Below are 224769 nucleotides of genomic sequence, written 5' to 3'. Positions count from 1 at the left end.
TGGCTTGCCACCTTCGTAAAGCTGGACGATCTGTTTCTTGAATTCAGGGGTGAAGCTACGACGATTTCGTTTGGTCATGGTTTGGCACTCCTCGACGTTCGATTTTCATAAAGTGTAACGGACCTTAACGAAACTGTCCAATCAAGTGTAGCCTATCTAAAGAGCGGTTGGTAAGATATGTGATAAACGAAACCCAAAAAGATGAGTTAACGCAAATTGAGTTAACTGATGCAGCAAAGAATTTAAACATGCCATACGAAAAGACCCAGTCGATTGCCGAATCTGTCATAGATAAAAACGTCTTGAACACAATGGTATACTTTGGAGAAATTGACACAGTATATTTATTGAAAAAGTATCATGTATATATTCTTAATAACGCTCCTTCAAAATAGTTTATAGGAGAGCAAATATTTGCTCTCCTATAAACTATTAAATATATCTAACTCATCTTTGGTAATGAAAGGGGAAAGAGATATTCGAATGGTTGAACGAATATGCTCTAAACTGTAGCCCATTGCTTCTAATACATGGCTAGGTTTACTTGTACTACACGCAGAGCCAGTCGAAATAGCTATGTGAGGTGCTAAGTTTTTTACAAGTAGCTCATTATTAACCCCCGTAAAAGTCACGCTTAAGATCCCTGGTATTTTTTTTGAACCATCATGATTAAAAGTAATTTTATCACCGAATTTGGTGGTCATGACTTTTTCTAAATACTTTTCATTTTCCTTCAATTGAGTAGAGTGCTGCTCTAAATTTGTTTTAGCTAGCTCGGCTGCTTTTCCTAGTCCAACAATATTATGAACCGGATGTGTACCACTTCTATATCCTTCTTCTTGCCCACCGCCATGCAGCAGGGGAGTAAGCGGGATGGGTAAACCTAATTCATCACGTTTGATAATAGCTGCCCCGATACCTTTTGGTCCATGAAACTTGTGAGCTGAAATGGAGGCAAATTGAAGTCCAGGTATTGTCGAAATATCTACTGGTAATTTACCTATTACTTGAGTAGCATCTGTATGAAAGAACACTTTGTAGTTCGCACAAACTTCTCCTATCTCTTCAATAGGATTTAAAGATCCTGTTTCATTATTTCCCCATATAATAGAAACTAAAAGAGGTGGTTTTTCTTTTATTACACCTTGCAGTTCCTCTATAGAAATCCTGCCATATTTATCTACATCCAAATAAGTTACCTCAAACCCTTGTTGTTCGAGATATTTACATGTTTCTAATACGGCCGAATGTTCTGCCTTTGAAGTGATGATGTGGTTTCCTTTGTTTTGATAGTAGTCGGCAATTCCTTTAATGATCATGTTATTGCTTTCCGTTGAACCACTTGTAAATACTACTTCACGCTCTTCGCATCCAACTAGTGCACCTACCTGCTCTCTTGCCGAGTTAATAGCAGATTTTGCATTCTCGGCCTGATCATAATACTTGCTAGAAGGATTACCAAACTCTTCAAATAAATAGGGTATCATTGTATCTCGAACTTCCGGTAATACTTGTGTAGTAGCACTATTATCTAGGTATAGAGGCATAGCTATAACTCCTTTATATTTTCAGTAAGTTATGGTAAAATCCATCGGAATTTCCTGCATGTCGATATTCGTTTTCTAACAGTTTTACTCCCCGTTCAAGGTGAGCATTAAATAAGGTAGGGAAGAATTCTTCGTCCTGAACTTCTCGTTTCATATATTGTGTTACTAGAGCTTTATATACGTAATCAAACTCTCCTGTTAAAGTATTCCGATTAAATTCAAGTCCAGAAGTATCAGCTAATTCAATAGAGGGTTCCTCTGTGATTTTTAATGATAATGAGACTGCTAACCTAGAAAGGATGTTAGGCGTGAGCTTTGTTGATGATTGTAAGTTTTTTAAGATCTCAGCTGTCTCTGCAGATGTTCTTAACCGAAAGTTCATTTTGATTCCTCATTTCCGACAGTAAAGAAATAATCTGGTTGAATTGAAACACTTTGTTTCTCGTTGTTGAAGTCCAATGTATAAACATGTGATAAATGTGGCTTAATTAAGTCATAGTGAAATTCATCAATTTCTGTGTCAGTAGACAGAAGTAAAGTTTGCTCACCACTTGCTGGTATAAGCTTACTAAGAACGGTCGATTTATGTGTTTTATCTAAACGCCCTAATAGTGTATCGAAAATGAATGGTACTCTACGACCAGAGGCTTTAAACATTGCCCAAATCAAAGACAATAATAAAATTTCCTTTTCTCCTGCAGACAATTTGTCCATGTTTAATTCATTTTGATCTTTGTCGTATAAACTAATATCGAAAGATTCTGCTTCTATAGATATAGCTGATATATAACGTTGTTTCCTCATTAATTGTTTTAACATACTCAAAGCTTCTGATTGAACTTCATGTAATTTCTTTTGTTGTTGCATGTTTCTAAAGTCTTTACTTGTATCAATTAAGTTTTTAATTAAACCTAATGCATTTCTTTGTTTGTGTGCTTTATATCTTTCTTTTTCTTTCGTTTCTAACTTTTGTTCGACTGAAGTAATATTTTCATTTGTCTCTTTTAACTTAGCATGGAGGTTTTCTTTTTCGTTCTCACTGTTTTCAATCTTAACTTTGAGCTGTTCTATGTTTTGGATCATTTGTGTAAACTCATTTGTTTGATCATGAGTGTTAATTCTTTTCCTGATTTTTTTGGCATCTTCAAGTAGTGATTGGTTCTTCTCTAAGAGCCCTGCATAATGATCAGGAGTATTTTCTTTCACTAGAGCATTCATTTGAGTGACTTTGTTTTTTTGATCGTTAGAAGCACTGTGAAATGATTCATCATATTCAGGTTGCATGTGAGTTAACAATGATTGCTTTAAAGTTTGCTGTGCATTTTCTTTTTCATCTAAGTCAAGGTCATTCAGTATAGAATGTAAAGTGTTTTCATTTAGGTTACTAGAAAATTCTTTGAACACTTGTTGTGAATTCTCACTATCCAGTTGTTTTACTGTTTGGTCAAGAAGATCTTTATTTAATTGAAAAGGTAAAATAGTTCCGATATAATTTTTGACTTCATTTGAAAGTTCTTTACGGGTGTTCTCAATATGGTTTAATTGATTAATTAAATCATCACGTTCTTCTTTATATAAGCCTCCGTGAGTTTCAAAATCTTTTTGAAGAGAGGCTAACTGTTCTTTTAATTCAATATTGTTTTCTTCTTGCTCTTGATGAACTTGTTCTAACTCTTCTTTGTTAGCTTTAGCCTGTTGGAGTTCTTCTTCTATACTTAAAATTTCATTATCTAAAGATGAACCTTCTTCTTGAGCTTTACGAGAAGAAAACTTTTCAAGGTCTGTTTCCAAGTTCTCGAATAATGTTAAGTTGAATACTACTTTAGACAATCTTTGCAAATACGACGAAAGCAAGTTGTCGTTTATTATTCTAGATATCTCTTCCCCATCAAAGAGGCATAGATCGAATAATTGAGGAGGCATGCTTTCTTTAAGTTTTGCCAGGTAAATCTCTTTTTCAGACTCATTCAAAATAGAGTCATTCTTGAATATTTGTAACTCTTCTTTTAAGTTATTGTTTTTAAAATGCCAAGCTCGTACAAATTTATAATCAATTTTTTCAAAGTTTTCGACTTCACTGAATTCTAGAATTAATTGAAAGTTATTAGCGTTTTCTCTAAGTGCCTGAGTATTTAGATAGTTATATATTTCTTGAGTATATTTAGAGCTTTCAGTTTTCAATCCATAAGTATAAGGACCAAATAGAGCAATTTTAATAGCGTTGAGGAGAGTGGTTTTCCCTGTGCCATTCTCTCCTCCGATTAGAATTACGTTTTGTTTAGGGCCTTTCACGCTTAAGTCGATTGTATTTTTTTCTTTATAAGCTCCGAAGTTTTCTAAAGTAATAGATTTTATAAGCATGAGAAAGGTCCTTTCTTATAGATGTAAATAATCTTGTGTTAAGGCTTTTTCAATTTCATCGTAAATACCACGTTTCACTTTATAACCTGAATAATCTTTTTCTATGCTTACTAGCTTTTTAACAAGTTTAAAGTCAATATCATTTTGTTCGCAAAGAATCTCTAAATCAGTAATTTGGTCTCCGTCAAAAAGTGGTTGGTCATTGTAATCCCAATCTAAATCAGCACCCATCACTTCATTATAAAGAGTAGGTAAAGAGTCTTCCCAATCACCTTTTTCAAGCCAATATTTTCTTATTACACGAAGTTCTTCTTCCTGGATCAAATCAAAGTTAGGGTCAGTTGGATGGTTAAGATCTCTTTGAGTTTCAAGTAGATATCTTAGAATTTCTTGTCTGGTTTCCATTGTGAATGGTCCAAGCCCTAGTTGGGCATATTTACCATCATTCTTTATAATTAAAATATTATCGTCGCCAGGAGCGCTTAGGTCAACATTGTTCTTTTTAAGGTAAGTGCTGAGATTATTCTCTTCCACAATATTGAAGTTTTCCTCTGATATTGGTAACACACTTTTAGCTCTACTTCCCTTTTTAGGTATGACAGCATGGAGGGTGCCATTAAACTCTTCCGTTTGGACCTCAAGGAAGTAAATTTGTCCATTCATTCTATATTTCATTCTTCGTGTACGGTCGTCACGAATTTCTGCTAGCCAGTTCCTAAATTCAAGCAGAGGTCTCATCCATTCTTCTCCATTTTCAATAAAGCCATTTAGTGCCTTATCTTCGTTAACGACGGTGCATGTCCAACATCCAAAGCGACTATTCCCGCAGGAACCGGCAGATTCCTTAACAGTTTTATCAACCACAAGAGGGCATTCGCCACTACTCGAGTCTTGGTAAAGCTTATATAGTTCAGTATTGTCATCTCCCCATGGTGAGTTATGGTTTAATAAATACTCCCATACATCATCTAAAGAGAATTTTTTAATAGGTGCAAATACATAAGCATTAGGAAGAGTAGAGTGTTTCATCATTCTTTTTCCTTCAACTGAATGAGACTTAATTACGTTTGCACGAGTAGCACTTTCATCTTCCCGCACACCTAATAGCATGATGACTTCTCCAAATTTAGATACTTTATCTTTTACAAATTTGTTCGCAGGATCAATTTTCATTCGATCAGTACACCAACGCATTTGTTGGTTTGGAGAAGGGTAGCCTTTTCCTATAATGTTTCCCCAAAAAGATTCACTTGGCTCTGGTTTCACTTTGTGTGTTTCAATAGGTAATCCGATCTCAAGCGCTTCTGTTTGAATTCTATGCAAGGTGGTATTAATTGACTGGATAATTAATGGAGTCTCTACTAAAGTGTCTGATGATATGATATACACTTTTTTGTGAAGATCTTTAGTATCTAATTCTTTCAAAGAATCGAACACTAATTGACATACTACGGTGGAATCTTTACCTCCGCTATAGCCAACTACCCAAGGGCGATCATCTTCTAAATATGCATCTTTAATCTCGTGTTTAGCCTCTTCTAATAGAGTTTTTTCATCATTAAGCATGTTACTAATAATATTAGTTTCCATTAGTTATTCCCCACTTTCATTTTTTGTTCTGTTTTTTGATCATAGTTTGTTAATGGAAGGCCAATTTTTTGTTTTATTTTGTTAGCAGTAAGTCGAATGGTTAGGTTGCTTTTTTGAATGCGACCATTCGAAGTAAAAGCCCTGTTTTCCCAATCTTTACTGTTTGTTCTTGACCAGTCTATATTCGCTAATTTTTTAATATAAGATTTCCATTGATTAAAATCATGGTCTACTGCAGCTTTTCCAATAATACCTGCAGCCTCTAGAAATACACCGTGTCCTACAATATAGTTTGCTCTAAGTTCACGAGGAGTTATTTCTTTATTTAGGATCATTTTCCACTCAGGAATGCTTTCACATAAAACAGGCCAAAACTCCCTTACAATTTCTTCCTCCGTGTGGTCAATGGTCTCCCCTTTTGATTTATCCAAGAGCCTTAAATTTGTATTAAACACATGATTTAAAGCCATTAGTTTTGGTGAATTCTTAGATAGGTTAACCCGTTCCGAGTCTGTGTATCGTGTTAATAAATCATTATCTGCTACAATTTCCTTAGTGAGAATTGATAATTGATCTCTATGATCATAAAGGATACCTATGGAGGTTGTGGTGTTTACTGCGTGTCTATTCAGATCTGAAAAAATTTGCTGTGAATTTTGAAGGCCTTCATCTTTAAAAAATACTACTGAGATTGTTTCGTCTCCTAATTCAGGAGATATTTTTAAAGCTTCCTCAATAGCAGCTCTTCTATGCTGTCCATCATTTATTAAGAAACGAGAGTCAAGTGATATTTGCAGACGTCCTAGATCATTCCAAGTTTGCTCTTCGCTAAAGGGAAGAAATTCTAGTTCTCCATCGATAGAAGCAGTTAAAGAAGAAAACACATAGTCATCGGAGTTATCCAATATATAATTTGTAATTTCAGGTATTCTGTTTTTATTTAAAATTCTTTGTGCTCTGTATTGAGCAGGAATCTCTTCTTCATTGAATAAAAAGATTTTGGGAATGAGCCGTAAAGGGCACATTATTACAAAGTACTCTTTGCCTGCTTGCATTCCTCTTAGAGCAGGGAAATTGTAACTGAATGCAGAGTCCATGTAAATACATCTCCTTAAGTTACGTACGTAATTGATGTTAGTTTTATTGTAAGACACATATGTTCGGTAGTAAAGTATTTAATATAATGTAATAAGAACTAATTTTATAATACAAGTTTTTAAAGCTGAAGAGGTGAATTACATGCGCAGTGAAAAAGAAATGATGCACCTTATATTAGGAACTGCTAAAAAAGACGAAAGAATCCGTGCCGTCTATATGAATGGTTCCAGAACGAACACGACAGTTACCACGGACATCTTTCAGGATTATGATATTGTCTATGTTGTCACAGACACCACGCCTTTTATTCAGGACAAGACCTGGATCAACAGATTTGGAGAGCTTCTCATTCATCAGGAACCGGACAAGAATGATTTCTGCCCTGAAAACTTGGGAGCACCCCAGACCTACGGCTATCTGATGCTTTTCAAAGATGGGAACCGGATCGATCTGCACGTTGAGACGAAGGAACATATGAAAGAGAACTACCTCAAAGATAAGTTAACCGTACCGCTCCTCGACAAAGATGACTGCCTCCCGGATATACCACCTCCAACAGATGAAGACTATCACGTGAAAGAACCGACGGAAGCAGAATATCTCGCGTCCTGTAACGAGTTCTGGTGGTGCCAGCAGAATGTCGCCAAGGCCCTTTGGCGCGACGAGTTGCCTTATGCGAAGTATATGATGGAGTGTGTGATCCGGAAACAGCTGGATAAAATGACGGAATGGTGGATAGGGATCGATACGGATTTCAGCGTTTCGACGGGGAAGACGGGAAATTATTTTAAGCGTTTGTTGCCGGTATCCTACTGGGAACAATACAAAGCCACTTATACGGACGGAGAGCACGAGAATGTATGGCATTCGCTTTTTGTCATGGGAGAGTTGTTCCGTACGTTGGCGAGAGTAGTGGGGGGACACTTTTCTTATACTTATCCAGAGCACGAGGACCGGAACATGACCGCTTATCTGAAGCAAGTGGAGTCACTGCCCGGGAATGCAGAAAGGATATTTGACGATGAATGTAGTTGAATGGCTGTATCTATATCTCGCAGGTATTGGACTCGTCAGTTTGGCGCCAGGTATTTTTGTCGTGAAGAAAACAGGCCAGGCCGCAGGAGGATTCGCTGTAACGTTATGGGTCAGTCTAATGCTGCTTATTTTTCTGTTCCGGTGGTTTCACTCAGCTGCTTCGGATATATTTATGGGGACCATTCCCTGGATTTTCAATCAAGTCTTCGTAATTGGACTTTACCTATTATATATCCTCATAATATGGTTTCTCCTAAAGAAATTTTCGGTAAGGAAGTGAATTTATGAAGAGAATACTTATCGCGTTGTGTGGGATGATTTTACTCGCAGGGTGTTCCTTCCCTGATTATAAAGGCTACGTGATGGAGAAAGAAGACAGGAGGATCCTTGTCGTTTCCCCCGAAGCGGAAGGGTGGAACGGTAATGATGATCAGAAGCATTATGATGCACTTTGGGCGTCCGGGGTACCGGAGGATATTGAAATCGGGGAGCAGGTAGAGGTCTGGGCAGATACTGTGGCAGAATCCTATCCTGGCCAGGCGAATCCGGAGAAAATCAACGTCTTGCCTGCTGATGAACCGGAAGCGGCTGATTTGACGGAAGCGGAAGCGATAAGAAAGGCCTTGGAGGAGAAGGACCACGAAAGAGGGATGAAGGTTATCAAATCTTCCGAATTCAAAGAAGAGGATGATGAATGGATAATCGAAATCGTATACACCAATAGTGGAACGCCTCCACTTGAAGTGAGGGTCGCGGACCGGGAGTGATTCAAGTTAGATAGGGAGATACACCAGCCTATAAAGCAGTTGAAACCGTTGCGAGAGAGTCCTTCTGAAATTTGTATAAGTGACGGGAATCTGATGAAACAGGTTCCCTTTTTTTGCAAAAATTGAAACTCGCAGTCGTGCTATACGTATGAGTGGTAAATGGTCGATGAAGCATTAGTTTCATTAAGAGGGGAAGGTCCGGTGTAAAAGATGAAAACAGCCTATCTGATCAATACGGTTATAAGCGGAGCCCTGGCGTTACTGATCGCCACCTTCTTTGCACAGGGGACGATTGCAGAGAACTATTCGGACAAGACGTGGGTTGCCCCTGAATTTTTGTGGGTGTTGCCTATATGGGGGATAGGATTTCTGATTGGACTATTTGTATATAGAAGCAGAGCACCGGGAATATTTTTGTTCTTCTCGATTCTTGTTACTTGGGCTTCCATTCCTATAGGGATAAGCATAGGGTTTGAACTGGCCGGGTGACTGATTATCATATTCTGATCCATACGACTATCACTGCACCCGGTAAGGAGCTTTTTTATGAGAAAACAATTGAAAGGATGGAGAGACCCTGCGCTGTTACTGACCTCCATGGGAATAGCGAGTATCGGAGACTTCATCTATCTGGTGGCCATCAATCTCATCGTATATCAAATGACCGGGTCAGCTACTGCTGTGGCAGGTCTGTGGATGGTGGGTCCACTGACGAACATCATCACGAAGTTTTGGACAGGAAGTTTTATCGAGTATCGCAGTAAGAAGAAAGTGATGACGATCACATACATAATCAGAGCGGTCTTTATCTGTTTGATTCCGTTCGCCCCGAATATGGTCCTCATCTATGGAGTGCTGGTCCTCTTGAGTATGGCAAAAGCATTTTTCCAGCCGGCCTCGACGACCTACGTCGCACTCCTTGTTCCTCAGGAGAAAAGGAAACGTTTCAATTCGATCCAGTCTTTTGCGACGTCTGGAGCGTTCATTATTGGACCAGCCATAGGTGGGGGATTGATTTTGTTGATGAATGTTGAAATGACCTTGTGGCTGAACGCAGTGTTCTTTCTGTTGTCTGCTCTATTGTTATTTTTCCTCCCTGAACAGAAGAAGGTTGATAAAGAAGCCATCCCCCGGTTGACCCTCTCGCAGGTGGTCGAGGATTTCACAGTTGTTCAGAAATTCATGGTTCAGAATAAATACGTCTCGTTCATTTATCTGGGCTTCCTTCTGGTGATGATTTTCACTTTCGCGATGGATACCCAGGAAGTCGTCTTCACCCAACAGGTCATCGGTCTTTCGGAGATGGAGTATAGTTTGCTGATCAGTATCACTGGCATAGGTTCTGTAATCGGAGCCGTACTGCTTTCGGTGTTTACGAATTTCTTTTCGCTTCGAGCTATGTCTGATCATGACGACGGTCGGATATATCATATACGCGTTTTCCTGGTCCTTCCTCACCATCGTGGTCGGCTTCGTCCTCCTGGGTTTCTTCCAAGTCTTTTTGAATGCGGGTATAGCGACGTTTTATCAGAACAATGTGCCTGTGGACGTGATGGGCAGAGTGACGAGTGTCTTTCGGTTGATCCAAAGCGTGGCCCAAGTAGGCTTCATTCTGGTGATAGGGATTGCCGCTGATGTCGTATCTTTACGTCTGACGATTATTGCGTTAGCGCTGGTGATGCTCGCTTCAGCCCTCGTCTTTTCAAGTGTGGTGTGGAAACCGAGTAAAGCATACTTATTCCGGGAAGAAGAGCCAAAAGAAAAATATAACGCCTGAGTCGTTTCACTATCCCGGTGCAGGGTGGGAAGATGAAAGGAGGGGAAGTATGTTTTCTGAAAGACAAAAAGGAGAAATAGCCAGAGTGAGTTGTCAGCTGGAAAGTCTGCATTACAGTTACGGACCAGGCACTCTGATTGCGAGAAAAAACGTATTGGAATTCCAGCCCAGTTCAACATCCATCGCAGCGACGAACGATTCGTTTTCCTTTGAAAAGATGACACCGATCCAAGCAGACGAACCGAAAGGGTTGAGAAGAATATTGAGGATGGTTTTCTTCACCGGTTTCAGAGGGGCGTTCATGTACGAAGGGGAGCGGTACTCCATCGTTCAAGTCACAGATGAGAAAAAGGATTTTGAGCGTTTTGTGGAAACGGTGAATAGGCATATAAAAGAAACAGAGTGAAACTCAGGCAATCAAGAAACTTTTCAAATATTAAAATTCGAGGCGTCTCCTTATTTTAGGGAAGCCCAAACTTGTTGAATAGCTAAAGCTAACTATGAGCTTCCGTCATTTTTTCCGGCTTCGTCGCTTTATACCATTGCAGACACAAAAGAAAGATAATAACCGCATCGATCACATCGCCCCCGTAATACATGATCATCGAACCCGTCTCCGCTTCGGACTTTGGCACGCCAGAAGGCGGAGAGGCGTATAGATATTTCGACAGGATGCCGTGGCCTGCGAGAGCGAATACGAACACGACCGCCCGGTACAGATAGCTGTAACGATGAGCGACGGGCTCCATGTAGATCATGGCCATCGTGAACAGATAGCCGGCGAGGAACACATGCAGATGAATGAGTACGTGGATCCAGAGCTGTTCATGCATCATGTGAAATAGATCCGTCGTGTACAGCACCCAAAGACCGCCTATGTTGAGAACCGAGGCGGTAATAGGGTGACTGAGAACTCGTACATATGAACTTCTCAAAAACAGGGTCAGCTTCCTCGCAAGCGAAACAGGCAACGTCCGCAATAAAAGGGTCACCGGTCTGGCGAGGACGAGGAGGAGCGGAGCCAGCATGCCGAGAAGCAGATGGCCCACCATGTGAGCGCGGAAATCTACAAGCGCCTGCTCTGCCAGAGGGCCGATGACTGCACTTCCGGCACATACCACACCAAGAGAGAAAAGGATAGAGCGGTGCACCGGCCATTTCTGCAAGTGACGGGAACGGCTCGACATGATAGCCGCACTTATGTACAAAACGATAAGCAGCAGAAAAGGGAGAATCAGGATAACATCAAGAAAAAGTCCGCCGCCATTATTCATGGGACGGATCCTCTTTTTTTTGTCTACGTTTTAGAAGGTATACTCCTCCTACAATCATGATCACGGCCGATATATTCCACACTAAGTCATAGGGAAGAACGTTTTCCACGTAACGGATCTGGTGCAGACCCATCAATTTATGCTGGATGATACCGTCATATAGCTGGAAAGCACCTGCTCCGACCAGCACGCCTCCCCACCAGCGGGACCAGTCCGTACCGTCCCTCCGTTGTATATCAGCCAAAAGAAACAACCCGCCGATCGTGGCGAACCAGCTGAAGGCATGGAAAAAACCATCTGAAATCAGACCGACATCGGTAGTCGATTGATCGTAGAAGTGATGCCAACGTAAGAGCTGGTGGAAAATCGTTTCGTCCAAAAACGCAGCGAGCCCGATACCGAACAGGAGTCCGGCCCAGACGTTTCGTTTAGAAAAAAGAGGGTTCGAACCCATAGATTTCTCCTCCCGTACTTGAAAATTCTTCCTAACAAGTACCCCTGTAGCCTGGCTTTTAAACGTACAGGGGAGGGTGAGGGATGAAATCATAGTCGGTCATGGTATAAAATATAAGCAGACAAAAAAGCATGAGCGGGGTGCGAAGCATGAATAAACGGGATGTAGATGATTACTTGCAGGAAGGTATATATGGAGCGAAGGAAACGAAACCTGGGGAACGGAGGCGCTTCCTGGGTACACTGCGGGAACGTGTGGTTCTTGTGCTGGATAAGGGCCAGGTGATGCAGAAGCAGGGGATGGATGAGTTGGCGGAGCAGATGGAAGAACACCCGGATGCAAAGCTTTTGTTGAACGGGGAGATCAGATATAAGTTCCGGAAGCCTTATTCCCGGCTGGCCGATCAGCACGGGATTCATACGACGTCCGTCTCTAATCAGGAAAATGATACGGATGTAGGAGTGATACTGACTGTCGATTATCCGATCGAAAAGGAAACGATTGAAGTCAAGACCGACATTCCTTCAAAAGAAACGAAAGACTCACCCAGGGGAAAAGGAGTGAAAGGGTTTCTGAAGTGGATCTTCAAACCGTTGAACTGATCTCCTGCTGCTTCTTCAGTTTTGAAAAAAAGTACCAAAGCATATGCTTTGGTACTTGATAAGCTTGATTCATTAAATGTGTTGAACCAGGCGGCTATGTGTTTTACCACAATTTGTACATTCCGTCCATAACTTTTCCACAATCTTTTCGGAAAACTCTTTCGGGACTATTTCCACGACTTTTTGTTCGTCATGAAAACATTGCACACAGTGGTTTTTAATGATAGAACCGATTTTGTATTGTTTCAAAGTCTTGCCTCCTCTCCTATGTGAAGGAGACAACAGTAGGAAAATATATAATAATATATCCGTGTATAAGTTTCAACCCTTAGGAAAGATGTTTTTGAAAGTCATATTTTCCGGGTAGATTTTCTGCATAACCACCTGATAAGGGGGAAGATCATGAGGGACAGAATTTCCCACAAAGAAATGGACCGGATTCTGAAAAAATTGGAAGACGATTATGTACAGGCGCTGAAAAACAACGACTCCGCTACGGTCGAGGATTTCATTGAACAGTTTCTGTATGATTCGTGGGAGTATAATGAAAAGAACTATCGAGAATATCAAGCTCGTCTTCAGCAGGTACGTAGAAGGCGATATCAACGTTCGTACCTTCGGCGGTGCTTTCAATGAGATGGTCGATCATCTCCAAAGGAAGCTTGAGAATCTCGATCAGAATGGGGATTATCCTGGGATCCATTCCGGAGAGGGGGCGTCCCTGCTCGTCGCTTTTGTGGACGGTCTTATCGTTCAGTATTATACAGGGGCCCACGATATCGAAGCACTGAATGATAAGACGCCGTTTCTGAAAAGCGTACTGTTGAACTCGTTACAATGAAAGATTGATGGAGAGAAGCTTCGGCTAACGGAAGAATACGGCGTATACTATAAGAGCTGTAATTATCACGAGAAACAGTAGCCCGGCACTTTTCCAACCTAACCCGGTCAATTTATCATATTGGTTCTGCTTCTCTCTCCTTCGTCTTTGTGTGTCCATTTGTTCTTCAACGGTTTCATTTTCTTTACTCATGTTAGACCTCCTTTAGATATTTCTACGGGATGGGTCGGCATGGAGTTTCAGTTTTGGCCAATTTTTTCAGGTACCGCGATTATGAATAAACGGACACTTCCCTTCAATCGGAGTGATATCATCGCCGATGAAAGATTGCTTCCACTCATTGTGATCGGGATCGCCGAAGTGGCTGATATCCGGGTGTTTCGGCAGCTGATCCCATTGTTCCACGCGTGCTCTCACTTTTTCGCGGGACATGATGCCGCCTTTCTCCGTTCCTTCGAGTCCCTGAAAAATCTTACGTGGTTGGAAGCCGAGAATCATGCTGTTGCCGAGATTCCTCGTTTTCCGCTGTTTGTAGGCAGGTGCGTTTCCGAACGTAAAGATCGGCTCGCCGGCGAAATGGAAGTCCCACAGGTGATGCTCCGGGTCTCTTGGAGCTCCTGAGGGCCACGGTTTACGGTCGTTTTCGTGCAGGTACTGGAGGACTTCCCAAAAATGTTCTCTATAGTAATCGAGTGACATTTCCTCTGTTTCCGGTTCGACGAAAATGAAGAGACCGTGGCGCAGCGGGTCTGGCTGCTTGAACAAATCGAGGAAGCGTTCAACGGTATCCGGGAAGTGGCTCCAGTCATCGTGTTCAAGGAATGTGTAGCGCAGCTCCCCTTTATGCTGGGCACGCATGCCGAAGAAGCAGGGGAAAGTGGGGTCTGTGACGATAGAGCTGAACGTCTCGTATTCATTCCGGAACCAGCGGGGCAGGGCGTCAGTTTCTTTATTGGATTCGATGAACTCTTTTGTCAGCAGATGGGAAGCTTTGCTGTCGATCATGAGCGGGAACACTCCTTTGAAATAAGTTGGAATTTAGTTACGAATACCCTTATTCATATTTTGTGAAACAGTATGTACTTTTCCGGAAAAAGAGGGACTTGCGTTCCATGAGTGAGAATGATATAGTAAATAAACGAACTAAATCGTAACGATTACGGTTTAGTTTTTGCTTGATTTAAAAGAGACAGCCGGACAGGTGTGTTTCTTTTAAATCGTAATCATTACTATTCAAGGAGGTTCCAATATAAATGGCTAAGAAATCCAAGATAGTCAAAGAGAAGAAACGCCAGGAGATGGTCGCTAAATACGCAGACTTAAGACAAGAACTGAAAGATAAGGGTGACTACGAAGCACTGCGTGAACTTCCGCGCGATTCCTCTCCTACACGTTTGACAGGACGGTGTGAAGTGACGGGAAGACCACGCGGGTATATGAGGAAATTCGACATGTCCCGTATCGCTTTCAGGGAATACGCTCATAAAGGTCAGATTCCCGGTGTGAAAAAAGCCAGCTGGTGATTTTGTGTCAGTTTTGAAGTGAAGGATGTCATAGCTCTGGAGACAGGCCGGTTATAAAACCGGTTATAATTAAACCCACAAACCGTAATGATTACTATTTAACGCGTAGTCATTGCGGTTTGCAAGTACATATGCAAGGAGAGGGGAAAAGATCATGAATAAAGTTTGGAGTATTATTGTTTTAGTGGTGCTGATGCTGGTATTAGCAGCTTGTGCAGGAGAGGGTTCCGATAACAATCAGGAACAGAAAGAGTCAAAAGACGAGTTGAAGATTTTCACGACCGTATATCCGCTTCAATTTTTCGCTGAGCGTATTGCCGGAGACCGTGCGTCGGTTGAATCGATACTTCCTCCGGGGGCAGACTCCCATACGTACGAACCGACTTCCAGGGAGATGGTGGAGATCGCTGAAGGGGACGCCTTCATTTACAATGGGGTCGGACTGGAGACATACGCAGAGCAGATTTCAGAGTCTCTTGAGTCGGGAGACGTACGCATCATGGAAGCGGCGGAAGGGATAGAGTTGCAGGAACATATCCATAGTCATGAAGAACATAACCATGGTTCAGACGAGAGCGGTCATGAAGATGTAGAGGGTCATGGAAAAGAAGACGAGGAGGATGCCCACGCAGGTCATAACCATGGAGACCAGGATCCACACGTGTGGCTCGATCCTTTGAAATCCATAGAACTTGCCGGGAATATCAAAGACATGCTTGTAGAATTGAAGCCAGGACAGGAAGAAGTGTTTCAGGAAAATTATGAAGAGTTGAAAGAAGAGCTTCAGCATCTCGACGAGGATTTCCACAAAGAACTGGAACAGTTGCCGGGAGATAAGATTGTTGTGTCGCATGCAGCTTACGGCTATTGGGAGAAGGCGTATGGATTGGAACAAATTGCGATTTCCGGTCTTAGTCCTGTGAACGAGCCCTCTCAGAAAGAATTGGAGTCCATTGTTGAAACAGCTGAAAAACATGGTTTGAACCACGTATTCTTCGAGCAGAACGTGACTCCGAAGGTAGCGGAAACAGTTAGAAAAGAAATCGGAGCTGAGACTTCACGTATCCACAACTTGTCTGTACTTACCGAAGAGGATATCGATAAGGAAGAAACGTATTTCACATTGATGAATCGTAATCTGGAGCGGTTGAAAGAAGCTTTATCCAAGTCTTCTTCAGAATCAAGTGAATCTTCCGGGACAGAAGAACATGGTCATAGTCATGAGCATAGTGAGGATGAAGAATAGAAAAGTATCTGCGATTAGACATATTCCGCATTTGTGCACCGTTCAGATATGAAACCCTTACGTAAGCAACATATTCAAGGCTGACAGAACCGAGGAGAAGTGGTGTCCATATTTTTGTGCACCGCTTTTTTCTTAGGCTCCGTTCTCGTTCATGGCTGGTTTATATCTCTACGGTTGGAAGCTTACCGCGGGTATCTCCCCTTTCACTCTGAAATCAACAACCGGATTAAACAGAGCATTTTATAAAAAATCAATGTTGAAATTAATTCCAGAAAAGGATAGGTTGTAAATAAAGACAAGGGATCATCGGAAGGAGGGGCAGGTGGTATGAGTGCGTTATGGCTGAACATTGGCAGCCTTCTGCTTGGAGTGTTTGCCTGGAGCTTACCTATCATTAATCTTTTGAAGGAAAGAAAGTCGGATGAAAATCAGTTGCTGGTTGCTGTGACAAGTTTAAGTGCATGTGCGATTTCTCTTTGTCTTCAGATGTATTACACTTATCATAAATTGATCATCGAGGATTGGGCTGCTCTGATGGATACGATGGCGACGGTAATCTATGCAGCTTCGGTTCTCGTTGCCGTTACAGTGTTTTTGAACGTCGTAATGGTCGTCAAATTCCGAAATAGATACTATGAATAGTGGAGGCTTGTTATGAACAACGAATTACATAGAACGAAGAAAGCCTGGGTTCTCAGTTTGTTACTTCTCTCCTTGTTTTCTGGCTGTATGAAGTCAGAAAGTAATTCTGAAGAGAACTACTATTTTTCCTTAACAGGAGAAAGTGAGACATGGGAAGTCGATGGCTATGAAATGGTGGTTCAGCAGGATGAGTTCAAAGTAGGCGATGGAAAGATAACAACCAAAAAGGGAGACGGGATCACCGCGGATTTTTTTGGTATGGAAGTACATGCTGTACATAATGGCAACGATACAATCATCCATAGGAAATCTTCAACGGGGGAAGATCAGAATATTTCACAAACTGAAACGGGCAGTCTCGAAGGGGGAAGGGCCGATTTTTCCAGTGAAAAAGATTATGCTGAGCAGCTAGAAGATGTGTACATGCTGGTTACATGGTCGAAAGATGGTGAAGAAAGAGAAGAAACAATCGACTTATATGATGGCTAGTGTTTCTTTTGGAAAGGCTACCCTGAAAATAAACAATTAGCATGAACGTCTTTGTTTAAGCGGGTCGTTGATTTTAGGAACGAAGGGTGGAGACGCCTGCGGGAGAAGCATGAACTCAAAAATCACCGGAAGCGAACGTAGGGAGATTCCGGAAGTTTACGTCATGCCCACGGCCGGTTTTCAAGGGGAAGGAAAAAAACGATAGTAGAAAGGACAACTCTTTGGTAGGAGCTGTCCTTTCTTTTGTAAACTTTGAATATCCAGGAATTTATAAGTCCTGAAATCCTTCTGCAAATTTCTCCACCGTGTAAGCCATGCGATTCCCCGGAAGCACACTTTCCAGGGAAATCGTCACGAAACAATCGTTTTTCACGGCCTCGAGCTCGGAGAGGATAGGATGATTTTTGAGATCCCGGATTTTGTTATCGACAGATGGAGCATCGTAATCGTGAATCACAATCACGTCAGGATCGCGTTCCAAAATCTCTTCATAACCGACGGTCATCCACTGTTTGTCCGTAATGTCGTCGAAAATGTTCCTGCCGCCAGCCTTTTCAATCAGGCGGGTTTCGAAGTTCGGTCCTCCTGCAGTGAATACACCTTCGCCGCCGCTGTCATAGACGAGAACATCCACAGGTTCGTTGTCCGCGACACGTTTCTCCACATCCGCTATCCGTTCCTGCTGTTCAGTGATGAAGGCCTTTGCCTTTTCTTCCACATCGAAAATTTTCCCGAGGCCTCTGATCTCTGTATATGTCTCTTCCAGGGTGGAGGCTTTGTTCATATAAGTCTGCATGACATATTGTTCAAGCTCGGTTACATCGAGCCCACTTTCCCCGAATTCCCAGCCGATGCCGTAAATGAAGTCTGCTCCACTTGCGATGACGGCTTCTCTCGTGGCAGGGCCGTATGTGAGTTCCGGCACCTTATTATAAGCTTCTTCATATTGAGGTAGGGGACCGCGGCTGTGGTTGTCGAGACTGTTGCCGATGATGCGATCACCGAGACCTAGGGCGATCAGGAGCTCCGTCGTATTCGGTCCGAACGTTAGGACAGATTGCGGAGGCTCTGGAACGGTGACCTTTCTGTCATAGTTGTCGACAGACACAGCCTCCTCGTCCGTCGGTGCGGCTTGATCGGCTTCAACGTTGCCGCAACCGGCAAGAACCAGTGTGATAAGTATTAGCATCCATACTTTATATTCAAGCTTCATACATGGTCGCTCCTTTGACAGGGGTATAGCCAGGGACATAAGTGATGGAAACTTTTCCTGTCTCCGGGTGACGACGAACGTCCGCTTCGATGTCGTAGACCTCGCGCAGATTCTTCGCTGTCAACACCTCTCCCGGAGAGTCGGATACGTAAATGCGGCCATTTTTCATAAGGTAGATCCTGTCGCAGTAGAGGGCGGCGAGATTCAGATCATGGATCGCTGCAAGTACGGTTGTGCCCAAGTCTTTGAACGTATCGAGGAACTTCATCTGATGATGGACATCGAGATGATTCGTCGGCTCATCCAGAATAAGCAAGTCCGTCTGCTGGGCAAGAACGCGGGCGAGGAGGACACGCTGTTTTTCACCGCCGGAGAGGTGAAGGAAGCTTTTGTCTGCCATCCCGAGCATATTCACGTGGCGTAGAGCGTTCTCCACAATGATTTCGTCCTCTTTTGTATCACGCGACCACGGTTTTTTATGTGGGCTCCGGCCCATGGCGACGATGTCTTTCACTTCGAAATCGAAGGGTAGGGAGTTATCCTGAGCGACGACACCGATTTTTCGGGCGAGGTCTTTGTTTTTCAACGTACTGATCAGCTCCCCGTCCAGGCGGATGGATCCCGATACGGGTGTGAGGGTGCGATAAATATTTTTCAAAAGTGTGGACTTGCCACTCCCGTTCGGACCGAGGACGCCAACGGGGACTTCTTCCGGTGCGATGATCATCCGTGCAGCGACATCGGCCCAAACGACGAAGATGCCTCCGAGAAAAGCGCTGACCGGGAGAACACGTCGATGGTTCGCTCCGACGAGTAATCTCGTGATGTGAGGGGTCATCAGACCGACGAACCCGATAGCTCCGCTTACGGCTATCGTGACACCGGCAAGCAGGGAAGCGACGAGGACGAGCATCGTCTGCAGCAGTGGTACGTTGAAGCCGAGTGTCGCCGGTGTTTCATCCCCCGTGAGCAGTGCGTTCAGAGCGCGGTGATTAGTCAGCAGGATACTCATTCCGGCAATGATGGCGATCGTAGGCAGCGTGAGATATTCCCACCTGGCACCTGCGAGGCTTCCTGCCATCCAGAACGAAGTATTATGAAAGCCGAGGGCGTTCGGCGCACTGAGAGTGATGAAGCGTGTGATCGCCTCCATCGTCAGTCCGATCGCCACTCCTGAGAGCAGAAGCTGATTGATGTTGATACGCCCATCGACCCGGGACAGGAAAAAGACGAGGGTAATGACAAAAAGTGCTCCGAAAAATGCGCTGATCGACAGGGAATACGTCCCGAGAAAAGAAAAAGTGCCGAACAGCATGCCGAGTGTGGCAAACGCGGAAGCTCCCGAGGAAACTCCGAGGATAAAAGGGTCCGCCAAGTGGTTTCGGACGAGTGCCTGCAGTGCGACTCCGGTTACAGACAGGGAGGCGCCGACGATGAACCCGAGCAGGACACGAGGGAGTCTCAGTCCGAGGACGATATTTTCTTCGAGTTCCGTACCTGTGTACTCGAACCCGGGCAGCCGACTGAGAAGGACGTCGATCACCGTAACGGGGGAGAGGGAAGTCGATAATTAGTTTTCCTGATAAACAAATTAGGTGAGAGGTTAGGATTGTTTCATAATTCGTAGCTTACCCTTAAAATAAACAATTTTGATGTGTGATGCTGCAAATAAATAGTATGAACGTCTCTGTTACTTGTGGTTGATGCTCATTCTTATCGATCAGTGACTCTTCCGTCCTCCATACGCACGACCTGATCAGCGAAAGCGAGCATCTCTTCTTCGTGGGTGACGAGAAGAGTCGACATTCCTAGTGAAGTTGTCATGTCCTGCAGAAGGGTCATGACCTCCATAGACTTTTTTGAATCGAGACTGGCTGTAGGTTCATCAGCGAACAGTACAGCGGGCCGGTGGATGACCGCACGGGCGATAGCGGCCCGCTGTTTTTCTCCTCCTGATAGAGAAGAAGGGTAGGAGTTCTGGCGATGAGAAAGACCGACTCTACGAAGAATCGAATCGATGTCTTTTTTGCACCCCTGTTTTCCGGACACTTCAACCATCATCTCGAGCTGCTCCTCCACGGTGAGAAAAGGAACAAGATGCGAAGACTGGAAGATGAAGCCGAACTCTTCAGCGCGCACCTTCCGTAAATTCTTTTCTCGTAAACTGGCCAGATTCTCTCCCTGGAAGAGGATTCTCCCGGAAGAAGGTGTTTGAAGACAGGCTGCAATAGTGAGTAGTGTACTCTTCCCGGACCCGGAGGTGCCAGTGAGGGCGGTTACTCTTCCTTTCTCGAGACTGAGGTTCACCCCTTTTAGTACTTCCTCTTCGATATCCCCGCTTTGGAACGTTTTCCTTATGTCTTTTAATTGGAATGTAATCATATTATCCCTCTCCTTGCTGAATTGCTTCCAGCGGTTTTATTTGTCTGATATGCAGGCCGGAAAGTGTGGAGCCGAGGAAACCGACGGCGAAAAAGAGTCCGGCTAGCCAGAGCGTCGTTTCTAATGGAAGGTCGTAGGGCATTGTTTCTGGTAAGAGAAAACTTGCTACCTGACTGATGATCACGGAAAGTAGAACCGATAAAAAGGTGATCATCAGCATCTGAGTCCACATCATGATGAACAAATCACGGGTGTGGAAACCGATTGCTTTCAGGATTCCGAACATGCCGGTTTTCTGCACGTTCATCATGTAGAAAAAGATGGCGAACAACATGCCACTAATCAGAACGAGGAACCACAGGATCATCGACAAAGTCATCTGTTCTGCCTGGTAGCTGGGGATCGAAGCCAGGAACTCTTTTTTCGAAAAGGCGTCGAGTCCTTTGATATCGACGTTCTTACTTGTGTACAAGACCTGCTTCTGATCCATCCGGAACATAGTCCTGAAATCTTCCGCATTGGTGAAGGCAACAGGCGCATGGCTAAACCTTTCATTGTCTACGAAACCTGATACTACAAGGCTCCTCCCGCTCTGCGGATGTTCGAGGTCCTCCCCTGCTGTGACACCTTCCTGTTTCAGCGACTGATCCACAAAAACATGACCTTCCTGTACGTCCGGAAAATGGGAAGGTGCAGTGGTAGTGAAGAATGCGAGGGAGTGTTTCTGTGTACCTGTTTCAAGTGCCCCCATTTGCACGGAAAAAGCGAAACTTTCGTCCTCTGTGTTCTCCTGAATAGTTTCTTCTTCGATGAGAGATTGTGTGTAAGAGCCTTCTGCTTCCTCGCTCATGTGAAAAGTTCCATCCGGCAAATTCCTGATCGAAGCCATGTTGTCTTCTGAGAGGCCATTGGATAGCCCGGACAGAAGAAAAACAAGCAGACTGATAAGAAATACGACGGCACCGATAATCAGGAATCTTGTCTTATTCTTTTTCATTTCTTTGAGAGCCATATTCATAGGGATTCTTCCTTTCTGTAAATTAGGATAAAAATAACCTTTTGTTCGCTTCACTGATAAAGATACATCAGTAAGGTGAACAAAAGGTTAACGGATTATTACAAATGAGGGAGGAAAACAACGAAAGTCGTTCCCTCTCCGGGTGAGCTGTGAATGGAAACTTCTCCTTGGTGAAGATCAACGACTTCTTTTACAATCGCCAGACCGAGACCAGTACCTTCAGTTGTTCTTGACCTGGCCGGGTCGGCACGATAGAAACGTTCGAATACCCTCGATGTTTCTTCTGTTGACATTCCGATCCCTTCGTCCTTTACAGTAACGGTTACACCTTTTTCTGCGTTTTCCAATGAAACGGAGATAGTGCCGCCTGGGGTGCTGTATTTGATGGCGTTACTGAGCAGATTCTCCCATACTGTGTAAAGTAAATCTTCGCTCCCAGCATACCCCCCTTCTTCCAAGGAGTAAGTGAGAGCTAGACCGGATTCGTTGATTCGCCAATGATAGCGATGGAGTAAGTAAGTCAGCTGGTCTCTCAAATCAAACGTCTCCCGTGGCAGGTGACCATCTTTATTTTCGATGGAGGAAAGAAGGAGGAGTTGCCGGGAGAGGATGGAAAGGTGTTCCGCTTCTTCCTGGATAATGCGGATATGTTCCTTTTTTTCTTCTTCTTCCAGCTGGTTTTTTTCTAGAGAATAGCTGTAGCCACGGATGTTCGCAAGCGGCGTTTGGATATCGTGGCTGACGTTGGTGACGAATGTCCTCCTCAGCCGGTCGACTTCACTGAGGCGGCCGATCATCGAGTTAAAGTTCCGGGCTAGTTGTCCGATTTCATCTTTCCTCTGAATATCCGGTCGCACGTGAAAACTTCCTTCCTGTATTTCCATCGTCGCTCGGGAAAGTTTACGGATCGGAAGGATAAGCATACCAGACCACGCAAGCATCGCTAATAGGCTGACCGTGATTATGATACCTACCATTTGTCCGAGAAGAATATGAATTTCATTGAACAGAAGTTTGATGTCAGGGCGGAGGAACAATGCATATTGCTCTCCATCAAGCGTGAGCGGCACCCCAACTGAGTTTTTCAGTTCATTAGCGAAAAAACCAGTAACAAAAATTTCACCAGGAAAATTCTCCATGCCGTGGTAAGTATCGCCATTTCTGACTTGTTCCACAGTGTTTTTCGGAAGGGTGTTTTCGTCGAAAGATTCTCCGAAAAATCGTGAACTTCCTGGACCCGCAAGGTATAGCTGGTAACCCGTATCGGCAGTATGGGAGAGATAGATATTCGGTTCTTCTGTCGTTTCCGCATAGGAGGCAATGGACCGGGCGATTTCCGTATTTTTTTGGTCCGTTTCAAGCTTCAGATTGTTTTGATAGTAAATATTGGAAATCAGAAAACCGATGAGGGAACTAAGGGTCATAATGGTAAGCGTGATTATGAGAAACTTAGTATACAGTGATTTCATATCTCTTTCACTTCCAGTCTGTAACCGACACCACGCACTGTTTGGATGGAAACAGCACTAGTAAGGGGGGAGAGGCGTTCTCTCAATCGCTTGATATGTACGTTCAGTGTACGTTCGTCTCCTTCGAAATCAATGCCCCACACGTGTTCGATGAGGTGGTCCCGGCTCAAAACCCTATTTGGCCGAGAAGCTAGAAGTGCGAGAATTTCGAATTCCTTGAGAGGTAACATCAGGTGGGTATCGCCGATTTGTACATTATAGTTGCTGAGTTCTATTTTCATATCACCTGCAATCAGCGTTTGCATGCTTGGTCGATCATAGCGTCTTAGAACCGCTTCTGTACGGAACAAAAGCTCTTTCGGTTCGAAAGGTTTCACGATATAGTCATCCGTACCAGCTCGGTACCCAAGTTCCTTGTCATGGAGTTCTCCTTTCGCTGTCAACAGAATAACAGGGAGCCCGTAATTCAGACGGATAGTCCTTGTAAGAGAGTAGCCATCCATCCCCGGCATCATGACGTCGATGATGGCGAGATCTATGACTGTCTCTCCAAGTATATTCTGTGCTTCTTCTGCATTTGCAGCCATGAATGTACGATAGCCAGACTGCTGAAGAGTATGTGATACAATCTTTCTTATATAAGAATCATCATCTGTAATCAATATCGAAGTCATCCTTATCATCCTTTCACTTTCTAGAATAACTCAAAAAAGTGAACAAAAGGTTAACGGATTCAATATCAATTGAAATAATTTTAAGTTGATTGACAGAATTAGGGTATTGAAGGATAGTGGAAGAGAGTAGTATTCTACTCGTAAAATCGAATACGTCCGGTGGTCGCCTGTAGAAGGCGTGAATAGGGAAGTCCGGTGAAAATCCGGCGCGGTCCCGCCACTGTGTAGGGGAGCTCTATACCGATCCACTGTCCTCGCGACGGGAAGGGGTAGAGAGCGTGGAACCTGAGCCAGGAGACCTGCCACCGGAGCGAACACGAATTCCTACGGGAGAATAGGAGGAAGAATTACATGGAAGCATTACCAGTGAAGACTTCAAAAATGACGCAGACGAGGCTCGTTTTTCCACCCGATACGAACCACATGGGTACGATCTTCGGCGGGAAAGTACTTGCTTATATTGATGAAATTGCTGCCCTTACGGCTATGAAGCATGCCAATGCCGTGGTAGTGACAGCGTCGATCGACTCAGTGAACTTTCTTTCTGCTGCGAAAGTGGGAGAAGCGCTGACGTTAGAAGCCTGCGTAACAAAGACCGGGCGGACATCGATGGAAGTGTACGTGAAGGTATATGCCGAAGATTTTCTGCAGGGAGAACAGAAAGTGACGACGGAATCTTTCCTGACGATGGTAGCCGTCGGAGAAGACGGTAAACCGGTATCTGTCCCGGAAGTAATTCCGGAAACTAAAGAAGAGAAGGAGCTTTATCGAACCGCCGCCGATCGGAAAAAGGAACGGGAAAGGAAAGCTCGCATAAGTATATAGAGCAATGAAGCCAGGTCCCCGAGAAGGGCCTGGCTTCATTTTCATTAATCCAGATTTTTTTTGCAGAAGTACCAGTCGACACATTCGTAGGAGTCGTCATTTTCACGGGCTCTTGCGTCTTCGACCGTTTTCGGAGGAGAAGCTACGATTTTATCTCCTTTTCTCCAATCTGCAGGGGTCGAGACACCGTGTTCATCCGTAGTTCTCAATGCTTCGACGAGACGGAGGATTTCATCCATGTTCCTGCCTGTAGTAAGTGGGTAATAGATGACAGAACGGATAGTACCTTTATCATCAATGACGAAAACGGCACGGGACGTTTCTGTACCATTACTTTCCGGCGTGATCATTCCGAATTTCGTAGCCACTTGTTTGTCGAGGTCGGCGATGACCGGGAATTCGATTTTTGTGTCGAAATTCTCTTCGATGTTACGAATCCAGGCGATGTGAGAAGTGACACTGTCCACACTCAGTCCGAGTAATTCTGTGTTCATCGCACGTAAATGATCGTAGATTCCCTGGAATGCCACGAATTCAGTTGTGCATACCGGAGTGAAGTCAGCCGGATGGGAAAACAGAACGAACCATTTCCCCTTGTAATCATCGAGCGACAGTTCTCCGTGAGTCGTTTGAGCGGTGAAATCAGGAGCTTTTTCACCTATACGTGGTAAGCCGTAGCGTTGTTCCTCTTCAGCGTAAGTATTCTCTTCCATCATTAATCCCTCCAAGTGAAGTATTCCGCTCTTTCCGGAACGGTTTCCATAGGACTCATACCCTGTACCGTTCTCTTCAAACTATCTTAGCACCCTTTGGAGAGGATGAAGGGCTTGATGATAAGGGATGGAGAAATTTTGAAATGTTTGTGACATTAGATGAAACCTTATTTATTCCTTAAAGTTTATTTTTGGAAGAAGTTACCCGGGAGAAGTTGTGTTTACAGGGCGAAAAAATCAGGAAATTTACCGCCTTTATGATAAAATAGGAGTAAGAAGTTTTGGTAGCAGAAAGGACGTTAGTTGTGAAAGATCAGCGTATTTTGGAACTAATCCGAGAAAATCCATTCATCACCCAGCAAGAGCTTTCAGAAAAACTGGGACTCTCCCGTTCCGCAGTGGCGGGTTATATTTCCACCCTGACGAAACGGGGGGAAATCGTAGGGAGAGCGTATGTATTAAAGGAAGAATCGAAAATCACCTGTATCGGCGGGGCGAACATTGACCGGAAAACCCGCACTCTCTCCCCTGTACAGTACGGGACCTCGAATCCAGCTTCTTCCGTGCAGGGATGTGGAGGAGTAGCGAGGAACGTTGCGGAGAACCTTGGTAGACTCTCGAGTGACGTCTCTCTGATCACCCTGACCGGGGACGAGCAGGACGGGGCATGGCTGTTAAAGGAAACGAAGGAACATGGGGTGGACGTTACCCAATCGATTACGGTAAATAATGAGAAAACGGGTACGTACACGTCGATTCTCGATGAGTCGGGAGAACTTGTTCTTGCAGTCGCTGATATGAATATCTATGAGCATTTCTCCCCGGAACTGTTGGAGGCACGCTGGTCGCATATCGCATCCTCTGAAGTCATCTTCGCCGATACGAATCTTCCGGAAGTGACACTTTCCTATTTGATTGAAAGAGTGGAAAAAGAAGAGCGTTCCTTGTGGGTGCATACCGTTTCTACGCCGAAAACGAAGCGGCTACCACAAAACCTGAGCGGCATCGAAGTACTTTTCGTAACACGCGAAGAAGCGGCGGAACTGACGGAGACGGAGATTCATAGCATGGAGGAATGCAGAAAAGCTGCGGAATTGCTAAGCGGACGGGGAGTATCGAACGTCATCATCCATCTTGAGACCGAGGGAGTGTTTGTCAGACAAAATTCCGGCGAAGAAGCCTTTGTGGAGCCTTCGGTGGAAACATGGGTAGATGGTACAGGAGTGAAAGAAGCGTTCATCGGAGGCATGCTTTTCGGACGCACTCATGAGAAATCTTTTCATGATTCTGTTCGAGTCGGGATGGCGGCATCCAATCAGACGTGGCAGACGGAAGAGACAGTAGCTGACCTGACTACCGAACAGCTGAATGAAAACATACGAAACTGAGGAGGTTTTTTATGGAAACATTTGCAGAATACTTGGATTCCCTGACAGAACCGGAACAGAGGGACAGAGTCGAAGAGGTGCTCACGTGGGTGGAGAACGAGTTTCCTCAACTGAAGGAAAGGGTCGGCTGGAACCAGCCCATGTTCCTCGACCATGGCACTTATATCATAGGCTTCAGCGTGGCAAAAAATCACATGGCTGTCTCTCCGGAGAAGGAGGGAATAGAGCACTTTTCGGAAGCGATCAAAGCTGCTGGATATGATCATACGAGGATGCTCATGCGAATCCCTTGGACGAAGCCTGTGGACTATGAGCTATTGCGAGAGATGATTTCTTTTAATATCGAAGACAAGAAGGATTATACAACGTTCTGGAGATGAAAAAAGGTACCTAGAACAGAACGTATAGCAGAGGTGCAAAAACGAATATTCGAAGAAAAACACGGAGACTCCTATGGGAACAGCACGAGCTGAAGATCCAATGGATCAAGCCATTGGCTTGATCCATTCAGCTGAGGCCGGGCCCATGGAAAACGACGTGTTTTTTCTTACGCATGGTTTCATAAAAGATTTTAAACGTAAAAACAGTTTTTGTCCCAAACTCCATTAAATCATGGTGTCATCGTTTCTCCGTCTTCCGGAACGATCACATTCGAGATACCTTTACCGGAAAGCGAAGAACGTAATTCTTCTCTCGACAAGGTCCAGTGGTTCACTGCTTCCATATGGACGACGATGATCTCCGATTCCGGAGATTTCTTTTGCAGAAGATGGATATCCTCTTTGTTCATGACGAGCGCCCCTTCGTCGAACTGATTATCCCCGCCATTAGCGACGATGACATCGGGCTCATGTTTGCGGATTTCTTCCTCCACCGCTTCGTACCACACCGTATCTCCGGATACATATATATCTTGTCCTCAATCAGAATCCCGGACAGAGTAAGTGAGTGTGGAGTGACGTCTTTTTCTCCGGTAGAGTGAGGAATGTGCCCTTCCTGCGGATGGGAAGCGAAGCAAATGGAAACAAAAGAATAGCATTGCCGCGTTTAGGATGTTCTATACAAACTATATAAACTTTACAGAAAAATACGACGGATTTTGTCGGTTGAGAAGAGCGAAGAAAGTGAGTATCTTAGAATACGTTGTTGCATTTATCAAACACCGTTGAAAATAAGAGATAGAAGCTGTGTCAGCAGGGATACATACAAATTTTTATTGAAGGAGTGAATGTACATGTTGAATTTCACTAAGAGAAAACTCGGGCTCGTGTCCGTGTTGTCGCTTTCGCTCGTCGCTGCAGGTTGTGGCAGTGGAGACGACTCGTCATCCGGAAACAGCGAAGGGGAAAGCGAAACGAGCGTAAGTGAAGAAGTGGAGCATACGATTGTGGGGATCGAACCGGGAGCCGGAGCTACTGTTGCGACGGAAGAAACGGTGGAGACATACGATTCGTTGAACGGCTGGGAGCACGAACAGTCTTCCACAGCAGCTATGCTCACGTCCCTCGGGGATGCTATTGAAGAAGAAGAGCCGATCGTCGTTGTAGGCTGGTCTCCTCATTATATGTTCGCCAAATGGGATCTGAAGTATCTTGAAGACCCGGAAGGCTCCTACGGTGGTTCCGAACAGATTACCACACTGGCACGCACTGGATTCGAAGAGGAGAACACGGGAGCCTATCAGATCCTGGAAAGAATCGGATGGGATATTTCCACTCTCGAGGACCTGATGCTTCAGGCACAGGATGCTTCGGTCGAAGAAGTGGCTCAGAGCTGGATCGACGACAACCAGGATAAAGTGGATGAGTGGCTCGCCGATGCTCCTGAAGGCGACGGAGCTACGGTAGATCTTGTATTGACTCCATGGGATTCCGAGCGTCTGACTGGTAATATGGCGAAGCTCGCCCTCGAACAGCATGGGTATGAGGTGAACCTGACTCCAGTCGATCCTGCGATCGTTTTTGAATCGGTAGCGACAGGAGACTCGGATGCGACACTTGCTGCGTGGTTGCCAAAAACGCACGGAAGTTTCTATGAAGAGCATAAAGAAAATCTCGTCAAAGTGAATGAAGCGATCGACGGGGCGAAAATCGGCCTTGCTGTTCCTGAGTACATGGATATCGAATCCATTGAGGACCTTGAGGCAGCTGAATAATTGATAATACGCGCGGAGCCTGAATAGGGCTTCGCGTTTTTTCTCGGATGATTTTGTGAGGGGCTCACCAGAAAAAAAGAGTGCTGAACACCTCATAAATTGATGGATAGTGGTGTTCAGAAGGTGTGAATACCCGCGAGCACCTCAAAACTGAGTTTTTTAAGGTGCTCAGTGGTCTGATCTTTCTGCGAACACGGCATAAAGTCGATCAAAATGAAAAAGTACATAGTGATAGTTCGCAGAGGAGCTCTGTATTTGATGTGATTAACGGAGAATTAGGCATATATGGTATTCTGTAATCAGACAGAAACGTACGAATCCAGACAGGAGGCGCAAAATTGGCTAAAGGAAAGAAGAATCAGAAAAAACCTCACAACAGACAGAAAGCTGAAAAAGGCAGACCGCCACAGCAACAGCCGAAGACGACGGAAGTGACGTGCACCGGACTCACTGATGATGGCAAAGGCATCGCTACGTGGAAAGGGAAGCGGCTTGAAGTCCCTCATCTTCTTCCGGGAGAAAAAGCGGAAGTCGCCGTTCCTAAACGCGGGCCTGCTAAAGTCGTGAAGATTCTCGAAGCGAATGAAAACCGTCAGAAAGCTCCGTGCCCGTACTTTTATGAGTGTGGAGGTTGTCAGATCCAGCATATGACTCAAACTGCCCAGTATGATTTCAAACAGGGTGTGGTCGACCGGCTCATGAAACCGTTCGGCAAACCGGAGCCGATTATGACGATGGAGGAGCCGTTCGGGTACCGCAACAAAAACACGATGACGTTCGGGGAAGGGAAGAAACGGCAGGTCATCGGCGGACTGTATGCGGCCAACTCGCATGATCTCATCGAGGTCGATCGTTGTCTCATTCATGACCCGAAAGCAGACGCCATCATAGGGACGATCAAAAAGATGCTCAGCTCTTTTAAACTCCAGGCTTACAACGAAGATACCGGTCGCGGTTTCCTCCGTCATGTACTTATCAAAGTCGGTAAAACGAGCGGACAAGTCATGGTGGTTCTCGTCACCGGGACACCTGAATTCAAAGGGAAAAACAACTTTCTGAAGGCGCTACGTCGGGACCATCCTGAGATTACGACCATCATCCAGAACATCAATACCCGCAGAGACAGCATGGTGCTCGGCAATCAGGAAAAGGTGCTGTTCGGGAAAGGGTTCATCACGGATACGCTCGGCGGGCTTGAATTCGAAATCTCCTCCAGGTCGTTTTATCAGATCAACCCGGTGCAGACGGAGAAACTGTACGGAAAAGCTGTAGAACTCGCTGGTTTATCCGGAAAAGAAACGGTGATCGACGCGTATTGCGGCATCGGAACGATCGGACTGATCGCAAGCAAACAGGCGGGTAACGTCATCGGAGTAGAGATGAACAAAGGAGCGGTGAAAGACGCGATCCGAAACTCTAAGCATAACCATGTGAAAAACGCGCGTTTCCATCAGGACGACGCGGGCGAATTCATGACGAAAATGGCGGCAGCAGGGGAAAAGGCCGATGTCGTCATCCTCGATCCGCCGCGCAGTGGGAGTGATGAAGCTTTCCTTTCTAGTGTCGCGAAACTCGCGCCTAGTCGTGTCGTCTACGTCTCCTGCAATCCGGAAACACAGGCTCGGGACCTTCATTATCTGACGAAACAGGGCTATAATGTACAGGAAATCCAACCCGTCGACATGTTTCCTCAGACGTATCACGTAGAAACCGTGGTACTTTTGACAAAAAAATCCTGACGGAATTTCGTCTGGAAAGGAGTAACCCTTCGAATGGCCATCAATCATAGAAAATGCACCCGATGCGGTTCTTTGAATACTATGCCGATCATGTACGGGGAACCTAGCTATGAAGCTTTTCTCGAATCCGAACAAGGGAAATTCAAGCTGGGAGGCTGTATGGTGTCGCCGACTTCACCTGAGTATCATTGCAGAGAGTGTGGCAATGAATGGAACAGGGAAGATGCTGTCACTCACGCCTACGAACAGCTGCGTGGAATGAAAGCTGTCGTCGGAGGTTATCCGGATGGAAACTACGAGGTGGATATTGATTTTGAGGAAAGAAAGCTCGTCTGGAGTCATGAAGAAGAGAGTCACAAGATAGAATTGACTTCTTCCGATATCGAGCGATTGTTGTATGAGCTGAAGTGGCTGAATATACTGAACTGGCGAGCGGAGTATGTCGAACCCTTTTCTATGGATGGAACGAGCTGGCGTATCGAATTCAGACGAGACGGGAGAAATCTCAAAAAGCGTGGAGTGAATGACTTCCCAGAGGAATGGAAGGAATTTTGCCAGTTGATGAGGAATATGAGTGGCAAGGAGTTCCGGTGAAAGCTTGCGGCGTGTGCTTCTGAAATCATTGTATTCCTGAAGTAGTTGAAAAAGATGCAGCAAGGGGATCATTTTTCATTCACAAAATCTTTCACGAACGAAGATGTAGCGCTTTTTACGAAGATATCCGGAGATGAAGGGAGTCATCACCTTACCCCTGATGAACAGAGAAGGCTTGTGGTTCAGGGATTGCTGACTGCTACGTTGCCTACGAAAATAGGCGGGGATCATAACGTATTGGCACGGTCGATGACTTTCGAATTTATGCGTCCTGTGTTTACAGGGGATACGATCACTTCTGAAGTGACGATGGATCACCTTGAACAACATTCGGAGACGAGGTGGAACATTGAGGCTTCCTTTATGCGTCTAAACCAGAAAGGGAAAGAAGTGATGCGGGGAACCTTTGCCGGCGTGATTCTGGCCTGAATTTTCTTGAAGAGGGGGCGGTCCTATGAAGAAGGTGCAATTATCGATGGAAGAAAAGCAGCAATTCATCCAATTATTGAAAACACGCTTCGAACAGAACAGCGGACGTCATGAAGGTATCGAGTGGTCCGAGGTCGTGGAGAGGCTGGAGCATTATCCTGAAAAGTTGTCGATTCTTCACAACATGGAGCAGACCGGCGGGGAGCCGGATGTGATCGGTCGTGAAAAGAACACGTTCATTTTCGGAGACTGTTCCAAAGAGAGTCCCAAGGGTCGAAGGAGTGTCTGTTACGACCGGGAAGCTCTGGAATCGAGGAAAAAACATAAGCCTGCTATGAGTATGGCTGAAATGGCAGCGGACATAGGTGCTTCAATCATGACGGAACAGGAGTACCGCCATCTGCAGAAGCTCGGAGCGTTCGATACGAAAACATCGAGCTGGATCCGGACTCCGGAAGAAATCAGAGATCTTGGCGGGGCGCTTTACTGCGATCGCCGCTACGATACCGTTTTCGTTTATCATAACGGAGCGGAGTCCTATTATGCGTCCCGAGGTTTCCGTTGCACCCTGGACGTCTAGCTGTTTTCTTTCCCTTGCACTTTTACCCTGTACCTATTAAAGTATATATTGTTGAAAATCGTTGTTTTGATATGAAATGTAAGAGTGATATAAAAAGTCTTAGTCTGGGACCTCGCGTCCTGTTATAGAAAGGGTTCGAATGTACTATGAAAGATAATTTTTGGAATGAGTTGCCACGACCGTTCTTCGTTCTAGCTCCCATGGAAGCGGTGACGGATGTCGTGTTCCGACATGTCGTAAGTGAAGCAGCCAGACCGGATGTGTTCTTCACCGAATTCACGAATACGGACAGTTTTTGTCACCCGGACGGAAGAGCCAGTGTCCGGGGACGTCTGACGTTCACGGAGGATGAACAGCCGATTGTCGCCCACATTTGGGGAGATAGACCGGAGCACTTCCGGGAAATGAGCATAGGGATGGCCGAAATGGGCTACCGTGGTGTCGATATCAACATGGGGTGCCCGGCTCAGAATGTTGCGACAAAAGGAAAGGGCTGCGGCCTGATCACTCGTCCGGATGTCGCAGCGGAGATCATCCAGGAATCGAAAGCCGGAGGTCTGCCGGTCAGCGTGAAGACGAGACTCGGGTACACCCGTGTGGATGAATGGTACGACTGGCTGAAGCATCTGCTTGAGCAGGACATCGCCAATCTTTCCATCCACCTGCGTACGAAAAAGGAAATGAGTAACTACGATGCTCACTGGGAGCTGATTCCGGAAATCAAGCAACTCCGTGATGAAGTGGCACCGGAGACCCTCCTTACCATCAACGGAGATATTCCTGATCGTCAGAAAGGTCTTGAACTTGTGGAGAAATATGGTGTGGACGGGGTCATGATCGGACGCGGCATTTTCCATAATCCGTTCGCTTTTGAAACGGAGAAGAAAGAGCACACAAGTGAAGAACTGCTCGATCTTCTGCGCCTGCAGCTCGACCTTCATGATAAGTATTCAGAAGAACTGGAGCCGCGTGTCTTCAAACCTCTCCGTCGCTTTTTCAAAATCTATGTCCGCGACTTCCGCGGGGCGAGTGAGCTCAGAAATAAACTGATGAGTACCGAATCTACGGACGAAGTACGTGAGCTGCTTGATGAGTTTTGGGAAGAGAAGAATCAAGAAATGCCCGACGAAGAGCATGTATATGCTTCGAAATAATAGAGAGGAGAGCCTAAGCGCTCTTCTCTCTTTTTTTAGATAAAAATAACAATAATTGAGAAACGACGGCAAGAACAGGCAGTTCCAACAAAGGCCCAATCACTAATGCTAGAGCGATAAGGGGTTCGTTCGGGAAAGCAGTCATCGCGATAGCCAGGGCGATCGGAGAATTCCTGGCAAGGGTAGTCATATTCAGGCTTGTCTTCCATGTTTCCGGAAAATTCATGACTGAGCCTGCCAGTCTTCCGACAAAGAAGTTGACCACGAAAAATAGCAGTATCGGTATCATGATTTTCCATAACACATCCAGGTTTTCCATCAACAGCTCTCCTTGAGAGGCGAACATCGCGATGATTGCCAGGCTGAGGAGAATGATTGGCAATACGTTGATATTTTGAAGAAATCTTTTCTTTTGTTCGGTTCTCTTTCTTAGTAGAAATGTGGTCGCAAAAGACAAGAGGAGCGGAAGGAACAACACCACCAGAATGCTTTTTGCTAGGAAGGACAATTCGATGACTCCCGTCGTGCCCCCGAAAAGGAGAAGATAGAAGGGAAGCAGAATGATTTGCAGAATAAGATTAAGAGGCAAAATCGCTGTAGATAATGCCACGTTGCCTTTAGCGATTCCGGTGAATATCAGGTACCAGTCCGTACATGGAGTGACCATAAGCATGATGAACCCTATATATAAAGCCGGGTTCTCTCCCAGAAATATCGACGCCAAACCCCAGGCAAGGAACGGGGTCCAGAGAAAATTGATAAGCAGCGACACATACGTGAACCTTATGTTTTTGAATGAATGTTTGATATTTTCCAACGGCACCTGGAAAAACGTAATATAAAGCATGACCATCAGTAGTGGTACGAGGAAACTTTCTGCATTCCGGCTTACCATTTGGAACTGACCAAGACCCATTCCAATAAGGATAGCAACGAAAATTATGGGAGTATACAATTTTTCGATGATGTTCATAGGTTACCACGGCCTAACTGTTGAGATTGCAGTTATTTGTGATTTTAACACAAAAGCTTGTATGACAATCAAAACAGGAAATATATCTTCCGTTTTGATTTCCGGATTTTTGTTTTGTATAGTATGAAGAAGTGAAGGAACAGGAGGGGATCGTTGTGGGTACTGAGAAGTCACTGGAACCTTTGGATTTGATCGATTTGCTGAGTGAGCGACACGCTCAAATTCGAAAGCTCACCGAAAAAACTTGGAACGACAATAATGACATCTACATTTCGCATTCTGAATGGTATATAATGGCAAGAATCTATAATCATAGGCCGACTATTTCTTCTGTTACAAGAAACGTAGAAATCACCCGCCAGGCTACCCATAAATTCATAAAAAAGCTGGAAACAAAAGGGCTTGCAGAAACGCTGCCTGTAGAAAACAACAGAAAGGAGAAAAGTATTCAACTCACTGATTTTGGAGTGGAGTGTTATGATAAGTATGAAGTGATGAAAACGGAGCTGGAGCGAAGGATCGCAGAGACGATTGGGGAATATCAGGTGAGCGAACTGAAACAGCTTCTGAAAATGGAATGGGACCTGTAATGTCAGTAGTCAGGTTGTATTCTATACATACAAACAAGAGACATAAAAAAGAATGGCCCTGTGACATCAAGGGGCCATTCTTTTTTTAGATGGGAGTCGCAGTCACCGTACGGACGACTTTCTGTTCTACATCCTTCATCGTGACATCCAGAGCGAGGGCAAGCTCCCGGAAAAGGATATTGCCGGCAGCGTTAAGAAGTTTTTTATCCTGCTCATACAGTTTTTTTCCGACCAGCTCCGCTTCTGTCTTTTTTCGTAAAAAGGTTTTGAGGACCCGGACGATGTTTTTCCTGTCTCCGGCCCTCACAATTTCCGAATACTTCCGGAACCGTTGATTAGGGTGATCGATCCACTTTACCCCCGGCTCTTCGAAGGATTGCAGTAGATCTTCCGCTTGTTCTTTGTTCAGCATCTTTAACATCACGACTATCTCGTTGTCGGTAGGAATACTGATTTTTAAGTTTTGAGGAGTCTTTTCCAAAGGAAATAGGACATAATACGTCTTCGTTTCTCCAGCGAACGTCTTTTCACAAATATCATCCACACGGCAGATACCATGAGTTGAATAAATAAGCAGGTCACCGATAGAAAACATTGCATTTTCCTCCTAAATGTTGCAGCTACTTATAGTATACCTCTTTGTAAGTAATATTGTAAACTCAGTTGACTTTTTTGAGTATTTACAAACAAATGTCCTTTTGATAAACTTATGTTTAATAAGGGGCGTGATTTTATGAAGGAGCACCGGCAACCCATTGTATGCGTAGGCGGAGCTAATGTGGATAAAAAACTATATGCCAAAAATGAAATCGCTATCAAAACATCCAACCCCGTCTCCTCCTCGACTTCGGTCGGTGGGGTGGCGCGAAATATCGCGGAGAATCTCGGACGACTCGGAGAAGACGTAGTTCTACTGACAGCCCGGGGGGACGATGCTGATTGGCTGGAAATAAAGAAGAGTACGGAACCCTACGTGGATCTCAGCTATGTATTTGAAGTCACGGGTGCTTCCACAGGTTCCTACACAGCGGTGCTGGACCCGGATGGAGATTTATCATGCGCGTATGCAGATATGGATATTTTCGATTCGTTGACGATGGAGCGGCTGAAGGAGAATACAGATGTTATGAAAAACGCCAAGTGTATCATAGCCGACTTGAACTGTCCGGCGGAGGCCGTTCATTTTCTCAAGTCGTTTGCCTCTGAACACGATATTCCTTTCCTTCTCATTCCCGTCTCCTCCCCGAAAATGGGTCGACTTCCTCCAACGCTTGAAGGAGTGGAGTGGTTGATTGTCAACATTGACGAAAGCGAAACATCACTCGGAATGAACATTGATGATGAGGAGGCCTGGGGTGCTTCTGTAGAGCGATGGCTTGAAAAAGGAGTGCAGCAAGTGATCGTGACTGGAGGAAAGGACGGGGTGATGGCTGGAAAGATGGGAGAAGTTCACCACTTTCCTTCTCTGGAAGCTGCGGTGACAGATGTCACGGGCGCCGGTGATTCGTTCTGCGGGGCGGTCATCCATTCCTGGCTCTCCGGGGGCACGTTTGAACATGTAATCCAGGCGGGGCTGGTGAACGCACGGAAAACGATTATGTCTAAAACGACGGTACGGGAAGATCTGACAGAAACTAAGCTTAAAAAGGACAGGGAGGAATTTTTCAATGGAACAATATCTTGATTTTTCAAAAGAAGTACAGGACGCAAAGGCGGCAGGGAAACCGGTGGTAGCACTTGAGTCGACGATCATCTCCCACGGAATGCCTTATCCTCAGAATGTGAAAATGGCCCGGGAAGTGGAACAGATTGTCCGTGATGAAGGGGCGGTGCCGGCGACGATCGCCATTATGGATGGGAATATAAAAATCGGTTTGAGTGATGAGGAACTGGAGATGTTCGGAAACAGTGATGACGTCGCTAAAGTATCCCGGCGCGACCTTGCTCATGTCGTAGCTGTAAAAACACTCGGAGCGACAACGGTTGCGACGACGATGATATGTGCGGAACTTGCGGATATCGAAATGTTCGTCACTGGAGGGATCGGCGGAGTCCACCGTGGAGGGGAAACGACGATGGATATTTCTGCGGACCTCGAAGAGCTTGCCAAGACGAATGTAGCGGTCGTCTGCGCCGGTGCCAAATCGATTCTCGACCTCGGTCTGACGATGGAATATCTGGAGACCAAAGGAGTGCCTGTCATCGGCTATGAAACTGATCGATTGCCAGCTTTCTATACAAGAACAAGTGAATTTGAACTGAACTTCCGGGCTGATTCCGTAGAAGTTATCGCGGATACCCTGAAGGCGAAGTGGGATCTCGGACTCCAGGGAGGGGCCGTCATCGCCAATCCTATTCCTGAAAAGGACGCCATGGACGAAGCATATATTGATGAAATCATCGGGCAGGCGATCCGAGAAGCGAAAGCCGATCATATTTCAGGAAAAGACAGCACTCCTTATCTGCTTGGAAGAATCAAAGAACTGACCGACGGAAAAAGTCTCGATGCGAATATAGCATTGGTAAAACATAACGCTCACATCGGTTCGCGAATAGCGGTCAGTCTGAATGGGAAGCGGTAAAAATCATATTATAGGCTTACTGAGAAGCAACGCGCCGAATTTGGTCGTGTTGCTTTTTTTTTTGGCTCTGTTACCGTTTATTGTTGATTTTCATCTATACGAGTGGAAGTTTGCCGCGGGCATGACGGCGGACTACCAGAATCTCTTTTTAGTCAATCCTGGTGATTTTTAAGTTCATTCTTCTCCCGCAGGCGTCTTCCCCCTTCATTCTGAAATCAACAACCGGCTTTTGAAGAGCGTTATTATATAAACAATTGTCCATGGAGTTTACGAATTTATCGCGGCTGGCTCAATAATCAAATGGATATTTGAATGTAAGTGTTGACCTTCGCAGTTCTGGGGTATATAGTTTAATCAAACAAAGGTTTGAATGAGGAGTGGATATAAATGGCGGATGAAACAGTGAAAAAACAACCTAAAGATACATGCGAAACGTTCTGTTATGACGAAGAACTCGTTACCCGCGTGCAGCCTAAGATAGATCAGGTGCAGGGGGTGGAGTCGATTTTCAAAGCGTTATCCGACACGACGCGGGTGAAAATCATTTATGCGCTGACGCTTGAAAAAGAGCTATGTGTCTGTGATGTAGCTAACATTATCGGTTGTACGACGGCTACCGCTTCGCATCACTTGCGTCAGCTTCGTCGTAATAATCTAGCTACTTATCGTAAGGACGGGAAACTTGTATTCTATTCTTTAGTCGATGAGCATGTCCGCCAGCTCGTTTCGATCGCTCTTCTCCACAAACAGGAAGAGGTGCGAGTATGAGTCGTGTCACTGAAAAAGAACTGGAAGAACAAAAATCAGACTGCTGCGCTTCTTCGACCTGTGGAGCCGAAGGAGAGAAAACCTCCAGCTCTAATCCTGACCAGGCAGTGGAGTTTTATATAAGTGGGATGGACTGTCCTTCGTGTGCGGCAACCATTGAAAAAGGAATCGGCAAAAAAGAAGGAGTGAACGCGGCCCGGGTCCATTACGGGACCGGGAAACTGGCGGTTGAGACCAAAAGCTCACGCGTGAAGGAAGAAATACCGGCAGACGTGAAGAAACTTGGGTTTGAAGCGGCCCCCGTATTTCCCTCGAAGAAGTATGAAACGTATATGATAGGTGGGATGGACTGCAGCTCCTGCGCGATGACGGTAGAGAAACACATGGGGAACCACCCTGACGTGGCGGATGTACAGGTCAACTTTTCAACCGGGAAGATGCGGGTTTCTCATGGCCTGAGCCGTGAAGAGATATTGAAGGAAGTAGAGAAATCAGGGTTTGAGGCTTATCCGGAAACAGCAGATGCACAAAGAGAAGCTTCACCTGATAAACGTAAAGGTCCATCCGTTACAGTTATTTCCGGTTTGTTTCTCGCGCTCGGTTTTACGGGTTCGTTCACGGGGGTTCCGGAAATTCTCGTTACATTGATGTACGCCTTATCGATTCTCGCAGGTGGGTACAAACCCGCGAAATCAGCTTTCTACGCCGTGAAAGCAAAATCGCTTGATATGAATGTACTGATGGCGACAGCAGCTACAGGGGCTGCGCTCATCGGAGAATGGTTCGAGGGAGCGATGGTCGTTTTCCTATTCGCTGTAGGGAATGCGCTTCAGAACAGATCGATGGAACGGACGAGAGATTCGATCAGAAGCCTGATGGATCTTACGCCTGCCAGAGCCCTCGTGAAATCCGGTGACGGTATGGTAGAAAAAGCCGTAGAAGAGATCACTGTCGGAGAGACATTGGTAGTCCGTCCCGGCGAAAAAATACCACTCGACGGTGAAATCATCTCCGGAACGACAAGTATTAACGAGGCGCCGATCACCGGTGAATCTATGCCGGTGGATAAAGAGCCCGGAAACACGGTATACGCCGGGACGTTGAATGAAAATGGCGCCCTTGAAGTCCGGGTCACTACGCTGGTGGAGGATACGACGATTGCGAAAATCATTCACCTCGTCGAAGAAGCCCAGGAGAAAAAAGCACCGACGGAAGCGTTCATCGACCGGTTCGCGGCCATTTACACACCAGTGGTATTCATTCTTGCATTACTGGTGATGGTCTTTCCACCACTTCTCGGCTTCGGCGGATGGGGTGAATGGCTTTACAAAGGTCTTGCGCTTCTCGTAGTCGCTTGTCCGTGTGCACTCGTCATATCCACTCCGGTAGCTATCGTTTCAGCGATCGGTAACGCTGCGAGACACGGTGTGCTGATCAAAGGAGGTACGTACCTCGAGAAAGCGGGGACGATCGGAGCTATAGCTTTTGATAAGACGGGGACGCTCACGGAAGGACAGCCGAAAGTGGCCGAAGTTCTTTCTCTTCGTCACAGTAAAGAAGAGTTGCTCTCAGTAGCTGCGACGATCGAATCACAATCTACGCACCCGATTGCGGAAGCGATCCTTGCCTATACGAAAGAGCGCGGTCTCCCACTGAAAAACGGTTCAACATTTGAAGCGATCGCCGGTAAAGGCGCAAAAGGTACAGTGGAAGGTGTAGAGACATTCGCCGGAAAGCCTCAATTGTTCGAAGAGCTCGGAGTCTCTTTATCTGAAGTCGATGAAGATATAGTATCACTTCAAAAAAATGGAAATACACTGATTATTATCGGGACACGTTCGGAAATCTTCGGTATCATCGCTGTTCGCGATACGATTCGTGAAGTCACCGTCCGGGCCATAGAGCGACTGAAAAACTCGGGCATGAAAGAGATGGTGATGTTGACGGGAGATAACGAAGGCACAGCAGGTAAAATTGCTACAGAAGCTGGCGTGGACCGTTACTTTTCCGAACTGATGCCAGAGGATAAAGTCACAGCGATTCAGAAGCTACAACAGGAAGGGAAAAAAGTGGCCATGGTGGGTGACGGTATCAACGATGCACCTGCGCTTGCTACTGCTGATCTCGGTATCGCCATGGGCGGTGCCGGAACGGATACAGCGATGGAAACGGCGGATATCGTCCTGATGGCCGATAACCTTGAGAAACTTCCTGAGACTATTGTATTGAGCAGGAAAGCATTGACGATCATCAAGCAGAACATCTGGTTTGCCCTTTTGACGAAAGCAGCGGCGCTCGTGCTTATTTTCCCGGGTATTTTGACACTTTGGATGGCTGTTCTGAGTGATACCGGTGCGGCGCTTATCGTTATTCTGAACAGTATGAGATTGTTGAAACAAAATTGACGGAACTCGCGCTCTCGATTGTTGAGAGCGCGAGTTTCTTTTTTTGGAAAGCTCTGTTAAATCCTGTTGTTGATTTTAGAGCGAAGGGTGGAGACGCTTGCGACAAGCTTCCCCTCGTAGAGATGAAAATCAACAATTAACGATAATAGAGCCTAATATTTATATACACATCAGCAAATATCTGCCTTAGCGAATGTTTTCTTTCTTCGCTCAATATATTATTTTCTTTCTAGCAAATAATCCATTTTCTTTTCAATTTCTTCTAAACGTCTTCGGTTATTTAATCCCAATAAAATTAATACTAGAAAAAGTATTGGAAAACCTACAACTACAAGTAACATGAATAATTGTTCTACTATCATCCTGATTCCTTCCAATCCATAATCTATATATATAGTAGGTGGTAAAATACATTAAACTTTTCTTCCTCTGCTAGAATTAAACACTATTATTTCTTCTCAACCCTAACAACCCCAAAATCAACATTGACATTTAACAGAAACTTTTGGAAAGGATTGGCTCGAGGTGGAGCGTAGTGATAAGCTATACAAAATAACTTCCATCAGGTAAAAGTAAAGCTTTTAAAATTCGTGGATTAGGTTGGGATTCGAAATGAAAAGTACTGCAGTGAGGGTCTGTCAGAACTGTGGAGAAAAGTGGTCGGTATGGGAAACGTGGAAGAAGGAATTATCTTTTAAAGATAAAGAATGTAATCATTGTGGTGAAAAACAGTATATGACAGCTGCTACTAAATGGCTGAATGTTATATGGTGTATACTGTCAGTCGTGATCGTGCTCCAGGTAAAAGAAAAGACGAGTGTGCCTCTTTCTTTTATTTTCCCGGTCGTTCTTTTCCTTTTCAGTGTCGGCAGTTCATCATTGATCCGGTTGTCGAATGAAAAACAAGAAATTTAAAAAGAAGGCCACATGGATAATAGCCTCCTTAGTTTTTGATTACATGGACGAAACTTTTCAAAATCCGAGCCGTCAGCCCCCAGATCACTTTGTCCTCGAAGTAGTAGAAATTCTCTTCGTAAGGAATCGTCTGCCATTCATACGTCTTGCCGTTAGCAATGTCGTCGTAAGGAAATCCTTCCCGGGGACGCACATCGATATCGATGTAATGTACAGTGGGTTCGTTCTCTAAGAAAAAGGATAACGGAACCGTGAACGATTCTTCGACTTCTCCCGGATTCTCTACGAAATCTTCCGTTTTGTCGAGACTTCCGACATAGGCATGGATTTTCGGGCCGAATGGAGAGAGAAGCGTTCCTAGTTTCCAAATATCAGTCACTTCTTCCGGTCTGGTGCCAAGTTCTTCACACATTTCTCGTATGGCGGTATCCTGGAGATGATTATCTTCTTCATCTGCCATACCGCCGGGGAAGCAGACCTCGCCGGGCTGTCGTCTCATAGTGAGCGAACGTACTTCAAAGATGACGTGAAGTTCCCCTTCCTTCCGGATGAGCGGGAGCAGAACTGAGAAATTGACCGGCTTGGTCCTACCGATGGTATGCGGTGTATGGTATGCGAGTTTATCGCGGATAGAATCAAAGTTCATAGTATTCACCTCTGTCCATTTATTATATCAAACTCTTGAATTCAAGACAGCTTAAATGTGTTAAAGTGTATAGGAGAAAGGAGTGAAAGTAAATGTCAGGAAATATGCGAAAAGATATCAAACCGGGAGCGAACGTGTCTATCGTTCTGAAAAAAGATCAGCGCTCCGGTACCCTAACCCAAGGTGTCGTGAAAGATATTTTGACGAAGTCACCGCAGCATCCGCACGGGATCAAAGTCCGTCTTGAAGATGGTCAGGTGGGACGCGTGAAGGAGATTCATTAATGCCGTATATCCTTCTCGTTCTGGTGGTAATTATGTTTTCAGGAAATATATTAGTCGGAAAAGCGATCAATGATCTGCCTCCGTACACGATCGCCTTTCTCCGTCTGGTCGTCGCTTTTCTTGTGTTGCTGCCGATCGGGTTTCGTTCTGCCCGTCACCATAAGGAACTTTTTTTTACGTACAAAAAACCGTTCTTGATCATGACCCTCAGCGGCATCACGTTTTTCAACACGTTCATTTATGCGTCGCTGCAATTTACGACTTCGACGAACGTATCGGTTCTCGAGACCGTCATACCGGTCGTAACGGTCATTTTCGGTGCCTACATATTGAAAGAAAAAATCTACAGTATCCAGTGGGCCGGGGTGTTCATTTCCTTGCTCGGTGCTATTTGGGTGATTATGGATGGAAGAATCCTGCAGGTAGCATCAATGAACTGGAATCCGGGGGATGCGATAATGATCGGAGCGATCGCCAGCTGGACAGTGTATTCGATTTATGTAAAACAGTACATGCCGCTGTTCCCGAGTTACGGAGCCCTGCTCGTTATGACGGGATTATCCGTGCTGTTCCTGTTGCCGATCGTCGGCATCGAGTGGTTGCTCGCTGGGGTTCCGACGTTTGATCAAGGAAGCATGATCGGAATTCTGTATCTCGGAGTTTTTCCTTCTTTCATCGCCATATCGATGTATAATTTCGCTGTCGATCAGGTTGGAGCATCGAAATCGTCGATCTTCCTCAACCTTCTTCCTGTGTTTACGATGGCAGGAGCGGCTTTATGGCTCGGGGAGACCGTCACCTGGGTCCAGATCGGCGGGGCACTTGCAGTTATAGCGGGTGTCATCGTCACCACACAGGGCGATCGTCTGTTCAAGAGAAGTAGCGCGACAGTTTCCGGAAAATAAAATAGAGTTTCAGAAAAATACCGACTTTCTTTTTGAGAAGTTCGGTATTTTTGTCGAAGAAAAGATACAATGTTAGAGAAGAGGAACAAAAATTCGAGGAAGGAGTGCTGTTACATGAATCGTATCAATCTTATTACACTCGGAGTAAGGGATATCACCAGCTCTCTGCGTTTTTACCGGGACGGGCTCGGTTTTCAGACAAAAGCGGAGGAAGATCCCGGCATCGTATTTTTTCAGAACAATGGTACGAAACTGGCTCTTTATCAGCTCGAAGAATTACAGAAAGATATCGGAGAGCCGGGGGAACGAGGAAGGTTTTCGGGCATTACTCTCGCATACAACACTAAGTCGGAAGAAGAAGTGGACCATGTTCTCTTGCAGGCGGAAAAAGCGGGAGGAACAATCGTGAAGCCGGCTGAACGGGTGTTCTGGGGTGGCTACAGCGGTTATTTTCTTGATCCGGATGGCTACACGTGGGAAGTGGCGTATGGCGAAGATTGGGAGTTCGATGAACAGGATATGCTGATTATCCCTTAAGATGATAGTGAATTAGGAAAACCGCGACAATGGAACGAATTTGCAATCAAAACAAGAACGTGTGTTCTCATTTTGTTCCGGATATGTTATGCTTTATGCAGCCCCTTTCAGAAAGGGGGTGAGGAATATGACGGAATGGGTGTTTTTGACGGCTGCGATCATGAATCTGGTAACAGCCATGATCGATCTCGGTAAGAAAGTCCGGGAGAAAAAAAGGTCAAAAAAAGAAGACTCCCGCTCGGACAAGCGAAAGTCTTCATAACACCACTACAGAAGGAAGAGAGTCTCTCTTCCTTCTCCTCATATTTCTACTTACAGTATAGCGTACTTATCCCTCAATCTCAAGAGAAAGTAAGACGTGCCCCGACATATCACTCCATGCTAAGGGAGGGTGTTGGCTATACACTTTCTTTTTCACCGGTACTTTTTTGTTTAAGAACGATTTTTCCGTTTTCGATTCCGATATCCAGAGCATCTCCCTCAGAGAAGCCCTCCTGCTCTACAAGATATTTAGGAAGTTCGACACCTGCGTTTCCTTCTGCATCAAGAAGTGTTTTTCCATAGGATGACACACTGACCCCTCCCGGATATCTATTTTTGCTATTGTATCATAAAGAGACAGAAAATTGTAACCGCTTTTTTTAGGTTTTTTTCTTCTCGGGATTGGGAAAGCAGGTAAAAATGTTCAAGGAGGCACTAAGATGGTAAAAGCGCTTGTATTTGATGCTTATGGTACTTTATTTGACGTTCATTCGGTTCGTGATGAATGTAATAGATGGTTCCCGGATAAAGGGGAAGCAATCAGCCAGACGTGGCGGGACAAACAGTTGAACTACTTTTTTCTTCGCCAGCTGACCGAGAGATATAAACCGTTCGATCAGGTGACGAAAGAAGCCCTTCGTTACGCCTGTAAGGCTAACGAAGCTACTCTCACAAGTGAAGCGGAAGACGCCCTTATGGAAGCGTACCGGAATCTTGAACTTTTCGATGAGGTGGAGGAGGTACTTTCGGTCCTGGGTGACAAACGACTCGTCGTTTTCTCCAATGGCTCACCGACGATGATCGACCCTCTCATTCAACGCTCGAACATCAGCGGGTATATCGATGAAGTTCTGAGCGCGGATGAGGTGAAGCAATACAAGCCGGTGCCAGCAGCTTATTCGTATGCCCAGCAGGCACTTGGCCTTGAAAAGGAAGACATCCTGTTCATGTCCTCGAACCCCTGGGATATAACCGGAGCTTCCAGTTACGGTTTCCGTACCGCCTGGATCAACCGGAACGGTCTTCCAAAAGAAGAATTGGATATCCAGCCGGAGGTCGAGTATGACAGCCTGTCAGGATTGCTCGAATGGAAAAACTCCTGACATCATAATAATTTCCTGTCTTCCAAATCGACCCTTTCTGGTTATTGACTGCCAAATATTGTAGCATGGAAACAGAGAATCAGTGATATTTCATGTTGGAATAGTTTTGCCAGAAAGGGAGGGATTGTGTGTCTGAAGAAAATGAAACCAACGAAGAATTGTCGAGACGTCTCGATTCATTGGAAGCTGAAATGAAAGAAATAAAGGAATTACTTCACGAAGAGAGGAAATCTGAAGGAGGGAAAGGAGAACGTCCGGAACCCGAGAGTCATGGTCAGGATAAACGCCAGTGGCTCTCTCCGAAAGAAAAATATTCTCCCCTCTCCGAGAAACAATCCTCTTTCCGGAAGCCGAACTTCAAAGACTGGGAATCGGTGATCGGCCAGGTGTGGTTACCACGGATCTTCATCATCGTGCTTCTTTTAGGTGTGCTGTGGGCTTTCCAATCAGCCGTCGAGAACAATTGGATTACGGAACCGATACGTCTTGTATTGGGGTATGTTGCTTCTGTGTTTTTATTGTTCCTTGGAGAAAAACAGCTTTCGTCTGAACGTCGAGGTCTTGGAATAACATTGATTGGTGGGGCAACTGGTATATGGATATTTGCGACCTTTGCCGGGGCCGTGTTATATGATCTTTTCACGCCGATGATCGCTTTTCTTCTGTATGTTCTGTGCATAGGCTCGGGTGTCGTACTCGCAGAGATACATAAGTCTCAGGCACTCGCCGTCTATTTAGGAATCGCCGGCTTTCTTGTTCCTTTTCTTGTCGGGGGTGAAGAAGGAAACTTCGCTGTATTCTTCACTTATGAAGTATTCCTTACTTTATGTCTGGGTATCTATGCATGGAGAAAGAAAAAAATCATCGTGCTCTACGTGGCGACATTACTTCCGCCTGTCGTTTTCTTTTTCTACACGCTCATCACCGCGTTAGCTGAATCAGGGATGGAAAGCGTCGGAACCTTCACTCAGGAAGACCTGTTTGCAGTGTTCATTATCATCATCCATGTCCTGCTTTCAGCCGGGACGTATACAGAAAAAGCTTCGGTAAAATCAAAAGGCATGCTCCTTTCACTAAGTTACGCAGCAGCACTTTTCTGGGCGGGTGTAACCCTCTTTACGCCGTCTTTCGTTTATGAAGCCGGATGGTTGAATCTGAATCTCTCCATTTACACAGCCCTGGTCGTTGCGGCTATGTCGATCTATGGAGTGCTTGCCATGAAGCGAAAAGAAGGGGGGTTCTTCCACTACTACACCTTGTTTTCGGTAGTCGCTGCTACAGTGTTTCTCGTAATTCTTTTCGATTACGAAGGCTATACCCTATTATTTATTGCAGAGTCTTATCTTCTATTCCGGCTCGGGGTGAAAATCCATTCATCGCTTCAGCTCTTTATCGGGAGCTCCATGTACGGAATTAGCGGTCTCGCCACTCTGTATCACATTGTGGAGATGGAATGGGGACTTACTAGTGTCCTCTTTGAAGGGATCCTGTTTATAGCGGTTTCGGTACTTCTCTACAGATTACTCAGGTCAGACGAAGATACGATATCAAAAGAAAACAGACGGTTCGGAGTTTTATCCACCGGTATAGGGGTTGTCGGTTTTACGTTAGTGTTACTCACAAGAGTTGTTCATCTCGGTGCCTACGAATATTTCTTCACGTATCGTGATGTACTCGTATCGGTGAGTTGGTTGATGTTTGCGATCGGTGTGCTGATGTCGGGGATATATCTACAGAAACAGTCTTTACGTATATTTGCTGTGGTTTGGATTTTTGTCACCCTCGCCAAAGCCTTATTAGTGGATATTTCTTATCTGGATCCGATTATCCGAGGAATTCTATTCATTTTAATCGGAGCTGTCGGAGTTCTTGTATCCCGATTTTACTACACGGATAAACATTCGAAAAAAGAAGAGTGAAAGAGATGTAAGGGATGTCTATCCTTTTCCCGACTTAACCCAGTACTCTATACAGCATTCTCTTCAAAAGCCGAGTGAATTGGTTGATTTTAAAGAGAATTGTATTGTATGATGTTAAAACTGAGTAAATTAATAGGGAAAGGATGTCATATATGAGTGTCCGAGTACAACCGGTTGATGAAGTGAAAGAACCTGTAGAAAAAGAAAAGGTGGCGTTGAATGATCCTCAACCCAAACTGATTGCGGGGGGAGTAGCAGTAAGCTCGATACTGTTCGTCTATCTGATGGCTATCCAGGCTCTCGCCCAACCTGTATTACTACTTCTCGGTCTCGGTCTCGGGTACACGTTGTTCCACGCAAGATTCGGTTTCACCTCCGCCTTCCGTAAAGTGATGGCGGTAGGTAATGGCCAGGCGATGCGCTCTCATATGCTGATGCTGGCTGTTGCCGTGACGTTATTTGCTCCGATTCTGGCTTTCGGGTTGTCCTTTTTCGGTCAGGACGTATCCGGCTACGTTTCACCGGTCGGGGTCAGTTTATTCGTAGGAGCTTTCATGTTCGGTATCGGCATGCAACTCGGTGGTGGATGTGCCTCTGGTACGTTGTATGCGGTCGGAGGCGGACGTTCCGTCATGTTCATCACGCTGTTTTTCTTCATTGTAGGCTCTACGATCGGTGCGGCTCATCTGCCTTTTTGGACAGAAGAACTTCCAGCATTCGAACCTGTCTCTCTCGCAACATCGACCGGCCTCGGTTACGGAGGGGCCTGGATTTTGTCGCTTGCTATTTTCGGTCTGGTGGCACTGATCACTATGGCCATTGAAAAGAAGAAGCGTCCACCGAAAATGGCTCCGGTCCCGACGACGAGCGGATGGAAACGTCTACTTCGCGGTTCCTGGCCTTTGTTTGCAGCAGCGATTGTGCTTGCGGTTCTGAACGCTCTTACCTTGATGGCTCGTGGATCCCCTTGGGGTGTGACAAGCGCTTTTGCTCTGTGGGGTTCGAAAGTCGCGATGTTCTTCGGTGTGGATGTAAGCAGCTGGGGATACTGGCAGGGAGCGAACGCTGAAGTTCTTCAGTCTTCCATTTTCGCAGATTCCACCACTGTTTTGAACTTCGGTGTCATCCTCGGGGCGTTCCTTGCTTCAGCCGCAGGGGGACTGTTCCGGTTCACCCGTATCACAATCAAAAACTTGATGGCTTCGGTCATCGGAGGACTGATGCTCGGGTATGGAGCGCGTCTTGCATTCGGTTGCAATATCGGTGCATATTTCGGCGGGATCGCTTCCTTCAGCCTGCACGGCTACATCTGGGGAGTACTGGCGCTGGCTGGTACGTTCGTGGCTCTATACCTCCGGCCACTGTTCGGTCTGTCGGTACCGAAGTCGAAGGATTCATTCTGCTGAAAAAATGGATAATAGAGGAAAGCTCTCGGCGATCGCCGGGAGCTTTTTGTATAGTTCATATTCTTATCGATAATTATTTATTTATAATCAATAAATAATCACATATACTTAAGGTACATGGATGGGAAGGGGCTTAAAAATGCGAGAAACCATTTTTCTGAAAGTTGTACTCATACTTATGGCTTTACCAGTAGTAGCAGTCAGTGCACTGTGGATACCGTGGTTCATTAAGGAAGTCGTTATGTATTACCTGGACATAGACGCCTTCGGCTATGCTGTTGCTCTGGCTCTTTATCTTACAGAGATCGCTTATTTCATCGCCCTCTTTCAGGCGTGGAAACTGCTTGGCTTCATTGATAAGAAGCAGACGTTTTCCTTCGTGTCTGTAAAAGCGCTGAAGGTGATCAAATATTGTGCCACTGTCATCAGCGGCCTGTATGTATTGATGATGCCACTCCTTTTTATCATCGGAGATGAAGACGACGCCCCGGGGGTAGTAGCTATCGGTCTGATCATCATTTTCGCTTCCTTTGTCATAGCTGCTTTTGCGGCGGTTCTCCAGAAACTGTTGAAAAGCGCGGTCGACATCAAATCAGTAAACGACTTAACGGTCTGAGGTGAATAATCATGGCCATTCGAATACACGTAGATGTTATGCTCGCAAAACGTAAAATGAGCGTTACGGAGCTCTCGGAGAGGGTGGGGATCACGATGGCGAACCTTTCCATTTTAAAAAATGATAAAGCGAAAGCGATCCGGTTTTCGACCCTCGAACGGATTTGTGAAGTGCTGGAATGCCAGCCTGGGGATATTTTGGAATACGTTGCGGATGAAGAAGAGACAGAATGAAGATAGGTAGCCCTCTTGGAGCAGAGCTTCCGGCAGGGCTACCTGTTTTTCATATAGGGTCGGTAAGTATTGTCGGAACCTTTTCAGGTGGGAGAGGGGCGCTGAAGTAGAAGCCCTGGTAGGTAAGGGATGGGCTTTGTATCAAATACTCCAGTTGCTCCGGTCGTTCCACACCTTCAGCGATTATCTGCATCTCCAGTTTCGTTCCGAGGTTCATCACCGTTTCGATGATCGCTTTTTCACGAGTACCGAGATGGATAGCCTGGATGAAGGATTTGTCGATTTTTAAAATATCGAGAGGTAGGCTCTTCAAGTAGTTGAGGGAAGAATACCCTTTTCCGAAATCATCCAGCGCCACCCGGACTCCCAGCTGATGCAGTTGCTGAAGGACGGGAAATGCTTCTTCCACTTCCTGTACTACGGACTCTGTCATTTCCAGAATGAGTTCAGAAGGAGCGACCGAATGGGTGGCAAGGGTCTGTTTGATCATGTCCATAAACTGCGGATGGCGGAACTGAACTGTGGATATATTCACGGATAAGCACCCGGGTCTATATCCTTCATCCTTCCAGTCTGTGAATTGCTGACAAGCTTTCCGGAGGATTTCTTCCCCCATACTTATGATAAGGCCAGTTTCTTCAGCGATAGGAATGAAGGTGTTAGGAGGAATCACTCCATAGTCCGGATGTTTCCAGCGTACCAGAGCTTCGAACCCGGTGATGCCTCCCCCTGTGACCGATACCTGAGGCTGGAAATGCAAAAAAAGCTCATCGTTTTCAAGAGCTCTTCTTAAATCCCGTTCCAGTCTCGCTTTTTCGGTCAGCGCTTCTTTCAGATCCTCGATGAAGAAGACGGTCTGGCCTCCGCCGTTTTTCTTCGCTTCGTACATGGCGACGTCCGCATTTTTGATCAGCTCCTCAGGGGTGGCTCCATCTTCCGGGTAAAGACTCATTCCGATGGAGGGGGACATATAGACATCTGTTCCGGCTTCTTCAAGTTCGAAAGGCAAATGGAAAGCACCGATAATCGAATCAGCGAGCTGAAGCTGTTCCTGTTTGAGTACCGGATAATAAACGATGATGAACTCGTCCCCACTCTGCCTCGCCAGAAAACCTTCCTCAGGCAACCGTTTTTCAAGACGTGATGCCATAGCTATCAATAATTCATCCCCGGCTTTGTGGCCATAGACATGATTGATTTGTTTGAAACGGTCCATGTCTATGAAGGTCACACCGAGATGATAATTTGTCTCTTTGGCCAGTTTCAGGTCCTGTTCCAGCTTTTCTTCAAGCATCCGTCTGTTCGGCAAAGAGGTGAGCTCGTCCCGGTAAACCAGCTGCTTGATCTTTTCTCTATATGCTTTTCTCTCGGAAATATCACGTGCGATACCGATGAAATAACGTTCCCCCTCATTCTGGACGACAGAAAAGGACAATTCGAGAGGGAAAAGGTCCCCCGTTTTGCGAAGTCCCTCCAGTTTCACGGTTTCCTCCACATTTTTGTGGTTTTCTTCTTGGCCCCGGGGCTCCTTTTCTTCCGTTAGGGTCGCCAGGGCACCTCCAGGCATCACAGTAGAGAGCAGTTCACCTATCATCTCGTCGCGCTGATAGCCGAAAATGGTTTCAGCTGAACGGTTCCATGATAGTATAGTCTTCTGTTCATCGAAAGTGATGATCGCATCGTTGGCGGAACGAACGATGGTAGTGTTGAGTTTGTCGGTGAAACGGGACCGGTTTTCGGCCTTGGAACGTTGGCGTTTGACCCGTTTGATTACTATAAGAGATAGAAGAAATGCTAAAATGACTGTAGCCATCAATAGAATACGGATACTTAAAGGCAGTAAAACGACTGTTGAAGCAGAGATAAACAAGAAACTCATATGTATACGTCCTTTCCTAAGACAGAAGTAACGGGAGAAGTGTCCTGTTTATTATCGGTTATTAAACACTAATGTTAATACTTTCCTAATGGGACTCATGACGAAAACAAAAGTAGGAGGCAGGAAGTTACGATGGAGGAGAGAGAGCATCTTGAAAATTGGAAACGAACGCTCCGGCGAGGCCTGGATGATACGAATCAGGAATTGACCCGACTGAAAAAGGAGTACCGGAAAGAAAAAGAATTCAGAGATATTCAGATAGATAGGCTCGAAAGATGGATAAAGGATGAAGACATCAAGTCCGATGTGAGGGAAGACCTTGAAGAGAGCCTGGATTTGTTGAAGGAAAAGCAAGCGGAAAAAGAGGAAAGAATCTCCTGGCTCGAAACCTCGAAGAAATCGACGGAACTCATGATCAGGAAAATAGAAGAAGAGAACAATGGTTAATATAGAAAGAGTTCGTCACAAACACCACTTCCTTGTATAAACAAGTTCCGGAAAACTATTCTCACACATAAAACCCCGAGCAATTTTTTTGTTCGGGGTTTTACGCCTCTTCCGTTCATTAAATTATATATAAAGGGTTTCTTTCATCCGAAATAGTGCATTAATTCCTGCAAGAAGAGGCAGGAAGGCTACGAGACCGATGGCCCACTCGACACTTATCATATCAGAGAGAAGCCCTGCAATCAGTGCTCCAAAGGCATACCCGCTGTCTCTCCAGAACCGGTAGATACCCATAGACGTAGCTCTCCATTCCGGTCGGGCGACGTCACTGATGGAAGCAAGAATCACCGGATAGACAAGGGCTGTACCGACACCGAGAAGTGCCGCTGCCGCGAGCCAGAGGATGAATGTGTCGACGAGAAGGAAGAACCATAAGGAAAGCGCCTGTACAATCATGCCGCTTACAATCAGGTTTTTCCTCCCGATACGGTCACTCCATACACCGGTGACGAGTTGGACGATCCCCCACGCAGCGGGATAGACTGCTACGACAGTACCGATCTGTCCGACGGAGAGCCCGCCTGAAGCTAGAAAGATCGGGAACAGACCCCAGGCCATCCCGTCTTTTAAGTTCGTCGTGAGACCTGCGATGCTGTTACTCGAGAGGTCGGGATTTTTCCAGGAAGTCCGTCTGAAGATCTCGCCGGTCGTAATGGACTCCGTGGCGGTTTTCTGTTTCTTCGCTTCTGCTTTCACGTGCTGATCGGTGTTCTGTACAGTAAGGGATAATATAAAACCGATAATGACGATTACGATACCGATATAAAAAGGCTCGGGACTTAGAGAATAAGTCGAAGCGACATAACCGGAGACGGCCGCCATGATCGCAAGCCCTAAATAACCGGCGAATTCGTTGAACCCTACAGCGAGGCCGCGCTGCGTTGTTTTAGCCAAATCGACTTTCATATTGACGGTCATCGACCACGTCAGTGCCTGGTTGACCCCGAGCAGTACGTTTGCAACTACAATTACCCACCAGGCGTGGGCAACAATGACGAGGATCGGTACGAACAATCCGACGAGCCATCCGGCTAACAGCACCTGTTTTCTTCCATATCGATCAGCAAGACTCCCTGCAAAGAGATTCAGTATCGCCTTGGAGAATCCGAAACTGACGATAAAAGATAAAGCGGCGCTCATGGAGGCCAAACCGAAACGTTCTTCTCCGATAATCGGAAGAATCGTACGTTCGAGTCCGACCATGGAGCCGACGAATAAGTTTATAATTACAAGAAGTGTGAACTGGGCCAGATTTTCTTTCACTCCGGCTTTTGGTTCCTGAAGGGTAGTAGAATTCATACATGCACCTCATAGTTTTGTATTTTCAATAGTTGAATATTACCATACCCCATGCGGTATGTAAAGATTCAAGGATGCGTTTTTAAATGAGGCAGGTATAATGAAAAGAGACAACCACACGTAATACGTATTAATCATAGCAGGGAGGATGAATAGAATGAGAGCAGTACAGGTAATAGGATATGGTGATGTAGAAAAGTTGGAAATGAAAGATGTGCCGAGGCCGGAACCGGGAGAAGGAGAGGTTCTTGTGAAAGTGAAGGCCTGTGCAATCAACAATACAGAGATCTGGATGAGAGAAGGAGACTATGGCACAGGAGGGAAGTCCGGTTGGAGGCCGGAAGGTGTTACCTTCCCGCGAACGCCGGGGTCTGATATAACGGGGGAAGTAGTAGAAATCGGGAAGAGCGTCAATTCCTCTTATAAAGAGCGTAGTGTGGTATTGTTTCCGTTCACTTCAAGTGGTGAAGAAGGAACAGAGCATATCGCAGAGGATATGCGGAATATGTAGTATGGCCGGCAGACTTGTGTTTTCAGATGCCTCTGGCTGATTATACAAAGAGTGCTGCTTTCTCCGTAAGCGGACTTACAGCTTGGCATATGGTGAATCAGATTGAAGTGAAGGCGGGGGAAACGGTGATGGTCATCGGTGCAAATGGTGGTGTAGGTTCTTTGAACGTCCAGATAGCAGCAAACGTGTTCGGTGCGGAGGTCATCGCTATCGTCGGGGACCTTGAGGAAGAACGGAGAATGAAGGAACTAGGAGCTTCTCACGTGCTATCCTATAAGTCGGATAACCTTGCCGAAGAGATTCTTCAGGTGAACGGAGAAGTGATCGATTCTGTCTTGGACGTTGTCGGTGATGCGTTGTTCGCCACTTCGATTCATGTATTGAAAAAAGGCGGGAAATTTTGTATTTCCGGTTCTGCTGGGGGTCAGAAGACGCAGCTCGACTTCAGAACGGTCTATTTGAAACATATAACCATCTACGGTTCGGTGCTCGGTACGAGAGAAGAGTTCAAACAGATGATTACAGCAATATCCGAAGGGAAGATAAGTCCGGTCATTGATAAAACGTTCCCTTTGGAGAAAGCGCGAGAAGCGCAACAATATTTCAAGGAAAAAGGTAAGTTCGGGAAAATCATCTTACTTCCTGAAGAGGGGGATACTGAATTCTTCTCATATAGTTCTCCTTCCGACTGAGAAAAAACGATTTGAAGAGTGAAAAAAGATGGCTGAACCAGGTTTATGGTTCGGCCATCTTTTTTATTGTTGGCTCTGTTATCGTTTATTGTTGATTTTCATCCCTACGGGTGGAAGCTTGCCGCGGGCATGACGCGGGCTTCCGGAATTTCACTATGTTCAATTCCGGTGATTTTCCGTTCATGCTAGCCCCGCAGGCGTCTCCACCCTTCGTTCTAAAATCAACAACCGGCTTTAACAGAGCCTTATTGTTAGAAAGTATAGTTTTTTTGTTCCTTTTACTTATGAATTTTTTCCTTTGTACCCGCTTCTGAAGATTTCCTGGACGCGGTGCACGGTGACATAGGCGTTCGGGTCATTGTCTTCGATCAGTTTCCTCAACTGTACGATTTCCCGTTTATTGATGACGAGGTAAAGGATGTCACGGTTTTCCCGGCTGTATCCTCCTTGAGCTTCCATAATAGTGACTCCGCGTGACATCTGTTTCAAAATGACGTTAAGCAGCTGGATATTCTTCTCGGAAATAATCATCACAGCGCTTCGTTCCTCGGCCCCTTCGATCAGCATGTCGATGATCTTCGCTCCGATGTAAACGGAAATAAGGGTGTACATGGCCCTTTCCCGACCGATGACGAAGGCACTCCCGACGATAACGAGGATATCCAGTGCAAGCATGGCTGTACCGACACTTGTGCCGAAGAGTTTGTGCATGATGTTGGCGAGGATTGTAGTGCCGCCTGTCGTTCCTCCGGCGCGGAAAATCATGCCGATACCGAGACCTACGGCCAACCCTGCGAATAATGCAGCGAGAAGCCGGTCATCCATCGCTTCCCCCCAGCCGACGGTGATATGAAGAAATAGAGAGTTCAATATGATAGCAATCACCGTATAAATGGTGGTTCTTTTCGTGAAATAACGATAGCCGAAAGCTACCAGAGATGTATTCAGTACAAAGTTGACGAGGGCCGGGGACCATTCGAACAGGTAATAGGTGACGATGGTGATACCGAAGACCCCACCCTCCGAGAGCTGGTTTGGGATGACGAAGTAGTTGATGCCGAAAGAAAGAATGAAACTTCCGGCTATAAGTATGATTAAATCGCGTATATTTCGTTGCATATATGTGCACCTCCTCATTGTTCCTATCATATCGTACCTGTTTCCAGATGTTAACGCCTTAAGTAAGTTGAGTACTGCCGTTCACAAATGTTTCCTTCTCCTATACAATACGTAATATAGTAGTCGAAAAAAACGGAAAAAGGCTGCAATACCGAAAAGAAGACGGAGGGAAAAGGATGACTAAATGGCAAACGAAAGAGGAACTGAAACATCTGCTTGAAGAACTCGTCAGCTGGCAAAGCCGCTCCGGCACGGAAGGGGAGCGGGTCTTTCCGCATCATTTGAAAAATAAATTGAGGAGTCTTCCATATTTCCGCGAGCATACGGATAAGCTGAGACTATTCAGAGCCCCGGATGGGCGTGAAGGAGTGGGGGCTCTGTACCGAGCGGAAAATTCCAGACGGACGGTTGTGCTTCTCAGCCATTTCGATACGGTGAACACGGAAGATTACGGACACCTGGAAGATCTCGCTTTTCATCCGGAACTTCTGACGGAGACCCTCCATGAGTACAAAGAGGAACTTCCGGAAGAAGCGAGGGAGGACCTTGAGTCCGGAGAGTATCTATTTGGGCGTGGAACCATGGATATGAAAATGGGGCTCGCTATGCATATGGGCTTGCTCGCTCAGGCTTCCGAGGAACAATGGCCGATCAACCTGCTTCTCGTTACCGTTCCGGATGAGGAAGTCGATTCAGTAGGTATGAGGGAAGCGGTGCCGACCATTCGTGCTATAAAAGAAGAGTACGACCTGGAACTGTCCCTCTTTTTAAATAGTGAACCGACGTTCCAGGAACTCGGAGACGAAAACTTTTATATGTACACAGGTTCCATCGGCAAAATCATGCCTGCTGCGCTTTTGTACGGAAAGGAAACGCATGTGGGAAACCCGTTGAGCGGCATGACGGCTAACTATATGGCGACGTTCCTTACGCAGAAAATGGAATGGAATCCCGATTTCAGGGAAACGGCGCTCGGGGAAAGCACCCCGCTTCCGGTTTCGCTGCGTCAGAAGGATTTGATGGGGATGGAATACTCGACCCAGACGCCGTACCGGGCCCAGGTGCTATTCAACGCTTTTCTGCTCAATCGCTCGGCGAAGGACATCCTGGATTTGTTCAGAGCTACGGCAAAAGAAGCGGCACTGGCCTGTAATGAAGCGTATGAAGCTGTATGTCACAGGGAAGGGGTGCAGCCTCTCTGGGACGTAGGCGTCATGGAGTACCGGGAGCTTCTGGATTACGCAGAAAAGAAGCTCGGAGCGGATATGGTCGAATTGTACAGGAAGGAAACGGTGGGTGCAGGGGAATGGGATGACCGCGAAACGGCAATCCGCATCGTGGATAAACTGATGCTTCATTGTCAGGAACTTGGTCCGGTCATTGTGCTTTTGTTCGGCACTCCTTACTACCCGGCCGTCAATTCTTCAGAAGACCCGCTCGTCAGGGAACTGGTATCCGTAATCCGGAAGGAAGCCATGGATGAATTTTCGTTGGATATCACCCAGGTACATTATTTCAATGGCATTTCCGATCTCAGCTACGTGAACTACGAACGCGACCAGGGAGACTGGAAGGCCTTTGAGAAGAATGCGCCGTTATGGGGGAACGGGTACACGATTCCCTTCGAAGATATGAAAGAACTAAGAGCCCCGGTCCTGAACCTAGGGCCATACGGGAAAGATGCCCACAAGAGGACGGAGCGTCTTCATAAGGTGAATGCGTTTGAAGAAACCCCGGTACTTTTGAGAAAACTGATCCACCATATAAGCGGAAGAGACTAGTCAGAGAAGGAGTTCTCACTGGACTTTGAGCATGTGGATGATGGTGTCATAAATAAGTTCACTCTGTTCTTTCTTTCGCACTTCTTTTCCGGCGAGAGCTGTATCGACGGCGATTCCGTCCGTAAAAGCGACGATGGAGCGGGCAAGGACAGGAGGAGCGAAGCGGGGAGTGAATCTCCCTGTCTCCGCTCCTTTTTTTATAATATTGGCATACATCTGCACGCCGAGACGGTATCTCTCTTTCGCAAAAGAAGATATGGAAAGGTCATTCCTGCCGGTGACGAAAAATTCCAGAATCACCGGAGCGAGCGGGTCGTTCTTTTCACGAGGCTGTTTCTCTTCTCCGAACAACCGCTCTTTCAGCAGATTCCAGGGGTCTTCCCCCTCCTCCAGGGCAGCAGAGGTTCTATCATGGATTTCTTCGAGTTTGTCTCCGATCAGAGTTTCGAAAACCTCCTGTTTATTGGAAAAATACTGATATAACCCGCCACGGCTCAGACCGACGCTTTCGTAAATATCCTTCATCGTCGTGTGTTCGTAGCCTCTTTCCGTGAATACCTCTTCGGCAGCATCAAGAATGTCCGTTCGCCGCAGCTGTTTTTGGTAGTCGCTCATTTTCGGTGCCATTGAGTTTCCTCCTGTTCATAAAGAATACGAGACTGAGAAGTACGAGAAGAATCCCGGTACTGATGAAAATAGGGATGACGCCATACACTGTGGCAAGGATGCCCCCGGTCAGCGGTCCGACGATGGTCGCCGTCGTAGTGACACTGTTGACGACTCCGAAGACACGCCCGGTAAGGTGCGGCGGTGTAGTCACCTGAATGCTCGCCTGAAAGGGGATGAATCCGAGACTGGAGGTGAAGCCGGCTACGAAGCCGAGCAGGATCATCCACGATGTGGAGTAGGCGAGGTCGAGTTGGGTGAACCATCCGAGCAGGGAGAAACTAAGTCCGAGTCCTGTCATTCCAGAGACCATCAGGAGGAAGGCGTTATAATCGGTGTTTCGTGCAAGAATCACACTAGCCGTCAGCATACCGACGCCGGAAGCTGTGATCAGGTACCCGAACAGATCCGGTGAGGCTTCCGAAAGCTGACGGATCAGCACGATGAACTGGGAATCGGCGAGCTGCAGAATCAGTAAACCGCTCCCAATAATGACCAGACCCGAGAGAAGGAAGACATGTTCCTTCATGAATGCGAATCCTTCCAGCCAGTCCTGTTTGAACGACTCAGTGCCTTTTTCCGTGGAAGTACTTAGCACCCGGTCTTCTCTGATGAAGATAAGAAGTACAGCAGAGAGAAGGAATGTAGCTCCGTCGATGAAAAATACGGTACTGACCGGGAAAAGCGTGACGAGAAGCCCTGAAAGCAAAGGACCGGCGATTTTCGTTCCGGAGTCGATGGCGGATGTCACTGACATGGCGCTTTTGAGCTGCGTTTGATCGACGATTTCCTTCAGTTTCCCGTTTTTTGATGGCACGAATACGGCTGAGAAACAGCCGATCGCAAATAAAAAGCCGTAGACCATCCAGATCGAGGAGGCGAAGGCGAGTCCGATGATAAGTCCGGCCCGAACGATATCGGAGACGATCATCAGCGATTTTCTCGGAAATTTATCGGAAACGACTCCGGCAAAAGGACCGAAAAGCGCCATCGGCACGGCAAGAGAGAGCATAGTGAGTGACACCTCAAAGGGGGAAGCTTCCCAGCGGATGCCGACCATGGTGAAAATGGCGATCATACTGAGCCAGTCCCCGAGGCTGGAGATGAGCTGAGCACTCATGAGTGTAATATAATTTTTATTTTTCCATAGCGACTGTTCCATAGCTCTACATCCCCTTAATACATGTGAAAGTGTTATTTTTTAGGTAGTTGAGACGAAATTTATATACTGACGTTCATGTCGGTTTTATTATACTGACACTAATGTCGGTTTACAAGTAAAAATTTCCGTTTAAAGAAAAGATTTTCGGTTATACTCTACTAGGATGAATAATACATAACTAAGCAGGAGGTGTAGGCTAATGGGCCAATCCACATTCAAGCTCGGGCTGATTACGGCGCCTGGGTACGCCAAGCGTATAACGGAAGGTCTGAAGAACTTCCTCCCTGATCTGCTCGCGTATTATGTCGATGACCGGGCAGAGTGGGAAGTGGATTACGAAACAGATGCGCTTACGGGAGCGACGGAGAATTCTTCGGAAATCCTTGGGGCGACGCTGGACAAAAAAAAGGAATACGGATGGGACTATGTCATATGCTTGACCGATCTCCCTCTTTTCAAAGGGAAACGGCCGATTGTGGCAGAAGCTTATGTAGAAGAGAACGCAGCGCTGTTAAGTATCCCGGCGCTTGGAGCCACACCTCTCATCAAACGCATACGTGAATCGGTTCTTCAGCTTGTCAATGAGATGTACTACGGTACCTCGGATGAAGAAAGGGAAGAAGCGGAGAAACGTATTCAGGAGCGAGAGGAAGAAGACTACGGAGAGCATAGGGAACTTAAAAATAAAGACGCCAAAAGGCTCGTAGGGAAGCGGTTCATCGATCGGATGTCTCCGATCAAAAGGGAAACCCCGGACGAGGAAGAATCGAATATCGACGTACGCTTCACCGTGAAAACGAAACTGGGAGGCGCTTTGAGAATACTTTCAGGCATGGTGCGGGCTAACCGTCCCTGGACGATGTTCCCCTCCTTCATGAAACTCATCGTTCTGGCCTTCGCAACAGGAGCTTATGCTCTCATATTTCCGACCCTCTGGATGCTCAGCAGTAATTACGGCATCTGGCGTATGTTCATGCTGGCGATCGTGGCGATCACAGCGATGGTGCTATGGATCATACTTGCCCATCAGCTGTGGGAAACCAAGCGGGAGGATACGAAAAACTATTTAAGAAAGTTATATAACATTGCTACGGTATTGACTCTGTTCGTTACGGTAGGGATGTATTATGCCCTCTTATTCATTCTCTTTTCAGCCGCCGTCATTATCTTGATTCCGATGGGGATGATGCAGTCTCAGGTGACGGCTGATGTCGGTTACGTCAACTACTTCTATATTGCCTGGACGGCTACGAGTGTGGCGACGATCATCGGCGCACTCGGGTCTGCGCTCGAGAATGAAGAAGTCGTACTTTCTGCAGCCTACGGATACCGGCAGCGTCAGCGCTACGATCAGTTGAAGGAAGCGGAAGAGCAGAAGAAGGAAGCGCAGGAAGAAAAGAAAGAAGCTGCCGAGGAGAAGAGGGAGGCAGCCCAGGAGAAAAAGGAAAGCGAAGAACAAGATCAGGAACGAGATCAATGATTTGGAAATCCTACGATCGGAAGCAGTCGCCGGTCGTAGGTTTTTTTCGTTAATTTTTATGGATCTCCTCATGAGTACTTGACCCTGACGCAACGTAAGGGGTTATTCTTGAAACAGGAAAGGAGGGGAGCGGATATCCTTACAAAAGAACTCGCAGATCTTGCAGGCATCAGTGTGCGTACTCTTCATTACTATGACACTATCGGTATGCTTGTACCGGAACGATCGTCGTCTGGGTACCGTATTTATAAAGATGAGCATGTGCAGCTATTGCAGCAGATTCTGTTTTTCAGGGAACTCGGATTTTCCCTCGAGGACATCAACGACATCGTGCACAGCGACTCTTTCGATGTGACAGAAGCCCTCCACACCCAGAGACAGATGATGGAACAAAAGAAACAGAGATTTGAACGAATGATCGAAAAGATCGATGAAACGATTGACGACAGGAGAGGAGCCGGAAATATGATGAACGAAGATAAATTCCGCGGAGTGGATTTTTCGAAAAACCCCTATGAACAGGAAGCAAGAGAAAAATGGGGAGATCGAGCTGTCGACGATGCGAACGAAAAAATGAGGAGGTTTGATAATAAAGAACTTGAAGAGAAATGGGACGCAATGTTTCAGGACCTTGCCACGCTGCGTCACAACGGACCGGAAAGTACCGACGCACAGGAGAAAATAGGAGAGTTTTACCGGTTTTTGAATGATCACTTCGGCACCTATTCTCCTGATATGTTCCGGGGGCTGGGAGAGATGTATGTAGCCGATGAACGATTCACCGAAAATATCGATCGGTATGGACAGGGACTCGCCGTATTCATGAACGAAGCGATGGCAGTATGGGCCAAAAAACAGAAATGAACGCAGGGATGCCGGCGCCGGAATAAGGGCGCCGGTATTTGTATTTGCGGAACTTTTATCATTAAAAGCATAAGGGAAAGAACTGACTATTCAGTCACCACTTGTGAAAGTAAGATTCTCCACCAGCTTCCGACCCAACGACTCGAGGTGGGGAAGACCGGAGAAATTGATGAGCATACCACGGATGATAAACGGTTTCGGATCGGGCTTTTTCAATTCTTCCTGGATATATTCGATGGTATGCAGAACGTCTTCCTTTCTCTCCGGTGGCAACGACAGAGAACCGAGCGTGTCCTTCATCTCTTCCGTAACAGCCAGGATCCTGTTTTTGCCGTCGGACATACCGGATTTGTTCAAAATCGGAGCCAGGCTCTTCTCACACATCCCGGCCGCCATCTCATCCATACGGTGAACGATGAAGGCAGCGAGTTTGTCGAGGGGCGCAGGGCCCTCCTCAGTTAACAGCAGATGTGTGACGGAAGACCGGAGGGCATCGAGCACAAGGGCACCGTCTGCGGCATGTGGTCGGAACTCCTCTCCGTAGACGTTCAAAAGCATGAGCTGATCGGAATGGAAGATGGAAGTATGCAACTTTTTCAATACGCCGAGTAGTGATTCGTCGAGAGTAAGGGACGATTCACGCAGTTGAAGCATGATGAACTCCCGGTGTTTTTTCATTTCATTCAGGTGGGTGAGGATTTTATTGTGGAATTTTTCCTTCGGGGCACCCGGCCCTTCCTCTATTTCCGATAATTCCTCTTCTATTTGTGTATGAAGGTATTTGAAAATGGACGCGATCAGGTCATTTTTCGAGGTGAAATATAAATAGATCGTACCTTTGGATACGTCACTGCCGTCGGCTATCTGCTGTATGGATGTCTGGTGGAAGCCCCGGGTCGCGAACAGGTGGATCGCTGTTTCGAGTATTCTCCATTTCTTTTCATTCATTAAGGTACTCCCTTTCCCCCTCGAACTACTGCATGGGTAATGTGAAAATTTCATGAATTAAGCGATAATACTTGAAAATGACTTTGTGGTCATTTATATTGTATGACTGTACAGTCAATTTTGTCAAAATGAATCGATGTGAAACTATTAAGGGCAGTTATACGTTAAAAGAGAAGTACAAAAGAAAGAGAGAGGGGTACGCGCAACATGAAACTTTGGAATTTATCAATACGACGACCTAAATTTACGATCGTCATCATGCTTCTATTACTTATATTAGGGGCTGTATCGTTATCACGTTTGCCAATCCAGCTGTTTCCGGATGTGGAAGCACCAGCAGCCGCAGTTACCGCAAGTTATCCGGGCGCAGGACCCGAAGAGGTTCTGAGTGACGTTACGAAAGAACTCGAAGGAGAACTTTCGGATACCTCGGGCCTTGAGAATATAACATCGCAGTCCATGGAAGGGGCAGCGATCATCATCATGGAATTTTCATCGGATACGAGTCTCGATGATATAGAAACGGAAATCGTATCCACGATGAACCAGGCGGAACTTCCGGATAATGCCGGGTCGCCGACCTTCTTGAAGTTCGATCCATCCATGCTTCCGAGTATACAACTGGCCGTTGCCTCGGGGGGAGATGAAGTCATAGATTTTCAGGACCAGGCTTCGGATTTGAATCAGGAACTATCCCGTGTGGATGGAGTGGCGGATGTTTCTGAGTCCGGCACAGTAACGGAACAGTTCGAGGTCATCCTCGACCAGCAGGCTCTGCAGGATAATGGGCTCGATCAGGAGACCGTCGTCCAGACGATCCAGGCACAGCAGGCGACCATGCCAGGTGGGGTGATCGTGAACGAAGATGATCAGGAAACGATTTCCACCAGGGTCTTGAGTGAACTGACTTCTGCTGATGAATTAGCTCAAATCACTGTAGGTCAGGGCGGAGACGGAGCTGTGACGCTTCAGGATGTCGCTGACGTTTCGCTTAACCCTGAAGATGAAAATGTCATCACCCGTGTGGATGAGAAGCCTGCTATTCAGTTTGAAGTAACGCAGGAATCGGATGCCAATACGGCTCAATTATCGACGGATGTGAATGAGGAGCTGGATACGCTTCTTGAGGATGAGGAGTACTCGGATCTTGAAGTCGTGAGCATCTACGATGAAGGGGAGTTTGTCCAGGCTTCGATCAACAGTGTCATCACTGCACTGATCAGCGGGGGTATACTGGCGATGCTTGTACTGTTCGCCTTCCTTCGTAATCTGAAAACGCCGCTTATCATAGGTATAGCGATACCATTTTCCATTATCGTCACATTTGCACTGTTCTTCTTCACGAATATCAGTCTGAATATGATGACCCTTGGAGGACTGGCTCTTGGAATCGGGATGCTTGTCGATAACGCCATCGTCGTCGTCGAAAACATTTACCGGCACCTGGCGATGAGGAAACCGCCGAAACAGGCGGCCGCAGAGGGGACGCAGGAAGTGGCCGGTGCGATTACGGCATCGACGCTTACCACTGTATCGATTTTCCTTCCGGTCGTATTTATCTCAGGCATCGCCGGAGATCTGTTCGCACCGCTATCGATTGCGGTTGCTTTCAGTCTGTTCGCTTCGCTATTCGTTGCGGTAACCGTCGTTCCGATGATCGCAAGTCGGATTCTGAAGGTGCCGAACGCAAGGGAAGAAGAAAAAAGGAAAACCTCGCGTTTCATGCGTACGATGGAGAAAGCCTCACGCTGGTCGCTTAGACGCCGGGCACTTGTACTGCTGATCACAGCAGCCACGCTTGTCATCGGTGCCCTCGGTCTGTCGACGACCGGTGTCGAATTCCTTCCGACCAATGATGAAGGAATGGCGATGATTGAAGTGGAGCATGAAGAAGGCACGAGTCTCAGCCGTACGGAAGAAACGGTACAGCTTGTGGAAGAAGAGCTCGCAGGTGAAGATATTGTGGATCACTATATGAGTACGATCGGAGCCACTTCACAAGGGGCGAGCATGGGTACAGGTTCGGAGAGCAACATCGCAGAAATCTTCGTCACCCTGAAAGGCCAAGGGGAAAGGGATCGATCCACTCAGGAATTCATCGATGAATTTTCCGATCAGGTCGAAGGTGTGGACGATGCTGCTGATATTACAATGACAAACGCAGCTTCCTCCGGCTTCGGAGGAGAACCGAACACGTACTCCTTCACCATCGAAGACCCGAACGCCAGCCGTTTGCAGGAAACAAGCAGTGAACTGATCACTGAACTCGAAGATGAAAGTATCATCGAAGAAGTTACGAGCTCTGAAGAGGATGCAGTGACAGAACTGCAGGCTACTGTCGATAAAGAGGCAGCCAGTCAGAATGGAATGGCTCCTGCCCAGGTAGCACAGGCGATCAGGTCTGCTACAAGCGGTACAAATGCCGGCTCGATCACGACAGAGTCTGAAGAAACGTACGAAGTGAGTGTCCAGTACAGTGATGATGTTCTAAGCAGCAGAGAGAACTTCGAAAATATCACGATCGCTAATGGTCAGGGAGGATACGTCACACTTGCCGAAGTCGCAACGATCGAAGAAGGCGGCGCACCGAGTGTCATTAACCGGGCGGACCAGGTACGGAGTGCTGATTTCACTGTAAGATTCAACGCATCGAGTGAATTGAGTGATGTATCTGAAATCGTCGAAACAACGATAGATGATATTGAACTTGCTGATGAAGCGGAATTCGTCGTAGGAGGGGATCAGGAACTCGTCAATGATCTGATCGCAGATGTGACCCTCGCCTTTGTACTCGGGCTGGTGTTCATTTATCTCGTGATGAGTGCTCAATTTGAATCATTCAAACATCCATTCATCATCATGTTCACGGTGCCGATGCTTGTCATCGGAGTCATGCTTTCGCTTACTGTGACGCAGAAACCGATCAGTGCCATGGCCCTCATAGGGGTGGTCGTACTCGGGGGTATTGTCGTCAATAACGCGATCGTCCTCGTCGATTATGTGAATCAGCAGCGGGATAGAGGTATGAATGTTATTGAGTCTCTGGTGACAGGGGTGAAAGACCGTACCCGTCCGATTCTGATTACGACGATTACAACGATACTGGGTGTGCTCCCTCTTGCACTCGGAATCGGAGAAGGCTCAGCTACAATTCAACCGATGGGGATTGTCATCATCGGTGGTCTGATAAGTAGTACGTTCCTCACGCTGTTTGTCATACCGGTCATTTACAGTTTCTTTGATAAATCGACACGGGATATGAACAAAAAGTATATGACACCTGAGGGAGGCGTTGTGTACAAGCGGGATCTTATCGAAAGAGGAGACTATGAGGAGAACCGGAATGAAGAAACTTCCGAAAATCATGCAGAAGAAGAACCTCGCCAGCCAGAAGAAGAAAGTGAGAAGTATTCGAAAAATGATATCTTGGAAGCTCTCGAAGAGCTTGTGAATAAAAATCGCAGAGATAGATAAAAGATAAAACCGCACCCGGGTCCCCCGGGTGCGGTTTTTAAGATAGGCTACCCTGAAAATAAATATTCAGGCGGACGCTTGCCGCGGGTATTACGAGAACTTCCCGAATCTCTCTGGGATCGATTCGGCTGATTTTTAAGTTCATGCCATTCTAGGCAGGCGTCTCCACCCTTCGTTCAAAAATCAACAATAAACGCTAACATAGCTTTAAGATAAAGGCTCTGTTAATGGTGAGTGTTGATATTTGTTGATGTTGAGAAGAGACAGGCGGCGACTCCGACGGGAGCTCGGGTAGCTGAAGACCCCGAAGGGAAACGAGGAGGCTGAAGCATTGCCCGCGGAAAGCGTCCGCCTGAAGCGTTGAAAACGGGCAACAGGCTTTACCAGAGCCAAGATAAAAACAAAAAACTGCACCTCGATGACTGGACAAGATCCAAAAGTCGAGGTGCAGTATATGAAGGAGAAGGGAAATTCCCACTTCTTTTACTTACAAATTATTTGTCCATCAAAAGGATACGTGCAGGCGAAGCGTCTGTTCCGTCGATTTTCAAAGGCGCTGCAACCATAAAGTACCCACCCTGAGGGACTTCCTTCAGGCGGAGTCCTTCAATGATGATGATGCGGTGCTGGAAAAGGGAGCGGTGGGTCGGATGGTCCGGCTGACTTCTCTCGATTCCAAGGCCGTCCACGCCAACCCCCTTGATTCCTTTATCGGCCAGATACTCGGCGGCATCAGCAGCCACAAAAGTGAAATCGAAATCGAAGTCATCGGATTCATGGAAAGAGTTCTTCGTTTTGAACAGTACGAAGTCTCCTTCTTTGATATCAAGCCCTTCAATATCTGCTTTGTCGATGCTGTCCCCAGCCTTGCTTACATCAAAGACTTTTACGGGACCGACGAGATCCTCGATGGAGATGGTTTCCATCGTTTCTCCATCATTGATCATATGGAGCGGAGAATCAATGTGGGTGCCCGTATGGAGGTCCATATCAATGCGGGATTCCGTTACGTGACCGTTCGTATTCGTTGTGATTTTCGGTTGTTTTTCCTGTTTATCTTTGTAAACGATCATGCCTTCACGAATCGTCATGGATACGTCATAAATATTCATTACGTTCACTCCTTAATCATCTTCATTATTTGTAGGCCACCAGTGGAAGCCGTCTTTTTCGAGTAAATCGTCTGCTTCCTGAGGTCCCATCGTTCCGGCTGCATAATTCGGGAAATCGGGTTCTTCTTTCGACCATTTCTTGAGGATACGATCGACGAATCTCCAGGAAAGGGAAACTTCATCCCAATGCGAGAAGTTCGTCGTATCTCCGACCATGCAATCATGCAACAGTTTCTCATAAGCTTCTGGAGTATTGACACTGTTTACCGCTTCATGAGTATAAGATAATTTGATCGGTTCAGCGAAAGATCCCATTCCAGGTTTTTTCGCATTCAGGAAGAGCGTCACCCCTTCATTAGGCTGGATGTTGATAACCAGCAGGTTCGGCGATTTACCTCTGCGCTTTTCCTGATATAGGTTCAGCGGGATATCCTGGAATTCTACGACGATTTTTGTGCATTTTTTTTCCAGTCTTTTCCCGGTACGGATATAAAAAGGGACCCCGGCCCAGCGATAGTTGTCTATCATGATCTTTCCGGCGACATACGTCTCCGTGTCTGAATTCTTGAGTTCTTCCGCTTCTTCCTGGTAGCCGCGTAGTTTTTTACCGAACATTTTGCCGGGTCCGTACTGGCCGCGGACGAAATAGTTGTCGATGTTGTCTTCATCTACTGCCCGGATCGCTCTTAAAATTTTGATTTTTTCGGAACGGATTTCCTCAGGATTGAGGTTGATTGGTGGTTCCATAGCCAGCAGGGTGACCATTTGTAACATATGGTTTTGTACCATATCTCGTGTGGCCCCTGAGACATCGTAATAATTAGCACGATCCTCGACGCCTAAAGCTTCGCTTGAAGTGATCTGGACGTTCGAGATGAACCTGTTGTTCCACAAGTGTTCAAAAATACCGTTTGCGAACCGGATGACCTCGATGTTTTGCACCATCTCTTTTCCGAGGTAGTGATCGATACGATAAATCTGACTTTCATCGAAAGCTGAAGTGATCTGATCGTTCAGTTTTCGGGCAGAGTCGTAATCGTGGCCGAAGGGTTTTTCGATGACGAGGCGGGACCATCCCGAGTCACTTTTCAGGTTGTGTTTTTTCAGGTTGTTGGCGATCGTACCGAAAAACTGTGGTGCCATCGCTAGGTAGAAAATTCGATTGCCTTCTGTATGATAATCTGATTCCAAATCGTTAAGTAAAGTTCCGAGACTTTTGTATGATGCCGAATCAGAGACATCGAACGGGTGATAATAAAAATGGGAGATGAACGCTTCGCTCTCTTTCTCCGTTACATCATCCCCGAGGGAATTACGTACATTTGAACGGAACAGATCGTTGCTCCAGGAACGACGACCGATACCGACGACCGCAAAATCTTCTCCGATTTTTCCATTCTGGTAAAGACGATGAATCGACGGGAAGAGCTTGCGTTTAGCCAGGTCTCCGGTTGCTCCGAATATAATGATTAGTGCTTTTGGTATCTCTTGGTTTTCCATAGTCAGTCCCCACTCTTCTTCAGGATGATATGGTTTATTGTATAAGGAAACGCCGCTAATATCAAATTGATAAACTGAATTTTTGAGAATTTTCAGGCATAAAGCATTGACTTTTATAATGTAAGCGTTATATCATTGGGGACTTTAACTGTCTAACGAAGGGGAAGTTTTTAAGATTTTAGTTCCATGACCCCCTCATTTTCCATCTTGTGTTACGAATGGTGTGAATGCGGACGGAAGTGCGCGGATAGGAGATGGGAATCAAATGTATAAAATCACATTCGAGGATAATGGCGGCAGAAAAGCACTTACATCTTCTGGACGAACCGAGACGAAAGTATTTTACACGTATACAGAAGCCGAAATCATATTGACGAGCCTTATCAAACATTCCATGTATGATAAGAAGTGGGCGATTGAACAACTGGATTCGAATACAAAAATCGCTGAATAGAAGAATTTGAACGAGGAGCAATAAGCCTCTTTTGCGGTGAAGACACCGCAAAAGAGGCTTATTCTATTTGTGAATATTACATGCATCTGTTTTTCATTTTCCAGGAAACGGGTATCGTGAAATAACGGGAGGTGGGAAGATGGATATCAAAGCAAGGATTATGAAGGATCTGGAACAGCTGAATGAGGAAGAAAGAGAAGAACTCCTTGAAGAAATCCGTAAAAAGTATATGGAGCCGGAGACATGGTGGAACAAAGGCGGCGACGAAACATATGAGGAATGGTAGTGGTCTCTTGCGGAGGAATCCGCAGGAGACTTTTTTATATGTGGGAAGGATTTCCTCTTTGTTTAAAAGAACTTTACATATAGTGAATCAAACGAAGATGGAGGAAAATTTCTGGATGTTTTGAGCCGCACACTTTTTTTATTTGGCTCTGGTAAATCCGGTTGTTGATTTCAGAATAAAGGGTGAAGACACCTATGGAATGAGCATGAACGGAAAATCACCGCCATGCCCCCGGAAAGCGTCCGCCTGAATATTTATTTTCAGGGTAGCCTTTGGATTAAGAATTATTGATAGGAGGGTGTCAGGATGAGATTCATTTTAGTTCTATTGATGATATCCATACTCGCTGGTTGCGGGGAATCGAGAACGGTTCAGAAAGAGCCTGGAGATGACCCGGGGATTCTTTCCTGTCCGGAATACAATATTAAGGGACAGCCGCTTGAGGAAGTTCCTGAAGAGGAAATGGAGCAGTATGACCTGAGCTCCGATATGTTGATGGAGGAGATGGGAGAAAAGAAAGCTAAAGAAACACGTATCCAATTGAAACGCAAAGAGACCTTCCAGGCTGCTCTTGAACAGGAGGGGGTATCGTTGGATGATCTGATGACACTCGGCGGCATGCTTGTGGCAGATACCTCTATCGTTGTACAACTGAAAGAGGATTTACCCGGGGAAGAACGTGAAGCAGTGCACCGGGCGATTGAACAGGTGAGAGAAACGTATAATGAAGAAGCTGTCATCATCGATGAGGTTCCTATCTCCCAGGAAGAAAAGCGACAGCGGGTAACAGAAGTGATGGATACATTGAAAGAGCACGAAGCGATTGGGGCGAAACTATCTTCTGTAGGTTCCTGTGGAGGAGGTAGTATGGATATAGAAGCAGGATTCCTGGAAGAACTCGAAGAAGAGGAAATCGACGTCGTGCGTTCTTCGTTCGACTTCAAAGTCTATACGAAAGTAGCTGCATCAGAAACTTCAGGTTATGTCACAGAAGTCGAAGAAGGTCGCATGCTCATCGACTTCACCTGGTTCAGTAGTGCTCCCCCGGACGTTGAAGTCGGGGATTTTGCAACAGTTACCCATGGAGCCGTGGCTGAATCATTTCCGGCGCAGTCCTCTGCTTATAAAACGAAAATTCGGGAGGCTCGTCATCTTGGAGAAGCGGAAAAAACAGACCGGGAAGTGGTAAGGGAAGCTTTAGCATCTGGGGGAGAAAGCCCACTGAATGTGACGGAAGTAACGTATGAACCAGACCAGGACGAGTGGAGCATCACGATTTCAAAAGGAGTCATGAATAATGATGAAAAAGAAACCGTGACGATAGCAGACTGATGAGGATATTGTCTTTTTTCCTGGTGCTGTCGCTCCTGCCTGTTACTGTTTCGGCTACGTCTTAGGAGTATGCATTCGTTGTTTGGGAAGGGTACGAGTATAAAGTGACAGAGCAATATATCCCCGAGGCGGGAGAAAAGATAGGAGAAGTGATTTCTCATTCCGACATGGAACAATCAGGCGGTAACTTCTCCAATCTATATAAAAAAGGTACAGCTTACTTCCGAGTACCGGATATCCCTGTTGATGAAAAAATTGCGATACGGGACGAAGGGAGATATCGTGTAGCCGAAAGAACCGGTGCATACACGTATGGTTCTTTATTTTCAGCAAGCGGAAATGATGTGGAAAAAGGTATACTCATCGTCCTCTCTTTTCTCGGACTGATTCTGACGATCGTCTCCGCCCTCGCTTTTTATTTCGTGAAAAAAGGGTAGCGGTTTGATTCTTTTCCAATAAGTGAATAATCAGGATACAGGAGGGATGAGCTATGGATGAATTTTTGATGAAAGCGGTGGACCTCGCCAAACAGAATGTCGATGAAGGAGGACATCCATTCGGAGCGGTACTCGTAAAGGAGGGCACGATAATCAGTGAAGGCGTGAATGAGTTGCATGTCAAACACGATGCAAGTGGTCATGCTGAAATGCTGGCCGTCCGCAGGGCCCAAATGGAACTTGAGACTGATGATTTATCCGAGTGTGTGATGTACGCAAGTGGAGAGCCGTGCCCGATGTGTTTCGCTGTGATGCAGTATGCAGGTATACAAAAGGTGTATTTTGCTGAAACGTCTGAAGAAGCGGCGAGAGTGGGGCTTTCTAAGGGAAAAGAAATTTATGAGGATCTGCAGCGATCGAAAGAGCTTAGGACGTTCCGGATGGAGCATCATCCTTTGAGTGGAGAAACAGCTATGGAACGCTTCTATAATAAACGATAAAAGAATCATCTGAGAAAGATTCGGCTATGAGGAAAAATGTTAAAATAATGGAAAAGGAGAAGCGTGTATGAGACATTTTTTTCTTTACTTTATAACTATCGGTCTGTTTCTTTACACGGTCATTGGTCAAATCGTTTTTCTTTATTCCGTACCGGGGTATATGTACGTTCCTCTCGTTTTGTTTGCTCTGATGAGTTTTCTTGTAATGGAACCTGCTTCTGAGAGTAAGGAAAGCGAGGAGCGGCATTTGGAATCATAGCCAATTCACTTATCATGCACGCATATCATTGAAAAGAGAGGGATAAGATTGAAAAAATCGAAAGTAATATTGTTTAATATCATAGGTATCATCGTAATTGGTCTTCTCATCATAGGGTTCGCCTTATTGACGAACGTCGCACCAGGGCAGAGTAAGGGAGACGTGGAAATGAATGCTGAGGAAAAGGCTATGACGGAAGCTCTGGAGCCTTCCGTTCAGATGATTTTCGATGATGCCGAACATTTTTTTGTAACGCTTGAGGAGGAGTTGGCTCATATCGATATTGAGCTTGCACGCACTCCTGATACCGGGGACGATCGACTGTTGAGCGGTTTTATCGTTGAATTGTTGAGAGAGGATATCGTTGCTGCAGGCGAAGTGACCCTGCACTATACAGGAGCTCCAGGCATGGAAGAGAAGGAGAGGTTCTGATGGAGATACCAAAAGGACGTAAACAGGAAATGAAGGAGCGGATCCAGTCCTACATACGTGAGGAGCACGGGGAAGAGATCGGGGAGCTGGCTGCAGAGAGTTGGCTTCATTTCTTTGCGGGTGAATTGGCGATTCATTTCTATAATCAGGGTGTTATGGATTCGAGAAGCATGGTGGAACAGAAAATGATAGGGATAGAGGATGATCTGGAGTCTTTGAAACGTCCTGTGCGAAGAAGATGAGGGATGTGAGAAGCAAACAGGAAACGAATGCGATCATTTCTTTGGTCCTTGGTCTGCTTTCCCTCCCGGTTCCTCTCATCGGCTGGCTCCTGGGTATGATAGCCGTATCCTATGCCAGAAGGGCTATGAAAAGGATGGTTCCGGATGATCCGAAACGTTGGTATGCCACTCTAGGTATGGTTTGTGGAATAATCGGAATCGTCATGGACATTGGAATCGTGATTGTTGCGCTTATCGTTTTCATTTTCCTGTGATAGAAAGAAGAGAGAGGAAGGATGCAATTAGTGGTGTTCGGTTTAGTGGCTATGGTGGTGTTCCTGTTCGGACGGGTTCTTACATTAGAGAAGCGGGTCTCGCGCCTTGGAAGGAGGGAGGGCATGAACCCGTTCACCCAATTCGTAAAGGAAGCGACGGATCGGATCGGTAAAGGATTTTCTTCGCTTGGTCAAAATGATCCTGCGAAAATTGCCTATATGCGGAATCTCGAACGGCAGCTCCAGTCGAAAGACATGATGGAAATGCCGTTCGATGAGTTGCGGATCGTAGTGTTCGACTTGGAGACCACGGGGTTTTATCCTTACAAAGGAGATGAAATTCTTTCCATCGGAGCTGTTCGTGTACAGGGGAAGCATGTGCTAGAAGACGAAACATTCTACTCCCTCGTTTATAGCGATGTACCTCCTTCTGAACAAATAGAAGAACTTACAGGTATAACAGGGAGTATGCTTGAAGAAGCACCTCCGATCAGAGAGGTTCTGAAAGATTTTTACTCGTTTGTGCGTGGGGGTGTACTGATTGCCCATCATGCCCGACATGAAAAACAGTTTATGGCTCATGCAACCTGGCGGGAACTGAAGAAAACATTCTCTTATAGAATCGTGGACACCGCTTTTGTGACAAGGATCGCTCAAGAAGAAAAACAGCTCACGACCCTTGATGATTGCTGCAGTGAATATGGAATTTCCATCGATGAAAGACACCATGCCCTCTCCGATGCGATAGCGACGGCTAAACTATGGGCAGCATGTATTGAAGATATACAGAAGTTAGGTTTTGTGAATCTACGTGACGTATATACGTATTTAGCGGAAAAAGGAGAAGGCGGTTTTTGAATATTTGAGGGGACAGGCTTCCGAGGGGAAGCCTGTTCCTGTATGATGAAAGAAAAGGTTCTGTTATCGTTTATTGTTGATTTTCATCCCTACGGGTGGAAGCTTGCCCCGGGCTTCCCGAATCTCTCATTCGTCGATTCTGGTGATTTTCCTTTCATGCTCCTTCCGCAGGCGTCTCCATCTTCGTTCTGAAATCAACACCAGGCTTTAACAGAGAAGTTCGTGAAAGTTGTTCCCAAATGTTAATTTCAAGGTAGTCAAAGAAAAAGGAGGAGAAACGATGACAGAACTGACATTCAGAAATGAGTTCTACATACCTCGGGGAAAAATATATATGGACGGGAATTCTCTCGGTCTCATGTCCGTGCGTGCCGAAAAAGCGGTGGAGAAGATAATGGGTATGTGGCGAGAGCTCGGAATAGATGGCTGGGGTGATGACGAGACTCCATGGTTTTCCTTATCGGAGAAACTAGGGGATCGGATGGCTCCCCTCGTCGGGGCTGATCCTGATGAGGTGATTGTAACCGGCTCAACGACTGTCAATCTTCATCAGATGGCAGCGACATTTTATAACCCTACAGGGAACCGTACAAAAATTGTCACAGATGCACTGGCTTTTCCGACAGATGTTTACGCGCTTCAAAGTCAACTGAAGTTGAAAGGGTATGATCACTCTCATCTTATACGGGTAAATAGTGAAGATGGCCGGCTCATGCAGGAAGAAGCGATCATACGGCAAATGACGGATGAGACGGCACTGGTGATTTTGCCCAGTGTCCTCTATCGCAGTGGACAGGTCCTGGATATGAAACGACTCACTGAAGCTGCTCATGAACGTGATATTTTGATCGGTTTCGATCTTAGTCACTCCATCGGTGCTCTTCCTCATGAATTGACGGAGTGGGGAGTCGATTTCGCATTCTGGTGTAATTACAAGTATGTGAACGCAGGGCCGGGGAGTGTCGGAGGCATCTATATAAACAGAAAGCACTTCGATAAAACTCCGGGGCTTGCAGGGTGGTTCGGCTCTGATAAGGAGAAGCAGTTTGATATGGATCATTCTTTTGAAAAAGCAACGGACAGTGGCGCTTATCAGCTCGGGACCCCGCATCTTCTAAGCGTCGCTCCTCTTATCGGTTCTCTTGAAATGTTTGAAGAGGCAGGAATCGGGAGACTGCGTGAGAAATCTCTGAGGTTGACCGGATACCTGATGGAATTGATAGACGAAGAACTGGCTCCACATGGGTTTACGGTTGCTAATCCACGTGAAGATCACAGACGTGGGGGACATGTTTATCTCGAGCACCCGGAAGCCGCGAGAATCACGAAGGCATTGAAAGTGGAAGGGGTCATTCCTGATTTCCGTAATCCGAACGGAATTCGCCTTGCTCCGACAGCATTGTACAACACGTTCGAGGATTGCCTGCAGACGGTGAACATTTTAAGAATGATCATGGAAGAGAAACGATATGAAGCGTTTGAAAATAAACGGGACGTCATAGCATAAGGAGGAAGAAGCATGACATGGATTGATATATCACAGCCAATGAACGATCGGATCGCCACCTGGCCGGAAGATACCCCTTTTTCCTACCATCGTTCAGTGACGATTGAGGAAAGCGGATCCGTCAACATCGGAGACATTACGATGAGTGTGCATACAGGGACTCATATCGATGCTCCTTTCCACTTTGATAATCAAGGGAGGAAGGTGCTTGATCTGGATGTTGATGTTTATATCGGAAGAGCGAAGGTGGTGGACTGTCGGGGATATACGGCCATCGGAGAAGAAGTGTTCGATGGTGTGGACCTTGCGGGTGTCGGTCGTGTACTTTTCAAAACGGGTGCGAGCCCCGACCCTTCAGACTTTCCGGAAGAAGCACCATTTTTGAAGCCGGAGCTTGCCGGGTTTTTAAGAAAAAAGAATATCAGACTTGCAGGCGTCGATGTGCCTTCCGTCGATCCGATGGACAGTGAAACGCTCGAGGCCCATCATGCCCTGTTCTCATGCGGAGTTCATATTTTGGAGAACGCCGCCCTGGCGGAAGTCGAGCCCGGAACATACGAACTTTGTGCCCTTCCGCTCGCACTTGAAGATGCGGATGGGAGTCCGGTCCGTGCTGTACTGAAGCCGGTAGATGAATGAGACCCGTCGAATTACCTGTATAGCTCTCTGGCTAAAGAAGGCTCCTGACTAGCGGTACGGTTTCTGGAGTCTTCTTCATTAATAATGGGTCCTTCTAGGAAAAGGCGTAACATAACCCGAGAATCCCCTCTCTCCCCCTCGTTTTTTCAGACTTCGACCGGTGCTTTTCTTCTGCATCATACCCAACAATATTTTTAGATAGTAAAAATGATGTAATCTTTCTTACTTTTCAAAATATCCGGAGTGTTAGATAATTCTCTTGCGAGGGTAAATGGACAGATAGTGTAGGGAAGGATGGTTATATGAAAAAATGGCTCCTAGTCATCGTCATGTTACTTGTCGGGTGTAACGACACCTCCGAAGGCTCGGAAGATGATATTTCCGATATGAACTTTGATGATATAGAAACTTCTGCTCAGAATACGGAAGTGAACCTGTTCATGTGGGGAGGAGACGATGGCATCAATACTTATATCGATGAATGGGTGGCTCCCCGCCTGGAAGAAAACCATGACATCAATCTGACTCGGACACCGATGGATACCGGTGATATTCTACAAAAATTGAGAACGGAACGTCAGGCAGGGAAGCAGGAAGGTACCATCGATATTATTTGGGTAAACGGAGAAAATTTCAAAAATGCGAAAGAGAATGAACTTCTTTATGGTTCTTTCCGGGATAAGCTCCCCAATTTCCGGGATTACTATGATAAAGAGGAATTCACCCATGATTTCGGTACAGAAACAGAAGGGATGGAAGCACCGTGGGGGAAAGTGCAGTTTGCCTTGCAGTATGATGCGGCTAAAGTGAAGAACCCGCCTGAAACGTACGAAGAGTTGACCGATTGGGTGGAAGCCAACCCCGGCGAGTTCACTTATCCGACCCCCTCCGATTTTACCGGGAATGCTTTCTTGAGACAGATGCTCCTGGCTACAGCAGAAGACGCGGAAGCATTGACTGAACAATCTTTCGACAGGAAAAGAGCCGAGAATTATTCCGATGCGATGTGGAATGATTTGAATGAATGGAAGCCTCACCTCTTCCGGGAAGGCGAGTACTATCCCTCCTCACTGAGCGAGCTGGATCGCCTGTATAGTGAAGGGAAGGTCTCTATGACCATGGGGTACAATGAGGCGAGAAGTGAACATCTGATCAATGACGGTGTGTTTCCGGATACGACGGAGACGTTCGTTATGGATTCCGGTTCATTGGGGAACGCCCATTTTCTTTCTATCCCGTTTAACAGTACCAACGTCCCGGGGGCGTTGACGACGATCAATTATTTATTGTCCCCGGAAGCTCAGCTCCAGAAAATGAGACCATCTTCGTGGGGGGATAATACGGCGATAGCAATTGAACGGTTGCCGGAGGACATGCAAATGCAGTTTGAAGAGCTGGACCGGGGGGAGACTGTACCATCTGCGGAAAGACTGAGGGAAGCATTCCGTCCTGAGTTGGATACTGACTATCTCGAATGGATGACAAAGACGTGGGAAGATGAAGTTGTTCGTACGCCGTAAACCGTGGCTGATGCTCACTCCTGCTCTTTTGTTCCTCCTCCTGCCTTTATACGGATTGTGGTCTGCCCTCTGGAATAGCCTGACTCCTGACGGGGAGGTGACGCTCCGTGTATATTCCGCCCTGTTCTCGAATACTGAATTTCTCTTTTCCTTCTTCTATAGTATGTGGATCGCTCTCATTTCCACCATTCTTTCCCTGATGATCGGATGGCTGATGACCCGTTTCTTTCTTTTTTATCTTGAAAATACCGGAGGGAAGCTCGCGGTGTGGCTTCCGATGATATTTCCGCATTTCGTATGGGCCTATTTGATTCTTCTGTTGTTCAGGGAAGGAGGGGTGATCAGTGGATTCCTTCCCGGCGACCCGGCTTTTGCGAATGATCCGCAGGGTATTGGGATCATCCTTACTTATTTGGGGAAAGAGATCCCCTTTGTTATTCTTATGCTTCTTCCGGTCTATCTTGAAAGGAACCGGGCGTATGATGATCTTGTGGAAACACTCGGAGGTTCTTTTCTTTCGAGAATAAAAGATGCTGAATGGCCGTTTATTGCACCGGTACTCATAGAGACAGGGCTCATTATTTTCGCTTTTACATTCAGTGCTTATGAAGTACCCGCCCTGGTGGGTGCTACGTTTCCTGAAATGATTTCAGTATTTACGTATGACTGGTTCTATTCCGGGGACTGGAGCGAGCGACCTCTTGCATTTGCGGCTATGGTATCTTCGAGTGCGTTCATCGGTATTGTCGCGTGGATCCTGCTTTTCTTTATGAATAAAAAACGACGAAATATAACTGAAGGGCTGTAAGTCATGAAAATATATGTGTTTTGGACGATATTTGCACTGTTCGTATTCTTTCCGATCAGCCTATTGGTTCTTCAAAGTTTCACATCTCCCGGGAGCCTGACTGATGTTTCTGCACTCGGATGGGAAGAGCTGTTCGGGAGGAGACGTCTGCTTGAAGCGACAGGGGTTTCCATTGTCATCGGTTTCTTTGTTGTAGTATGTAATTTAGCGATAGGTTTGAGTGCCGGGAAAGCACTGGCTCTTTATGACTTTTTCGGGAAAACGGTCGTGGATACTCTGTTTGTCATGCCTCTGCTCCTTCCGCTGCTGGCTATCACCTTCGGACTCCATATTGCCATGATCCGTATAGGGTTGGCTGATACAGCGGCTGGAGTAGTCTTTATCCACCTGGTGCCGACGATCCCCTACAGTATCAGGATTTTTCGCAACGGGTATGTGAGTCTTGGAAAAAGAATGCAGGAACAGGGGGAAGTGCTCGGGGCGTCTGTTTGGCGAACTTTTCTCGATATTGAATTGCCTTTGCTCCGTTCTTCCATTCAGAGCGTGATTTTTCTGACGTTCGTTATCAGTCTCAGTCAGTATGTCATTACGGCAATCATTGGTGGAGGGTCCGTGGTGACGCTTGCTATGGTGTATTTTCCTTTTCTTTCATCGGCCAACACCTCACTTGTAGCTGCTTTTTCTCTCTGGTTTGCCCTGCTTCCGTTATTGTTCTACATAGGAGCAGAAGGATTGCTGCGACTGTTCCCATATCAGAGAAAGGTCAGGAGGTGAATAGTATGACTCCCTTCGTAAGGGTTGATAAAGCGTCGAAGAGATTCGGTGCGAATGAAATTTTTCGTAATGTTTCTTTTCGTCTCGAAGAAGGTCAGATATTCAGTGTCCTCGGACCTTCGGGTGGGGGGAAGACTACACTTCTCCGTTGTCTGGCCGGGCTTGAGACGCTTTCTTCCGGAGAGTTATTTATAAATGATGAAAATCTCACCCGTGTCAAAGCCAATGTACGGCAGGTCAGTCTTGTTTTTCAGGAGCCGCTACTTTTTCCGCACATGACCATCAGAGAGAACGTAGGGTATGGCCTGAAATTTTTGAAACTGAACAAAAAAGAGAAGAATAGGCGTGTCAGTGAATTCCTCCAGACGGTAGGACTTTCGGACTTTGGAGATCGCTACCCACGAGAACTCTCCGGAGGTCAGAAGCAGCGGGTGGCACTTGCGAGAAGCCTGATTCTGACCCCGAAGCTTCTGCTTCTGGATGAACCGTTCTCGAGCCTTGATAGGGAATTGAGGGTAGAGATGAGACGCTGGGTGAGGCTACTGCTCAAAGAACAGAACATAACAGCAGTGTTCGTTACCCATGACCAGGATGAAGCGATACAGATGGGGGATGTTATCGGTGTTTTCCGGGAAGGAACTTTCGAACAGATAGGAAGTCCGGAAGAAGTGTACGAAAACCCGTCCACACTTGCCATCGCACGTTTTTTCGGGGATGCGTGGGTCGTGGATGAAAACAGCTACATTCCGAGACGTCATCTTTACCTGAAGAGAAATGAAGATCACGCAAAAGTTCAGTGGAAGGGTGACATAGCAGGCATCCGTTTTATACAGGGGCTCGCGTTTACGGAGGTCCTTCTTACTACCAGCGAACGGATCGTGATTTACACTCCCGAAGATTATCAGGAAGGTGAAAAGGTCTTCGTTACGGCTGATCCATCATATATCCGTGATTTTCACCGGACGGGGGAAAGAGGATGAATCGACGACTGCGTGTTGTTGTCACTATCATCGTGTTTCTCGTTCTTGTCTTTTGGATCAATGCTCGATGGCAGATAGATCCTGAGGAAATCAGAATTTTCATTACATCATTCGGTTGGAAAGCCCCTTTTCTTTTCATTATTTTATACGCATTGACTCCGTTCTTCTTTTTTCCGGCTTCTCTGCTTTCTCTGACAGCAGGTATCACTTATGGAATATGGCCGGGGGTATTGTTCATCTGGATAGGGGCGACAGTAGCTGCTTCTGCCGGTTATGTAATCGGAAAATTTCTTGGAACGAAAGTGGCCAGTTTAAGGGAGATAGAAACGACAGCCCGTTTCCAGGAAAGAGTGAGCACTCACGGTTTTTTATTCGTCCTTATTCTTCGTTTGATTCCTCTGATCGGGTTCGGAATGCTCAATTATCTTTCCGGATGGCTCCACATCCGTTTCCGTTCCTATGTAACTGCGACGATGGTAGGGATCCTGCCGGGAACGATCGCTTATGTCACCGTAGGCGCAGGGATTGTCAGTGGGAATTTATGGATGGTGGCAGCAGCAATTGTCGGAGCGGGGGTTTTCATCAGTATCGTTTATTTTCATAAAAACAATATCCGTAATTGGCTAGGATTTCCGGAGAAGAAAGGGAAGGATTGAAATGCTGGATACTCATGCAAGGAAATATGTGGAACCGTCGATTGAACAGACAGCACACTGGCTTCTTCGAAAGGGGAGATCAGCGAATCAAGTGACGGTTTTCGCCTTTCTTATCGGAATAGGCGCTTCCGTATCATATATAGCAGGTTTACCTTGGCTCGCTGTATTATTTTTGTGGCTGTCGGGGTTTCTCGATGCTGTCGATGGTACGATGGCGCGACATTCCGAAACCTCTCTATTTGGAACGGTTATGGACGTCACTTTCGATCGCCTTGTCGAAATAGGGATCATTCTTGCTGTGGCGTACGTACATCCCGAAGTATTGGGGCCGTTGCTTTTGCTAAGTGTGTCGATCATTTTTTCCATCACTGTATTTCTCGTTGTTGGAACTGTTTCGGAAAAAGCGGGTATGAAATCTTTTTACTACCAGGCTGGGGTTGCTGAAAGAACGGAAGGTTTTCTGCTTTTCAGTCTGATGATTCTTCTTCCCCAGTGGCTTTTGTATCTGACGCTTGTGTTTTTTATAGTGGAGACGTTCACAGGTCTGCAGCGATTGTTTGAAGCGAAAAGAATGTTGACCTAGATATAGTAACACAGGACTACTTCTTATATAGAAAGAAGGGATGAAGATGTACGATATCATTGTAATCGGCGGAGGGGCCGGAGGATTGACGGTGGCGGCAGGAGCAGCCTCTCTAGGGGCGAGAACGGCACTTATCGAGAAGAAAGAGGCTCTTGGTGGAGATTGTCTGCATTTCGGGTGTATTCCTTCCAAAGCATTTATCGAAGCGGCGAATGAAATTTATGCAGCGCGTCATACCTCGTACGCAGGGATCGAAGCCCGTGGCGAGGTCGATCTTTCGAAGATCATGGAGCGGGTGAATCAGTCTGTAGCAACGATTCAAAAAGAAGACAGCAGAGAACGATTTGAAGCTCTTGGTGTCGATATTTATCAGGGGTCGCCGACCTTTACAGGAAAACGGGAGTTGAACGTGGAAGGTACAGTACTGAGCGGAAAGAAAATCGTACTCGCAACAGGTTCCTCAGTGAAGCATCCTGAAATCGAGGGGTTGGAAGAAGCGGAGTACTGGACGAATGAGACGGTATTCCAACAAACGGACTTACCGGAAACGATGGCATTTATCGGCGCGGGGCCGGTGGGTCTTGAAATCGCTCAGGCCTTTGCGCGGCTCGGAACGAAGGTCACTGTTTTTGAAAGTGGTAAGTCTATCCTGAAGAAAGAAGACCCCGTCATCCGGCAAAAAGCGATGGAGATCCTTTCCCGGGAAATGACGATCATCACTGATGCTCGCGTGCAGAAGATAAGCAATGAAGGATCCATGGTCCACTACACCACTGCAGGGGAAGAAGAAACGCTTCAGACGGACCGGATATTTCTTGCTACAGGTCGTAAACCGAATACAGAAGGGCTTAACCTTTCTGCGGGCGATGTCACGAAAAATGAGGAGGGGTTCATCAGAGTCGATGAGACGCTTCGGACTTCCAATCCTGATGTATTCGCTGTAGGTGATGTCACCGGTCATATGCCGTTCACTCATGTGGCGGGCGTTCATGGGAAGCTCGTCGTGCAGAATGCCCTTTTTTCTCTGAAGAGAAGAATGTCCTACGAAGCGATCCCCTGGAACACTTATATTACCCCGGAAATATTTCATATCGGAAAAACACAGGAAGAAGCAGAGGAAGCGTATGTATATGAAACGCGGCTTCAGCAGGTGGATCGTTTCATAGCTGATCACGCTACGGAGGGTGTCGTGAGGATCATCACTGATCGAAAAGGATTTGTCCTGGGGGCTCATGCCATCGGAAAAGGTGCAGGGGACTGGATGCAACCGGTTGTAGCACTTATGAACAATAAAGGTCATATAAAGGAGCTTTCCGAAATGGTCTATCCTTATCCTAACCATGCAGCTGCTCTGGAGGATACAGCCGGGCAGTATTGGCGTCTGAAATTGTTTGCAGGTATCGTTCCTGCGCTCACGAAGAAGTTCCTGCGGTGGCGCCTATGAAAAAATTGCTGCTTATCGGTGGAGGGCATGCTCATGTTTTTATCCTGAAAGCTCTCCAGAAAGAGAAACTTGATATGGAAGTGACGATGATCTCCCCATCCGTTCATCAGTATTATTCCGGGATGTTTTCAGGCTATACGGAAGGGATTTATAACGAAGAGGATATACGTATCGACCTTTCTGAGCTCGCTGCTTCCGGAGGAGCGTCTTTCCGCAAAGGAGAAGTCCAATCCATTGATCCTTTGAATAAGGAAGCGGTAATGAAAGAGGAACGGATACCATTCGATCTGATATCTTTTGATATAGGTTCTCTGGTACGGAAGGTTCCGGGGAGCGGGGAAGAAATGTATTCTGTGAAACCGAATCACGTGTTTCCTGAAAACATCAGTAGGTTGAAGCGATCCGAAGAACCGGTCGTGGTCGGAGGAGGTGCAGCTGGTGTGGAGTTGGCCCTTTCCATGCTGGCCTGGAGAAAGAAAAACCAGGTGTACCAGCGGGTCACTCTCATCGACTCCGGAGATCTTTTGGAAGAATTCGGGGAGAAGGCCTCGAAAAAAGCGAAGACCATAGCTGCATACAAAGGTCTCTCCTTTATAACCGGAGAGCGTGTCGAGCAGATCGGGGAGGATGGTCTTCTGACAGACAAGGGTAGAAACGTCTCCCATTCAGGAGTGCTCTGGCTTTCAGGTGCAGAAGCACCTCCATTGTTTGAACGTTCCGGTCTGAACGTGGATAGCAAAGGCTTTCTGTTAGTGAATGACCAGCTTCGAAATGATGAATACCCGTTCGTTTATGGGGCCGGGGATTGTGTCAGTCTGTACAATTCGAGCATACCTAAGAATGGCGTGTTTGCAGTGCGTCAGGCCCCCGTCCTCTGGGAGAATCTTAAGAGGGAAGTGATGCAGGAAGACCCGGTTTCTTTTCGACCTCCGAAAACATACATGGCAATATTATCGACCGGAGACCGGGAGGGACTGCTTTCTTACGGAAAGCTCATCTTACATCATCACCTTTGTTTCAGATTGAAACACTTTATCGATTCTAAGTTTATGGAAAAATATCAAAAGTAGAAAACCCTTTCCGTGAAATCACGGAAAGGGTTATAAGTTCAGGTGTCAGTCTTCGCGACTGACGATCGTATATTTTTTATGGTTGATGCACGTGAGATGGGAGTCGACGTCCCGGTACGGCAATTTTTCCATGATACTGAGGTCGACAACAACGGAATTTGTGCAGCCGGAAGGGATGACTTTCCCTTTCCAGGTTTCCTTTCCACGAGTAAAAGTGACTATATCTCCTGGGGTTGCTTTATTCTCTTCTGCTACGGGTATATCTTGTTCCTGCACGGTTCTCCCCCTGCCTTCCTACATGTTATTTATTAGTTAAATACCACGTAGAAAGGAGGAATAAACATTATAGAGTGCTGTAAAAACTGCGAGAGAGTCCAGTTTCGATAAGGTTCCACGCCTCTTCCGCCTTTTCTTCAGGTCCAAGGTGAGTGAATGCGTGCTGACATCCATCAAATTCATGGAGATCCACGGAGACTCCGTCATGCTTCAACTTACCGGCATATCGCTTACCTTCAGGGTTGAACGCGTCATGTTCCGGAATGAGAAAAAGGGCAGGTGGTAGTCCACTCACGTCTTCTGCGAATACTGGAGACGCATGGGGATTCCCCATATCACCGCGGTCAGGTATATAGGATTCATTGAGAAAATGGGCAGCCTGCGGGAATTTGGCCCGGTACTTATCAGGTTCCGGTTTATCTGCATGAGAGGTAACGAAATCAAGCATCGGATAGGCAAGGACCTGTAAAAGCGGCTGTGGTTCCTGTTTTTCTTTCAAGTAAAGACAAAGGGCTGCTGCAAGATTCCCTCCCGAACTCTGGCCACCTACCGCAAAACGATCCGGATGAAGGAACAGCTCTGGAGCGTATCTCTTCAGCCAGTGCCATATTTCATAAAGCTGATGAAGCGGAAGCGGGAACGGATATTCCGGAGCCTTCGGGTAATCGACGTTTACGACGGCACAGTGAGCATGATTCGCTATATGACGACAGTAAGCATCATCCATCTCCTTGTTGTTCATGATGAACGCACCCCCGTGCAGGTTTATGTAGACAGGAAGTGGATCGTAATCGTGTGCGGCCGGATAGTAGATGGAAATCTCAGAGGTCGCTATCTGGGTATCGATAAGGAAATCTTTTTTATCCCCGACTTCTTCATAGGGTACCATCGTTTCTTTCTCTTCTTTGTTAGGAAAAAGTCGCAGTGTACTGGCGACAGTCTTCTTCAACATCTTCATCCCGCCTTTCGTTATAGTATCCTTCTATTCTTACCCTGTTTTCTTCAATTGTAAGCATATATAAAAGGATTTCGGGGAAGAAAGATAAAAATACACTAAGTTATATAAAGGCTCTGTTACTAGTAGTGGATTTTCTTCGACGCTTCAAGGGGGTTGCACTTCCGGATTCGACACTCATCAGTACCAGAGTCTGTAGAAAACAACTGGAGGATTCTTATGTTCTGGATGATTGCAGCGATTGCGTCCACAGTAGGTCTTTTTCGTCATCGTGTTTCATTTCCTGATACGGAACCGAAAGCCTCGAAAAGCTTCACTACGATTGTTCCTGCTAGAAACGAAGAAGAAAATTTGAAGAAACTTCTGTCGACCCTCCCTTCAGATCAGGAAGTGATTGTTGTCGATGACAACTCGAATGATGAAACGGCTACGGTATCGGATGAGTTCGGTGCTACTGTTATTCAGGCTCCTGAATTGCCGGATGGGAAAATCCTGGGCTTGTCATAATGGTGCAAAATCAGCTACCGGAGATACTTTGATGTTTCTGGATGCGGACACGTGGGTTGAAGAGAAAGGAATGGAGCGTATCGTTCGTTATGTGGAAGACAACCAAGTTTTTCTCACCGTACATCCTTATCACGTAATGGAATCGTTCGCTGAGAAGTTTTCTGACCTATTCCATTCAGTCGTGTACGCCTCCTCCGGGATTACATCAATCGGACGAAAAAGATTCGGTATCCAGGGGGGATTCGGCCCTTGTGTTGCTCTCCCCCGTTCCATGTATGACAGTATGGGAGGGCATGAAGTGATCAAAGGAGAAGTGACGGAACATTTCGAGTTTTTGAGAAAAGCAAAAGCCTCCGGATATCCAGTGGAAGCCTTCAGCGGAAAAGGCGTCCTATCTATGCGTATGTACCAGGCGGATATTAAAGAGGTGGCTGCAGGTTGGTCGAAGAGTTTCGCTTCGGGCGCTGTGTCGGCTTCTCCGTGGACTACAGTCATAAATGTGGTCTGGATATCTTCTGTTCTTTCTTTTGTTACCCGTATGAAAAGACTCGGTCTTGTTTCTCTCTTCGGGTACGGGGTCCTTTCTGCCTGGTTATATCGTTTCTGGAAGGATATTGGGAATTTCAGTAAAAGGGATGCTATGATTTTCCCGGTTCATTTTCTGTTTTTCATTACTCTGTTCGGCTATTCTGCAGTGCGGACTTTCCTTTTTCGTCAAAGTACTTGGAAAGGACGTGTCATAAGTTGAATGGAGAGCGAGGACTGAAAATACCCGCGTAGCTTTTCCTGTTGGCTCTGTTATCGTTCCTAGTTGATTTTTATCTCTACGGGTGGAAGCTTGCCGCGGGCATGACGTAAACTTCCGGAACCTCACTCCGTTCGATTCCGGTGATTTTCCGTTCATGCTACTCCCGCAGGCGTCTCCACCCTTCGTTTTGAAATCAACAACAGGCTTTAACAGAGCCTTCCTGTTAAGTGAAATGCTTCTTCTATCGATGATTCGTAAAGGTAGATAAATGGAGGAGGAACTAATATGGGTGGCACAGGTAGAAGAAAAAGGAACTACAGGAAACAAAGCGAAGGGGATAAGTGGAAAGACATTCTTTTGGATATCGTCATGTGCATTCCGGAAGTTCTTCTGCTTCCTGTTCGTATTCTTTATTATCTTGGAAAAATCCTGATGCATGCTCTTCGCCACGCTGTGGAAGCATTGTAAATAGAGAAGAAAGAGGTGGACGGGGTGAGGTATGGAATAACTATGTTTTCCTCTGTATTGCTGCCTGCGTTTATCATCCTTTTCATCATTCTTTCTATAAGAGACGGAGTCGGGTATGTATTCGCGGCTTTACTTCTTTTCGTAATCTATGCTATGTCGACGGGGATTACTGTAGAGGAAGATCAGGTTGTCCAGCATGTTCTGTTATTCCGAAAGAGCATCCATCGTCGTGTTTTGAAACCGGAAGATATAGAAAAAATCGTGTTTTTCCACTTGGGTGGATCGAATGGTAAAGCGGTGATTCATACTTGTGAAGGGAAAAATATGCAGGTAACCGAATCGAACTATGAGATTATGGCATATTTGGAGAGATTTTCATTGCATCACAACATAACCGCTGAATATGGAGAGGAATACAGACAGCATTGAGGAGGCAAGTGGATGAAAGGAATCAAGTTTTATATATGGACGGGTGTTATCGCTTATTTATCATGGCCTTTTTATTTTCTCATTAATCAGTCCCACGACTATAAAAATTCGGATATCGTAGAAGCGATGGGCCTGGTGACAGCAATGCTGATCGTTTATGTGATTATTCTTTTCCTTTATTTCAAGAAGCCTTAGTCCCTTCTGTTGAAAAGTTGTACAACTTTCCAGGAATAGTAGAGTTCATTTGCCAATTTCCCTTCATTTTTTCACAATCCAAAAGTATTCAGTTATGTGTGAAAAATTGGTAGAGTGTAGGAAAGGTCAATGGAGAAGGGGAAGATGAAGAATGCGAAGAGTGGCGTGGACGATTATATTTTTAGTGATCCTTAACATAAGTCTGTTTGTTTTATATGGAACGATGATTTCTTCACAGGAAGAACCGGAGATGATCCGAAGTGAACAAATTGTCGATACAGAAAACAGCGCTCCCTCTTTCGAAAGTTGAGGGGGGAAAGACTTTGAAATTGTTCGAAATAGAAGAAATCTGCCTGATCTCATGATAAAATGGAAAGATGAACGTTACCAAAAACTTTTTTATAAAGGCTGGAACGATACAGAACAATGAGGTTAGGAGCAATATACTTTGAGCAAAAAAGGGAAGTCACATCTATCATTCCGTTTAAATATCATTTTTTTGATCGTGTTCCTGCTATTCGCAGTACTTATCCTCCAACTTGGGGTCGTTCAGATATTGAGCGGGGAATCGGCGCAGGATCAGATTGATCGCACAGAGAACGTGACGACGAATATCCCTGTGCCGCGCGGAGAAATGTACGATAGAAACGGGAATGTCATCGTCGATAATGCATCCATGTACTCTATCACCTACACTCCTCCCAAAGGTGTACAGGCAGATGATAAACTTGCGCTCGCTGAGAAGCTGAGTCAGTACATGTCACTTGATACGGAGAGTCTGCGACTCAGAGATAGAAAAGAATATTTTTTCCTTAAAAACCCGGATGTCATTGAAGAACGGGTAGATGAAGAAGCGATGGCGGATCTTGATTCAGGTGAAGTGTATCAGGCTCAACTCGATGCGATCACAGAGGAGGAGGTCGCCGACTATGATGAGGAAACCCTTCAGGTGATTGCCATCAATAAAGAACTGAACCAGGCTTATGCGCTTGCTCCTCACGTAGTCAAAGATGAGAACATTTCGGAAGAAGAATACTCGAGAATTGCTGAGCATCTCCCTTCTCTCCCGGGTATCAACGTGACGACGAACTGGGAGCGCAAATACCCGCATGGGACAGTGTTCCAGAACTATTTGGGCAACATTTCAACGAGGGAACAGGGAGTTCCGAGAGAGAAATTGCAGGAATACCTGGCACTTGATTACAGTCGGAATGACCGTGTCGGAAGGAGCGGTCTCGAAGAAGAGTATGAAAGTGTGCTACGTGGAGTGAAAGAGAAGGTTCAGCATACGACCGATAGGAACAATAACGTGATAGATTCCAAAGTTATAAGAGAAGGTAAGAGCGGGAAGGACCTTGTACTTTCCATCGATATGGAATATCAGAAACGGGTGGACAACATCGTCCAGGAAGAACTGGCGAAAGCTGTACCTAACAACCCTCATATGGAGAATGCGGTCGTAGTCGTCTCCAAACCGGATACGGGAGAAGTGCTGGCAGTTTCGGGACAAACGTATAACAGAAGTGCTTCGAATAGTGAGGAAAGATTCAGTGATACGTCCCACCAGGCCGTTTACAACGCTTATCTTCCTGGTTCTGTAGTAAAAGGGGCCACGGTGCTTACAGGACTTCATGAAGATGTAATCGCTCCGGGTACAACTTTTTACGACCGTCCGCTACAATTCCCAGCTTCTGAAGATATGGGATCCTATGCGAACCTCGGTTCTGTGAACGACCTCCAAGCAATTCAGCTGTCGTCTAACGTATATATGTACAACATTGCCATGCGCCTCGGTGACTATTACTACCAACCGAACCAGCCGCTACGAATGGATGAAGAACAGGCGAATTATCTGATGCGATACAATTTCCATCAGTTCGGTCTCGGGGTTCCTACCGGCATCGATTTTCCCTTTGAAGCTACCGGGTTCGAAGGAAGCAATCCGACCGGTTCAGACGTGATGCGGACGGCAATCGGTCAGTACAGCAGTTATACTGCAATGCAGCTGAATCAGTATGTGTCGACGATTGCAAATGGCGGTAACCGCATACAGCCGAGATTCGTCACTTCTATTCACGAACCATCCAATTCAGAAGAGAGATTAGGGGACGTTTACAGGGATTTTGCGCCGAATACGCAGAATAGTCTTCAAATGGACCAGGCGTATATCGAAAGAGTGCAGCGCGGGTTCGAAATGGTTACGCAGACCCCTCAAGGGACGTCCTCCGATGTGTTCAATAATAGTCGCTTTGGAGAATACGATATTGCCGGGAAGTCTGGTACAGCCGAAGCGGATCAGTATTTGCCACGCGCCTCCGGTAACGGGACGTACCGGGTACCATTGACGAACAAGAACTTCGTCGGCTATGCACCGTCGGAAGATCCTGAAATTGCATTTTCCGTCATCGTGCCTGCCCTTGATGCAGGTGCCAGTGAGACCCCTAACTATCAGATCGGTGCTCGTGTAGTAGAGGCTTACTTCCAGTTGAAAGAAGAACGGGCGGAGAATGCTGAAGAAGCTTCTCAGAACGAAAACGAAGAATCATAGAATAAATGACTGCACATGAAAGAGCCTGGGGCAGAATGTATGATAGAAATGCTAAAAACGAATATCTAAGAAAAACACGGAGACTCCTAGGGTAAGAGTACGAGCTTCAGCTGAAGCCGTGCCTATGGAGAGCGACGTGTTTTTCTTATGAATCATTCCATAAACGAAGGTATATAAAAATCCGAACAATGTTGTTCGGATTTTTAAACGTAAAAGCAGATTTTGTCTCATGCTCTTTTTGATAAGTTCTATACAAAAATCCACAGAGACGTGCCTGCTCATTTATTCGTCCCGTGCTACATGAAAGGAGCTCCCGGAATGTTTATTTTTACGGTAGTTTTCTTGAAGTCAGGGGGATTTCCGACCTCTTCTGACTATCCAGACTATGGACAGTAGGATAGAGAAGGATGTTACGAGAAGAGTAGATCTGAAATAAGGTGGATGATAGGTGAATTCCACCTTTTTATCCCCAGACTCTATAGAAGTCCCTAGCATACTGTAATTGACTTCAGCTGTTTCTCTCTGTTCTCCATCCACCTTCACAGACCATCCCTTTTCAAATGGAACAGGAATGGCGAGGTACCCGTCTGATTGTACCTCCAGAGAATCTATGGTGATCCGGTTCCCGTTTCTCGTGACGTCCCCTCTATTTCCGGCGTTTTGCGAAGCTTCTTCCAGCGTCTGGTAGTCCTCCGCAAACACACCGATCTCCTCAAGGGTGTAACTCCCTTCTCTCATTCGTATAGAAATCACTTTTTCTTTCGGAACGCGGATGGTGATATCATTCACCCCTGTTTTATAAATAGAGTCTCTTGATTTGCGGGTTGTATAAAAATCATTGACCTCGAGAGAAAACAGAGGAGCTTCCTTATCATTATGGAGTAGATAGAATGATACATAGATATCTTCAGCGTCTGAAGCCATGGTCTCTTCAGGAAGTATGAGGTCGATCCCACCTTCGTCTGCTGTTATGTCCAGTTGACCCTCAGCGTAACTTCCTCCGATACTTTCTACAGATACTTCGTCTGCAAGATTCCTATGAGAAGGCAGGTCACTTGAGGTAGTAGTCGCTCCTTTGACGATAAGACCTTTCAACATAGCATCTTCACGGGAAATCGGATGGGAGTTTTCAAGCGACTCTTCACTGTAAATCTTATCGGATATTTGCACATAGGGAAGGGGATTCGTATTTTCATAAATGACGAAGTTTTCGCTATCCATCATTCTTTCAAATCCATAAGGGGCGTTGTCTTCTTCCCCTTTTTCATACATTACGTAATTTCCAAGCCATAAACTGTGCAGGTTCGCCCTGTCACCGAATCCGGAATAACGACTTACACTTTCCCTTTTCATATCAATTTCGAGGTCGTGATAATAATAATTCAACAGGTTCCCGTTCAAAATACTCGAGTAAGCACTCGTACCCTGGAAACCCTGGATAATTGGTGTGTTGTACCTCCCATCGGCCATCCAGCTTACTCTGGCTAAGGGAGAGGAGGCGGTTGCTTTCTGGATCAGTTGCTGTTGTTCTGTACCGATGTAATCACTGCTTAGGATGTATTCCTTTGAACTCTCATGAACTTCTCCGCCCCGGAACAGCTTATCCCACTGATATGTGTTCATGATTACAAGTTGCACAGTTATCGCTACAATGACGAGCGGTAGAATCCCTCTTCTAGCATTCAGGGGACTAGAACCTAGAAACAGATAAGTTACAGCTGTCCCAATAAGAACCAATATCGACCATGGGCTCATTATCTGAAGGCTGGTATCACCGAGCAAAAATAAGATATATAAGATACCCATACCGATTCCCGCTCGTCTCACATCTCTTAGTTTCAAGGATTTCAGCAAAGGCAGGCCTGTTGCTATGGCACCTCCGATGGTAAAGGAAGCAAGGTACTCATAGCGATGCTGAGGGGCTGAGAATCCATTAAAGAAACTGGCTGCATAAGGAATGAAATGGAGACCGATCAGGATGAGACTGATAATAGCAAAAAATCGGAAACCTCTATTTTGATAAAGAGGCCGAAGGAGAAGCATTAATAGAAAAAGAGCCGGGACAATCAAGTAAATACTGTCATAAAGTATGTTCGTCGTACCTTCGACAAGAGCGATCTCCTGGTTGTAGGGGGGACGCACGTTCTGAAGGAATCCCCATACCGCAGGAATGAAACCTATAGTACCAATACCGAAACCGAGCCCAACGGCCGGTACGTAGACTTTCATCTGTTTCATTTTAGTCGTCTCCATGGTTGAGATAGGGATGAACCAGCGGAGGAGAATATACATACCCGTGAAGAACCCGTTGATATATGCGAAGTAGAAGTTGTCGAAAAAGCTGAGGGCCGTTGCGACAATCAGCCAGCCGGGTTTGTTTTCCCGGATTATTTTTTCGACGCCGAGCACAAGGAGCGGAAGCCACAGGAAAGCATCACCGAAAAACTCCCAGTATGTAACGTGATGAAAATACTTCGCTGCAGTAGCATAAAAAACAGCTCCCGTGAATGAAGGAACGAGCCTGCCGGTCAGATAGCGGAAGACGAGCGTCGTGATGATAAGCACCAAAAACATTCTTGTTATGCTGAAAAAGACAGTACTTTGAGCCCAGAACAAAACATCCGGTTCTCCGATTACAGCAAAGGTCTCCAACATAAACACGACCGCTACAGTGAAAAAGAAAAAGATATTGAGGCTGAAATAGTAAGCTAGTTGACTGTATGTACCTCCACCGAGACCGAATTCATAGGAGTAGAAGAACTCTCCATCTGTGAACTGATCATAAAGCATTTCTTTGAAAGGGATCATCTGAGATAGACCATCATCGGGGCCGACCAAATATTGCCCTTCGTTCCATTGATATAAAAAGAATGCATGGGCCAGTATGGCGGTGAGCAGACTGAAACTAAGCAGTAGCATGATTTGTTTCTTTGTCATAAGCGTTCACGCCCTACCTTTTTAATATTTTTCCGGTCACGATGAAAGTTATCGGAACGGTGAAGAAGACCGCTACTAAGGGTGCAACATTTCCATTCCACCCGAACAGATCGACGAAAATGAAAACGAGCAGCGAGGACACCGACATATTGACGACCTGTGTGAAGGGGAACATGAGAAATTTCGGTATCGTGGGCTTCACTCTATACGTAAAATACACGTTCAGGAAAAAAGAAATGACCATACTGATGAAGAAGGCTGAAATATGAGACAGGAGATAGAACCAGTCCAACAGATTGTAAAAGAGTACGTAGAATAGATAATAGTTTGTCGTGTTCAGTCCGCCCACAAGAACGAACCGGGTGAATTCATTATTCCATTTTTTCATAGGACTTCCTTTCTGTATTACTTTCCTTAACCAGGTAATGAGGCCGGCGCTTCGTTTCCATATAGATTCTTCCGACATACTCACCGATGACTCCGAGACTGATAAGCTGGACTCCTCCGAGTATCAGTACAGAAGAAATCGTTGTGAAATAACCGGGTACAGCTACCCCGCGGAAAAGAATCATGATAAACATCAGGGAGATATAAATAAGACTAAGTCCCATGATTAAAAACCCCGCATAAAACACCATGCGGAGTGGTCGCTGGTTAAAGGATAAAATACCTTCGATTCCGTATTCAAGCAGTTGTTTCATAGACCAGTGAGAGTCGCCTTTTTCACGTTTGACATTCTCATAATGGATGACTTTTTTTTCGAAGCCGATCCAGGAAAAGAGACCTTTAGAGAACCTGTTGCCTTCACTCATTGCCAGAATAGCATCAATCGCCTGTCTGCCAAGGAGTCGGAAGTCCCCTTCCCCGTCTGCCAGGTCCACCTGAGCCAACTTATTGACCATCTTATAATAGGAGGAAGACAGAAAGGAACGTGATTTGGATTCTCCCTCTCGAGTCCGTCTTGCGACCACCTGTTGGTAGCCTTCGAAGTACCCATCTAACAATTGGGGGATGAGGGAAGGAGGGTGTTGTAAGTCGGCGTCCATAATGATCACCGTTTCACCGAAGGCATGTTGGAGTCCGGCGATCAGGGCAGGTTCCTTCCCGAAATTACGGCTGAAGGAAATGTATTTCACTTCTGGAGCGTGTTCAGCTAAGGTTCTGATTCTTGCAAGAGTATCATCTCTGCTTCCGTCATCCACGAATATCGCTTCAAAATCACAAGAAAGGGCTTTGAATTCTTTTTCGAGAGCATCGTGGATCATATCTATGTTTTCACCCTCGTTATACGCAGGGATGATGACTGATACCATAAAATTATCCATGGCTTACCTCCGTCCAATTTCTAACTGATATCCTACTACCCTGGCATGGGGAGGTCGAAACTATGATGTAGGAACGGAACTGCAAGCGGAGAAGTTCATTTCCATACTGATGCGTTTTAGCCGTTAACACGCAAAATCTTTTGAATAGCCTGAAAAAAAGGAGGACTACAGCCTCCTTTTTCCTTAAGCTTTGTTATCATTCATTGTTGATTTTCATCTCTTCGGGTGAAAAATTGCCGCGGGCATGACGTAAACTTCCGGAATCTCTCTACGTTCGATTCCGGTGATTTTTAAGTTCATACTTTTCCCGCAGGAGTCTCCACCCTTCGTTCTAAAATCCACACCAGGTTTTAACAGAGAGGTTCATGCAAAGATATTTGCACCATGATACATGAAAATTTTCGGGATCTGTTAGTATTCGAGTTTGATAGGGTGGATAAAGAGAAAGGCGGCGACTCCGACGGGAATAGCAGCAGCTGAAGACCCCGCAGGGAAACGAGGAGGCTGAAGCGTTGCCCGTGGAAAGCGTCCGCCTGAATATTTATTTTTAGGGTAGCCTTTTCTTAATATTCTTCGTATATGGCCGGGTGTTGATTTTTGAGTCTGCCGTCCTCTCTGTGAAGCTCGTTCATGATTCTCATTTCAGCTTCATCGAGAGAGAAGTTGAAAATATCCATGTTTTCTCTCTGTCTTTCCGGAGAAGAGGATTTCGGTATAGGAAGTGTGCCAAGTTGATGATGCCAGCGCAAAATTACTTGTGAGACACTTTTTTCATGACGCGCCGCAATCGATTGTATCGTTTCGTTACCGAGGATATTGGTCACTCTGGCAAGCGGGCTCCATGATTCGGTCTGAATGCCATTCTCTTTATGGTAGGCAATCTGATCTGCCTGATTGAAGAAAGGGTGTAATTCAATCTGGTTGATAACGGGAGTGGTTCCTGTTTCCTTTTGAAGACGCTCCAGATGTTCAGGGAGAAAGTTGCATACGCCGATGGAGCGGATTAGTCCCCATTTTTTTGCATCAATCAGTGCCTGCCAAGCTTCCAGATATTTATCCTGTTTCGGATTCGGCCAATGAATCAGGTACAGATCATAATAGTCGAGTCCGGAACGATATAGAGACTCCTGGATAGCGGGAACTGCTCTATTGTACTCATGGTAACGACCGGGTAATTTTGATGTGATGCGGAGCTCATCTCTTGGAATACTGCTTCGACGCACAGCTTCCCCTACGGTTCCTTCATTTTCATAATTGTAGGCAGTATCGATAAGACGATAGCCCATATCGATAGCGCTTTGAATAGAAACCGCGCCATCGTTTCCATTCAGACGATAAGTTCCGAAACCGATAGCCGGCAGTTTAAGCCCATCGTGTAATGTCACTTCAGGAATAGAATTTTTCATCAATGATTCCTCCTTATGTATATAACCTGTATTCCTCTTTGACGGGAATGACAAACAGGAATGATCGAATAACTGAAGAAAAATATGAACCACTCAGCCGTTTTCATTTTAAATAATAAGGGAAAAGGACAATCAGTATGAGTTCAGGAGGGGTATAATGGAAAACGAAGCGAAACTATTGCATCATTTTAAAGATGTGAAAGAATTCGAGACAGAAGGGCTGCAGAACAATGGTATAGCTTTTCCTGAGCTGGAACAGGTGCTGAAGGATTACATACTGAGCCAGCAGAAGGAAACGCTTTTCTTCAAGGAATGTCTTGTCCAGTTGAAACAACGGAGCGATGGTGATGTGAGAACGGTGAAAATCACGTATCAGGATGACGATATGAACAGTGACATCCGTTTGTGGGGAGCCAGAAATGAAGATACCGGAGAAGTTCTCACCATGAGCGTGGATGCTGTAAATCTTGTCACAGAAGAAGTCGTATATGAACGTCAATTGATTTGATGATTAAACGCCTGAACGAAAGTTTGACCACTTTCGTTCAGGCGTAATTTTTTAAGAGGAGCTATGATTGTTGCCTCTCTACTCCTGCGACACCTTTTCGATTCATATCACCCCATGAGCTTTTCCTTCTGGTCAGGAACATCCACAGGCCTTCGAATCTCCACCAGACGAGTAGCGGACGATACCAGAAACTTTCGGTGAGAGCCCAGAGGTAAAGTTTCAGGATGCTTTTCACATCCGGATATTTATGGTATGTCCACTCTTCAAGCAGTACGGCCAGAGCAGAAAGAAGGGAGCCGTAAAAAATCGTCACCACTCCCATCACCATCGTAATTTCGATCGAGACAAACGAGAGGATAATTCCCAGGATGATGATGATATATCCTGTCAATTCAACTACTGCACTGAGCAGTTCTACCATGAGGTAATAAGGGAGAACAGCCCAATCCCTTTGTATTTAGGGTTGAAAAGCATTTTTCTATGAATCCACAGCGTTTCAGCGAGTCCTCTTTGCCACCGTCGGCGCTGTGCTCTAAGGGAAGAGAAAGTGGAAGGAGCTTCCGTCCAGCAGACCGGGTCCTGAATGTATTCAATACGCTGCTTCGATTTTTCATCCTTCAGGGTGCGGTGAATACGTACAACAAGCTCCATATCCTCTCCTACTGTAGCGGTGTTGTATCCCCCTGCTTTGATTACACGGTTCTTTTCGAATACACCGAAAGCTCCCGAGATGATCAGCAACATGTTCATGTGTGATAATCCGAGTCGCCCTATGAGAAATGCGCGGAAATATTCGACGATTTGCAGGAGAATCACCGGTTGTTTAGGGAGACCGATCTTTTTGACTTCACTTTGAACGATCTCCGAGCCGTTTGCGATACGGACCGTTCCTCCCGTAACTGTAACCTGACCATTTGAATCTATGACCGGTTTCATCGTTTTCAATAGAGCATTTTGATCGAGGAGAGAGTCACCATCGATGGCTGCAAAATAAGGGTATTTGGAGAAGTTGATACCGCAATTGAGTGCATCGGCTTTTCCCCCCGTTCTCTTTCCGTAACAAATACAGATTAGGATGTATTTTGGAACGGTAACCTTCGAAAACCGGACGGGTCTGGAAATGACTTCTCGTGGCCAGGTTCATCGGTTCCATGTCAAAACCTTAATCATACGTGTAGCAGTCTCGTCTTTGGAACCGTCATCAATGACGATGACTTCGAATGTTGGATAGTTCAGGTTCAACATAGAGGTTGCCGTTTGAACGACCCCCACTTCTTCGTTATAAGCGGGTACGAGTACAGAGACTGGGAATGTATCCCTGTTGATGGCCGTTTCCTCGATGACTTCCTCGCGTTCAAGACCTCGTTCTTTTCTGATCTTCGGTCCGGAAATCAGAAAAAGGGTGAGGTAAACTACGGCAACTGACACCATGTAAATGATGACCACAATAGCGACTGCATCGATAATAAAAGATACCTGATCCTGATTCATGAATGAACCACCTCCATAGATAGAAGCCGGGACGCCATGTCGCGCGCATATTTATCTTCGTGATGTTCGATTACGTCTTCGAGAAGAAGCGGCCCTTGCGGTAATTGACGCAAAGCTTCCAGGGCAGCGTAGCGCACCCGCCATTCTCTGTCTCTGGCTAAGGACTGCAGTTCATTTCTATAATCCTCCAGTTGAAGACTCCCAACCACTTTAGCTGCAAGCATGCGTTCTTCCCAGCTCGTAGATTGGAAAAAAGCAGAAATCTTTTCAGGGTCGAGGCAGCTTCCTATCTCAGAGATGGAGCGCAGAGCTTTCAGGCGAATTTCCCTATTTGGAAAAGTGAGACGTTTTCAATGAAAGGGAGAAATTCTCGAGCTTCGAGTTCTCCACTTATAGAAACGATTCACAACTGAAGCTGGTGAGGGAGACGTTCCTTATTGTTTTCCATTGCATCCATCAGTTGACGGATCACAGAAATCGGGATTTTCCGAAGCAATTCCTTGATCATCCTTTGGGAGAGCTGGTGGCTCTGAAGAAGAATCGGGATAAGCCTCTCATCATGGAATGAAGCAAGTGTTCGTAATGCTTGTCTGTATTCTTCGTCTGAAGCGGTGAGGTGATGGAAATGAATCCAAACATCGTTCTTCAGCTCAATAATGCTGAATTCTTCAATAAAATAGAGAGTGTTCACTCTTTGGGACCAGCTCCCGTGTTTCAAATAGAGACGATAAGAAGGGACGAGGTAAAAGTGAGTTACGGCTTGAAGCCTTTTTTTATCGATACTTTCATATTCATGATCTATGAGGTGGTTCAAAATTCCTTCAATCACCGGTACGTAGATCCGTGCTGGAGCATCGACCTCTGGCTTTGTTCCTGAGTTTGATAGCAAATAGGCATAGAAGGAGGGGAACCAGTTTTGATAATACCTTTCTTTTTCTTCTTCTGAATCCAGCCTCTGTTTTTTTGCTGTGAGAAGATAGACAAGCACAACACCCTGAAGCACGAACAGTAAGATTATTAACAAAAAGGCGAATTCGACCATAGTGAATGATAACCTCCTGAGGAGAAACTTTTTCGTTCATTATTATGAACAGAAAAGTCGGCTCTTAAAGTTGTTGGAACAGATGAAAACCACATGGACGAGAAGTGATGGTGAGTTTATTGGAAATTAGTAGCACCCCGATTACCCCTTTTGCCGCGTTAGATTTATTAGTATTCAGAAAATGTTTTTTGAAGAATATCGTAAGACTGTTTCAACCGTTCCTCATTCTCAGGAAGGTTCCAGTTCTCCCATGTATAGCTCATATATTCGGAGATCGAGGAGGCCGGTTGGTCGGGCAAAACGTCCGTAAGTGTTCCTTCTTGATTTTGAATGAATGCTGCAAATCGGAAATCCTCAAACGACCGGGACTCTTCAAGGCCATCCTTCCAGAGGTCGGCCATCTGCTCTTTTTGACTCGGGTCTTTGATATTCAGCAACAGCCACGGGATTCTGACTTCTCAATATTCCCATCGATGGAATAGTCGGTCAGTGAGTTATATCTTTCCGCCACAGGGTCGGTATTTCCGTGCTTTAAGATACCTGTTTCGTAGGAAGTGAAAGGTACCACTTCTCCAGATTCCGGAAGGGTGAGCTCTTTATTCAAAGCAAGACGGATCGGGTGCAACCTCCCGTTATCCTTTTCTTTTGCATAAGGTTTATTCTCTATGCTTTCTAGGATTTCACCATATTGATAGTAGAAAGGGTCGTAGTAACTGTCCACTTTCAAAGTCGCCTCGTCTTTCCCCTGTATTTCAAGAAGGAAATCAATGCCCCGGTCGAAAGTAGCTTCGCCTGAGCTTGTGATTCCCTGGTCCTGGATCGTATCTATGCCGAGGTTCAGGCTATTTCCCTTGAAGGAGAAGTCCCCGGACGTTTCTATTCTGAGATATAGATATCCCTCGTCATGGTCGACTGCAAAAGAACGAAGAGCATCGTTTCTTTTCCGTGCCAGTTCTTTGTCTTTCCAGGGGGTTCCCTTCCCGTCGATTTTTCTTTTTAAGCTGTCAAAGGAAAGAAGGCCGAACTGCTGCTCGTTCGTCTGGGCGTTGGACCAGAAGGGACGTCGGTCCGGGTTATCCAGGTCCATCGTGTTCCACGTACGTTTGAACCATTCGTCCTGCCATGTGAACACGAGTCCTCCCATCGCTCCTTCAGCCACGATATCTTCGAATAATCTGCTGTTGATTTCTCCCTGTTCCTGTTCCGAGTGGTGACCCTGGTCGAGCCCGAACGGATTCTCGTGGGTCATCCCCCGGGAACCGGGTACCCCGAACTCGGCAACGAGTACCGGCATGTCGTGCTGGGAAATGAGGTCGTTCAAATAGCCGGCATAACTATTCTTTTCTCCTCGATGATCCGTATACTCCAGATACTCCTCATCGTAATTAAGAAAGTCGGGATAATAGGGATACACGTGGTAGGAAGCGAACATGCCACTGGTGAAGCTTTCTTTCGTCTTAATTACGTTCGGATCCACCCTTGCCATATCTTCCTCAGGAATGGGCTCTGAGGGATGGTCGAGAAAGTCGGTAGTGACCCAGTTCGTAAAGCTTATCGGCCGTTGCGTATTATAATTTTCATTTCATAACGAATAGTGAAGTCCATCATGGAAGTGAGCCAATGTTCAAAAGGTGAAGCATTTTCTGTAAACACATAGTCCCCGTCGTACTTTCCGATACCTTCATGTTTATCGTTTTTACCTTTCACCATTTCGGGGTACCATTCCACCCCTATGATCCAACCCGCTACATACTCCGAAACATCAGCTGTATATGCGCCGCTGGCGTGACCGGGTTCTTCCTCGATATCCGCGTTGCCATGGACGACATCTATCAGGCTCTGAATCTCACTACGGAACTTGCTCGTACTTTCTTCGTTGAAGCTATCCAGTGTTTCAGTGAGCGGTTCTTCTTCTGCCCATACACCATGGAATATATAAAGAGGGTCTTCAGCCTTTTCATTATGTTTTTTCAGCGCATTGTAGAACTCAGGTGGATGTCGTGTATATACTCGGAGCGCATTCGCATTCATTTCACTGATTTGCCGGAACCAGCGCGATTATTCATCTTGAGTGATGGCTGCTTCACCAGTAAACGTTCCGGGCTTAGCCATTCGCATATTCACTCCTTTGATCAGAGTGCTGGTCTATTCCCCATCTTTGTAGATTTCAAATTCTCCGTCCGCGACACGTGCAGGGCTCTCTTTGTCCATGTTACGCATCACTCCTTTATGTTCACGGGTCGATTCATCTGAAACGCTCTCATCACTGATCAGTGTTTGCAGCGTCTCCCCGTATGATAGTTTCCATAAAATGAAGGGAAGAAGCAATAAAAGAACAAAGATACCGCCGATCCACCATTTCTTCATTAGGCTCATTTCTCCTTTTGGAAGTAAGAATAATAACATAATTACCTCATGGAAAAAGAGAAGTAGCTATTATAATGAACGAAATTTATCGAAAAATCCGATATCTTGCATAGAATTTTGAATGGTCAGGGGCCTTAGAGAGCCGATAAGGGGAGTCCTTGCTTAGTAAATTGATTGTGGGTCTTCTTTTCACCTCCTGCTGCACTTGTCCGGAAGGTTCATTATCTATACCCGAGCACTTCTTCACTATTCTCTAACGCCAGTCGGTAATAGTGCGCAGATTTTTTGTAAAAACCGGTTTTTTCATAATAAGCGGCAGTTGTTTTCGCATATTTCATGATTTTCCGGGACTCCTTGCTGGCTTCAAGACGAGGGAAGAACTCTTTCTCAAGAAACCTCTCCCATTCATCTTTCCCGGTAGTGAGAAAATGACGGAAAAACTTCATTTCCTGTATCGGTGTAAGTCTGTCGGAGAGATCCTTCAGTAAATAATCGAAGGTATCCAACAGTTCTATACAGGAAGACGTATCCTTTTGTTCATACCTTACTTCCAGAAGAAGTACTAGCGAATAAGCGAAACTCTCCGTACTGTTGTCTTTATGATTCATCGCTTCGGTGAGATGGGCGACGGCCTGCTCATAGTTTTGCATCCGGACATACATATTAGCGAAATTATGCTCGATAATTCCGAGGAATGACGGTAAGTCCAGAAATTCAGCCAGTGCTTTCGCTTTTTCATAATGGAAAAGGCACGTCGGGAAATCACCGATTCTACTGTGACAGATGCCGAGCTGGATATGAACCTTCATACACTGTTTCGGTCGGTAGTGAGACTGGAAAATTCTCAGTGCCTCTTCCGCATTATAAAAACATAGTGATTCTTTCCTAAGAGTGTATAGAACGAGTGAGTGAAGAAAATGCAGATCGGCCTTCTCGAGTTCGTGAAAGTTTATCCCGGAATATTCCCGCAGCGCCTGGTTGAAGTGATACTCTGCGTAGTCCGGATTTGAGGCAGACCAGTGGTAATTACCGATATGTTTATGGAATAGAAAACGTAGACGAGTATCCAGGTGGTCCGAGAACTGTTCGGAGAAATTTACGGACTCGCGGGCTTTATCCAAATCAGGATTCGTCAGAAAATGCCGGATACGTTTGATATGGAATTCGAGTTGTAGAGGGAAAGGGGTCATTTCCGTTATATAATCGAGTAATGAGTGATAAATATCCCGAGTTTTCTCTTTATCGTTTTCAAGAAGGGGAGACTCCCACTCGAGGAGAAGACTTTGAATCGTGGAAGTTTCATCTTTTTGCTCTGAATAATCGACTCCTACCCTTTGATAAAGCAGGGAGAGGGTCTCTTCGTTCGCTTCAATTTTACCGTTTTCGATACGTGAAAGGTAGGAGGTAGATACAATGGATCTGGCTACCTCTTCCTGGCTCAAATTTTTCTTTTTACGAAGGTTCTTCAGTATTTTCCCCTGACCCATATCCCTATTCTCCTTCCGCTACTGTGCAACTGTAATTTCATTCAGCTGACGTTATAGACAGTTGATATTTCCACCTGTGGTTAAAGTGATGATATCATAGAAACTATTAGGAAAAAAGAAGGGGTTCTTTGTTACAAAAAGACACAAGATAAACCTTGATGGAGGTCGGAATGTTTTTATCGAAGGGTCTGTTATGGTTTATTGTTGATTTTCATCCCTACGGATGGAAGCTTGCTGCGGGCATGACGTGGGCTACCGGAATTTCCCTTCATTCGATTCCGGTAATTTTCCGTCTATGTTCTCCCGCAGGCATCTCCACCCTTCCTTCTAACATCAACAACCGGCTTTAACAGAGTGTTTTCGAAAGAGAATGGGGGATTTAAAGTTTGCTGAGGTGAGACCGAAGTCGGTGATATACGGGTTTTGTTGATTGATACTACTCTAGAGGAAATGATGATATGAAAGGAGAAGCGGTAATGTTTGTGAAAAGAGCGGAAGATAAGCATGTCGAAGGTATTTCGAAAGTTTGCCGGGAAGGTTGTTTGGATACATATAAAAATCTTCGTAGTCAGGAAAATATCGAACGGAACAACCGGACTTTTTATAATTACGAACGGATACGGCAGGAATTATTCGAACAGCAAGGGTGGGACGGTTATTACGTAGCTGTCGAAAATGATGAAGTTGTCGGAGCTATCGGAGGCGGCATGACAGGAAAGACGAGCAGTGAAGTGTATGTCCTTTATCTTGATCCCTCAAGACGCGGGGAAGGGATAGGATCGAAGTTACTGGAGGAACTGACGTCCGTGCAACAAAGGAAGGGAGCTTCAGAACAATGGGTGTCTGTCCAGAAAGGGAATTATAAAGGTATTCCTTTCTATGAAGCACGCGGATTTGAATATGTGGAAGAGCGGCCAACTTATTCGAACGAAGGCGGAGAGGGCTATGTGTCGCTCCGATATAAACGAAGACTTTAAATATAGGAGAGAGGGAGAGAAAATGTCCGAACTTTTCATTTCTGTACTTACGCTCATCCTGTTGCTTGTTTCTGTTCCATTTCTGATACATAGAAGAAAAAGACATGGCATCACTGGTTTCAAAACGCTTCTGACGCCTATCTGTTTTTACTCAGTCGCTGTGGTACAATTGATTGCTATCTGGTTGGACGCGAAGGGGCTCTGGATGTGGTTAGTTATGATGAGTCTCCTTGTAGCAGGCGCATATTTCACGAAATATATGGAAGTGATAAAAGAAGTGTAATCAATGGGAACAAACGCCCGCAGCAGGTGTCTATTTTCTTTCAGAGCAAAAATGATATGGTATAATGATGATGTAAATCTCGACCTGTCCCCCATGTTCTGCACATCAGGTCGTAGGCACATGTTTCTGTGTCAGGCAGGTGAAGAAGATCTTTATTCGTTTATGTCTTTAGTGCAGAATGATTTTCAGGTAAAGGGGAGAAGAAGATGGAAGAACAGATTTTGAATTATCTAAAGAAAATGAGTACTGACTTTGAAGAGTTGAAAGAAGACGTTCATTCATTGAAGGACGACAATCAATTATTCAGAAACGAGATCGCTTCACTGAAAGAAGATAATCGCATGGTGCATGAAGGGTTCGAATCACTGCGAGAGGACAATCGTACACTGCATGAAGGATTTGCTTCCTTAAATGAAAGGACACGTTCTTTGCAGACTAGCATAGGTTCCTTGAAAGAGGGTCATCATTCTTTGCAGACTAGCATGGGTTCCTTGAAAGAGGGTCATCATTCTTTGCAGACTAGCATGGGTTCCTTGGAAGAGGGTCACAACTCTTTGCAGACTAGCATGGGTTCCTTGGAAGAGGGTCACAACTCTTTGCAGACTAGCATGAGTTCCTTGGAAGAGGGTCACAACTCTTTACAGACCAGCATGGATTCTTTAAAAGAGGGTCATCATTCTTTACAGACCAGCATGGGTTCCTTGGAAGAGGGTCACAACTCTTTACAGACCAGCATGAGTTCCTTGGAAGAGGGTCACAACTCTTTACAGACCAGCATGGGTTCCCTGGAAGAGGGTCACAACTCTTTACAGACCAGCATGGGTTCCTTGGAGGAGGGTCACAACTCTTTACAAACCGGCATGGGTTCCTTAAAAGAGGGGCATCACTCTTTACAAACCAGCATGGATACCTTGAAAGAGGGCCATCACTCTTTGAAATCTGAAATGCATGAGCGATTTGACGGGGTAGAGGCGAAACTCGAAGGTGTAGGGAAGCAGTTCGAACAGACGAACGAAACCCGGTTGAACGAATACGATTTTGTGTTGAAAAAAGTGAACGACGTCGAGAAAGACGTATATATGCTTAAGAATAAAAATAGAGAATGATTTGAACTCCTACCGCAGAGAAGCCTCTGCGGTGGGGGTTTTTAATTTCACCAGGTGTACCGTTTGTTTTGTCGACTTGTGTGGTGATAGCCGTGTCCAAGGATTTGGTTCCTGAAGTTACAATGAATAGGTGGATATAATTCGACTGACTGGGGACGTTTTTCAGCAGAATCTCTAATGTAAGAAAAGTATTCTTCCACAGGCCCTTTACGATAGTTGATCTCAAGGATTCTAAAGTTTTGGTCCTCTTTATTTAATTTATATTCCAATAAGAAAATCGTCCTACCATCGATACTGGTGACAGGTTGGATCAATTCAGCGTCTATGCGCTTTTTAATGATCGTACAAAGAGAGGCAGCGCCTGTACTGACAGCTCCTTCTGTAACGTTTTCAACTTCCTTCATAAATTAGGTAGTCATGTTCCGGCTCAATAGATGACAAGTTTTTATGTGGAATCAACCCTTGTAATACAAGGTGCATCGTTATACAATGTAACAAAAGTTACCAGTGATTTGAATGAAGGCATCCAAAGCGTTCTATTCTAAAACAACAGGAGGAGTTCACAGATGGACAGGGAAATCATGAAAGGAAGTATCGACATATTGATGTTGAACCTGATCAGTCGTCGCGACCGGTATGGGTATGAAATCGTACAGGATCTGAAACAGCAGAGTGAAGCACTCTACAATATGAGCGAAGGGACGCTGTATCCTGCGTTGAAACGTCTGGAGAAGAAAGGGTGGCTTTCTTCTTACTGGTCGGAAACTGCTAGTGGTCGCCGGAAGTATTACCGGATTACGACTGATGGTAAAGAGGTGCTAGATAAAAAACTGGAAGACTGGAAGAGTGTCAATGATTTAATCATCAAAACGTCGGAGGATTTATCATGAAGAACCTGGAGAAACATGTGGAACGTATTCTTGATCACATGCAGAGCCCGGAGGAAGAACGGGGAGAGATTCGCGAGGAACTTCTCTCCCATCTTGAGGAGTCCTACACTTATTATAAAAACCAGGGGAATTCGGATAAACAAGCAGAACGGCATTCTTTGGCTGATTTCGGGGACCCGGACTTGATCGGGAAAGGCATGCAGGAAAGTATGTATCCCTTTTAACGTCGGCTGCTTTATGCCATAGGCGGAGCAACGATTCTCTATGGAGTATTGTTTTATTTGTTCGTGGTGTTTTCAAGTGGTGAGGAATACCTATTCTGGCTATTGATTCAGTTCCTCACAGGTAGTTCGGTTGTTTTGGCTGGTATTAATATCGCATGGATGGGAAGGCGCTACTGGCTTTTAAATGTAATAGTAATGGTCTCCGCTATCTGGAATGGATTCAACATAACGATTGTAGTTTATACTACCGGTTTCGTCATCTTCAGTATTTTCAGTATCCTGCTGATTGTTGCTGCACTCATTTTTATCGTGCGTAACTCCTATTTATCCTCCGATGTCACAGATATCTCTGAACGCGAGCGTTTTGCAAGAAAAGTCAGCTACACGGTAAACGTCCTGTTCGGAGTGATGATCGCAGGTGCCGCTTTGTTTTTTTCTTTCGCTTTTATGGTGTTCGGAGGAGTCTCCAGTATCCTTCTCATACCGGCAGGAGCGATTGTCGCCTGGCTGATCTTTTTCCGCTGGCAGATGAGATGGATCAGGGTAAGTCCTGTTTCTGCGATGGTCGGTGGACTGGTTTTTCTTTTGGCGGTCGTGGGAGGACCATTTTTAGTCATGTACGTAATGTAAGGGGGAAGGATGATGAAAACGAAAAGGAAAAATATCTTTTTTCTCACAGGAATTGTTGTTTTGTTCGGTCTGTTGTATGGAGCGGGAGCTTATTTTGCGGAGGGACCTGAAGGAAAAAACGGGCTTGCAAGGGCGCCGGCACTGTCATCAGATGGAAAGCAACTGGCGTTTGTTCATTATAATGAAGGAATGTCGTCACTATATACGGTGGAGGCAGCAGGAGGAGAAGCGGAAAAACTGATCCAGGCAAAAGAGGGAAAGGAAGTGACTGACCCCGTTTTTTCTCCGGATGGAAGTAAAATCGCTTATTTAAAAACGTGGCGGAGAGAGGGGATCCCCTATAGTCAACTGATGATGTACGACCTCGAAAGGGAAAAGAACTATCCCGTACAGAGTTCAGATGCTTATATTTCAAAAGCTGTATTCGCACCATCGGGCGATACGCTCTATGGTACAGAAGGAGCAGAATACGACGAACAACCGCAGGGTGATGGATTTTTTGCGAAGAACTACGATGTTTACGAAATCGATCTTGCATCAGATGAGAAGAGGAAGCTCACTGACATGGAGCTGACATCTCTTTCTTCTATTGAGGTGTTTCCTGAAGGAGAGCGCTTGCTTCTTTCCTATTATGAATATGGAAAAGGTGATAGAATCCAGATCTATAATAGAAATACGAACGAAAGGGAAACTATAACAGCGGAGGCCTCTTATGAATCAGTGGCGATGGAAGGACCTTCATATGGAGCACCGGCGATTTCTTCTGAAGGAAACCGGTTTGCCTTCTCGGACGTAACGCGGACGACAGATGGAACGTACGAATATGAGATCTTTTCTATGAACATAGACGGTACGGACGTGAGACAGGTGACGGAATTCTATGAAATGACCACGGAACCTGTCTATTTTCCAGACGGAGAGAGGATGCTTGTGACAGTCGATCAGAACTTCGCAGGGAAAACGGAAGAATATGAATACTGGACGGTCGATTTGGAAGGGAATGGCCGAGATAAAATAGAAATAGATATAACGGAGGAGGGATAAGGTTGAAGCTGGTATTTTATATGCTGGCCGTGCTTTCAGCTATCTTCACCGTATCGGTCGTCTATTCTCTTTTCGTCTATGAGGATTTTCGCCTGCTGGATGCTGCAGCAGTGGTTGTGTTTGTATGGCTGGCATCGATAGTAAAAAGGTGGAAATCCTGAGGTAGTGAAGAGTTTATTGGGTATGGATTATTCCTTTTCTTGTAATATGTAAAAACTCTACGGAAAAGGAGGATCTACCTGATCGGGTTATTAACTTTCGTCGTTTTTCTGATCATAAGGTTAAATTCGTTTGGAAACTTTTGTACTGAAATCAGGGGAAGAGTTCACTTTACGCATCTTTCTTCTCGTTCTAGATACTACTTGCTAGCGACTGGTGAAAAAAGTACTCAAAAATGGTAAGGGACAATATGGAAATCAGGCTGGCCGTAAATACCTCATCCTTGCAAGTGCAAGAGAGATCAGAAATACAATCCCGAAAGATACCTCAACCCCTTATACGAAATAAATGGAAGAAAACCGAAAATATTCAAGAATCTTATAGCGAATAATCATACATTCCTCACAACATAACACTTTCTCAAGTTATACTTATTGCAGATTCGCCAAAACTGTTTTGTCCTGCATTTTCCTGCAGAGAAGATACAGGTCAATGGAGTTTGAAAAATATGTGAAACGGAGGAAAGGTCGTGTTCGTAAAGGGAAGGAAAGTGAGTTTTTGATTTGAGGGGGTAAACCATGGAAGAAACAAAAAATGGAAGAAAAATCCTTCTGACAATAGGTTGGTTATCCGCTATATTCGCGCTTGGAGTTATTCCGGTATTTTTAGGGCCAGTCGCGATTTGCATAGGTGTGGTATTGCGCAGAGATTATGACTCAGCCAGACATGGAAAAATGTTGATATCAGCTGGAATTATTGGAGGAGTCGTAGGATTTTCCCTAGGATTCATGCTAGTATGAGTTTTCATAATTTTTGATTAAATATACAGGAAACCTGAAAGAGGTGATCCGATGGAATTTTCGGCGAAATCGGAAAGAAACATCCTTGTTTTCTTTCTGTTGTTGAGCGTTTTAAGCGCCATCCGTAGCAGTTACATAAATGTGATGATCGTTTACCTTTGTGTCGCCACCTTTTTACTTTTTGGCTTACTGCTAAGTTTCCGTCTGAAGATTGAAGGTAGCCGCTTATCTTACGTAGTGTTTATAGGAAAGTTGAAGGTCTACCGAAGCACAGTTTCACCTGAAAATATCAAGAAAATAAAGTTCAAACGTACCGGGTGGATGGGAAAAATGGTGGTGATCCAATTGAAGAAAGGAATTAACTGGAGGGTTCTTCATTTTGAATCCGAGGAAACTTACAGGGAATTAGAAAAGTATGCAAACCAAATGGAGATTCCTGTCATGAAAGCTAAAGATTATCTGGTTTTGGAAAAATAATTGCACTAAGAGGAGGAAGAGAAATGGGATTCGCCATCGCAGTGCTGTCCGTTCTTTCGTCAGCAGCATTTCTATACTATATGGGGAGATCCGGATTCAAATGGGGAGAGAATAACGAGAAATGAATAGGAATTCAAGAAAGTTTTTTATATTGTCCCAATTCGTGAATGTCAGGGAAGGTGAGTTGTAATGATTCTGCATGCGGAAATTCAGGGAAAAGGCGAAACGGTTGTTTTTCTCCATAGTGGATTACAGACAGGAAAAACGGACTTCGTGCATCAGAAAGAAATGCTGAACAAGGACATGAGAACAATCGCTCCGGACTTGCGCGGGCACGGTAATTCTGAAAGTGATGAATTAAGCAATTATTTCGTGGATACAGCAGAAGATTTGAAAGAAACGATGGATCATTTGGAAATCGATCACTTTCATTTGGTGGGGTGTTCATTGGGAGCCATAGTAGCTATCATTTATGCAAAAAGATACTCAGCTTCTCTTTTAAGTCTGACGTTATCAGGGGTGACTGCAGATAAACCGGAAAACTGGAAAGAACTTCACGAAGCGGATGTCGCCATGCAGCGACAGCTTCTGGATAACGAGGAACTGAGTGCAGAACTGGATGAACTACATAACTCGGACTGGAGACAGTTTATACACATGGGTGCAAATGAGAACTGGTATCCATTTGAATATACTGCTGATTTAAAGGAAATCGAGACACCGATTCTTATCATAGTAGGAGAAGGTAATAAAAATGAAGTGATGACCGCATCGAAGTATCAGCAATTACATGATAATGTGCATGTTGGGGTTATTCCTTTTGGTATACATTTGATTCATGAACAACAGTATACGATATATAATGAAATGCTGGAAAATTTTCTTCACAGAAACCGGGAAGACTAGTATGTGGATTATAGAATTAGTCGAGTTGAGTGAAATGCATCCATTACCTTATAATTTTGATATCGTTCATCAGGGCTCCATTAGTGACGAAAGATTAAAGTAACACATGATACTTATGGAAAAGAATTGCGGAGAAACGGAACGATGATAAGAGAGTGAAAGAAAACGGAAACAGTATTTGTAAAATTCCAAACATATGATATGATGAACGTATATTCAGGAGGAAGGGGCTGATGTATGCATAATTTGCGTGAAGACATCATTCAGACAGCTCTCGAATTATTTGATACCTATGGCTTCCACCGCGTCAGCGTCAATCAGATCGTAAAAGCGGCTGGAACTAGTAAAGGTGGATTCTATCATTATTTCCAGTCGAAAGACGAGCTTCTTTTCGTCATCCATGACACCTTTATTACATATGTCCTGAAAGAAGCCGAGGTAGCCACTAACACACACCACTCACCCACCGATCAGATACAGGCGATCATCCAGGCGTTCGTACACGTTTTCGATTTGTATCAATCCCACATCACAGTATTTTATCAGGAAAGTAACTACGTCGATTCCAGCTATGAAGAAGAGATCAACCGAAAACGGGATCGGTTTAAAGAAAAGATTTTCACCGTTGTCAAGGAGGGGCAGGAACAAAGAGAATTCCGCCACGAACTTCCTGCAGAAGTTACCGGTATGGCGATTCTCGGTATGGTCAACTGGATCAATAAATGGTACCGCCGGGACGGAGAGTACACGATCGAACAAATCGCCGATGTGTTCACAGACCTTGTCCTGCATTTTCTGCTTCCGGGTCATCAGGGCCTCCCGTAACAAGAAACGAATTTTTTTTACGATAAAAAGTAAGCGGTTTCAAAGTCGTCCGTCATTCACCGACCAACCAGTCGGTCTTACAAGATTAAAGGAGGAAATCAATGAATTTTGAACTGACGAAAGAACAGGAAATGACGAGGAAAATGGTCCGAGATTTCGCTGAAGAAAAAATCGCTCCGAGAGCTGTAGATATCGATAAGCATTCAGATTTTCCGGACGATCTGTTCAAGGAGATGGGGAAACTCGGGATGCTTGGCATTCCGTTTCCTGAGAAATACGGGGGGAGTGGTGGCGATACGATCACTTATGCTTTAGCGGTCGAGGAGATCGGGCGCGTCTGCGGTTCGACTGGTCTCAGTTACGCAGCTGCTGTGTCTCTCGGGGCCAGCCCGATTTATTACTTCGGAACGGAAGAGCAGAAACAGGAATTTCTCATCCCTCTCGCTAAAGGAGAAAGTCTTGGATCTTTCGGTCTCACAGAACCGAACGCGGGATCTGATGCCGGCGGTACGCAGACGAAAGCAGTTCTCGAAGGGGATCATTATATCCTGAACGGCGAAAAATGCTGGATCACCAACGCCGAGTATGCCCGCTCGATCACTGTAACCGCTGTTTCCGGAAAAAGGGATGACGGGAAAAACATCATTTCCGCTTTCATTGTGCCCAAAGATACTCCCGGCATGAAGATCACCAGTCCGTATGACAAGATGGGCGTCCGTGGATCGAACACATGTGAGATCGTGCTCGAGGATGTGAAAGTACCGAAAGAGAATATTCTCGGCGACCCGGAGAAGGGATTCGGCCAGTTCCTTCACACGCTGGATGGTGGACGGATTTCGATTGCAGCGCTAGCTGTCGGGGTGGCACAGGCTTCTCTCGACCGCGCGCTCGCTTATTCGAAAGAACGCCAGCAGTTCGGTCAGTCGATTTCGAAGTTCCAGGCGATCCAGTTCAAACTTGCGGACATGGCTATGGAAGTCGAATTAGCCCGAAACATGGTTATGAAAGCAGCCTGGCTGAAAGATCAAGGGAAACCGTTCACGAAAGAATCGGCTTACGCCAAGCTATTCGCTTCCGAGACGGCGTTCCGTTCCGCCAATCAGGCCATCCAGATTCACGGAGGTTACGGCTATATGAGGGAATACGAAGTGGAAAGATACTTGCGTGACGCCAAACTTCTTGAAATAGGCGAAGGGACTTCTGAAATACAGCGTATGATCATCGCCCGCCAGCTCGGTTGTTAAACACAAGAAAGGAGGGATTCTGATGTCGTTGTTACAAGTTACGATGGGCGAATTGCTGAGGCAAAAAGCTGAAGCGCATCCGGAAAAGGAAGCGTTTGTGTTCCCGGAGCGCGGTCTTCGCGGCACATATCGAGACCTTGATGAATGGACGGATGATGTAGCGAAAGGGCTGATGGCGCTAGGCACCCGTAAAGGGGATCATTTCGCAGTATGGTCCGACAACAAGCCGGAGTGGCTGGCGGCTCAATTCGCTTCCGGAAAGATGGGCGGAGTGCTGGTTACGGTCAATACGAGCTATAGGGCGAAAGAACTGGAGTATCTTCTCCGTCAATCTGATACGGAAACGCTCATTATGGCGGAGTCCTTCAAAGGAACTTCCTATCTCGAGGTTCTGAAGGAGATTTGCCCGGAACTGGAACATTCGGAAAAAGGCGGGCTGAAAAGCGAGCGACTTCCTGCGTTAAGAAATGTCGTGGTGCTTGGTGAAGGGGAATATCCGGGTTGTTACACGTGGCAAGACGTCATCGACAAAGGGAAAGCTGTGACGGATGAAGAGCTCGAAGAACGGGAGCACACTCTCTCCTATAAAGACGTTATCAACATGCAGTACACCTCAGGGACGACCGGTTTTCCGAAAGGGGTCATGCTCAGTCACTACAACATTGTGAACAACGCAAATCAAGTGGCGGATTGTATGAATATGACGAGCGAAGATCGATTATGTGTCCCGGTCCCTCTTTTCCACTGTTTCGGATGTGTGATGGGAACCATCGCTACTGTGGCAAAAGGAGCGACGATGGTCGTGCTTGAGCAGTTCGATCCGAAACTGGTGTTGCAGGCGGTGAAAGATGAATCGTGCACCGCCCTGCACGGGGTACCGACGATGTTCATCGCCGAGTTGAATCACCCGGACTTCGAATCCTTGAAACCGACGACGCTTCGTACAGGTATCATGGCAGGCTCGACATGCCCGATGGAAGTCATGAAGAGCGTCATCAAGGACATGGGAGCAGAGGAAGTGACTATCGCCTATGGACAGACCGAATCTTCCCCGGTCATTACGCAGACGCGGCCGGATGATCCGGTCGATATCCGCGTGAGGAGTGTGGGCCGGGCCCACCCGAATGTGGAAGTGAAAGTGATCGACCCATCAACAGGAGAAGAAGCGGAATACGGTATGCCCGGAGAACTTTGTACCCGGGGGTATCTGGTGATGGAAGGGTATTATAAAAATGCGGAAGCGACCGAGACGGCGATCGATCCGGAGGGATGGCTCCACACAGGAGATATCGCCATCATGGATGAAGAGGGGTATGTAGAAATTACCGGGCGTATGAAAGACATGATCATCCGTGGCGGAGAGAATATTTACCCGAGAGAGATCGAAGAGTTTCTGTATCAGCATCCGGCTGTGTTAGACGTGCAGGTCATCGGCATCCCTGATGCCACATACGGGGAAAAGATCATGGCCTGGGTCATCCCGAAAGAGGGAGCGGATGCGACAGAGGAGGATATCCGGGGCTTTTGTGAAGGAGCGATTTCCAAACATAAAATCCCTGCCCATATCTCTTTCACGGAAGAATACCCGATGACCGCCAGCGGCAAAATACAAAAATTCAAACTGAGGGAAGCGGCAATTGAGATAGTCGGAGACTGAAAAAAGGATGGGATTAGTGATGTTTGAGAAAATTCTGATCGCCAATCGTGGCGAAATCGCTTCGCGGATCATCCGCAGCTGTAAGCGGCTCGGCGTCCGTACGGTCGCTGTCTATTCGGAAGCGGACAGCAATGGTCTGTTCGTCGAGGAAGCGGATGAGGCTTATCTTATCGGTAAGCCGCCGGTGAAAGAATCGTATTTGAATATGGAAAAGATACTCGAAATCGCAAAAGAGAGTGGAGCAGAAGCGGTGCATCCGGGATACGGTCTGATGAGTGAAAATCCGGAATTCGCATTGAAGACGAAGGAAGCAGGGTTCGTGTTCATAGGGCCGACTTCGGACGTTATGGGAATGATGGGGGACAAAATCGCCGCACGAAAAGAGATGACAGCAGCGGGGGTTCCGGTGATTCCTGGTACGGAAGAAGCCGTCGCAGATGCAGAAGAAGCGAAGCGGATTGCAGAAGACTTCGGGTATCCGGTCATGTTGAAAGCCTCAGCCGGTGGCGGGGGGATCGGTATGCAGGCGGTCTATTCCCCTGAGGAGCTTGAGAAAGCATTCGAAGGAAATCAGAAGAGAGCTGCTTCCTTTTTCGGGAATGGAACGATGTTTCTCGAAAAAGTGATCGAAGAACCGAGGCATATCGAAATCCAGGTGCTAGCTGACGCTCACGGTAATGCTGTTCATTTATTCGAACGGGAATGTTCGATTCAACGGCGCCATCAAAAAGTGGTCGAGGAAGCCCCTTCCCCTGTATTGACGGAAAAGACTCGCCAGAAAATGGGGGAAGCCGCACTGAAAGCGGTTCGGGCTCTCGGTTATGAGAACGCCGGTACGATCGAATTTCTCGTAGACGACGACGAAAACTTCTATTTCCTTGAAATGAATACCCGACTTCAAGTCGAACACCCGGTCACAGAAGAAATCACCGGTGTGGACCTCGTGGAACAGCAGCTGCGGGTAGCGAGTGGAGAACGACTGGAACTGACTCAGGAAGAACTTGAAATCAACGGTCACGCGATTGAAGTACGTATTTATGCTGAAGATCCGGACAACTTCTTCCCTTCTCCCGGCAAAATAACGGAGGCCCGATTTCCGGAAGGAGAAGGTATACGACTGGAATCAGCAGTACATGGCACTTCGGAAGTCACCCCGTTTTATGATCCGATGATAGCAAAGCTTATAACCACCGGGAAAGATCGGAATGAGGCTATCGAAAGAATGAAGGAAGCATTAGAATCCTTCCACATTGAAGGCATCAAAACGAACATTCCGATGCTTGAGAAGGTTGTGAGCCATGAAAAGTTCAAAGACGGAGAAACGAAAACATCATTTGTAGAAAAATACTATAAAGGAGGACGTTGAAGATGGAAGTGAAAGCATCGATGGCAGGAAGTGTATGGAAAATGAACGTATCACAGGGAGATGAAATCAACCAGGGAGAAGATGTAGCTATTCTCGAATCGATGAAAATGGAGATACCGATTCCTGCTGAAATGACAGGGAAAGTGACGGAAGTGAAAGTAGCTGAAGGGGATTTCGTAAATGAAGGAGATATTCTGGCCATATTGGAATAGGGGAGGCGCTTATGCTGCAATTGCCGAAACAGGTAACGATAAGGGAAGTCGGTCCGCGCGATGGTTTGCAGAATCAATCGGAAGAAGTGGCGACTGCTGATAAAGTCGAGTGGATCAACCGCTTATCAGAAACAGGACTCCGCTATATCGAAATTTCTTCTTTCGTCCATCCGAAATGGATCCCGCAACTGAAGGATGCGCGGGAAGTCGCTGGAGCGATCCGTCGTGATCCGGGTGTGACGTATGCAGCTCTCGTGCCCAACCGCAAAGGGCTGGGGGCTGCTATAGAGAAGAACGTGGATGAAGTCAGTGTGTTCATGTCCGCAAGTGAAACACATAATCAGAAGAATATAAACAAATCGATTACAGAAACGTACCCTGTATTGGAAGAAGTCGTACAGGAAGCGAAACAGGCCGGAAAAACAGTAAGGGGCTACGTATCTACGGTCTTCGGCTGTCCTTATGAGGGGGACATAGATCCGGAAGCGGTCTTCCGTGTAAGTGAACGTCTGTTGGAAATGGGAATTGATGAGCTATCGCTCGGAGACACGATCGGAGTGGCAGATCCGAAACAAGTCGACGAATTTCTTACAGCGATGAGCGGACGCCTGCCCTTTTCCAGAACAGCCATGCATTTTCATAATACGTCGGGAATGGCCCTGGCTAACGTTCTCGTGTCGCTCAATCACGGCATCACGATTTTTGACAGTTCGTTAGGCGGCCTTGGAGGCTGTCCCTATGCAGAAGGCGCTAGCGGGAATCTCGCCACCGACGATCTTGTGCACATGCTTTCACGAATGGGAATCGAGACCGGGATTGATGAAGAAAAGCTGGCGGACGCAGCCGCCTACATCCAGGAAAAGGTGCACGGAGAGCTTCCGAGCCACCGGGTTCAGATAGCGAATAGGAAAGGAGGATGAGTGATGGCGAAGACAGTGACGATAGATAGAGCTGATGAGTATGCAGTGATTGTGACACTGAACCGGCCGGACGCAGCGAACTCGCTTTCGCATCAGATGCTTGATGAACTTCAGGAAGCGGTGAAATTCATAGAAAGTGACAGAAACGTTCGAGTCGTTTTGCTTACAGGCAGTGGAGCCAAAGCCTTTTGTGCCGGAGCCGATCTGAAAGAGAGAAAAGGGATGGACGATGAGGAAGTCATAGAGACGGTGGAAAAAATAGGCGATACGGTGAAAATGGTCGAGGCGCTCCCTGTGCCTGTCATCGCCGTGATGAACGGTGTGGCGTTCGGAGGAGGACTGGAACTCGCTCTTGCCTGTGACTTGCGTATGATCAGTTCTGTCACCCGTGTCGGTCTGACGGAAACATCGCTCGCGATCATCCCTGGAGCAGGCGGAACACAACGGCTATCCCGGCTGATAGGAAAAGGAAATGCGAAAGCGATGATCTACACGGCGAGACCGGTAGAGGCGGAGCGGGCTTATAGCCTTGGAATTGCAGAGTATATGCATGACCCTCAGTTCCTTATGGACGAGGCACTCGAGCTTGCAGGGACGATAGCACGAAATGGACCGATAGCAATACGGGAAGCGAAAACAGCGATAGATTCCGGGATCGAAAAAAGTCTTGAAGAAGGTTTGAAGAAGGAAAGCGACTCATATAGAAGAACCATACCGACAAAAGACCGGAAAGAAGGGTTGCAGGCTTTTTCTGAAAAACGGAAGCCTCACTACAGAGGAGAATGAAGGAGGAGTACAATTGGCAGAGAATCAAAGGCTGAAAGAAGCTAAAGAACAAATAGCTTCCGGTGGACTGGAAAAATACCACGAGAAGAATGAAGAGAAGGGTAAAATGTTCGTCCGGGATCGGCTGGAGAAGCTATTTGACGATAATATCGACGTCGAGGATGCGTTTTTCGCCAATAATCAGGAAAAAGGTCTTCCGGCGGACGGAGTCGTCACAGGAATCGGGCGAATCAATGGAGAGAAAGTATGTGTAATGGCCAATGATTCCACGGTGAAAGCAGGCTCGTGGGGCGCGCATACTGTGGAAAAAATCATACGGATCCAGGAGACAGCTCTGAAACTTGAAATTCCGATGCTGTACCTCGTCGACTCCGCGGGCGCCCGGATTACCGACCAGGTGGAGATGTTCCCGAATCGCCGCGGGGCCGGGCGTATCTTCCATAACCAGATCAAAATGTCCGGACGCGTGCCTCAGGTATGTCTGTTATTCGGACCATCGGCAGCCGGAGGAGCATACATACCGGCGTTCTGTGACATCGTCGTCATGGTGGACGGTAACGCTTCCATGTACCTCGGCTCCCCGCGCATGGCGGAAAAGGTGATCGGAGAAAAGGTATCCTTGGAAGAAATGGGAGGCGCGAATATGCACTGCTCGGTCTCCGGGTGCGGCGATGTACTTGCTGAGAATGAAGAAGAAGCGATCCAGTTCGCCCGTCGTTACTTAAGTTATTTCCCTGCGAATTTCAGAAGCAAGCCCGGGCACGAAGAAGGGAAGGGGCCCGCTTCTTTCGAAAAATCGGTAGAAGAGCTCATCCCCGATAATCAGAATGCTCCGTTTGATATGTATGAACTGATCAATCGGCTGATTGATGAAGATTCATTCTGTGAAATCAAGAAGAAATTCGCTCCCGAACTGATTACAGGTCTGGCCAGGATAGACGGAAGGTCGGTGGGAGTCATCGCCAATCAGCCTCGAGCCAAGGGAGGAGTACTCTTTCCGGACTCCGCGGATAAAGCGGCTAAGTTCATGCAATTATGTGATGCCTTCAACATTCCGCTTCTTTTCCTCGCCGACATCCCCGGATTCATGATCGGAACCCGGGTCGAGCAGGCAGGTATCATCCGTCACGGAGCCAAGATGCTGGCGGCGATGAGTGAGGCGACGGTTCCGAAGATCTCCGTCATTGTAAGAAAAGCGTATGGAGCCGGGCTTTATGCGATGGCCGGTCCGGCATTCGAACCTGATGCGTGCCTAGCCTTACCGAGTGCTCAAATCGCGGTAATGGGACCAGAAGCTGCCGTGAATGCCGTGTATGCGAACAAAATCGCGGAACTCCCGGTAGAAGAACGGCCATCGTTTATCAAAGAGAAACATGAAGAGTATAAAGAGAATATCGACATCTACCGTCTGGCTTCGGAGATGGTGATCGATGACATCGTCCAGCCTGATCAGTTAAGAGATGAACTTGTGAAAAGATTTGATATGTATGAAGATAAAAACTTTTCGTTCACTGAACGTAAACATGGCATTTACCCTGTATAAAGAAAAGACCGTTTCCCTGCGTATTTCCAGGGAGCGGTCTTTTGTTCATTTAACATTCTTCTTAGTCATGTTTTGTAAGAGAAAAATGTTCGCGTGGAGCGACGAAAAACTTTGATATGACCAGGAGACCGACAAACAGGAAACAGGCTGCGTTCGCGACACTGCCAGAGATAACGGAGGAGGGAAGGAAACCGGCATAAATACCGATATTCCATAAAAAGGCAATCAGAAACCCGGCGATCGCAATTGTGGAAAGGTAAGCAGCGAGCAGTGCACGACTATTGCCGGATGCATTTTTGAGTGTGCTGAAAAGGGAAATATGGTGAAACAAACTATACATAAGACCACCCATAAACAAAGTGATAACGATATAGCCGATAACTTCATTCACGCCAATGTCCCCCTTTTTCAGTAGTAATATAAAGAATAAAGAAAGTAACTTCAGTTAGCAACAGTAAGCCTATGGATTAATAAGAAAAAAGTTAGGGTACAGGTCGTTATCGGGGGGATGAGGATGGATGATAATGAAAGCATGAAAACAAAAGAAGAAAAAGAAAACAAGGAAACAGAGGGGTCTTCAGAAAAGATTGACCGTCCAGGACGTCAATTTTATATACCTTCGCAAATAGTGGAAGAATTCGGAGAAAAAGGCCGCGATCATTTGAATAAACAGCCTTCGGGTCAATTTTTGCTGGCTCTGACCGCAGGGTCGTTTATGACTTTCGGTGCCATTTTTTCCATATTACTTGCGATTGATATCGAAGCGGAAGGACTCTTTTACCTGATGTCCGGTCTCGGCTTCGCCGCCGGGTACGCCATGGTGTTCATTTCAGGTTCCGTACTATTTACGGAAGTCAATGTGCTTTTGCCTTCCTACCTTTTCAACAAGGCCGGATTGATGAAAGTCAACATCTATAAATTCTGGTTCGCGACATATCTCGGCAATATGATCGGCGCATTCGGTGTCGGCGTCCTTATACAGATGTCGGGTTCTCTATCGGATCCTTTCTATACGGAACTGGCGATGTATCTTGATAAAAAAATGAAGTTCATGGACTATGGTGTAGTGGGATGGTTCGAAATACTGGTATCCGGAATATTAGCCAACTGGTTGATCGGGATGGCAGCGTTCCTCGCGACAGCGGCTCGTGATATCACCGGGAAAATCCTGGGTACGACTCTTCCGGTCATTTTGTTCGTCGCGGGTAATTTCCAGCACAGTGCTGCCAACATGGGTTATTTCAGTATGGGGATCCTTGCTACGGATCAGTATACATGGTATGAATATATTTTCTTCAATCTGGTACCTGCGAGTATCGGTAACCTGATCGGAGGAGGAATTCTTGTATCATTGTTATTCTCTTACGCTTACAAGGAAGATATCCAGACCTCACTTGGAAACGGAAATAATAAAAAATAGAAGAATCACTTATGATTAACGCTCTGTTATCATTCCTTGTTGATTTTCATCTCTACGGGTGGAAGCTTGCCGCGGGCATGACGTCAACTTCCGGAATCTCCCTACGGTCGATTCCGGTGATTTTCCGTTCATGCTCATCCCGCAGGCGTCTCCACCCTTCGTTTTTAAATCAACAACAGGCTTTAACAGAGACGTTCATACAAAGGCGTTTGCACCATGATCTATGAAAATTCTTGAACGCTGTTTATGGTATGTGTTTTTAGAATGGATGCAGAGAAAGGCGGCGACTCCGACGGGAACTCGGGCAGCTGAAGACCCCGCAGTGAAACGAGGAGGCTGAAGCGTTGCCTCTGGATAAGCGTCCGCCTGAATATTTATTTTCAGGGTAGCCATGATTAAACGAAACGGTATCAGGGAAAACCATTAGTAAGAACCAATGAATAGGAGGCTAATGATGGCAGATAAAAAAGGCATGAGCGAGAAAGTTAAAGGTGTCGTCAACAAAGTCAAAGGGGAAGCGAAGGATCAGGCAGGTAATGCGACAGATGATCCGGATCTTCAGAAAGAAGGACAGAAACACAAAGCAAAAGGTAATGTGCAGGAAGAGATAGGAAAAGCGAAAGAAGATAAAGATAAATAAGAGTCTGCCCGCGGGCAGACTCTTATTTATGGATATTAGCACCGATGTTGCGGATCTCCTCTACCGTTTCCGGATTCTCGAGCGCGCTCAAATCTCCGCTCTCCTGATTAAGATAAGCGGACTTGATAGCACGGCGCATCACTTTCGCATTACGGGTCTTTGGAAGATCACTGACGATATACACTTTTTTCGGAGCCATCGCTTTGCCCATTTTTTCAACGAGGAGCTCTGTAAGCTCTTCCGTCAGCTGATCAGAATTTCCATTTTTCACTACGACGAATCCTATCGCTTCTTCTCCCTTCACTTCATGCGGAGCACCAATAACACCCGCTTCTACGACATCTTCATGTTCGACGAGGACGGATTCGATTTCCGAAGGTCCGATCCGTTTCCCTGCGACGTTCAAAACATCATCGGAGCGACCGGTGATCTGGAAATAGCCTTTGTCATCCACCGTAGCCCAGTCCCCGTGTACCCACGTGTCCGGAAATCTGTCCCAATACGTGCGGTGATAGCGATCGTCGTCTTTATAGAAGCTCTTCGTCATACCGACCCACGGCTGTTTCAGCACGAGTTCCCCTACATCTCCGGATAAAGAGTTCCCCTCGGTATCATAGACATCCACATCCATTCCTGGCAGTGCTGCGTTGAAGGTGACGGGCTGAATCGGCTTGACGAGGACGTTCCCGAGCATCCCCCCGGATATTTCCGTACCTCCGGAATAATTGAAAATCGGCACCTGTTCTTTTCCTACATGCCGGTAGAGCCAGTGCCATGGTTCCGGGTTCCATGGTTCACCTGTGGAGCCTATGACACGGAGGGAAGAAAGGTCATGACGCTCCACCCAGGATTCGCCGTGTTTCATCATCCCGCGGACGAGGGTGGGGGAAATGCCGAGATGAGTGACCTGATACCGATCTACGAGCTCCCACAATCGATCGGGCTCCGGATAATCCGGTGTGCCTTCAAACATGACGATCGACGCTCCATTTACAAGTCCGCCGTAGACGAGGAAAGGACCCATCATCCAGCCCATGTCCGTAAACCAGAACAGTGTGTCGTCTTGACCGACGTCCATACAGACACCGGCATCAAAAGCGGCTTTTGCAGGGAACCCGGCATGGGTATGTACCGCGCCTTTAGGTTTGCCAGTGGTTCCGGACGTATAAAGGAGCATGAACGGGTCGTCCGCCTGTTTCTCTATCGTATCCACTTTTGCATTTGCCTCTTTGACATCTTCAAACCGGATGTCCCGCTCCCTTTTTTCATAGGCTTGTCCGGAACGCGAGACGACGATGACGTGTTCAAGTGTCGCGGAACCTTCAGCAGCAAGGTCGGCTTCTTGTTTCATTTCTACTGTTTTTCCTCTTCTGTAAAAGCCGTCTGCCGTTATCATCGCTTTCGCCCCGGAAGCATCGATTCTCGTCTTCACTGCCTCCGCCTTATATCCGGAGAAAGCGGGGGAGAATACCGCTCCTATTTTGGAAATGGCAAGCATACTGATCAACGTCTCCGGAAGCATCGGCAGGTAAAGGGTGACGATATCTCCTTCGTTGATGCCAAGCTTCTGTAACCCTTTTGCGAAGCCGTTCACTTCTTCTTCAAGTTCCTGATAAGTGTACTTTCGCTTATCGCCGTTGTCCCCTTCCCAGAACAATGCTATCTCGTTCTTTTTCTTTTCATCTTTCGTCCATTTATCAAGGGCGTTAAGTGTTGCATTCGTCGTTCCCCCGAGAAACCAGTTCGGGTGGGGGATGCCCTTAGAGAGATCGAGTGTTTCTTCGTAAGGGGTGAACCACTCGTAGCCGATTTCTTTCATCGCTTCATCCCAGAACCAGGAAATATCCGTCACCGTCTGCTGCCGGAATGCTTCATAGTCATTATATCCAAGTCTTTTCATCCATTGGTAAAGTCTGGTCGCCTGTTTACTTTCTTCTGAGGGGATCCAAACGTCTTCGTATGTAGTCATAGAATCTTTCCTCCTTTTGGTAACCGCTTACATTCATTATATCGAAATCAGGGAAAAGAAGAAACTGCCACAGGAAAGAATGTGTATGGTACGATTAAAATACCAGTATGGAAGAGGGGGAGAAGTCGTGAAAAAAATAGTGATCATAGCTTTTGTTATGGGATTGCTAGCAGGTTGCAGAAGTGACACTCAAGCAATTTCATTAATTGACCAGGAAGGAACCCTCATTGGTAACAATAGCGGTGTGACGACTATTGTGAATGCTTTGGAAAATGGTGGTTCAGTAGAAATGATTGAGCTGCAAACGAAAGCCGAACCATATGGGCTAGCGGTCCAGTACGATAACGCTTCCGTCGGAGAGACCGGGGATTGGATGCTTGAAAATGCAGTGAAATCATTCATATTGATCGATAATGTAGAAATGGTAGATATTAATGTTGGATCCGAGACCTATTCCTACTCAAAAGAAAAATTAGAAGAAGAATACGAAAAGGATTTTGATGATGTCACGACTGAAAAAGAATGGGAGGAAGTTAATGGATGGATAAATTAAAGGTCATCAACCTGATCAGTCTTGTACTCGGTATCGTGTTTCTCGTTTATTTTTTAATAACAATGTTCACGGATGTAATGATGTCTTATTGATTGTGATACCGATCCTGTTCACTCTGAATGCCATACGTGACTTCTCAGACGGGCGGAAAGTTCTGGGATTTGTGAACGTCACGATTCTGACTATCTTTTTGATCCTCGTAGTGGTGGAATTATTTTGAAGGATGTTGAGGTATGAAAATCAGGAAAGGTGGTATAATAGAAATATCGATTCGCTTCATCTTTTTTGCGGGAACGATCTTCCTAGCACTGTATGGGTTGATCACCGGAGATTTCAGGTATCAGTATCTCATGCTTCTCGGTCTTTCCGGGGTCCTGATGATCACCGGAATCGATGATTTTGAAAAAGGGAAAAAGTTCTGGAGTTTTGCCTCATTTGGTGTAGCCGTCTTTTGTCTTATCGTTTCTATGCAGGTATTTTTCATGGAGAGAGATTTATAATTTACAGAGAAGGGTATATAGGTAACTATTTATAAAATTCTAAAGTTTCGTTCACAGGATGGGAGGAGACCCCGGTGCTCAAAGATTATCAAACCGGAATATTTTTTGATGAGATGATGCAGCCAGACGCAACTCCGAAACCTCATTACCAGTGGTTTTATCAACTGGTGCAAGAGTTTTCCGAACAGGAACTTATGGAAAAGCACGAGACTGCCCAGCTTAATTTTTTGAGGCAGGGCATTACGTTCACCGTTTATAATCAAGGAAATCAATTGGAGAGGACGATGCCTTTTGATTTCATTCCGATCATCATCCCCGAAAAGGAATGGGATACGATAGAAACCGGGATGAAGCAACGGATGAAGGCACTTAATCTGTTTCTCGAAGATATTTATAATGAACAAAGAATCGTAGATGAAGGAGTTATACCTAGAGATCTCGTCGAAAATAATCCCTATTACTATTATGATCAGGTGGCTGGAATCAATATCCCTCTTCAAAATCATATTTTCCTTTCAGGTGTCGACCTGATCCGGGACGAGTACGGACAGTACAGAGTACTAGAAGATAATCTTCGGAACCCGTCGGGCATGTCCTATGTCTTCCAGAACCGTTACGTTATGCGCCAGGTTTATCCGGAACTGTTTTTCAATCACTCGATCTGTACACTCGAGCATCAGATTTCCGAGCTGCACCAGGCAGTGATGAGTCATGTGCCGGATGGATGTGAGGGAGAAGCGACGGCCGTGCTTTTGACTCCGGGCAGTTATAATTCCGCTTATTATGATCATATGTTCCTCGCGCAGCAAATGGGGATTGAACTTGTCGAAGGTAGAGATCTGCTTGTGCAGGATGACGTGGTCTACATGAAAACGATCCGGGGACTGAAACTTGTGGATATCATTTATCGCAGGATCGACGATGATTTTCTCGATCCCGATGCTTTTCGTCCGGATTCCACCCTGGGCGTCAGTGGGCTTCTTAATGCATATAAGAAAGGGAATGTCGCCATCCTTAACGGAATAGGGAACGGGATCGCCGATGATAAAGCGATGTATGTATATGTGCCGGATATGATCCGTTTTTATCTTGGGGAAGAACCGCTGATCCCTAATGTGGAAACGTATTTTCTGAGTGACCCGGAGAGACTTGATTACGTGCTACGTAACATGAAGGACCTGGTCATCAAAAATGTCGGTGCCTCAGGAGGGTATGATATGCTGATCGGACCTCAGTCCACAGAAGAGGAAAGAGAGGTCTTCCGGGAAAAGATCACCCAGGAGCCCCATCAGTATATAGCCCAGCCTACCATTAAATTATCCCGCGCACCTGCTTATCAGAGCGGCCGGGTTTATCCGTGTCACGTAGATCTTCGTGTGTTCGTTATGAACGGCAAGGAGATGAATGTTCTACCTGGAGGATTGTCGCGTGTAGCTTTGAAGGAAGGCTCACTCGTCGTGAACTCATCCCAGGGCGGCGGCGGAAAAGATACGTGGATTCTCTCGGAAGGGGGCGGTGTGAATGCTTAGCAGAACAGCAGATGCCCTGTATTGGATGGCCAGGAATCTGGAACGATCGGAGAACAATGCCCGTGTATTGAATGTACAGCTGATCCACATGCTTGAAGCTGCCGATCGGAATATATTAGACCGGGACTGGGAAGAAGTGCTTGAGATCTGTGCGTCGTATGAAGACTATATGACTCGTTATTCCCGTATGGAGCGAGGGACGATGATCGAGTATTTGACCACCAGCCCTATCAATCCTAATTCGATAGAAGTATGTATGAGTATCGCAAGGGATAATGCGAAAACTACGAGGGATATCGTTCCCACTGAGTTATGGGAAGTACTTAATGAATTCCATCTTGATTATCAAGACAATTCTGACCATATGGACACGCTGTCCCGCACGAAAGATTATTTGAAAACGATTACCCGAACATCGATGACGGCCCAGGGCGTCATCGAATCCACGATGAGTCGGGGGATACCTTATACATTCATCAAAGTCGGCAAGTGGCTCGAACGCGCTGAGAAAACGGCGCGTATCCTCAATGTCATCTGTGAAAAACAGAAACGTGAAGAACTGCAGCATACGGCCGATAATTATTATTACTGGCTTGCGGCCCTTCGATTTTTGAATGGGTACGATTCCTTTATCAAGGAGCATCCTCCTACAATGGATTCCGCCTATGTGCTTGATTTCCTTATTCGTGAAGAATCCTTTCCAAGGTCCATCGCTTATTGCATGAAGCACATTGAAGAAGCGGTCAAAGAACTTGAAGGCGGGGATGTGCGTCATTATTCAGAAGAGCTGTTTCGTCTTCTGGAGATTATCGGAACAGAAATCAATGAGACCTCGATCCATGAGATGAATATGGAAGAGCTTATGGTGTTTCTTGATCATTTCCAGAAACAATGCACCGCGCTGAGCAGTGTGTTTATGGAGACGTATTACCTCTCAGCACCGACACCAGTGAGATGAAAGGGAGCAGAATATTCGATGAAATATCAAATTGAACATACGAATACCATTAATTATGATAATTTCGTAGACCAAAGTATGAACCATATCAGACTGAAACCCCGTTCTGATGAATGTCAGAGAGTGCTGGCGTACAAGACGGAAATTACCCCTCTTTCCATGACGAAAGAACATCTGGATATGTGGGGCAACCATGTGGAAACGTTCTTTATTCCGGAGAAGCATGAGCACTTGACTGTGAAAACGATGTCGACAGTAAGCATCCAGAAAAGTCCATTGATTTCCATGATTCATTACTCTGATGAAATGAAAGAGATTTTCCACTCCAGTTTATTTCGGAAACACTACCTTGCTTTTTTGAACGAAACGCCTTATACGTTCATGTACAAAGAACAGATTGCCGCTATTACCAAAGACGTGGGTGACCCCTCAGACCCTGTTCAGTTCCCGATTGATCTGATGAAATTCGTTCATGATACGTTGATCTACAATACGTGGACGACAAATGTTGATACGAAAGCATATGAAGCCTGGCCATTGCAGGGCGGAGTTTGTCAGGATTTCGCTCATATCATGATCGCAGTATTACGGGCGAATGGGATTCCGGCCCGCTATGCGAGCGGCTATCTGTATATCGGTGAAAACTCGGCACTCGTCGGGGATGCGGCGACTCATGCCTGGGTAGAAGTGATGATTCCAGGAATCGGTTGGGTCGGTCTTGATCCGACGAATAACGTCGAAGCGCTCGAGAATCATATCCGTATCGGTACCGGTCGTGATTATGCCGATGTCAGTCCACTGCAAGGCGTTTATCGTGGTGGTGGTCAGAATCTTGATGTGAAAGTAAACGTAACGCTTATCGATCAGTAATCCATAAAAGAAAAAAGTCAGGAAGCTTGTCTGTGACAGCTCCCTGACTTTTTTCTTTTACTTTTCTTTATGATACACTTTTATAGAGGAAAATATTACAATTACACCCATCTGTGTGGAATTTAGTGAAGCAGGTTAGTTGTTCTCCGGTGAAAATTGCTGTAAGCAGAGTGGTCATTCCAAAAGAATGATGCATGAGAGGAGTGGCAAGTTGAAGATTCATAAAAATAAGTGGCTATATGTATTGCTGTCACTTCCTTTTCTATTATACTTTTTCTATTTCCAAAATAATTCCCTTGTAGTAAGTGACTATACGGTAAGTTCTGATGATTTACCACAGGCATTTGATGGATATAGAATCGTTCAACTATCCGATCTGCACAATAAGTCGTTCGGAAAGAATCAAAGGGACTTGGTACAAAAAGTCGAAAGTTCAGCACCGGATTCGATTGTGTTTACAGGCGACCTGATTGATTCTACCAAGTATAAGGAACCACCCAGTTTGATATTGATGGAAGAATTGGTTCAGATTGCACCCGTCTATTACGTCACAGGGAATCACGAATGGGAATCCGGCAGGTTCAATACTTTCGAGGAAAAACTAACCGATATCGGTGTGCAGGTGATGAGGAACAAAACAGAACGAATTGCCAGAGATGGTGAGGAGATTCTGATGACGGGGATTGATGATCCGGCGAATGCAGAAGAATCCATTTCCAAAAATGCTAGAACGAAAAAGAATATTACGGATGCTATGGGAGAAATGAACGAAGATGATTTCCAGATTCTTTTGGCCCATCGACCTGAGATGATTTCTCTTTATGCGGAATATGGATTTGATGTCGTTTTCTCAGGCCATGCTCATGGAGGGCAATTCCGGCTTCCTTATACCGGTGGTTTATTTGCACCGGGGCAAGGGTTTTTCCCTGAGTACACATCAGGAAAACACATGTTGGATGGTACAGCGATGATCGTCAATAGAGGTCTCGGGAACAGTATCATCCCAGTGAGAATTTTCAATCGACCGGAAATCGTGACCGTGACTTTGAAATCAGAAAGATGATCACTTCTTAAGGTTTAAATTTTAATGGTACAAGAAACTCAGATAGAGGAGTTGCTGATTGAAGGTGGTAGGCCTTTTCTTTACAGCATCTTAGAAAGCGACTACGAGGAGGGATAAGCATGGAAATCCGTAATGTCCAAAGTGAAGATTATTACATACTTTCCCCGCTGATTGATGAGTGGTGGGGTGGCAGACAAATGTCAGCAAAGGTGCCGAAATTGTTTTTCGATCACTTTCATGACAGCAGTTTTATTATAGAAGAAAAAGGACAAATCATCGGTTTCCTGATCGGGTTCATGTCTCAATCAAATAATGAAGAAGCATACATACATTTCGCAGGTGTTCATCCCGAGTACAGAAAGAAGAATGTTGGAAAGAACCTTTATGAAGCATTCTACCAGTCAGCTTCAGAGAGCAATCGATCAGTGGTTAAAGCTGTCACGTCCCCGGTGAACAAAGCATCTATCGCTTACCATAAGCAACTGGGTTTCCGTGTCAAAGACGGAGATAAAGTAGTTGATGGCGTTACTGTTACTGCAGATTATGATGGCCCGGGAAAAGACAGGGTGTTGTTTGAAAAGGAGATATGCAGACATACTAGTAAATCTCATTGAATAGGAGTAGGGTGGGGGGAATATTGAGAGACCTTGACTATTCCATGAAATGAAAAAGGATTATCCACGTACAATCCTTGGGGATCAACTTCCTTAGATAGAATGAATGAAAAGGGTGATTTGATGATATTTCGTTTTCTGATTACGATGATGCTTATTATATCAGGACTCCTATTGTTTATAGAAGATGTCTCTGCAAATGATGGAAAAGAGATATCGATAAATGGAGAAACAATGGATGTTCACTTTACGAAACTTTCCGGAGATGGATATCAGTACGAAGTTATACTAGAGGATGGTCAGACTTATTTTTATGAAGAAAATGAAGAGAAGAATCTGATAATTGACTCCGGTACACTCACTGATGAAGAATCGCGTATGGCAAGAGAAGCTATCTATAAATATGAAAATCAATACAGGGAACCGGCGGAGGGAAATGGAGACTCCGGGAACCCGGCTGGTATATTTTTTGTTGCAATAGGAGCCTTCCTGCTTATATCTCCAAGAACGGCATGGTATTTAGAGATTGGATGGAAATTGAGAGATGCCGAACCCAGTGAACTTGTACTGATTGCTAACAGAGTAGGAGGAGGCATTGCCGCAGTCATAGGTATATTAGCATTGCTTTAATACATAGAGAGTTAGCAAGATATTGAACGTAGAATCAGAATGCCTTAGGATGCTGTCGCTCTTGAAACCAGGTGAGTTACCTAGGTCTATCAAAATGTTTAGCGGGAATTTTAAATATCGTTAAAGGGAGGTAAGGTATATTAATGCTTTTTATTTTCTAAGAGCCATGTGGCTAGTACTTTTGACAATCGGGATACTTCAGTTTTTTGAACTTCCTTCCTACATAAGTCTTGGTTTATTATTATTTGCTATTGGCCTGGGTGCGATTGGATGGATCAAAAAATTCGGGTGAAGAGGTGATATGTATGTATTTGACCACTGCGAACAGCGGTTTTTATCTAGGAGATGCGATTTTCCAGATATTTTTCTTGAGCATAGTACTCGCAATTATTATAGGTGCTATTTCTTTAGTCGTGTCGTTCATTAAAAGAGGGAAGCGGCTGGAACGTCTCGAGTCGAAAGTGGATAAGCTGGTGAAAGACAACGAAAGAAATCAGAATAATAATCACTTGTAATCTATGTGCGGTAGTGAATTAAAAGCTTGTACTTCCGCTTATCCCTGGGGCAGAAAAGGATTGAAACAGTGAAAGGAGCGAACGAATGGGGCTTTTATCAGTTATAGGAGCAGTCATTTTGTTGATCGTAGGAAGCTATACACCACTCGGTATTACGAATGCTTTCATTTTCGTCGCTACTATGTCTTTGGTGGGGATAATCATGCAAGTGAGAAAATCGATTAAGACAGAACGTAAAAATAATTCATAGGGAGGGTTTTTTATGAAACGCTCATTAGGCATGGTACTACTTCTGATATTTCTGGGAGCTTGTAATGACAGTTCTGAATCAGAGAAACTTTACCCGGAAGAGGAGGGGGTTCATAACGGTCTGATTGTTTACGATGATGAGACGGACGGATTCGAAAACCCTGAGTTCCTTCAAAATCTTAGCGATACCCTGACTGATCGCTCCAAGCTAATATCTGAAGTGAAGATGATGACAGAAACCTCTGTCACTGAACAATACGAAAACCTTGATGTCCCCGTCACGCCTTATTACATATTTTTTGACATGAACGGAGTAGCGATCGAGACGCAGGATAAGCAAGAAGCGGAAGATTATCTGTTAGAAGAGGCAAAAAGCAAAAATCTACTTAAAAAAGAGGAGACGACAATTGATTACGCTTCGGACGGCCTCTCTTATGAGAGTGTGGCGGAAGAGTTAGAGCAATTCGATTTCGATTACCGTCTTCCGTCTGAATTACCTTTCGATGTAAAAAGTATAGACGTCACCAGCCCATCACCGAATCAACCGATCATGATGGTGGATTATATGGGCGCGGAAGGGGGAGAGTTCCTTTCACTGATGGTAACTGCTACAACTATAAATACGAATTCTGATACTGATAAAGAAGAAGTGGAGCTTAACGGAGTCACCGGTAAATATTATGTGAATGAACAGGGAGCGAGGTTTCTAGTATGGGAGAAAAAAGACGTTTCTTATCAGTTGACTGCTCATAAAGATAGTCAAGTCGACCAGAATGATCTTCTATCCATAGGAAAGTCAATGAAATGAATGTTTTCAACCGGGGGAGTCTATCCCCCCACCTCTTTAGAGGTTAGGTTAGACGAGGGAACTTCCGAGTAGGAAGCTCCGGCTTTTCACAGCGGATTATGTCGGGCTTCCCAATTCAAGTTCGTCATTGATCGTTCTCAATTCCTGCCGGAGTGCTTCCGCCCCAGCATTTTCGATGTGCAGCTGTTCCAATTCCTCATCAATGGCAGAGACCTGATCGTAAAAGCTTTTCAATTCAGCTTTTGTGGATTCCGAAATCCTATCGTTGTTTTTCATTTCCTGGAGTGCTGAAGATACCGGACTGGCAAAATAAACTTCAAAGTTTATTGGAATAGCGGCATGCTTTCCTATAGGGGTAGCGTTTCCGGTTACGTCAGAAAGTTTATCAAGATGTTTATCTGTAAGATGCAGGTTTTCGTTCAATTTTTCTTCTTCATCGAATGAATCCACAACACGACCTAACATCTCAGTCATTTTGTGATGGGAAAACGTGTAGTGTAATATCAGGTCTTTCTCTATTGTCTTTGTTTCTCTTTCTGCTTGAAAAGCGAATATACCTAGCGCGATACTCACAGCCAGTAAAAGAAAAGCGGCGATTCTCCATTTCTTCATAGACTATTCTCCTTCATTTTAGACATCGAAATAACTGTTGTTTCATCAGAGCTGATAAGTTCACTGTTTATGCTACCATAATAAGTAAAAGACGTGAAAGGTGAACAGGCAAACGTGGTGAACTGATTTCAACTTGGAAAGGAGCAGATCGATGAGCTATTTTTTCAGAAAGATGAACCAAAAAGAAGCGGAAGAGATCGCTTATAACTGGAATTATAAAGGTGTGTATTCTTTTTATGATCTGGAAGCTGACGAAGAAGACCTCGTTGAATTTCTGGATGAAAAGAAGAGAGGGAATCGTACATATTCTGTATTCGAGGGGGAGAGTCTTGTCGGTTTTTTCTCCTGGACTTACAAAAACGAGGCAGCCAATATAAGTCTAGGGTTACGTCCGGACCATACCGGCCAGGGAGAAGGGCTCAGGTTTCTCGAAAGCTGTCTCGAATTTCTTGATTCTCCTGCTGTGACGCTTGATGTCGCTCTTTTCAATGGGCGGGCCATCCGTGTTTATGAAAAAGCAGGGTTCCGGGAAGTATATCGATTCAATCAGGAGACGAATGGAGATTCTTATATTTTTGTACATATGGAAAAAACGGCAGAAAAAAGTATACGTCGAAGCTATCCATTGGGCTCAAACGATAGATTAGGAGATGGATCGACCTTCCCTACCGATTAAACAACACCCCTGGTCCGAAGAAATCTCTTCGGACCAGGGGTGTTGTGTGTTTCAGTTCAAAGTCATACTTCTTTCGATAAATGCGGCCAGTTCATGTCTTGAGACTGTCTGATCCGGCTTGAACGTACCGTCTTCATAACCGAGCGTTACGTTGTTGGCAGCAAGAGTCTCGATGAAAGGGTGGGCCCAGTAGGATTCTGAGATATCAGAGAATGTATCTGTCGTTTCAACAGGGTCCATGTCAAAGGCATTGACGAGAATCTTGGCCATCTGTCCACGGGTGAGGGCATCGTCTGGACGGAAAGTGTTATTCAAAAATCCATCCATGACTCCTTCCTCGGAAAGTTTTGCTATGGACTCATAAGATACCATGCTTTCATACACATCAGTGTAAGAAGGAGCTTCTGGCTGAGCTTTATCCAGCACGATACTCCGGTCAAGCATCAGCATCGCTTCTCCGCGGGTAACATCCTGGGCCGGTTTGAAGTTGCCGTTTTCATAACCCTGGATGATTTTCTTAGCGGTCAGGTAGTCGATGCTGTCGATGGCAAAACTGTCCGAAGCGACATCTTCAAATTCGACAGCCTCCTGGAGCTTCATTTCTTCCCAGAATTCATTGGCGATCACCTGATGACCGAGTTCATTCGGGTGGATATCTTTCGGGTCCGGCAAATAGTCCTTCGCATTCCGGTTGATCGCTTCCGAAGTAGGTACGAATGTGCTTTCCGTAGCAGCGGAAGTCTGGCTGATCACCCGGTTCATTTCATCAAGAGCGAGGTCCAACATCTCTGTCTGTTCAGCTTCCAGATAAGGATACGGGTTGTAGTATCCCATAACATAAACATCAGCTTCAGGATTCAACGAACGGATATCAGAGACGGTGTTCGCGAGGTTAGCTCCGATTTCTTCGAGTTTTTTGGAAAATGATTCAGGATCATACGTCACTTCTCCCGTTTTATCATCTATAGCTAATTCCTCGAGCACATCGTTAGCACCAGCAGATAGTGTGATGACGTCAGCATCACGGACTGTAGCACGGATACCTGTGTCATCGGCTTCCGCAGAAGGCATGCGTACATCTTCCTGCAGATCGTTCAGCACGTCTTCAGTCGTGTAACCAGGATAAGAATACTGATTCGTGAAACTGTCGAGTTCTCCTAGTTCATCAATATGATGAGCCAATAGATCCGCATATCCATTTTCAGGAACACTTTCCGTATCCCAGGATGGGGTGACTCCATAGGCGAGTGAATCTCCAAGGGCAACGTAGTCGATCTCGTCCTCTGCAAAAGTCGTAATCGGTGCCGGGGTAATAAAAGCGACAAGTATAGCGGTGATTACAGTAAGTCGTAAAGATAGTAATGGCTTCTTCAAATGATCCTCTCCTCGAATATGTATTATGTATCTTAGTTGGACATAAAATTATACATACCCTTTTTCCAGAGATTTCAATCCTTTAATTTTAAAAAATTTATGGATAAAGATGTTTGAGGGAGAGGTATGAAATTTTCTTCTTATTGTAGCCACTCATTCCTTCTAATCCTTTTCACTTGTTTTATAAGATTTATAACAATGAAAAGAGTAAAGGCTGCAAACAAAAGCAGCGCCCATCCTTCGGTGATGAAGGGTAACATTCCGTAAACGGTGAATAAATACGAAATTACAAGGGCGAGCGCTGCGAAGATACCGTTCACTCTGTCATTTTTCAGCATACCGTACCTCCTAAGTCATTAATCTGAAAAAGATTTTCTCCATTATTTCGTTCATGATAACATACATTTGGAAGAAAAATGGTTATTGTAAAGGATGGGATTGATGAGTGATGAAGACAAAAGTCTGTATTGGATGATGGGGATTGGGTATCTCGGGATCAGCCTGATTTTTGCAATGATCGTAACCGAAGGGTTTGATAGAGGAAGAAATGAGGACTTCAACGGAGAGATAGGTTTCGCATTGATGATTATGTACATCTACCATCTGGAAAAAAGGTTCGGTATCCCGAGAAAAGTAAGATACGCAGCAAGAGGCGGGATGCTTCTAGTAGGAGCGACAGTTGCTGCTTTCATCCATTTTTGAATTCCTGGTATTTTACATAGAGCCTCCTTCATTAAAAGAAACCCCTCCGAAGGGAAAACGGAAGGGCACTGTTCGGAAATTCTTTCTCGATGTTGCGTGTACAGATGAGTATGCCTCCTGGAGGAAGAGGAGGTCTTTCCACTATTGTTCTTCAATTCAGAAGAACACATCCCCATTATAATTGGGAATTATATCCTTGTCTATGCATCAGTGGAAGAAACGTTGACGATTTTTTGACGACCCTCTCCATGTTTTTCTTCTCGTATTTTAGGATACATTAGTAGAGGAAGAGAAAGGAGAGTTTAGCATGAAATCGTTGGATAAAGCTAAGAAACATAATATAGGGCTGGGTACGGCCCCGCTCGGGAATATGTTCCGAGACGTACCGGAAGAAGAAGCATTGGAGACGATCAGGAACGCCTGGGATCAAGGTATCCGTTTATTCGACACGGCACCGTTCTATGGAGCGGGGCTTGCAGAAGAGCGATTGGGTAAAGTGCTATCGGAGAAGAATCGCGATGACTTCGTATTGAATACGAAGGTCGGCCGTTATATGAAATCAGAGACAGAAGAAAAAGAGGGTCTGTTTGAATACGGGCGTGACAATGAGGTTGTGACGGACTATAGTGCAGAGTCTACACGTAAATCGATCGAACAGAGTCTGGAACGTCTTCAGACGGATCGACTCGATATGGTCTTCGTCCACGATGTGTCGCCTGATTTCCACGGGGACGCGTGGATCGAGAAATTCGACCAGGCGCGTAAAGGAGCTTTCAAAGTACTCGATGAAATGAGAGACGAAGGAGTCATCCAGGGCTGGGGGCTCGGTGTGAATACGACGGCCCCGATAGAGCTTGCTATGGAACTCGAAGACGTACACCCTGACGTATGTCTTTCCGCTACGCAGTACACACTCCTTCAGCATGAGCGCGCATTAGAGCGTATGATGCCGCTTGCTGAAGAAAAAGGAGTCGATATCGTAGTGGGTAGCCCTTACAATTCAGGCGTCCTGCTCGGAGGGGACCATTTCGACTACGGCGAAGCGGATGAAAGTATCCTGGAGCACGTCCGCCAGCTGAAGGAAATCGCTGATAAACACGACGTTCATCTGAAAGCGGCAGCGTTGCAGTTTTCTACAGCACATCCGGCTGTGTCCTCCATTATACCGGGATCGACGCGACCGGAACGTATCGAAGAAGATCTGAAGATGATCCAGGTCGATATCCCGAAAGCATTCTGGGATGAGCTGGTATCCAAAGGCTTCATTTCCGATAAAGCCCCTCTACCTGAATAATGATTAACGACCCTCTGCCAAGTCAGGGGGTCTTTTTATGTTAAAATGAAGGAAGCCCCCCAGGTGGAGTGGAATGGTAAAAGCAATACATAGACGGGGAAGGATGAGAGCATGGAATTTATCATGGATATGCTGATCGGCGTCGGTCTCGTATTCTTCATCTTGGTGTCCTTTGTTATTTTCTATACAATCAATAACCGGAAATGAGAGGGGAGATTTCAATGAAAAATGTAACGCCTTTCCTGATGTTTCAGGAACAGAATGCAGAGGAAGCGATGAATTTCTACACTTCTTTGTTCGACGATGCAAGTATCGAGCACATAAAACGGTATGAAGACGGGACGGTGATGGAAGGTTTCTTTACGTTAAGTGGCCAGGGGTTCCGTTGTACGGATAGCCCTATAGAACACAATTTCGCATTCACACCTTCATTTTCTACGTTCATCGATTGTGAGACAGTAGCGGAATTCGATAAGCTGTATGAAGCTTTACAGGAGAACGGGGAAGTGTTGATGCCGGAGGGCGATTACGGATTCAGTCCGAAGTTCGCGTGGGTGAATGATAGGTTCGGTGTCTCCTGGCAGATCAATCTTCCGAAAGAATAGGAGCTTCCTCCTCTTCTTTTACATAGATAAAGAATTCGTTTATCATCTACAGGGGAATTTTTCTCTGCCTATGACAGGACAGAATTATAGAACTAGATCAGCAACAGGAGGATACGTAAGTGAGTTTTTTGAGGAATAATGGATACGAGTATTACGATTTGAAAGAGAAGTTACAATATAACCGCATGGAAGAAGACCTGGAAGAAGTGAAGCAGGAATTCGAGGGGCTGCCAGTGGACGCCTATGCGAAAGAACTGAATCGATACAGAAAATACGCCCGTGCGGTCATCATACCGGGAACAGACGAGGTGCAATGGCTCCCTTCGATCCAGACGGAAGAAGGGGAGATGTACAAGTACTTCCAGGGAAGCTTCAATCCGGAATACACGAACAGTGCCAGAGATTTTCCGGCGATATCAGCGGGGTTACGGTCCAACCGTTTGCTGAATGATATTGTGATGTTCGACTACAAGCAGACGTTCTGGCGGGAGGAGGATATGCTCCTTCCTGTCCACGCAGGCATCCATTTTGTGAAGCTTGAAGTGGAGAATGAAGATGACATAGCTGTGTCTTCACCGAATCACCTGCATCAGGACGGAGAACCGTTTACGTTCGCTCACCTCATTCATCGTCAGAACGTGGAAGGCGGATTGAACGCTATCGGTACTCCCGAAGTGGCAGGGAATGTGCCGGAAGAGGTGGAGGATAGCCAGTTATTGAAAAAGATGACACTGACAGAGCCGCTGGAATCGTATGGAGTTTTCGATCCGATGGTGAGTCATTACGTTGCGCCCGTTACTAAAGGCGAAGAAGACATGAAAGGGCAGCGTTCGATGATCCTGATCGATTTTCAGCCGACGGTCTGCCCGGATCCAGATGAGATTTCGGCTCAATTGAAGAAGAGTAAGCTGAAATTCACTAAATAAAAGAGGTGCAGAGACTGAAGATGGGTCTCTGCACCTTACTAATAAAGCTGAAATATCTGGAGAAACTTAGAGAAAGGGGGGGGTTATGCGGAATATCAGCTCATTATTCTACATCATTTTATTCTTCTTTATTCTAATGGGGTGTCAGAATGATAACCTTGACTTCAGTGAAAATATTTCGAGTATCGAAGTATATGAATGGGAGAGTGAAGAACTGGTGGCTACGATTGAGGATGAAGAATTCATAGATGGGTTGGTGAAGGAATTGGATAACGCCGCGACCGAGTCGACAGCGAATAAGGATTTTGCATCGCCTGAGTTTGAACTGCATTTCAAGAGTGGGGAAGACACTCTCCTTGAAATGGGGTATTATACAAAAGTTATGAATTTTGATGTAGAAGGTCGTTATTGGAGTCATACAGAAGGGCTCATGTATGGTGTGGAACTTCCGCTGCCACTCGAATAATCTTATGTTTTTGGCTCTGTTAAAGCCTATTGTTGATGATAGGAACGGAAGGTGGGTACGCCTGCGGAACGCGCATGGAAGGAAAATCACCCGTATCGACCAGAGGGAGAAACGGGAAGTTTCCGCCATGCCCGCGGCAAGCTGCCACCTGAAGAGACGAATATCAACAACAAACGATAACAGAGCCATATTTTTAAAACTGAGAATTTGATCCAAACGCCTGAAGTCTTAATTGAATTGAGCTAATTTGGTGGGAACGGATAAATGGAAAAATCCTTCAGTTCCTTTACCACCCTGGAAACAGGAAGTCCCATCACTGTATAGTAATCCCCATTTATCCGTTTTACGAACATGGCACCGAGACTCTGGATACCATACGCACCAGCTTTGTCATAAGGGTCTTCGGTTTTCACATACCAGTCGAGTTCCTCCTCAGCAATCTCCCAAAATTCCACTTCGGTAGTTTCTGTGAACAGCACCTCGTTTTCTTTGGAGCAGATATACACGCCTGTGATTACTTCGTGCACATCTCCACTCATAGATCTCATCATTTCCCGGGCTTCGTCTTCGGAAGCAGGCTTCTCAAATATCTTCCCCTGATAGGAAACGACGGTATCAGCTGAAAGAATCACTTCTCCGTCCTGGATATGTACGTCTTTTCCTTTATTCCAGGCGAGCTGTTCGACCTTTTTATGCGGATCGGTTTCTGTGATCAAAGATTCATCGAAGTTCTGTTTTCTTAAACTGAAAGGAATATGTACCTGATTGAGAACTTCCTGTCTCCTTGGTGATGATGAAGCGAGAATGAGGTTATTGCTGGTCATGATGATGCCTCCCTTGCTTCCTCTTTGATCATATTGAATGCTTTTTCTTCTATTTTACTTGCCACTTCATGCTCATCCCCAAAAAACAATGCAGCACTGTTACCGGCACGTCCTACGGTCATGGATGCTTTGAAAATATTTCTATTATCAGGATTAACATAAATGAACCCCGTCGTATTTTCTTCAGTATATGTAGTGTTGTCGTTATGTTCGGACTCTAATTTAGTATTTTCAAGTATTGCATCATATCTGATCCTGTAGTAGGTATTTCCTTCATAGTTCACGGTTACAACTTTTCCATCCCCTTTGAAGTTATAACTTTTTTCTTCTATTTCCACGGAACCGGTAATCGTTGTTTGAGAAAACGATTCAGTATTTTCGTTCTTAGTAAGATGGAGGGTCAAATCCAATTGACTATTATCCTTATTCATATTCTTAAAATCCTTGTGAAACACATTGCTCACTGATTCAGACAATTGTTCAGGGAGATGCTTATTGTCATGCTTTGATAAGGGCGCTTCGATTTTTATAACGTCTTCATTATCGGTTTCCGTTTGACTAGTGGAAGCTGCAGGTTCACTACTTATACTCTGCAACGTGAGTATGCTGGTTAGTAAAATTGCACACCCGCTTCCTATTGAAATCATTAATTTTTTGATAAGCCTTCCTACCCTTCCGTGAAAAGTTATTGTAAACGACAACAAACAGTTTTCATACTTTTTTGAAAATACCACACAGCTTCCATTATGTCCACTATTTGTAAGGGTGATATTATGTGGTACGATTGCTGATCAACATGGCACATCTTCTTCAGAAGGAACACTCTTTGCTGAGGAAGATGTATTGAAGAAGGAAGAATTGAAAGGAAATGCGAAGCATCAGGCTGAAAAAGTATTGGAGGAAGAATTGGCTGTTGAGAGTTCAGGAGCTGGAACAGGGCACCTTTACCGGGATAGCGGCGCAGGAGAAGTACATAAATTCAAAGGAAACGACGAGGAATACAGAATGGTAGTCAGCTCACGCGGGGGTCATCTTCTCGGGGTAACAATGTCTTCACCTGAAGTTTATCCGGTCCATGGTGATTTGGAAGAGGTCGCACTGCGTATGGTCAGGGTATCAGAGGTGCCAGGAGAGGGGTGGAGAGCGGACAGTCTTGAATTGGAAGATGAGATAAGAGTATCTATCTTTCAGACGGAGGACAGTGTAGGACAAAGGAATAATGCTGTAGAGGCAGAGTTTCACAAGCGCGGAGAAAGGTTTGCGTTGATGTCGATTGATTTTTCCTTTGCCTATAAAGACAAATCAGACCAGAATGTTTCTGCGGAAGTATCTCCGGAAGAAGCGAAGGAGGCTCTCAGTTCTTCAGTGACTGTGGAGGGAGAAGCGAAACTCACACAGGTTGAAAGTTCAAGTGAAAAAGGAGTTGGTTTATATTTTTGATGTATCAGGAATCGATGGTTTTTCGCAAGCTCTTGTAAATGCGACATCTGGAGAGTTTATTAAAGTGAGATAAACCTAAATGAGAGGTGGTTACTCTGAGTACTCGATTAAAAATAATAGGGCTTGGGTTTATTGCATTGATCATTTTTGGTGGAGGTTATTACGCCGGAAGTATTGGGAAGGAAGAAGTTTCAATAGAGGTAATATTTGGCTATCCAAGCAGTGAAAACCCTGATCAAGTTGATTATTCTCATACTTTCAAAAATACAGAACACCAGGCTATCGTGGATAACTTACTTATGATTTATCTAAACAAAGAGAAAGTGACGAGCGTGGACGTGGATGTGAATCATCCGGATATTTATATGCAAGTAATTAGTCCAAAGCGATCCACCAGCTTAGTCGACTCAAGAATATGGTTTACGGAAGCAGGACCTATAATTGGGCAGCGAGACGGTGGAAATTGGGACAATAATATAGAGTATTATAGAATTGATGAAAATGACGGAAGATACATCCAAGAAATAATTGAGGATCAAAAGGAAGAACGTTCTTGATAAACAGATGAAAATTACAGGAGGAGAGAAAGTGACGAAGTTTCATAAAATCTTTTTTTTAGCTAAGGTCATCCTAGTGATTTTGCTGTCACTAAAATCGGAGGTATTCTAGTGAATCTCGAGAGTTTAGCTTCTATATTAAATTCTGTTATAGCAGTAACTGGTATTGTAATAATTGCGACATACTATGTGTTTTCTTATTCACCTCAAATTGCGTGCGCTAGGTATATTGCTCATCGTGGCTTTACCTTTAATTGTCGCAAAGCTAGTAGTTCATAGTAAACTGAAGCAGGAAATTAATATTTTCTTAGATATTGTATTCTTGATCATCGTGGGGTATTATCTTGTTCGTTTCTCAATTTTTTAGCACTTAATTAAGAATTATCACTATTTAGCTGACCCTTTAAGTGGTGAATTGTTGTGTGCATCAGTGTAGCCGCTGATTCTTTTATCAGGCTGATTCCTCAGGCCCCTGCGATTATTGCCTATAGAATATATAATGGACTCGTTAATCTTGGTTTTCACTTTTAGGGACGTGTTATGTTATTTAAAATACTTTCAGGGAGGGGCAAAGATGAGATGCAAGTATGTTATATTTTTAGCTATTCTGACTATCTCAGCATTGGCCGGTTGTCAGAATGATGAAACTGATATCAATGTGGCTAAAACCTTTCCTACAGAAAAAGAGGCTATCCATCAATTTCTTAAAGAAAACCCGAATAGCGATGTGGAACGTATATCAACTACTAATGAAGAGAATATATTTTTGAAGCGTTCTGGCAATAATCAGTACAGTTTCCATGATATGAAGAGTGTAGATGATGGCTATTCCGTTGTGAAAATAACTGTTACCCTCTCCCTTCACAATACGATTGCAGGTTCTAGTGAAGTGACGACTACGAAGGGGGAAGATTATACATTTCAGATAGTGAAGAAAGGGAAGCTAGAAGAACTTCCTTCTGCAGAAAGAAATCATTCATTTTCAGATTTATATAGAGGAGACATTAAGTTGTCTTTGATTGAAAGGCATACTGCGGAAAGTAGTAACGGAAGCTTCACAGAGAACGTTATTGATTCTACAGATACGATTTCAGACTAGGATATTTTTTCTAGATATGAGCAATAAATTATTATGTCTGTGCTTGAAGTTAGAACTATAGAACCTTACATTGCTCCATCTGGCAAGTATTTCAGCATTTTGAATTGATTGGTGGAGAAAGAGAGCCAGAAGGTGATAAAGAAAGGTCCACCTATGACTGATTATTAGCTTTCATTCTAATTTTTTACAGAGCGCGAGCGGTAATCTTCTCCATGGATTTTTTGTTCGATCGTTTCTTCATGGCTGATTATTTGTATTCACCAAATACCAATGAGTCACTTATTTATCTGGTCGGGGTTGTACTTCTTGTACGTATATACGAAGAATTTATATACAGGGGTTTATTGCAATACTATATTAACGTGAAAATCGGTAGAGTAATAGCTACCCTGATTTCTGCGCTTTTATTCGGTTTAATACATACGGATTTTGTTCTGTTCGGGATTGTGATGGGTTTATGCTTCGGTTCTGTTTTTTAAATGGCTATCCTGAAAATAAATATTCAGGCGGACGTTTATCCAGGGGCAACGCTTCAGTCTCATCGTTTCCCTGAGGGGTCTTCAGCTACCCGAGTTCCCGCTGGAGTCGCTCCCTTTCTCTACATTCATCCTATCAAAAAAATTATTAACAGCGTTCAGAAATTTCTATAGACAATGGTGCAAACACCTTTGCATGGACGTCTCTGTTAAACGCTAGTGTTGATATATTGATTTTCAGGAACTAGGGGACTGGCATCAAAGGAATGAAGTGACAAAAAATGAGATGTTGATAAAATGTAATTTTATTCTAAATATAGAAACCTATGATAGGATGAATTTATCCAATTTTTCAACATGAACAAAGCTCTTTTCGACTAATGGAGCTGTTGTGTTCAAGAGTAGAATTAAGAAGGAGAGAGAAAATATGGGATGGTTATTGATTTCTGCAATAGTATTTATGATGGGGTCATATTTTGTAATGATTGGTCTCTGGGAATTAAAACTAGGTAAGGAGAGAAAAAAATTTATAGTTTATATGTTAATTGGAGTATTTTTAACATTCGTACTTCCATACATTATGCAATTACAAAAATTCATAGGTTAGTAGGCTTATTTAACGCTAACAGTTGTGTTAGTTTGATAAGACAATAATTCAATAAAGGACTTCCGTATAATTGGGAGTCTTATTTTTCTATAAATATCAACACTGAACTTTAATAGAGCCTTTTAAATAAAGAATTCGCTTGCTGCCGCCATTGCTCTCCATACTGTTTGGAATGCCATTGGCAGTTTCTAATACTTGTTGTAAATAAGAGGACCGTTTTTTTCATCGATGGAAAGTATAGTCTTGGAGACTGAATTTTGCTATGCTTTTTTAAAGAGAATCATACAGAAAAGAGGAGATTGTAGATGGATAGTATCATTTTTGATTTAGATGGAACGCTTTGGGACCCTATCGACACGGTCAAGGATGCGTGGAATGAAGAGGTTTGGTCCCGTCGTCCTGAAGAAAAGGAATTGACCAGGGAGGACCTCGAAGGAGTCATGGGGCTCCAATTGGAAGGGGTGGCCGAGAAACTGTTGCCGCATGTTGAAAAAGAAGAGAGGGAAGAAATTCTTTACGCCTGTTTCAGCAGAGAGAATGATTTGCTCAGTGAACAAGGCGGCAGACTATTCCCCGAGGTGGAAGAAACGCTGCAGGTCCTTTCTGAAAATTATCCTCTCTTCATCGTCAGCAATTGCCACGATGGTTATATCGAGGCATTCTACGAAGCGCATGGATTGGAGCGCTATTTCAAGGACTATGAGAACCCTGGCCGAACCGGATTATCCAAAGGGGAAAACATCGAGCTTGTCATGGAACGGAATGGCTTGAAGGATGCTGTCTACATCGGCGATACATCAAGGGATGAAAAGGCTGCCCGTCAGGCCGATATTCCTTTTTATTATGCTTCGTACGGATTCGGAGAAGCGGAAAATTATGAAAGAAAAGTAGAAGCATTTTCTGATTTGAAATCTCTTGTATAACGAAACTTCCTCACTGATGTTGTCGTAAAAAATGACAGGGGGTGAGCAGGATTAATTATAAATATAAGGATACGAACGAATGGAAGATGAAAGGGTTGAAATCTCTTGGAAGTTCAGCCCTTTTCATTTCTTCCAATATCCTGACGATGGTTTCATTGGACGCGGGCCCATGGCTGATCGGACTCATACAAACAGCTACTATTATTTTCGCGATTTCCGCCGTGCTGAGTGCCATTCACTTTTTCACCAGACCTGAGAAAGATTACATCATTGTCGACGATGAGGGAATTCTGATAGACAAAGGACCGCTCCGGGGAAAGAAAGATATCCCTCTTGACCAAATCAGGAAGATAGTGGACAGGGAAGAGGTCCTCGTTGTAGATCAGAAGGCCGAAAAGGCAGGGGTGGTTAATGACGTGGAGAAAGAAAAGTCCCTGGTGATCGAACAACACAACGGTAAAGAGGCCTTGATTGATGCCGGGAATTTAACCGACGAAGATGTACATAGATTGAAGCAGGAAGTAAAGGGTCGTGTCGGTAATACGGTGGAGATACTTTGAAGCCCTTTCTATAAGGAGGGAGTTATTATTTTACAGTTGCTGATCGTATTTCTGGTTGTGATTCTTGTATTTACCCTGCAGATTTACATAGGGAAAAAGTCTGCAGTGATCCTTTCTGTTCTTTTTGTTGCTGGAGCTGGATGGTACTTGTGGCACGGGGAAACTTATATGACAGTGGAGGATGAATTTGATTCGCTTTATGGAGCTAATGCGAGCGTCAGTCAACTGGAGATTACAAATATCGAAAATCAAAGCAGTATTGTCATAGAAGATGAAAGATTGATTAATGAAGTGCTCTCGGATTTGGGCGATGTTGAAGGCAAGCGAGCGGAACATCTGAGTCCGGGGGAATTTGAGTACGATCTTCGTTTTATGGTGAAGAGAACAATGGACGACGGGGACGCGGTCCAGGATTTCCATCATATGTTTGTAAAAAAAGACCGAATAGAAGCATATGAAATCATCGAAGGAGAAGGCCATCTGGAGACGATCCAGGAGATTGAAGAAAAGAAAGCAAAATGAGGAAATGCTGGTGAAAGGAGGGGTCCATGTTATGAGATTAGCAGTGCTTTTTTTTATCGTGAGTGGAGTCCTTATTGCTGGTTGCCAACATACTAAAGAAGGAACATTCGCAATAGACCAGATTTCCATCTCAGATGAAGGTCTTACGAATGGTCAAAATTATTACGTAGTAGCTCCCCTTCAATGGGACGGTCCAGCAAGGGCAGAACTTACGAACATAGGTATCGTTAATGAAGCAGGAGAGCCTATAAATGCATCAGAGGGGATTGAAGCCTCTTTTTATGTAGGAGCTGATACGAAGCAGACAGGAGTTTTTAGAAGAGAAGAAATAGGAGAGAAGCAGCAAGTGGAAGGGTATGAACTGACTGAGGAACAAACGCTGATTATGCAAGTCAAAGTGACTAACACTACAGAGGGGGAGAACAGAAAATTGAGTCTGACTTACTCATCGGGTGGGGAGGAATATGAAAAATTACTTGAATGGGAACCTATCAGTGATTTGAATTCATCCGCGATGATGAATTCTTTACCGCCGTCTACGTAAGTTATTTTCATCAATCTTATAGTAATACGACCAAATCGTGTACTTTTCATAGTAAAAGGGTATGCAACAGGGGAGTGCCTCATATTCAGAGTGCTTACAATAGTTTTTGGAGGAAAAGAATGAAGATTTACGTTACAGCATTATTTATAACGCTCTTACTCGTAAGCGGGTGCAGCAGCGATTCCATTGGATCTTTCGAAAAGAAAGGGGATATGGACAGACTGGTCGTCCAGAAAGTTGTGGACGGAGAAACGTCTTCTTCCCGAACGAAAACAGTGACTGATGCAGATACTATCGCTGAAGTATTGAAAAAGGGGGAAGGACTCGGAGCAAAAACGGTTGCGAGGGAAGAATTTGATAAAGAAAAAGAGGCATCATCTTCCTACTATACGTTCAGAAGTTACCAGGGCAGTGACTCGCCTGTATATAGTATCGTCGTGCTGGAAGATGGTACGTTTTTAGTTGAAGGAAACGAAAATAGTCCCGGACTGATGAAGACGACGGACACGTATGAAATTATACTGGATGACATGAAACAGCTGGCAGGTATAAATTTTTGAAGAATTGAAGTATAGGTGTGGGAAGGGAAGGAGGAAAACTTTTGAGAGTGATGTTAGAGCTGGTGCGTGTTATAACTCTCTTTATAACTTTGGGTTTTTTGGGCTGGATGCTAATAGAAAATATTTACGCAATCAACGAGACTTCTGAACATTTTTCATGGATGGGCGGGGGTGCTCTTTTGATTTTCTTCTTCGTCCTATATAGAAACAAACTTCAGTTCACGGGCTGGTATGATGGGGAAGGACAAAAGTTGTCCTCAAAATTATCTGTATTTCTTATGGTGATTGCTCTCCTGCTTTTAGTGACGCCTTTTCTCATGGTTCTTTTGATTAACTGATGTATTACTTTTGGAAAGGGGATAATATGTTTCAAGAAACAAGCTTAATAGTGATAATTATTATTCACGTTTTCCTAAGTATTGGAGCAATCATAGCATCAAATACTTTTGAGAAATCTATAATCATAGACAGAATTAATAAGTACATATTTTTCACAATGAGTTTGATATACAGTTTTATCATTCCGCAATTAATACTGGGTGCTATTACGTATGTGAAACGAAGTACTATTCAACCAAACGTTCTTATTGAAAGTGCGGAGTGGATTTTGCTAGTGATGTTTCTTTTAATACAGGTCCTTGTATACAGAGTGCTTAACATCATTGAAGAGAAATAACCCATACATAATAAGGAAGTGGTGGAACTTTCGTTTTTTACAAGCTAGCGTTAAAATAAGTAAATAGATAGAAGGAAGGAGAGCAGTATATGATTTTCTTTTACATACTGATGGCAGCTTTCATCGGCTTGATCACACTTGGATGGAGAGGGTCTATTCTAGGACTTGTAATAGGCATTGTCTATGCAGTTGTGGAAATCAATGCCAAAAAAATCACGAAGCTCGAAGAAGAAGTACGCACGCTGAAAAAAGAACTGGCAGACAAATGACTAACAGAATTTACACCATCGGCCATTCCACTCACTCCAAGGAGTTTTTCCTGACGATGCTGAAAGAAGCGGAAGTGGAGGCTTTAGCAGACGTTCGCGCTTTTCCGGCAAGTCGTAAGTTTCCCCACTTCAATCAGGGAGAGATGAAAAAATGGCTGGCAGGAGCCGGGATGTCCTACTCGCATCATCCGCTCCTTGCCGGACGTCGGAATAAATCTGGACACGTCCAGCCGGAAGTGAACGGAGCCTGGGAGAACCAATCGTTTCATAATTATGCCGACTATACGTTGACGAGGGATTTCAAGGAAGGTGCGAAAGAACTTGAAGTACTGGCGAAAGAAAAAACGATCGCCTATTTCTGCGCAGAAAGGCACCCTTCCCGTTGTCATCGCCTGCTCATCAGTAATCACCTGGCAGCGAACGGGTGGGACGTCTTTCATGTGATGGATGATAACGAGGAGACTTCTATCGTTCCTCACCGACAAGGTCGATGGGGAGCGATGCCGATTGTGGAGAAAGACGGAACCGTCGTTTATCCGAACCAGTAAAGAAGGAAAACGGAGCATAGGTCTCCGTTTTTTCTTATGGCTCCTGTTATCCGTGGTTCAAAAAAAGAACTATAGGAACAAGGATCAAAATGGACGCCCACAGAGCCTTCGTTTATTGGGAAAGTGGATTTTCTGTAAAAATATGAAACCATACTGTGATTCTGTTCGTATCAAAAGAATGTGCATATAACTCAGTGAATAAGAAATTATTCATCGGGGAGGAAACGAAATGAAGAAGATTTTACAGACGTTTATAGTGATGTTCGTGGTAATGACTGGTCTATCATTTCTCATAAATGGGCAAGTAGTCAACGCACTCTTATTAGGCCTTGGGTTCGCTCTTTTCATGAGTGTCGTTTTAGGCTTCTTTCATACATCGACCGGAGGACATGATACGGTTCAGGAAGGATTATGGGATGTACCGCTCTCGTATGAAGAGGCGCTCCACCAGTGTGAGCAAGCCGGTCTTCATCTGAAAAAAGCGGAAGTCCAAGAAGTACGAAAGAGAGATGGGATCATCAAAGTACATACAGGTGCCTCATGGAAGTCATGGGGGGACGAGATAGTATTTCAACTGCAGGAAATCGACCCCGCAACTACAAGAATCGCCGTGACCAGCCGCCCGAAGCTGAAGGTGACTTTGATGGACTATGGAAAAAACCATGAAAATATCCGAAGTATCGAGAAGCACTTGAAAAGAGGAGCATAGTCACTGCTCCTCATTATTAATAGGTCCAACTGTATCTAGTTCATAGTGCACGACACCATTTATTTTTTCCAGCCGTTCGACGCGTCTTTCAAGTTCTTTCCGTTTCTGGCTCATGTTTATAAGGATCGCAGTAAGTAATAGAATGAGAAATAAAAGAATAGCCACGGAAGTCTCCCCCTTTCAGAGCGACGATAACACACAAACACGATATTTTCTTCCGGAAGATGCATAATTCTCTGAACTTTGTTATACTGTGGTTGTCCAAGTGAATAATGAAATTCAACTACTAGGGGTGTCCGTCAAGCGGGCTGAGAGGAAAGCGATACTTTCCGACTCTTGGGACCTGATCTGGGTTATACCAGCGTGGGGAAGTAGTCAACATACCATTGACAAAACCGGGTCCCTTTTATTCAGGGGGCGCGGTTTTTTTACTTCCCTTTCTTATCTGTAGAGAGAAAGGGGGAAAAAGAGATGAATCGTACAAAGATGCTCACGACGATGGCTGTGCTCACGGCTCTTGGAACATTAGGGGCGCAAATGCTCTGGTTTCCGGCAGGGGTGGCGAAAGCCTATCCTGTCCAGCATGCCGTAAACGTCGTTGCTGCTGTCTCACTTGGACCAGTGCCGGCAGTGACGATCGCATTTCTGATCGGTGTGCTGCGAAATCTGCTCGGGCTCGGGACCCTGCTCGCGTTTCCGGGAGGGATGGTCGGCGCCCTGTTTGCGGGGATAAGCTATCATTTCACGAAACGCGTCGGTGGTGCGGTTACCGGAGAAATCATCGGTACCGGTCTGTTCGGATCTCTTGCATCCGTGCCGATCGCGAACATACTGATGGGCTCGGAAGCGGGGGTATTCGCTTTTGTGCCGTCCTTCATTGTGAGTACAGTCACCGGGGCTTTGATCGGCTGGATGGTTTCTGTCCGGCTGAAACAGACGAGTATCGTCACAAATGTATAAGAACGTTGCTGGGGGCGCGAATGTCGCTGAGATAAGGCTTATGCCTTAGTCCCTTTGAACCTGATGCGGGTCATGCCGACGAAGGGAAGCACTCTGAGCGAGAGAGGCTTCCTGTATTCAAAACAAGGAGGCTATTTTTTATGAAATTTACAGAAGAGTTGAGAGAAGAAAATAAAGACATTTTCCAGGCGATTTTCCATCATCCATTTGTCCGCGGACTAGGAGAAGGAGAACTACCAGAAGATGCTGTCGCCCATTACGTGAAAGCGGACTATGAATATTTGAATACGTTTATGCAGCTGTATGGTACAGCGATTTCCCAGTCGAAAAAAAGGGAAGATATCTCCTTTTTCCAGGGGCAGGTCGCCTTTGTGCTTGGAGACGAAATCCATCCTCATCGAAATCTATGCGAGTATATCGGAATTCCTTATGAACAGCTGCAGGGGTTTCCATTACCGCCTACGGCCGATCATTATCGCACTCATATGAAAAGCGTCGCGACCGACGGTTTACTCGGTAAAACGATTGCTGCGATGCTGCCGTGTCCCTGGACATATCAGGAAATCGGCAGGGAATTGAAAGAAGAATTCGCACCTGAGGCCGAGCATCCATTTTTCGAATGGATCGACTTTTATGCTGCAGATTCGATAGACGAGACGGTGGATTATTTGAAGAAGAGGCTCGATGAAGAAGCGGAAGCCGCGTCACCGGAAGATCGTCAGTTGATGAAGGAAGCGTTCCGGAAAAGTTGTCAATTGGAGTATGCCTTTTGGGAAATGTCCTATACGAAAGAAGACTGGCCGATCAGAGAGGAGGTTTTGAAATGAGACCGTATACAGCATTGACGATTGCCGGTTCCGATTCAGGAGGTGGTGCAGGGATTCAGGCAGACCTGAAGACGTTCGAAGAGTGGAAAGTCTACGGGATGTCTGTTCTTACTTCTCTTACCGCCCAGAATACGACTGGCGTCCAGGATGTACACCATATCCCTGTATCGTTCATCGAAGCTCAACTTGACAGTGTTGAGCAAGATTTGCCGATTGATGTTATCAAGTCCGGGATGATTGCGAGGAAGGAAGCCGCTGAACACATCGGTGCCTGGATAGCGAAGCAGAAGGTACCATATGTATGTGATCCGGTGATGGTTTCCGCAAGTGGTCACCCGCTGATGGAAGAGGAGACGAGAGCAGCCCTCTCGGAGCACCTCTTCCGATATGCAACGGTGATCACACCGAATATCCCTGAGGCGGAAACGTTACTGGATATGGAAATACGGACCGAGCGTGATATGCAAGAGGCAGCCCGGAAGTTTGTGGAAGAACTTGGGGCGAAAGGTGCACTCGTGAAAGGCGGTCATCTGAACGGAGAAGCGGTGGATGTACTTTATGACGGAGAAATCATGCGTACGTACCGGGAAGATAGGATTTCGACGGAAAACACCCATGGCACCGGCTGTACGTATGCTTCGGCGATTGCAGCAAATCTGGCGATGGGCAGGACGCTCCCTGTTGCTGTAGAAAAAGCGAAGGATTATATTACGGAAGCGATCAGACATTCATTCGATCTCGGATCAGGAAGTGGACCGACGAATCATTGGGCTCACAGAAAGGAGAGAGTAAAGTGAATCTGGAACTTTTAAGAGAAGAACGACCGCTTGTGCATCACATGACGAATGAAGTCGTCATGAATTTTACAGCGAATGGGTTGCTCGCATTCGGAGGTAGCCCGGTAATGGCCAAGGAACCGGAGGAAGTCGAAGATATCGCAAGCGTAGCTGGGGCACTCGTGTTGAATATAGGCACAGTCCGGAAAGAAGATATAGAAACGATGATCAAAGCTGGGCAGGCGGCAAATAAAGCCGGGGTACCTGTGCTACTTGATCCTGTCGGAGCAGGGGCGACGTCGTTCAGAAAGAATGCGGTTCAAAGGATCGTAGATGAGGTGGATGTCGCCGTTGTGAAAGGAAACGCGGGTGAAATAGCTGCTCTTGCGGATATTCCATTGAATGTCAAAGGGGTCGATGCTGACGAGAGTGGAGATGCTGAAGAGATAGCTTCCCGAGCGGCCGGAAAATTACAGACCCTGGTCGTAGTGACCGGAGAGACAGATGTCATCAGTGACGGACAGGAAAGGCTGACATCTTCTCACGGGACACCTCTGCTCGGATCCATCACCGGTGCCGGCTGTCTGCTCGGGTCTTTGATGGCAGCTTGTATGAGTGTAGAAAAAGATCATAAGAAAGCTGCGTTATTCGCACTGGAATTTTACAATAGGGCAGCAGAACGTGCCGCTAAGAAAGTGGGCGGACCAGGTACATTTATTCCACACCTGTTGGATGAACTGGGGAAAGCAGATGGGTAACTATTTGCACACGTATTTCATCATGGGTAGCCAGAATTGCAGAAATGAGCCGGAAGAAGTGCTTAAGAAGGCGATCCAGGGCGGCGTTACAGCATTTCAGTTCCGTGAAAAAGGGGAAGATGCTTTGGAAGGGGAAGAGAAAGTTGAACTTGGGCATCGGTTACGTCAAATCTGCCGGGAACACGGTGTGCCATTCTTCGTCAACGATGACGTAGAGCTCGTCCACGTCCTGGGTGCTGACGGGGTCCATGTCGGTCAGGATGACCTTGATATTACAGAAGTCCGGGAAGAATTCCCAAGTCTTCAAATAGGGTTGTCCGTATCGACAGAAGAAGAATTGCATATCAGTCGCTGGGATTTGGCTGATTACCTCGGGGTAGGGCCGGTGTTTAAGACTTCTTCCAAAGATGATGCCAAAGCAGTGATCGGCGTGGAAGGGCTCCGGGCGATTCAGGGAAAGGTGAGCATTCCTGTAGTCGCTATCGGTGGCATAGATGAAACGAATGTCCACGAGGTTCGAAAGACCGGAGCGGGCGCAAGTGTGATTTCGGCTATAGCTGGTAAGGAGCGTCCTGAAGAAGTGGTCAGGCGTTTAACGTAGAAACGATAGTTGATTAAAAGAAGGTCCCGACCAGCAGGTGCTGATCGGGACCTTCTGAATTTAGTCATGAAGAGTTTCGATTATCTTTATTTTCCTACTCAATTTCACTCGTACGGTCATGAATCAAATTTTCGCCTTCGAGATGATATAATTCTTGATACTTAGTTGAGTGACTTTTAATTGTGTAGGTGACACCTATGTAATTTTCCCCATCACTGTTGAATTCGTCGATATGCTCTATGGTTAAGTCTTCCATCCCGGTTCTTCCTTCAATTGAAGTATGAACTTTATTTTTTAATGTAACTTCTTCCACATATTGAAAAACCACTACTGAGAGAGCGATCACAATTATTGTTACTTTAAACCAGTCCCCACCTGATTTTTGGATATTTTTTCTTTTGTTGTACCATTTGATTTTGGTTAAATTAATGGTAAGTAAAACTAGTAGAAAGGGTATAAACACAATCCGGATAGGGATGTGAAATGAGATGGTCAAGTAGAGACTTAGAAAATAAAATAACACTAACAAAATGAATTTTTCAATTTTGTACTTTTCCTTATTGAACAGAAAATCTTGTATGCTATATTTCTTGAACAAATTCTCCCTCCTTCCCATTGTAGGTAGTGAGAGGTAGTCACACTTCCCTCAAAATTGACAGAAAACGTGAATTTTTGAGCCGGGGTGCTTTTCAGTGCTGGTCACATGAGAGACTTCAGGAGTTGTAACTATTGATCATATCATGCACTTTTTCGATCTCTTCTTCTGATACGAGGAGATACCATATATCATCGATGAACTTTCCTTCTCCTTCCATCTGATAGGTATGCATATTTTTGCGAGCTCCTCTGTAATCACTCATCAATGTCCTCATCTGAGCAAAATCCATATTGGTATTTACATTTTCCCCTAGGGCATCCATGATATCTCTGACTTTATTGATTCCACTGAAACTTGCCCCTTTTTCAATAATTCCTTCAATGACCTGTCGCTGTCTTTCATTTCTTCCTATATCCCCTTCCGGATCATCTTTTCGCATGCGGACGTAAGCCAAGGCTTCTCGTCCATTCAGCTCCAACTCTCCTTCAGGGAAATCAAACTCTCCGTTTTTGAACGCCAGGTCATTGTTTATCTTTACCCCATCTACGGCATCTACGACTTGCTCCAATCCTTCCATGTTAATGGTTGCATAATAGTCCAGTTCAATGTCGAGAAAATTTTCTACGGTATCTACGGCCATATCACTTCCACCGAAAGCATAGGAGTGGTTGATTTTATCCACAGTGCCATTGCCAATAATGTCGGTACGTGTATCACGAGGAATACTGACCATTTGCATTCTTTCCTCGGCAGGGTCCAATGTCATGACAATCATCGTGTCTGAACGTCCGAAATCATCTTTTCGTTCATCCACCCCCAGCAAAAGAATATTCAACGGTTCTTTATTGCTTAATTTCTTCTGAGTGGCTTCATCATCAATGGACGTCACCGTCTGATGCACGTCTTCATTCACTGTATCCTTAACATCTGCATAAAGAGAGTAAAGAAAAGTACAGATCCCGAGGAAAAGGATTCCTACGATGAGGAGCACTATTTTCTTCCACCTGTTCTTTTTCTTTTCTTTTTTTCTTCTATCGATTCTACGGATATTCCCACCTCTTTCATTAACTTTTAATGTCATACATTAAACTCTGACCCACTTTATGTTAGTCATTTCCGATAATTACGGAGTGTTGTTCTTCTGGATTGAGAATCAAAAGGAACTATCGAGTAGAGGGAAGAAATAGTAGATTTTATAGTGGATCATTCATTATATTGAAATTCAAGGTTCTCTGTTTATTCTTATCGGAGCTGTTGCTGTTTTTACTTAAAAAAACTCCTCCCGCTCACGCAGAAGGAGTCCTACAGTCCGAAGGCCCGAATGGATAAAGGTGTGTGTGCAGATGAGTCATCCCGCAAAAAGGAAAACTTCCCACCCTTATCCAGCCGAGCCTTGCTTATGTAAAGACTGTATACGTTCATTATACATAACGGATTTTTTTACGTAAAGGTGAAATTTAATATTGCTGTAATTTTTCTGCAACATTTACCTTTAATTTAAGATACTTCGCTTCAAAAATTATCTCCAATGTAAGGAGCGTTACAGGAATATATTCTGTTTCCCATTATAATGGCAGTAGACGGAGCAATCAGGATGGGAGGGTTCTCGGATGAAGGTTCTTTATATGATGGATGTCTGTTGTGCATGAATGTTATTCAACACCTGGAGAATCAGGGGATTGATTATCAGACGATGAATATTCTTGAAGATCATCAGCAAAGAGACGGCTTGAAAAGGAAAATAGGTGAGGTCTATGTACCTGTTCTCGAGGACGAAGGGCAGTTTACGATCGGGGAAGATATTCTTCAAACGGACCGTTAGTTTTGCCCACAAAAAAGAGAGATCCTACCATCGGATCTCCCTTTTCTTCAGTTTTCGGAAGAACGGAGGAATTCTTCGGCTTTGTCTGCGTCGATGGACAGATGACGAACCTTTCTTATGAAGCCTTCTTTCTTCAACTGGCTCATGATAGCACTTGTCGTTTCTCTTGTCGTCCCTATCATATTCGCCATTTCTTGACGAGTCAGCTTCATTTCGATGGTCTGCCAGTTGTGTTTGCGGCGTCCCGTTTTCTGGGTGAGCATCAGTAACAGGTAGAGAAGCCTATGTTTGACATCACTGAGCGCAATTTTCTCACTTAAGCTATACAAGTCATTTAATCTTGCGGATAGAATATCAATCAATTTCAAAGCCACGTGAGGATTTCGCTTGATGAAAGATTCGTAGTCATCCCGGCTCAAGGTACATATATAGGTGTCCGTCATGGCTTCAGCATACGTTTGTCCGTCTGCGAGGCTGACGGTGGATGTTTCCGTCGATGAGGACGTCGAGGGTGAACTGTTTTCCTTTTTCGTTCATACGGTAGAGGCGGACCTGGCCTTTCTTCAATAAAAACAGAGCATCCACCGGGGAATCCGGAGAGGTGATGATGGTACCTTTTTTGACAGGGCTCATCGCACTCATCTGATCAATCATCATCAGTTCTTCCCGGGAAAGTTCCTCAAACAGACTGATTTCGGATAATAGAGATAACTTATCCATGGTCTACCCTTCTTTCTGGATAATGTCCTAACTGTTTGTAAGCGAATCTAAGAGAAGTAGGAGAAAAAGTAAAAGCAAATAAGAGCGAAGGAGTAACTCCTCCGATACATAAGTTGTCCCCCCCCCTCCTTGGCAGTATATATCGTCGTCTCTCGCTTTTTTAAGCGATAGATTCAGTTTTGACTGAATCCTTTTTCTCTAATGTGTAGTAAACACCAGCTGTGATTACAGTATAGAAAAGGTGTGTAGCAAGACTCATCAGTTGTTCAGGAGTGAAAGCAGCAGCTAAATTCGTACCCATTCCCATCATCAGCGGCATAATCAAGAGTGGCCCGATGACCCAAATCGCGATACTGAAAGCAATGGTTAAGGTGAAGAGGTTAGGGGTCACGATTGCCAACAAACCGAAAGATACTCCGAAGATGATACTGATCATCATGTGGATCAGCCAACCGACCAGTGCACTTTCACTCCCCATGGTTCCTGCCAACATGACGAGCATCCCTTGCATCTGCATCATGATTCCAAACAGGGTTCCTCCGGCAATACCACCAATCCCTCCATAGACAGCGGACCTCCAGGTGGAATGATTCATCTCCCACACTCCTTTCCTTTGATACTTCCATTATAAGAAAAAAGGGAAGAAAAACTGTAAGCCTACTTACATTACGGAACACTAGTCAGTTGGCGGAAAGACCGAGCCACTTTTTGACCGGTTCTCTGAAGTAATACGTAATTCCAAGAAGGGTGAAGAATACGAAAACGGCTATGACAATCGTAATCATATTCCCTGATGCGATACTTGCTCCAAGGAAACTGTAGGCGAACGTTCCGGGGATCATACCTAGAACGGTAGCGATAAGGAAAGACTTGAATTTGACTTTTGCGATTCCTCCCGCATAACTGAGCAGATCAAAACTTACAATCGGAATCAGTCTCAGCACGAAAATATAAAGGAAGCCCCGTTTATTCATCTGGTCGAATAATTTCTCCGACCAGGAGAAGTTGTCCATTTTCACAACAGAGGTACCGAAAACTCTTGCAAGGACGTACCCGGTGGTGGCAGCCCCGGTAGCTCCGGCAATGATATAAATGACGCCAGGCCATACTCCGAAAGCCAGTCCGGCTCCTAGTGATAGGACGGAAGTCGGGAAGAAGACGAGCGGTCCGATGATGTAGATCAGTAAAAAGACGAACGGTCCCCACCAGCCGAAGGACAGGACGAAATCTCTTATATCAGCCGGACGTATGTTGAAATGGAAGTGAGTGAAATAGAAGATGATACCAAAAGCTGCAAGAAAGAGCACTGGTTTGATGAAACGGCGGTAAGACACGGGAATGCCCCCTTTATCCTCTGATTATACCCTGATTATCCTATAGACAACCGTGACCTGTCTTACAAAACGATCACAACTTCAGGGAAAGAGGGGGAGGATCAGACCGATACATAACCTTACGGATTATATTCACGCCACCGCCACGAATCCTTACACATATCGACGATCGTTTTCTCTGCACGCCAACCTAGTTGCTGTTCTGCTTTCGTCGGATCGGAAAAACATTCGGCTACATCACCTTCCCGGCGGTCTATGATTCTGTATGGTACCGGTTGGCCGGTGGCTTCTTCGAATGCCCGCACAAGCTGAAGGACACTGTACCCTTCACCAGTCCCGAGGTTATAGATGTCATACCCTGTTTCAACGAGGGTACGGTTCAGTGCTTTCAGATGGCCGCGGGCGAGATCGACGACATGTATATAATCACGGACCCCGGTTCCGTCGATGGTCGGATAATCATCACCGAAAACCGCTAATTCTTTGTACTGACCTAAAGCGACGTTGGTGATGAACGGCATGATGTTATTCGGAATATCATTCGGGGATTCGCCGATATTCCCGCTCGGGTGCGCACCGATTGGATTGAAATAGCGTAAGATCGAAATACTCCAGGACGGATCAGACTTCCACAGGTCATGAAGGATTTCTTCGATCATCAGCTTCGTCCGCCCATAGGGGTTGGTCACAGAGGTAGGGAAGTCTTCGGTGATGGGATTACGGTCCGGTTTCCCGTAAACAGTGGCTGAGGAGGAGAAAATGAAATTCTTCACCCCGAACTGCTGCATTACTTCGAGTAACGTAAACGTAGAAGTGAGATTGTTATGATAGTAATTCAGCGGCATAGACACCGATTCGTTGACCGCCTTGAACCCGGCAAGATGCACGACGGCTTCGATCGGATGGTCGTTGAATACCTGTTCGAGTTTCGACCGATCCAGAAGGTCGAAACCATAGAATGTCAGCGATTTGCCTGTCAATTCTTCGACACGATCGAGAGATTCTTTTTTACTGTTGGATAAGTGATCGACGACGATGACCTCATGCCCTTCATTCAAAAGTTCCACGCATAGATGACTACCGATGAATCCTGCTCCTCCGGTAACTAAAATCATTTCCATTCCTCCTTCAGTTTTGTTTATTCACACTATTAATCACACAAATACGGAAGTAAAAGCGATTGATGTATGGTAATATATAGGTATAAATAAGTGCTGAATGTGAGGGACCCCGACTCAGATTTGAAGGGGGCCGACATTTTTACCATTCGTTGAAGCTGTCCGGTTCATGATAATGTTTGAATCGGTTCGCTTTCGAGAATCTGGTGCTGTTCTTCTCCTGTTCAAAGGAGACGGTGAACACTTCGACGCCGTGTTCCTCACGGATGCTCCTTAATTTGTAGACCTGGTTATTTGCCCACTCATCATAAATGATGGAAGAGAGGTGGAAGCCTTCCCACATGATGCCGTCTACGTAAGGGGCGGTAGCTTCTGCCAGGGTATCGAAGCCCCAGTTCTGTATAAAGGAGAGATCCGGATGCTCCTCCTGAAGCAGCATCAGCCAGCTCACGAGCCCTTGTCGTTGATTATTGAGAACATCTGCATCCCTGTAGTGTTCGTTGTCGATGTTCCCTACGGTATCGAGAAAGGCGCCGTCGAGCCCCTTGTCTATAATCTGCTTCTCTACTTCGTCAGCAAGAACCTGCTGGTAATGGGAGGAAGTGATATCAGTCAGATAGGAATCCCACTCGGAATAATGGACGCGTTCCCCGTTCCGGTGGAAGAAGTCATCCTCGTTCAACTGTTCGAAGAGCGATGTGTTCCACGTGTCAGCTTCCATCGTGTTGATGTATCCATAGACTCCTGTCCCGCTATCTTTCAGCGATTGAATGTCAGCTTTCGTGTAATAGACGGGCTCAATGATCACCATGTCATAATTCGTCATTTTACTCAGCAATTCCTGGGTAGGCGGATCATAATAGATTTTGTAATCATACACATCTCTCAGAAGTGACTCCTCCTTGGCTGACGAATGGATGGTAAGTACGAAAAGGCTGGAGACGAGAAGAATAAGCAATAGACGTATTTTGTTTTTCATCGGGTTGCCTCCTGGTCATTTAGTCTCTCAATTATAACACTTTTTTTCAAAACAATACATCTCAAGGAAGAATCGGAAAGGGGAAATTCTATGATTTACCGTCAACCAAGCATATTCAGAAAAATTATCGAAGTGATCGCTGTCTTTGTGGGGCTCGGCGCTCTCGATCAATATTTTAGTCTGCAGATGACAGACTGGACACTGAACCCTTTCCTTTTCGCTCTTCTTCTTTTTGCTTTGAGGTACGGGTTGATGATCGGACTTCTCGGCTTTCTCGCTGCCCTCGTCTATTATTCGCTCGAAGTGATGTGGGGGGGAGGAGATGTGTTTCTTCTTTATTATGATACGTCGAGCTTCATGGAAGTCCTGTTTCTGATCCTCATTACAATCATCGCAGGGTTGTATGGAACGTCGTTCAAAGAGAGGTACGACTCTCTCCGTGATAAGAACGAGGAGCTTACAGAAGAGAACGAGGATATCAAAGACGTTATGTCACTGCTGGAAGATTCCCACAAGTCTATGCAGAACCGGGTCCTCGGTAGTGAACATACGCTGAAGCGGATTTATGAAGTGGGGAAAGCCCTCGATAAACCTACACCTGAACTCGTGCGGAACGAGGCCATTTCTGTCATCTCGGATTTGTTCAAAGTGGAGGAAGTCGCTATTTACCGTGTAGATTCCTCCAGAAGAGCGATGCGGTTGAATGTGCGTAAAGGTCCTGAAGACGTGTTTCCGCAAACTATATTCATCAATGAGGACCATTCGATGTATCGCCGTGTCCTGACAAGTAAGACAGTGACGATACGGACGATCGATGATAAAGAGGAGGCACCGCTATTGGCGGGGCCCGTGACGTTGGGAAACGAGGTCCGCGACATATTACTCATCAATGACCTGGAGTTCAACAGGTTGACGAATTACGAAATACAGATCCTGTCTCTGATTCTGGATTGGCTCTCCGACCGGATCGAGAAATCGTCCGAAATGGTTATGAAGGAAGAAGAGACGAAGATGTGGCCCGGAACACATATCTACTACAAATACGCTTTCGATGAGAAAGTTGCTCTGCAACAATACCGGGAAGGCGAGTATGACGTGGATTACAGTGTGCTTCGTTTGAAATTCGAAGGCTTCCACGGGATGTCGAAAGTGGAAGCGGAGATGATCCTGCGCACGCATTTGAGGGAATTGGATGTCATCGGATTCGATGAGGAGAACGAAGAGTTCTGCTTTTTGCTGCCCGGCACGAAACCGGAACATGCACCGATCGTCGAAGAAAGGATCAGGCAGTGCCTTTATGAAAAGGGGGTCAACTATGTACAGTGAATTCGCTCAACCGTCCTGGATTCTGAGCATGTATTTCCTTCATGCGCTTCTGATCCTCCTGTTGTTCCTTCTCGTGCATAGACGGATAAAAGAAGAGGATCGAGGAGTGCTCTCCTGGATTACAGTCATCAGCCTGTTTCTGCCGGTGATCGGAGAAGCGTTCGGTCTGCTGGCCTGGGCCGTGGCAAAGAGGGTGGGTGTGAACGACATGATGGAGGATTATGAGGAATACGTGACCTACAAGCCGCTTATGCTAGAACGTATCAGGCATGAATCGAGAGAGAGTTATGACATCCTTCCACTGGTAGAATCTTTCAACGATTCGCAAGGGAGTCGTCAGCAGGAAACTATTATGAGGTTGATCAATTCGAACATATCGGAAAAAGGAAGGTACCTGAATATCGGTCTGATGAATACGGACGCTGAAATGGTGCACTACTCTGCTACGACCATCAATTTACTGATGGATAAGCATGAGAAAGAAGTTGAGCTTGCTAAAGAGAAATATGCAAGTAATCATAGCACGGGGGCAATAGAGCTGCTGGAGACGTATGAACGATATATGGACAGCGGATTGCTTGAAGGGGTCGCAAAACAGAAGCTCGAGCAGGAATATGAAGAGCTGCTTACAAAAGAACGGGCAATCGGGCATCAAGATCCGCTTATTCTTCAAAGACTGGGGCAACTGTATCTCTCCCGTAATGAAGAAGAGAAGGGGGTCAGGGTGATCGAAGAGCTCATCGGGCGCTTTCCGCAGGATGCCCGTGGATATCTTTCTCTTATCCATCACTATTACCGGAAGAATGACCGGAGCGGATTGAAAGATGTTCTTCTGTCTATGCAGGCGAATGTGCCGGGTGAAAATATACCGGAAGATCGAAGGTATGTCCTTCAGCAGATGTGGGGGGATTTTTCATGAAAAAATATATCGTCCGATGGAGCGTTTTCTTGTTCTTACTTCTTATCGGTCTAGTGGTCCTATTACAACTGGTCAGGCTCGATGTCCTTCACCAGTGGTTTCCGGTGACCTCTCCGCAGGTGGAAAAAGCGTCGACGATGACGGCATCGGAAAGTGTGGAAGGGGGAACCCGGATGACGGTGTACCTACATGAAAATGACAGTGAATTGTCGAAAGGTTCCATCGGAAATATGGAACAGGCACTCGACTACGCAAAGGTTCCTCATGAAAGAATCGACCGGGACGGGATAACGACCCTCGAGCCTTCTCCTTACTCGGTACTTGTACTTGCCGGGGAGCATTCGGAACAATGGCCGAAAGAAGCCATCACCTCGTTCGTGGAAGGAGGAGGCAGGCTGATGATCGCCGGACGTTTCGTCGACGAATCCTGGGATGACCTGCTCGGTATCAAAGAGAACAAAGGATTCAAGGATGGAGTGACTGGCATCACGTTCGAACAGGAACTGTTCCCGGGGTATGTAGACCTTGATGCTTCGTCTTCTTTATTGACACACAGCATCGCCGATGTGGAACTCGAAGAAGATGTGGAGGTGCCACTCAGAGTGGAAGAAGAACCACTCATGTGGATCAACGAGGTCGGAGAGGGGAAAATCATGTTCTTCAACTCGACCGTAGTTACGGATAAAAGTGTGAGAGGACTACTGATTCATTCCATGTCTCTGCTGCCTCCATCGTTTGTAAGTGCACAGGCGAGTATCAAAGTTATGCACCTGGATGATTTCCCGGCGCCGATCCCCTATTCTACGACGGAGGCGATCGATGAGGAGTATGGTCTGTCCATCAAAGACTTTTACACGGATATCTGGTGGGAAGATATGAAAGAACTGAAGGACGACTATGACTTCACGTATACCGGTTATCTGATCGGGACGTATAGGGATGATACGGAAGTTATCGGGGAAGACCTGAAGAAAACCATCCGTTATCCCATGCTTTATTTCGGCAGAAGTCTGCTGAATGGAGGCGGAGAAATCGGTCTGCATGGGTATAACCATCAATCTCTCGTTACAGAAGAGGAGCCGATAGACCCTGAACTCGGTTATCGTCCATGGGAGAACCAGGGAACGATGGAAGAGGCGGTCGTGGAGGCGAAAGAGTTGTTCCATTATTATTTCCCCGAAGAGACGCTTAACTCCTACGTCCCTCCTTCCAATGTCCTGAACCGTACGGGGATAAGCGCTCTTCATGAGACGTTGCCTGAACTTCGTACAATCAGCTCGCTCTATATCCGCGGAGACGAGGGGAGTTTCGAACAGGAATTCGAGATGGACGAAAGATTCGACGGTCTTTATCATTTTCCGAGAATGACGAGTGGGTATGTGGATGACCCGGCAGCTCAGTTCCTCATGACCGATGCTATCGCCCATACAGGAGTGTTCGCCCATTTCATCCATCCCGATGACGTACTGGATCCGTACCGTGCGAAAGGAAGAACGTGGGAGGATATGTACAAGGACCTTCAAGGTATAGGAGAGCACGTGGTGACCCACTATCCTTACCTGGAATCGATGACCCAATCGAACGCCACCGAAAAAATGATCCAGTACCAGGAATCGGATATCTCCGTCTCTTATGAGGAGGATAGTATTTTGATCACGGGAGATACGATACTTTCCCCAAGTCACCTTTTCATCCGTGTCGAACAAGGAAAATCGATTGAAGAAGGATCCCACTCGTTCGGAACAGTAGAATTATACAGCGAGGGACTGTATAAAATCACGATGCAACAGCCCCGGGCTGATATACCTCTGAAAGGAGGGGGAGAATGAAAGTAGGCATTGTCGTAGAAGGCAGTTATCCATATGTAAGCGGGGGAGTGGCCAGCTGGGTCCAGACGGTCATGCGGAACATGCCTCAGCATCAGTTCGAAATCATCACCATTACACCGAAGCCGATGACAGAAGATGATTATCGGTATACATTACCTGAAAACGTCGCAGGCATTATGAACCTTCCGTTGAACCTGGAGCAGAAACGAAGCAGAAGCCGGAAGCCGCTGACGGAACAGGAAGAGAAAGCGTTGACGGAATGGATGATGCTAGAGTCTGTAAATCCTGATGCGCTCGAAGTGATCGGAAACAGAATCGGCAACTCGACGGAATTCTTTTCCGGGGAGCTGTTCTGGGAGCTCGTCCAGAGCAGTTACGTGAAGGAGCAGCAATCCGCTTCGTTCATCGAATACCTGTTTATGTGGAAGGGTATGTTCACACCGGTCATCGAGCTGATGCAGTATGATTTCCCGGAGGTGGACCTGGTGCATTCCGTCTCAACTGGATATGCCGGACTGATAGCTGCTGTCATCAAGCATCAGCAGCAGATTCCGTATATACTCACTGAACACGGTATCTACTCCAGGGAGCGGGAGGAAGAGATCCTTCAGGCTTCCTGGATCGCCGATTACTATAAGAAACGATGGGTGGACTTCTTCCACCATTTATCAAGACAGGCGTATCTCGCAGCGGATGATGTCATCACTCTGTTTGAACGCAACAGCGAGCTGCAGGGGCATCTCGGAGCTCCGGAAGAGAAATTGAGGGTCATCCCCAATGGCATCGATTACAACAGGCTATCAGGGATTGAACGACGAACGTCTTCCCGGGACAAACTTGTGATGGGGGCGATTGTCCGTATCGTACCGATCAAAGATATCAAAACGATGATCCAGGCGGCGAAACTTCTCGAGGAACGATCGGTTCCGTTCGAGTTGTATATCATGGGCCCTTTGGATGAAGACGAGGAGTATATGGAGGAATGTGTCCGACTTATCCAACAGCTCGGTTTGGAGAATTGTGTATATCTGACCGGAAAAGTAAATATCATCGATTACTTACCGATCTTCGACGTGTGCTTGCTGACGAGCATTTCAGAAGGCCAGCCGCTGGCCGTGCTCGAAGGAATGGCTGCCGGTATCCCGTGGGTCGTGACAGATGTCGGTTCCTGTTCTGAATTGATATACGGGGGCAGTCATGATCGCTTCGGTCCGGCGGGTTTCGTCGTCACCCCGGTCAAACCGGCGCAAATTGCGGAAAGATGCGAGTGGTTCTATCACAATCCGGCAGAAGCTGAGAAGTTCGGAATGAACGGTAAGAAACGGGCGGAGGCTTATTACCAGGTCGATCAATTCATCGATCTTTACGCTGAACTGTATACAGAGAGGAGAGAAGCGTATGGCGGGCATCGGGTTTAGATTACAGAAACTGTTCCAGGAGGATTATTTCTCTTCCCGGTTCAAAGCATATGCATTCGCCGGGCTTGTAACGGCAGGTCCCTGGCTGATTGTCATCGCTACGATAACGATGATCCAGTGGCTTACGTCCTATTTCGGAGATTTATCGAGGGAACAGCGGGAACTTTTCAACCTGTCCGTTTCGTATTGCTTCATCTTCTCCCAGGTGATTTTCGGTATCCAGCAGCTTGTGGTGACCCGTTATGTAGCCGATCTTATTTATGAGAAACGGGCGAAGGAAGTGTTCTCGACGTTCATCGGAATGTCGAAAGGGACGCTTCTGTTCGCAACCATTTTCGCAGGAATCTTCTTCTTCTTTTCGAACCTGCCTTTCTATTTCAATGTTCTGATCTTCCTCCTGTTCGTGACGATCAATATGATCTGGGTCATGTTCCTGTTCCTTAGTGCCGCGAAGAACTACCAGGCGGTCGCCTACAGTTTCGTAACCGGTGCGCTTATTTCGCTCGGAATCGTTCTCTGGCTCGGATTCCATGTGGATCGTATCGATTTCAGCCCTTACAGCAGCAGTTTCTTTCTGCTGGCTGGGTTCACGGCAGGGATGATCGTGACACTCTTCGGATTACTGTTCGCTATGCTTTTGACTTTCGGTTCCAGAACCCGGGAGAATCAGTTCAGTTACCTCAGTTACTTCGATAAATTTCCTTCGCTGTTCTGGACGGGGTTTCTGTATAATTCAGGAATCTGGGTCTGTAACTGGGTGATCTGGTTCGGAGAAGGGAGGATGACGCTGTTCGATACATTCGTTTATCATCGTATCTATGACACGGCGATCTTCTGGTCATACCTGACGATCATCCCGACGATGATCATATTCGTCGTCTCGGTGGAAACGAGGTTCTACGAAAGGTATCGCATCTTTTACGGAAATGTGAATGAAGGTGGGACTCTGAATGCTATCAAACAGTCGAAGCTGAGGATGCAACGTGTGCTGAAAGAAGAGATGGAGCGGCTGTTCCGTAGCCAGGGAGTCATTTCCCTCCTGGTCCTTCTCGGGATTGGATATATCACAGCTATCGTCGGTGTCGAAGACCGGCTTATCACCATTTTCCGCTTTACGACGGTCGGTGCTTTTTCGAATGCGATGGTGCTCGTCATCACCCTGATCCTTCTGTATTTCGAGGATCGGCGCGGGGCGATGTATACGTCCATCATCTTCTTCACACTGAATCTTACACTTTCGCTTTTGTTCCTTCCGCTCGGATATGACGGGTATGGGCTGAGCTTTTCCATAGGATCGACGTCCGCCTTTCTGTTCGCACTTCTCCGGCTTGTCGCATTCATCGATAAGGTGGACTACCATGCTTTCTGCCGGCCGCATGATCTTGTGCAGAAAGAAAGGTCTATTTTTTCGAAAACAGGACGCTGGCTGAACAGGCGTACCTTCATCTGATGAATCATAAACAGGCGATCTATTCTTTTAGGGAGAATAAGGTCGCCTGTTTTTAAGGAAGAAGAGTGAAACGTATGTCTCGTGCGTTCTTAGAAACAGGAAGGAGGGATTCGATGAGTAAGCGGATACAGCGGGAAATGAACAGAATCGACATTCCCGATGAACTCGGGGAACGTTCCCGGCGTGGTATCGGGAAAGCGTTGAATGAAAAAACCTGTCCGCAGACGGCTATCCGGGGGACTGATTGCAGTCGTTGCCGCGTTGTTTCTGCTAATAGGCGGAGGTATCATCACTACGCTTTCCGTTCAGCAACAGGGAGACTTCAGCTCACCGGAATCTTCTTCCTCGGAAGACAGTGCTTCCTCCGGAAATATGGAAACGGCCGAAGAGAGTAAAAACGTACAAGGGATAATTCTGGTGAACGGTGAACTTTATATAAGAAAAAATGAAGCGGAGGTACCGTTGCAAGAAGAGATCGGTACCATCAAAGAGAGAGTTTCCGCTGGGAAAACCCCCGAGGAGAATTTGACATCAAACTTCCTTGAAGAAGGAACTGTCCTCTATGAAACAGAGGAAGAGGGAGTATTGGCAGCAGAACTTCCGGATGGAGGACGTTTCTATTTCATAAAGGAAGACGAAAAATGAAGAGGCCATGGATGAAAAAGGTGATAGCAGGCTTAGTCGGCTTTCTTCTTTTAATCACGCTCGCCGTTGTACCGGCGAAAATGAGGAGCATGGATGCAGATCAATTTTCAAATGGCGAGAGGGAGTTTGTCCGTCATGCGATTGCTTCGACGTCCGGAACGCTTGAAAATCCGTTGGAGCGATTGCTTATCCTCGGATACCGGATCGATGAGATGGAAAGGGTGAACGGGATGCCTGTGGAAGCTACCGTCGAAGCGGTCACGTTTTTCGGGGTACCAGGAGCGCGTGTCAGAGTAGACCGGAACGGAGCATCTGTTGAACGTAGGAGTTACACGCCGGGGAGGTGAAGGAATGAAACGCACATTCGCATATGGAATCGGATCTCTCTTGATCGTTTCTCTGGTCGCTTTCATAAACGTGAGCATATTTCTGAGTATCATAAGCGTCGTCAGTGCTCTGTGCATTGGAGCGTCCGGGTTGTTGTTACGTACGATGATCGGCGTCGGTCCGTGGTCGGCTGGGATGACTTCAGAAGGAACGGAAGATAAAAAGGATAAGCGTCTCGGCGTACACATAGGTATTTTTGGTCTCCCATATCTGGTAACGACTGTGCTATTTTTAGTATAGAGGAGGAGATTCTATGCAGATCAGACGCGCGGATGAAAACGACGCTTATAAGGTTGCGAAAGTTCAGGTGGATACATGGAAATCGACGTACAAAGGGATCATCCCCGAAACCTACCTGGAAGAAATGACGTATGAGAACAGGAAGGAGAAATGGCGCTATATTATCGAAAAAGGGATGGTGTTCGTCGCCGAAAATGACGCTGGAGAGATCGTCGGATTTTCAAGCGGAGGCCCGGAACGTTCCGAGGAACTGGACGATTACGACGCCGAGTTATATGCCATCTACATAAGAGAAGAGGATCAGCGGAAAGGGATAGGGCGAATGCTGATAACCCCGGTAGTACAGAATCTGATGGACCGTGGTATGACGTCGATGGTAGTGGCTGTTCTATCAGAGAATCCGTTCCGTCACTTTTATGAAGCGCTCGGGGCGAAGCGGATCGACCGGATGAAAGTAGATATCAGCGGCAAAGTGCTGGACGAATGGATTTATGGATGGACGGATTTGCACAGCCTTTTGAAGGAGGGGAAGTGAATGGAAGTAAGAGAAATGACGGTAGAAGAATTTGAAGCGTATCGCACGAAAGCGGTAGCTGAATATGCAGAAGAGCATGTAAAAGCTGGGGACTGGGAAGGAGAAGGTGCTCCGCAGAAAGCGGATGAAGAATTCCGCTCCCTGTTGCCGGACGGTGTACAGACGAAGAACCATCACCTGTTTTCTATATGCGAAGGAGGAACGGTCATCGGCATGTTCTGGCTTGGAGTAGTGGACGTGAAGAAAGGCTGGATTTATGACATCAAATTGGACGAGTCCTCACGCGGAAAAGGGTACGGGAAGCAGACGATGGCAGAAATCGATCGTCTCGGAAAAGAAATGGGGCTTCGTACCATCCGCCTGCATGTCTTCGGTCATAACCATATTGCCAGGCAGTTGTACGAGAATACGGGCTACCGGGAAACGAATGTAATCATGGAGAAAGAATTATAGAGGAAGACAGAGGAAGGCATAAAAGAATAACACAGTAAATAAGCTGGTAGAAATGGACGAGGATTTGATTCGATGAAAGAAAGACGTGTCCGCTACCGGCGCATGACGAGATTGTTTCTATCGTTATTTCTCTTTTACACGAACGTGATCGTTACGTTTGCGCTTTTTTATATTTTGCTGGATGCATGCGGTCTTGGGCCGGTTGTCGATCACTATAGAGGCCGGGAGCTGGAGCATGCAGAATGGCCGGGACGTATCGGCACCTCTTTGTATTTCAGTGTCATCACACTTTTCTCCGTAGGGTACGGGGATGTGACGCCGTTCGGCTGGTCGCGTGTGGCGGCTATCGTAGAGAGTGCCTTCGGCTATATTCTCCCTGCGGTGCTGATGTTTCCTTACGTGGCCATGAGCAGCGAAGACGAAGAGTGATTCATCGCTTCGTCTTCTGCCGCAAGAAACTGATCCCAACAATCAGGATGCCGAGTATGGCCAGGATAAAATTAGGAAGGAAGGGTGCTGATTCTATCAGGCCTGCTACATATAATATTCCGAAGAAAGATGTAAACATAAGTCCTATACGTATTCCTCTCGACTCTGTCGGTAACAGGGAGATAGCGGCTACGACGACGAGAGCCCACAATAAACTCCACATACGGATACCTCCTGTCCCTAAATCTTAAATGGTTTTTTCCTATTTTTGCAACGGGAGAAAAGACCTGCATATCTAGAAGATACTGAAACTCGAAAGGATAGAGACATGATTACACTGAAACCATTCACTGAAGAAGACTTTGATACACTCATCAACTGGATCGATTCGCCGGAATTCCTCATGCAGTGGGCAGGGCCGCATTTTTCCTATCCTCTGACCTATGTGCAACTAGAGGAATATCTATCTGGAGCAAATGAATCAGGCAGTACGACACTCATTTACACAGTTTGGGAGAAAGAGAGGCGCGTCGGTCACATTTCTCTCGGAAGGATTGATAGGGAGAATAACTCTGCGCGTATCGGAAAAGTGTTGCTCGGAGATAGTAACGCAAAAGGAAGAGGAATATGCGTCTCCATGATACGGGAAGCGTTGAGAATAGCGTTTGAGGAGCTGGAGCTGCACCGGGTAAGCCTCGGAGTTTTTGATTTTAATACGTCGGCGATCAACTGCTATAAGAAAGCCGGGTTCCAAGTGGAAGGTCTACTTCGTGATTACCGGAAGATAGAGAAGAAATACTGGAGCCTCTATGAAATGAGCATCCTGGCGGAAGAATGGGCAGGAGGTTGAAAGTTGTAAATATTTCCTGTAGGCTTGAACTGACAGAATAATGGAAACGGTTTGGGGTAAGAGAAAACGATTGTCTATACATACCTTTGACAGCGATGGATGATGTCTCTCGGAATTCCCGATTTCACGGCATATAGGAGGACATATGAGACAAGTAAGAATCGTCACGTACAAGGAAACGTGGCCGGAACAATTCAAATCGGAAGCACGAAGAATTCAGGAAGCTCTTGGTCAGATTCCTGTCCGCATTCACCATATCGGAAGTACATCGGTGCCCGGTCTTTCAGCAAAGCCCGTCATAGAAATCATGCCTGTCGTTTCCAGGATAGACGAGGTTGATAATCATACAGTGGCGATGCAGAAGCTCGGCTATGAGGCGATGGGAGCTTACGGGATCGAAGGTCGGCGTTTTTTCAAAAAAGGGGGCGACAACCGCACGCATCATGTCCATGTGTTTGAAACAGACAGCCCTCAAGCTTTGAGGCATCTGGCTTTCCGTGATTACTTGATAGCTCATCCGGATGTGGCATCAGCCTATGGGCAGTTGAAACAAGAGTTGGCCGAAACATACCCGGAAGATATGGAGTCCTACATTTCAGGAAAAGAAGAGTGGATCCGTAGAACCGAAGGGAGAGCGGTCCGCTGGTACAGAGAGGAGAGGTAATGATGAGATATTTCCTTCTATTGGCATTTGTGCTTCTGGGAGGTTGTCAGTCCGGGTTTGCGACGAGTGACTACGGTTCCCTCCCTCATACCAAGAACGATGTTACGTTTCAGGCAGAATCGGAGATCAGTCCTTCGGAGCAGGGAGTCCGCTTTTATATCATCAATGCCGGGGAAGAAGCGGTTTATTATGATATGGGTTACGAAATTGAAAAAGAAGTGGATGGCACGTGGAAATCAGTCCCTTTTGAAGACAAACCTTCGTTCCGGGAACGTGATAGAAAAGTGAATCCGGGAGAGAGCTTCGAATCGGCGGTCTTACTGGAAGAACTGGAAGCAGCTTTCAAGGATGGAGTATATCGGGTCATCGTGACGACGGCGATGGAACGGGATACGGAGAAAGAGTTCATGCTGGCTTCTGAATTCGAAGTCACGTCTTCCTAAATGACAGAAGAAAAGAGGAGAGCTATGTGAAAAAGGTATTCGAGTATTTCCGCCTGTTTATGATAGAAGCGGCGACGAACAAGATTGCGTTTTTCTGGACACTTGTACTGCCGCTCACTTTTATGATCGTCAATTCGATGGACTGGTTCGGCAGTCCGCCGGAGAACTACATATCTATTCTTGCTGCCTACTGGGCCTATCTTGTGCTGATTACTTCTATGAACGGCGTAGGGATGGGGCTTCTAGTATACAGGGATAACGGGTTTCTCAAAATGTTCTCATTTCTCTCAGGGTCCCACCAGCCTGTCGTTCTGGGTAAAATCATGGCACAGTACGTCTTCATGGTCGTCAATATGCTCGTGTTCACCATCGTTGTATCGCTACTGTTCCGCCTCGATCTCCTGATGGTGCTTGGTGTCGGCATGCTGACAGCGTTCTTCCTGAGTATCCCTCTATTCTTCCTGGCGCTTGTCGTCCCGATTCTTCCCGTGAAAGAAACAGCGATTGCGCCTTTGTTCTCGCTGGTCATTTTCGGCTTCATCTTTTTTGCACAAATGGATATCCGTAACGCAATGCTTGAGAATCTTCATTCGATTCTGAATCCCGCCGTATTCCTGAGAGACAGCACCATCGGCTTTTATCAGCTTCTGTCCTCCGCAGAAATCTCCGTGTCTGTATAGCCTTTACTGGCGGCGGCTGTGCTATACGTAGCGCTCGGACTGTTTTTCATGAAACATACCCGTCTCACTTCGGTGAAGAACCGATCGTAGAAAGGAGTACGTCATGCATCTACAAAACGTTACGTATGCCTACAGCAAAAATGAACTTCCGTTATTTCAGGGGCTCTCCCTCACGTTCCGTCAGGGGAAGTCAACGTCGTCCTCGGTGCCAACGGAGCAGGGAAGACGACCTTGTTCGATATGCTTGCCGGTGCTATGAAACGGCCGGAAGGATTCCATGATATGTTCGATCAGGAAGATATCTGCTATCAGCTACAGGGGTTCAGTCTTCCGGATACGTTACGCGGAAAAGACCTCTTCCGGTTATTTCTGAATACGGACGACAATTCTACATACGAAAGCCCGGAACAGGCGCTTCATCTGGAACTTACCGACGGAGAGAAAGAGCGGGTCCACCGACTTTGGAACAAAAAGACGGGCTTGATGTCGGTGGGGGAAAGGAGCTGGATCATGATTACGTCTGTATGTCTCCTGAACCGGCAACTATACCTTTTTGATGAGCCGACGTCCGGACTTGATCCGGAAGCGAGGCATCAGATTCTCCGGAAAATCAATCATCTAGCAGCAGAAGGCCGGTATGTCATTATGTCCACGCACATCCTTCATGAACTGAAGTATATGGATACCCATATCTTTTTTATTCATAACGGGAAGCTTATGTTTGAAGGGAGTTATGAGGAATATCTGCAAAGGGCAGGAACGGATGATCCGGATATAGCGTTCGAACAGATGAGGAAACAAACATCCTGAGGAGGGTAGAAGTCTTCGCCTATGTATCAGCGCTCCTATTCGCTATGGTTACCATTAATGTACTGATAGATAGAATCTTTGGTTAAGGGCCTACACTTATACTTCCCTGCTTTATTTCCGATTCTATGGAAAAAATTGCTCGTTCACGAATGAGAGATTGTATGATAGCTTATTCGTTGAAACCAGCCAGGGAGGTATTTTTTCATGAAGAAGGTAAGTATCGTTAGTCTATTGATGATGTTGTTGATACCGATGACGGCTCATGCTGATTGGGCGCACGTGGTCCATCCAGGTGAATCGTATTACTCGATTGCGTCCCAATATGGAGTGAATACGCACCAACTTCAATCGATGAACAATGACTGGAGTTCCTATCTTTCTGTAGGAGAAAGAGTGCAGGTGCCGGTGACACTCAATAGCTATGAAAAAGACCTTCTCGCGCGTCTAGTGGAAGCGGAAGCGAAAGGCGAGAGTTATGCGGGGAAAGTTGCAGTAGCAACAGTTGTGCTGAACCGTGTCGAGAGTAACATTTTCCCGGATACTCTGTATAACGTCGTCTATGATGGCAGACAGTTTTCTCCTGTGCTGAACGGAACGATCAATCAGCCGGCAGGAGCTGAATCGAAACAAGCGGTAGAGGAAGCCCTTGATTATCAGGGATATGATAATGGATCCCTTTATTTCTACAACCCGGATAAAGCTGAAAGTGCTTATCTGGCATCCAGAGAAGTGACTGTCGTGATTGGAAATGAGATAAATGTAAAATAGTGCGGCCCGAAATTGGACGGGTCGCACTTTTATTTTTCGTTCTCTTTCTTCTCTCTGTTCGTCACCGTCTTCACAAAGAACGCTGTCGGCATCAGCACCCCGATCATCGCTTCCAAAATAGCGAAAAACCTCGTAGGACCGACCGGAACCATGTCCCCGTACCCGACGGAAATCAGCGTTTCTCCGCTGAAATAAAGCAGATCCAGGAATGTCGGCGTAACGTCTTTCATTCCGGAGAGCGTGTAAACGAGAATCGTTCCTTGCGTGTTCAGGAAATAGTATAAGAACGCGAAGCCGAACAGTACGCCCGTCATCGACAACAGTAGTTTCAGGAAAAAGCGAGGATCAAAAGTTCCTTTTTCATCCACGTCCTGACGGAAAAAATAAATTGTATTGCCAGCTATGAATCCGAGTGTAATGATGATCAGAAATGTCGTCATCGCTACTCTCCTTTCTCCCCGAATCTATCTGACCCTTATTTATCCTTTCATAAAGTTCTTGAAACGAATTTTTGATTTACGGTTTCTTTTCCTATAACCTTAATATACAGAATATAACTTACATACTTATGAAAAGGAGACGTTCCACCAACCATGTTTTTGGATTCTTTCGGCACCAATGGATTTCTGCTATTATCTGCCTTCCTATTATTCAGCGGCGTGATTGTCGCGAAATTCTCCAGCCGCTGGGGTATTCCTTCTCTGATTCTCTTTATTATGGTCGGGATGCTCATAGGAAGTGACGGGCTGGGGTTCGTTTACTTCGATGATGCCCGTACGGCTCAGATCATCGGTGTTTTCGCGCTGGTCATCATCCTGTTCGAGGGTGGGCTGCATGCAAAATGGGCTACAGTGAAGTCTGTAGCTGTACCTTCCCTTTCCCTTGCCACATTCGGAGTGCTTATCACCTCTGTGCTGATCGGTTTCAGTGCATATTATCTTTTCAACTTTTCCCTTCTTGAAGGTATGCTGCTTGGAGCCATTGTCGGTTCTACCGATGCAGCAGCCGTGTTCGCTGCGCTGAAGGAGCGGAACATCAAAGCGAAAATGGGAGCGACGCTCGAGGCGGAATCCGGGACGAACGATCCGATGGCCGTGTTTTTGACCCTATCCTTGATAGAATTGCTCGTAGCAGAGCAAGGGTCGATCTGGTCGATGATTCCGACCTTTTTCCTGCAGATGGGTCTCGGACTTGTCTTAGGCCTTATTCTCGGGAAAACGGCTTCCATTTCCATCAATAACATCAGGCTCGATTCGAGTGCTCTCTATCCGATTCTTTCTGTCGCGTTCGCCCTCGTCACCTACAGTATTACTGCCTTTGTAGGAGGGAGCGGGTTTCTTGCGGTGTACGTAGCGGCTCTCGTTATCGGTAACAGTGAACTGACGTACCGTTATTCCATCTTCCAGTTCAATGAAGGGTTCGCCTGGATGGCACAGATTCTTATGTTCATCATCCTCGGTCTGCTCGTGTTTCCGGGACAGCTCTTCACACCGGAAATCATGGGGAACGGGTTCCTGTTAGCCTTTCTTTTGATTCTGATTGCACGACCGGCAGCCGTCTTCCTGTCGCTGATCAAGATGAATTACACCATTAAAGAAAAGATTTTCATTTCCTGGGCAGGTCTCCGGGGTGCCGTACCGATCGTGCTTGCGACCTTTCCTATTGTGGAAGGACTGGATGCCAGTCGTCTTATGTTCAATATCGTCTTTTTCATCGTTCTTACGTCTGCCCTTGTCCAGGGATCGACGATTTCCTATGTGGCTGCGAAGTTGAACCTTGTCGGTGAGAAAAAAGACGTGCCGCACCACTCCATTGAACTGATCTCTATGGGGAAAGCTCAGGCAGAAATGATTCAATTCCAGACAAATAGGGAATCGGCAGTTGTCGGCAAGAAGTTACATGAAATATCCTTTCCCAATCGTGCCAATGTGAGTGCGATCATCCGTAACAATCATGTGATCACTCCTTACGGGGAAACGGAAATCAAAGCAGGGGACTTTCTTTATATACTTGTGGAAGCCTCTTATAAAGACAGGTTGAAAAAAATATTGGAACAACGTGTAGAGCGCCCGGAATCAGAGGCGCGTGACATCGAAGGGAGTTAGGTTTATGGAGGATGAATGGAGACAGGCGATCCCGCTTCTATTGAATCTGAAAGTGTGGGAAAACCCTGATAATGAACCGGTAGGCATCAGTGGAGTTCCCGAGGGGCTCAGATGCATCGGCGTAGGTACGGATGCTGCTGTATTCCATGCGGAAGAAGTTCCTTCGTACGCATTCAAAATTTACGCTAAAGAGAAAAGTGAGAAGTTGAATGTAGAAGAATCAATCTATGCAAGACTTCGCGGTTCGCAATTTTTCCCGGTATGTTTCGGGTCGGGGGAAACGTTTCTCGTTCTCAGTTACGAAGAGGGTCCTACGTTTTTGGAATGCCTGCTTCAGGGGATCCCGATTCCGGATCAGGCTGTGAGAGATGTGGAAGCGGCGAGGGATTACGTCCGTAGAAAGGGTCTGAACCCGAGAGACATCCATTTGAAGAACGTTCTCCTTCAGGATGGGCGTGCGAAAATCCTGGATGTTTCGGAATATGTAAAAAATGGGGTTGATTGTCGCTGGGAATATTTGCGCCGGGCCTATGATGATTATTATCATCTGATTGATGGGAAGAAGGTACCGTTGTGGCTTGCGGAAGCGGTGCGCACCTGGTATCACCAGGCCGGTGATGATTTTTCCTACGATAGTTTCATGAAAAAGATTACGCGTTATACGAAATTTTATAAGTGAAATGAGAGCCCTTTTCTAAGATTGGAGAAGGGCTCTTTTTTGTTTGGACTAGTGATATGCAGATGATTATGAATAATTATTGGAGTTAGTCTCATTCCGCCGGAGGTATTCTTTGTAGACGCGCTCATTTTCTAAAGAATGAGAGGCTGGCTCATCTTCCTCCTCATCTTTCAACTCTTTGTATATCTTCTCGAGAAGATAGAGTCCACGGAAAACGCAACCGGCGATGATACCGAAAGAGATGATGCCGGCCCATAAAGGCCCTGTCTGTACAATAAGATACCCGAGAAACATACAGCCGAGAATGATCATTACAAGCATCGATAAGCTCTCCTTTATGTAGATGGTGGAAGGGTAATGTCCTCCATAGTATCACAGAAGAGGTAAATTTTCACATAAAAAAGGGGGGAGAAATGTTTCCTTTCTCCCCCCTGACTGTTAAAAAGGATTTGTCGCCCATTGAAGGGACTGCTTGATGAAGATTCGTGGATGGAGCTTGAGCTGGGCGACCATGTATTCGGCGAGATCCTCCGGCTGCATGTATTTCTCCGTGTCGTTTTTCTCCGGGTTGTCACCGAAGGCGAGTTCGGTCGCGACCAGGCTCGGGTTCATGGTGAATACGCGGATGTTGTGCGGGCGGACTTCCTGCATGAGTGCTTCCGTCATACCCTGCACAGCGAATTTCGAAGCACTGTAGGACGTCGATCCGGCTGTTCCTTTCAATCCGTTACTCGAAGATATGTTGATCATGTCACCGCTGTTTTTCTCGATCATATCCGGTAATACCGCGCGAGTGACGTGATACATACCGAACAGATTGATCTCGATCGTCCGCTTCCACTCATCCGGGTCGATATCGAGAAAGTCTCCGTGTACGCCGACTCCGGCATTGTTGATGAGAATATCCGCTTTGCCGAGGGATTCCCTCAAGCTATCGACGGCACGCTCGGTGTCTTCGAGATTGGCGAGGTCGACCGCCTGATATTCCGCACGGACGCCGTGCTTCTCCGCTTCTTCTTTCACTTTCTGAAGCTTCGATTCCGTCCGGGCAATCAATCCGACGTGGACGCCTTCTTTCGCAAGTTCAAGCGCCGTCGCTTTTCCGATGCCACTGCCGGCTCCTGTGATGTATGCGATTTTCCCTTTGATGTCCTGTGCCATTTCCTCATTCCTCCTTGATCATGCTCAAATTTTGTGTAACATGCTGAAAGGAGAGGGCAAGATGCTCAATTCCTGCAGCGACATGCTCGAACCCACCTCCAACATGCTCCAATTACAAATACCCTAAATATTTTCATGGAAAACGACACCTGAGTCGTCCCTCATTTCGATTATAGTTGAAACGAGTGAAATGGGGAGATTGTATGACAATGATAACTGAATGGAAAACGTGGCAGTCATTCAAGAATAAACAGCATCTGGATAAACACGTAAAGTTGTTTCTAGATCGGCATCCAGGAATGATTTCAGAAGGGAATTACAAAGTCCTGCAATTCATCTGGAGACATTCGCTCGTCATACCGGGAGTGTCGTTTGCGAAAGTCGCGACCATCGCAGAAGGTGCCGGAGTAAGTCGACGAACCGTCATCCGTTCGGTGAACCGCTTCGAAGAGATGGGGCTGTTGTACAGGGTGGAGGCGAAGAAACCGAACGGAAAGCGAGGGGTGAACCTTCTTGTAATGAAGCCTCCATCTCTTGATGTGCCCGGTGATGACACCCCAAGTGACACCCCACCTGACACGGCAACGAAATCCGGGGAAGCCCGTCACGACAGCTGCAGAGAAGGAAAATCCGCTCCGGAAACAGATAAGAAACAGAAAAGAATCATTTCCTGTAATAAAGACGTAGAGAAAGCGTCCCACGTACATTTCGACGTCAGCTATCTTTCCTCTATCATTCCACCCACCTTCACTGCTGCAGCCGCTCCATTCCTTCCCTTAACGGAAATCGAAAAAGGATGGAAAAAAGTATTGCACGTATATGGTAGAATGAATGCATTGAAACTACCGGTCGAAGAATACATAACGCTTCTCGTACCTGTATGGAAACAGGTGATCTACGCGTTCAAAACGGGGAAAGTGAAATCTAATCTGTTCGCTTATTTCCACGGAGCGCTGGAAGAAACATTCACCAGACAGGTAAGAAGAGAAGCTCACGGGAATTCCGACCTTATATACTATGATTGGCTGGAGGAAGAGGAGGAAGAAGGTTGCGTCTGATTTTGAAAGTGATCCTGCAGGTGGCAGGATTGTATGCATTTTATTACATAGGTACGTCGATCCAGGATTGGCTGGGGCTTCCGGTGCCGGGGAGTATTCTCGGGCTGGTTCTTCTGCTCGTATTATTGATGACAGGCATACTACCTGTCGGATGGATCGACCACGGGGCAGGGTTTATGCTTGCTTACCTGCCGCTGTTCTTCGTGCCGGTGACGGTCGGTATCATCGAATACCCGATACTGCTAAGCAAAACGGGAATCCTCATGATTGTGATGACGATCACCGGAACGTGGCTGACGATGTTCGCAGCCGGATTCACGAGTGAGAAACTGTCGAAGCGAAAGGAGGAAGCGTGATGCCTGTTCTCATGTTTATGCTGACGATTCTTTCTTTCATGATTATGGGAAAAATCTATTCCGAATATCGGACGCCGGTACTGACACCGGTGTTGACGACTGTCGTCTCCCTCGTAGTGATCCTGCTGTTGTTCGACATCCCTTATGACACATATATGAAAGGGGCGGGATGGATCGACCGGATGCTGGGCCCGGCTGTTGTCGCACTCGCATATCCGATGTACCGGCAGCGCGCGGTGTTGCAAAAACACTTCCTGCCGGTTATCGGGAGCGTCGTCGTCGGTGTCGTCACGGCATTCGGTTCCGGTTACGTAATGGCTGCATCAATCGGATTGGAGCGCGAGCTGCTGCTGACGCTGCTTCCTAAATCTCTGACGACGCCGATTGCGGTGCCGGTGACTTCTGAAATCGGAGGGATCCCGTCGATGGCGGTGGCATTCACGATGATTGCCGGATTCACGGCGATTCTGACCTCTCCGCTATTTTTCAAATACATTCCGTTCAAGGATATGGGGAAAGGGATTGCGTTAGGAACGGCGGCTCACGGACTCGGTACATCGAAGGCGATCGAATACGGGGAAGAAACGGTGTCTATGAGTTCGGTGGCGATGAGCCTCGCTGCCATCATCGGCTCGTTCTTCGGACCGTTTTTCGTCTGGCTTCTGTCCATCTGAGGATTAACCTTTTAAAAAATGTGGAAGATAGGGAGCAGGAGGGATGACAATGGTGAACCTAGGAAAAACAGATATATCGGTCAACCCGATCGGACTTGGGACGAATGCAGTCGGTGGACACAATTTATATCCGAATCTTGATGAACAGCAAGGTGTGGATATGGTGAAAGCTGCGATCGATGAAGGCGTGAACTTCCTCGATACGGCTTATGCTTACGGCTATGGTCGCTCGGAGGAACTCGTCGGTCAGGCGATCCGTGAATCCGGCAAGCGTCAGGACGTCGTTCTTGCTACGAAGGGCGCCAACACGAAAGACGGCGGCAAAAGCAACCGTCCGGAATTCCTGAAAGAAGCGGTCGACAGCAGCCTGAACCGCCTCGGTCTCGATTATATCGATTTGTTCTATATCCATTTCCCGGATGAAGACACGCCGAAGTATGAAGCGGTCGGGGCACTTCAGGAATTGAAAGAAGCAGGGAAAATCCGTGCCATCGGCGTTTCCAACTTTTCCATGGATCAGCTGAAGGAAGCGAACAAGGACGGATACGTCGACGTCATCCAGGAACATTACCATCTGTTGAACCGGGAAGCGGAGAAGACATACTTCCCGTATACGAAAGAAAACGGCATTAGTTTTGTGCCGTTCTTCCCATTCGCCTCCGGACTTCTCGCAGGGAAATACGACGAGAATACGACATTCCCGGAAGGCGATCTTCGCCTGAACAAACCTGAATTCCAGGGAGAAACGTTCAAGGAAAACGTACGCAAAGTGAAGGAGCTGAAGCCGATCGCAGATGCGTATGGAATTGATGTGGCGCAACTGGTTCTCGCTTTCTACATTCATCACGATGCGATCGATGCTGTCATTCCTGGAGCGAAGCGGAAAGAGCAGGTGCTTCATAACAACAAAGCCGGTAAAGTAAATCTTGATAAGCAGACGATCGAGCGGATCGATCAGTTGTTTTCATAAGAAATGGAAGGTGGGGCAACTCACCTTCTTTTTTTATGTTAAAATTAGGTAAATTATGCCAAACTTGCATGAGTTTCTAACGGGAGATTAGGAGGTTACATTGTTGAAAATCAAAAGGGTTTTTGGGCTTTTGTTATTCTTATCTATTTTAGTAGGGTGTCAAAACGATAACTTAAACTTGAATCACGAGGACGTTACAAGTATTGAGGTGTATGAATGGGACAGTGAAAAGCTGGTGGCGTCTATTGAGGATGAAGGTTTCATTGAAGAACTTGTAACAGAGTTAGATCAAGCCGGTACAGCTTCCACAGCTAATATGGATTTTCAGTCTCCAAATTATGAAGTTCATTTTAACAACAATGAAGAAACGTTGCTTAAGCTCGGATATTTCAAAGAGAGTATGGATTTAGGTGTGGAAGGTCGGTACTTAGGTTTGGCTGAAGGTATATTTTTCAATGTGGAAACCCGGTTACCTTTGAAATAAGTTTCAAGATATTTTTCAATTTTGAAACGAAACTGGTCTCCTATCGTACGTGTATTAAGAGGAATGGTGTAAGGGGGGGTGTTAATGGGAGTGCTACATTATAACTTTTTCCTCTTAGCGGTTTGTTTGTTATTACTAATGAATAGTGTTTGGTACTACACTTTACAGAACAAAGGCTTTCCAGGAATTCTTATGGTGACGATTTGTATACTGCTAACAGTGGGGCAAGTTGTAGTAATGCTAAGGTGAAATTATTAGAAGCAAAGGTTTTTATTTAACATAATCAGAAGGTGAATCAGGAAGGGTGGGAGGAATGAGGACGATGGATATTTTGAAGTAAGGATAAAGCGTATGGAAGTTAGAAAGGAGAATGATCGAATGAAAATACTTAGAATACTTTTGGGAGCGGTTGTAACTCTCCTGGCCTGTTATAGTTTGATAACAGGAACAACCGGATTAGGACCTTACCTTTTGTTGTTAGTAAGTGGATTAGTGCTCGTTATGGGGGTTGCTGAATTTCGAAACCGAAAACCAGTCGCTTTTACACTATTTCTTGCCTTCGGTTTTAGTTTTTTCGTCGGGATTTATACTCTATAAAAGCATTCGTGCGAATAAGCATCGATTGCCTGTCAGTTGATTGCTTAAGAAAAAGCACGGAAGGACCAGGAGATAGTCGTATCTAATGAGAGAAAATGATACCTGCGAGAGGGAGAGTTATGATGTTCAAGACAAAAAGATGAATGTACTATACGGAATTATATTGGTGATTCTATCGATAAGGTCAGTAGGATCCATTTTGCAAAACGACTACGGGTTTTTAGGTTTACATATTATCGTTCCTTTCCTGTGCCTGCCTGCAGGAATCTATTACATCTATTCAGCTTTATCAAATTCACGATCAGATCATTAATGTCTGGTATCTCATTTTTGAATAAAACTTAGTAGCAATGACCTATGGAGTATTCATAATGAGAAGTTTGTTGTTCTAGGGGACTAATAGGAAAGAGGGGTCTAATTGACGAAAGTCGTAGATTTTATCACGGTCCTGATTATTTTGGGAGTAGTTGTATCCCTGACTATCGAAGCAACGATGGAATCCGTCACGATCCAAAGTGGAGTTTACATTATTAGTTCGTTCATAATGCTGTTCACTGTAGGGTTCAGATACTACTTTACGATGGATGAAAAATCGTTGGGGCTTGCTCTTATGGCGCTCTCAATTGCTGGAATACTATTGACTGTTACCTTAACGATTATCTGAAAAGGCGTAGTGTTTTTTCAGGGAGGTGTTTGTATGAGAGAAAAAGTAATAACTTATACAGTGTTTATTTTGGCACTCATTGCTATTGCTTCATATGGTTTATATAAGTGGTTGATTGAAGGGCAGGAGAGGTTGGATTCGCTAATATATTTTTCTCTAGTGAGTGCTTATTTTCTAAATTACCTTACAAGTTCCAAAACTGTAATAAGCGATAGAGTTGAAAAGGAGAGGCATTTATCTTCTGAGGCTTCTACTATAAGTTATCTGGTACTAGTTGTTGTTATAGGTATAATACTTTTTATTACGGAAGGAACAGGAATGCTGGCAGACTTGGAAAATGTGCCTTTAGTTCTGTGCTTTTCTTTAAGTTTGGTTATTCTCCCAATAGTGCGGACGATTGTATTTATGAAAAATAACTAGTACATATAATCGGACAAAAGAAAAAACCTTTATTATTAATCAAACACAGGTAATAGTGGTATAACTGCCCTCACTAATTATGTAGAGCAGGAGAGGTTGGGGACTGAATATAGGAAGGAGATGTACGGAAAGTTGAGGTTTTGTGGGCTTGTGCTAACAATTATTTCAGTAGGGATAGGGATGTTTTTCAGTTTAGATATTGCGATTTTCATATTTGCACTGGCTTTGGTACTATTTGGATTTAACAATATGAAAATTGGAAATGTATTAATGGCATACACTTATCTTACGTTCGGGATCGTATTTCTAATAGGGAGCTATGCTAAAGTTTTTTACTAGCAGTGTCAATTCATAGAGAAGAAGTAAAGTAACAAAAGGGAGGACGTTTTAAGCGATACCTTCCATGTGAAAGGGTGAGTCAAGTGACAAAAGATAACTTCTTACAATTTATAACTATTGGGGCAGTTTTGTCAGTAATCGGATTAATATTTTTGATTTTCAGTCCCAATTTAGGCATGTATCGAGCGGAAGATTGGCAGATGAATGTAGGCGTAACGACCACAGATATGTTTCTCATCAGAACGGAAGGTTATATAAACGCCTTTATGGTTTTCGGTGGGATCTGCTTGAGCATAGGATTTCTTACTCTTATTCTGGCCTATTTCATCAAGGTGATTCTTTCGAGAGAGAAATAGAACTTGCGGGCTGTTTCATTATGGCGGAGTCCGGGTTTGGAGCATGGTTGATAGGCAAGATTTCTCAAACAATATCCTTCGATAGCAAGATGTTATGAAAGTGGGGCATTTCATGAAGAAATATTTCTATACCATCGGTTCCCATTTGGAAAAGGTCGACCAAAGAACCGACAATAACATAACGTTCATCAGTATTATTTTAGCGTTAATCGCTCCCGCTGTGCTGGATGAATCTTTCGCTTTCGGGGTGATGCTGGTTCTGTTACTGCTTTCGATAAGATTTGGTTGGGACTTTATTAATTCAAATGCAAAGGAACAAAAACGGTACAAGCAAACGTTAAGTATCATGGTGGTATTTGTTGTACTGGCTGCTATTACATGGTTTGTTATAAGAATATTATTACCGTATCCATTTGGAATTGTTTATTGATTCTAATAGTTTCCAGAATTCAAGGATTTCATAAGAGGTTGCGTTAGCTGCAAAAATGGACAGCATAGGAATACGATCGTTCCTTGAGTACCAAAGAATGCTTAGAATAATCCCGTGACCGAAGCTACTTATAAGGTGTTGAAAACGAAATTCCACTATGCAGAAAACATAGGTGACAATCCAGGTAAAATTTACCTGAAGGAGCATGAATAGGGATTAACTTTCATTGAAAAGTGGAAAACCTTATTTAGAGGTGAGAGTCATTGAAAATATATAAGATAGAAAGAACCCAGCAGCTTCCCATTTCTATAAACGAGGCATGGTCGTTCTTCTCCAGTGCAGCAAACTTATCCAGAATCACTCCGCCATGGATGAAGTTTGAAGTTACCGGGGAGCTCCCTGATCGCATGTATCCCGGGATGATTGCGACGTATCGCTTACAGCCGGTGCTCGGGATAACCCTGAGTTGGATGACGGAAATCACTCACATGGAAGAGAATAAGTACTTTGTTGATGAGCAGAGACATGGTCCATACCGCTTCTGGCATCATCAGCATCATTTTAAGGAAGTGGAAAACGGTGTAGAGATGACGGATATTGTCCATTACGCGCTTCCTTACGCTATGGTCGGCAGAGTAGCGCATCAGATAACTGTCAGGAAGAAGCTGGAGGACATTTTCAGGTATAGGCATCAGAAGGTTGAGGAAATCTTCAAGCAGCGATAATTCCCTCTGCCGAAAATAAAGAAGAAGGCCTTTTCTTGTAGAATGAAGTTATCGCACCCTTCATATCAGACCGGGTCTCGCTGAAGATGATGGAAAGACGAAAGAATTGGTTAAATAAGCGGGTGCTCGCATAGAAAACGGCAGTCATACGGCTGCCGTTTTTCTATGTAGATGTTATTCAGGAGGATGGAATAGAGTATATAAAGAAAGAGAGGGTATACGCCCTCTCTTTAAAATAAGATATCCTGCAAAATAGGATCGGATTCTAAGAACTTCAACGCTTTCTCCCGGTACTCATCGTCATGCAGATATGTGTAGCGGTACGGTTTTATTTGAGGACTGTTTTCAATCGCCTGTCTAAAATCGGCTTTCGACATTTGCAGGGTTTTGACGTAGTCGAAAAAACCGGTACGGGTGAATACTTTGTACATCCGCTCCGCCCGATGGTCCTGAACGTTTGCCATGATATACGTGGCGACTCCTACCTGGATCCCGTGCATATGATGATTTTCGGCGTATTTATCGAGCGCATGGGAAATCAGGTGTTCAGATCCGCTGATAGGAGCGCTGTTGCCACTAATGACCGTAGCGATCCCTCCCATCGTTAAAGAGCTGACGAGTTCTTTCAGGAATACCGGGTTTTTGATATCTTCCATAGGGGTTCGGATGAAACTGTTCACCGCTTTCTTGCTTAGCATCGAAGCGAATGCATTTACATGATCCACGTTATGACGTTCTTCGAATTCCCAGTCATATAGAGCTGTCACATTAGACATCAAATCGCCGACTCCCGCTAAAATGAACTTATGCGGGGCATTTTTGATAATATCGAGATCAGCGATAAGGCCGTATGGAATTTTGGCAGGGACGGTCGTTTTCTTCCCTTCGACCAAAAGGGAAGCGTTGCTGCTGGCGAACCCATCGTTGGAAGCAGAGGTAGGTACACTTATGAAGGGTGTTCTTCTTGAAAACCCGATATATTTGCCATAATCGATGACAGCACCGCCGCCGATAGCGATGATCGCGTCGAATGTTTCCAGCTCAAAGGCTTTGGAGATCAGATCCTTGATATCCAGCTCATTTTCTATAAGCAGCGTATCCACCTTTATATGAGAGAAAGAATTCTTTACTTCCTCTTCGTAATGGTCAAACGTAAAGAGGTCAAAGATAATGAGCACTTTTTTGAATCCATGTTTATGGAGAACATCCTCAAGCTTAAAAATGATGCCTCTCTCAATTTCCAGTACCGCCGGGATAGGGATATTCGTTATGGGATTAGTCATGAGGAAGGAATCCTTTTCTTTGCAGTTCGGCTTCGACCTCTTCAAACGCTGTGACAGGAATGAAAGGGATGTTCTTTTCTTTCAGAATGTCCTTTAGGGCATCTTTGGCAAACGTGAGGTCAGCATAAACGGCAGGATGGGAATCCGGCTCGCTATCTCCTGCAAAATGGACCGTTTCGTATTCTTCTTTAAGGTCCTGGATGACTTTTGATTTGTCGATTCCATACCGTTCAGAAAAATGACGATGACCGGGATCGATATTCATATGGACATTTCCATCCTGGTAGTATCCTTCGTTGGATAGTACAGTAACCCCTTTAATGTCATATTTCTCTAAAATGTGATAAATGTAATAATCCGTGCCAGCACTCAGGATATAAAAGTCGCCGCCATTATTCTGGATCATTTTAATGAATTCGGGGATGTGAGAATCAATAGGAATTTGCCAGATATCTTCAATAATCTGTTGTTCACCCTGGTCGATGGAAGAAAAGACAGTAGATAAAAATTCGATATCCTTCATTTCGCCTGCTTTCCACTTCCTGAACAATTCCTGTCCTTCAGGGAAATATTTCTCAATTACCACCCAATAAAAGTCTTTCTTAGAAATGGTTCCATCAAAGTCTGAGACAAATGCCCAATTCTTCATGATTTCAGCCCCCATCAATCTATTTATATATACATTATATCAGATGCCCCCTATGAAAGTGACCACGTGTCGTTTAATGTCACCAAACAGACACGAAACGCGGAAAGTCATTGTTCGTGAGTTTGTAAATGAAAAGGGAGTATTCAAGTATAGATCAGGATAACAGAAGTATCAGTTTTGAGATGATAGTAAATTTTGAAACAATACCTTTCCTCCATTCGTAGTTATATTAAGCATAATTTTGAAATGATAGTTACCGGTTCGCTCCCTTAAAGACGGGAATAGTTGAGTTGAATTAAAGGAGGGGGTGCATGCTCTTAAATATTTTATGGGGGTTGTTTTTGTAGTGCATATTCTCGATGAGCGCGACACAGAATTTTGCCGAGAGTTTGAACTTATTATAGACAAAGACATCGGGGATATTTTGAAAAAAGATCAAGTGAACTACTGTAACTAAAAACCTTATGATAAAAGGGACGAAAAGGGAGAGTTACTTATGAAAATGGTGATAGCAGCCGGGGTTACGGGGGTACTTACTTAGATTATAACTGAAATCATTTTTACTGTTTTCGATTTCTCCTACAACGTGTTCTCTGACAACTTCAACCTCGTATCAACAATCATTGATTTTGGTACTTTCATAGGGATCTATCTAGTGGTTTTTTATGTGTGGAATAAGTTGTTCTTAAGCGAGTAGGATTATATACATATAAAGGGTTTCAAAGATTATCGGATGTAGCGGAAGGGGCTTCGGGTTGTTGAAAAAAGTAGTGTATCTGATTGGTATAGTTTTCGTTACGCTGGTATTCGGAATGGTGATAACCACACCTTCTGAATCAGCTTTTGATAGGTGGGTCGCTGATGAACACGGCATTCAATGTGAGGGGGATGGGAATTGCCAGAAGGGGCAGCAGTACTTAAGCTTCAGCTCCTCTCATTTTAAAAACGCTGGCGTGTTCGTTTCCGAGGAAAGAACATTTGAAGATTCGAATGGAGAAGAAACGACTATCAGAACGTTAGGAGTATTTGGACAGCTGATCGATATGGAGAGAGGGGACCTGTGGGAAATGCTCAACTAGATGGTGAATCGCACAGTGGATGCCTGTTTCCAGCTCAGACAATGGAGGGATAAAATTGATTTACATATATTTGGTGCTCGGTATCGGCATAGCTTTCTTTTTGGGAATCATTCCTGAAGGATTCGGGAACACATTACTGTTAGGTGCGATTCTAGGTGTGTTGGCCGGGAGCCTGCATCAACTCACCAGGATTTATCAATGGTTGAAAGGTGAAAGGGATTCGTCTGCATCTGGTACGGAACGAAGGGGAATACCTGTACGCAAGTGAAGTGAATCGGAGGTGCAGGTGACTTGAAACGTTCATTATAAAGAAAAGCTTCGAGCGTAATCGAAACGCTTGAGGCTTCTTTTAATCAATCGTTCATCTGACTTCTCAGGCTTTCGGCCTGGGCTGCCGTTTCCTTCATGGAAGCTGCAACACGATTGTTATCCTTGTTCAATGTTTCGACGGTGGCACTCATCTCTTCCATGCTGGCACTCGCTTCTTTAATAATGCTGGCAAGCTCAGCGGTGGACTGGTCGACTTCCGTACTATCCCGCATCACATCGTCTGCAATTCTTTCGGTTTCGGAAAAGCGGGAAGCGATTTGGTGGATGCTCGTCTTCAGCTTTGTGAAGTACGAGGTGATTTCTTTCGAGGAGTCGTGAATCGAATCGATCTTCTGTTCACTCGTCTCCATTTTGGTCAACGTTTCCTGGTTGTTCTCGTTCACTTCTGTCAGGTTGCTCGTAATTTGAGCAGCCGTCTCATTCGTCATTTCAGCAAGTTTGCGGATTTCATCGGCGACGACAGAGAATCCTTTTCCTGCTTCTCCCGCCCGAGCCGCTTCAATCGACGCATTCAAAGCAAGTAAGTTCGTCTGTTCGGAGATTTGCGTGATTCGACCGGAGAAGGAATTGGTTTCCTTCACTTTCTGACTCAAATGCTGGAACGTTTCATTCAAGTCATGGATGAAGGAACGGATTTCTTCTGTATCCTGCTTGAACTCTTCGACTTTCTGTTCCCCGTCGATGGTCAGTTGAGTCGCCTGCTCCGATTCCGCAGTGAGAGCCTGGATCGAATCGCTCAGTTGATGCATCGCTTTGTGGGAGGTGGAGGAATGGGAGGAGATACTTCCGATTTGCTCACTCTGTTGTTGACTCCCTGCCGCCATTTCCATCAGTACCTGCTTCATTTCCCCTTGTGCTTCAACATTGGTTTGGACACGTGTATTGACGCTCGATACGCTTTCAATGATGGATGATACACTCGTTTCCAGTTTTTCTTTCAATCGTTTCTGCTTGTCCGAATTCTCTTCAGACGCATGAAGCAAACGTTCCATTTCGTGTTCCTGGCGGACATTTAAATGAATCAATACACCAAGCAGAACCCCCGATAGAAGGTAGTCAGAAAAATCGTCGGCGCATTGCTTGTAAGACTGGCCGTTTCTTTCGTTCCATAAAGCAGGGTGAGGATGATCGTCGTCATACCGAGCCCGTAGCCGATAGCGAACAACTTCCGCTTGAAATGGATGACGGAGAAAATCGTAAGGAAAAAGGTGACAAGAATGACCATCCAACCTCCTCCTGTTAAGAAAACCCCGGCCATAGTAAACACGTTTGTCAACGTAACGGCGAGATAAGGAAGAGATTATACTTCTTCCAAAGGAATTGAAGACTGACGAATAACAGGGAAAAAACGAAGATTTCCGCCCCGAAGATGTAGAGACCTTCGGTGTTGTTCTCAAACAATGACTTCGTGACAGCAGCTAGTAAGGATACGGAGAAGACAAAGAACATCAGTACGTTTTTCTTCCTGGTATCTTGCAACCGCATCGTTTCAACAGTATTCATGAAGAACCACCCTTTTCGATATAGAAGTTTATGGGGAATTGCTGAATTCCTGTAGACTATCGTTTGAAAAGCGACGAAGTCGTTCGTGTGATGTAGCCGGCTTCCTTTATCCTCCCATTATGTGTATGTCCGTCATTCTGTAAGGAAAATAGTCTATTACTTATTTCGGCAAATTTATCCAATAGTTAATACAGCTATTCGGAGAGACGTATAAATAGGGGAATTCATTCATTGTTAATACCAGGTAGGGTATATAAAATGGTCATAGAAACGAAAACGAAGAAAGGAAGGGATTCTATGCCCAAGTATCTCAAAGAAACGTATAATCCGTTGTATTTTTTGGCTTCATTAGGTAGTGGAGGAGTGGCTGTCTCCTTCTACATGTATCTCATGTTCATGGTGGAACATCCGGGGAGGCCGATGGCAAACTTCGAACATTTGATGTCCGCTCTTACCGGAAACCGACTTATCTTATCTGCCACTGTCATCCTCGCTTTGATCGGGGTGCTCTATTTCGGGTACAAACATTTTCGATTATTATTCAGGAATATCCGGGAATACTGTCTGTTCAGACAAACGCCTGCTTACACGAAGCTGCGGAATTCGAATGCAGAGGTCCCCCTAATGGCTATCCCTCTGACCTTAGCGATGAGCATCAATGTCCTGTTCAATTCTTGGAGGAGCCTTTGTGCCAGGTTTATGGAACGTCATCGAATACTTGTTTCCTTTTGCTTTAGCCGCGTTCTTCGCTGTAGGATTCTACGCTCTGGCGTTGTTCAAAGATTATTTCACCCGATTTATGATCCGCGGGGATTTGGATTTTGCGAAAAATAATAACTTGAGTCATATGCTGACCGTATTCGCCTTTGCTATGATTGCTGTAGGTTTTGCAGCCCCGGCAGCGATGAGCCATTCCCTGAGCGTCTCAGTCGTTGGAATGATCATAGCGATCTTTTCCACCAGCTTAGCTGTTGTACTGATGGGAATCAAAATGATACTTGGTTTTACATCCATTTTTGAGAAGGGGATTGATAAAGGTGGTAGTCCCAGCGTATGGATTTCCATCCCGATCCTCACTTTGCTCGGTATCACTTTTGTCCGGTTATACATGGGAGTGAGCCATAATCTGATGGATGTCGCTGCCCCTTCATCGTTGCCGCTGCTCCTTGTATTGACTGTACTGGTTTCCTTACAGGTGATGTTTGGATTCATCGGCTTCTCCGTGTTGAAAAATGTAAATTACTTCCATGATTACGTAGATGGCAAAGAGAAGAGCGCAGGCAGCTATGCATTAATATGACCGGGGGTTGCGTTTATGGTCTTAGGGATGTTTTTCATTCATTGGGGACTGGTGCAGAACGGGATCGTAACCAAATTTTCACCGGTGTATTTCGCACTGGTTCTCCCTTACGCCTATGTCCAGTTCAAAACGATCAGGGTATTGTTCCAACTAAACAATAAGCATTTTACAGGTAAAAGTCAGCAATCGACTGTGAACAATGAAAGAGATCTGACGCATAGTGCTTAATCAAAGGTAATCCGAATAGGTGGCTGTTCTAGTAGTCAATTACAGACTTCTAGGGCATCCTCCTTTTTTATTGCACATAACTGTCGTAATAGGTGCAGATGAATCGTTCCCTTCATCAAGTTGTTGACATTGATAATCATTATCAATTAAGATGATACTACCAGATAGAGAGGAGCGATCATTATGAATCGATGTCTATATATATGCAAAACATTTACATATGAAAAAGGGAACCCGGGCTGTTCGTGCCACGGGGTTATGAAATTCCGGGCCGGGGAAAAGATAGAGCTTATCGGAGAACCGTTTTTCGTCGATCAGATGGGATGGTATATCGGAGTGACGAAGCAGGGCGAGGAACCGTTCCCGATGGCTACAGAGGCAATCGATGATGGTTACGCAAAAGGAGTGATGCGTACCTTTTTCGATCTGGAGCTGGAGCTCAATTATCATACGTATAAAATAGATGAAGCCCTGGAAAACAAAGAAGAGGAGCTCTTTCATGAACATTCGGCTGCCTACAGGAAAATCAAGTCGATGATAGCAGAACCGGAACTCGTGGAGGAGGGATAGGCCGTGGCACATATTCTGATCGCCTTCGCCAGTATGTCCGGGAACACCGAAGACATTGCGGATCTATTAAAGTCCCATTTAACGAAGTACCATGAGGTGACGATAGAGGAAATCGAAGATATATCCCCCTCAGACTTGTCGGATTACGATGCGGTTCTTCTGGGTTCCTATACGTGGAATGACGGGGACTTGCCGTATGAGGTGGAGGATTTCTATGAAGAGCTTGAAGAGGTTGAACTGAACGGAGTTCCTGCTTCTGTCTTCGGCTCGGGGGATCGGATGTATCCGATGTTCTGCGAGGCCGTGCACACGCTTGAGAAGCAACTGAAAGAGAGCGGGGCGGTACTCGTATCCGAAGGACTTACCGTTGAGATGAACCCTGACACCAGTGCGGATATAGAGGGATGCCGTATACTTGCTCAGGAAGTGGCCAGGCAGGTGTCCGTCCTCCGCTGATGATCAGGAGAAAGAAGAACCAGCGCGAAGAAGATGGGGAGCCCATCTTCTTTTTTTAATGAGACCGGATGGATGGCTGGTGACCCGAGATGTTATACTTTAGTAGCATGAAGTTACATATTTCTGGCATGTAGAAGAGATGCGTAGGAAAGGGAAAGTTCTGGTCACGGAGGTCACTTCGGCGAAAAAGTCAGAAGAATGTTGATGTAGATACTTCTTATCCTCGCCTTTTCAAAATTATTCAGTGATTGAATGGCAGGGGAATACTTCAGAATCAAAAGATAGATATATAAAACTTGGGAGGAGTTTATGAGAAATTCAAAAAATGGAGAGCCATTGAAAGAGATGAAGCACTCCAGCGGAAGGAGATGGAAGATGAATGATGAATGATCAGTATTTCGTAGGATGGGGGACCCTTGCGCTGATCAACGCCGGACTGGCTCAGGGCAAGAACCGTACGGGACTGAACTGGTTCCTGCTTTCCCTGTTCCTTGGACCCATAGCCACGCTGATCCTCCTGTTCGAAGAGAAAAGAAATGAAAGCTGAATCGAAGCGTCAAGAGTAGGGTCCGGGAAGCCTTAAAGAAGCGGGAAGCTGTTCTGATAAGAATCTTCGATGAAATGGATATTTCATGGACAGTGCTTGCTGATCGGTATACGGACTATCCGGAATTCAGCGCCCATTACCACATGTATATTTTGAAAAAATCACAGAAAGCATGATCTTTTTTCCCTGTTTCCGACAGAAGGAGTCACAGCTTTGTCATCCCTCTTTTCTCTCATATATGGTATGATGAAGGGGAAAGAGAGGGTCCTCATGATTGAACAGGCGAAACAATTTTTAGTGCAGTGTTATCAGGAACTGGAGAAGTCTGAGTCTGAACTATATGAACGTATATATGAAGTGGAAAAAGAAATAGAGGAAACGGGCTACTACACCCATACATATGAAGAGCTGGAACACGGGGCGAAGATGGCGTGGCGTAACAGCAATCGCTGCATCGGCCGATTGTTCTGGGAGCGACTTGAAGTGAAGGACTGTCGGCACATGGATATGGAAGAAGAAGTGGCAGAGGCGCTGACCGATCATATCCGTGAGGCGACCAATGGCGGGAAAATCCAGTCGACGATAAGTATCTTCAAACCGAAAACTGAAGCAAGTGAAATCAGAATCTGGAACCATCAGCTTCTCCGGTACGCCGGTTACGAGACCGGAGATGGTGTGATCGGGGATCCCGCTTCTGTAGAATTGACGAAACGGGCGATGGAGCTCGGATGGCAAGGGAAAGGTACATCTTTTGATATTCTGCCGCATATCTTTCATATCGATGACCGCGCCCCAGTCTGGTATGACGTGCCGGAAGACGCTATTGAGGAAGTGGAGCTGAGGCACCCGGAATATGACTGGTTTCGGGAGCTGGAGTTGCGCTGGTACGCGGTGCCGATCATTTCCGATATGCGCCTTGAGATTGGTGGCATCGACTACACGTGTGCGCCGTTCAACGGCTGGTATATGGAAACGGAGATCGGTGCCAGGAACCTGGCGGACGACTTCCGGTATGACCTGCTGCCAGTCGTCGCCCGTAAAATGGGAATCGATACGAAACGGAATTCTTCCCTCTGGAAAGATCGTGCACTTGTGGAGTTGAATCAGGCAGTTCTTTATTCCTTTCAACAGGACGGAGTCTCACTTGTGGATCATCACACAGCCGCCCAGCAGTTCCAGGTCTTTCAGAAGAACGAATGCAAGTATGCCCGTCAGGTGACCGGAGACTGGTCATGGCTGAACCCTCCCGTTTCCCCTGCGACCACACCTATTTTTCATCAAAGTTATGAAGACCGTATGGATACACCGAATTATTTTTATCAAAGTTGCCCGTTTTCCTGAAACTTTTTTCGTGGAAAATCGTAGATATAAAGTAGAAGAAAGGAGGAATTATTTTTGGATATCAAACCGAAACGAACGAGCGGTTTATCTGCTTCTCAAAAACAGAAACTCAGCAAGGCGGGGGGATGGCTGGGAAAGATTTTCGTCTTCTTTATCATTCTCGCTTTTCTCGTACTTATATCATTTAATTGGATCACCGACTATATATGGATGGGGACTGTGGGGTACCAGGAATCTTACATGACCATTCTTACGAGCAAACTGATGCTCGGGGTTGTCGGTTTTCTCGTCTTTACCATCTTTACTTATATTACCTTCAGCTGGATCCGTAATGTCTATGTCGGACATTTTTCAGCCGGTCAGCTCCCTCCTTTCATTACCAGTAAAAAACAGAGTCGCCTGATGGTGCTCGTGATTTCTCTGATCGTCGGTCTGCTCGGTAGTGTCCTCGTACAGGGGATCGGCTGGGAGCCGTGGCTGAAGTTCCTTAACCATGAAACATTCGGGATCACGGATCCTCACTTCGGCAGGGACGTCTCTTTTTACATGTTCGTTCTGCCATTCATTGAATTCGTACTTTCGATTGTGCTTGGTCTGGCGATTTTCTTTTTCCTTGTACAAATCGGGTTCTATTCCGTCTACAACATGTACCGGATGAGCCGGAAAGCACAGCTCCATATGGGGAGTACTCTCGCTGTTATCGGAGTGTTGCTGGCTGCCCAACACGTGCTCGAACCATTCCATACCCTGCTCACGAACCAGGTCAATGCCGTGCAGGAAAGCGTGGTCCATGGTCTCAGCTATACGGATGATGTCGTGAATATACCGGCTTCTTATGTTTTGGCTGGTGTAGCCCTTCTCGGGACGGTCTGGGTGATCATTTCGCTGTTCCGTGGTAAATGGAAGGGAATGATTGCACCGATTGTCCTCTATATCGCAGTTTTGATCATCGCTCAAGGTGCTTCGATCATTGTGCAGAATTTCGTCGTGTCACCGAATGAGTTTTCCAAGGAAAGTCCGTATCTGGAAGAGAATCTATCGATGACAAGAACGGCTTATGATCTTGATAATATGATGGAAGAACAGCATCCAGGAGCTGATACGCTGGATCAGTCTATGGTGGAGCGTAACCAGGACACGATCAATAACGTTCGTATCAACGACGCCAGACCTCTTCTGGATGTCTATAACCAGCTCCAGACGTTCCGTACGTATTATGAATATAACGATATCGATATCGATCGTTACAACATCGACGGGGAATATGAACAAGTATTTCTCGGCGCACGTGAATTGAATACTTCCGACTTGCCATCTCAAGCTCAGACGTGGGTGAACCAAAACCTTCGTTACACGCACGGCTACGGGATAGCGATGAGTAATGTCAATGAGATCACCGCTCAAGGGCAGCCGGAATATATGGTGGAGAATCTTCCTCCGGAAGGGGATCTCGATATTGAACGCCCACAGGTATATTTCGGGGAAGAAGAATATGATTCTGTCATTGTGAACAGCGGAGTGGACGAATTCGACTACCCGGCTGGCGATGAGAATATGTCGAACACGTTCGAAGCTGATACAGGTGTTCCACTCTCGGGTATCAATCGTGCGCTTTTCGCTATTGATGAAGGATCGTTCCGGATGTTCGTCTCCGATCAGGTAACCGGAGATTCTCAGATGCTCCAATCCCGTAATATCATGGACCGTGTGGAAAGGATCGCTCCCTTCCTATCGTATGATGAAGACCCGTATATCTTCGTCCGTGATGATGGAACAATGGCTTGGATGATTGATGCCTATGTAACGGAAGAGAACTATCCATATTCCGAACCATATTCCGGGGATAATAGTTATATCCGTAACTCCGTGAAGGTGACCATTGACGCCTATACCGGAGAAACCAACTTTTACGCAGTGAACCCGGAAGAACCACTGCTCCAGACATACCAGCAGATTTTCCCGGATCTGTTCACCGAAGAGATTCCGGAGGACGTGAGGAATCACTTCCGTTATCCGATCGATCTCTTCAAAGTACAGGCTCAAATGTATCAGACGTATCACATGACGAATCTTGAAGTATTCTATAACCGTGAGGACTACTGGGAAATCCCGACGGAGAAATACTTCAACGAGGACATCACGATGGAGCCTTATTACGTGACGATGCGTCTGCCAGAGGCTGAAGAAGAAGAATTCATCCTTATGACGCCGTTTACGCCGAGGAACCGTCAGAACATGATCGCCTGGATGGGTGTCCGAAATGACGGGGACAATTATGGACAAAAGATGGTCTATGAATTTCCGAAGCAGGAAAACATCTATGGTCCACAGCAGATTGAGAACAGGATCAACCAGGATAGTAATATTTCTCAGCAATTGAATCTGTGGTCTCAGGGAGGATCCGAAGTCATACGTGGTAACCTGCTGGTTCTTCCGATCGAGGATACGGTGCTGTATGCGGAGCCTGTCTATATCGAATCTTCGAATGAGACGTCTCTTCCTGAAGTGAAGCAGGTCATCCTCGCTTATCAGGAACAGATCGTGATGGAGCCGACGTTCGATGAAGCTTTGGAAGTATTGCTGTCCCGCATCGATCCTGAGGTGGAATCTCCAGAAGGTGGAGAAGGCGAAGAAGGAGCAGGACAACAACCTTCGCTCGAATCGAATGAAACACTTCAGGAAATCGCGGATATGTTCGATCAGTATCAGCAGCAGATGTCCGACGGCAACTATGAAGAAGCCGGACGCATCATGGAAGAGATACAGTCGACATTGCAGGATTCCCAGAGTCTCCCGGGAGCTCAACAATCTCAGCCGAATGGAGAGAATCCGGACGCTGAAGGTGAAGCCGGCACTACTGGAGAAGAAGGTACGACAGAAGAATAAATGAAGAGTGACCCTCTTCTGAAATGCAGCCCCGGATAAAATCTTTTATCCGGGGCTGTTTGTATAATCTGTACCACCGAATGTGCCCACTCAGACACAGAATTGTAAAGGATATCACTTCTGATACTTCCTCCACAGGGTAAACTTATAGGGAAGAAATCAAGGAAAGAAGGGATACAGATGAGGGTTCTGTTCATCGTTCTTCTATTGGTACATGGCCTGATTCACCTTATGGGTTTCCTCCATGCTTTCGGGTTCTCGGACATTGAAGCGATGACTCAACCGATGTCAGAGCCGGTCGGTTTCATGTGGTTGTTCTCTTTGGTAGCGTTTTGGTTCACAGCTGGAGTGTATCTGGCCCGGAAACAGTGGTGGGTTATTCCTGCTTTCCTGGCCCTCAGTTCCTCTCAGGTCCTTATCATTCTATTCTGGCAGGACGCCAAATTCGGCACGGTACCCAATGGTGTCATTTTTCTGGGAATGATCGTCGGAATCTCCGGATGGCAGTTTCATAGGCAGACCCAGGCTGATTTGAAAGAAATGAATATATCAGAATCCTCTGAGCATCAGCTGATCACAGAGGATATGTTGACGTCGTTGCCGGGTCCTGTACAAAGGTGGATTCATCGTATCGGTCTGATGGATAAAGACATGATCAAAGGTGTACACTTCAAACAAAAAGGAAAGATGAAGCTGAAACCCGGTCAAGCGACATGGTCGGATGCGGAGGCCGAACAATATGTCCAAACCGAGAAACCTTCCTTTCTCTGGACGGTGAAAATGGACTTTCTACCATTGATTCATGTAGCTGGGAAGGATGTGTTCATCAACGGGAAAGGCTCGATGGTGATGAAGCTCGGTTCTTTGATACGTGTTGCTCATGTTTCGAATAATGAAAAAGTGGATCAATCGGCGCTTCAGAGATATCTGATGGAGCTACCCCTGTACCCGTCCATGGCCTTAAGTCCTTATATCGACTGGGAGAGTATAGATGAACATACTGCAAAAGCGACGATGAGTTACAATGGAACGGTCGGATCGGCAACTTTTTATTTCACGGAGAACGGAGAGATGGAGAAGATCAGTGCTTTCCGTTATAAAGATAACGGGGACGATGCTGAATTGGCGGAATGTATAGGTGAAATCAAACGGAATACTATGGTGGACGGGGTCCTCATTCCGGACAGAATCGATATATCCTGGGTGTTGGAAGATGGACTGTTCACATGGTATAAACTGGAGATAGTTGATCTCGAATTCCGCTAAGGATTCGGTCGGAAGGAGCGATAGAATGTGAGCATTCTTGTTACCGGTTTCAATGGGAAAGTGGGAAGTGCCGTAGCTGAAAAATTGAAGAAGCATGGGCTGCCCTTTACGTGTGCGGTAAGAAACGTGGAAAAAGCGAAACGGGAGAACGGAGAGGCCTATTCCTTTGTGAAACTGGATCTGAGCGATTCTTCCACTTTTGATCAGGCATTGGAAGGTATCCGCAAGGTGTTCCTTATGTATCCGCCTGGTGAAGAGATACAGTTCCAGGCATTTCTTGAAGCGGTCAGGCACAATGGAGTCAGACATATCGTCTACTTGTCCGTCAAGGATGTGCAGTTCCTGCCGTTCATTCATCACTACAAAAATGAGAAGGCGATCAGAAAACTCGGCGTCCCGTACACCTTCATCCGGGCCGGTTACTTCATGCAGAACCTGGAGGATGTCTTAAGAGAGGAAATCAGACAGCGGCAACGTATCTTCATCCCTGCCGGTAAAGGAAAGACGAGCTTTGTCGATACCCGGGATCTCGCTGAGGTGGCTCTTCGATCTTTTCAGAATCCTGACAATCACAGGAATAAGAGTCATGTCATCACAGGGGATAAAGCCGTCGATTTTTACAGAGTGGCGGATATTATGACTGCGGTACTCGGAAAGAAAATAGAATACACGAATCCATCAGTGAAAGAGTTCAAGTCCTTCATGCTTGAAAAGGAAGCGGATGAAAGGTTCATCAATGTGGTCGTTGGTATTCACTTTCCGACAAAGCTGGGGTTAGCCAAAGGCGTGACGAATGAGTTCGAGAAGATGACCGGATCCAAACCGATCCCCATTGAACGCTATATTGAGGATTACAGGAACGAATGGCTGTGACGTATGTGTCCAGCTATTCGTTTTTTTGTGTAAGTCAAAAACTTTTTCGGTCTCCTGGTATATTTTTCTAAAAGGATGATGTAATATATAGATTACATCAGTTAATTATTTATGAGATGGGGGAGAGCTGTGAAAAACAATGTGAAGATTTCACGAATGAAGCTGTCTATCTCTCAGCAGCACCTGGCTCGCAAAGTCGGAGTAGCCAGGCAGACGATTGGTTTGATAGAGAAGGGGAGATACAATCCGAGTCTGAAACTGTGCATCGCTATAGCAAAAGAGCTCGATGCTACGCTTGACGATTTATTCTGGGAGGAGGAAGAGGAATGAGGTCATGGATTACTTTTTTGTTGCCGGAAGATGAATACAAGGAGAGGAAGATGCTGTTTTTCTTCGCAGAATCGGGAGTACTTCTGTTTGCAGTTCTCGCGATACTCCTTGTGACGAACAGCTATTTCACGTTTGATGCTGGAACAGTCCTGCTTCTGGGGGTTGCTCTCTTTCTTTTTTACATTACTACAAGGTACATGTTTGCAGGTATCGAATATACGGACGTGGTTACTGAGAAAGCTTACAGAAAAGAGAGGAAAGTCACCTTCCTCAGATCGCTTTCGTTCCTGGGGATTTTCGTAGTGTTATACGCTATTTTTCTCGGAATACCTTCTGACAGAGGAGAATGGATGGATGTCATCGGAATTTCTATGATTACAGCCATCATCATGTTTGTGACGACATATATTTCGCTGAAGCGCTCGTATAAGAAAAATAAAGAATTGCTTTGAACTGAATCTTTTTCTTCCCCTTTTTCGTATGATGGAGCAGGAAGAGGAGGGAAAGATAATGAAAGAGAAAACTTGTGTGAAATGTAAGGGAGAAATGATCGACTGTTACGTAGATGAAGGAATGAAAGGGATCCTGGTGAAGAATCCGGACGGAGACAAACTTTTTTCCAATAAAAAGAATACGAAGATTAACCCTTCCGTCTGTATCGAATGCGGATCCATAGAATGGTTTGCTGAGAATCCCCAAGATTTGAAGTGAACCATATGAAGCCTACATAGGAAATGAAAAACCCGTTCTGCTGCAGAACGGGTTTTGTAATAGTTAAAAATCGTATTTTGCTTCTTCTGTTTCTTTGATTTTCTGATACGTTTCTGTCAGTACCATCGTATCTTCGACGAGACGATCGAGACGGAAGAAGACATCGTCGTTGATGATCTCCTTACTGAGAAAATCCTTGTCATTTAAGAAAACGTACGTCTGAACGACCTGGGCTTTCATGTATCCGAGAATGGGTTTAAGCTGCTGCTCCGGAATCAGGAAATGTTTGTCGGACCCGGCTGTCGCATACATACTGACAATTTTCCCTTCCAGCCCGTCCTGTGGCAGAAGGTCGAAGATATTTTTGAGCGTTGCCGGAAGAGACGCCTGGAAAATCGGAGTGCCGATGATGATGGCATCCGCTTCCATAATCGTCTTCGCAACATACCCGGTGTCCCCTTTGTAATCGAGGTAATTACGTCCATCACTGAATTCGAGGTCGTAGTCACCGAGATCAATAAGGGTAAACGACTGTTCCGGATACTGACGCTCTACTGATTCTTAAACATAGTTCATCGCTGTTCTCGTTTTTGATCCGACTTTGGAGCCGGCGAGACCTACAATGTTCATGGGTCTGCCTCCTTACTTCTTCGTATGCTTTTTCACTTCAGGAAGAATCTTTTCACCGATCAGATCGATGTTTTTCTTCAATTTTTCAAAAGGTACACCGCCGAAGTCCATCTGGGCGATGTAACGTTGGTGACCGAACGTTTCGTACTGGTACAAAATCTTTTCGATAATCTGCTGGGGGCTGCCGACGTTCATGACGCTTCTGGAGTCGGCTCCCTGGGCGAACATCTGCTTCGAGAAGCCATGTCCATTCGTTTTCTTCATTCCTTCATTGAAAAATGGGTACGATTCGCGTAGAGCGTCCTGCGTCGTTTCTCCGGGATAGAAGAAACCTGCCATGGAAACCGGTAATTCATCAGGGTCGTGGCCGCCCTGGCTGGCAGCCTGGCGATAGGTATCCACCGTATTTTTGAACGTGGATACAGGACCACCGAGGGCGGCGAAGAACATCGGTACACCGGCATATCCCGCCTTCATCGCGCTCGCAGGATGTCCGCCGACAGCACGCCAGATTGGAAGTTCTCCATTCATCGGACGTGGAAGGATATGAGCATCTTTCAGAGGAGCCCGGAAGTTTCCGCTCCAGTTTATCACTTCCTGTTCGTTGATTTGACGAAGCAGGTCGAACTTTTCTTCATAAAGTTCTTCGTAGTCCCGGAGGCTGTAGCCGAGGAGCTCGAAGTTACCGGTGCGCGATGCCCGTCCTGCAATCAGTTCGGTACGTCCGCCCGAGATCAGGTCGATTGTCGCGAAATCTTCGAAGACGCGCACAGGGTCGAGCGTACTGATGATCGTAGAGGAGCTTGCAATTTTTATTTTCTCCGTCGCCTGAGCGATGGCACTAAGCACTACTGAATGTGCCTGGGTCGTGAAGTAGTCCTGGTGACTTTCCCCTACACTGAAGAAATCGATGCCCGCTTGTTCGGCTAGTTGAGATAATTCGATGATTTCGTTCAGTCGCTGGGCTGCAGGGATTCGTTCACCTGTGCCAGGATTCGGCAAGTGATCGCCAAGGGTATATAGTCCAAATTCTAATCCATTCGATTGATCCAATCCGTATTTCATCAAAAACTCACCTTTCTCTTTTCAGGAGTCTGATGTTAGTATGAATGATAACAGAACTAAAGGGAAGTACGCACTTTTAAGTAAGGTAGTATCATCAATGATACCTATGGGAGGAACCAGCAATGAACGAACATATCAAACCGGACCAATGCCAGATCCAGGAAGCCTTAGGGACATTAGTAGGGAAATGGAAACCGATCATTCTTTTGTACCTTATGAAAGAAGGCACGCAGCGGTTCAGTGAATTGAAGCGTGAAATTCCCGAGATCACGCAGAAGATGCTGACAAAGCAGTTGAGAGAGCTGGAAGCGGAAGGGATTGTAGCGAGGGAAGTTTACCCGGAAGTGCCACCGAAAGTGGAGTATTCGATTACGGAGTATGGCCGTGATCTTCAGCCGATTCTGGAGGCGATGCATGAGTGGGGAGAGAAGCATGCGCAGTATAAGAAGGAGAATGCTTAGACTTCCGTACTATTTGTAATTATCAATTATAGCCAACCCATGAAAGGAAGCTGAAAGGTTGAAGATTATAAATATGTTTATAACGATCACAGCGATTTACTTGATGATAGTTGGTTTGTCAGGGTTACTCGATGTGAGAATCTTGCCCGAAAACTCTTCCGTGTCTTTGATTTTGATGAGTCTGGTAATCGTCTACATTGGAATGAATATGAAAAAACAGGACTCAAAAATATACGGAGTTTTTACTATAGTGATGGGTGCAGTTTTGCTAGTCATTTCAAGTATGGGTATATTCATTTAAATAATTACTGCATAAGTTTCAAACTCGTGGAAGTGCCCCTGTCGAAAGGTTTTTTTCGTAGGAAATAGGGAATATAATCATTTGGTTGATATAAAGAAAGGAGTCGTTTATGAACATCGCATTTATCTCAGACATACACGGCAACGCAACAGCACTAGAAGCAGTACTCGACGACATCAAACAACAAGATATCGACAAAATTGTGGTCCTCGGTGACCTCTGCTTCAGAGGCCCGGAACCCAAAAAATCTTTGGATCTCATCCGCAATTTGGACGTTCCCGTCATCAAAGGCAATGCTGATGCCTGGGTCACTCGTGGTATTCAGGACGGGGAAGTCCCGGAAAAAGTTATCGGTATGATGCGGGAGGAAAAAGACTGGACGGTCCAACAGCTGACAGAAGACGATATTTCTTATCTTGAAAATCTTCCGGAACACGTAACCGAAACAATCGGGGAGAAAAAAGTATACGGATTTCACGCCACGCCCGACAGTCTGTTTGATGTCGTCACCCCTGATACTTCCGATGAAGATTTGAAAAAGGCGATCATGGAAAAAGAAGAGGCCGACATCTATCTGTACGGTCACATCCATAAACCGTACGTACGTCATATCGACGGAAAAATTGTTGCGAACCTCGGTAGCGTCGGCTTACCTTTTGATGGGGAAGCGAAAGCATCCTACTTGATCGTTAGTGAAAACAGCACGTCCATCCGAAAAGTCTCTTACGATATTGACCATGCTGTCCAAAAACTAGAAGACTATGGATACCCACAAGGGGGCCTGGTGGCAGATGTCTATCATACAGGGAAACTTTGAACAAAGGTGCCAGGACTACCACCTGGCATCTGTTTATCATTCGTCCGTAGAGGTACGTTTCTTCTCGAAACGCTCCCGCTGCTCCGCAGCCCAGGCAAAAGCGTCACGAATCGCTTCTTTCATTTTACCCTCATCCACTTTTTTCAGATTGCGTATACGTATGCAATGCTTGCCATTGTTCACACCTCCGAGCACTTCTTTCGTGTAGACTTCCAGCAATGGTTTTCCATCTTTTTTTCCTGAGACATAGACACTAAGGTTGTTTTTCTGCGGGGCGACACCAATCACGGGCCAATAATCTCCATCATTATCATTCTGCCAGTCCATCTCACCATACCCCATCATAGTGATGCTGGTACCTGAAATGAGTTGCCTTTTTACATGGGGCTCCGTTTCCATAATCCACTCATCCAGTTTCCGTAAATCTTCTTCGAATTGCCCCGATGCTTCAAACAATTCTTCGATCGTGCCAGCTTCAATTTTCATCCAAATGCCTCCTTTCCTCCTATTATACCTTATCTATGCTATTTAGTCTGCAAACGTACGTTCTTGATTTTTCCTTCGAAAACCGGTATGTTTAATAAAAGAAAGGGCGTGACCGGACGATGACGAAAGTGGTGATTCTTGCTGAGAAGCCGTCCCAGGCGAAAGCTTATGCGGAGGCTTTTTCCGTGCAGAATAAAACGAAAACGTACATACAGTTGAAGCCGGATTCCACTTTTCCCGATGGAGCGACGATCACCTGGGGTGTGGGTCACCTGGTGGAGTTGAAGGAACCGCAGGATTATAAGAAAGAATGGAAGAAATGGAAGCTCGACCAGCTGCCGATGGTACCGGAACGCTTCCAGGAAAAAGTGTCTAAGGGTAAATGGGAGCAGTTCCAGGCAGTGAAGCAGTTGTTCAAAGAAGCGGATGTAATCGTGAATGCCGCAGACGTGGACCGGGAAGGTTCGAATATTTTCTATAGCATCCTGCGGCTCACCGGGGTGAAGAAGCCGGTGAAGCGTCTCTGGATCAACTCCCTTGAAAAGGATGAGGTGCGGAAAGGATTCGAGAACCTGCAGAACAATGAAAAGGATCTGCGCATGTTCGAAGAGGCGAAAGCCCGGCAGATCAGTGACTGGCTCGTAGGTATGAATGCGAGTCGGCTGTTCACTCTGCATCTTCAGAAGAAAGGGTTCGGAAGCCATTTGTCGATCGGTCGCGTGCAGTCGCCCACCGTCTACCTCATCTATCAGCGTCATAAAGAAATCGAGAACTTCGTATCCGAGCCTTTTTACCAGATTGAAGGGAACTTCAAGGCTGAAAAGGGGGAGTACAAAGGACTCGCTAAAATCAAAGAGAAAGACAAAGCGAAAGTCCAGGCTCTCATGGACCAGCACAGGCTGAAGGAGAACGAGACGCATGAAGGCACGATACAGAAAGTGGATAAAAAGACGAAGCGAATCAAGTCACCCAAACTACATTCTCTGTCCACACTTCAGAGTATAGCTAACCGGATGTGGAAATATCCCCCGGCGAAAGTGCTGAAAGTGGCCCAGCAGCTGTACGAGAAGAAGCTCCTTTCCTATCCCCGGACGGACTGTAATTTCATCACCGACAGCGAGTTCGCTTATCTCGTGAAAAAGATCGAAGGGTACAAACAGGCGCTCGGAACAGATTTTTCTCCTGTGTCACTGAAGCCGAATAAGCGGTACGTCAACGGATCGAAAGTCGAGGAGCACTACGCGATCATCCCGACGAAGACGATTCCGTCAGCGAAGAAACTGGAAGGTCTCAGCCAGGAAGAGCGGAATATTTACAACGAAGTGCTGGCGACGACGCTCGCCATGTTCCACCGGGACTATGTTTATGAAGAAACGGTGATTCAGACGGACGTGCGTGAACTCGCCTTTTTCTCTAAGGGAAAAAGAGAAGTGGATCTTGGCTGGAAAGAGCTTTTTCCTCAGCCGAAGAAGAAAAAGGAGGAACTGCTTCCTGAAGTCCGGGAAGGCGAGAATCCTGATGCGAACGTCCACATCAAAGAAAGCATGACGCAGCCTCCGAAACCCTACACGGAAGGGCAGCTCATCACGATGATGAAAACGGCCGGAAAAACGGTGGAGGACGAGGAAGATGTGGAGATTCTGAAAGAAGTGGAAGGGCTCGGCACCGAGGCCACCCGCTCCGGGATCATCGAGACAATCAAGAAACAGAATTATATCACTGTCAGGAAAAACGCGGTGTCGATGACGGACAAAGGTATCATGCTGTGTGAAACGATTGAAGGGACGCTGCTTTCGAGTCCGTCGATGACCGCGAAATGGGAAGCCTACCTCCGGAAAATCGGTGAAGGGGAAGGGTCGAAACAGGCGTTTATCGACAATACCGGTAAATTCATCGAGAAGCTCATCCAGGAGGCCCCCGATTCCCTTGAAAACGTACAGATACGAGATACCGGAGAGACGAAGAAGAAGTGGAACGAACCGATCGTCACCTGCCCCTCGTGTAAAGAAGGGTCAATCGTGGATCGATATAAGTTTTACGCCTGCTCCGGGTATAAGCAGGGATGTAAAGTGACATTTCCGAAGCGACTGGCAGGCAAAACGCTGACCGAAAACATGATCAAAACGCTTTGTGAGAAGAAGCAGACGAAAGTGCTGAAAGGGTTCAAGAGCAAGAACAAGAAACAATTCAGTACCGCTTTGAAGCTCGATGAGGAGTACAATATCAAATTCGATTTTGAGAAAAAGTAGGCAAACGCCACAGTTCTTTAAGTTTAAGCAAAGAGCTGTGGTGTTTTTTTATAGGATTCTAGTACAATAGAGACAAACCTCAATAAGGAGAGCGACCGATGAATTTCAAAAAAGTGACGGAAGCTTCATACCTGACAGCCGACAAAGCTTCAACCTACCGCGCGATTTTGCGCTACTTCTATATGCAGCACGAGCGGATGCGCGAATTTTTGTATCCGGATGATATCCTTCGTCATCTAAAGGAGCAGGGGGAATTCACCGATTATACGTCAGAACAACTCCAGGCCGATCTGGATCAGCTGGTGAAATGGGGCAATATCATAGCCCGTCAGGAAGCCGGAAAGGTGAGGACGGTGGATGAATTCAAGAAAAAACGCTTCCGTTATCAGAGCACGCCTTATACGGTGGAGTTCGAACGGATGCTTGTCGAGATGGAAGGACTCGGCGAAACCTTCGGCGGGTCCCTTGAGAAAACACAGTTTGAACGTCTGCAGCAGGCGCTCGAAAAAGTGGAAGAGGCGCTCGGGGAAAATGTAAAAGAAGAAGAATGTTCCCAGCGTCTTGATGACGTGATGACGTATTTCCGGGCGATTACGAAAAATACAGCCGATTATCTCGCTTATTTGAACAGCGAAAGAGCGGAGGAGAAAATGCAGACGGAAGCCTTCCTCGCGTATAAAGAACAGTTCACGACGTATTTGCGGGATTTCATCGTCGGGATGCAACAGACGTCTTCCATCATTCAGTCTTTGCTGAAGCGGATGTCTGTGGATGATCTCACCCTTTTTTTCCAGAAGGCGGCCGATCATAAGACGAAAGCGTTCCGGTTCGAGGAGCAGGATACGGAAGCTGCGAAGAAAGAAAATGAAGAGAAGTGGGAGTCCCTGAAAGTCTGGTTTCTCGGGGATGCGCTTCATCAGAGTGAATATGAGCTGCTTGAAGAGAGGACGAATGAATCGATCCGCCGGATTACGCGTGTCATGCAGAGACTGAGCGAGCGGCATCAGCATTTTCACAGCAGAAAGAAAGATTATCTTCATCTGGCAAAATGGTTCGATTCCCTCGAAAACATCGGAGACGCGCACCATCTGTCTGCGGTGGCATTCGGCGTCTTCCATACGAAACATCTTCATACGGATCACGTACCGACGGATGATATTTATACAGATGTATGGGAAGAAGAAGCGATGAGCCACCATACTAAACCCAGAATTCCTGGGAATACTGAACGGACAAAAGCGGGAGCGGTCACTGACTTCACAAAAGAAAAAGACCAGGTTCGAAAGGAAGAAGAAGAGAGACGGAAGCGTGAGAAGGAAATGATCGAGACGTATATCCATGATAACTGTATCGATACCTCGGAAGTCCGGGAAGTGGAAGCCTATATCCGGAAATTATTCCTCTCCTGGATCGGCAGGGCGATGTCGAAAAAGGACCGGACGATCAAGACGAATATGGGAGAACGTGTGAAAGTGGAAATAAATAGGGCGAAGAAGACGGAACTGTGGGCGGAAGATGGAGTTATGCATATGCCTACATGTACTTTTCATTTCATCGATCGTCCGGTAGTCCGCGGGGAAGGAGGAGTGCCTCATGGAGCAGAAAGCATTCAATGATAAAGCGACGGAAGCTCTGATGATTCTGTTCGAAAATTTCTGGGTGCTGAGAAGAGATGCCCCGGAGACGTATCAGATGATCCGGGAGAACGAATACGAATTGAAACGGTACGTCATGGATAAATTCGGTTTTGATCTGATCGTGCATCAGCACTTCATCAAACTTGAAAAGATTCCTGTCGAATCGAAAGTGTGGATGGGGATGGAGGAGTTCAGGGAACCGATGGATTATGCGCTGTTCTGTTGCGGACTGGCCTTTACGGAAAGTCGTACGGTGGATGATCAATTTCTCCTTTCCCATATTTGTGAGGAGATCAAGGAATTGTATCCAGGGGAACGGGATCTTGACTGGACGATTTACACACATCGTAAATCTTTGATCCGTGTGATGCATAAACTTGTCGATCTCGGCATTCTGAAGGTCGTCGACGGGGAAATAGATGAATTCCACAAAGATGAGGAGCACGAAGTACTGTATGAAGTGACTGTCTATGCCAGATATTTCATGCGTACCTATCCGGAGCAATTGTCCGTTTATTCGACGAGCGACGAGATCCTCGAAAGTGAATGGAAACGCCAGGTACAGGATGCGAGGCGGAAACGGGTATATCGCAAACTTTTCTTTTCGCCGGTCGTTTACAGGAAAGAGAAGGAAGACCCTGACTTTTTGTACATTCGTAATTTCAGAAGCAGACTTTCGGATGACATCGAAGCACATAGTCCCTATCGCCTGGAAGTGTTCAAAAACGCAGCGATGCTCGTTATGGATGAGCGGCGTCAGCTTCATACGTTATTTCCTGATCAGAAGGGTGTATCGAGCGTTCTTTTACATATGTCGAAAATACTAAGGGGAAATCTTGAGGCTTATGAGCGGAATGAAATCGGAGAGGTGCACATGACTTCCCTGGAACTGGAAGAACTGGTTCGGCGGGTTCAGGAAGAAGCGGGGTCCGGTTTCAGCAAAACTTTACGCGAGTCGACTTTATCAGGGCTCGTGACGACGGTGACAGAGGCGATGGAAGAATGGGAATTCGGCTACAGCGAAGGCAGCGATTTTGTCATTCAGCCCGGATTCGGACGACTGATTGGTCACTATTCCAAAGAGGATAGGGAAAAAATGGATGAAAAGGAGAATACGAATGGCTGAAAAAATGAATAAATGGAAAATGCGCCGCGCCGGACTGTTGAATTTCTGGTATTACGATTATGAAGTGTTCGATTTCTCCGATGGAAAACTATTGTTGAGGGGCAGCAATGGTTCCGGGAAATCAGTGACGATGCAAAGTTTCTTACCGGTATTGCTCGACGGAAAGAAAACACCGGATAGACTCGATCCATTCGGATCCAAAGCGAGACGTATGGAAGATTACCTTCTCGGTGAAAAAGAAGTCGTGGATAGAGATGAGCGTACCGGTTATCTGTTCATCGAGTACGAGCGTGAAGATACAGGACAATACATTACGACGGGAATCGGGCTGCAGGCGAAACGGCAGAAGCCGCTGAAATCATGGGGCTTCGCTATCACAGACAACCGACGGATCGGGGAGGACTTTGAACTTTTCAAAATGGAAAAAGGGGAAAAGATCCCCTTGTCCCGAATCGAACTCGAAAATCGTATCGGTGGCGGTGGGGAAGTCGTGCAGACGAACCGGGAATACATGGCGCTTGTGAATAAGCATGTTTTCGGGTTTGAGACGCTCGAAGCTTATGAAGATCTGATCAAATTACTTATACAACTGAGAAGCCCGAAGCTTTCGAAGGATTTTCGTCCTACCGTTATCTATGAAATTCTGGAAGCTGCTCTGCCGCCGCTGACAGATGAAGACCTGCGTCATTTGTCCGACACGATCGAGCATATGGATGAGACGAGGCAACACATCGAGCAGGTGGACCGCCATATCGATGCACTAGGAAAGATAAATGCTGTGTACAGCCGTTACAACGAGCATCGATTGCGCCATCATGCATGGAAGTGGGAAGAAGCGCGTCAGCGTGTGACGGACGATGAACAGGAATTGGAGAACAATCAGCAGAAGAAACTGGGGACAGAACAGACGCTTCAGGAGCTTATCGATGAGAAAGAACAAGCGGATAGACGGACGGAAGTACTGACAAATCAGGAAGAAAGCTTGCGCTCGCATGATGTCTGGCGTCTTGAAAGAGAGAAGAATGAGACGAAAGATGAGCTGGATAAGAATCAGCGTCAGCTCCAGTCCAAAGAGGAACGCCTGACAGAGAAAAAACGGGACGAACGGAAACTGCAGGCAGACTTGGATCAGAAAGAAGCGGACGAACAGGAGCAAGAGAAAGATATAGAAGATGCGCTCATGAATCTCGGGAATGATGCTGCCGAAGCCTCCTTCTTTCACCATGAATTCAATGCCCGGGACTTCGACAGACTTGGCAGTGAAGCATTTGATACGTGGAAGAAGCAGACGACGCAGCATGTGACGACCTTGCGTGAACTCGAAGATCGTTTGGAAAAACTTGAACGGTTAAAAGAGAAACGGGCGGAAAAAGAACGTGAATACAGTGAAATTGAACGTGTCCGCGACGAAAAAACAGCGGATGAGAAAGAATGGCAGCGTACTTTCGATGAAGATAAACAGAAGAAGCTTGAAGGTATTTTTACGTGGCTGAAAGATGTTCCGTGGAACGTTGGAGACGAGGTGGTCCAGGAAACATCAAGAAGAATCTACTCTTTATACGAACCTGTGACGTACCGGGATATTTCAGTACCATTCCAAGCAGAACACGAAGCATATACGAGCAATCTGCAGGCAGAGAAATTGCAGGAAGAACATCTCGAGTCGCTTGTGGAAAAAGAGCTGATCGAAACCAAAGATGAGCTCGCTTCCTGGAAGATGAAGCGGGCTCCTGTACCCGAACGGCCGGATGCAACGTCCAGAGCTAGAGAAACGTTTGCGCGAGGGTCTATTCTCCCTTTCTATGAAGCGGTCGAATTCCGGGGGGATGTGGATAGGGAGACGAGAAACCGGATCGAGGCAGCTCTTCTCGAAACAGGTCTCCTTGATGCACTCATAACGGAGGATAAAACGGATATCAGCCATGACCGCATCATCATTCCGCAGCCGAAAACGATGGCTCATACTCTGGAAGAATATTTGCAGGCGGATGTTCCGGATCAGACGGTGAGTGAAAAAGCAGTATATGATGTACTCGCGAGTATCGAGGTCGGAGAAGGGGCGTCATCTGTCCAGACAGACGGAAGCTATCGTCTTGATATATTGAAAGGGCATGCCGTTCCTCAGGGAGAAGCGAAGTTCATCGGGCGCTCTGCGCGGGAGCGGTACAGAAAAGAAAAGATAGAAGAACTTCAGGAACAGATTCAATTCCTGGAAGGCCAAGTGTCGGAACATAGAAAAAGAGCGGATGAACTTATCCGGAAAATGAAAGAGTCTTCGGAATCGATGGAACGATTTCCGAATGACGAGGACCTTCGTGTAATCTATCAGAATATGACGGATGTCCGCCGTGATATCGCCCGTCTTCTTCAGAATATGAAAGAGAAAGATGCAGAACGTAAAGAACTCTCGCGTGAGTTCCGTTCCATGAATCAGCAACTGGAAGAAGATACAAGAGAATTTAAGTTGGAGCGCTCCCGGGAATCTTACAAAGAGGCGCTTCAAGTCATGCACCGTTACCGCGAGGAACTATCAGAACTCGAACTGATCCATCAGAAATATATCCATATCAGGAAAGAACAGGACTCCTTGCGTGTGCGCATTAAGGAGCGCCAGGAAGAAACGGATGAAGTGCAGGGGGAAATCAACATTCTCGAGGACCAGATTCAAAAGCGGAAATGGACACTCGATGCTATCGAGGAACAGCTCCGCCAGCAGGGGGCTGAAGAAATCCGTAGGAACATCGAACGTGTGCAGGTAGAACAACGGGAGGTGAAAGAAAAGCTGGGCAGGCTGCAAAACAAAATACCTGTCGAGCAAGTGAATCTCGATCAATTTGAAAGGAGGGTGAAAAATCTCACCCGTGTTCTTCAGTTCCATACGTTCATAAGGGAGCAATGGCGACGTCTGTTCGTGTGGGAGCGCGAGTTCGGGTTTGTTGAAGTGGATGATTCGCTGGAGGATGAAGAACTTGCAGCCGAACTCTCATCTGGATACGAAGAGCATAAGCGGGAATCCCAGCTTCTCGAGCAAGTAACGAAAAAATTCCATGAAGTCAACCAGGATTTGGTGGAATATCAGCTACAGCAGTACCCGAATCACCTCGCTTCCGAGTCGTTCCAGCAAGAGATGACGAATGAAGAGAGTCTCCTGTACAAGGAGTGGGAGAACGCAGCATGGAGGAACTTCGTCGAATTGAACTATGATGGGCGACAGGTTTCCCCGATGATAGCAGAAGAAAAACAGCGGGAGATCCGTGAACACCAGAGCCAGATGCTCGATGAACAGGACCGCGAATTATACGAGGAGATTCTGTTCAAATCGGTGGGCAACAAACTGAAAAGCCGGATCCGCCGGGCGAAACAGTGGACGGAGAAAATGAACAGCCTGATGGAATCCCGGAATTCCTCCTCCGGTCTGAAATTTTCGATCAGATGGAAACCGCGTACCGCCGACCGGGATGAAGAACTGGATACAAAAGAACTCGTCGAACTCCTCAATCGTAAACAAGAAATCATGAAAGAAGAGGACTTTGACCGTATGGTCTCCCATTTCCGGTCCCGGATCGACCAGGCGAAAGAACAGATGTATGAAAGAGGAGAAGGCCAGACGCTGCTTCAGGTGCTTAAAGAAGTGCTCGATTATCGGAAGTGGTTCTCATTCGTTCTGTCTTACAGTCGCCCATCCGAGCCCAAGCGTGAGCTTACCAATAATGCTTTTTATAAATTCAGTGGTGGAGAGAAAGCGATGGCGATGTACATCCCGCTATTCGCAGCCGCCTATTCCCGTTATCAGGAAGCTTCCAATACTGCTCCTTATATCATATCACTCGATGAAGCATTTGCAGGAGTCGATGAGAACAATATACGTGAAATGTTCGAGATCGTTGAGGAACTCGGCTTTGATTATATTATGAACTCTCAAGTGTTGTGGGGAGATTATGATACAGTACGGAATCTTGCGGTGAGTGAACTGATTCGTCCGCTTAATGCGGGATTCGTTGCTGTTATGAACTACGAGTGGAACGGACAGGTGCTAGAAAATAGGGAAAAGGGAGCGGATGGTGATGGATAAACGAACGGAAGCTGTCGCGTTTTTCCGTTCGGAACCGTTTCTCCGGCTTTTCACGGATTTCCGGAATAAGTATGAATCGCTTGGAAGAATCGGGGGCAGTGTTTCTTTGAAAACTTACGAAGAAGCGGAAATCATCGCAGTGGCCGAATTTTTAGGTAAACCTCCTGAGAAGATGCGTCACAAGCGAGTATCTTTGGAAGCTTTCGAGAAACGTCTGGCTGTCACGAAATTCGAAGAACTGACGCTTTTTGAAATCCTGCAATCTTACTTCGGAGAGCGGATCGTATCGAAAAAAGAACAGGTTGCCGGAGAAGCACAACGGCTTTCCAGCCTTTTTGCGACGATTGAAGAGCGATATCCTGAGCTGTCGTTCTGGGTAAGCGTGTTGAGGGAAAAACCACCTTCCACTTATCTGTTCTTCCCATGGATGGAAGAGGAAGAACATTTTCTCGAACTGATGCAGCAGCTGAACCTTGCTTTCTGTCGAAGACCCGACCCAGGGGACGGAGAGCGTCTTCCGAAATTCAGTCAGAGGATCACCGGAGACCCCCACGCTTTCGATACAGAGAAAAAGCTCGGGAAATTGTGGATTCATCTACTGAGTACAGCCGAAGGGATTCCTGTGCCGCGATCGACGGAAGGGATTGCGGAGTTGATGGAGACTTACGGGGTTCTTCGTGATGATCTTATGAACTACGTAACGTGTGCCAACCTTTTGGCGGAAGAAGAAGGAAATCTCCATCCGGTGTGGTGGGAGGCGTATCGAAAGAATCTTGCGAGGAACGTAACGCTGAGGGAACTCGTTTCCATCGACAGGATTTATCCGGCAGAAACAAAAGAAGTGTTCGTTGTGGAGAATTCCGGTGTCTGTTCCATGATTCTTGATGAAGCTCCAACCGTACCTATCGTGGCGACCCAGGGTCAGGTGAAACTTTCGACTTGGAAATTGCTTGATTCATTAGTGGAAAACGGTGCGATACTGAAATACTCGGGTGATTTTGACCCGGAAGGTCTGAAAATGGCGGATTTGATCAAAAAAAGATATGAAGGTAATGCCGTGCTATGGCATATGTCCCTGAAGGATTATGAAAAGTCCGTAACGGATGTGGTCCTTCCGGAGGCAAGGCTTAAAAAGCTTGACACGCTTGAGACACTTGAGCTTATAGAAGTCGCAAAAGTGATGAGGAAAAAAGGGAAATCAGGTTATCAGGAAGCGCTTGTCGAAGAGATGATTCGGGAAATGAAAAGCGTTTAATCATAATAAAATAAAAAATAAGAGACCAGCCCCCTAAAACTATGGAGGCTGGTTTTTCAATTCATGATTTCCGACCCCTGCAAAAGTTCCGGTTTCGCCCCGAGCGTAAGGAGAAATATTTTGGAATCATTGATGTCTTCATACTTCACCAGAATATTTTTCAGGTAATCGATATCAGTATGCTCTTTCAGTTGCTGCACCTCTTGATGATACAACCGGAGAATGGAGCCTCGCAGAAACTTCGGCTCGTATCGCGGAAGGTTCTCATCCATTATCAGCGAACCCATATATCCATATTTCAACTGGAGCTGCCTGGTCAGGCTGACGACATGGATCAACTGGTCATTCAACTCCGGTTTTTGCTGTTTCATCACTTCCAATTCGTTTTTCACTTCATACAGCTGGTTCAATCCTGCAACGTTGTGCTTCATTTTGCTTCGACTCCTTTTTCCCACGGTTTTTCAAGACCGATGATCTCTGTCAGTTCTTTGCTATGCTGCTTTCTCGTGCGGCGGCGTTCCGCACGTTCTTTGCCGGATTCGTACAAGAATTTCTCTTCTTCTGTCTCGGGCACGAGCTGAGGGACGGATATAGGTTTTTTATTTTCATCCAGGGCGACGAATGTCAGAAATGCGGTCGCTGCCATACGACGTTCCCCGGTAATCATGTCTTCGGCAATCACTTTGCAGAAAATCTCCATCGATTTATTTCCAGTATAAGAAACGAACGATTCCACGCATACGGAGTCCGACTGGTGGATAGGGTGCAGAAAGTCGATGGAATCGGTCGAGGCGGTCACACATTCTTTCGTCCGTGCATACCTGCGTGCCGACAGTGTTGCATTATTGTCGAGCTTTTTCATAAGGACACCACCGAACAGGGTGTTGTAGTTGTTGAGGTCATTGATCATTACCTGATCTGTATTGACGATGAGACTTTCTCTCGGGAATTTTGTTTCATTCATTTTCTAGTCCTTCTTTCTTCTGAGGTTTTCCAAGCTTTCAATAACCCAAGTGTACGCCTCGCAGAAGCGGAATGTGAAATGGAGAGTTATCATTACAAAGATAGACATCATCTATGAAAATGGTTTCAATCATGCCTGATAGGAATAATTTTTAGAAGTGGGTATAAAAAAACACCTCTTAATCCGAGGTGTTTTCGAGCAGCCGCTCCTGGGTGAAACGGAGCCACTCTCTTGTCGCGTAGGATAAATAATGATTTTTCCCCCAGATGATTGCCACATCCCATTCGATGACGGGGTTCCTCACTTTCAACAATCGCACATCTTCTTTCAGCAATTTCGCTACACTCCAAGGAAGGACGGAGATACCGAGGCCGGAAGTGATCATTTTACCGATGAAATCCCACTGGGAAGTTTCGGATACGGTTTTCGGGGAAAATCCAGCCTTTCTGCAAGCGTCATGAATCCGTTCGTGCAGCGCAAAGTCTTTATGGAACATGATGAAAAGTTCTTCTTCCAGTTCCTTCATATCGATACGCTTCCGGGAGGCCAGTTGATGGGAAGGAGGGACGACCACCCGCAATTCTTCCTGGAGAAAAGAAAAGTGGTTGAACTCTTCCTCTTCAGTCGGAAGGACGGCGATGCCTACGTCCAGGTTTTCCTGCAGGATATCCTCTTCGATTTTTCTCGTACCGTTTTCAATCAGTTCAAAGGTTATATGCGGGTAAAGCTGATGGAATTCCCCCAGAATATGTATGAACGCCTCGGCATCCAATATAGGAGGGAGCCCGATTCTGATGTGTCCTTTCTGAAGACCAATCAAATCGTCGAGTTCTGTTTTCAGGTTCTCCGAAGCTTTCACGATCGTCTCCGCCTTGTCAGCAATCGCACGACCCGCGTCTGTAAGGACTAATTTTTTCCGGGAGCGGTCGAACAGTTCCACGCCCAGTTCTTCTTCAAGATTTTTGATCATTTTGCTGATGGTGGGCTGGGTGACGAAGAGATGATCCGCCGCACGCGTGAAGCTTTCGAATCTTGAGACTTCGATGAAATATGTGAGATGTCTGATATCGATAAAGTTCACCTGATTTCTTGTAGGAGTAGGGAAATGAAAATACCCTGTGCAATTGTATCATAGCTCTTTCACCACAAAGTTTTAATCCGTTTATTCATAAGGATACTCTGAAAATAAACATTGAGGGAGCAACTTTTATGTATCGAGGGAAGCATAAATGAGAAGGAACGTCTCTGTTAAAGTTTAATGTTGATATTTATAGAAAAACACACCCCTATCTTCATGGAAGTTTTGTTGATTTTAATTATCTTAGTGAACCGAAATCTTAATTAACCATGCACGATAGTCTTTTTTTCTACTTAAAATTTCTATTGCTCTTTCGTAAACATCACCTTTATAAAATAGGCTAAGATTAGAGTGAAAAAACCTATGCTCAAGCATATTGCACCAAAAACCATAAAGGCATTTATATAACCTTCAGCTCGAATAAGGAACATATCTCTGTTCGTTCCACCTTCATTCATTAGCCAATCGTCAGCTCTATAAATGCCAAGGTTAGAACTGAAAATCAAAAGTATAAATCCCATTACAGATAGGACTGTCCCAATAGTTACAAACCGTAAAAAATTATCTTTTGTCACTTAACTCACCCTTTCGAATGAAGATGTCTCTCTGTCGCTATATTTCTACTGTTAATGGAAGAGAGACTTTGTTTACATTATAAAACTGGATAATCTCAACCTAATATAGGATTCTAGATTTGGAATCAGATTTCCTTTTATCAAGAGTTCATTTTTTGTCACTTCATTGCTCTGATGGTGAAAACTCTCTCACGCTCATCGCCCATTAATGGAAGGAATCGAAGACAAATAAGCCCCAGAACAAAAACTGTTCGGGGGCTTATTCGTACGATCAGCTATTGCCCAGATTCCTGTTTGATGGAAGATGAAAGTTTCGCATCAGGATGGAAGAAGAGATTAGTCCTCTATAAAAAGGGAATATAAAGAGTGAGAGGAGGTGTGAGTCATGTGGTGGCTACTGGGCGGAATGGCGATTCTTGGTGGGCTGATTACGCTTTCTGCGATTTTTGATAAGAAAACGAAGGAAGATTCGTACAGTCGTTATGATGACGAGGAAACGGTGGAGGAATTCTACCGGGACCATGGTGCTGTCAGTAAAGCGCAAAACCCAAAGTATACAAAATATTTCTGATTTCATTACCGATATGTAATCAACTGCATATCGGATTATTTTTTATCTGGGGAAGGGAGTACGTGACTTATTTCAGGCTGAGTGAGCACAAAACAAAACCGCCTCATCCAAATGGAGGAGACGGTTTAACTACTTAGACACCGACTTTACCTTTTTTGCGCGCTTTCTCTTTTTCAATCTGCTTACTTCTCAGCTGACCGCAGGCAGCGTCAATGTCTGTACCGTGCTCAGTACGGACACCACATTTGATGCCGCGGTCCATAAGTGTTTCATAGAAGTTCAGGATCGCATCTTTCTCACTACGCTCATATGGATTGTCCGCAACCGGGTTGTACGGAATCAGGTTCACATAGGATAAATGTTTCTTATCCATCAATAAGTCCGCGAGTTGATGCGCTTCCTTGACGTGGTCGTTTACGTCTTTCAGAAGAATATACTCGAACGTAATCCGCCGGTTCGTCTTCTCGAGATAGTAGTCGATGGCCGGCATCAGTTTCTCGAGTGGATAGGCGCGGTTGATTTTCATGATCTGGGTTCTCAGTTCATTGGTTGGTGCGTGGATGGAGAGAGCCAGGTTGATCTGGATACCTTCATCCGCAAATTCATACATCTTCGGTGCGATACCGCTGGTGGACACCGTGATATGGCGAGCACCGATGGAAAGTCCTTTTTTGTCGTTGACGACGTTCAAGAAGTCGATCAGGTTTTCGTAGTTGTCGAATGGCTCGCCGATTCCCATCACTACGATGTGGCTGACACGCTCTTCTTTTTGCTTCTGATCGAGATCCTGCTGGACCTTCATGATCTGTTCGACGATTTCCCCGCCGGATAGATCCCGATGCTTCTTCAGGACCCCGCTCGCGCAGAAGGAACAGCCGATGTTGCAGCCGACCTGTGTCGTCACGCAGACGGAAAGTCCGTAATTGAAACGCATCAACACCGTTTCGATTATGTTTCCGTCGTGCAGTTTGAATAGGTATTTGACAGTACCGTCCTCGGATTCCTGTTTGATCTCTTCAGACAACGTTTCAATGGTAAAGTTCTCCTTAAGCACATCTATACAGGATTGGTTCACGTTTTTCATGTCGCTGAAATCCGTTACACGTTTCTGGTAGATCCAGTCCCACACCTGTTTGGAACGGAACTTTTTCTCACCGTGTTCCACAAGCCAATCCGTCAGCTGCTCGAACGTTAGTCCATAAATGGATGTTTTCATATATACGCTCCTCATTCTCAAAAATTCACTATTCTTATACTAAGGGATGAATAGATCGCATACAAGATTTTTGTTTATAATTATAACATAGGGATGTAAGTGATATCTTTCCTTCATTATTATATAATCGAATAGCTTGTTGTTACCGTTTATGAAATAAAAAATGTGATAAAATAAAATAGGAGTTACTTCCAATCCAAGGAATGGCGGAGGATAGAAAATGATGTATTTTTACATAGCTGTTTTCGGTTTTATAGGTGCTACTCTCCGTTACATGACGGGAGAGCTTTTTTTTCGTCCGGAAGCGGTCTTCCCTTTTTCTACACTGACGGTGAATTTAATCGGAACGTTTCTGCTATCGTGGTTCACTTTTCGTGCCCCTGTTTTGTCCGAACAGATGAGGAAGGCGATCGGAACCGGTCTGCTCGGTTCGTTCACCACGTTCTCCATGATCAGTGTGGAAACAGTGAGTATGATTGAAACAGAGGTCTATCTTGCCGCTCTGCTATACATAAGCTTAACTATCTTCGGTGGGCTGAGTGCTTCGTTTCTCGGATTTCGCCTCGGAGAAAGGGGGAGGGAGTGATGACGTTCCTCTCTATAGTCCTCGTCGGCTGCGGCGGGGCGGTAGGCGCGGTATTGCGATTTTATTTCAGCACGAAGTGGAACAAAGAGTCCTTGCCTCTTGGCACACTGGCAGTGAATCTGGTGGGGAGTATGGTGCTCGGTGTTCTGATCGGCGTCGCTGTTCCAGATCGGTGGCTACTCTTCGCAGGAACAGGACTGATGGGGGCCCTGACCACTTTTTCGACGTTTCAGCTCGAAGGATGGAACATGCTGACGGATAGAAAGAGAAAGCGGTATTTTTTATATCAGGGTCTTAGTTATGCAGGTGGAATCGCTTTGGCGTTTGCCGGGTTCCTTATCGGGAATATTCTTTCGTGAAGGGACCATTGCTTTTCTTTTCACTGTTTATTATTTAAGGTATAGTAAAAGAGGGAAAGAAAATCCGCTTGTTTTGATACATAGAGGTACAGGATTTTTGAATGCTCGAAGGTGAATTTTAGGTTAGACATTTGAAGGAGGAAGCGTTTTGATCATTGCGATTATCGCACTCATTTTTGTGTCGCTGTTCTTTTCAGGGAGCGAGACAGCTCTGACAGCGACGAACAAAATGCGCCTGCAGACCCAGGCGGATAACGGCAACCGGCGTGCCGATAAATTACTGAAACTCGTAGCGAAACCGAGTGAGTTCATCACTACGATATTAATAGGAAACAACGTAGCAAACATATTGTTGCCGACACTTGTAACGACCCTGGCCATTCAATATGGCTTCAGTGTCGGTCTGGCATCGGCGATTTTGACGATCGTCATCATTCTATTTGCGGAAGTGATACCGAAATCGGTGGCTGCGACGTTCCCGGACAGGATCGCGCTCGTCGTTTTTCCGGTCATCCGATTTTTCGTATTTCTTTTCAAACCACTTACTCTCGTTTTGAACTGGTTCACGAATAAACTCAATATTTATTTATCGAGGGGACAGCCGGAAAATGTGAAAGTATCGAAAGAAGAACTGCGGACGATGGTGGATGTCGCTGATTCCGAGGGTCAGTTCCACACCGAAGAATCTTACCGGATCAAGGGCGTCCTCGATTTTTATAACCTGAACGTCAAAGATGTCATGAAAACACCGCGAGTGGATCTGATTGCCTTGGATAAGGATGCAACGTTCGAGGAAGTGCGCGACGAAGTCGTCAACAACCCGTATACCAGGTACCCCGTCTATGATGAGGATATCGATAACATTGTTGCCGTCTTCCACTCCAAGTTCCTGTTATCCTGGTACGAACACCCGGAGCGGCCTTTTTCCGATTATTATGATCCGGAACCGCTTCTCGTGTATGAATTCCAGTCGATGGAGTTCGCTTTCAAAAAGATGACGATGAGTAAAAAGCATTTGGCGATCGTCCTCGATGAGTACGGTGGTACAGAAGGCATTCTTACTCACGAAGATGCCATTGAAGCGATGATCGGGCTTGAAATCGAAGACGAATGGGACGATGGCAGTGATCCGCTTGTCGAAAGTCTCACGGAAGATGAAATCGTCTGTGATGGTAAAATCACTCTCAGTCGTTTGAACAGTATATTCGATACGGATATTCCGGAAGAAGAAGACGTCCTTGCAGGATATATTCTGAGAGAATGCAATGATTTCCCTGAACACGGAGAAGTGATCGAACGAGACGGTCTTGAATTCCATGTCCTGGGTATAGAAGGACGGATGATCAGGCGTGTCCATATCAAGAAACTTCCCCGGGAGGAAGAATAAGTGCTGGCGGTGCTCGGTGTCGTCGCCGTCGTTGTATTTCATATCACTATCAGTGAATGGCTTTTCAAGCGGAAGTGGGGCATTGAACCGGACAAGTCGGGCCTTCTGTGGGCAGGAAGGGATAAGCGCTTTGTAGCGGCTGAGGTCCTGATTCTCCTTACAGCATTTTTATACCTTTTCCTCAATAGAGGGGTGGGTGACACTTTTTTTGTCGTGCCGCTGCTCCTGATGGGATATTTCCTGATTCAGGCTTTTGAAGCGAAGAAACGGAAGCCGGAGGACCGCGGGTATTACTACGACCTTCTTGCTGTGCTGTCTCTTTTTCTCATGGCGCTATTTACCTTGATGGGAGGGTTATAGGACGTTATGAACAATGAGGAGAGAATTCTTGAAGAGTTGAAAGAAACGAACCGTCTGTTAAAAGAACAAAAGGAAGAAGTGTCTCCTTTTCAGCCCGTGATGGACATGATAAAGCATCTGTTCATTGGGGCGCTGATCGTCGGGCCGATTCTGGCGATTATAATCGTTCTTTTCCAACTTATCGGACACTGGATATAGGAGAGTGGAAACTTGACGGAAAAAGAGAAGATGCTGAGAGGGGGCATGTATGACCCTTCTGATAAAGAACTTATGTACTTGAGAAAACGGGCAAGGGAACAAACACATCGCATCAATACTGAAGCCGATGGAGCCCGGCGTACGGAACTGGTGAAAGATCTGTTCGGCTCCAGGGAATCCTTGTACATAGAACCCAGTTTCCGCTGTGATTACGGAGAGAATATCCATGTGGGAACAGATTTTTTCATGAATTTCGATTGTGTCTTTCTGGATGTCTGTGAGATCCGCTTCGGTGACCGTTGTCAGGTTGCTCCGGGTGTTCACATTTATACAGCGACGCATCCCCTTGATGCCAAAGATCGTGCGAGTGGAAAAGAATTCGGGAAACCGGTCAGCGTCGGGGATGATGTCTGGATCGGCGGCGGAGCTATCATCAATCCGGGTGTGAGCATCGGAGACCGGGCCGTGATCGCATCAGGCGCTGTCGTCACGAAAGATGTTCCGGCGGACACGGTCGTCGGAGGAAATCCGGCTCGTATAATCAGAAATATATGGCAGACGTAGGCAGAGATGAATAATTCTCTGCCTTTTTTGATGGAAGAAAACCCCTTGAAATTTTTCAGAATTTTTTATGAATTACATTGAACTTTACGTAAACGTCAATGTTAAAATAGAAGTAGCAAGGGGGTGAGAACCCGGTGAAGACGATCCAGGAAACCGCTGAAACTTTCGAAGTGTCCACCAGGACATTGCGGTACTATGAAGAAATCGGTCTGCTTGAGCCCGATCGCTCTTCCGGAAATCAGCGGAAGTATTCGAAAGCGGATGAAACAAGGCTGAAACTTATTTTACGCGGCAAGAAATACGGCTTCTCCCTGGACGAGATTCGTGAAATGGTTTTGCTTTTCGATGAGGACCGCAGCGGAAAGAAGCAGCTGGAACGGACAATCGAATACGGGGAAGCAAGGGTCCGTGAAATCGAAGCATCGATTAAAGAGTTCCAGGCGTTGAAACAGGAAATGGAAGACCTTCTAGAAGGATTCAAACAAAAATTGAAGGAGGAAAAAGAATGAACATGTCAGCGTTACTCGCCAGAAATTCACGTAAATACCCTAACCAGGAAGCGATTGTCTGTCAGGATACACGGTTGACGTACCGGGAACTCAACTCACTCGTCAACAAATTTGCAAGCGCTATCAGAAAGAAGGAAATCCATGCGGAGGACCGGGTAGCTCTCTTTCTTCCGAACGTACCGGAGTTCGCGATCGCTTATCTTGCTGTGCAGCGGATCGGGGCTATCGTCGTTCCGATTAATGTGAAACTCTCTCCGGAAGAGCTTCAACACATACTTTCCGACAGCGGGGCACGGGCACTCATCGCGCATGAACTTCTGTTCGATACGGTCAAACAGCTGGATAGCCCGGTTTCCAAAATCAAAACCGGAGAAGCGACAGGGGAGTGGATGTCGTTCTGGACGATGCTCGAAAAGGAAAGAGGGACACCGATCGAGTGCTATTTACGAGAGGATGATCTGTCGACGATCCTGTATACGTCGGGGACGACCGGTAAACCGAAAGGCGTGCTGTTTTCCTATCGCAGCATTCTGGAAGTCGCGACGATGATCAATATCGAAATGGAAGTGAAACCGGAGAGCCGAATTCTTCTCAGCATGCCGCTCAGTCATTCCGCGCCGTTGCATCTATTTTTCGTAGCGGGACTGATGACGGGTTCAACGCTTGTGCTCACCCCGACCTTCACCCCGGACTTGTTCCTCGACACGATTGAAAAAGAAAGAACGACCCACTTCTTCGGAGCACCGGTCGCTTACTTGACGACGATGCAAATGGCCGACCCTTCTGCACGGGATCTGTCTTCGATGAAATGGTGGGTCTATGGCGGAGCTCCTTTATCCGCTAAAGAAGTACACGCTATGAAACAAGCCTTCCCGAGCGGACGATTCGTCTGTGTCTATGGCCTGACTGAAGCCGGACCGAGCGGCACACTTTTATTCGATGAAGAACACACGGAGAAAGCCGGGAGTATCGGCAGAAGAGCTGCCTGGGGAACGGAGATACGTCTGATCGACGATGTCGGTGAAATTGTACCTCAGGGTGATGTCGGTGAAATAGCTCTGCGCGGAGAGGGGAATATGCGTGAGTATTTCCGTAAATCCCACGAAACGGAAGCTGTATACGCAGGGGAATGGCTAAGGACGGGAGATCTCGCGATGCAGGACGAAGACGGCTATTACTGGGTGGTCGACAGGAAGAAAGATATGATCATCTCCGGTGGCGTGAATATTTATCCGAAGGAAATCGAAAATGTCATGCTAGAAATAGAGGGTATCCGTGAAGTGGCGGTGATCGGCGTGCCTCATCCCGAATGGGGAGAAACGGTGAAAGCCGTGTATGCCGGAGATGTGGATGATACGGAAATCCGGAGCACCCTGGAAAAACGTCTCGCTTCCTATAAAGTGCCACGAATTTATGAACAGGTGGAAGAACTGCCGCGGAACGCTTCCGGGAAGATTCTGAAGCAGTCACTCAAGGGGGCTCATGCATGAAGGTACTTCAGGAAAAGATCAGGCAGGAGAACTTTTACGAAGAAGATGAATTTCTGCAGCGACTCCTGAAACAGTATATGGATACCGAGCTCTTCAGTTATGCGGATAAACAACTGAAGAATTTCGGACAACGGGCGGCAGGACCGATTGATGAAAGAGCCAGACACACAGACCGTGATGGCCAACCGAGACTGGAGCAATACAATAAATTCGGGGAAGAGGTCTCGCGGGTCTGGGTGAACGAAGGGTACAGACAGACGGTGAAGGAAACGTATGAAACCGGAATCGTCGGGTATGTGCATAAGGATATTCCCGAGATCGCCAGAAAGGGCAGCTATACGTACAGCTTCGCGCAAGGATACGTTCTTTCCCAGGCGGAGCCCGGGTTCTACTGTCCGGTAACGTTGACGATGGCTACGGCGTACCTCCTCGATCATTACGCCGATGAAGACTTGAAGGAGGCGTTTCTCCCGCATGTTCTCGCTACCGGTGATACGGAGCTTTATGAAGGGGCGACTTTTTTGACGGAACGACAGGGAGGTTCAGACGTAGGGGCGAACGTCGTAGAAGCGGTCCAGGACGGAGATCATTATCATCTGTACGGCGAAAAATATTTCGCGTCGAATGCCGGTATGTGCGGCGTAGCGATGGTGCTGGCCCGGATGGAAGATGCGCCGGAGGGCTCCCGGGGATTATCTCTGTTCCTCGTCCCGTGGGAAGGGAATAATCTCCGGATCCGCCGGCTGAAAGATAAACTCGGAGTTCGTGCCGTTCCTTCGGCGGAAGTGGAATTCACCGGGGCGAAAGCGTATCTTGTGGGGGAGGCGGACCGCGGCTTCTACTACATGATGGAAGCTCTTAATTTGTCTCGAATCTGTAACGCCGTCGCTTCGCTGGGGATTATGAGGCGGAGTTATACAGAAGCCCTTCACTATGCAGAAGGAAGAAATGCGTTCGGTCGCAGACTCGTAGACTTTCCGATGATTCAGCAGAGCTTACGTGAGCTTCGGGTGAAGTTGGAGAAAGAAACGACGGCTGTGTTCGATATGATTCAGCTGTATGAAAAAGTGACGGAAAGCGAAGCTACGAAAGAAGAAGAAGTGTTGAACCGTCTCCTGATTGCGATTATGAAAAAAGAGTCAGCCGAGCAGTCCATCGACTTTGCACATGAAGCGATAGAGATGCACGGCGGCAACGGCTACATCGAAGACTTCGTCACGCCGAGGTTGCTTCGGGATGCGCAGGTACTCACCGTCTGGGAAGGAACAGCGAATATTCTGGCGCTGGAACTCTTACGACTCGTGAATAAGTACGAAGCGCATACGCTGTTTGTCGGGATGTTGAGGGAGAAAGCGGAAGGAAGTATGAAGACACAGATTGACGCGATGGAGGAGCGGCTGCTTAATTTTTCGAACCTTCAACAGGTGGAGCAGGAGCTCGAGGCGAAGTCGCTGATGAAAGATATGGCGTGGCTGTACGAGGATGTGGTTTACGAACAACTATAGTGTGAAGCAATAGCAAGGGACTGTTAGTGACGCAGAAAAGGTTTAAGGGATGAACTTGTGAGATTTTCGCAATTATTGAGCGGAAACTTTTTGAGTCTTTTTGTATTGCAATCAATAGAGTGGCTGATGGAGATTCTCTCAGTGCTATATTTTTTCGACCGGCCTTCGCGGAAGTCCGGTCGTTTTTTAGCTAGACCTTATCCATCTTGAGTCCGTTCGAAAATCATGTCACACATGGACAGTGCGAAGGATTCGTAATATTAAAAGTAGTTCTCACATTTACGAATTACCGGTCTCCCTCATAATTAAAGGTATGCAACCTTGCCTTTCCCCGAATAAGTAGTTAAAAGATATCCATTGAATTATTTACAGAGTGAACAAGACGGTCCAGTTTCGTTAAGACCCAAGTATCCCATTTAGTTGATCGATTGATTAGTTCGCGTTCACTTTTGACCTCTAGTTATGACACCAGTGTATCTAATGGTTTACTCATACGAAGAAGATGAGCTGACAGCCCAGATTGTAGATATCTTTCACCGAAGCAGAAAAAACTTCGGAACCCGGAAAATCAAGCATGAGCTTCAAACAGAAGGGCGCAAGGTGTCTCGTCGTCGCATCGGCCGCATCATGAAAGAGCAGGGGCTGGTGTCCAAGTATACCGTGGCACAGTTCAAACCGATGAAAAGCACGTGCAACGAGTCGGATCAGGGGAAAACATTGAGTCGTCACTTTGACCAGGATCAGGCTCGCAAGGTTGTCGTCAGTGACCTGACGTATGTGCGCGTAGGCACCAAATGGAACTATATCTGTGCCATCCTCGATT

General features: G+C 45.8%; 266 protein-coding genes, 7 pseudogenes and 3 riboswitches. Of the genes and pseudogenes, 193 read left to right on the top strand and 80 right to left on the bottom strand.

What is annotated here, in order from left to right; translation table 11 throughout:
- Positions 1-422: 422 nt before the first annotated feature.
- The 5 genes from BW944_RS08075 to dndB are packed head-to-tail and all read right to left on the bottom strand — an operon-like array spanning position 423 to position 6595.
- On the bottom strand, positions 423-1547 hold the full coding sequence (locus BW944_RS08075) for a cysteine desulfurase family protein (protein WP_076558529.1): 1125 nt from the start codon (positions 1545-1547) through the stop codon (positions 423-425).
- Positions 1548-1560: 13 nt separating this feature from the next.
- A complete protein-coding gene (gene dndE / locus BW944_RS08070) occupies positions 1561-1929 on the bottom strand; it encodes a DNA sulfur modification protein DndE (protein WP_076558527.1) in 369 nt (122 codons plus the stop codon).
- Entirely contained in the window at positions 1926-3908 is a 1983-nt protein-coding gene (gene dndD / locus BW944_RS08065) for a DNA sulfur modification protein DndD (RefSeq protein ID WP_076558525.1), read from the bottom strand. The genes dndE and dndD overlap by 4 nt, the downstream gene beginning before the upstream one ends.
- Before the next feature lie 15 nt (positions 3909-3923).
- Positions 3924-5498 (bottom strand): DNA phosphorothioation system sulfurtransferase DndC, encoded by a 1575-nt coding sequence (dndC, locus tag BW944_RS08060; protein ID WP_076558523.1) that lies wholly within the window; start codon positions 5496-5498, stop codon positions 3924-3926.
- Positions 5498-6595: a DNA sulfur modification protein DndB gene (gene dndB / locus BW944_RS08055; protein ID WP_076558521.1), complete on the bottom strand. Its 1098-nt coding sequence runs from the start codon at positions 6593-6595 to the stop codon at positions 5498-5500. The genes dndC and dndB overlap by 1 nt, the downstream gene beginning before the upstream one ends.
- A gap of 142 nt (positions 6596-6737) precedes the next feature.
- On the opposite strand from dndB, the gene BW944_RS08050 reads away from it, so the two are divergent.
- The 6 genes from BW944_RS08050 to BW944_RS08025 all read left to right on the top strand — a co-directional run bounded on the left by BW944_RS08050 (position 6738) and on the right by BW944_RS08025 (position 10581).
- The gene (locus tag BW944_RS08050; protein WP_076558519.1) at positions 6738-7631 is read left to right on the top strand and encodes an aminoglycoside 6-adenylyltransferase; all 894 of its coding nucleotides are present in this window, start codon (positions 6738-6740) and stop codon (positions 7629-7631) included.
- Positions 7632-7915: 284 nt separating this feature from the next.
- Positions 7916-8398 carry a DUF3221 domain-containing protein gene (locus BW944_RS08040; RefSeq protein WP_076558515.1) on the top strand — a complete coding sequence of 161 codons (483 nt, stop codon included), beginning with the start codon at positions 7916-7918 and terminating at the stop codon, positions 8396-8398.
- Positions 8399-8608: 210 nt separating this feature from the next.
- Positions 8609-8887, top strand: coding sequence for a hypothetical protein (locus BW944_RS08035; protein ID WP_076558513.1), 279 nt, complete (start codon positions 8609-8611; stop codon positions 8885-8887).
- 57 nt (positions 8888-8944) lie between these two features.
- On the top strand, positions 8945-10033 hold the full coding sequence (locus tag BW944_RS08030; RefSeq protein WP_234983150.1) for an MFS transporter: 1089 nt from the start codon (positions 8945-8947) through the stop codon (positions 10031-10033).
- Positions 10014-10175: a hypothetical protein gene (locus tag BW944_RS15260; RefSeq protein WP_234983149.1), complete on the top strand. Its 162-nt coding sequence runs from the start codon at positions 10014-10016 to the stop codon at positions 10173-10175. The genes BW944_RS08030 and BW944_RS15260 overlap by 20 nt, the downstream gene beginning before the upstream one ends.
- A gap of 49 nt (positions 10176-10224) precedes the next feature.
- Positions 10225-10581: a hypothetical protein gene (locus BW944_RS08025; RefSeq protein ID WP_076558511.1), complete on the top strand. Its 357-nt coding sequence runs from the start codon at positions 10225-10227 to the stop codon at positions 10579-10581.
- Positions 10582-10669: 88 nt separating this feature from the next.
- Here BW944_RS08025 and BW944_RS08020 read toward each other — a convergent pair whose 3' ends face one another.
- Positions 10670-11449, bottom strand: a complete 780-nt coding sequence (locus tag BW944_RS08020; protein ID WP_076558509.1) for a cytochrome c oxidase assembly protein — start codon at positions 11447-11449, stop codon at positions 10670-10672.
- Positions 11442-11903: a DUF2243 domain-containing protein gene (locus BW944_RS08015; RefSeq protein ID WP_076558507.1), complete on the bottom strand. Its 462-nt coding sequence runs from the start codon at positions 11901-11903 to the stop codon at positions 11442-11444. Before BW944_RS08015 ends, BW944_RS08020 begins: the two co-directional genes overlap by 8 nt.
- Positions 11904-12052: 149 nt before the next feature.
- Here BW944_RS08015 and BW944_RS08010 point away from each other — a divergent pair, with 149 nt between their 5' ends.
- Positions 12053-12505, top strand: a complete 453-nt coding sequence (locus BW944_RS08010) for a YueI family protein (RefSeq protein WP_076558505.1) — start codon at positions 12053-12055, stop codon at positions 12503-12505.
- A 72-nt stretch (positions 12506-12577) separates the two neighbouring features.
- Here BW944_RS08010 and BW944_RS15035 read toward each other — a convergent pair whose 3' ends face one another.
- Positions 12578-12754 carry a hypothetical protein gene (locus tag BW944_RS15035; protein WP_159438209.1) on the bottom strand — a complete coding sequence of 59 codons (177 nt, stop codon included), beginning with the start codon at positions 12752-12754 and terminating at the stop codon, positions 12578-12580.
- Between the two features lie 295 nt (positions 12755-13049).
- On the opposite strand from BW944_RS15035, the gene BW944_RS08005 reads away from it, so the two are divergent.
- On the top strand, positions 13050-13346 hold the full coding sequence (locus tag BW944_RS08005) for a hypothetical protein (RefSeq protein ID WP_234983148.1): 297 nt from the start codon (positions 13050-13052) through the stop codon (positions 13344-13346).
- A gap of 24 nt (positions 13347-13370) precedes the next feature.
- On the opposite strand, the gene BW944_RS15030 is transcribed toward BW944_RS08005, so the two are convergent.
- A complete protein-coding gene (locus tag BW944_RS15030) occupies positions 13371-13538 on the bottom strand; it encodes a hypothetical protein (RefSeq protein ID WP_159438207.1) in 168 nt (55 codons plus the stop codon).
- A 66-nt stretch (positions 13539-13604) separates the two neighbouring features.
- Entirely contained in the window at positions 13605-14351 is a 747-nt protein-coding gene (locus BW944_RS08000) for a YqcI/YcgG family protein (protein ID WP_143525692.1), read from the bottom strand.
- Between the two features lie 248 nt (positions 14352-14599).
- Here BW944_RS08000 and rpsN point away from each other — a divergent pair, with 248 nt between their 5' ends.
- The 4 genes from rpsN (at position 14600) to BW944_RS07980 (ending at position 17246) form a co-directional block, all read left to right on the top strand.
- Positions 14600-14869, top strand: coding sequence for a 30S ribosomal protein S14 (gene rpsN / locus BW944_RS07995; protein WP_076558503.1), 270 nt, complete (start codon positions 14600-14602; stop codon positions 14867-14869).
- Between the two features lie 154 nt (positions 14870-15023).
- The gene (locus BW944_RS07990) at positions 15024-16115 is read left to right on the top strand and encodes a metal ABC transporter solute-binding protein, Zn/Mn family (RefSeq protein ID WP_084193675.1); all 1092 of its coding nucleotides are present in this window, start codon (positions 15024-15026) and stop codon (positions 16113-16115) included.
- A gap of 327 nt (positions 16116-16442) precedes the next feature.
- Positions 16443-16757, top strand: coding sequence for a hypothetical protein (locus BW944_RS07985; RefSeq protein WP_076558501.1), 315 nt, complete (start codon positions 16443-16445; stop codon positions 16755-16757).
- A gap of 12 nt (positions 16758-16769) precedes the next feature.
- Complete coding sequence (locus BW944_RS07980) at positions 16770-17246, top strand: hypothetical protein (RefSeq protein ID WP_076558499.1); 477 nt, start codon at positions 16770-16772, stop codon at positions 17244-17246.
- Positions 17247-17514: 268 nt separating this feature from the next.
- Here BW944_RS07980 and BW944_RS07975 read toward each other — a convergent pair whose 3' ends face one another.
- The 7 genes and pseudogenes from BW944_RS07975 to BW944_RS07950 all read right to left on the bottom strand — a co-directional run bounded on the left by BW944_RS07975 (position 17515) and on the right by BW944_RS07950 (position 24002).
- The gene (locus tag BW944_RS07975; RefSeq protein WP_076558497.1) at positions 17515-18459 is read right to left on the bottom strand and encodes an ABC transporter substrate-binding protein; all 945 of its coding nucleotides are present in this window, start codon (positions 18457-18459) and stop codon (positions 17515-17517) included.
- A complete protein-coding gene (locus tag BW944_RS15340; protein WP_268794102.1) occupies positions 18449-19186 on the bottom strand; it encodes an ABC transporter ATP-binding protein in 738 nt (245 codons plus the stop codon). Before BW944_RS15340 ends, BW944_RS07975 begins: the two co-directional genes overlap by 11 nt.
- Positions 19160-20008, bottom strand: a pseudogene (locus tag BW944_RS15335) (FecCD family ABC transporter permease); the annotation flags it as partial. The gene BW944_RS15340 and the pseudogene BW944_RS15335, both read right to left, overlap by 27 nt.
- 164 nt (positions 20009-20172) lie before the next feature.
- Complete coding sequence (locus tag BW944_RS07965; protein ID WP_076558495.1) at positions 20173-20841, bottom strand: ABC transporter ATP-binding protein; 669 nt, start codon at positions 20839-20841, stop codon at positions 20173-20175.
- A gap of 1 nt (position 20842) precedes the next feature.
- A complete protein-coding gene (locus BW944_RS07960; RefSeq protein ID WP_076558493.1) occupies positions 20843-21859 on the bottom strand; it encodes an ABC transporter permease in 1017 nt (338 codons plus the stop codon).
- 98 nt (positions 21860-21957) lie between these two features.
- Positions 21958-23328 (bottom strand): sensor histidine kinase, encoded by a 1371-nt coding sequence (locus BW944_RS07955; protein WP_076558492.1) that lies wholly within the window; start codon positions 23326-23328, stop codon positions 21958-21960.
- Positions 23325-24002 carry a response regulator transcription factor gene (locus BW944_RS07950; protein ID WP_076558491.1) on the bottom strand — a complete coding sequence of 226 codons (678 nt, stop codon included), beginning with the start codon at positions 24000-24002 and terminating at the stop codon, positions 23325-23327. The genes BW944_RS07955 and BW944_RS07950 overlap by 4 nt, the downstream gene beginning before the upstream one ends.
- A gap of 143 nt (positions 24003-24145) precedes the next feature.
- Positions 24146-24323, top strand: a riboswitch (cobalamin riboswitch).
- Between the two features lie 30 nt (positions 24324-24353).
- Between BW944_RS07950 and BW944_RS07945 the strand changes: the two genes are divergently transcribed.
- A complete protein-coding gene (locus BW944_RS07945) occupies positions 24354-24827 on the top strand; it encodes an acyl-CoA thioesterase (RefSeq protein WP_076558490.1) in 474 nt (157 codons plus the stop codon).
- A gap of 44 nt (positions 24828-24871) precedes the next feature.
- On the opposite strand, the gene BW944_RS07940 is transcribed toward BW944_RS07945, so the two are convergent.
- Positions 24872-25543 (bottom strand): peroxiredoxin, encoded by a 672-nt coding sequence (locus tag BW944_RS07940; RefSeq protein WP_076558488.1) that lies wholly within the window; start codon positions 25541-25543, stop codon positions 24872-24874.
- Between the two features lie 278 nt (positions 25544-25821).
- Here BW944_RS07940 and BW944_RS07935 point away from each other — a divergent pair, with 278 nt between their 5' ends.
- Both BW944_RS07935 and BW944_RS07930 read left to right on the top strand, forming a co-directional pair.
- Positions 25822-26928 (top strand): carbohydrate kinase, encoded by a 1107-nt coding sequence (locus tag BW944_RS07935; RefSeq protein WP_076558486.1) that lies wholly within the window; start codon positions 25822-25824, stop codon positions 26926-26928.
- Between the two features lie 11 nt (positions 26929-26939).
- Complete coding sequence (locus tag BW944_RS07930; RefSeq protein WP_076558484.1) at positions 26940-27308, top strand: iron chaperone; 369 nt, start codon at positions 26940-26942, stop codon at positions 27306-27308.
- 230 nt (positions 27309-27538) lie between these two features.
- Here BW944_RS07930 and BW944_RS07925 read toward each other — a convergent pair.
- Positions 27539-27838, bottom strand: a pseudogene (locus BW944_RS07925) (MBL fold metallo-hydrolase); the annotation flags it as partial.
- 324 nt (positions 27839-28162) lie between these two features.
- Here BW944_RS07925 and BW944_RS07920 point away from each other — a divergent pair.
- The 6 genes from BW944_RS07920 (at position 28163) to BW944_RS07895 (ending at position 33579) form a co-directional block, all read left to right on the top strand.
- On the top strand, positions 28163-29083 hold the full coding sequence (locus tag BW944_RS07920; RefSeq protein ID WP_076558480.1) for a glycine betaine ABC transporter substrate-binding protein: 921 nt from the start codon (positions 28163-28165) through the stop codon (positions 29081-29083).
- A gap of 338 nt (positions 29084-29421) precedes the next feature.
- On the top strand, positions 29422-30822 hold the full coding sequence (gene rlmD / locus BW944_RS07915) for a 23S rRNA (uracil(1939)-C(5))-methyltransferase RlmD (protein WP_076558478.1): 1401 nt from the start codon (positions 29422-29424) through the stop codon (positions 30820-30822).
- Between the two features lie 33 nt (positions 30823-30855).
- Positions 30856-31416 carry a hypothetical protein gene (locus BW944_RS07910; protein ID WP_076558475.1) on the top strand — a complete coding sequence of 187 codons (561 nt, stop codon included), beginning with the start codon at positions 30856-30858 and terminating at the stop codon, positions 31414-31416.
- Between the two features lie 54 nt (positions 31417-31470).
- Entirely contained in the window at positions 31471-31845 is a 375-nt protein-coding gene (locus tag BW944_RS07905; protein WP_076558473.1) for a hotdog domain-containing protein, read from the top strand.
- A 25-nt stretch (positions 31846-31870) separates the two neighbouring features.
- Entirely contained in the window at positions 31871-32425 is a 555-nt protein-coding gene (locus BW944_RS07900) for a DUF4256 domain-containing protein (protein WP_076558471.1), read from the top strand.
- Positions 32426-32571: 146 nt separating this feature from the next.
- Complete coding sequence (locus BW944_RS07895; RefSeq protein WP_076558466.1) at positions 32572-33579, top strand: tRNA dihydrouridine synthase; 1008 nt, start codon at positions 32572-32574, stop codon at positions 33577-33579.
- 13 nt (positions 33580-33592) lie between these two features.
- On the opposite strand, the gene BW944_RS07890 is transcribed toward BW944_RS07895, so the two are convergent.
- On the bottom strand, positions 33593-34552 hold the full coding sequence (locus tag BW944_RS07890) for an arsenic resistance protein (protein ID WP_076558464.1): 960 nt from the start codon (positions 34550-34552) through the stop codon (positions 33593-33595).
- 155 nt (positions 34553-34707) lie between these two features.
- Here BW944_RS07890 and BW944_RS07885 point away from each other — a divergent pair, with 155 nt between their 5' ends.
- Positions 34708-35142: a MarR family winged helix-turn-helix transcriptional regulator gene (locus BW944_RS07885; RefSeq protein WP_076558462.1), complete on the top strand. Its 435-nt coding sequence runs from the start codon at positions 34708-34710 to the stop codon at positions 35140-35142.
- An 85-nt stretch (positions 35143-35227) separates the two neighbouring features.
- Here the strand turns inward: BW944_RS07885 and BW944_RS07880 are convergent, their stop codons facing one another.
- Positions 35228-35737 (bottom strand): CarD family transcriptional regulator, encoded by a 510-nt coding sequence (locus tag BW944_RS07880; RefSeq protein ID WP_076558460.1) that lies wholly within the window; start codon positions 35735-35737, stop codon positions 35228-35230.
- Positions 35738-35851: 114 nt separating this feature from the next.
- Here BW944_RS07880 and BW944_RS07875 point away from each other — a divergent pair, with 114 nt between their 5' ends.
- From BW944_RS07875 to BW944_RS07850, 5 genes are all read left to right on the top strand, one after another.
- On the top strand, positions 35852-36826 hold the full coding sequence (locus BW944_RS07875; RefSeq protein ID WP_327290994.1) for a carbohydrate kinase family protein: 975 nt from the start codon (positions 35852-35854) through the stop codon (positions 36824-36826).
- Positions 36810-37724: a pseudouridine-5'-phosphate glycosidase gene (locus tag BW944_RS07870; protein WP_076558456.1), complete on the top strand. Its 915-nt coding sequence runs from the start codon at positions 36810-36812 to the stop codon at positions 37722-37724. Before BW944_RS07875 ends, BW944_RS07870 begins: the two co-directional genes overlap by 17 nt.
- Before the next feature lie 387 nt (positions 37725-38111).
- A complete protein-coding gene (locus tag BW944_RS07860) occupies positions 38112-38492 on the top strand; it encodes an ArsR/SmtB family transcription factor (RefSeq protein ID WP_076558452.1) in 381 nt (126 codons plus the stop codon).
- The gene (locus BW944_RS07855; protein ID WP_076558450.1) at positions 38489-40897 is read left to right on the top strand and encodes a heavy metal translocating P-type ATPase; all 2409 of its coding nucleotides are present in this window, start codon (positions 38489-38491) and stop codon (positions 40895-40897) included. Before BW944_RS07860 ends, BW944_RS07855 begins: the two co-directional genes overlap by 4 nt.
- Positions 40898-41509: 612 nt before the next feature.
- Positions 41510-41812 carry a TIGR04104 family putative zinc finger protein gene (locus tag BW944_RS07850; RefSeq protein WP_076558448.1) on the top strand — a complete coding sequence of 101 codons (303 nt, stop codon included), beginning with the start codon at positions 41510-41512 and terminating at the stop codon, positions 41810-41812.
- Positions 41813-41840: 28 nt separating this feature from the next.
- Here BW944_RS07850 and BW944_RS07845 read toward each other — a convergent pair whose 3' ends face one another.
- Positions 41841-42458 carry an NUDIX hydrolase gene (locus tag BW944_RS07845; RefSeq protein WP_076558446.1) on the bottom strand — a complete coding sequence of 206 codons (618 nt, stop codon included), beginning with the start codon at positions 42456-42458 and terminating at the stop codon, positions 41841-41843.
- 92 nt (positions 42459-42550) lie between these two features.
- Here BW944_RS07845 and BW944_RS07840 point away from each other — a divergent pair, with 92 nt between their 5' ends.
- From BW944_RS07840 to BW944_RS15330, 4 genes are all read left to right on the top strand, one after another.
- Positions 42551-42742 carry a YwbE family protein gene (locus tag BW944_RS07840; RefSeq protein WP_076558444.1) on the top strand — a complete coding sequence of 64 codons (192 nt, stop codon included), beginning with the start codon at positions 42551-42553 and terminating at the stop codon, positions 42740-42742.
- Entirely contained in the window at positions 42742-43647 is a 906-nt protein-coding gene (locus tag BW944_RS07835; RefSeq protein ID WP_076558442.1) for a DMT family transporter, read from the top strand. The genes BW944_RS07840 and BW944_RS07835 overlap by 1 nt, the downstream gene beginning before the upstream one ends.
- Positions 43648-43761: 114 nt before the next feature.
- Positions 43762-44184 (top strand): VOC family protein, encoded by a 423-nt coding sequence (locus BW944_RS07830; RefSeq protein ID WP_076558440.1) that lies wholly within the window; start codon positions 43762-43764, stop codon positions 44182-44184.
- A gap of 127 nt (positions 44185-44311) precedes the next feature.
- Entirely contained in the window at positions 44312-44446 is a 135-nt protein-coding gene (locus BW944_RS15330) for a hypothetical protein (protein ID WP_268794100.1), read from the top strand.
- 136 nt (positions 44447-44582) lie between these two features.
- Here BW944_RS15330 and BW944_RS14895 read toward each other — a convergent pair whose 3' ends face one another.
- Positions 44583-44756 (bottom strand): AbrB/MazE/SpoVT family DNA-binding domain-containing protein, encoded by a 174-nt coding sequence (locus tag BW944_RS14895; protein ID WP_143525691.1) that lies wholly within the window; start codon positions 44754-44756, stop codon positions 44583-44585.
- Positions 44757-44885: 129 nt separating this feature from the next.
- On the opposite strand from BW944_RS14895, the gene BW944_RS07825 reads away from it, so the two are divergent.
- The 5 genes from BW944_RS07825 to BW944_RS07805 all read left to right on the top strand — a co-directional run bounded on the left by BW944_RS07825 (position 44886) and on the right by BW944_RS07805 (position 49722).
- Positions 44886-45548 carry a haloacid dehalogenase type II gene (locus BW944_RS07825; protein WP_076558438.1) on the top strand — a complete coding sequence of 221 codons (663 nt, stop codon included), beginning with the start codon at positions 44886-44888 and terminating at the stop codon, positions 45546-45548.
- 128 nt (positions 45549-45676) lie between these two features.
- Positions 45677-47467, top strand: coding sequence for a DUF2339 domain-containing protein (locus BW944_RS07820; RefSeq protein WP_076558436.1), 1791 nt, complete (start codon positions 45677-45679; stop codon positions 47465-47467).
- A gap of 152 nt (positions 47468-47619) precedes the next feature.
- Positions 47620-48873 carry a YeeE/YedE family protein gene (locus BW944_RS07815; protein WP_076558434.1) on the top strand — a complete coding sequence of 418 codons (1254 nt, stop codon included), beginning with the start codon at positions 47620-47622 and terminating at the stop codon, positions 48871-48873.
- A gap of 139 nt (positions 48874-49012) precedes the next feature.
- The gene (locus BW944_RS07810; protein ID WP_234983146.1) at positions 49013-49489 is read left to right on the top strand and encodes a DUF2975 domain-containing protein; all 477 of its coding nucleotides are present in this window, start codon (positions 49013-49015) and stop codon (positions 49487-49489) included.
- Between the two features lie 11 nt (positions 49490-49500).
- A complete protein-coding gene (locus BW944_RS07805; protein WP_076558429.1) occupies positions 49501-49722 on the top strand; it encodes a helix-turn-helix domain-containing protein in 222 nt (73 codons plus the stop codon).
- 49 nt (positions 49723-49771) lie between these two features.
- Here the strand turns inward: BW944_RS07805 and BW944_RS07800 are convergent, their stop codons facing one another.
- The gene (locus BW944_RS07800; protein WP_076558427.1) at positions 49772-51601 is read right to left on the bottom strand and encodes a putative bifunctional diguanylate cyclase/phosphodiesterase; all 1830 of its coding nucleotides are present in this window, start codon (positions 51599-51601) and stop codon (positions 49772-49774) included.
- 132 nt (positions 51602-51733) lie between these two features.
- Here BW944_RS07800 and BW944_RS07795 point away from each other — a divergent pair, with 132 nt between their 5' ends.
- Positions 51734-52048: a hypothetical protein gene (locus BW944_RS07795; protein ID WP_076558424.1), complete on the top strand. Its 315-nt coding sequence runs from the start codon at positions 51734-51736 to the stop codon at positions 52046-52048.
- A 123-nt stretch (positions 52049-52171) separates the two neighbouring features.
- Here the strand turns inward: BW944_RS07795 and BW944_RS07790 are convergent, their stop codons facing one another.
- On the bottom strand, positions 52172-53407 hold the full coding sequence (locus BW944_RS07790; protein ID WP_076558422.1) for an MFS transporter: 1236 nt from the start codon (positions 53405-53407) through the stop codon (positions 52172-52174).
- Between the two features lie 157 nt (positions 53408-53564).
- On the opposite strand from BW944_RS07790, the pseudogene BW944_RS07785 reads away from it, so the two are divergent.
- Positions 53565-54610, top strand: a pseudogene (locus tag BW944_RS07785) (zinc-binding dehydrogenase).
- A gap of 282 nt (positions 54611-54892) precedes the next feature.
- Here the strand turns inward: BW944_RS07785 and BW944_RS07780 are convergent.
- Complete coding sequence (locus tag BW944_RS07780; protein WP_076558419.1) at positions 54893-55729, bottom strand: YitT family protein; 837 nt, start codon at positions 55727-55729, stop codon at positions 54893-54895.
- Between the two features lie 176 nt (positions 55730-55905).
- Between BW944_RS07780 and BW944_RS07775 the strand changes: the two genes are divergently transcribed.
- Positions 55906-57510 carry a M20/M25/M40 family metallo-hydrolase gene (locus BW944_RS07775; RefSeq protein WP_076558417.1) on the top strand — a complete coding sequence of 535 codons (1605 nt, stop codon included), beginning with the start codon at positions 55906-55908 and terminating at the stop codon, positions 57508-57510.
- A gap of 15 nt (positions 57511-57525) precedes the next feature.
- Here BW944_RS07775 and BW944_RS14890 read toward each other — a convergent pair whose 3' ends face one another.
- Positions 57526-58137 (bottom strand): TetR/AcrR family transcriptional regulator, encoded by a 612-nt coding sequence (locus BW944_RS14890; protein ID WP_076558555.1) that lies wholly within the window; start codon positions 58135-58137, stop codon positions 57526-57528.
- Entirely contained in the window at positions 58082-59338 is a 1257-nt protein-coding gene (locus BW944_RS07765; RefSeq protein ID WP_076558415.1) for an MFS transporter, read from the bottom strand. The genes BW944_RS14890 and BW944_RS07765 overlap by 56 nt, the downstream gene beginning before the upstream one ends.
- A 199-nt stretch (positions 59339-59537) precedes the next feature.
- Between BW944_RS07765 and BW944_RS07760 the strand changes: the two genes are divergently transcribed.
- Entirely contained in the window at positions 59538-60818 is a 1281-nt protein-coding gene (locus tag BW944_RS07760; protein ID WP_076558413.1) for an MFS transporter, read from the top strand.
- Between the two features lie 108 nt (positions 60819-60926).
- The gene (locus BW944_RS07755) at positions 60927-61682 is read left to right on the top strand and encodes a MerR family transcriptional regulator (RefSeq protein ID WP_234983145.1); all 756 of its coding nucleotides are present in this window, start codon (positions 60927-60929) and stop codon (positions 61680-61682) included.
- Positions 61683-61772: 90 nt separating this feature from the next.
- On the opposite strand, the gene BW944_RS07750 is transcribed toward BW944_RS07755, so the two are convergent.
- Entirely contained in the window at positions 61773-62630 is an 858-nt protein-coding gene (locus BW944_RS07750) for a TetR/AcrR family transcriptional regulator (protein WP_076558411.1), read from the bottom strand.
- 207 nt (positions 62631-62837) lie between these two features.
- Here BW944_RS07750 and BW944_RS07745 point away from each other — a divergent pair, with 207 nt between their 5' ends.
- Positions 62838-66104, top strand: coding sequence for an efflux RND transporter permease subunit (locus BW944_RS07745; protein WP_076558409.1), 3267 nt, complete (start codon positions 62838-62840; stop codon positions 66102-66104).
- A gap of 494 nt (positions 66105-66598) precedes the next feature.
- On the opposite strand, the gene BW944_RS07740 is transcribed toward BW944_RS07745, so the two are convergent.
- The gene (locus BW944_RS07740) at positions 66599-67216 is read right to left on the bottom strand and encodes a cyclase family protein (RefSeq protein ID WP_076558407.1); all 618 of its coding nucleotides are present in this window, start codon (positions 67214-67216) and stop codon (positions 66599-66601) included.
- Positions 67217-67228: 12 nt separating this feature from the next.
- Entirely contained in the window at positions 67229-68716 is a 1488-nt protein-coding gene (gene zwf, locus BW944_RS07735) for a glucose-6-phosphate dehydrogenase (RefSeq protein ID WP_076558406.1), read from the bottom strand.
- Between the two features lie 265 nt (positions 68717-68981).
- Between zwf and BW944_RS07730 the strand changes: the two genes are divergently transcribed.
- From BW944_RS07730 to BW944_RS07640, 20 genes are all read left to right on the top strand, one after another.
- Positions 68982-69170 carry a hypothetical protein gene (locus BW944_RS07730; protein ID WP_076558404.1) on the top strand — a complete coding sequence of 63 codons (189 nt, stop codon included), beginning with the start codon at positions 68982-68984 and terminating at the stop codon, positions 69168-69170.
- A 139-nt stretch (positions 69171-69309) separates the two neighbouring features.
- Positions 69310-69456, top strand: a complete 147-nt coding sequence (locus BW944_RS15025) for a hypothetical protein (RefSeq protein ID WP_159438204.1) — start codon at positions 69310-69312, stop codon at positions 69454-69456.
- 306 nt (positions 69457-69762) lie between these two features.
- A complete protein-coding gene (locus BW944_RS07725; RefSeq protein ID WP_076558402.1) occupies positions 69763-70788 on the top strand; it encodes a hypothetical protein in 1026 nt (341 codons plus the stop codon).
- A 104-nt stretch (positions 70789-70892) separates the two neighbouring features.
- Positions 70893-71225, top strand: coding sequence for a hypothetical protein (locus BW944_RS07720; protein ID WP_076558400.1), 333 nt, complete (start codon positions 70893-70895; stop codon positions 71223-71225).
- 53 nt (positions 71226-71278) lie between these two features.
- Complete coding sequence (locus BW944_RS07715; RefSeq protein ID WP_076558399.1) at positions 71279-71725, top strand: nucleoside deaminase; 447 nt, start codon at positions 71279-71281, stop codon at positions 71723-71725.
- 67 nt (positions 71726-71792) lie between these two features.
- Positions 71793-71984: a hypothetical protein gene (locus tag BW944_RS07710; RefSeq protein ID WP_076558397.1), complete on the top strand. Its 192-nt coding sequence runs from the start codon at positions 71793-71795 to the stop codon at positions 71982-71984.
- A gap of 48 nt (positions 71985-72032) precedes the next feature.
- Entirely contained in the window at positions 72033-72416 is a 384-nt protein-coding gene (locus tag BW944_RS07705; RefSeq protein ID WP_076558395.1) for a hypothetical protein, read from the top strand.
- Positions 72416-72658 carry a DUF2164 domain-containing protein gene (locus tag BW944_RS07700; protein ID WP_076558394.1) on the top strand — a complete coding sequence of 81 codons (243 nt, stop codon included), beginning with the start codon at positions 72416-72418 and terminating at the stop codon, positions 72656-72658. Before BW944_RS07705 ends, BW944_RS07700 begins: the two co-directional genes overlap by 1 nt.
- Before the next feature lie 5 nt (positions 72659-72663).
- Positions 72664-72912 (top strand): hypothetical protein, encoded by a 249-nt coding sequence (locus BW944_RS07695; protein WP_143525690.1) that lies wholly within the window; start codon positions 72664-72666, stop codon positions 72910-72912.
- Positions 72913-72933: 21 nt separating this feature from the next.
- Positions 72934-73770, top strand: a complete 837-nt coding sequence (locus BW944_RS07690) for an exonuclease domain-containing protein (protein ID WP_234983144.1) — start codon at positions 72934-72936, stop codon at positions 73768-73770.
- 280 nt (positions 73771-74050) lie between these two features.
- Complete coding sequence (kynU, locus tag BW944_RS07685) at positions 74051-75277, top strand: kynureninase (RefSeq protein ID WP_076558389.1); 1227 nt, start codon at positions 74051-74053, stop codon at positions 75275-75277.
- Between the two features lie 12 nt (positions 75278-75289).
- The gene (gene kynB / locus BW944_RS07680) at positions 75290-75916 is read left to right on the top strand and encodes an arylformamidase (protein WP_076558387.1); all 627 of its coding nucleotides are present in this window, start codon (positions 75290-75292) and stop codon (positions 75914-75916) included.
- A gap of 302 nt (positions 75917-76218) precedes the next feature.
- The gene (locus tag BW944_RS07675) at positions 76219-77436 is read left to right on the top strand and encodes an ABC transporter substrate-binding protein (RefSeq protein ID WP_076558386.1); all 1218 of its coding nucleotides are present in this window, start codon (positions 76219-76221) and stop codon (positions 77434-77436) included.
- Entirely contained in the window at positions 77414-78244 is an 831-nt protein-coding gene (locus tag BW944_RS07670; protein ID WP_076558385.1) for a hypothetical protein, read from the top strand. The genes BW944_RS07675 and BW944_RS07670 overlap by 23 nt, the downstream gene beginning before the upstream one ends.
- Before the next feature lie 3 nt (positions 78245-78247).
- A complete protein-coding gene (locus BW944_RS07665) occupies positions 78248-79018 on the top strand; it encodes an ABC transporter permease (RefSeq protein WP_076558383.1) in 771 nt (256 codons plus the stop codon).
- Between the two features lie 5 nt (positions 79019-79023).
- Positions 79024-79998 (top strand): ABC transporter ATP-binding protein, encoded by a 975-nt coding sequence (locus tag BW944_RS07660; protein WP_076558381.1) that lies wholly within the window; start codon positions 79024-79026, stop codon positions 79996-79998.
- Complete coding sequence (locus BW944_RS07655; protein WP_076558379.1) at positions 79995-80654, top strand: TVP38/TMEM64 family protein; 660 nt, start codon at positions 79995-79997, stop codon at positions 80652-80654. The genes BW944_RS07660 and BW944_RS07655 overlap by 4 nt, the downstream gene beginning before the upstream one ends.
- A gap of 1 nt (position 80655) precedes the next feature.
- Positions 80656-81237: a CDP-alcohol phosphatidyltransferase family protein gene (locus BW944_RS07650; RefSeq protein WP_076558377.1), complete on the top strand. Its 582-nt coding sequence runs from the start codon at positions 80656-80658 to the stop codon at positions 81235-81237.
- Positions 81238-81283: 46 nt separating this feature from the next.
- Positions 81284-82681: a dihydrolipoyl dehydrogenase family protein gene (locus BW944_RS07645; RefSeq protein WP_084193671.1), complete on the top strand. Its 1398-nt coding sequence runs from the start codon at positions 81284-81286 to the stop codon at positions 82679-82681.
- Positions 82678-83751: an FAD-dependent oxidoreductase gene (locus BW944_RS07640; protein ID WP_076558373.1), complete on the top strand. Its 1074-nt coding sequence runs from the start codon at positions 82678-82680 to the stop codon at positions 83749-83751. The genes BW944_RS07645 and BW944_RS07640 overlap by 4 nt, the downstream gene beginning before the upstream one ends.
- A 45-nt stretch (positions 83752-83796) precedes the next feature.
- Here BW944_RS07640 and BW944_RS07635 read toward each other — a convergent pair whose 3' ends face one another.
- A complete protein-coding gene (locus tag BW944_RS07635; protein WP_076558371.1) occupies positions 83797-84027 on the bottom strand; it encodes a YkvS family protein in 231 nt (76 codons plus the stop codon).
- Positions 84028-84094: 67 nt separating this feature from the next.
- Positions 84095-84979, bottom strand: coding sequence for an alpha/beta hydrolase (locus BW944_RS07630; protein WP_076558369.1), 885 nt, complete (start codon positions 84977-84979; stop codon positions 84095-84097).
- Positions 84980-85201: 222 nt separating this feature from the next.
- On the opposite strand from BW944_RS07630, the gene BW944_RS15325 reads away from it, so the two are divergent.
- The 7 genes from BW944_RS15325 (at position 85202) to BW944_RS07605 (ending at position 89877) form a co-directional block, all read left to right on the top strand.
- Positions 85202-85489, top strand: coding sequence for a glycosyltransferase family 2 protein (locus tag BW944_RS15325; RefSeq protein WP_268794098.1), 288 nt, complete (start codon positions 85202-85204; stop codon positions 85487-85489).
- Positions 85386-86237: a glycosyltransferase family 2 protein gene (locus tag BW944_RS07625; RefSeq protein WP_327290983.1), complete on the top strand. Its 852-nt coding sequence runs from the start codon at positions 85386-85388 to the stop codon at positions 86235-86237. The genes BW944_RS15325 and BW944_RS07625 overlap by 104 nt, the downstream gene beginning before the upstream one ends.
- A gap of 285 nt (positions 86238-86522) precedes the next feature.
- Positions 86523-86705, top strand: a complete 183-nt coding sequence (locus BW944_RS07620; RefSeq protein ID WP_076558368.1) for a hypothetical protein — start codon at positions 86523-86525, stop codon at positions 86703-86705.
- 24 nt (positions 86706-86729) lie between these two features.
- Entirely contained in the window at positions 86730-87134 is a 405-nt protein-coding gene (locus BW944_RS07615) for a hypothetical protein (protein ID WP_143525689.1), read from the top strand.
- 12 nt (positions 87135-87146) lie between these two features.
- Complete coding sequence (locus tag BW944_RS07610) at positions 87147-87329, top strand: hypothetical protein (protein ID WP_076558365.1); 183 nt, start codon at positions 87147-87149, stop codon at positions 87327-87329.
- Between the two features lie 151 nt (positions 87330-87480).
- Positions 87481-87639: a hypothetical protein gene (locus BW944_RS15020; protein WP_159438201.1), complete on the top strand. Its 159-nt coding sequence runs from the start codon at positions 87481-87483 to the stop codon at positions 87637-87639.
- A gap of 138 nt (positions 87640-87777) precedes the next feature.
- Positions 87778-89877, top strand: a complete 2100-nt coding sequence (locus tag BW944_RS07605; RefSeq protein ID WP_076558363.1) for a peptidoglycan D,D-transpeptidase FtsI family protein — start codon at positions 87778-87780, stop codon at positions 89875-89877.
- A 348-nt stretch (positions 89878-90225) separates the two neighbouring features.
- On the opposite strand, the gene BW944_RS07600 is transcribed toward BW944_RS07605, so the two are convergent.
- From BW944_RS07600 to BW944_RS07585, 4 genes are all read right to left on the bottom strand, one after another.
- Entirely contained in the window at positions 90226-92814 is a 2589-nt protein-coding gene (locus tag BW944_RS07600) for a YfhO family protein (protein WP_076558362.1), read from the bottom strand.
- Positions 92815-92827: 13 nt separating this feature from the next.
- A complete protein-coding gene (locus BW944_RS07595; protein WP_076558360.1) occupies positions 92828-93202 on the bottom strand; it encodes a GtrA family protein in 375 nt (124 codons plus the stop codon).
- A complete protein-coding gene (locus BW944_RS07590; protein ID WP_076558359.1) occupies positions 93186-94139 on the bottom strand; it encodes a glycosyltransferase family 2 protein in 954 nt (317 codons plus the stop codon). The genes BW944_RS07595 and BW944_RS07590 overlap by 17 nt, the downstream gene beginning before the upstream one ends.
- A 563-nt stretch (positions 94140-94702) precedes the next feature.
- Entirely contained in the window at positions 94703-95545 is an 843-nt protein-coding gene (locus tag BW944_RS07585) for an aldo/keto reductase (protein ID WP_076558357.1), read from the bottom strand.
- 157 nt (positions 95546-95702) lie between these two features.
- Here BW944_RS07585 and BW944_RS07580 point away from each other — a divergent pair, with 157 nt between their 5' ends.
- Complete coding sequence (locus tag BW944_RS07580) at positions 95703-96053, top strand: hypothetical protein (protein ID WP_076558355.1); 351 nt, start codon at positions 95703-95705, stop codon at positions 96051-96053.
- 61 nt (positions 96054-96114) lie between these two features.
- Here the strand turns inward: BW944_RS07580 and BW944_RS15255 are convergent, their stop codons facing one another.
- The 9 genes and pseudogenes from BW944_RS15255 to BW944_RS07550 form a co-directional block, all read right to left on the bottom strand.
- A complete protein-coding gene (locus tag BW944_RS15255; RefSeq protein ID WP_234983143.1) occupies positions 96115-96444 on the bottom strand; it encodes a hypothetical protein in 330 nt (109 codons plus the stop codon).
- Between the two features lie 23 nt (positions 96445-96467).
- A pseudogene (locus tag BW944_RS15250) lies at positions 96468-97298 on the bottom strand (glycosyltransferase family 2 protein).
- A 242-nt stretch (positions 97299-97540) separates the two neighbouring features.
- Positions 97541-97807, bottom strand: a complete 267-nt coding sequence (locus BW944_RS07570) for a HEAT repeat domain-containing protein (protein WP_268794101.1) — start codon at positions 97805-97807, stop codon at positions 97541-97543.
- 140 nt (positions 97808-97947) lie between these two features.
- Positions 97948-98586 (bottom strand): hypothetical protein, encoded by a 639-nt coding sequence (locus tag BW944_RS07565; protein ID WP_076558352.1) that lies wholly within the window; start codon positions 98584-98586, stop codon positions 97948-97950.
- Positions 98587-98753: 167 nt separating this feature from the next.
- Positions 98754-99023 carry a hypothetical protein gene (locus BW944_RS14885; RefSeq protein WP_143525688.1) on the bottom strand — a complete coding sequence of 90 codons (270 nt, stop codon included), beginning with the start codon at positions 99021-99023 and terminating at the stop codon, positions 98754-98756.
- Positions 99017-100072 carry a hypothetical protein gene (locus BW944_RS14880; protein WP_143525687.1) on the bottom strand — a complete coding sequence of 352 codons (1056 nt, stop codon included), beginning with the start codon at positions 100070-100072 and terminating at the stop codon, positions 99017-99019. The genes BW944_RS14885 and BW944_RS14880 overlap by 7 nt, the downstream gene beginning before the upstream one ends.
- Positions 100073-100137: 65 nt before the next feature.
- Positions 100138-100617 carry a hypothetical protein gene (locus BW944_RS14875; RefSeq protein WP_143525686.1) on the bottom strand — a complete coding sequence of 160 codons (480 nt, stop codon included), beginning with the start codon at positions 100615-100617 and terminating at the stop codon, positions 100138-100140.
- 114 nt (positions 100618-100731) lie between these two features.
- A complete protein-coding gene (locus BW944_RS07555; RefSeq protein WP_076558351.1) occupies positions 100732-100953 on the bottom strand; it encodes a hypothetical protein in 222 nt (73 codons plus the stop codon).
- Positions 100954-101174: 221 nt separating this feature from the next.
- Positions 101175-102440, bottom strand: a complete 1266-nt coding sequence (locus BW944_RS07550) for a helix-turn-helix transcriptional regulator (RefSeq protein WP_076558349.1) — start codon at positions 102438-102440, stop codon at positions 101175-101177.
- A gap of 170 nt (positions 102441-102610) precedes the next feature.
- Between BW944_RS07550 and BW944_RS07545 the strand changes: the two genes are divergently transcribed.
- From BW944_RS07545 to BW944_RS14870, 4 genes are all read left to right on the top strand, one after another.
- A complete protein-coding gene (locus BW944_RS07545) occupies positions 102611-102790 on the top strand; it encodes a hypothetical protein (RefSeq protein ID WP_076558348.1) in 180 nt (59 codons plus the stop codon).
- Between the two features lie 126 nt (positions 102791-102916).
- Positions 102917-103417: a GNAT family N-acetyltransferase gene (locus BW944_RS07540; RefSeq protein WP_234983141.1), complete on the top strand. Its 501-nt coding sequence runs from the start codon at positions 102917-102919 to the stop codon at positions 103415-103417.
- 22 nt (positions 103418-103439) lie between these two features.
- Positions 103440-103700, top strand: coding sequence for a hypothetical protein (locus BW944_RS07535; RefSeq protein ID WP_076558344.1), 261 nt, complete (start codon positions 103440-103442; stop codon positions 103698-103700).
- Between the two features lie 206 nt (positions 103701-103906).
- Complete coding sequence (locus BW944_RS14870; protein WP_143525685.1) at positions 103907-104806, top strand: coiled-coil domain-containing protein; 900 nt, start codon at positions 103907-103909, stop codon at positions 104804-104806.
- Positions 104807-104853: 47 nt separating this feature from the next.
- Here the strand turns inward: BW944_RS14870 and BW944_RS14865 are convergent, their stop codons facing one another.
- Entirely contained in the window at positions 104854-105210 is a 357-nt protein-coding gene (locus BW944_RS14865) for a hypothetical protein (RefSeq protein ID WP_143525684.1), read from the bottom strand.
- A gap of 162 nt (positions 105211-105372) precedes the next feature.
- On the opposite strand from BW944_RS14865, the gene BW944_RS07525 reads away from it, so the two are divergent.
- The 16 genes from BW944_RS07525 (at position 105373) to BW944_RS07455 (ending at position 118489) form a co-directional block, all read left to right on the top strand.
- The gene (locus BW944_RS07525) at positions 105373-105696 is read left to right on the top strand and encodes a PadR family transcriptional regulator (protein ID WP_076558342.1); all 324 of its coding nucleotides are present in this window, start codon (positions 105373-105375) and stop codon (positions 105694-105696) included.
- The gene (locus BW944_RS07520; protein WP_076558340.1) at positions 105693-105920 is read left to right on the top strand and encodes a permease prefix domain 1-containing protein; all 228 of its coding nucleotides are present in this window, start codon (positions 105693-105695) and stop codon (positions 105918-105920) included. The genes BW944_RS07525 and BW944_RS07520 overlap by 4 nt, the downstream gene beginning before the upstream one ends.
- Before the next feature lie 57 nt (positions 105921-105977).
- On the top strand, positions 105978-106550 hold the full coding sequence (locus tag BW944_RS07515; RefSeq protein WP_143525683.1) for a hypothetical protein: 573 nt from the start codon (positions 105978-105980) through the stop codon (positions 106548-106550).
- Between the two features lie 12 nt (positions 106551-106562).
- Positions 106563-107594 carry an LpqB family beta-propeller domain-containing protein gene (locus BW944_RS07510; protein WP_076558337.1) on the top strand — a complete coding sequence of 344 codons (1032 nt, stop codon included), beginning with the start codon at positions 106563-106565 and terminating at the stop codon, positions 107592-107594.
- A gap of 2 nt (positions 107595-107596) precedes the next feature.
- Positions 107597-107755 carry a hypothetical protein gene (locus BW944_RS15015; RefSeq protein ID WP_159438196.1) on the top strand — a complete coding sequence of 53 codons (159 nt, stop codon included), beginning with the start codon at positions 107597-107599 and terminating at the stop codon, positions 107753-107755.
- Between the two features lie 576 nt (positions 107756-108331).
- The gene (locus BW944_RS07505) at positions 108332-108553 is read left to right on the top strand and encodes a hypothetical protein (protein WP_076558335.1); all 222 of its coding nucleotides are present in this window, start codon (positions 108332-108334) and stop codon (positions 108551-108553) included.
- 141 nt (positions 108554-108694) lie between these two features.
- Positions 108695-109030, top strand: coding sequence for a hypothetical protein (locus BW944_RS07500; RefSeq protein ID WP_143525681.1), 336 nt, complete (start codon positions 108695-108697; stop codon positions 109028-109030).
- A 189-nt stretch (positions 109031-109219) separates the two neighbouring features.
- Positions 109220-109936: an alpha/beta fold hydrolase gene (locus BW944_RS07495; RefSeq protein WP_076558332.1), complete on the top strand. Its 717-nt coding sequence runs from the start codon at positions 109220-109222 to the stop codon at positions 109934-109936.
- A 237-nt stretch (positions 109937-110173) separates the two neighbouring features.
- Positions 110174-110761: a TetR/AcrR family transcriptional regulator gene (locus tag BW944_RS07490; RefSeq protein WP_076558330.1), complete on the top strand. Its 588-nt coding sequence runs from the start codon at positions 110174-110176 to the stop codon at positions 110759-110761.
- Positions 110762-110862: 101 nt separating this feature from the next.
- The gene (locus BW944_RS07485) at positions 110863-112005 is read left to right on the top strand and encodes an acyl-CoA dehydrogenase (protein ID WP_076558329.1); all 1143 of its coding nucleotides are present in this window, start codon (positions 110863-110865) and stop codon (positions 112003-112005) included.
- Positions 112006-112027: 22 nt separating this feature from the next.
- The gene (locus tag BW944_RS07480) at positions 112028-113662 is read left to right on the top strand and encodes an AMP-binding protein (RefSeq protein ID WP_200806502.1); all 1635 of its coding nucleotides are present in this window, start codon (positions 112028-112030) and stop codon (positions 113660-113662) included.
- A gap of 19 nt (positions 113663-113681) precedes the next feature.
- A complete protein-coding gene (locus BW944_RS07475; RefSeq protein WP_076558327.1) occupies positions 113682-115028 on the top strand; it encodes an acetyl-CoA carboxylase biotin carboxylase subunit in 1347 nt (448 codons plus the stop codon).
- A 2-nt stretch (positions 115029-115030) separates the two neighbouring features.
- Positions 115031-115240 carry an acetyl-CoA carboxylase biotin carboxyl carrier protein subunit gene (locus tag BW944_RS07470; RefSeq protein WP_076558325.1) on the top strand — a complete coding sequence of 70 codons (210 nt, stop codon included), beginning with the start codon at positions 115031-115033 and terminating at the stop codon, positions 115238-115240.
- An 11-nt stretch (positions 115241-115251) separates the two neighbouring features.
- Entirely contained in the window at positions 115252-116160 is a 909-nt protein-coding gene (locus tag BW944_RS07465) for a hydroxymethylglutaryl-CoA lyase (RefSeq protein WP_076558323.1), read from the top strand.
- Between the two features lie 3 nt (positions 116161-116163).
- Entirely contained in the window at positions 116164-116946 is a 783-nt protein-coding gene (locus BW944_RS07460) for an enoyl-CoA hydratase-related protein (protein ID WP_076558322.1), read from the top strand.
- A 13-nt stretch (positions 116947-116959) separates the two neighbouring features.
- Positions 116960-118489, top strand: coding sequence for an acyl-CoA carboxylase subunit beta (locus BW944_RS07455; protein WP_076558320.1), 1530 nt, complete (start codon positions 116960-116962; stop codon positions 118487-118489).
- A 61-nt stretch (positions 118490-118550) separates the two neighbouring features.
- On the opposite strand, the gene BW944_RS07450 is transcribed toward BW944_RS07455, so the two are convergent.
- A complete protein-coding gene (locus BW944_RS07450) occupies positions 118551-118880 on the bottom strand; it encodes a hypothetical protein (protein ID WP_076558318.1) in 330 nt (109 codons plus the stop codon).
- A 123-nt stretch (positions 118881-119003) separates the two neighbouring features.
- Between BW944_RS07450 and BW944_RS07445 the strand changes: the two genes are divergently transcribed.
- Both BW944_RS07445 and BW944_RS07440 read left to right on the top strand, forming a co-directional pair.
- A complete protein-coding gene (locus BW944_RS07445) occupies positions 119004-119909 on the top strand; it encodes a formate/nitrite transporter family protein (protein WP_076558316.1) in 906 nt (301 codons plus the stop codon).
- Positions 119910-120363: 454 nt separating this feature from the next.
- On the top strand, positions 120364-120549 hold the full coding sequence (locus tag BW944_RS07440; protein WP_076558314.1) for a CsbD family protein: 186 nt from the start codon (positions 120364-120366) through the stop codon (positions 120547-120549).
- Between the two features lie 22 nt (positions 120550-120571).
- Here BW944_RS07440 and BW944_RS07435 read toward each other — a convergent pair whose 3' ends face one another.
- Positions 120572-122518, bottom strand: a complete 1947-nt coding sequence (locus BW944_RS07435) for an AMP-binding protein (RefSeq protein ID WP_076558313.1) — start codon at positions 122516-122518, stop codon at positions 120572-120574.
- Positions 122519-122603: 85 nt separating this feature from the next.
- Between BW944_RS07435 and BW944_RS07430 the strand changes: the two genes are divergently transcribed.
- From BW944_RS07430 to BW944_RS07390, 11 genes are all read left to right on the top strand, one after another.
- A complete protein-coding gene (locus BW944_RS07430) occupies positions 122604-123071 on the top strand; it encodes a DUF4825 domain-containing protein (RefSeq protein WP_076558311.1) in 468 nt (155 codons plus the stop codon).
- A gap of 233 nt (positions 123072-123304) precedes the next feature.
- Positions 123305-123571: a DUF3953 domain-containing protein gene (locus BW944_RS07425; protein WP_084193669.1), complete on the top strand. Its 267-nt coding sequence runs from the start codon at positions 123305-123307 to the stop codon at positions 123569-123571.
- Positions 123572-123645: 74 nt separating this feature from the next.
- Positions 123646-125100, top strand: coding sequence for a circularly permuted type 2 ATP-grasp protein (locus BW944_RS07420; protein WP_076558310.1), 1455 nt, complete (start codon positions 123646-123648; stop codon positions 125098-125100).
- Complete coding sequence (locus tag BW944_RS15245; protein WP_234983139.1) at positions 125093-126058, top strand: alpha-E domain-containing protein; 966 nt, start codon at positions 125093-125095, stop codon at positions 126056-126058. Before BW944_RS07420 ends, BW944_RS15245 begins: the two co-directional genes overlap by 8 nt.
- Before the next feature lie 18 nt (positions 126059-126076).
- Positions 126077-126928, top strand: coding sequence for a transglutaminase family protein (locus BW944_RS15240; protein ID WP_234983137.1), 852 nt, complete (start codon positions 126077-126079; stop codon positions 126926-126928).
- A 211-nt stretch (positions 126929-127139) separates the two neighbouring features.
- Entirely contained in the window at positions 127140-127991 is an 852-nt protein-coding gene (locus BW944_RS07410; protein WP_076558308.1) for a metallophosphoesterase, read from the top strand.
- 119 nt (positions 127992-128110) lie between these two features.
- Positions 128111-128605 (top strand): GNAT family N-acetyltransferase, encoded by a 495-nt coding sequence (locus BW944_RS07405; RefSeq protein ID WP_076558306.1) that lies wholly within the window; start codon positions 128111-128113, stop codon positions 128603-128605.
- 123 nt (positions 128606-128728) lie between these two features.
- The gene (locus BW944_RS07400) at positions 128729-129235 is read left to right on the top strand and encodes a DUF6199 family natural product biosynthesis protein (protein WP_076558304.1); all 507 of its coding nucleotides are present in this window, start codon (positions 128729-128731) and stop codon (positions 129233-129235) included.
- A 305-nt stretch (positions 129236-129540) separates the two neighbouring features.
- Positions 129541-129750 (top strand): hypothetical protein, encoded by a 210-nt coding sequence (locus BW944_RS07395; RefSeq protein ID WP_076558302.1) that lies wholly within the window; start codon positions 129541-129543, stop codon positions 129748-129750.
- A gap of 85 nt (positions 129751-129835) precedes the next feature.
- Positions 129836-130000 carry a hypothetical protein gene (locus tag BW944_RS15010; protein ID WP_159438195.1) on the top strand — a complete coding sequence of 55 codons (165 nt, stop codon included), beginning with the start codon at positions 129836-129838 and terminating at the stop codon, positions 129998-130000.
- A 12-nt stretch (positions 130001-130012) separates the two neighbouring features.
- Positions 130013-130807, top strand: coding sequence for a DUF4367 domain-containing protein (locus BW944_RS07390; RefSeq protein ID WP_076558300.1), 795 nt, complete (start codon positions 130013-130015; stop codon positions 130805-130807).
- Positions 130808-130903: 96 nt separating this feature from the next.
- Here BW944_RS07390 and BW944_RS07385 read toward each other — a convergent pair whose 3' ends face one another.
- Positions 130904-131419, bottom strand: coding sequence for a hypothetical protein (locus BW944_RS07385; RefSeq protein ID WP_076558298.1), 516 nt, complete (start codon positions 131417-131419; stop codon positions 130904-130906).
- 151 nt (positions 131420-131570) lie between these two features.
- Between BW944_RS07385 and BW944_RS07380 the strand changes: the two genes are divergently transcribed.
- Positions 131571-132095 (top strand): GNAT family N-acetyltransferase, encoded by a 525-nt coding sequence (locus BW944_RS07380; protein ID WP_076558296.1) that lies wholly within the window; start codon positions 131571-131573, stop codon positions 132093-132095.
- Between the two features lie 51 nt (positions 132096-132146).
- Here the strand turns inward: BW944_RS07380 and BW944_RS07375 are convergent, their stop codons facing one another.
- Both BW944_RS07375 and BW944_RS07370 read right to left on the bottom strand, forming a co-directional pair.
- On the bottom strand, positions 132147-133469 hold the full coding sequence (locus BW944_RS07375) for an S-layer homology domain-containing protein (protein WP_076558294.1): 1323 nt from the start codon (positions 133467-133469) through the stop codon (positions 132147-132149).
- A gap of 140 nt (positions 133470-133609) precedes the next feature.
- Complete coding sequence (locus tag BW944_RS07370) at positions 133610-133807, bottom strand: hypothetical protein (RefSeq protein WP_076558292.1); 198 nt, start codon at positions 133805-133807, stop codon at positions 133610-133612.
- A 103-nt stretch (positions 133808-133910) separates the two neighbouring features.
- Here BW944_RS07370 and BW944_RS07365 point away from each other — a divergent pair, with 103 nt between their 5' ends.
- The 6 genes from BW944_RS07365 (at position 133911) to BW944_RS15320 (ending at position 137642) form a co-directional block, all read left to right on the top strand.
- Complete coding sequence (locus tag BW944_RS07365) at positions 133911-134171, top strand: hypothetical protein (RefSeq protein WP_076558289.1); 261 nt, start codon at positions 133911-133913, stop codon at positions 134169-134171.
- A 307-nt stretch (positions 134172-134478) separates the two neighbouring features.
- The gene (locus BW944_RS07360; RefSeq protein ID WP_076558287.1) at positions 134479-135465 is read left to right on the top strand and encodes an aldo/keto reductase; all 987 of its coding nucleotides are present in this window, start codon (positions 134479-134481) and stop codon (positions 135463-135465) included.
- Positions 135466-135686: 221 nt separating this feature from the next.
- Positions 135687-136070 (top strand): VOC family protein, encoded by a 384-nt coding sequence (locus BW944_RS07355; RefSeq protein WP_076558284.1) that lies wholly within the window; start codon positions 135687-135689, stop codon positions 136068-136070.
- A gap of 119 nt (positions 136071-136189) precedes the next feature.
- On the top strand, positions 136190-136996 hold the full coding sequence (locus BW944_RS07350; protein WP_076558282.1) for a 2OG-Fe dioxygenase family protein: 807 nt from the start codon (positions 136190-136192) through the stop codon (positions 136994-136996).
- A gap of 85 nt (positions 136997-137081) precedes the next feature.
- Positions 137082-137462: a hypothetical protein gene (locus BW944_RS07345; RefSeq protein WP_076558280.1), complete on the top strand. Its 381-nt coding sequence runs from the start codon at positions 137082-137084 to the stop codon at positions 137460-137462.
- A gap of 51 nt (positions 137463-137513) precedes the next feature.
- Positions 137514-137642 (top strand): hypothetical protein, encoded by a 129-nt coding sequence (locus BW944_RS15320; RefSeq protein ID WP_268794095.1) that lies wholly within the window; start codon positions 137514-137516, stop codon positions 137640-137642.
- Positions 137643-137704: 62 nt separating this feature from the next.
- Here BW944_RS15320 and BW944_RS07340 read toward each other — a convergent pair whose 3' ends face one another.
- Both BW944_RS07340 and BW944_RS14860 read right to left on the bottom strand, forming a co-directional pair.
- Positions 137705-138286 carry a Maf family protein gene (locus BW944_RS07340; protein ID WP_076558278.1) on the bottom strand — a complete coding sequence of 194 codons (582 nt, stop codon included), beginning with the start codon at positions 138284-138286 and terminating at the stop codon, positions 137705-137707.
- The gene (locus BW944_RS14860; protein WP_143525679.1) at positions 138283-139020 is read right to left on the bottom strand and encodes a hypothetical protein; all 738 of its coding nucleotides are present in this window, start codon (positions 139018-139020) and stop codon (positions 138283-138285) included. The genes BW944_RS07340 and BW944_RS14860 overlap by 4 nt, the downstream gene beginning before the upstream one ends.
- Before the next feature lie 109 nt (positions 139021-139129).
- Between BW944_RS14860 and BW944_RS07330 the strand changes: the two genes are divergently transcribed.
- The 14 genes from BW944_RS07330 to BW944_RS07260 all read left to right on the top strand — a co-directional run bounded on the left by BW944_RS07330 (position 139130) and on the right by BW944_RS07260 (position 147776).
- A complete protein-coding gene (locus tag BW944_RS07330) occupies positions 139130-139726 on the top strand; it encodes a hypothetical protein (RefSeq protein WP_076558274.1) in 597 nt (198 codons plus the stop codon).
- A 137-nt stretch (positions 139727-139863) separates the two neighbouring features.
- Positions 139864-140283, top strand: a complete 420-nt coding sequence (locus BW944_RS07325) for a hypothetical protein (protein WP_143525678.1) — start codon at positions 139864-139866, stop codon at positions 140281-140283.
- A 574-nt stretch (positions 140284-140857) separates the two neighbouring features.
- Positions 140858-141382 carry a hypothetical protein gene (locus BW944_RS07320; RefSeq protein ID WP_076558271.1) on the top strand — a complete coding sequence of 175 codons (525 nt, stop codon included), beginning with the start codon at positions 140858-140860 and terminating at the stop codon, positions 141380-141382.
- Between the two features lie 212 nt (positions 141383-141594).
- On the top strand, positions 141595-141861 hold the full coding sequence (locus tag BW944_RS15450; RefSeq protein ID WP_076558269.1) for a CPBP family intramembrane glutamic endopeptidase: 267 nt from the start codon (positions 141595-141597) through the stop codon (positions 141859-141861).
- A 424-nt stretch (positions 141862-142285) separates the two neighbouring features.
- Entirely contained in the window at positions 142286-142465 is a 180-nt protein-coding gene (locus BW944_RS07310) for a hypothetical protein (protein ID WP_076558267.1), read from the top strand.
- A 305-nt stretch (positions 142466-142770) separates the two neighbouring features.
- Positions 142771-143388, top strand: coding sequence for an HAD family hydrolase (locus BW944_RS07305; RefSeq protein ID WP_076558265.1), 618 nt, complete (start codon positions 142771-142773; stop codon positions 143386-143388).
- A 41-nt stretch (positions 143389-143429) separates the two neighbouring features.
- Positions 143430-143948 (top strand): hypothetical protein, encoded by a 519-nt coding sequence (locus BW944_RS07300; RefSeq protein ID WP_143525677.1) that lies wholly within the window; start codon positions 143430-143432, stop codon positions 143946-143948.
- 36 nt (positions 143949-143984) lie between these two features.
- Positions 143985-144470: a hypothetical protein gene (locus BW944_RS07295; protein WP_076558261.1), complete on the top strand. Its 486-nt coding sequence runs from the start codon at positions 143985-143987 to the stop codon at positions 144468-144470.
- A gap of 31 nt (positions 144471-144501) precedes the next feature.
- Positions 144502-145014, top strand: coding sequence for a hypothetical protein (locus tag BW944_RS07290; RefSeq protein WP_143525676.1), 513 nt, complete (start codon positions 144502-144504; stop codon positions 145012-145014).
- Positions 145015-145133: 119 nt separating this feature from the next.
- The gene (locus tag BW944_RS07285; protein ID WP_076558257.1) at positions 145134-145574 is read left to right on the top strand and encodes a hypothetical protein; all 441 of its coding nucleotides are present in this window, start codon (positions 145134-145136) and stop codon (positions 145572-145574) included.
- A gap of 41 nt (positions 145575-145615) precedes the next feature.
- Positions 145616-145912, top strand: coding sequence for a hypothetical protein (locus BW944_RS07280; protein WP_076558255.1), 297 nt, complete (start codon positions 145616-145618; stop codon positions 145910-145912).
- 427 nt (positions 145913-146339) lie between these two features.
- Entirely contained in the window at positions 146340-146519 is a 180-nt protein-coding gene (locus BW944_RS07270) for a hypothetical protein (protein WP_076558252.1), read from the top strand.
- Positions 146516-147067 carry a DUF488 domain-containing protein gene (locus BW944_RS07265; RefSeq protein WP_076558250.1) on the top strand — a complete coding sequence of 184 codons (552 nt, stop codon included), beginning with the start codon at positions 146516-146518 and terminating at the stop codon, positions 147065-147067. The genes BW944_RS07270 and BW944_RS07265 overlap by 4 nt, the downstream gene beginning before the upstream one ends.
- A 229-nt stretch (positions 147068-147296) precedes the next feature.
- Positions 147297-147776, top strand: coding sequence for a hypothetical protein (locus tag BW944_RS07260; RefSeq protein WP_076558249.1), 480 nt, complete (start codon positions 147297-147299; stop codon positions 147774-147776).
- On the opposite strand, the gene BW944_RS15005 is transcribed toward BW944_RS07260, so the two are convergent.
- Entirely contained in the window at positions 147777-147941 is a 165-nt protein-coding gene (locus tag BW944_RS15005; protein ID WP_159438192.1) for a hypothetical protein, read from the bottom strand.
- 113 nt (positions 147942-148054) lie between these two features.
- Positions 148055-148163: riboswitch (TPP riboswitch) on the top strand.
- A gap of 84 nt (positions 148164-148247) precedes the next feature.
- Between BW944_RS15005 and thiW the strand changes: the two genes are divergently transcribed.
- From thiW to thiE, 5 genes are all read left to right on the top strand, one after another.
- Positions 148248-148736, top strand: a complete 489-nt coding sequence (thiW, locus tag BW944_RS07255; protein WP_076558247.1) for an energy coupling factor transporter S component ThiW — start codon at positions 148248-148250, stop codon at positions 148734-148736.
- Positions 148737-148840: riboswitch (TPP riboswitch) on the top strand.
- 36 nt (positions 148841-148876) lie between these two features.
- On the top strand, positions 148877-149563 hold the full coding sequence (gene tenA, locus BW944_RS07250) for a thiaminase II (RefSeq protein WP_076558245.1): 687 nt from the start codon (positions 148877-148879) through the stop codon (positions 149561-149563).
- Entirely contained in the window at positions 149560-150360 is an 801-nt protein-coding gene (thiD, locus tag BW944_RS07245; RefSeq protein ID WP_076558243.1) for a bifunctional hydroxymethylpyrimidine kinase/phosphomethylpyrimidine kinase, read from the top strand. Before tenA ends, thiD begins: the two co-directional genes overlap by 4 nt.
- A gap of 41 nt (positions 150361-150401) precedes the next feature.
- Positions 150402-151097 (top strand): hydroxyethylthiazole kinase, encoded by a 696-nt coding sequence (thiM, locus tag BW944_RS07240; RefSeq protein WP_143525693.1) that lies wholly within the window; start codon positions 150402-150404, stop codon positions 151095-151097.
- Positions 151090-151698, top strand: coding sequence for a thiamine phosphate synthase (gene thiE, locus BW944_RS07235; protein ID WP_084193668.1), 609 nt, complete (start codon positions 151090-151092; stop codon positions 151696-151698). Before thiM ends, thiE begins: the two co-directional genes overlap by 8 nt.
- 94 nt (positions 151699-151792) lie before the next feature.
- Here thiE and BW944_RS07230 read toward each other — a convergent pair whose 3' ends face one another.
- Positions 151793-152296: a hypothetical protein gene (locus BW944_RS07230; protein WP_076558237.1), complete on the bottom strand. Its 504-nt coding sequence runs from the start codon at positions 152294-152296 to the stop codon at positions 151793-151795.
- Between the two features lie 115 nt (positions 152297-152411).
- Complete coding sequence (locus BW944_RS07225) at positions 152412-153377, bottom strand: LCP family glycopolymer transferase (protein WP_084193667.1); 966 nt, start codon at positions 153375-153377, stop codon at positions 152412-152414.
- Between the two features lie 489 nt (positions 153378-153866).
- Here BW944_RS07225 and BW944_RS07220 point away from each other — a divergent pair, with 489 nt between their 5' ends.
- Positions 153867-154118, top strand: coding sequence for a glutaredoxin family protein (locus BW944_RS07220; RefSeq protein ID WP_076558235.1), 252 nt, complete (start codon positions 153867-153869; stop codon positions 154116-154118).
- Positions 154119-154165: 47 nt separating this feature from the next.
- Here BW944_RS07220 and BW944_RS15415 read toward each other — a convergent pair whose 3' ends face one another.
- The 6 genes from BW944_RS15415 to BW944_RS07195 form a co-directional block, all read right to left on the bottom strand.
- Entirely contained in the window at positions 154166-154480 is a 315-nt protein-coding gene (locus BW944_RS15415) for a helix-turn-helix domain-containing protein (RefSeq protein WP_327290956.1), read from the bottom strand.
- Between the two features lie 85 nt (positions 154481-154565).
- A complete protein-coding gene (locus BW944_RS15410) occupies positions 154566-154838 on the bottom strand; it encodes a Crp/Fnr family transcriptional regulator (RefSeq protein WP_327290954.1) in 273 nt (90 codons plus the stop codon).
- A gap of 160 nt (positions 154839-154998) precedes the next feature.
- Entirely contained in the window at positions 154999-155433 is a 435-nt protein-coding gene (locus BW944_RS07210) for a hypothetical protein (RefSeq protein ID WP_076558233.1), read from the bottom strand.
- An 85-nt stretch (positions 155434-155518) separates the two neighbouring features.
- Positions 155519-156172 carry a TVP38/TMEM64 family protein gene (locus tag BW944_RS07205; RefSeq protein ID WP_076558231.1) on the bottom strand — a complete coding sequence of 218 codons (654 nt, stop codon included), beginning with the start codon at positions 156170-156172 and terminating at the stop codon, positions 155519-155521.
- 119 nt (positions 156173-156291) lie between these two features.
- Complete coding sequence (gene galE, locus BW944_RS07200; RefSeq protein WP_076558226.1) at positions 156292-157287, bottom strand: UDP-glucose 4-epimerase GalE; 996 nt, start codon at positions 157285-157287, stop codon at positions 156292-156294.
- Between the two features lie 145 nt (positions 157288-157432).
- Complete coding sequence (locus tag BW944_RS07195) at positions 157433-158269, bottom strand: glycoside hydrolase family 191 protein (RefSeq protein WP_076558224.1); 837 nt, start codon at positions 158267-158269, stop codon at positions 157433-157435.
- A gap of 90 nt (positions 158270-158359) precedes the next feature.
- Here BW944_RS07195 and BW944_RS07190 point away from each other — a divergent pair, with 90 nt between their 5' ends.
- The 11 genes from BW944_RS07190 (at position 158360) to BW944_RS07140 (ending at position 167900) form a co-directional block, all read left to right on the top strand.
- Positions 158360-159595 carry a GAF domain-containing protein gene (locus BW944_RS07190; protein ID WP_076558222.1) on the top strand — a complete coding sequence of 412 codons (1236 nt, stop codon included), beginning with the start codon at positions 158360-158362 and terminating at the stop codon, positions 159593-159595.
- Positions 159585-160514 (top strand): tetratricopeptide repeat protein, encoded by a 930-nt coding sequence (locus BW944_RS07185; RefSeq protein ID WP_076558220.1) that lies wholly within the window; start codon positions 159585-159587, stop codon positions 160512-160514. The genes BW944_RS07190 and BW944_RS07185 overlap by 11 nt, the downstream gene beginning before the upstream one ends.
- Positions 160511-162343 carry a DUF2194 domain-containing protein gene (locus BW944_RS07180; protein ID WP_076558218.1) on the top strand — a complete coding sequence of 611 codons (1833 nt, stop codon included), beginning with the start codon at positions 160511-160513 and terminating at the stop codon, positions 162341-162343. Before BW944_RS07185 ends, BW944_RS07180 begins: the two co-directional genes overlap by 4 nt.
- Positions 162340-163761: a GT4 family glycosyltransferase PelF gene (pelF, locus tag BW944_RS07175; protein ID WP_076558216.1), complete on the top strand. Its 1422-nt coding sequence runs from the start codon at positions 162340-162342 to the stop codon at positions 163759-163761. The genes BW944_RS07180 and pelF overlap by 4 nt, the downstream gene beginning before the upstream one ends.
- Complete coding sequence (gene pelG, locus BW944_RS07170) at positions 163742-165211, top strand: exopolysaccharide Pel transporter PelG (RefSeq protein WP_076558214.1); 1470 nt, start codon at positions 163742-163744, stop codon at positions 165209-165211. The genes pelF and pelG overlap by 20 nt, the downstream gene beginning before the upstream one ends.
- A gap of 204 nt (positions 165212-165415) precedes the next feature.
- Positions 165416-165856 (top strand): hypothetical protein, encoded by a 441-nt coding sequence (locus BW944_RS07165; RefSeq protein WP_076558212.1) that lies wholly within the window; start codon positions 165416-165418, stop codon positions 165854-165856.
- A gap of 11 nt (positions 165857-165867) precedes the next feature.
- Positions 165868-166203 (top strand): hypothetical protein, encoded by a 336-nt coding sequence (locus tag BW944_RS07160; protein WP_143525675.1) that lies wholly within the window; start codon positions 165868-165870, stop codon positions 166201-166203.
- 4 nt (positions 166204-166207) lie between these two features.
- The gene (locus BW944_RS07155) at positions 166208-166483 is read left to right on the top strand and encodes a hypothetical protein (RefSeq protein WP_076558208.1); all 276 of its coding nucleotides are present in this window, start codon (positions 166208-166210) and stop codon (positions 166481-166483) included.
- A gap of 13 nt (positions 166484-166496) precedes the next feature.
- Positions 166497-167018, top strand: coding sequence for a GNAT family N-acetyltransferase (locus BW944_RS07150; RefSeq protein ID WP_076558206.1), 522 nt, complete (start codon positions 166497-166499; stop codon positions 167016-167018).
- Positions 167019-167471, top strand: a complete 453-nt coding sequence (locus BW944_RS07145) for a GNAT family N-acetyltransferase (RefSeq protein WP_076558204.1) — start codon at positions 167019-167021, stop codon at positions 167469-167471.
- A 72-nt stretch (positions 167472-167543) separates the two neighbouring features.
- Positions 167544-167900 carry a potassium channel family protein gene (locus BW944_RS07140; protein WP_076558202.1) on the top strand — a complete coding sequence of 119 codons (357 nt, stop codon included), beginning with the start codon at positions 167544-167546 and terminating at the stop codon, positions 167898-167900.
- A 1-nt stretch (position 167901) separates the two neighbouring features.
- On the opposite strand, the gene BW944_RS07135 is transcribed toward BW944_RS07140, so the two are convergent.
- Entirely contained in the window at positions 167902-168123 is a 222-nt protein-coding gene (locus BW944_RS07135) for a hypothetical protein (RefSeq protein WP_076558198.1), read from the bottom strand.
- Positions 168124-168228: 105 nt separating this feature from the next.
- On the opposite strand from BW944_RS07135, the gene BW944_RS07130 reads away from it, so the two are divergent.
- The 6 genes from BW944_RS07130 to BW944_RS07105 all read left to right on the top strand — a co-directional run bounded on the left by BW944_RS07130 (position 168229) and on the right by BW944_RS07105 (position 172115).
- Positions 168229-168750, top strand: a complete 522-nt coding sequence (locus BW944_RS07130; RefSeq protein WP_076558197.1) for a GNAT family N-acetyltransferase — start codon at positions 168229-168231, stop codon at positions 168748-168750.
- Between the two features lie 145 nt (positions 168751-168895).
- Complete coding sequence (locus BW944_RS07125) at positions 168896-169414, top strand: GrpB family protein (protein ID WP_076558195.1); 519 nt, start codon at positions 168896-168898, stop codon at positions 169412-169414.
- Positions 169414-169857, top strand: a complete 444-nt coding sequence (locus BW944_RS07120; protein ID WP_143525674.1) for an immunoglobulin-like domain-containing protein — start codon at positions 169414-169416, stop codon at positions 169855-169857. The genes BW944_RS07125 and BW944_RS07120 overlap by 1 nt, the downstream gene beginning before the upstream one ends.
- A gap of 26 nt (positions 169858-169883) precedes the next feature.
- Positions 169884-170537: a hypothetical protein gene (locus tag BW944_RS07115; RefSeq protein WP_076558192.1), complete on the top strand. Its 654-nt coding sequence runs from the start codon at positions 169884-169886 to the stop codon at positions 170535-170537.
- Between the two features lie 153 nt (positions 170538-170690).
- Entirely contained in the window at positions 170691-171347 is a 657-nt protein-coding gene (locus BW944_RS07110; RefSeq protein WP_084193666.1) for an AAA family ATPase, read from the top strand.
- Positions 171348-171551: 204 nt separating this feature from the next.
- Positions 171552-172115 (top strand): cell wall hydrolase, encoded by a 564-nt coding sequence (locus tag BW944_RS07105; RefSeq protein WP_076558191.1) that lies wholly within the window; start codon positions 171552-171554, stop codon positions 172113-172115.
- A 29-nt stretch (positions 172116-172144) separates the two neighbouring features.
- Here BW944_RS07105 and BW944_RS07100 read toward each other — a convergent pair whose 3' ends face one another.
- Positions 172145-172555, bottom strand: a complete 411-nt coding sequence (locus BW944_RS07100; RefSeq protein WP_076558189.1) for a potassium channel family protein — start codon at positions 172553-172555, stop codon at positions 172145-172147.
- A gap of 153 nt (positions 172556-172708) precedes the next feature.
- On the opposite strand from BW944_RS07100, the gene BW944_RS07095 reads away from it, so the two are divergent.
- Both BW944_RS07095 and BW944_RS07090 read left to right on the top strand, forming a co-directional pair.
- Complete coding sequence (locus tag BW944_RS07095; RefSeq protein WP_076558187.1) at positions 172709-174220, top strand: potassium/proton antiporter; 1512 nt, start codon at positions 172709-172711, stop codon at positions 174218-174220.
- Positions 174221-174224: 4 nt separating this feature from the next.
- Positions 174225-174899, top strand: a complete 675-nt coding sequence (locus BW944_RS07090) for a serine/threonine protein kinase (protein WP_076558186.1) — start codon at positions 174225-174227, stop codon at positions 174897-174899.
- Between the two features lie 66 nt (positions 174900-174965).
- Here BW944_RS07090 and BW944_RS07085 read toward each other — a convergent pair whose 3' ends face one another.
- Both BW944_RS07085 and BW944_RS07080 read right to left on the bottom strand, forming a co-directional pair.
- The gene (locus BW944_RS07085; protein WP_076558184.1) at positions 174966-175220 is read right to left on the bottom strand and encodes a hypothetical protein; all 255 of its coding nucleotides are present in this window, start codon (positions 175218-175220) and stop codon (positions 174966-174968) included.
- Between the two features lie 117 nt (positions 175221-175337).
- Positions 175338-176060 carry a 3-ketoacyl-ACP reductase gene (locus BW944_RS07080; protein ID WP_076558183.1) on the bottom strand — a complete coding sequence of 241 codons (723 nt, stop codon included), beginning with the start codon at positions 176058-176060 and terminating at the stop codon, positions 175338-175340.
- 203 nt (positions 176061-176263) lie between these two features.
- On the opposite strand from BW944_RS07080, the gene BW944_RS07075 reads away from it, so the two are divergent.
- The 11 genes from BW944_RS07075 to BW944_RS07020 all read left to right on the top strand — a co-directional run bounded on the left by BW944_RS07075 (position 176264) and on the right by BW944_RS07020 (position 183133).
- Positions 176264-177118, top strand: a complete 855-nt coding sequence (locus BW944_RS07075; RefSeq protein ID WP_143525673.1) for a helix-turn-helix domain-containing protein — start codon at positions 176264-176266, stop codon at positions 177116-177118.
- Complete coding sequence (locus tag BW944_RS07070) at positions 177109-177474, top strand: CidA/LrgA family protein (protein WP_159438187.1); 366 nt, start codon at positions 177109-177111, stop codon at positions 177472-177474. The genes BW944_RS07075 and BW944_RS07070 overlap by 10 nt, the downstream gene beginning before the upstream one ends.
- A complete protein-coding gene (locus BW944_RS07065) occupies positions 177474-178148 on the top strand; it encodes an LrgB family protein (RefSeq protein ID WP_076558179.1) in 675 nt (224 codons plus the stop codon). Before BW944_RS07070 ends, BW944_RS07065 begins: the two co-directional genes overlap by 1 nt.
- Before the next feature lie 43 nt (positions 178149-178191).
- Positions 178192-179118: an aldo/keto reductase gene (locus tag BW944_RS07060; protein WP_076558177.1), complete on the top strand. Its 927-nt coding sequence runs from the start codon at positions 178192-178194 to the stop codon at positions 179116-179118.
- Positions 179119-179221: 103 nt separating this feature from the next.
- Entirely contained in the window at positions 179222-179602 is a 381-nt protein-coding gene (locus BW944_RS07055) for a hypothetical protein (protein WP_076558176.1), read from the top strand.
- 351 nt (positions 179603-179953) lie between these two features.
- Positions 179954-180199: a DUF3953 domain-containing protein gene (locus tag BW944_RS15405; protein ID WP_327290943.1), complete on the top strand. Its 246-nt coding sequence runs from the start codon at positions 179954-179956 to the stop codon at positions 180197-180199.
- 418 nt (positions 180200-180617) lie between these two features.
- Entirely contained in the window at positions 180618-180863 is a 246-nt protein-coding gene (locus BW944_RS07045; RefSeq protein WP_076558172.1) for a hypothetical protein, read from the top strand.
- Between the two features lie 33 nt (positions 180864-180896).
- On the top strand, positions 180897-181283 hold the full coding sequence (locus BW944_RS07040; RefSeq protein ID WP_076558171.1) for a hypothetical protein: 387 nt from the start codon (positions 180897-180899) through the stop codon (positions 181281-181283).
- 422 nt (positions 181284-181705) lie between these two features.
- Positions 181706-181978, top strand: a complete 273-nt coding sequence (locus tag BW944_RS15230; RefSeq protein WP_234983133.1) for a hypothetical protein — start codon at positions 181706-181708, stop codon at positions 181976-181978.
- 112 nt (positions 181979-182090) lie between these two features.
- Positions 182091-182408: a hypothetical protein gene (locus BW944_RS07025; RefSeq protein ID WP_076558165.1), complete on the top strand. Its 318-nt coding sequence runs from the start codon at positions 182091-182093 to the stop codon at positions 182406-182408.
- A 263-nt stretch (positions 182409-182671) separates the two neighbouring features.
- Positions 182672-183133 (top strand): SRPBCC family protein, encoded by a 462-nt coding sequence (locus BW944_RS07020; RefSeq protein ID WP_076558163.1) that lies wholly within the window; start codon positions 182672-182674, stop codon positions 183131-183133.
- A gap of 230 nt (positions 183134-183363) precedes the next feature.
- On the opposite strand, the gene BW944_RS07015 is transcribed toward BW944_RS07020, so the two are convergent.
- Entirely contained in the window at positions 183364-184416 is a 1053-nt protein-coding gene (locus BW944_RS07015; RefSeq protein ID WP_076558161.1) for an iron-containing alcohol dehydrogenase family protein, read from the bottom strand.
- Complete coding sequence (locus tag BW944_RS07010) at positions 184409-185065, bottom strand: MtnX-like HAD-IB family phosphatase (RefSeq protein ID WP_076558541.1); 657 nt, start codon at positions 185063-185065, stop codon at positions 184409-184411. The genes BW944_RS07015 and BW944_RS07010 overlap by 8 nt, the downstream gene beginning before the upstream one ends.
- A gap of 758 nt (positions 185066-185823) precedes the next feature.
- Between BW944_RS07010 and BW944_RS07005 the strand changes: the two genes are divergently transcribed.
- Both BW944_RS07005 and BW944_RS07000 read left to right on the top strand, forming a co-directional pair.
- A complete protein-coding gene (locus BW944_RS07005) occupies positions 185824-186144 on the top strand; it encodes a hypothetical protein (protein ID WP_143525672.1) in 321 nt (106 codons plus the stop codon).
- A gap of 55 nt (positions 186145-186199) precedes the next feature.
- Entirely contained in the window at positions 186200-186412 is a 213-nt protein-coding gene (locus BW944_RS07000; RefSeq protein WP_076558159.1) for a hypothetical protein, read from the top strand.
- 85 nt (positions 186413-186497) lie between these two features.
- Here the strand turns inward: BW944_RS07000 and BW944_RS06995 are convergent, their stop codons facing one another.
- The 3 genes from BW944_RS06995 to BW944_RS06985 are packed head-to-tail and all read right to left on the bottom strand — an operon-like array spanning position 186498 to position 187977.
- Positions 186498-187466, bottom strand: coding sequence for a methyl-accepting chemotaxis protein (locus BW944_RS06995; RefSeq protein ID WP_143525671.1), 969 nt, complete (start codon positions 187464-187466; stop codon positions 186498-186500).
- A gap of 29 nt (positions 187467-187495) precedes the next feature.
- Positions 187496-187699 (bottom strand): hypothetical protein, encoded by a 204-nt coding sequence (locus tag BW944_RS06990; protein WP_076558155.1) that lies wholly within the window; start codon positions 187697-187699, stop codon positions 187496-187498.
- Positions 187700-187746: 47 nt separating this feature from the next.
- Entirely contained in the window at positions 187747-187977 is a 231-nt protein-coding gene (locus BW944_RS06985; RefSeq protein WP_076558153.1) for a hypothetical protein, read from the bottom strand.
- 258 nt (positions 187978-188235) lie between these two features.
- Between BW944_RS06985 and BW944_RS15445 the strand changes: the two are divergent.
- The 13 genes and pseudogenes from BW944_RS15445 to BW944_RS06935 all read left to right on the top strand — a co-directional run.
- A pseudogene (locus BW944_RS15445) lies at positions 188236-188589 on the top strand (hypothetical protein); the annotation flags it as partial.
- Between the two features lie 76 nt (positions 188590-188665).
- On the top strand, positions 188666-189277 hold the full coding sequence (locus BW944_RS15225) for a TsoY family (seleno)protein (protein ID WP_234983132.1): 612 nt from the start codon (positions 188666-188668) through the stop codon (positions 189275-189277).
- Positions 189278-189292: 15 nt separating this feature from the next.
- Entirely contained in the window at positions 189293-189505 is a 213-nt protein-coding gene (locus tag BW944_RS15220; RefSeq protein WP_234983131.1) for a hypothetical protein, read from the top strand.
- Positions 189506-189688: 183 nt separating this feature from the next.
- Positions 189689-190075 carry a hypothetical protein gene (locus tag BW944_RS06975; RefSeq protein ID WP_076558151.1) on the top strand — a complete coding sequence of 129 codons (387 nt, stop codon included), beginning with the start codon at positions 189689-189691 and terminating at the stop codon, positions 190073-190075.
- 3 nt (positions 190076-190078) lie between these two features.
- On the top strand, positions 190079-190531 hold the full coding sequence (locus BW944_RS06970; RefSeq protein WP_076558149.1) for a flavodoxin: 453 nt from the start codon (positions 190079-190081) through the stop codon (positions 190529-190531).
- Between the two features lie 379 nt (positions 190532-190910).
- Positions 190911-191078, top strand: coding sequence for a hypothetical protein (locus tag BW944_RS15000; protein ID WP_159438185.1), 168 nt, complete (start codon positions 190911-190913; stop codon positions 191076-191078).
- Positions 191079-191348: 270 nt separating this feature from the next.
- A complete protein-coding gene (locus BW944_RS06965) occupies positions 191349-192419 on the top strand; it encodes a nitric oxide synthase oxygenase (RefSeq protein ID WP_084193676.1) in 1071 nt (356 codons plus the stop codon).
- Between the two features lie 54 nt (positions 192420-192473).
- Positions 192474-195305 (top strand): UPF0182 family membrane protein, encoded by a 2832-nt coding sequence (locus BW944_RS06960; RefSeq protein ID WP_076558148.1) that lies wholly within the window; start codon positions 192474-192476, stop codon positions 195303-195305.
- A gap of 180 nt (positions 195306-195485) precedes the next feature.
- Positions 195486-196571, top strand: coding sequence for a DUF6920 family protein (locus BW944_RS06955; protein ID WP_076558146.1), 1086 nt, complete (start codon positions 195486-195488; stop codon positions 196569-196571).
- A 27-nt stretch (positions 196572-196598) separates the two neighbouring features.
- Positions 196599-197444 carry an SDR family oxidoreductase gene (locus tag BW944_RS06950; protein ID WP_076558145.1) on the top strand — a complete coding sequence of 282 codons (846 nt, stop codon included), beginning with the start codon at positions 196599-196601 and terminating at the stop codon, positions 197442-197444.
- Between the two features lie 129 nt (positions 197445-197573).
- The gene (locus BW944_RS06945; protein WP_076558143.1) at positions 197574-197774 is read left to right on the top strand and encodes a helix-turn-helix transcriptional regulator; all 201 of its coding nucleotides are present in this window, start codon (positions 197574-197576) and stop codon (positions 197772-197774) included.
- Positions 197771-198226, top strand: coding sequence for a hypothetical protein (locus BW944_RS06940; protein WP_076558142.1), 456 nt, complete (start codon positions 197771-197773; stop codon positions 198224-198226). Before BW944_RS06945 ends, BW944_RS06940 begins: the two co-directional genes overlap by 4 nt.
- Before the next feature lie 58 nt (positions 198227-198284).
- On the top strand, positions 198285-198485 hold the full coding sequence (locus tag BW944_RS06935; protein WP_076558140.1) for a hypothetical protein: 201 nt from the start codon (positions 198285-198287) through the stop codon (positions 198483-198485).
- A gap of 63 nt (positions 198486-198548) precedes the next feature.
- On the opposite strand, the pseudogene BW944_RS06930 reads toward BW944_RS06935, so the two are convergent.
- Both BW944_RS06930 and BW944_RS06925 read right to left on the bottom strand, forming a co-directional pair.
- Positions 198549-199115 (bottom strand): annotated as a pseudogene (locus BW944_RS06930) (NADPH-dependent FMN reductase).
- 12 nt (positions 199116-199127) lie between these two features.
- Positions 199128-200180: an LLM class flavin-dependent oxidoreductase gene (locus tag BW944_RS06925; protein ID WP_407690081.1), complete on the bottom strand. Its 1053-nt coding sequence runs from the start codon at positions 200178-200180 to the stop codon at positions 199128-199130.
- A gap of 122 nt (positions 200181-200302) precedes the next feature.
- On the opposite strand from BW944_RS06925, the gene BW944_RS06920 reads away from it, so the two are divergent.
- Positions 200303-200641: a winged helix-turn-helix transcriptional regulator gene (locus BW944_RS06920; protein WP_076558137.1), complete on the top strand. Its 339-nt coding sequence runs from the start codon at positions 200303-200305 to the stop codon at positions 200639-200641.
- A gap of 410 nt (positions 200642-201051) precedes the next feature.
- Positions 201052-201759, top strand: coding sequence for a metallophosphoesterase family protein (locus BW944_RS06910; RefSeq protein ID WP_076558134.1), 708 nt, complete (start codon positions 201052-201054; stop codon positions 201757-201759).
- Positions 201760-201795: 36 nt separating this feature from the next.
- Here BW944_RS06910 and BW944_RS06905 read toward each other — a convergent pair whose 3' ends face one another.
- The gene (locus tag BW944_RS06905; RefSeq protein ID WP_076558133.1) at positions 201796-202245 is read right to left on the bottom strand and encodes a DUF1801 domain-containing protein; all 450 of its coding nucleotides are present in this window, start codon (positions 202243-202245) and stop codon (positions 201796-201798) included.
- Between the two features lie 119 nt (positions 202246-202364).
- On the opposite strand from BW944_RS06905, the gene BW944_RS06900 reads away from it, so the two are divergent.
- The 5 genes from BW944_RS06900 (at position 202365) to BW944_RS06880 (ending at position 212584) form a co-directional block, all read left to right on the top strand.
- Positions 202365-204494 (top strand): type IA DNA topoisomerase, encoded by a 2130-nt coding sequence (locus tag BW944_RS06900; protein ID WP_076558131.1) that lies wholly within the window; start codon positions 202365-202367, stop codon positions 204492-204494.
- Between the two features lie 98 nt (positions 204495-204592).
- On the top strand, positions 204593-206110 hold the full coding sequence (locus BW944_RS06895) for a TIGR02677 family protein (RefSeq protein WP_076558130.1): 1518 nt from the start codon (positions 204593-204595) through the stop codon (positions 206108-206110).
- A complete protein-coding gene (locus BW944_RS06890; RefSeq protein WP_076558128.1) occupies positions 206088-207257 on the top strand; it encodes a TIGR02678 family protein in 1170 nt (389 codons plus the stop codon). Before BW944_RS06895 ends, BW944_RS06890 begins: the two co-directional genes overlap by 23 nt.
- Positions 207250-211329, top strand: coding sequence for a TIGR02680 family protein (locus BW944_RS06885; RefSeq protein ID WP_076558127.1), 4080 nt, complete (start codon positions 207250-207252; stop codon positions 211327-211329). Before BW944_RS06890 ends, BW944_RS06885 begins: the two co-directional genes overlap by 8 nt.
- Positions 211322-212584, top strand: coding sequence for a TIGR02679 family protein (locus BW944_RS06880; RefSeq protein ID WP_076558125.1), 1263 nt, complete (start codon positions 211322-211324; stop codon positions 212582-212584). The genes BW944_RS06885 and BW944_RS06880 overlap by 8 nt, the downstream gene beginning before the upstream one ends.
- Before the next feature lie 56 nt (positions 212585-212640).
- Here the strand turns inward: BW944_RS06880 and BW944_RS06875 are convergent, their stop codons facing one another.
- The 4 genes from BW944_RS06875 to BW944_RS06860 form a co-directional block, all read right to left on the bottom strand.
- Positions 212641-213015 carry a hypothetical protein gene (locus tag BW944_RS06875; protein ID WP_076558123.1) on the bottom strand — a complete coding sequence of 125 codons (375 nt, stop codon included), beginning with the start codon at positions 213013-213015 and terminating at the stop codon, positions 212641-212643.
- Positions 213012-213548, bottom strand: a complete 537-nt coding sequence (locus BW944_RS06870) for an acyl-CoA thioesterase (protein ID WP_076558122.1) — start codon at positions 213546-213548, stop codon at positions 213012-213014. The genes BW944_RS06875 and BW944_RS06870 overlap by 4 nt, the downstream gene beginning before the upstream one ends.
- 178 nt (positions 213549-213726) lie before the next feature.
- Positions 213727-214620 carry a cidABC operon transcriptional activator CidR gene (gene cidR / locus BW944_RS06865; protein WP_076558535.1) on the bottom strand — a complete coding sequence of 298 codons (894 nt, stop codon included), beginning with the start codon at positions 214618-214620 and terminating at the stop codon, positions 213727-213729.
- Positions 214621-214928: 308 nt separating this feature from the next.
- Entirely contained in the window at positions 214929-215201 is a 273-nt protein-coding gene (locus BW944_RS06860; protein WP_076558120.1) for a hypothetical protein, read from the bottom strand.
- A gap of 385 nt (positions 215202-215586) precedes the next feature.
- On the opposite strand from BW944_RS06860, the gene BW944_RS06855 reads away from it, so the two are divergent.
- The gene (locus tag BW944_RS06855) at positions 215587-215772 is read left to right on the top strand and encodes a hypothetical protein (protein WP_076558119.1); all 186 of its coding nucleotides are present in this window, start codon (positions 215587-215589) and stop codon (positions 215770-215772) included.
- Positions 215773-215905: 133 nt separating this feature from the next.
- Here BW944_RS06855 and rlmN read toward each other — a convergent pair whose 3' ends face one another.
- Positions 215906-216988, bottom strand: a complete 1083-nt coding sequence (gene rlmN, locus BW944_RS06850) for a dual-specificity RNA methyltransferase RlmN (RefSeq protein WP_076558117.1) — start codon at positions 216986-216988, stop codon at positions 215906-215908.
- A 220-nt stretch (positions 216989-217208) separates the two neighbouring features.
- Here rlmN and BW944_RS06845 point away from each other — a divergent pair, with 220 nt between their 5' ends.
- From BW944_RS06845 to BW944_RS06800, 10 genes and pseudogenes are all read left to right on the top strand, one after another.
- A complete protein-coding gene (locus tag BW944_RS06845; RefSeq protein ID WP_076558116.1) occupies positions 217209-217574 on the top strand; it encodes a fluoride efflux transporter FluC in 366 nt (121 codons plus the stop codon).
- The gene (locus BW944_RS06840) at positions 217574-217933 is read left to right on the top strand and encodes a fluoride efflux transporter FluC (protein WP_076558114.1); all 360 of its coding nucleotides are present in this window, start codon (positions 217574-217576) and stop codon (positions 217931-217933) included. The genes BW944_RS06845 and BW944_RS06840 overlap by 1 nt, the downstream gene beginning before the upstream one ends.
- 148 nt (positions 217934-218081) lie before the next feature.
- Positions 218082-219320, top strand: a complete 1239-nt coding sequence (locus tag BW944_RS06835; RefSeq protein WP_076558112.1) for a hemolysin family protein — start codon at positions 218082-218084, stop codon at positions 219318-219320.
- Positions 219321-219680 (top strand): DUF4181 domain-containing protein, encoded by a 360-nt coding sequence (locus BW944_RS06830; protein ID WP_076558111.1) that lies wholly within the window; start codon positions 219321-219323, stop codon positions 219678-219680.
- Positions 219681-219686: 6 nt separating this feature from the next.
- Positions 219687-219878: a hypothetical protein gene (locus BW944_RS06825; RefSeq protein WP_076558109.1), complete on the top strand. Its 192-nt coding sequence runs from the start codon at positions 219687-219689 to the stop codon at positions 219876-219878.
- A 30-nt stretch (positions 219879-219908) separates the two neighbouring features.
- The gene (locus BW944_RS06820; RefSeq protein WP_076558533.1) at positions 219909-220442 is read left to right on the top strand and encodes a sugar O-acetyltransferase; all 534 of its coding nucleotides are present in this window, start codon (positions 219909-219911) and stop codon (positions 220440-220442) included.
- A 134-nt stretch (positions 220443-220576) separates the two neighbouring features.
- Positions 220577-220951, top strand: coding sequence for a MerR family transcriptional regulator (locus BW944_RS06815; protein WP_076558108.1), 375 nt, complete (start codon positions 220577-220579; stop codon positions 220949-220951).
- Entirely contained in the window at positions 220948-222441 is a 1494-nt protein-coding gene (locus tag BW944_RS06810) for a class I adenylate-forming enzyme family protein (RefSeq protein WP_076558106.1), read from the top strand. The genes BW944_RS06815 and BW944_RS06810 overlap by 4 nt, the downstream gene beginning before the upstream one ends.
- Positions 222438-223946 carry an acyl-CoA dehydrogenase family protein gene (locus BW944_RS06805; RefSeq protein WP_076558104.1) on the top strand — a complete coding sequence of 503 codons (1509 nt, stop codon included), beginning with the start codon at positions 222438-222440 and terminating at the stop codon, positions 223944-223946. Before BW944_RS06810 ends, BW944_RS06805 begins: the two co-directional genes overlap by 4 nt.
- A gap of 504 nt (positions 223947-224450) precedes the next feature.
- Positions 224451-224769 (top strand): annotated as a pseudogene (locus BW944_RS06800) (IS3 family transposase); the annotation flags it as partial.

This window comes from Salimicrobium flavidum (genome assembly GCF_900156645.1).
In the GTDB taxonomy this organism is placed as follows: Bacteria; Bacillota; Bacilli; order Bacillales; family Halobacillaceae; genus Salimicrobium; species Salimicrobium flavidum.
The sequence above is the reverse complement of the archived record's forward strand: the minus strand, read 5'-3'. Positions and strand labels throughout refer to the sequence as shown.

What these genes read in the sequence shown, in the direction of transcription:
- BW944_RS08075 (WP_076558529.1), bottom strand. Translation starts at nt 1,547, where the DNA reads ATGCCTCTATACCTAGATAATAGTGCTACTACACAAGTATTACCGGAA.
- dndE (WP_076558527.1), bottom strand. Translation starts at nt 1,929, where the DNA reads ATGAACTTTCGGTTAAGAACATCTGCAGAGACAGCTGAGATCTTAAAA.
- dndD (WP_076558525.1), bottom strand. Translation starts at nt 3,908, where the DNA reads ATGCTTATAAAATCTATTACTTTAGAAAACTTCGGAGCTTATAAAGAA.
- dndC (WP_076558523.1), bottom strand. Translation starts at nt 5,498, where the DNA reads ATGGAAACTAATATTATTAGTAACATGCTTAATGATGAAAAAACTCTA.
- dndB (WP_076558521.1), bottom strand. Translation starts at nt 6,595, where the DNA reads ATGGACTCTGCATTCAGTTACAATTTCCCTGCTCTAAGAGGAATGCAA.
- BW944_RS08050 (WP_076558519.1), top strand. Translation starts at nt 6,738, where the DNA reads ATGCGCAGTGAAAAAGAAATGATGCACCTTATATTAGGAACTGCTAAA.
- BW944_RS08040 (WP_076558515.1), top strand. Translation starts at nt 7,916, where the DNA reads ATGAAGAGAATACTTATCGCGTTGTGTGGGATGATTTTACTCGCAGGG.
- BW944_RS08035 (WP_076558513.1), top strand. Translation starts at nt 8,609, where the DNA reads ATGAAAACAGCCTATCTGATCAATACGGTTATAAGCGGAGCCCTGGCG.
- BW944_RS08030 (WP_234983150.1), top strand. Translation starts at nt 8,945, where the DNA reads ATGAGAAAACAATTGAAAGGATGGAGAGACCCTGCGCTGTTACTGACC.
- BW944_RS08025 (WP_076558511.1), top strand. Translation starts at nt 10,225, where the DNA reads ATGTTTTCTGAAAGACAAAAAGGAGAAATAGCCAGAGTGAGTTGTCAG.
- BW944_RS08020 (WP_076558509.1), bottom strand. Translation starts at nt 11,449, where the DNA reads ATGAATAATGGCGGCGGACTTTTTCTTGATGTTATCCTGATTCTCCCT.
- BW944_RS08015 (WP_076558507.1), bottom strand. Translation starts at nt 11,903, where the DNA reads ATGGGTTCGAACCCTCTTTTTTCTAAACGAAACGTCTGGGCCGGACTC.
- BW944_RS08010 (WP_076558505.1), top strand. Translation starts at nt 12,053, where the DNA reads ATGAATAAACGGGATGTAGATGATTACTTGCAGGAAGGTATATATGGA.
- BW944_RS08005 (WP_234983148.1), top strand. Translation starts at nt 13,050, where the DNA reads ATGAAAAGAACTATCGAGAATATCAAGCTCGTCTTCAGCAGGTACGTA.
- BW944_RS15030 (WP_159438207.1), bottom strand. Translation starts at nt 13,538, where the DNA reads ATGAGTAAAGAAAATGAAACCGTTGAAGAACAAATGGACACACAAAGA.
- BW944_RS08000 (WP_143525692.1), bottom strand. Translation starts at nt 14,351, where the DNA reads ATGATCGACAGCAAAGCTTCCCATCTGCTGACAAAAGAGTTCATCGAA.
- rpsN (WP_076558503.1), top strand. Translation starts at nt 14,600, where the DNA reads ATGGCTAAGAAATCCAAGATAGTCAAAGAGAAGAAACGCCAGGAGATG.
- BW944_RS07990 (WP_084193675.1), top strand. Translation starts at nt 15,024, where the DNA reads ATGAATAAAGTTTGGAGTATTATTGTTTTAGTGGTGCTGATGCTGGTA.
- BW944_RS07985 (WP_076558501.1), top strand. Translation starts at nt 16,443, where the DNA reads ATGAGTGCGTTATGGCTGAACATTGGCAGCCTTCTGCTTGGAGTGTTT.
- BW944_RS07980 (WP_076558499.1), top strand. Translation starts at nt 16,770, where the DNA reads ATGAACAACGAATTACATAGAACGAAGAAAGCCTGGGTTCTCAGTTTG.
- BW944_RS07975 (WP_076558497.1), bottom strand. Translation starts at nt 18,459, where the DNA reads ATGAAGCTTGAATATAAAGTATGGATGCTAATACTTATCACACTGGTT.
- BW944_RS15340 (WP_268794102.1), bottom strand. Translation starts at nt 19,186, where the DNA reads ATGATCATCGCACCGGAAGAAGTCCCCGTTGGCGTCCTCGGTCCGAAC.
- BW944_RS07965 (WP_076558495.1), bottom strand. Translation starts at nt 20,841, where the DNA reads ATGATTACATTCCAATTAAAAGACATAAGGAAAACGTTCCAAAGCGGG.
- BW944_RS07960 (WP_076558493.1), bottom strand. Translation starts at nt 21,859, where the DNA reads ATGAATATGGCTCTCAAAGAAATGAAAAAGAATAAGACAAGATTCCTG.
- BW944_RS07955 (WP_076558492.1), bottom strand. Translation starts at nt 23,328, where the DNA reads ATGAAATCACTGTATACTAAGTTTCTCATAATCACGCTTACCATTATG.
- BW944_RS07950 (WP_076558491.1), bottom strand. Translation starts at nt 24,002, where the DNA reads ATGACTTCGATATTGATTACAGATGATGATTCTTATATAAGAAAGATT.
- BW944_RS07945 (WP_076558490.1), top strand. Translation starts at nt 24,354, where the DNA reads ATGGAAGCATTACCAGTGAAGACTTCAAAAATGACGCAGACGAGGCTC.
- BW944_RS07940 (WP_076558488.1), bottom strand. Translation starts at nt 25,543, where the DNA reads ATGATGGAAGAGAATACTTACGCTGAAGAGGAACAACGCTACGGCTTA.
- BW944_RS07930 (WP_076558484.1), top strand. Translation starts at nt 26,940, where the DNA reads ATGGAAACATTTGCAGAATACTTGGATTCCCTGACAGAACCGGAACAG.
- BW944_RS07920 (WP_076558480.1), top strand. Translation starts at nt 28,163, where the DNA reads ATGTTGAATTTCACTAAGAGAAAACTCGGGCTCGTGTCCGTGTTGTCG.
- BW944_RS07910 (WP_076558475.1), top strand. Translation starts at nt 30,856, where the DNA reads ATGGCCATCAATCATAGAAAATGCACCCGATGCGGTTCTTTGAATACT.
- BW944_RS07905 (WP_076558473.1), top strand. Translation starts at nt 31,471, where the DNA reads ATGCAGCAAGGGGATCATTTTTCATTCACAAAATCTTTCACGAACGAA.
- BW944_RS07900 (WP_076558471.1), top strand. Translation starts at nt 31,871, where the DNA reads ATGAAGAAGGTGCAATTATCGATGGAAGAAAAGCAGCAATTCATCCAA.
- BW944_RS07895 (WP_076558466.1), top strand. Translation starts at nt 32,572, where the DNA reads ATGAAAGATAATTTTTGGAATGAGTTGCCACGACCGTTCTTCGTTCTA.
- BW944_RS07890 (WP_076558464.1), bottom strand. Translation starts at nt 34,552, where the DNA reads ATGAACATCATCGAAAAATTGTATACTCCCATAATTTTCGTTGCTATC.
- BW944_RS07880 (WP_076558460.1), bottom strand. Translation starts at nt 35,737, where the DNA reads ATGTTTTCTATCGGTGACCTGCTTATTTATTCAACTCATGGTATCTGC.
- BW944_RS07875 (WP_327290994.1), top strand. Translation starts at nt 35,852, where the DNA reads ATGTTTAATAAGGGGCGTGATTTTATGAAGGAGCACCGGCAACCCATT.
- BW944_RS07870 (WP_076558456.1), top strand. Translation starts at nt 36,810, where the DNA reads ATGGAACAATATCTTGATTTTTCAAAAGAAGTACAGGACGCAAAGGCG.
- BW944_RS07860 (WP_076558452.1), top strand. Translation starts at nt 38,112, where the DNA reads ATGGCGGATGAAACAGTGAAAAAACAACCTAAAGATACATGCGAAACG.
- BW944_RS07855 (WP_076558450.1), top strand. Translation starts at nt 38,489, where the DNA reads ATGAGTCGTGTCACTGAAAAAGAACTGGAAGAACAAAAATCAGACTGC.
- BW944_RS07850 (WP_076558448.1), top strand. Translation starts at nt 41,510, where the DNA reads ATGAAAAGTACTGCAGTGAGGGTCTGTCAGAACTGTGGAGAAAAGTGG.
- BW944_RS07845 (WP_076558446.1), bottom strand. Translation starts at nt 42,458, where the DNA reads ATGAACTTTGATTCTATCCGCGATAAACTCGCATACCATACACCGCAT.
- BW944_RS07840 (WP_076558444.1), top strand. Translation starts at nt 42,551, where the DNA reads ATGTCAGGAAATATGCGAAAAGATATCAAACCGGGAGCGAACGTGTCT.
- BW944_RS07835 (WP_076558442.1), top strand. Translation starts at nt 42,742, where the DNA reads ATGCCGTATATCCTTCTCGTTCTGGTGGTAATTATGTTTTCAGGAAAT.
- BW944_RS07830 (WP_076558440.1), top strand. Translation starts at nt 43,762, where the DNA reads ATGAATCGTATCAATCTTATTACACTCGGAGTAAGGGATATCACCAGC.
- BW944_RS15330 (WP_268794100.1), top strand. Translation starts at nt 44,312, where the DNA reads ATGACGGAATGGGTGTTTTTGACGGCTGCGATCATGAATCTGGTAACA.
- BW944_RS07825 (WP_076558438.1), top strand. Translation starts at nt 44,886, where the DNA reads ATGGTAAAAGCGCTTGTATTTGATGCTTATGGTACTTTATTTGACGTT.
- BW944_RS07815 (WP_076558434.1), top strand. Translation starts at nt 47,620, where the DNA reads ATGAGTGTCCGAGTACAACCGGTTGATGAAGTGAAAGAACCTGTAGAA.
- BW944_RS07810 (WP_234983146.1), top strand. Translation starts at nt 49,013, where the DNA reads ATGCGAGAAACCATTTTTCTGAAAGTTGTACTCATACTTATGGCTTTA.
- BW944_RS07805 (WP_076558429.1), top strand. Translation starts at nt 49,501, where the DNA reads ATGGCCATTCGAATACACGTAGATGTTATGCTCGCAAAACGTAAAATG.
- BW944_RS07800 (WP_076558427.1), bottom strand. Translation starts at nt 51,601, where the DNA reads ATGAGTTTCTTGTTTATCTCTGCTTCAACAGTCGTTTTACTGCCTTTA.
- BW944_RS07795 (WP_076558424.1), top strand. Translation starts at nt 51,734, where the DNA reads ATGGAGGAGAGAGAGCATCTTGAAAATTGGAAACGAACGCTCCGGCGA.
- BW944_RS07790 (WP_076558422.1), bottom strand. Translation starts at nt 53,407, where the DNA reads ATGAATTCTACTACCCTTCAGGAACCAAAAGCCGGAGTGAAAGAAAAT.
- BW944_RS07780 (WP_076558419.1), bottom strand. Translation starts at nt 55,729, where the DNA reads ATGCAACGAAATATACGCGATTTAATCATACTTATAGCCGGAAGTTTC.
- BW944_RS07775 (WP_076558417.1), top strand. Translation starts at nt 55,906, where the DNA reads ATGACTAAATGGCAAACGAAAGAGGAACTGAAACATCTGCTTGAAGAA.
- BW944_RS14890 (WP_076558555.1), bottom strand. Translation starts at nt 58,137, where the DNA reads ATGGCACCGAAAATGAGCGACTACCAAAAACAGCTGCGGCGAACGGAC.
- BW944_RS07765 (WP_076558415.1), bottom strand. Translation starts at nt 59,338, where the DNA reads ATGGAACAGTCGCTATGGAAAAATAAAAATTATATTACACTCATGAGT.
- BW944_RS07760 (WP_076558413.1), top strand. Translation starts at nt 59,538, where the DNA reads ATGGGCCAATCCACATTCAAGCTCGGGCTGATTACGGCGCCTGGGTAC.
- BW944_RS07750 (WP_076558411.1), bottom strand. Translation starts at nt 62,630, where the DNA reads ATGAATGAAAAGAAATGGAGAATACTCGAAACAGCGATCCACCTGTTC.
- BW944_RS07745 (WP_076558409.1), top strand. Translation starts at nt 62,838, where the DNA reads ATGAAACTTTGGAATTTATCAATACGACGACCTAAATTTACGATCGTC.
- BW944_RS07740 (WP_076558407.1), bottom strand. Translation starts at nt 67,216, where the DNA reads ATGAATATTTATGACGTATCCATGACGATTCGTGAAGGCATGATCGTT.
- zwf (WP_076558406.1), bottom strand. Translation starts at nt 68,716, where the DNA reads ATGGAAAACCAAGAGATACCAAAAGCACTAATCATTATATTCGGAGCA.
- BW944_RS07730 (WP_076558404.1), top strand. Translation starts at nt 68,982, where the DNA reads ATGTATAAAATCACATTCGAGGATAATGGCGGCAGAAAAGCACTTACA.
- BW944_RS15025 (WP_159438204.1), top strand. Translation starts at nt 69,310, where the DNA reads ATGGATATCAAAGCAAGGATTATGAAGGATCTGGAACAGCTGAATGAG.
- BW944_RS07725 (WP_076558402.1), top strand. Translation starts at nt 69,763, where the DNA reads ATGAGATTCATTTTAGTTCTATTGATGATATCCATACTCGCTGGTTGC.
- BW944_RS07715 (WP_076558399.1), top strand. Translation starts at nt 71,279, where the DNA reads ATGGATGAATTTTTGATGAAAGCGGTGGACCTCGCCAAACAGAATGTC.
- BW944_RS07710 (WP_076558397.1), top strand. Translation starts at nt 71,793, where the DNA reads ATGAGACATTTTTTTCTTTACTTTATAACTATCGGTCTGTTTCTTTAC.
- BW944_RS07700 (WP_076558394.1), top strand. Translation starts at nt 72,416, where the DNA reads ATGGAGATACCAAAAGGACGTAAACAGGAAATGAAGGAGCGGATCCAG.
- BW944_RS07690 (WP_234983144.1), top strand. Translation starts at nt 72,934, where the DNA reads ATGCAATTAGTGGTGTTCGGTTTAGTGGCTATGGTGGTGTTCCTGTTC.
- kynU (WP_076558389.1), top strand. Translation starts at nt 74,051, where the DNA reads ATGACAGAACTGACATTCAGAAATGAGTTCTACATACCTCGGGGAAAA.
- kynB (WP_076558387.1), top strand. Translation starts at nt 75,290, where the DNA reads ATGACATGGATTGATATATCACAGCCAATGAACGATCGGATCGCCACC.
- BW944_RS07675 (WP_076558386.1), top strand. Translation starts at nt 76,219, where the DNA reads ATGAAAAAATGGCTCCTAGTCATCGTCATGTTACTTGTCGGGTGTAAC.
- BW944_RS07670 (WP_076558385.1), top strand. Translation starts at nt 77,414, where the DNA reads ATGAAGTTGTTCGTACGCCGTAAACCGTGGCTGATGCTCACTCCTGCT.
- BW944_RS07665 (WP_076558383.1), top strand. Translation starts at nt 78,248, where the DNA reads ATGAAAATATATGTGTTTTGGACGATATTTGCACTGTTCGTATTCTTT.
- BW944_RS07660 (WP_076558381.1), top strand. Translation starts at nt 79,024, where the DNA reads ATGACTCCCTTCGTAAGGGTTGATAAAGCGTCGAAGAGATTCGGTGCG.
- BW944_RS07655 (WP_076558379.1), top strand. Translation starts at nt 79,995, where the DNA reads ATGAATCGACGACTGCGTGTTGTTGTCACTATCATCGTGTTTCTCGTT.
- BW944_RS07650 (WP_076558377.1), top strand. Translation starts at nt 80,656, where the DNA reads ATGCTGGATACTCATGCAAGGAAATATGTGGAACCGTCGATTGAACAG.
- BW944_RS07645 (WP_084193671.1), top strand. Translation starts at nt 81,284, where the DNA reads ATGTACGATATCATTGTAATCGGCGGAGGGGCCGGAGGATTGACGGTG.
- BW944_RS07640 (WP_076558373.1), top strand. Translation starts at nt 82,678, where the DNA reads ATGAAAAAATTGCTGCTTATCGGTGGAGGGCATGCTCATGTTTTTATC.
- BW944_RS07630 (WP_076558369.1), bottom strand. Translation starts at nt 84,979, where the DNA reads ATGTTGAAGAAGACTGTCGCCAGTACACTGCGACTTTTTCCTAACAAA.
- BW944_RS15325 (WP_268794098.1), top strand. Translation starts at nt 85,202, where the DNA reads ATGTTCTGGATGATTGCAGCGATTGCGTCCACAGTAGGTCTTTTTCGT.
- BW944_RS07625 (WP_327290983.1), top strand. Translation starts at nt 85,386, where the DNA reads ATGACAACTCGAATGATGAAACGGCTACGGTATCGGATGAGTTCGGTG.
- BW944_RS07620 (WP_076558368.1), top strand. Translation starts at nt 86,523, where the DNA reads ATGGGTGGCACAGGTAGAAGAAAAAGGAACTACAGGAAACAAAGCGAA.
- BW944_RS07610 (WP_076558365.1), top strand. Translation starts at nt 87,147, where the DNA reads ATGAAAGGAATCAAGTTTTATATATGGACGGGTGTTATCGCTTATTTA.
- BW944_RS15020 (WP_159438201.1), top strand. Translation starts at nt 87,481, where the DNA reads ATGCGAAGAGTGGCGTGGACGATTATATTTTTAGTGATCCTTAACATA.
- BW944_RS07600 (WP_076558362.1), bottom strand. Translation starts at nt 92,814, where the DNA reads ATGACAAAGAAACAAATCATGCTACTGCTTAGTTTCAGTCTGCTCACC.
- BW944_RS07595 (WP_076558360.1), bottom strand. Translation starts at nt 93,202, where the DNA reads ATGAAAAAATGGAATAATGAATTCACCCGGTTCGTTCTTGTGGGCGGA.
- BW944_RS07590 (WP_076558359.1), bottom strand. Translation starts at nt 94,139, where the DNA reads ATGGATAATTTTATGGTATCAGTCATCATCCCTGCGTATAACGAGGGT.
- BW944_RS07585 (WP_076558357.1), bottom strand. Translation starts at nt 95,545, where the DNA reads ATGAAAAATTCTATTCCTGAAGTGACATTACACGATGGGCTTAAACTG.
- BW944_RS07580 (WP_076558355.1), top strand. Translation starts at nt 95,703, where the DNA reads ATGGAAAACGAAGCGAAACTATTGCATCATTTTAAAGATGTGAAAGAA.
- BW944_RS07565 (WP_076558352.1), bottom strand. Translation starts at nt 98,586, where the DNA reads ATGGTCGAATTCGCCTTTTTGTTAATAATCTTACTGTTCGTGCTTCAG.
- BW944_RS14880 (WP_143525687.1), bottom strand. Translation starts at nt 100,072, where the DNA reads ATGGCAAGGGTGGATCCGAACGTAATTAAGACGAAAGAAAGCTTCACC.
- BW944_RS14875 (WP_143525686.1), bottom strand. Translation starts at nt 100,617, where the DNA reads ATGAATGCGAATGCGCTCCGAGTATATACACGACATCCACCTGAGTTC.
- BW944_RS07555 (WP_076558351.1), bottom strand. Translation starts at nt 100,953, where the DNA reads ATGAAGAAATGGTGGATCGGCGGTATCTTTGTTCTTTTATTGCTTCTT.
- BW944_RS07550 (WP_076558349.1), bottom strand. Translation starts at nt 102,440, where the DNA reads ATGGGTCAGGGGAAAATACTGAAGAACCTTCGTAAAAAGAAAAATTTG.
- BW944_RS07545 (WP_076558348.1), top strand. Translation starts at nt 102,611, where the DNA reads ATGTTTTTATCGAAGGGTCTGTTATGGTTTATTGTTGATTTTCATCCC.
- BW944_RS07540 (WP_234983141.1), top strand. Translation starts at nt 102,917, where the DNA reads ATGTTTGTGAAAAGAGCGGAAGATAAGCATGTCGAAGGTATTTCGAAA.
- BW944_RS07535 (WP_076558344.1), top strand. Translation starts at nt 103,440, where the DNA reads ATGTCCGAACTTTTCATTTCTGTACTTACGCTCATCCTGTTGCTTGTT.
- BW944_RS14870 (WP_143525685.1), top strand. Translation starts at nt 103,907, where the DNA reads ATGGAAGAACAGATTTTGAATTATCTAAAGAAAATGAGTACTGACTTT.
- BW944_RS14865 (WP_143525684.1), bottom strand. Translation starts at nt 105,210, where the DNA reads ATGAAGGAAGTTGAAAACGTTACAGAAGGAGCTGTCAGTACAGGCGCT.
- BW944_RS07525 (WP_076558342.1), top strand. Translation starts at nt 105,373, where the DNA reads ATGGACAGGGAAATCATGAAAGGAAGTATCGACATATTGATGTTGAAC.
- BW944_RS07520 (WP_076558340.1), top strand. Translation starts at nt 105,693, where the DNA reads ATGAAGAACCTGGAGAAACATGTGGAACGTATTCTTGATCACATGCAG.
- BW944_RS07510 (WP_076558337.1), top strand. Translation starts at nt 106,563, where the DNA reads ATGAAAACGAAAAGGAAAAATATCTTTTTTCTCACAGGAATTGTTGTT.
- BW944_RS07505 (WP_076558335.1), top strand. Translation starts at nt 108,332, where the DNA reads ATGGAAGAAACAAAAAATGGAAGAAAAATCCTTCTGACAATAGGTTGG.
- BW944_RS07495 (WP_076558332.1), top strand. Translation starts at nt 109,220, where the DNA reads ATGATTCTGCATGCGGAAATTCAGGGAAAAGGCGAAACGGTTGTTTTT.
- BW944_RS07490 (WP_076558330.1), top strand. Translation starts at nt 110,174, where the DNA reads ATGCATAATTTGCGTGAAGACATCATTCAGACAGCTCTCGAATTATTT.
- BW944_RS07485 (WP_076558329.1), top strand. Translation starts at nt 110,863, where the DNA reads ATGAATTTTGAACTGACGAAAGAACAGGAAATGACGAGGAAAATGGTC.
- BW944_RS07480 (WP_200806502.1), top strand. Translation starts at nt 112,028, where the DNA reads ATGTCGTTGTTACAAGTTACGATGGGCGAATTGCTGAGGCAAAAAGCT.
- BW944_RS07475 (WP_076558327.1), top strand. Translation starts at nt 113,682, where the DNA reads ATGTTTGAGAAAATTCTGATCGCCAATCGTGGCGAAATCGCTTCGCGG.
- BW944_RS07470 (WP_076558325.1), top strand. Translation starts at nt 115,031, where the DNA reads ATGGAAGTGAAAGCATCGATGGCAGGAAGTGTATGGAAAATGAACGTA.
- BW944_RS07465 (WP_076558323.1), top strand. Translation starts at nt 115,252, where the DNA reads ATGCTGCAATTGCCGAAACAGGTAACGATAAGGGAAGTCGGTCCGCGC.
- BW944_RS07460 (WP_076558322.1), top strand. Translation starts at nt 116,164, where the DNA reads ATGGCGAAGACAGTGACGATAGATAGAGCTGATGAGTATGCAGTGATT.
- BW944_RS07445 (WP_076558316.1), top strand. Translation starts at nt 119,004, where the DNA reads ATGGATGATAATGAAAGCATGAAAACAAAAGAAGAAAAAGAAAACAAG.
- BW944_RS07440 (WP_076558314.1), top strand. Translation starts at nt 120,364, where the DNA reads ATGGCAGATAAAAAAGGCATGAGCGAGAAAGTTAAAGGTGTCGTCAAC.
- BW944_RS07435 (WP_076558313.1), bottom strand. Translation starts at nt 122,518, where the DNA reads ATGACTACATACGAAGACGTTTGGATCCCCTCAGAAGAAAGTAAACAG.
- BW944_RS07430 (WP_076558311.1), top strand. Translation starts at nt 122,604, where the DNA reads ATGGTACGATTAAAATACCAGTATGGAAGAGGGGGAGAAGTCGTGAAA.
- BW944_RS07425 (WP_084193669.1), top strand. Translation starts at nt 123,305, where the DNA reads ATGAAAATCAGGAAAGGTGGTATAATAGAAATATCGATTCGCTTCATC.
- BW944_RS15245 (WP_234983139.1), top strand. Translation starts at nt 125,093, where the DNA reads ATGCTTAGCAGAACAGCAGATGCCCTGTATTGGATGGCCAGGAATCTG.
- BW944_RS15240 (WP_234983137.1), top strand. Translation starts at nt 126,077, where the DNA reads ATGAAATATCAAATTGAACATACGAATACCATTAATTATGATAATTTC.
- BW944_RS07405 (WP_076558306.1), top strand. Translation starts at nt 128,111, where the DNA reads ATGGAAATCCGTAATGTCCAAAGTGAAGATTATTACATACTTTCCCCG.
- BW944_RS07400 (WP_076558304.1), top strand. Translation starts at nt 128,729, where the DNA reads ATGATATTTCGTTTTCTGATTACGATGATGCTTATTATATCAGGACTC.
- BW944_RS07395 (WP_076558302.1), top strand. Translation starts at nt 129,541, where the DNA reads ATGTATTTGACCACTGCGAACAGCGGTTTTTATCTAGGAGATGCGATT.
- BW944_RS15010 (WP_159438195.1), top strand. Translation starts at nt 129,836, where the DNA reads ATGGGGCTTTTATCAGTTATAGGAGCAGTCATTTTGTTGATCGTAGGA.
- BW944_RS07390 (WP_076558300.1), top strand. Translation starts at nt 130,013, where the DNA reads ATGAAACGCTCATTAGGCATGGTACTACTTCTGATATTTCTGGGAGCT.
- BW944_RS07385 (WP_076558298.1), bottom strand. Translation starts at nt 131,419, where the DNA reads ATGAAGAAATGGAGAATCGCCGCTTTTCTTTTACTGGCTGTGAGTATC.
- BW944_RS07380 (WP_076558296.1), top strand. Translation starts at nt 131,571, where the DNA reads ATGAGCTATTTTTTCAGAAAGATGAACCAAAAAGAAGCGGAAGAGATC.
- BW944_RS07370 (WP_076558292.1), bottom strand. Translation starts at nt 133,807, where the DNA reads ATGCTGAAAAATGACAGAGTGAACGGTATCTTCGCAGCGCTCGCCCTT.
- BW944_RS07365 (WP_076558289.1), top strand. Translation starts at nt 133,911, where the DNA reads ATGAGTGATGAAGACAAAAGTCTGTATTGGATGATGGGGATTGGGTAT.
- BW944_RS07360 (WP_076558287.1), top strand. Translation starts at nt 134,479, where the DNA reads ATGAAATCGTTGGATAAAGCTAAGAAACATAATATAGGGCTGGGTACG.
- BW944_RS07355 (WP_076558284.1), top strand. Translation starts at nt 135,687, where the DNA reads ATGAAAAATGTAACGCCTTTCCTGATGTTTCAGGAACAGAATGCAGAG.
- BW944_RS07345 (WP_076558280.1), top strand. Translation starts at nt 137,082, where the DNA reads ATGCGGAATATCAGCTCATTATTCTACATCATTTTATTCTTCTTTATT.
- BW944_RS07340 (WP_076558278.1), bottom strand. Translation starts at nt 138,286, where the DNA reads ATGACCAGCAATAACCTCATTCTCGCTTCATCATCACCAAGGAGACAG.
- BW944_RS07320 (WP_076558271.1), top strand. Translation starts at nt 140,858, where the DNA reads ATGAGATGCAAGTATGTTATATTTTTAGCTATTCTGACTATCTCAGCA.
- BW944_RS15450 (WP_076558269.1), top strand. Translation starts at nt 141,595, where the DNA reads ATGGATTTTTTGTTCGATCGTTTCTTCATGGCTGATTATTTGTATTCA.
- BW944_RS07310 (WP_076558267.1), top strand. Translation starts at nt 142,286, where the DNA reads ATGGGATGGTTATTGATTTCTGCAATAGTATTTATGATGGGGTCATAT.
- BW944_RS07305 (WP_076558265.1), top strand. Translation starts at nt 142,771, where the DNA reads ATGGATAGTATCATTTTTGATTTAGATGGAACGCTTTGGGACCCTATC.
- BW944_RS07290 (WP_143525676.1), top strand. Translation starts at nt 144,502, where the DNA reads ATGAGATTAGCAGTGCTTTTTTTTATCGTGAGTGGAGTCCTTATTGCT.
- BW944_RS07285 (WP_076558257.1), top strand. Translation starts at nt 145,134, where the DNA reads ATGAAGATTTACGTTACAGCATTATTTATAACGCTCTTACTCGTAAGC.
- BW944_RS07270 (WP_076558252.1), top strand. Translation starts at nt 146,340, where the DNA reads ATGATTTTCTTTTACATACTGATGGCAGCTTTCATCGGCTTGATCACA.
- BW944_RS07265 (WP_076558250.1), top strand. Translation starts at nt 146,516, where the DNA reads ATGACTAACAGAATTTACACCATCGGCCATTCCACTCACTCCAAGGAG.
- BW944_RS07260 (WP_076558249.1), top strand. Translation starts at nt 147,297, where the DNA reads ATGAAGAAGATTTTACAGACGTTTATAGTGATGTTCGTGGTAATGACT.
- thiW (WP_076558247.1), top strand. Translation starts at nt 148,248, where the DNA reads ATGAATCGTACAAAGATGCTCACGACGATGGCTGTGCTCACGGCTCTT.
- tenA (WP_076558245.1), top strand. Translation starts at nt 148,877, where the DNA reads ATGAAATTTACAGAAGAGTTGAGAGAAGAAAATAAAGACATTTTCCAG.
- thiD (WP_076558243.1), top strand. Translation starts at nt 149,560, where the DNA reads ATGAGACCGTATACAGCATTGACGATTGCCGGTTCCGATTCAGGAGGT.
- thiM (WP_143525693.1), top strand. Translation starts at nt 150,402, where the DNA reads ATGACGAATGAAGTCGTCATGAATTTTACAGCGAATGGGTTGCTCGCA.
- thiE (WP_084193668.1), top strand. Translation starts at nt 151,090, where the DNA reads ATGGGTAACTATTTGCACACGTATTTCATCATGGGTAGCCAGAATTGC.
- BW944_RS07225 (WP_084193667.1), bottom strand. Translation starts at nt 153,377, where the DNA reads ATGACATTAAAAGTTAATGAAAGAGGTGGGAATATCCGTAGAATCGAT.
- BW944_RS07220 (WP_076558235.1), top strand. Translation starts at nt 153,867, where the DNA reads ATGGCAGTAGACGGAGCAATCAGGATGGGAGGGTTCTCGGATGAAGGT.
- BW944_RS15410 (WP_327290954.1), bottom strand. Translation starts at nt 154,838, where the DNA reads ATGGATAAGTTATCTCTATTATCCGAAATCAGTCTGTTTGAGGAACTT.
- BW944_RS07210 (WP_076558233.1), bottom strand. Translation starts at nt 155,433, where the DNA reads ATGAATCATTCCACCTGGAGGTCCGCTGTCTATGGAGGGATTGGTGGT.
- galE (WP_076558226.1), bottom strand. Translation starts at nt 157,287, where the DNA reads ATGATTTTAGTTACCGGAGGAGCAGGATTCATCGGTAGTCATCTATGC.
- BW944_RS07195 (WP_076558224.1), bottom strand. Translation starts at nt 158,269, where the DNA reads ATGAAAAACAAAATACGTCTATTGCTTATTCTTCTCGTCTCCAGCCTT.
- BW944_RS07190 (WP_076558222.1), top strand. Translation starts at nt 158,360, where the DNA reads ATGATTTACCGTCAACCAAGCATATTCAGAAAAATTATCGAAGTGATC.
- BW944_RS07185 (WP_076558220.1), top strand. Translation starts at nt 159,585, where the DNA reads ATGTACAGTGAATTCGCTCAACCGTCCTGGATTCTGAGCATGTATTTC.
- BW944_RS07180 (WP_076558218.1), top strand. Translation starts at nt 160,511, where the DNA reads ATGAAAAAATATATCGTCCGATGGAGCGTTTTCTTGTTCTTACTTCTT.
- pelF (WP_076558216.1), top strand. Translation starts at nt 162,340, where the DNA reads ATGAAAGTAGGCATTGTCGTAGAAGGCAGTTATCCATATGTAAGCGGG.
- pelG (WP_076558214.1), top strand. Translation starts at nt 163,742, where the DNA reads ATGGCGGGCATCGGGTTTAGATTACAGAAACTGTTCCAGGAGGATTAT.
- BW944_RS07165 (WP_076558212.1), top strand. Translation starts at nt 165,416, where the DNA reads ATGAAAAAACCTGTCCGCAGACGGCTATCCGGGGGACTGATTGCAGTC.
- BW944_RS07160 (WP_143525675.1), top strand. Translation starts at nt 165,868, where the DNA reads ATGAAAAAGGTGATAGCAGGCTTAGTCGGCTTTCTTCTTTTAATCACG.
- BW944_RS07155 (WP_076558208.1), top strand. Translation starts at nt 166,208, where the DNA reads ATGAAACGCACATTCGCATATGGAATCGGATCTCTCTTGATCGTTTCT.
- BW944_RS07150 (WP_076558206.1), top strand. Translation starts at nt 166,497, where the DNA reads ATGCAGATCAGACGCGCGGATGAAAACGACGCTTATAAGGTTGCGAAA.
- BW944_RS07145 (WP_076558204.1), top strand. Translation starts at nt 167,019, where the DNA reads ATGGAAGTAAGAGAAATGACGGTAGAAGAATTTGAAGCGTATCGCACG.
- BW944_RS07140 (WP_076558202.1), top strand. Translation starts at nt 167,544, where the DNA reads ATGAAAGAAAGACGTGTCCGCTACCGGCGCATGACGAGATTGTTTCTA.
- BW944_RS07135 (WP_076558198.1), bottom strand. Translation starts at nt 168,123, where the DNA reads ATGTGGAGTTTATTGTGGGCTCTCGTCGTCGTAGCCGCTATCTCCCTG.
- BW944_RS07130 (WP_076558197.1), top strand. Translation starts at nt 168,229, where the DNA reads ATGATTACACTGAAACCATTCACTGAAGAAGACTTTGATACACTCATC.
- BW944_RS07125 (WP_076558195.1), top strand. Translation starts at nt 168,896, where the DNA reads ATGAGACAAGTAAGAATCGTCACGTACAAGGAAACGTGGCCGGAACAA.
- BW944_RS07120 (WP_143525674.1), top strand. Translation starts at nt 169,414, where the DNA reads ATGATGAGATATTTCCTTCTATTGGCATTTGTGCTTCTGGGAGGTTGT.
- BW944_RS07105 (WP_076558191.1), top strand. Translation starts at nt 171,552, where the DNA reads ATGAAGAAGGTAAGTATCGTTAGTCTATTGATGATGTTGTTGATACCG.
- BW944_RS07100 (WP_076558189.1), bottom strand. Translation starts at nt 172,555, where the DNA reads ATGACGACATTTCTGATCATCATTACACTCGGATTCATAGCTGGCAAT.
- BW944_RS07095 (WP_076558187.1), top strand. Translation starts at nt 172,709, where the DNA reads ATGTTTTTGGATTCTTTCGGCACCAATGGATTTCTGCTATTATCTGCC.
- BW944_RS07090 (WP_076558186.1), top strand. Translation starts at nt 174,225, where the DNA reads ATGGAGGATGAATGGAGACAGGCGATCCCGCTTCTATTGAATCTGAAA.
- BW944_RS07085 (WP_076558184.1), bottom strand. Translation starts at nt 175,220, where the DNA reads ATGCTTGTAATGATCATTCTCGGCTGTATGTTTCTCGGGTATCTTATT.
- BW944_RS07080 (WP_076558183.1), bottom strand. Translation starts at nt 176,060, where the DNA reads ATGGCACAGGACATCAAAGGGAAAATCGCATACATCACAGGAGCCGGC.
- BW944_RS07075 (WP_143525673.1), top strand. Translation starts at nt 176,264, where the DNA reads ATGACAATGATAACTGAATGGAAAACGTGGCAGTCATTCAAGAATAAA.
- BW944_RS07065 (WP_076558179.1), top strand. Translation starts at nt 177,474, where the DNA reads ATGCCTGTTCTCATGTTTATGCTGACGATTCTTTCTTTCATGATTATG.
- BW944_RS07060 (WP_076558177.1), top strand. Translation starts at nt 178,192, where the DNA reads ATGACAATGGTGAACCTAGGAAAAACAGATATATCGGTCAACCCGATC.
- BW944_RS15405 (WP_327290943.1), top strand. Translation starts at nt 179,954, where the DNA reads ATGGAAGTTAGAAAGGAGAATGATCGAATGAAAATACTTAGAATACTT.
- BW944_RS07040 (WP_076558171.1), top strand. Translation starts at nt 180,897, where the DNA reads ATGAGAGAAAAAGTAATAACTTATACAGTGTTTATTTTGGCACTCATT.
- BW944_RS07025 (WP_076558165.1), top strand. Translation starts at nt 182,091, where the DNA reads ATGAAGAAATATTTCTATACCATCGGTTCCCATTTGGAAAAGGTCGAC.
- BW944_RS07015 (WP_076558161.1), bottom strand. Translation starts at nt 184,416, where the DNA reads ATGACTAATCCCATAACGAATATCCCTATCCCGGCGGTACTGGAAATT.
- BW944_RS07010 (WP_076558541.1), bottom strand. Translation starts at nt 185,065, where the DNA reads ATGAAGAATTGGGCATTTGTCTCAGACTTTGATGGAACCATTTCTAAG.
- BW944_RS06995 (WP_143525671.1), bottom strand. Translation starts at nt 187,466, where the DNA reads ATGGAACGTTTGCTTCATGCGTCTGAAGAGAATTCGGACAAGCAGAAA.
- BW944_RS06990 (WP_076558155.1), bottom strand. Translation starts at nt 187,699, where the DNA reads ATGGTCATTCTTGTCACCTTTTTCCTTACGATTTTCTCCGTCATCCAT.
- BW944_RS06985 (WP_076558153.1), bottom strand. Translation starts at nt 187,977, where the DNA reads ATGAATACTGTTGAAACGATGCGGTTGCAAGATACCAGGAAGAAAAAC.
- BW944_RS15220 (WP_234983131.1), top strand. Translation starts at nt 189,293, where the DNA reads ATGGTCTTAGGGATGTTTTTCATTCATTGGGGACTGGTGCAGAACGGG.
- BW944_RS06975 (WP_076558151.1), top strand. Translation starts at nt 189,689, where the DNA reads ATGAATCGATGTCTATATATATGCAAAACATTTACATATGAAAAAGGG.
- BW944_RS15000 (WP_159438185.1), top strand. Translation starts at nt 190,911, where the DNA reads ATGATGAATGATCAGTATTTCGTAGGATGGGGGACCCTTGCGCTGATC.
- BW944_RS06965 (WP_084193676.1), top strand. Translation starts at nt 191,349, where the DNA reads ATGATTGAACAGGCGAAACAATTTTTAGTGCAGTGTTATCAGGAACTG.
- BW944_RS06955 (WP_076558146.1), top strand. Translation starts at nt 195,486, where the DNA reads ATGAGGGTTCTGTTCATCGTTCTTCTATTGGTACATGGCCTGATTCAC.
- BW944_RS06940 (WP_076558142.1), top strand. Translation starts at nt 197,771, where the DNA reads ATGAGGTCATGGATTACTTTTTTGTTGCCGGAAGATGAATACAAGGAG.
- BW944_RS06935 (WP_076558140.1), top strand. Translation starts at nt 198,285, where the DNA reads ATGAAAGAGAAAACTTGTGTGAAATGTAAGGGAGAAATGATCGACTGT.
- BW944_RS06925 (WP_407690081.1), bottom strand. Translation starts at nt 200,180, where the DNA reads ATGAAATACGGATTGGATCAATCGAATGGATTAGAATTTGGACTATAT.
- BW944_RS06920 (WP_076558137.1), top strand. Translation starts at nt 200,303, where the DNA reads ATGAACGAACATATCAAACCGGACCAATGCCAGATCCAGGAAGCCTTA.
- BW944_RS06910 (WP_076558134.1), top strand. Translation starts at nt 201,052, where the DNA reads ATGAACATCGCATTTATCTCAGACATACACGGCAACGCAACAGCACTA.
- BW944_RS06905 (WP_076558133.1), bottom strand. Translation starts at nt 202,245, where the DNA reads ATGAAAATTGAAGCTGGCACGATCGAAGAATTGTTTGAAGCATCGGGG.
- BW944_RS06900 (WP_076558131.1), top strand. Translation starts at nt 202,365, where the DNA reads ATGACGAAAGTGGTGATTCTTGCTGAGAAGCCGTCCCAGGCGAAAGCT.
- BW944_RS06895 (WP_076558130.1), top strand. Translation starts at nt 204,593, where the DNA reads ATGAATTTCAAAAAAGTGACGGAAGCTTCATACCTGACAGCCGACAAA.
- BW944_RS06890 (WP_076558128.1), top strand. Translation starts at nt 206,088, where the DNA reads ATGGAGCAGAAAGCATTCAATGATAAAGCGACGGAAGCTCTGATGATT.
- BW944_RS06885 (WP_076558127.1), top strand. Translation starts at nt 207,250, where the DNA reads ATGGCTGAAAAAATGAATAAATGGAAAATGCGCCGCGCCGGACTGTTG.
- BW944_RS06880 (WP_076558125.1), top strand. Translation starts at nt 211,322, where the DNA reads ATGGATAAACGAACGGAAGCTGTCGCGTTTTTCCGTTCGGAACCGTTT.
- BW944_RS06875 (WP_076558123.1), bottom strand. Translation starts at nt 213,015, where the DNA reads ATGAAGCACAACGTTGCAGGATTGAACCAGCTGTATGAAGTGAAAAAC.
- BW944_RS06870 (WP_076558122.1), bottom strand. Translation starts at nt 213,548, where the DNA reads ATGAATGAAACAAAATTCCCGAGAGAAAGTCTCATCGTCAATACAGAT.
- BW944_RS06855 (WP_076558119.1), top strand. Translation starts at nt 215,587, where the DNA reads ATGTGGTGGCTACTGGGCGGAATGGCGATTCTTGGTGGGCTGATTACG.
- rlmN (WP_076558117.1), bottom strand. Translation starts at nt 216,988, where the DNA reads ATGAAAACATCCATTTATGGACTAACGTTCGAGCAGCTGACGGATTGG.
- BW944_RS06845 (WP_076558116.1), top strand. Translation starts at nt 217,209, where the DNA reads ATGATGTATTTTTACATAGCTGTTTTCGGTTTTATAGGTGCTACTCTC.
- BW944_RS06840 (WP_076558114.1), top strand. Translation starts at nt 217,574, where the DNA reads ATGACGTTCCTCTCTATAGTCCTCGTCGGCTGCGGCGGGGCGGTAGGC.
- BW944_RS06825 (WP_076558109.1), top strand. Translation starts at nt 219,687, where the DNA reads ATGAACAATGAGGAGAGAATTCTTGAAGAGTTGAAAGAAACGAACCGT.
- BW944_RS06820 (WP_076558533.1), top strand. Translation starts at nt 219,909, where the DNA reads ATGCTGAGAGGGGGCATGTATGACCCTTCTGATAAAGAACTTATGTAC.
- BW944_RS06810 (WP_076558106.1), top strand. Translation starts at nt 220,948, where the DNA reads ATGAACATGTCAGCGTTACTCGCCAGAAATTCACGTAAATACCCTAAC.
- BW944_RS06805 (WP_076558104.1), top strand. Translation starts at nt 222,438, where the DNA reads ATGAAGGTACTTCAGGAAAAGATCAGGCAGGAGAACTTTTACGAAGAA.